The sequence below is a fragment of the Legionella genomosp. 1 genome (genome assembly GCF_900640215.1).
Taxonomy (GTDB): Bacteria; Pseudomonadota; Gammaproteobacteria; order Legionellales; family Legionellaceae; genus Legionella_C; species Legionella_C quinlivanii_A.
The window spans coordinates 57,672-239,934 of record NZ_CAAAJH010000005.1; the positions used below are offsets into that span (position 1 = coordinate 57,672).

Genomic DNA, 182,263 nt, shown 5'->3' on the forward strand with positions numbered 1-182,263 from the left:
TAAACCGTGCCTTGCCTTTAATCACAAGAAACTTTTCTGTTTTGCTATGATGATAGTGTCCGCCACGAGTTACTCCCGGATGAGCGGTAAAATAGGAAAATTGACCGCTATCCTGAGTCTTAAGCATTTCAACGAATGAGCCTCTTGCATCGCAGTGCTGCTGTAACGAGTAGTGAAATGACTCAACAGGCAGATAGCTGACATAAGTTGAATATAAGGCTCGTATTAAACCAGTACCAACGCGTTCGGTCGTCAGGGATTGCCGGCTCTCTCTGAAACGGTGAATCAGATCGACTACCTCTCCAACGGTGGTCGAATACTGGGGAGCTACGCTTGCAAAGCCATTGCTGTTAATGGCTGGTTTTGTTCCATCCATAATACTTATGAAGCAGTCAACCACATCATCGACATACACCAGCGACAATGGGGCAGAATTATCATGCACCTGAACAGGCAGCCCACGGGCAATATTGTGGCAGAAAGTTGCGATCGCCGAATTGTAGTTTGGACGACACCATTTACCGAATACATTAGGCAGCCTGAAAACATAGGCCGAGACATTTTTGTCATTTGCAGCAGTAAATACCGCATCCTCCGCGGCAAGTTTGCTGCGGCCGTAGTCATTGTCTCTCTCTGCCTGAATGGATGATGCAAATACCAGTGAGATAGATCGATTTTCAGCGGCACTTATAGAGCTGACGGCATCGCATAAGGCTTCTGTGAGATTTCGATTGCCGGTGATGAATTCTTCCGTATCCTGTGGGCGATTGACGCCTGCGAGATGGAATACCAGATCAACGGCCTTGAGTTTAGGCTTCAACTCGTTGACATCATGTGTCCTGTCAAAGCAAACTATCTCCACATCCTTACGTTCGCTAAGCTGCTGCCTCAGATTTTTTGCAATAAATCCTTGTGATCCTGTGATTAATACTTTCACTAGACTCGCTCCGGGATGGCAGTTTCACGTCGTACGATTTTCTGCATGTACTCGAGTTTCATCAGCAGTTTCTTCATTCCCTCGACATCTAATCGTCTGGTGTTGTGTGAATTGTATTCCTCTTCATGGAGAGCCTGCGTGATCCGCTGTTCCCCTTTTTCTACAAACTTGCCATAGTTAAGGTCACGGATATCAGGTGGAACGCGGAAATAATCACCAAGGTCTTCTGCATAGGCACGCTCCTCTCTGCTGAGCAGGGACTCATAAAGCTTTTCACCATGTCGTGAGCCAATGATCGATACAGGATGATCTTCCTTGTGCATTAGTTCAAGAATGGCTTTAGTAAGCGTCTCTACTGTCGCAGCAGGGGCTTTCTGCACAAATATATCCCCATTCCTGCCGTGTTCAAAGGCGAATAGCACAAGATCAACTGAATCGGCCAGCGTCATCATGAACCGCGTCATTTGAGGATCGGTAATAGTAATTTTATTGCCATTGAGAACCTGGTCTGTAAACAGGGGTATTACCGACCCGCGTGAGCCCATTACATTACCATAGCGTGTGCCGCAGATTATCGTTTGTGCAGCATCAAGGTTGCGGCTTGCGGCAACCATCACTTTTTCCATCATGGCTTTGCTAATACCCATCGCATTGATTGGATAGACCGCTTTGTCCGTACTCAGGCAAACAACTCGACGTACCTTCGCTTCGATGGCTGCAGTTAGAACGTTTTCTGTGCCCAGAACGTTAGTTCGGAATGCTTCCATCGGGTGAAATTCACAGGAGGGTACCTGTTTCAGGGCTGCCGCATGGAAAATGAAGTCACTTCCCCGTATGGCCGCGGCAACGCTTTGCTTATTACGGACATCACCGAGGTAGAATTTAAGCCGGGGATCATTGTAGGCTTTACGCATGTCGTCCTGCTTTTTTTCATCACGGCTGAAAATACGTATTTCCCGCAGATTGGTATTAAGCATCCGCTTAAGGACCGCATTACCAAACGAGCCAGTCCCTCCAGTGATCATCAATACTTTTTGACTAAACATATATCCGTTCTCAATTTAAATAGATGAATGACTCGATTTCCTCATAAAGGCCTGCTTAAATCAATAACTACTTTGAGGAAAAAAAATCCGTCTTCTCCGGAGTTTATCACCACTGGATACTCCATTGTAGATATAACCTAAAAAAAAATGAAAATCCTAAGACGGAGAGCGGGTTGAGTTGTTCCCTGTAAATATAAAATGTACGAACAGAAACCAAAAAAGCTTTGATGTTTAAACAATATTATTAAGTTGCCAACTATATTACAATCACGATCATAACAATAAGACGGTTAATTATATGAGGAAATGTCTGGCTTGCAGCACACTTTTTCTTGCTGAAGAGCATAATTGTCATGCCTGTGAGGGAACATACTCGATAGTGGATGGTTTCCCTTCATTTGCACCTTCATTGGCCCATGAGGGGATCGGTTTCGATCCGGAAAGTTTTGCTGCATTGGCCAGATTCGAGGCAGCCAATTTCTGGTTTCGGGCGCGTAACCATCTTATTACATGGTCACTTTCCCATTATCGCCCTGAATTCCAGTCCTTTCTTGAAATAGGCTGTGGAACCGGTTTTGTATTATGGGGCATCTCCAAACTATTTCCGGAAGCAAGACTGCATGGCAGTGAGCTATTCACCGCGGGTTTACAATTTGCGGCCCAGAGACTGCCGTCTGCAAGTCTTATGCAAATGGACGCAAGAAACATTCCCTTTGATAACGAGTTTGATGCGATAGGTGCCTTCGATGTGATTGAGCACATAGAAGAAGATTCATTGGTTTTAGAGCAAATTTTCCAGGCATTAAAACCAGGTGGGGTTTGCTTAATTTCCGTGCCTCAGCACCCCTGGCTCTGGAGTCCGATGGATGAATATGCCTGCCACGTGAGACGTTATAAAGCAGACGAACTACACGACAAAGTTCGAGGCGCGGGTTTTAAGATTTTACGCAGCACTTCATTTGTGACCAGTTTATTGCCCGCGATGATGTTATCAAGGTTTGTGCAACAATTTAAAGGACCTCAAGCCCACAGGGATTACTCGGAACTTAAGATGTCTCCGGTGCTTAATTTCATTTTTGAAAAAATGCTGCGTGCAGAAATTGGGCTTATTAAAAAAGGAATTAATTTTCCTGTTGGCGGCTCGCGATTTGTAGTTGCGGAAAAACCATAATCATTTTCTGATTTTTTGCAATGGACATGAAGGGTGCACTATGTTTACCCTGATCATGGTCTTTAAACCAAAGTTGGCAAAACTGGGACAAGCAGTTTAACAATTCGCTCTGAGCGATCCTTGTTTGCATCACAGTTTAAATGGTAGTCTGTATCGAAAAAGTTCTCCGGTTTAAAATTAAATTCATTGGGCGTACCCAGGACGCTGATTCCATTATTCCTAAGTTCTGTCCAAACATTATTTACAAAAGCCTGATACCAGTCTGATTGACTCGTCGTATCATCTACCTGAACCGGGGCGATAACAAACACATGAATCCCTCTGGCTTCTAAACTTTTAATTCGTTTAACAAGAAATTTAAAGGACGTTCTATTAATGGATGAAGTGCTTTTAGGAACCAGATAGTTAGCCGCGCTGGCAGAAATCCGAACTCCGCAGGCATGCAGCATATCGCCATGATCATTCATATTCAGATAAGAATACGAAAAATCGTTCTGAGCATTGGAATTCTTTTTGTAATTAGCCAGGGCTTCAGAAGGGGACGATAATTCGCGTAGTGGATTCTCTTTTAATACAGCTTCCTTATTAAATTTGGTTGACAGATTATTCATCAGGTCAGTAAGGGAAATAGATTTATAAAATTCTATTTTTCTTTTCAAACCGAGTCCGGCAAAATAGGAACTGTGCCAGGCCACTACCTGATCTATCAGCCACTTGGTAGGAACCTTGTAATCCCTGATATAATAATCCCATACGATAGGAAGTATAACGGTGTCTCCCGGTCTTGCATTTCGTGATGCAACATCCAGTATCGAATCTAATGGGAGAGCTCCATGAAGCCCTAAGTTGACAACGGGTCTTCCAATTTTTTGCTCAATATAGGGACTGTCCATTCCAAAAAGCACGTTTGAGTCGCCGAGCAGCAGTATTCGTGGGCCTGATGCCTGTTTGGCAATGTCTTCTTTCAAAAAAAACCAGTTGGCAAGCTCATAGCCAGCAGGAATAGGCGCGCCAAATTGGTAGTTGAAAGCCGCAAGGTAGGCCCCGATAAGGACCAGGGCGGTTACCGCAGAGGATATTATGGTTAGTCTATATGGCTTCATGGCTAGAATTGGAAATAAAGAAATGGGCTGTTAATGTTGGTACCAAATGTCGTTAATATACTTATAATACCCAGCGTTGTACAGACAACAGCTATTAGGATACAAAACGCCTGGCTGACCCTTGCTCCGCTATATTCGTCGATTTTTATGCTGTTTTGCAGTACATTTTCCAGTACAGCAAGCCATTCATAGATATTTGGAAATGCCCAGATAACAATCATGGACAATAATGCATAGCCTATAAATGTCATCAAGTTCAGGTTAGGGAAGAGTGTTCCCCAGCTGGCCCCCTCCATTCGTCCTGTCATGCTATTAATCAGCATATGGGCTGAATGCACCGAATCGGCTCTGAAGAATACCCAGGCCACAACTACCAGAATAAAAGTTAGCAGAATGCTTGAGGGCGCGGCTAATATTCTCGGGATAATGCCCGATAGTCCGAAGTTGCGCGTAAGTTTATGCCAGAGGTGATTCACGCATAAATAGGCGCCATGCAGAGCCCCCCAGATGATAAATGTCCAGTTTGCGCCATGCCATAAACCGCCTAATAACATGGTTGCCATTAGATTATTTAATTTCCGTACTTCACCTTTCCTGCTTCCACCCAGGGGAATGTAAAGATAGTCGCGCAGAAACTGGGAGAGAGTCATGTGCCAGCGGCGCCAGAACTCAATAATGTTTTGCGCCTTGTAAGGTGAATTAAAATTGATTGGCAGTTTAATCCCGAACAGTATTGAGAGGCCGACGGCCATGTCAGAGTATCCGGAAAAATCAAAGTAAATCTGAAAGGTGTAGGCCAAAGCTCCTACCCAGGCGACCCATATATCAACAGCCTGCCCAAGTGCTACTGCGTTGAAGACGGGATCTGCATATGCGCTGATAGGGTCTGCGAGTAACAGTTTTTTACTTAAGCCAACAAAAAAGAGAATAATTCCTATCGCTACATTCCTTGATCTAATCCGATAAATCTCGGGATTTTTAAATTGCGGCATCATTTGCTTATGATGAAGAATTGGGCCTGCAATCAGGTGTGGAAACCAGGTAACAAATAACAGGTAGTGCCAGAAGTTATACTCTTCGGTAGTTTTTCTCCAGGTATCTACAAGAAACGCAATTTGAGTAAAGCTGAAAAAGGAAATTCCCAGAGGCAATACCAGATATAGTGTGGGCAGATTCATGCCAGTTGCTCTGGCAATTTCGCCAAGAAAGAAATTTGAGTATTTGTAATAACAGAGCAGCAACAGGTTTCCGGTAACTCCTGCAAATAATGCGAGCCGTGCTCTGGCACTGCGCTCCTGGTTCATTGAGATAAAGCAACCGATACTGTAATTGAAAACGATAGAGGTCAGTAGTAATGCGATATATTTAGTGCTCCACCAGCCATAGAAAAACAGGGAGGCTGCTGCCAAAAAGATGGCTCCCGCTTTTTTTCCAAACAGGTTTGCTATCAGAAAAAAGCCAATCAGGACGATTGGGAGAAACGCAAAAATAAATTCAAGGGATGTAAAAAGCATGATTCTCTATTCAATTCCTTTTTTAATGCCGCAGTCTACACTCGATTTCTAATTTGTTAAAGTTGCAAAGACTGATATTTTAAAAAGTGTAACTCATTGTATCCCCGGCTATGATGTACAACATTGGGAATTGGAAGTATATTGATGAACTTTGGAATCATCAATATCGCCTTTTCTCTATTTTTAACTTAATCAATGAACTCATATAGACTATTTATCATCTCTTCAGCTATTACGGCGTTTATCATTGGCGCTACCTATTTTACGGCTTTCAATTATCAGTTTGGCGCACCAATTCCGGCTTCATACGATCTTGCAAACTGGGTTATCCTGAAAGAAGATATTGCCAGAAGAGCAACAGGAAAACGAATACTGTTTGTCGCTGACTCCAATGTTTTATTCGGAATGGACAGTGCCTATATAGAGAAAAAATTAGGAAGACCCGTTGTCAACATGGGGCTTCACGGAGGTCTCCCATTGGACTGGATACTTAATGTTGCTGTACGGAATGCACGCCGTGGAGACACGGTAATACTGCCGCTGGTATGGGGATATTATCTGACTGATTACAGAGATCTGAATAACTGGATAGTAGAGCAGGTAGTCGCATGGAACCGCTCCTATTATGACGGACTTAGCCTGGGGAGGAAAATACGTTTTATGAAGTCAGTTTCCCTTGCTGATCTTAAGCAAAATATATCAGTAAAATTCAATAAGGAAGCGATATTAGCGGCAAATCCATTTCTTCATACCCAAACACCCAGCGAGGCGCTTGCCTACTATGACAAGGTTGCCAGTACTCAGGATACATTTTCATATTCCTATGTGAATATGAATGATCACGGTGATATGCTGCACACCTGTGGGGTCAATATCTCTGCTACCGGAGCTAGCTACTTGTTTCCCAAGAAAAATTCCTCCATTAATAAATACTCGGCTAAGTTGCTGATAGACAGTATAAAGGCGATGGAGGCTCGAGGCGTTAAAGTTTTTGTCATGGCCCCGGTACAGGTAGATAGTGAAATTACACGATCCGATTGGTATCAGGAGGCCATAAACAATGTATGGTCAGAGCTTAAGAAAAAAGAAGTGAACCTCTTGGGCACGCCCAATGACTTTTTCTTTAAACCGGAAAGCTTTTTTAATACTGAATATCATTTAAACTGTGCGTCCAACAAGGAGAGATCAGACCATATTTTAAAGTTACTCACTCCGGTTTTAGACACCGAGGCACGAAGGCATTCCCGTTAGCATCTTGTACAAAAGTTGCGTTATTAGCGCAAGCATTTATTATTTTTTTTTTGACATTGTCAAACTGCCACTTCCTGACCATTGATAGCTCGATAACTAATGAATGAAAACGTTTTCTTATTTTTTGAATACAGCCAATTTCAAAGAAGCAAATATGAAACAGGCCACAATGACAACCGCTATAGCCTGGACATATTGATGTGAGAATCCGTACCAATCAACCAGGCAAACAAGCAAAGCTAGATTGAGCAAGTAACCAAGTATTTGAACAACACTATATCTTATATAGATTGCCCGAAGATTGCCCGTGTGATTAAAGGTTAAGCGTCTGTTACCTAAAAAACCTATCAGCGAGCCAGTCGAATATAATAAAGTAACCGCTAGTTTTGATGATACTCCCCAGTGTGTTAGTAACAAATAAATCATGTAGGCGCTTCCATTAGTCAAAAGACCGATCAGCGCATAAATTATGAGTTGCTTAACAACACATTGCATTGTAGTGTGTGTTAAAAGATTATTCACTATTTACCGTCAATGAAAAGTTCAGTCTATTTTACAGCAATGGCCTCGTAGGTAAACTTATAAACAGATATACCTAGCAAAGAAAACACAGATTAATAGTGCATAAATCTGCCCAAACGCATTGTTCATCCTGGTTAGGCTTGCTGTTGTGATCCGTACATATTCAATCATGGTATAACACCTCAAGCCCTATCTGGTAAGCCCAGTCTAAATTTTCTACGAGTTCAGTGGGTTCAAAAAGCGTAAATAAAGCAATTAAATATAATGAAAGTAAAAATCCAAGCGCCTGATAAACATTACTGATTATACTTGCTAGTTAGACAACACTGATGCGTGCGCAATTGTCTTATCCTCAATTGTGTTAATATTTAATTTATTATTGTCGTAAAATTTTTCAACAAATTGATAAAATATGTATGCCACCAGGAGGGTTGAGATGAAACCAAATGGTAAAATGCACACGGACTCCAACAGGGTGATTTGAGGAGGAAATAGTTTTCTTATTGAAAAAATAATAGGCCAGTGCCAGACATAAAAACAGTAAGTAATGGCGCCGGCAAACGCAGAAATTTTCCAGAAAGGGTTATGACTTCGTTGTTTTAATTCGGCAGTTTCAAAGAAAAATATACAAACTCCAGTACCTAATGCTATAACCGCTGGCGCTAAACTCATGAAGCTATTGAACCACTTTAGAACAACAATTGCAGGATAAGACCATCCTGTGAGTAGTACTTGTAACGCTATCACACTGATAAAGCCATATCGCATACCGTTTTTTAAATAAAACTCGCTTTTTCTATAATTATTGACAATTATGGATGTAGTAACACCTACTAGGAAACAATCAATATTGGTTAAGAACGGCATATACACCTTGGGATGCCAGGAATAACCTTCACTCAATAGCCAATACCTCATACTAACGAAGCCGACACACAATGAAATGACAAAAAACAACAACTTTTTGGTGCTGGTGAAGAAGAAAGCGATCATTAAGTATAGAAACGGAACCAGCAGGTAAAACTGGCATTCCGTACTGAGTGACCATAAAACTCCATTTGTCCCACGTAAACCATTGAGATCAAATAAACAATATTCGAGAAACTCATTCACCATTAAAGGATTTCTAAAATCTAAAGTTTGTGGACTCATTAGGATTGCCACAATGAAAATTACAGAAAAATAAATGGGTAGTATACGCCTCATCCGGTGAGTATAAAATTTCTTGATTCCATTTCTTGTCAAATTATGCCGGCGTGTTACAAAGCCTTTGCCCATTAAATATCCTGATAATGTAAAAAAAATCCAAACGCCGCCCCAGGGCGAGCAACTAAAGAGGGTTAATACAATGTAATTATAAGGATATGCCAAGGAAATAATTCCAGGCATGAACGCATTAATAAACCAGTGCCCAAAAAAAACATTCAAGCAGGCAAGGGCTCTGATTCCCAATAGTGGATCTTGTTTACTTCTAATATTCTGAAAGCGATCAACTGATTTGATTGTAGAAGGATTCAAATCATTATCTGTTGCAAACTTAAATAATGAAATTATAAAGGTGACTAACAAGAATATCCGTACGGTCCAATAAATAGACCAGGAATGAGGAAACCCCGTGAGCGATGATTTGAAATAGGATTGGAGAATAATCAAAGTTGCCGGTAAATAAAGCAATGTGAAGAGTAGTAAGGGTTTTTCCTTAAAAGACGACATATTCATTTTACTCTAAATTATGTACTTACTCTGCAAGCAGTTTAACATTACATTTAAGATTTATACAGGCAGCATTATAAAATTTCAGTTAAAACATCAGGCTTGAATCTTCAGTTTGACTCAGTATATCCTTTTCTAATGTCTGGGATCCTCGCTGATTTAAATGCGGCTTATGGTGGAAAGACGGGGGAGAGCCGGCTTCATAAGTATGGCGAATAATGGTGTAGGGGCGGTTTTTTATCTCAATAAAAATCTTTGAAAGATAAATTCCAATGATGCCAATTAATGAAATAATCAGCCCTCCCAGTAACCAAATGGAGGCCATTACTGAAGTCCAGCCTTGCAATACTTTGTGTAAAAAAAACTTATTAAAAATCAACAGGGAGGTATAGCCGCAGGCTATTCCCATAATGATTAAACCGATATAAAAAACCATAACCAGAGGTAAATTACTAAATGAGGTAATTGAGTTAGTGAACAAAGCAATTTTTTTGCCCAATGTGTAGGTTGTTTTGCTCGAGGAGTGTTTTTTAACGGTCTTCGGGCATTGTTTGAACCCGGTAATATGCCATAAACCAGCAATATAGATCTCTTGTTCCCGATGTTGTAACAAGGCGTTGACATAACGACGTGTCATTAGGCGAGCTACTGTAATATTGGCCGGTAGACGCTCTTTAATTAAAAGCTTTAGGATGCCGTAAAACAGTTTGCCGCTGTAGCGCTCAAATAATGACCCTTTTCTTTTCTGCTGTACACCATACACTACATCACAGAACTCAGCTTCCAATTGCTCATTAAATGAAAAAAGCCATTCAGGCTCTTCTTCCAAATCGCTATCCAGCAAAAAAATTTTTTCCCCCCTGGCTTGAGCCAGTCCAGTCATCATTGCTTTGTGATGTCCAAAATTACGAGATAAGTCGACAATTTTAAGAGCAGGGAATTCTGTCATCAGACTAATAGCTATATCGAGGCTGTTATCAGGCGAACCGTCATTAACGAGGATAATCTCATAATCCTTACCCACAAGCTTTTCGGCGACAATAGACACGCGTTGACAAAACTCTTTAATATATTGCTCAGATTGATAAAGGGTAGATACAATTGACAGTTCCATTCATTTCCTTTAATAAAGCATAAGCACTGATCTGTAGTCTCAGGATATATCTTGCATGACGGGATTTATCTTTTTTGTAATAATAACACCTAAAGCCAAGGAGTTGTAGATGGGATACCTTAGCCAAAACCAATTAGAAGCTATGAATTTTAAGAAGTTAGGGAAAAATGTAAAAATTAGCGATAAGGCTTGCATTTATAATCCAGAGCAAACAGAGATTGGTGATTATACACGCGTGGATGACTTCTGTGTTATTTCTGGAAAAATAGCGATGGGAACTTATGTGCATGTTGCTGCTTTTTGTTTATTAGGAGGGGGTACTGAAGGGATTTTTATTGGTGATTATTCGGGTGTCTCCTATGGCTCACAGGTATTTAGTCAATCAGATGATTATAGCGGCGAGTATCTGTATAGCCCCTTAGTTCCTAAAGAATATAAAAATGAGTACAAAGCGAAGGTTATAATTAACCGCTTTGTTATGATTGGAGCAAGTGCGGTGATTTTCCCCGGAGTTTCAATAGGCGAGGGTTGCTCCATCGGTGCTATGTCTCTGGTCACCAAAAACACCGACCCCTGGGGGGTTTATATTGGCATTCCAGTGAAAAGAGTCAAAGAAAAAAGCAGAAATGTGCTTTTACTTGAGAAAAAGTTTAGGGAAGAAAATCCTGTGTAACTATTCAGCCCAGGGAATTTATAGAAACGTCATCCTGAACGCAGTGAAGGATCTCCTGAATCTGGCTCAGTTCCAAGCAATTTGAGGTCCTTCTCTATGCTCAGGATGACGTACCTGGTGAGTTACGAAAATAATTCCCTATCTGTTTGATAATCCACTCTGTTTCATCCAGGGATAAATTATACCATAACGGTAATCGAACCAGGCGCTCGCTTTCTTTGCTGGTAAAACTATCCTCTCCCGCAAAGCTGCCAAATTGTATGCCGGCCGGGCTTGAATGCAAGGGAATATAGTGAAAAACGGTTTGAATTCCGCTTTTTTTCATCGCTTCAATAAATTCTGCCCGCTCATTGTTTGAGGGTAATTTAAGATAATACATGTGTGCATTATGCTGGCAATTTTCAGGCACAAAAGGACGGGTAATTAATGATTCGGACTCAAGGGAAGCCAGACCCTCATGATAGGTATTCCATATAGCAAGACGTTGCTCATTAATTGCTTCCGCTTCCAATAGCTGAGCATACAGATAAGCCATCTGAAGTTCGCCCGGTAAATAGCTTGAACCTACATCTCTCCAGGTATACTTATCGACCTGTCCCTTCAAAAACTGGGCGCGATTCGTACCCTTCTGGCGAATAATTTCTGCACGCTCTAAAAAGTGCTCATCATTAATTAGCAGAGCACCTCCTTCGCCACCCGAGGTATAGTTCTTTGTTTCATGAAAACTGTAGCAGCCGAAATGTCCAATAGTTCCCAGGGGGCGTTTTTCGTAGAAGGCCATGACTGCCTGTGCAGCGTCCTCTACAACAAAGAGATTGTATTTTTCTGCTAACGCCATAATCGCATTCATTTCACAGGCAACGCCAGCATAATGTACTGGAACAATGGCTTTGGTTTTATTAGTGATTGCTGCTTCGATTTTTGTTTCATCAATATTCATTGTATCCGGGCGAATATCTACAAAAACAATTGTTGCCCCACGCAGAACAAAGGCATTGGCGGTGCTGACGAACGTATAGCTTGGCATAATCACTTCATCGCCTGGCTGGATATCCAGGAGAATCGCCGCCATTTCAAGAGCGGCTGTGCAGGAAGGGGTCATCAGCGCTCTCTTGCAATTAAACTGGTTCTCAAACCACTGCTGGCAGAGCTTTGTATAATGACCATCGCCGCAGAGTTTAGAGCTCTGCATAGCTGCCAGGACGTATTGATCTTCAGCGGTGGTGTAAGCTGGTTTATTAAATTGAATCATTTTAATCTCTACTTATATCGGACTTAGCTCAAAATTCTCGGAAGCCTTTTTTTCTTCAAATAGTATTGATTGCAAATAGGCGCCATAGCTATTTTTATTCATATGATGAACCAGCTCAGAAAGTTCCTCGGTGCTTAGCCAGCCATTATGATAGGCAATTTCTTCGAGACAGGCGATTTTAAGACCTTGCCGATTTTCAATTGCCTGTACAAACATCCCTGCCTCAAGAAGGCTTTCATGCGTGCCGGCATCTAGCCATGCAAAGCCGCGGCCCAATAATTCAACATGGAGATTATTTCGCTCAAGATAGGCTTGGTTGACCCTTGTAATCTCGAGTTCACCTCGTTTGGAGGGTTTAATCTGTCTGGCTATTTCGACTACATCATTATCATAAAAATAAAGCCCGGTTACTGCATAATTGGATTTGGGGTTTATCGGTTTTTCTTCAATGGACAGCGCGCGCAGGTGCTCATCAAATTCAATCACACCAAAACGGTGGGGATCTTTGACACGATAAGCAAAAATGGTTGCACCTGATGCACGTGACAATGCCTCTTGTAGTTTCGGAGTAAGACCCTGGCCGTAATAAATGTTATCGCCAAGAATTAAACAGACTTTTTCTTTGCCGATAAATTCTTCGCCTATAATAAAGGCCTGCGCTAATCCTTCAGGTTTTGGCTGGACCTCGTAGCTTAGTTTAATTCCAAACTGCTCGCCATTACCCAGCAAATATTGAAAAGAAGCCTGCTCTTCGGGGGTGGTGATGATGAGAATGTCGCGAATACCTGCCAGCATGAGAACCGACAAGGGATAGTAAATCATCGGCTTATCGTATATGGGGAGTAATTGCTTTGAAACGCCTTTGGTTATGGGGTGGAGCCTGGTGCCAGCCCCACCTGAAAGAATGATGCCTTTTGTATTGGTGGGCTGGGGTTTGAAGATAAACGGGTTAACTTGACGGCTCATACTAATGCATCCCCATGTTCGCGCTGATTGAACACTTGTTGTTTTGATAAAAGCTTACTGCTCCAGGAGCGGTTTTCAACATACCATTGAATGGTCTTGCGAAGTCCCGTCTCAAAGTTTTCTTGCGGAGTCCAGCCTAGTTCCTTTTGCATCTTGCCCGCGTCAATAGCATAACGTTGATCATGCCCCGGTCTATCTGTCACATAGGTAATGAGATCGGAATAATTGTTGACTCCTCTGGGCTTCACTGGCGCAATTTCTTCAAGTTGTGAGCAAAGAGTTAACACCACCTCAATATTTCTTTTTTCATTATGCCCGCCTATGTTATAGGTCTCTCCGGCTCTGCCCACTGTCAGAACGCGATAGAGTGCGCGCACATGATCATCAACATAAAGCCAGTCGCGGACCTGTTTGCCATCCCCATAAATTGGTAAAGGCTTGCCAGCCAAAGCATTTGAAATCATTAAGGGAATCAGTTTTTCAGGAAATTGAAAGGGTCCGTAATTATTAGAGCAATTACTGATTAGTACGGGCAAACCATAGGTACGATGCCAGGCACGAACCAGATGATCGGAGCTTGCTTTACTGGCAGAATAAGGTGAATTGGGCGCATATTTGGTGGTTTCTGTGAAAAGCTCGTCATTATGCTCAAGCTCCCCATATACTTCGTCTGTTGAAACATGATGAAAACGAAAGCTTTTTTGCCGGGATACGGGTAATTGCTGCCAATACTCAAGCGCTGCCTGAAGTAAATTAAAAGTACCTACAATATTGGTATAAATAAAGCTGGCAGGCCCCTCAATTGAGCGATCGACATGCGTTTCAGCGGCCAGGTGCATAACGGCTTCAGGACAATGGATTTTAAAAAGTTCTCTGATTTTTTGCGCAGAACAAATATCGACCTGCTCGAAAAGATAGTTGGGGCTTTTGCTGATTGTGCTGAGAGATTCGAGATTTCCTGCATAAGTCAGGCAGTCGACATTAATCACCTGGTGATCAGTATGGGTTATCAAATAGCGAACCAGTGCTGAGCCGATAAATCCTGCACCTCCAGTTACGAGAATTTTCATACTTAATCCTGTTAAATCGAAAAATTCGGGGATTAACCCAACCTGTGTATTTTCCCTTCTTCTCAGGGAGAATACAACTCTTAACCCATAATTTCTGCCAGATTAAGGTCTGTATATATTTCATCTCATTTCCTTACAAATTGTGCCATTCCTGCGCAGGCAGGAATCCATCTCATCACCGGCACTTAGCCAAACCATGGATGGATTTCCGCCTGCGCGGAAATGACACAGCTGCCTAATTTTTATGAGGATGTCTCAGGCAATTGCCAACGAGCCTAGAGGAGCTTACTTTTGAGCCGGTTTTCGCTTATTAGGCAAGCCAATCACCAGCTTGTTCAGATAATAGGTTAGAGGAACCATCGCTGCGATCACCAGCAAGGGGGCAAGCTGCTGAGAAATGTTAAACTGCTCAACTAAAGTTCCCAGCAAGGCCGCGGAGAGCAGATATTGTACGACATAAATTAAAGGATAGGTAAATAAACCTTTCCAGTGCAACTCCGCTTTAAAAACAATTACCGTATTAAACCAGTAGGCCAGCAATACGCCTAAAAAATAGCCGATAAAATAAGCCCACTGATAGTCAATAAGATGATTCAGGCTAAGATATATAAGATAAGTAAAGCTGGTTGTAAGTCCGCCGCCCAGCCCGAAAAGCAGCCACCGTTTAATCATTATTCACTCTGAATTTGCAATGATGCAGGGAAGATTAATATTTAAAAATTGTTTATCAAGTGTATCATAATGCGTCAGAAAATGGGGATTTATCCGCAGTTAGCGCTTCATTCGCTTTGCCAGTCGTTTGCCAAAGCGGTTAGTTGGCAATTCAACCCAGCGATGCAGGAGCAACGCCAGTGAAATAGCGATAATTCCAGCGAGCAAAATGGCGAGTATCGCCGGAAATTTTTTTACATAAGTCAGCCAGTAAATCAACACATAACTAGGCAATAAATGAACCACGTAAAGAGGATAGCTTATATTGCCAAGCCAGATAAACAGGGGTGGTGCTGAAATCTGTTCTCTGAAGCGATACGCGACTGCGAAAATAATCAATGCCAGGCCATAATTAAAAGTGCCAGGATACCATTGTGACTGATAATCGCTTCGCGACCAAAGCAACATGAACAGCAGGAAAAAGGCAATGATGAGTGTGGTCATTTGCCGGGTCGACAGGAAATTGCGGCAATGCCAGTTAAAACAGGTGCCTATTAGCATATACACAATGTAGACCGCCGAGTTTCCGCAAGCATGAGCTAATCCATACCAGGAAATAGTAAGTGTCCACTGATTAACCCGATTATCCATGCCTAACTGCGTTTCAGAAAGAATTAAGCCGATAAGGCTTGTGCAGGCTACCAGAGCGATAATATCCATTTTTTTTCCCGAGGTCAGCAGCCCGGAGAAAAGCGCGCAAAGGAGATAGAATTTAATTTCAATTTGTAATGTCCAGCTGATTGCATCGAGACTTGGAACCCAGAACAAATCCCGGGTAAGGCTGAGCTGGGCCAGAATATCAAAGGTTCCTATCCATAGTTTTCCACGGTGAAATAATAAAAGAGCTACTAATGCGAAAAAGAAGGCGGCCCAATAAGTGGGATAAATTCTAAAGAAACGCGTTATCAAAAACTGTGTCTTTGAATATTTGGCCAGTGAAAAGGGTATGACAAAACCGCTGATTAGAAAAAACAAAGAGACGCCAAAATGGCTGTACCTGAACCAGCCAGTATCATTGATAATAGACACCAGTTCTGGCGGGTAGGGTGCCGCTTCACAGACGCGAAGACCCAACAACTGACAGACTGCCAGGTGATTTAACCAGAAATGACCCAGCAGATGCGCTCCTAAAAAAACGATGGCAGAGGCCAATCCTCTGAGGAGATGGGCAAACAGATAATGGTGTTCTGGTAAGGGATGCTGCGGTTTGTCAGTGCTGGAGGTCATATCTCAACCTGAAAACCAATGAAGATCGGCTTTAATATTGATTAATATGCCATTTTTAGGGATCTGTGGGGGGCTGTCAAGTGAGGGTAATGAGGTATTGTCATAAATTCCTCATTCAAATTATGCGCAAGCCGTGTCATTCCCGCGCAGGCGGAATCTATTTCATCATAGGCACTGTGCCAAATCATCGCTGGATTTCCGCCTGCGCGGAAATGACAGACTGAGGTTTAATCTGGCGGAAATGACAGAGATCGAAGCTGTCTTTCAGACTTGGCAGGCTTAACCAATTGCCTCGTTCAAAGAATCCCGTGTTTGCTCACCGTAAAGTATCTTAACCAGTTTACCCTGAGGATTAAGAACGAAGGTGGCAGGCACCGCGCGTGGCTGCTCAAAATTCAATGAATGACCCGGATCAACTGCCAGGCAGGGGTAAGTGATTCCGTGTTGTTTAATCAGCCGTCTTTGCTCGCGCAATGGCAACTCATCATAATTGACGGCAAAAAGAGCTATTTTCTCTTTATTATTCTTATAAAAACTGTTGAGTTCATGGATCTCATTCAGACAGGGCTGGCACCAGCTTGCCCAGTAATTAATTAACACCCATTTGCCTCTCAGGCTGCTCAGATCAATTTGTTTGCCTTCCGTATCAGTGAGAACAGTCGCCTGAGCCAGGGAAAAAACAGAAGTGAATAGCAATGCTATAATCAATTTTGCAACAGTCACAATGTCCTCCTCGAGGTTGAAACAGCCGCTAGTTTATCATAGGCTGGCAAAAACAGAACAATGTTCAGGTATAATTAACCAACGGGGCAGTCACGCAGCAGGAGCTTCTTATGAGTCAACGTAAAGTGGCAAAGTTATTGACCGGGCATTTAGTCCGCGAAGGCGGCGGCGTCAAGCTTCAGCGTTATATTGGAATGGAACGCGATAATCCCTATGAGCCAATGCTCTTGTTCGATTTTTTTGATAGCAGCAATCCGCTGGATTACATCGCCGGATTTCCCTCCCATCCGCATCGCGGTTTTGAAACCATTACTTACCTGCTGGAGGGACAGATAGAACATCAGGACAACCATGGTCACAAAGGCGTAATCGGTCCTGGTGATGTGCAATGGATGACCGCAGGTCGAGGGATTATTCACTCAGAAATGCCCAAGGAGTCTGCCCGATTGACAGGACTTCAATTATGGCTAAATTTACCAGCGGACAAAAAAATGATTCAACCCGCTTATCAGGAGTTTACTGCAGAGCAATTAGCTTATGAAACGTTGCCCAACGGGGTTGAGCTTAAATTAATTGCCGGTGAACGAGAAGCTTCCTCATCTCCAGTGAAGGGTATCGCGACTGATCCCTTATTTTTTGATATAAAATTACCCCCGGAAAGCGAGTTTCTGCAGAAGGTTGCGGAAAGCCATCAATGTTTAGTATTTGTCTTGAAAGGAGAGTTGCTTATTGATTCGCAGCGAATCGCCAGTAAGGAAATGGCCATCCTTTCCTCCGGGGATGAAGTACATTTAAAAACGAGCACAGAGGCCTGTCATTGCATTTTGATTGCAGCGCGCAAACTCAATGAACCCATCGCTCGTCTCGGGCCTTTTGTCATGAATACACAAGAGGAAATATTTCAGGCAGTTGAAGATTTCAGAAATCACCAGTTTTAATCAGTACTGTGGGGCCATAAATTAAAGGAGAAGGAAATGGCAAAGGTTTTAGTGTTGTATTATTCAAGTTATGGGCATGTGGAAACGATGGCCGAGGAGGTTAGTAAGGGAGCAAAGGAAGTAGACGGCGTTGAAGTCGCTCTGAAACGGGTTCCCGAAACCATGCCGGAAGATATTGCCAAAAAAGCAGGCGTCAAACTTAACCAGGAAGCGCCGGTTGCCAGCCCGCAGGAATTAGCCAATTATGATGCCATTATCTTTGGTACGCCTACGCGTTTCGGCAACATGGCGGCCCAAATGCGTAATTTTCTTGATCAGACAGGCGGCTTGTGGGTAAACGGCGGCCTGGTCGGTAAAATCGCTTCAGTGTTTGTATCAACAGGAACTGGAGGCGGGAATGAGTCCACCATCATTTCATTCTGGAATACCCTTATTCATCACGGCATGATTATCGTCGGAGTGCCTTATTCCGAGAAAGGTTTAACCGATCTTAGCGAAATGCGCGGCAGCTCCCCTTACGGCGCAGGAACTATTGCCGGTGCTGACGGAAAACGAACTCCTTCAGAAATTGAGCGGCAGATTGCCCGTTTCCAGGGTAAGCATGTGGCTTCGATAGCCAAACGTTTGTGCGGTTAACTGAAGTCAAGACAAGGACCCGCTGACAACGGGTCCTTAATTACAAAGGATTAATTGTGAATAGACGAATCATGGCTGTCTCTTTTCTCTGCAGCCAATTCATCTTTTGTTCCTTTGTTGACACTGCGTCTTTTGCTCTTTTCTCTCTTTATACCAAAAAACATAGCCGCTTTGCGTAGAATGCCTTTCTTCTCGTGGGGGAGAGAGTCTTCCACGGCAAAATCTTTCTCAACTGATGGAGGCGGCTCTGGTTTTTGAGGAGGAAGCTGCAGATCCCTGGCTTTTTTAAAATTATTAATGGCTTCATCAACAGAGATTCTGCTTTTGGGCTCGATAAGGGTCAGCGTTTTCAGGGTATTCACAATAAGCTCTTTTACCTCAGGCTTCACATCAAGCGCATAAAACATATGGCTATAATCGTTAGCTCTTGCCACGGGCAACACTCTACCCGCTGCTGCTTCATTATATAAAAAAGCAGAGTTCCTCCACACCAGGGCGACCAGGCGGCCTAGAGAGTAAAGATCGGCGCGATAATCGATTGTTTTATTTTGCGCTGCTTCGGGACTGACATACATTGGCGAGCCCACATCATCCTTGATTTTTTCCTCAAATAATCTTGCTAAACCGAAATCGATGGTTTTAACATTGAGTTCATCATCGATAATCACATTTTCAGGTTTCAAATCACGGTGGATAATCTGATGATTAAATACCTGCTCTTTCCAGGCTTCAAGGAGGTTAATACTGATAGTAAAGCGTTCATGCATGGTCAGTGGTTTAACCGCTTTACTCCAGTCAATGGCACGATCATCATCAATAATATCGCCCAGACAGCGCCCCTCCATCAGACGCTCAACCATATAGGCCTCTCCGTCATACATTACTGGCTGTTTAGGATGGGTATGGGGTGTTTTACTTGCAATATCATATTCTCGTTTCAAGCCAGGATACCCCTCGTAATTTGATCTGGGGGTATAGGGATCGTGCGCAACTTGCTTGGCAAGGCGGCGTTCACCTTGTTTTTTTTCCTTGAAGCTTAAATCTGTATTGCTGTCAGTGAGGCGATAAGTGACTTTTACAGGAATTGCCAGACCAAAGGCGCCTTTACCCAGAGGTTTTTCGGCTAATACCCCATAACGATTATCCTCAAGCCGGTCGTGTTTGATATTGGCGGGTGTTTTTTTACTCTTGAAACGTATAATTTTCTCCCCCAGTACAACTGTTTCAATCTGGTCTTTATAATACACATTGCCGTAATAGATATTGCGAAGTCTGACATCATAGGATTTTGCGGCCCGCCATCCATAGCGCGGCATCCATCCTTCGGCATTACTGGTTTGTGCGAAAAGTGCAGCCAGGATCTTTCGTTCTTCGTCGGTGGGAGAAGAGGGGGTTTTGATGGTAATGGTCATCGAACATCCTTGTGTCTTTTTTATTTTCTGTACCGTTATTATAGCAGCATGTCTAAAAATAAATCATAAAGATTCCTGATTGCCCCAATTGTTATTTGCTGTGCAGGTTAATTGCTGTATAATTTCCTTTTTGCTTGTCGCGTGTGCAGATTCTTTTCGGTGAGTGTTATGGCGATTACCCTGATTATATATGTCATCCTGATGTTGAGTACGGTCTGTGTGATCGCAATGTTCTATCAAATGAACCATCAGCAAAAAACGCGCCTGGCGATTGGGGATTATCTAAAATTGGGCATCAGCGGAATTATTGCCTTTATTGCTGACACCCTGGGGGTTGGGAGTTTTGCCGTTAACGTCGCGCTGGCCAAGCTTCTGGGTACTTTTCCAGATGATGAATTGCCGGCGGTGAATAACGGCGCCCAGGTGATTCCGGGAACTATCGAGTCGCTTTTTTTCATGCAGCTGGTTGATGTTGATTTAACCACCATGCTGACGCTGGTAATTGGAACCTGTGTCGGTGGTTTGATTGGCGGGGCTATAGTGAGCAGGCTGAGCAAGCAGGCAATCCGTTTAACGATGATGTGTTGTTTTGCAGGAATTATTCTTCTGCTGCTGGCTCATCAATTCCGATTAATGCCGGTGGGCGGTGATGTGGTTGAACTGCAGGGCGCCAAACTGGTGATTGGTTTTCTGGCCATGGTCATCTGCGGCGCTCTGACCTCAGCAGGGATTGGGCTGTTTGTAATGATACAGGGTGTTCTGTTTCTGATGAATGTTTCACCGATTGTCGCTTTCCCAATCATGACCACTGCTGGAGCCATGCAACAGCCGCTCACCACCCTGGTCTTTTTACAACAGGATAAAATACCCTTAAAGAAAACGATGATCTTAAGCCTTTCCGGTTGTCTGGGTGTTTTAATCACTCTGCCCTTATTTGCGCATCTGACCGTAACCTGGCTGCATACACTGCTGCTGTTAATAATTATTTACAATTTGTACGCAATAAGCAGAACCTATCTTAAAGTCCGCCGTTCACCCCGTCTGACCAGTGGGTTTTCCGGGCTGGCTGTTAGTGATTAAGTTTTTTATACTCTTGGATCTCTGATTTTCACAAGGATGGCTTTATGAATTTAATCAAGAAGTTGCAAATAGTATTTTGCGGGCTGCTGATCTCGGCGGCCTCGTATGGATTTAATCCTGAGTTTGACACGATGGTGATTTTTGGCGACAGTTTATCAGATAATGGTAATTTATATCGTTACTTTCTCCATTTTCTACCGGTTTCACCTCCCTATCATGAAGGGCATTTTTCTAACGGGCCTTTATGGGCTGAGTATGTTTATCAGAATTATTTTCCTGCTGATTATACCATCGGTTTTCAGAATTACGCGGTAGGGGGAGCAGGGGCGGTATTATCGTATAAAGAAAACCTGCCCTTTACACTAACGGTGGAGCTGGATGATTATTTTTACTGGAATACTTACGGGCACAAAGAAACCAGCCTGTATTCCATATGGATTGGTGCAAATAATTATATCAATGGTCCTACTAATGTAGAGCCGCTTACTGACGGGGTTGTCGATGCGATAGGGAATGTGACTGAGCGCCTGATTGGCAAGGGCGGTAATAAATTTCTGATTATTAATTTACCGGATCTAGCAAAACTGCCGCAATCGAAAAAGATGAGTGATCCTTCTTTATTGACGCGCCTGACTCTGGCCCATAATCAAAAGTTAAAGCAGCGGGTTGAAACTTTGCGCAATCAGTATCCCGACGTCCTGTTTTTGTATTTTGATGCCTATACTTTTTTTAATGAATCAAGCGCTCACCCCGCGGATTATAATATAACGAACATTGAAGATCCCTGCTATATGGGCAGTTACAGTGGCTGGCTTACAGCACTTCTCCCTTCGCGGGCTGCCTTGCATGATTTTTTAAAACAGCAGAATCCCTCAATGAATGATACGCAATGGTCAATTATTGAATCCAACCCGGTACTGCATGAGGCTGCCGAAACAGCCTATGTGTATTCGCGATTGCCAGAGGCCGCCAAAGAAGAGCCGCTTTCCTGCGATAGTTATTTATTCTGGGATCACGTGCATCCCACAACTGTTGTGCACCGCTTGATTGCGGAGCAAGTTAGTAAACTGATTGAGGAAGCCGGTCTTAAGCCAGGCTGGCCAGAATCAATCTCTGAAAAGGTTAGTAATGGAAGAGATAAGCAAATCACAAAAAAAGCGTGATGCAGACGCTTTAAAGAAATTAGGGGTTAAATTGGTTGAGCTGCCCGCTGGTACTCTGGATCAGCTGCCCTTAACTGAAGTTTTGCGCCAGGCGATTGATGCCGCAAAAACGATTAAAAGCCATGGTGCAACCCGGCGTCAGGCGCAATTGATTGGAAAATTAATGCGAGGCGCTGATCATGAGGCCATTCTGGAGGCCTATGAATTGTTGCAGGCTGAAAAAAGCGCGCAGACAGCCAGTTTCCATGAGGTGGAAGACTGGCGCGAGCGCTTGATGAGTGAAGGAAATGAGGCGCTTACTGAATTTATCAATGATTATCAGCCTCAGGATGTGCAGCAATTACGGCAATTAATCAAAAAAGCAATTGATGAGCGTAAGGCCAATCGATCCCTTGGGGCTTACAAAGCGCTTTTCCGAATGATCCGCGACGCGGTTGAAGAGACGTTGTTGCGTAAATAGAACCAAGCAACTAACCTGTCGTCTTTGCGAATGAAGTGAAGCAATTCAGATCGAAACTTGAACAAAGCAAGAACTGGATTGCTTCGCTAATGCTCGCAAAGACAGTTTTTTGTGCACCTATCTTCATTTGCGCAACAAAGCCGGTTGAAGTAAAGTAGTTTTGGACAAACAATATTTGCTCGCCTAGAATACGGGCTAACTATTTATATTGAAGAGAAGGCATGAATTATTCCCTGTTTGTCAGTTGTGCCAAGGGATTGGAGTATTTGCTTGAGGCTGAGCTAAAAGTTTTGGGATTGCATATAACACGCGTAAGCCCGCAAGGCGTTTATGGCGAGGCTGGACTACAGGTTATTTACCAGATATGCATCTGGTCGCGTCTGGCCAACCGGGTCCAATTGATATTGTACAGCGGCCAGGCTCATAATGAGCACAGTCTGTATCAGCTTTGTAATCAGTTCCCCTGGCAAACGGTATTCAAGGCCGATAAGACACTGGCGATTGAGTTTCATGGCTCTTCAAGTCATATTCGTAACTCTATGTATGGTGCTCAGGTAGTTAAGGATGGCATCGTCGATCACTTCAGGAAACTGCATGGGCAGAGGCCATCGATTGATCGCGAAAAACCGCAGATAAGATTGCATGCGCACTTAAAACTGGATACGGTGACCGTAAGTCTGGATTTGATCGGTTATAGCCTGCATCAGCGAGGCTATCGCCAGCAGGCAGGTGATGCGCCCCTGAAAGAAACCCTGGCCGCAGCCATGCTCCTTCGAGCCAAATGGCCGCAACTGGCGGAAAAGGGATATAGCCTTCAGGATCCTTTCTGTGGTTCGGGCACGCTGGTAATTGAGGCGGCGATGATGGCTGCCAATATTGCCCCGGGGTTATTGCGAAATGATCAATCAGTCATTCATTGGGTTCAGCACCATGAGTCGCTCTGGGAGAAATTGCGAACCCTGGCACTGCAACAGGTCAGACCGTCGCATTGCCGGATTAAAGGCAGTGATAGTAATGGCAAACTGATTCGAATGGCACAAGCCAATGCAGAAAAGGCCGGTGTGGCTCGCCTGGTGGAATTTGAGCAGCAAGCCCTGCAAGATGCACGTCCGGTGGCACCAAAAGGTTTGCTGCTGTGTAATCCGCCCTTTGGTGAGAGGATGGGAGAGACTACCCAACTGATTCCCCTGTATCAGCAGCTGGGAGCGACCTGTCATAAATACTTTCAAGGCTGGGAGGCCGCTTTTCTAACTACCAATCCTTTGCTGGCCAAGGCGGTAGGCCTTCGCTCCAGTAAGCAATATACCCTGTTCAATGGCCCGCTGGAATGCAAACTCTACTGCCTGACTATAAGCGCTTGCAATCAGTTGAAGAATAATGATAAAGAGTCGCTGTCTTCCGGGGCACAAATGCTGGCAAACCGCCTGCAAAAGAATGCGCAGCATTTACAGAAATGGGCGAAGAAAAACAATATCAGCTGCTATCGGGTTTATGATGCCGATTTACCAGAATATGCCTATGCAATTGATGTATATAAAGATTACGCAGTACTCCAGGAATATGCCGCTCCCGCGTCAATCGCTGCTCATAAAGCAGAAAAGCGAAGCCTGGAGGTTATGCAGGTTGTGCCCATAGCTTTGAATATTGATCCGGATAAGCTGGTTGTTAAAACGAGAAAGCCGCAAAAAGGAAGCGATCAGTACCAGAAGGTGAAGCAAACACAGCATACGATGATTGTCGAAGAAGGTCGGGCTAAACTTAAAGTAAATTTATATGATTATCTGGATACCGGTTTATTTCTTGATCATCGTCCCCTGCGTCTGCGTTTTGCCGCACTGCCTTCAGGAACCCGTTTTTTAAATTGTTTCTGTTATACCGCCAGTGCCAGCGTTCATGCCGCTTTGGCAGGCGCCTTCACTACCAATGTCGATTTGTCGAACACCTACCTTAATTGGGCTGAAGAAAACTTTCGCTTAAATCACATTGACTTATCCCGGCATCAGTTTGTTCATTTTGATTGCCTGGAATGGTTGAAAATTGCTAAAGATAAACATGATGTGATTTTTCTCGATCCCCCCAGCTTTTCCAATTCCAAGCGGATGAAAACAACCCTGGATATACAAAGAGATCAGAGCGTTTTAGTGGAAGAAGCCATGCGTCTTTTAAATAGGCAAGGCGTGCTTTACTTCTCAACTAATCTGCGCCAGTTTAAACTGGCTCCAGAGATTAGCGAGCGCTATCTGGTGAAAGATATCAGTGCGGAAACCATTGATCTGGATTTCAAGCGTAACAAGCGGATTCATCAGTGCTTTATGATTAGTCATCGTAGTGAGTAAACCAAAACGCTCAGGGGTGGGCAAAGAATAGGCATAATTTGCAGATTTTGACTACACTATAGTTATTACCAAGCTGTTTGAGTAATGATAATGGCTGCAAATCCGAAGGACAGCCCGCCCTCTGCCGTTAAAGCTGCTTTTGAAGCAGCGAAAGTGACTGATGTTGTTGACGCGCTCAAGAGTCTTTGTAACCAGACCGAAGACTATTTACCTGTTGCGGGACCTCTGCCAAAAAATACTTATACCTATCAACTGGAGTTAATCACTCAGAAATTGCTGGCATTGGAAGGCTTTTATATAAAAAACAGCGATGGAGAGTTTCAGATCATTTTTGATGATGGAACGCAGCTTGAACTGACTAAAATCCTGACGCATGCCAATTTTGAACATTTGGAATTCAAGCCGCCTGATTTTAAACAATATGAAGAATATATTTATAATCATTCGCAATATAAACCGGATATCGAGGGTGTTTTTCCAAGTGAAGAACTATTTCGAGACAATGATAAAACCGGCGCGGTTCGCGAACTGAATTATGCCGAAATGATGGCTATTAATCTGTACACCTCTCCGGATTACTATAAAAATATCAATGCGCTGACCCGCGGTACCTATGAGTTTGAAGACAGGCCCGAATGGATACGAGATGTCATCCTGCATTCGGTGATGAGCGCCAGTGGCCTCTCCAAAGCGCAGGAAGTGACTATTCCCGGAACCTTCCGTTATGAAAGTGTGTATAGCGAGGATGCCCTGAAGCAGCGTATTGAACTAGCCGAGACTGGTGGAGTTAGTGTTGAGCGAAATTTTATCAGTTCAGCTGAAATACCTGCGGAACGATTCGTCGATAAGATTGCAATTACCTATACTGACGTCAAGGGAAAATGCATCGCGCCTTTATCTGCGTATCCCAATGAGCGTGAATTTCTGATTCCTCCAACCCAAATGCAATGGAAAGGTTATACACAAGAAGGGGGTACGCATTATTTTCATGCCAGCCCGGTAATTGATTTGCAGAAAGTCCATGAAGAAGCTTTAGAGATGACTTCGCCTGAGATGCAAGCCACATATCAGCTGATGTTCCTGAATAACCATGTGCAAATGATGCAAAAGCAATTTGAAAGCTTTGATGCTGATGTGCAGGAAGCTTTTGCCCCGAGGCTTGCTGAACTGCAAAATTACATTAATGAGAACGGGCTTGCATTACAAGAGGGTTCTATTACCAGCGAGGAGATATCCGACTCACTGAATGGATTATGGGAGCAGCTCAGTAATTTGAGTGAAGAAGTGCAGGTCTTGCAGAATAAAGAATTAATAGTTCAGGAGAATGTTGCCGAAACTGGCTATAGTTCTGGCCACTACAAGTTAAGGTTATCGGAGATGAAAGACGATCAGCAACCTGAACCTGAGCAGGATTATGGTTATAAATACTAGGGCGTGTTTTAAAAGTTATAGTCAGGCAGTTTTTTGCTTATGAGGAATGGGATTTCTGGATCCCCCGCATGAAGCGGAGGACGCAGAGGGTCGGATGTTTAAATCTCCGGCGGATTTTTTATATCCTTTACAATGACCTCTTCTTCCTGAGTATGAACAGAGGTTGGGGGTACGACTGATGCCGGCTCTGCGACTACTACAGGTTCGGGACCATGCAGTTCATCGCGCAATTTAGGCAGATAACCTGCCATAAAACAAAGCTCTGCTACCAGGAACAGAGGGGCCACCAGAGCCTGTTGTACATTGGTCATGAAAGCAGGTTTACTGCCTTCCATGAAATGACCGGCCAATTGCAGGATCCAGCCGATAACAAAGCAGATTAAAAAAATCCATAAATTAAGTCCATTAGGCCCGGGAGCACTTAAAACCGCGCTGATCCACAATAAAATCGCCAGTACAGGTAATAAAAGCAGGGTCAGTCGCCAGTTTAATCTGAAATAATAAATTAATAGGGCAACCGTTAGAATTTCTGCCAGCGTGATATCAAATATCCCAGGAACAATCACGTGAAAGTAGCCAAAAAAGATCATCAGGCTGAATATAATCAGCGGAACCCCCGCCAGGTGCGTGTAAAGCGTGGTTTTTTCCTGATGGTATTGACGGTATAAATAGGCCTGCTCGAGAAACGTTTTCATCCTGAAGTCCTTAGTGTTTTCTCCTAAACTTAGCATAATTTGAACAAAATCACCAATCACGCAGGCTTCCTGGGCAGTTTCAGGGCCTTTAAAGTTTAAAGGATGCCAATGAGCATTTGTCATTTAAAAATTTCTAGTCGCTCCTTGATTGTGGTTAAAATATATACTATCAGTATAATGATACAACAATCTGTTTTCACGTAAGTTTGAGATTCGATGCAAGAAAATATACAAAAACTATTGAGGGATTCGAAGGAAAGTATAAAAAAGGCAATTATAACGTACAACAACAATACTGTTGGGGGAGAGCATTTTTTAAAGCTAATTGAAGAATACACTTCCCTCTTTGTTCAAAATATCTCATCAGTATACAAGCCAAGAGTTGTCCTGATAGGGGATTATTCAATCGAATGGATTGCTATTTATTTTTCTTTAATCAATACGGGCGCGATAATAATTCCAATTGATGAAAATATCAGCTCGATAGATTTTAATCAAAAAATATCCTTTATCTGCCCCCATATTATTCTCAGTTTGTCAAAAAGGCTAAGTACTTTACCAGAAACCTATTCTGAATTGGATATAAACGGTATTAATGGCTACAAATACCAAGCAAAAAATGATTTAGAATCGAGTCCGGAAAATGTGATGACAATGATATTTTCATCCGGAACTGGAGGTAAAGAAAAACTGATTATGTTATCAGGGTACACTGTTGCTGCAGTGGTGCAAATCTACATGGATGAAATCAAACAGTATCAATGCAAAAATGTTCTTAATATTCTTCCATTAACCGCCATATATCCATTGTCTATTGTTCTGGCAACCATTATGACTGGTGGACATATTGTGTTATCAAATCCTCAAGCTAATTTTGCTGCATTGATGAATAAAAACAAAATTGAATGCTTACCTGCCGTACCCATGTTGTTAGAAAAATTATATGAATCAATATTTACTTCTATAAAAAAACAAAATGCCATTAAACGTCTGGTTTTCAAAGGGGCTTATTCAATCAATCAATTATCTGTTCGTTGGTTCAATAAAAACCATGGCCGCAAGCTGTTTAACGCAATTCATCAGAAGGTGAATCCTGATTTAAAAATCATACTTTCAGGAGGTGCTGCATTAGATATAAACAAATTAATATTTTTAAATGCAATTGGATTTAACATATTAGAAGGATATGGACTTACCGAAATAGGCGGTATCGCTACTGTTCGCAAAGAGAAACCTGCTCAGTTTGGTTCCGTTGGTCTAAGAATGAATGATGTTGAGATTAAAATATCTGAGGCGAATAACGAGATTTTGATTAAAAGTAAACGTCTTTTTAAAGGGTATTACAAAGATGATTCAGCAACACAATCTGCGATCAATGAGGAGTGGTTTCATAGCGGTGATGTAGGTTATTTTGATAAATCTGGATGTTTGCATATCACCGGACGATTAAAAGATGTCATTGTAAGAGCAGATGAAACCAAACAGTTACCTTCCTTATTGGAAAATCATTATATGAATGTCGTAGGTATGAATGATTTTGCCATATGTGGGGTACCCATTCCTGAGCACTCAGGCGATAAAGTAGTACTTTTTGTAGCTAATATTAATCCCACTCAGCAACAAGAATTGATAGATAGAGTCTTTAGAGCCAGTAAGGTGTCTGAGGCAAAGTACCGACTCGATCAATGTCTATTTGTAAATGAGTTACCTAGAAACAAGCTGGGAAAAATTTGCCGTCAACAATTGATTAAAACTCACTATTCATCGGTACTTAAAGATAGTGCTAACGAATAAATAAACTTGTATGGAGTCATTTGATGAACACCTCGCATGTAAAATTTATAAAAAAGAATTTTAAAAAAATTGTTACTCAGTCTTTATTCTGGTTTATCTATTCTCTTAAAAAGCCGTACATGAAAAAAAATGATGAACGGGCTACTATCAGCCAAAAGAAATTTTATAAACACAGTTTGGTGGATGGTTTTTCCGCATCCTCTCGAATTACAACCTACAATTTATTTCAAGGCGAGATTGATTCCAGGCTTTTTGAGGAAGCAGTTAATCATGTCTGTAATCAACATGATATCTTTCGAACAACTTTTTTCATGAAAAATAGTCAGCTCTATTTTACAGTGCATGACAAACAGTTTTTTACGGTTGAGCAATATGATTTATCCAGTTCCCATAATTCTCAAAATATAGAAAAACTCTGCAATCAATTGGCTTTGGAGTCATTTAATCCTGAACAGCTGCCATTATTTAAGATATCAATAATTTTATTACCTAATCACTATTTCAAGATAGTAGCCTGTTTTCATCATATGATAGCGGATGGATGGACCTTATATCATTTGCAAACGCAAATCGCAAAAACATATGCTTCATTAATCGATAAAAAACCCTTGGCAGCATGCGACAAAAATATTCAGTTTGGTGATTACATCTTTATCGAAAATATGACGAATTCCTGGTTTGAAAAGTCTAGACTCAGCTTCTGGAAAAAATATTTGCAAAGAGCTACTCCATTAGCACTTCCTTTTTAAATATGGACACTGCTCCGACCCAAAAAGCCGATAACACGAATATAATGATTTCTAAAAATGCTTTCAAAGCAATCAAAGATTTAAAAAAGAAAATGGGTGTGTCTAATAACACCATACTTTTAGGAGTGTTTATCACCCTTTTATATCGCTATTCCAGACAAGAAACAATAACTGTTATTATACCAAGATTTGCCAGATTTCATCCGAAACAACAATCCATCATGGGGCCAATGCTGGATGGCCTTCCATTGATTCTGGATATGAATGATAACTTATCCTTTTTTGATGTAATCACCCAATTGAAAAATGTGATGAATGAAATCATGAGTCACGATGATATTCCTTTTGATTATATTCTTGAAAAATTGCAATACGAGCATCAAATGAATTTGAATTTTTTTCAAAATGCAGTTGTGTTTAACTATATTTCGGCTGAGTGGCGTAAACATTTTAATTTAAAAAATGCTGAATTTATAAAAGAAGCATTTATTTCAACCACTATTTCAAATTTAATGAATTTCTATATTATTGGTGAGTTTGTAAATGGACAGTCTCTTCTAAGCGGTCAACTCACGTTTCAAACCGAATGTATAGATAACCTCACAGCGCGTTTTTTTCTAGAGCAATATCAGGATTTACTAGAAAAAATTGCTGAAAATGCAGCTATGGCAATTAATCAATATCAGCTGTTGACTTACTATAGGGACATAACATTACCAAATGTTAAGCAAAATTTAATACAGGAGCAAATACCGTTAATTACTGCTCTTCTTCTGAAATCATTTGAAAAAAATAACAATCACACTGCAATTTCCTGTTTTAATCAGCAATATACTTATCAGGATCTATCTAATACTGTACTTTTAGTGTTTTCTGCCCTTAGAGATATGCCTAAGCCTCCAGCATATATCATAACAGGCAAGCGAAATTTGCTGTGGCATGCTGCCTTAGTGAGTGCTTTATTTTTGAATGTCCCGTTTTGTTTGATAGATGAGTCTGCTGAGGAGCAGGTTTTAAATGACAGACTCCCACATTTAAATAATGCCCTTGTTTTGAAAAGTTCTCCTTTGCATGAACGAACTCGCGACATTATAAATAACAATAATTTGACATTAATTGATTTGGATAAAATTAGTATTGAAAAAGTTCCGGCAACAATTCATGAATTAAGAAATTACTCTTCAAAAATCAGGCCCCATGATCTTTCATATATTATGTTCACCTCCGGCTCTACAAATAAACCTAAAGTTATTTATGGAAACCATCTTGGGCTTTCACAGTTTATTAATTGGCAAGTAAATGAATTTCATTTAAACAATACTGACATTTGTGGACAAATTACCAATGTCCATTTCGACGTATGTTTAAGGGAAATTTTTTCTCCTTTGGTAAGCGGTGCAAAATTAGTAGTTCCTGACAATTCATTAGCTGAAAACGCACTTATATTTTTTGACTGGATTGATAAGGAAGACATAACCTTTTTCCATGTGGTGCCAAGCCTGTTTCACATGATTATGCTAAACAGTACTCATTTTGGAGCGCACAATTTGCGTTCCTTGCGGTATATCTTCTTTGCAGGTGAGGCTTTAACACTTAATCTGATAAGAACGCTCCAACGAAATTTTTATAATTATGGTGTACTGATCAATTTATATGGACCTTCTGAGACAACGCTTGCCAAAGTTTTTTATATGGTTCCTGAACATCCTCAGCATCAAATCATGCCTATTGGAAAACCAATACCTGGATGCCAGGTATTTATTATGAATAATAAAAAGATTTGCGGTATTTGTGAGTCTGGTGAAATTGTTATACGAACACCTTATATGACCAATTTAGCACCAGATGACGATCGCTTATTGCTAAATGCAGAGTCTGATCAGCCCGACGATAGACTATATCGCACCGGTGATCTCGGATTAATTAAACCTAACGGTGAGATTTATATTCTTGGACGGACTGATTCCGTTTCTAAAATCAATGGCATAAGAGTTGATTTAAGTAAAATACAACAGCAACTCATGGAGCTTTCTTATATTAAGGAATGTTGTGTCACGATTAACACCAACCAGTCTCAAGACACTCAGTTCCTGGTGGCGCATGTTGTGATTCCTCAAGACCATCAACTTGAATTAACCGAACTCATAATAAACAATCAATTAAAGAAGAATGGTGGCTCAGGTCCTGCTCCACATGTTTATAATGTGATGGACAAATTACCACGATTATCCAGCCATAAATTCAATAAAATTAAATTGTCCAGCTTAAAAATTGAAGAGTTGAACCGATTAAACCAAGCAGCTTCTCAAAAGTTAATTGAGGCAAAGAACAGTACAGAACTAAAAATACAGTCTATTTTATCAGGTATTACCAAAAATCAGGAAATCTCATGTGATAAAATGTTTGATCAATTAGGGATCACTTCGCTGCAGATAGTCCAGTTTTTAATGAAATTGCAACATGATTTCGAACAACCCATCAGTCTGCAAGATATTTTCAAACACAATACCATTCAAAAACTATCCCGATTTTTAGATAAAAATCAAAATGAAGAAATAAAGTATTCACCTCTCACTGGTTTAACAGCCAATTATTTACGTCAGTATGCAGAGCTGCCCAAGCTCAAGCATGATGGTGCATTTCTTAAACTAATAACTTCAGTAAAACAAAAGCCAGCAGCCAAACCAGCGATTAGAAAAATATTTTTAACAGGTGCATCCGGATTTTTAGGTAAGTATTTATTGGTAGAGTTATTAGCACAATTTCCAGAGGCCACTGTTTATTGTTTAGTACGAGGTAAAGATAATGAGCATGCATTAGCACGGCTCAAAGAACAATTACTCTTACTTCCTATGGATGTATCGCTCTACGAGCACAGACTAAAATCAATTGTCGGAGATTTGGATAAGGAACGATTTTCTTTGCAATCAGACGAATTTAAATCTTTACAAAATGATATTGATTTAATTGTACATTGTGGTGCTTATGTCAATTTTATTAGTGATTTTCATACACTGTTCCCCTCCAATGTTAACGGAACAAAAACAATTATCGAACTAGCCGCCAGCAGAAAAATTCCTGTTCATTATGTATCTACTGCCGGAATTTTCCCCGGGCGTAAAGAGTGGGAACACAAAAAAATAGAAGAAAATACGGATATATATTTTGAAGATGGATTCCCTTTAATTGGTGGTTATTCGCAAACAAAATGGGTCGCTGAGTCTTTAATGCAAAAAGCAAGAACTTTAGGAATACCTGTAAGCATCTACCGCTTTGGTCGAATCAGCGGCGATACAGTTACAGGGAACTGGCCAGTTCATGACTTTGTCATGGCCTATTTGATTTCAATGGTCCAATTAGGAATTGCCCCGAATTTATCAACCAAAATTGAAATGATTCCAGTGGATACAGGTGCCAGGTTAATGATTGGTTCTTGTTCTATGAATACTCATGGTAACCAGACCTATCATATTATTAATCCAAATCAGATTTCTTTTTCGGACCTTAAAGTTTTGTTTGCTCAAATTGGATTCAGTTTAAAACTTGTTACCTATGAAGTATGGAAAGCACAATTAACTCAGGCGGTTTTAGATGGTAAAGATAACGCTTTGACTCGATTCTTACCCTTATTCCCTGAAAAGCTGGATGACTTGCCTCGGTTAAAATTCAATAGACAATTTTCAAACCGGACTTTAGAGCCTGTAATAGACCGTGAGGGGATTGAATTTCCACAGCTGACATCTGAGCTATTAAAATTTTATCTGGAAAAAAATACTAACTTTCTGAACCATTAGTTTTAGCCTCAGGCTTACCTAAAAATTAAAAAAGCGACTCGCTTCAGTCGTTGGTATAACTGTATTTAATGATAGGGTCGCTATGGAAACCAACAGCTAATCTCATGGTAATCATATCTATGAGTTTATTGCTGCTAGTCATTGAAACCATTAAAGCCATTGAGTGAAGGCATACAGGAAGTGAACATTTCGTATACCGTCTCCGCCAGAGTCTGTGGTCTGCTGGAAGCCTGCGGGAAAAACCTGTGCTTGCCGGTATGGTTGATGAGGCTGCCATTAGCCGCAGGGGATAGCACTTGATTGAAGAGACTGCGTATTTCGGTAATATCTTTCTTTTCAATAAGGGCTTTCCACTGATCTTTTGAGCGATTTATATTAGCCTGAATAGCAGGTTGCTGAGCAAGTAAATAGACCATGTCGTCAGTTGAGTCCAGTGCTTCCCTAATGATCAGATGAAGAGAAGGAGTAATGCTTTGGCTCATTTGGGGGAGGCTGAGAAGGCTGATGACCGCCTCATAGGCCTGCTCACGGATAGCCAGGCGAAGCGCAAAATGCTGACCTTCTGGTAGATTCGCTCGATAGTCGCTATTGGATAATAATGTATCCAGGGCTATGGCATTCGGGTATTCCTGGGGATTTTTTGTCTTCAGAATAGCAAGTTCCAGTGTACTTAAATCAAAACTAAGCATGGGTGTTTCGCTCAAGGGTTAAAAAAGACGCCTGATGAACACAGCACATCAGGCAGAGTTATTTTCAAATCAGACTATAAAGAATGGCGGAGATAGCGATTAGCCCCATCGCTATCACAAAGGTATTGATAAAAGGTCGCTTATACTTTTGCAAGACAGGAATTTTGGCAATAGCATACATGGGCATTAAGAATAATATGATTGCAATGACTGGGCCGCCTAAAGTTTCTATCATGCCCAGAATACTGGGATTGACGGTCGCCACCAGCCAGCAAGTGATAATCATAAACACTTCGATGGCCAATTGTATTTTACTATGGGCAATATCCCTGTTTCGTTTTTGCAATCCTTTGACAATCAATCCCTGCAAGCCTTCGCTGGCGCCCAGGTAATGCCCGAGAAAGGATTTTGAAATCGCAATAAAGGCAATAAAAGGAGCGATGTAGGCTATCAGCGGGGTTTTAAAATGATTGGCTAAATAGGACAGAATGGAAATATTCTGCTGTTTGGCGAGAATCAGGTCCTGGGGTGAAAGGCTAAGCACACAGCTGAATACAAAAAACATGACGGTCGCCACCATCATTAGATGGCTGTATTTTAAAATGCTCGAGCTTTTTTGGTCAGCTCCAGTAGAATAGCGCTGTTTCTGAGCAACCGCGAATGAAGAGATAATCGGCGTGTGATTAAAAGAAAATACCATCACAGGAATCACCAGCCACAGTGTTTTCCAGAAGCTGCTGCTGGCGGCAACCTCACTTAAGCTGCTGCTCTCTGCAAAAATAGCACTATTCCAGTGCGGAATAAGATAAAGAGACAAAAGAATGAGAACGGTGACGAAAGGATAAACCAATAAACTCATCGAGCGTACGATCATTTGCTGACCAAAGCGAACGATGGCCATCAACGCCAGGACGAGCACCAGCGCTATTAGTGAGCGTGGCGGTGGAGTAACTCCCATCTGGTTCAATAAAAAGCTTTGCGTTGTATTGGTAATGGCCACACTATACATCAGCAGGATAGGGTAGATAGTAAAAAAATACAGTAGTGTCAGAATGCGCCCTGCCTGTGAGCCAAAATGCTCATCGACCACTTCGGTAATATCACTGCTTTTGCCCGAGCCTGACAAAACAAAACGACAGAGTGCCTGATGGGAAAAATAAGTCATCGGGAAAGCCAGCAACGCCATGATAATCAGCGGCCAGATGCCATGTAAACCGGCATTAATAGGAAGAAATAAGGTCCCTGCCCCAATGGCGGTGCCATAAAGACCCAACACCCATATGGTATCTTGCTTATTCCATTCAGAAACATGGCTTTTTGGTGAGGCTAAGGATCCAACTATTCCTTCTACAGACATAACATATCCTCGTTGAGTGATAAATTAGCATGATTCAGCTCATTTCCTGACTTTAACGCATTCTATTCCTTCAGAAAATCATACGGGCAGTTTGTACTATTTTTAGGCAAGGCATTTATCTTAGCGAATCTAATCTGACAAATCAAGTATCAGCTTGTTCAATAAGTTCATTATAACGATAACAAGAGCATATATGGTCATTAACCATGCCAACGGACTGCATAAACGCATAGCAGCTGGTAGGACCTAGAAAGGCAAACCCATCTTTACGCATTTGTCTGGCCATAGCACGAGACTCGCTGGATTCAGTGGGAATCTCGGATAAATCATGCCTTTTATTGACAATAACCTGTCCGTTGGTAAATTGCCAGAGGTAATCAACAATAGATTGTGTTTCTTCGATACGCAGAAATGCCTGTGCATTTTTCCTGATCGAAAAAATTTTGAGCCGATTACGAATTAATTCCTCATTACTCAGAAATGTAATGAGCTCATCATCACTTAAAGCCGCCAGGCGTTCAGGAGAAAAGTTATAAAACGCCTTACGCATCACTTCGCGTCTTTTCAGAATAATATGCCAGCTCAAACCTGCCTGCATACTTTCCAGGACAATCATTTCAAAAAGCTTGTCACGATTTCTAAGGGGAACACCCCATTCTTCATCATGGTAGCGTTGGTATAGCTCATCTTTCTGACACCAGGTGCAGCGAATCCGCTTAGAGTTTTTCAAAGGTCCATTTCCCAAATATAAACAAAACATTGCCCGCGCCCTGCGCGCCAGGGATGTAAGTAGCTCCAATGCTGGCATGGCGATAATTGATGGATAGCCAGGGGAGGGCCCCCGGAAATGGGATGCCCTTGAAAATATCAGGCCGGGCAGTGACCAGTACGCTGTAACCCCCGCCAAGCCGCAGGTTCTCGCTCAAATGCGCCACTTTTAAAAAAGCATAGCCCAGCGCGGGTTCAATGTTTTTATGCGAATCAAGAAATGCTATCGCGTACAGACCATGCCAATCATTGTCTTCATCATAGAACCCTTTCCCCAGACCACCGCCCCAGGCCTGTTCATTATAAGTTTTCAGGCGCTCCTTGTCGTAAGTGTAGCGGTTATGCCAGGCATAGCCTGTTCCATATAGCTCATTGCTGCCTTCAGTCCATATCTGATGCAAACGCTGGCATGTTTTATGTATCAAATAAGGAAGACCTTCACAGGATGAAGACGTTTCGCCGGCAAGAGCTGCCGTGGATAGGCCTGAAATTAGTAAAAATAGTAAACGATTCATTTGATATTGAAATGAAGGGGTTCAGCCAGCACTTGTTTAATGCTACAGTGAATTGAATGGAATTCGGGTGCGTAGCTTAATCACCATTAGTAAAATTGTTATTTATTAAGAGCATACTAACATGGACTTGTTTCGTAAAAAAGCGGTTAATTCCGAATTGGAAGATGAATCCTCTCGTCTGGCCAGATGCCTGTCAGCACTGGATTTAGTGTTTCTAGGTGTGGGCGCGATTATTGGCGCCGGAATTTTTGTTCTGACTGGTATTGTTGCCGCAACGCACGCGGGACCGGGTATCGTTTTCTCTTATATTCTTGCTGGCTTGGCCTGTGCTTTTTCAGCGTATTCCTATGCAGAGCTGGCAGCGGCAGTCGGAGGCTGCGGCAGTGCTTATGGTTATGCCTATACCGGCTTTGGTGAATTAATGGCCTGGATTGTCGGCTGGGATCTCATTCTGGAGTATGCGATTTCTGTTCCTGCTGTTTCCGTGGGCTGGAGCGGGTATTTTAATGATTTGCTGAAGGCGATGCACATTATGGTTCCTGCGGATCTGCTGCATGCTCCGCAGAGCGGCGGTGTATTTAACGTTCTGTCCATGTCGATTATTTTATTTTTAATGCTGCTGCTGAGTATAGGGATCAAATCAAGCACCCGGGTCAATAATCTGATGGTTTTTGTGAAATTGATCGTTCTTTGTCTCTTTATCATTATCGCCAGTTCCAATGTCAATCCTGCCAACTGGACTCCCTTTCTACCTTTCGGCTGGGAAGGAGTGGTTCAGGGCGGCGCTCTGATATTTTTCGCCTACATTGGATTTGACGCGGTTTCTACCGCGGCTGAGGAAGCAATGAATCCTCAACGCGACTTGCCGGTTGGTATTCTGGGTTCATTAATACTTTGTACCTTATTTTACATTATTGTTTCAGGACTGCTGACGGGTATTGTTCCCTATCCTGACCTGAATGTTTCTTCCCCCGTAACGCATGCGATGCTGCTGCTTGGCTATCGGGCTGCTGCCGGGTTTATCGGTATAGGTGCTGTTGCCGGGCTAACCACTGTAATGCTGGTTCTATTCTATGGTTTAACAAGAATTATTCTGGCGATGTCCAGAGACGGTTTATTACCGCGATTTTTTGCCAGGACTTCGCCAAAAACCAAAGCCCCGCTTAGAATCATTATTATCTGCGGTGTTTTAATGTCGCTCATTGCCGCTCTTCTGCCAATTAATGAGCTGGCGGAACTGGTGAATATTGGAACTTTGTTTGCATTCATTACCGTTTGTATCGGGGTCATTGTGATGCGCTATACTCATCCGGATTTGCCAAGACCATTCAGAACGCCCTTTATGCCAGTCGTTCCTATTTTAGGGGTGATATCCTGTTTATATTTAATAATTAATCTTCCCACCCTGTCATTACTGCGTTTTGTAATCTGGATGGCTATTGGACTGGTGATCTATTTTAGTTACAGTTACAGGCACAGCGCGCTTAATGGAGTCAGGTTTGGTAAAGGGTCAGAAAAAACCGGCAATTAAAAAAGCCAGAAAAAAAGAATCGGTTTCTCAATTATTGAGAAAAATTGTTTCAGCTCATAAAAAAGAGAAATCGATTAGTTATGGGGAATTGATTCAGTCAATGGGAGAACGCGCATTTGGCTTAATCACTATTCTGTTTGCTTTGCCCAGTGGCCTGCCTATCTCAATTATTCCAGGCTTTTCTTTTGTGTTTGGTTTGCCAATTGTCTTTATCGCTCTGCATTTAATTATTGGCAGAAAAAGCCTATGGTTGCCTGCGCGCCTGGCTCGCCAGACTGTTGATATTGATACCCTGGAAAAGGTGCTTAGCAGGACGAGGCCTTATTTATTGTATATCGAACGGCTGCTAAAACCGCGGTTATTATTTTGCTTCTCAGGCATTGCAGAGCACATCCACGGACTTTGCCTTCTTCTTCTAAGTTTATTATTACTGCTGCCGATTCCTCTTAGCAATTTTGTTTTCGCGGCCCTGATCATTTGTTTTGGCCTGGGTCTGATAGAAAAAGACGGATTGCTTATCTTGCTCGCCTATCTGGGGTTTACCGCCTATATTCTCTTTCTTAATCAGGTGATCCGACAGCTTTTAGGACTGTTTGCTTAAGCCCGCAGGGCGTAGGGGCCACTGCCATCCAGTTAAGTAATTATTGTAGGTTGGCCCTTGGCCCAACAAAGGGATTGAAGCACTCCGAAACTCAATGTTGTGCCAAGGGCCAACCTACACGCTATAGCCTATGTTGTCATTTCCGCGAAGGCGGAAATCTATTGATGGTTTGGCACAGTGTCATGTTTGAAAAATGGGTTTCCGCCTTCGCGGAAATGACAAAGTCAGGTGTAGCCTGCGCATATTCAGTAAGATCCCTGAATTCTTGCGGATATATTTCATAGCCAGGAAATCAGCCTCCATAGACCGCCGCAAGTGGATAATGCTTGCCAAAACTTGCAAAACTGTGTATAAAGGAGAAAGTCTGTAACATTATTAAACATTTTTTTCTGGCTTTTGTATGATAAAACGGTATTTTGACAAGAAGTTTTCTTTCCTGATGACAAGTTCTGATGTTCTGTTTTCACAATTCGACTTTCGAGTCCTCCATGTGGCCTCTGTGGCCTGTTAACGGATAACCACAGCTGAACTTATCTCGCTCAAACCCGCATGAAGGAGAACTCAATGCAGAATTACAAATCAATTTTTATCTACGGATTTGCCATCTTTGTAATGTTTTTTGGCTCGGGAAATCTGGTTTTCCCCCTGCAAATCGGATATGCGGGCGAAAGTAACTGGTTAATGGGATTTGCCGGTCTTTTGCTGACCGGCATTTTTTTGCCGCTGATGGGCTTGTTTGTGATTAAGCTTTATCAGGGCAGCTATCAGCGGTTTTTCTCTGAGGCTGGGAAGACAGCAGGCATATTGCTTCCTTTAATTATGCTGGCTTTATTAGGATCTTTTGGTGTAGTTCCTCGCTGCATTACAGTGGCTTATGGCAGTGTTAATTACCTGTTCCCCAAAATCTCTCTGATGCCCTTTAGTCTGGTATTTTGCCTGATAACTTTCTTTTTCTGTTTAAATGATCGCATTATGGTCAAACTGCTTGGCAAATGGATGAGTCCGCTTTTATTATTGACGCTTGTGGTTCTGATTGGTGTGGCAATGTGGAAATCTCCTCAGGCGGGAGGTAATACGGCTGCGCTTGCTGCTTTTAATAACGGTTTTGTAACCGGCTATCAGACGATGGATTTGTTCGCTTCTTTCTTCTTTTCTGCTTTAATTTTTCAGCAGATTCAACAGCAATTTCCTAATGCCTCATCCAGAGAAATCATCGGTTTCGCCATTAAACCCAGTATCATTGGGGCCGGTCTTCTGGCAATCATTTACTTAGGGTTAGTCTATTTGGGTGCTCATTACTCCAGTCTGATTGGCGATGTTTCCCCGGAGTTGATGCTGCCGGCAATAGCCTCCTATGCAATGGGTGATAAAGCCACTTTATTTATGGCAATCACCATGTTTTTTTCATGCCTGACTACTGCAGTGGCTCTGAACAATTTGTTTGCGCGCTACCTTTGCTCACTGTTTAAGCAAGAGGATAAATTTCCGTTTTTTCTATGTTTGACCAGCTTAACGGCATTTGCCATTTCACTACTGGATTTTAAGGGGATTGCCGCTTTTCTTTCCCCTATTCTTCAGTTAACTTATCCGGCAGTGATTGTGCTTACTGCCTTATGCATTTTACTTCGCGGCCGTCAGCGTCTGAAAACGCTGGTATTCTATCTGATTACCGCGCTGGTTGGCGGACTGGTATCCTTTCACCTGGTTAATATTGGCTAATTCTTTTCCAAGAGCGAGCGGCCCGGTTTTTTTATTAAAGGCTGGGCGAGCCGAGTCAAAGATGCTACTATTTAAGCAGGCTTTAATGGCTTGTTCCTCATCAATGGCAGGCCCCTTATTCACAGCAAGGAAATTAATGAGATCGTGGTTTTTGAGTGTTTTGATGTTTACCTTAATGTCGGGTTCCCTCATGGCAGCTGAAAAAAAAATCGTGTATGGCTATGTTGAAAAAGCGCTGCTGGTTGATAAAAATCTGACGGTTTCCGCCAAGCTGGATACGGGAGCAAAATCAGCCTCTCTAAGCGCCATTAATATTCAGCCGATCGTCAAGGATGGTAAGCAATATCTGCAATTCACTGTACCCAGTAAGCAAGGCAATGTTGATTTTATCGCTGAATATCTGGGTAAAGTTAGAATCAAGGTCAGAGCCGGAGAGCATCTTGCAGGCAAACTCGAGCCCATCAGGAGACCGGTGGTCTTAATGCGTATTCGGATGGGAAATGTTGAGCAGCAGATCCCGGTCAATCTGACTAATCGCAAACGGTTTATTTATCCGCTTCTACTAGGTAGAGATGCCATCAATGCGTTTTCAGGTCTGGTAGACCCTTCCTCCGCATTTAGAATAAAAATGGGTAAGTAGGACAAGAATGAAGTCTAATCAACGTCATGTTTATGGTTTAATTCTCTGTTTGTTTTTATTGGGTACGGGTCTTTTTCTGTACCGGCATTTTATTCTGGATGTTCCGCTGACGGATACCGAAACGGTCAATAGCTGGATGGTCGAGTCAAATTTACGTTTCACCGCCGACAAAAATACACCAGTAAAAGCCAGCTTCATAATTCCCTATCTGCCGCCTTATTATGCCATTCTGGATGAGTACTTCGTTTCTCATAACTATGGGGTAACGACCAATCTGAAGGGCTATAACCGTCAGACTGTCTGGTCGCTTCGCCGCGGGCATGGTGCGCAGTCCTTGTATTATCGTGCCATTTTTCGTGAGACGGATAACAATGAATCTGTTTTGCCCAAGCCGCCAATGGTCAAAGCGCAGGCGCTGGATGAAAATCAAAAATCTGCTGTTGATACGATTTCAAATATTGTTCGCCCAACATCTGCCGATATCCAGACTTTTGCTCAGGAAACAATAAAAGAACTGAATAAAAAAGATGGAAATGCAAAATTATTGGTGGGCCCTGAGTTTAACGAAGAGAATGTGATCAAAGCGGCTATTTTAATCCTCAATCAGGCAAAAATATATGCAATGCCGGTTAAGGGGATTTACCTCAATCAGCAAAGCCATGCCGAGTTTAAATTGTTCATGGCCGTATACAACGACAAGGAATGGTTTTACATTAACCCCCGCACTGGCGGTACAGGTTTGCCGAAGACTTTTCTGGTCTGGCAGTATGGATCTGAACCTCTGTTTGAAGTCAACGGCGGCAAAAAAGCCAGTTTTAATCTGACCGTGTCGCCGACGCCTATCAATGCCTTATCGATTGCTAAAACCCGCGGTTTACAAACCGACTCGCAATTGCTGCGCTTTTCCCTGCTGCAGTTGCCGGTTAATGTCCAGGAGACTTATAAGATTTTACTCACTGTACCAATTGGTGCATTTATTATTTTACTTCTGCGCAATTTTATCGGGTTGAAAACTTTCGGTACGTTTATGCCTGTTCTAATTGCTCTGGCATTTCGTGAAACCCATGTCATATGGGGAATTGTACTCTTCGTGTTCATTGTCTCCTTTGGGTTATTGGCTCGCTTTTATCTTGATCAACTCAAACTGTTATTGGTGCCGCGTCTCGCGGCGATTCTAACGGTTGTGATTCTCCTGATGATCTTTGTCAGCGTTATGAGCCAGAATCTTGGTTTGGAGTCTGGCTTGTCGGTTGCCTTATTCCCAATGGTTATTCTCACAATGACTATTGAGCGGATGTGTATCACCTGGGATGAGCGCGGCGCCTCCGAAGCAATAAGAGCCGGCGTTGGCAGTCTTGTGGCGGCAGTAATTGCTTTCGGCGCTATGAATTATCCTCCACTCCAGTATCTTGTATTTGCTTTTCCAGAATTATTGCTGGTGCTGCTGGCTTTGATTTTACTTTTTGGTCAATATCGTGGTTACCGGCTGTTTGAGTTGTTCCGCTTCAAGGCTTTGGCTGGGGAACATTAATGTTTGGTATTTACCGGCGGCTCAAACAGGGACATGTTTTAAGTATTAATCAACGAAACAGCGATTTTGTTCTCAAATACAATGAAAGAAAACGCTATCCTCTGGTTGATGACAAACTAAAAACCAAGCGTCTCGCGGTAGCCGCAGGAATTGCGGTGCCGCAGCTTTATGAAATTATAGAAACAGAACATCAGATAAGGCAGCTGGATTCCATTCTCGAACCCTATAAAGACTTTGTAATTAAACCGGCTCATGGCGCCGGCGGCGATGGCATTCTTGTGATCACTGATCGTGTTTTTGGACGCTATCGTCAGATTAATGGCAAGTTATTGACTAATCAGGAAATGGATTACCATTTGTCCTGCCTGCTTTCCGGAGCTTATAGCCTGGGAGGGCACGCGGATTATGCCATTGTTGAGCATCGCGTAGTGGTTGATCCCATCTTTAAAGAAGTCAGTTATGAGGGGATTCCCGATATCCGGATTATTACGCTATTGGGATATCCTGCAATGGCTATGGTACGTTTGCCAACGCGTCAATCGGGTGGAAAGGCCAATCTGCATCAGGGGGCAATAGGTGCCGGGATCAATCTCGGTACTGGAAAAACTCTGGGAGGAGTGTTTCATAATGATGCTATCGATTTTCACCCAGATACCATGATGCCAATTGTCGGTATTGAAGTGCCTTACTGGCAAAAAATTCTGGAGATCGCGGCCAGTTGCTATGAACTTACCGGTTTGGGTTACCTGGGAGTTGATATTGTCCTCGACAAGGATCACGGTCCGTTAATGCTCGAGCTGAACGCCAGGCCGGGATTAAATATTCAAATCGCCAATCGCGAGGGCGGATTGCAACGCTATCGGGCCATTGAGGCCAGAGCTGCTGCCTGTAAAGAGCCAGTAGAAGAACGAGTGAAGTTCAGCCGCGAGCAGTTTCTTCGCTAGGCAGGATAATTCTTTTCCTTCATCAGGGTGGGTTGACTCGATTAATCAATCAACGCGAGGCTGTGCAAGCTGAGACTCTGAATGATATAAATCTTCAAATTTTCGTTTTCGATCTGCTTTCTGGCGCGTAAAAAAAGACATTTGCCGAGATTCCTGAGAATCTCTCCACCAAAGAGAGGAACTTTGGGTTATCAAGTGTCGATCCAAGTTCATTGTTGCTGCCAGAGATTTTGATTTCATTTCCCGAGCGGTTAAAGAAACAGGCACTCTCGAATTCCCATACAGGCTCCATTGTCTTCCATCCTTATCCGGAACAGTCAGTGTTCCGCCATATGAAACAATAGGGCATTCAAATAATTGTAAATTCTCGTTCAACTCTGAGGCGATAACCGAATTTTTGCTGCTTTCTCCACAGCAATAGACATGAATTGAACAAATTCGATGATGAATCAGTAAAAAATCATAATTAAAGCGCTGAGCAACTTTCTCCGCACTAATACGCAAAGCCTGACTGTAATTTTTATGGTTTCCCAGCTCCAGACTGGAATTCGAATAGCCATGAGCGCAGATATACACCTGAAGTGGTTCAGAAAGAAGCGCCAGTTTAAGCGGCTCCTTATAGAAAAGAACTCCGATTGATTCTGCACTAATGGGTAGATGATTCCTTAACCATTCATCCGTACCTGCGACAAGATCACCAGCCTTTTCGCGTGTAAAGGGAACATACAGTACAATCATTTCAAAAATCCAGCATCTATGAACGTTCAAAAGGATTGATTTTAACAAAAACAGCTTAAGGGTTTCTTAATTCGTTATCTTTGATTATTTTAAAAGTAAAGATCCTGCGCTTACTGGGTTTATTCAGACTACTCGAGTTTTGGCCTATATGTTTAAATGCTGCTTGCCTGAACAGCAAGATATCTTGGTAAGAACGGTTGATTTAAAGCGGTTGGCTACCAGTTATGCAGATTATAAGGCGATTAATGCAAATTTGAGTATGAAGCGGCCTTGGATTATGATGTTAAAAAATTAAGACCCCTGATTGCCAAGCACAAAGTTACCAAAAACCAGCTACAAAATAATTCCCTTGCTTTTGAAACGCTAAATTTGATAACCGAAATAAGTGAGGAGGAGCGCAAGGCGAAGCAGCAAGGAGTAGATATTTATCATGGTAATGGGCTATTTAAACTTCCAAAATCTGAGCCAGAGAGCAAAGTATGTATTTTGCCTGGTTTAAGCATCTCACCTTCTGAAGCGGAACTTTTACAACAACAATTCTGATTTATAGCTGTCTTTAAGATCTCTGGATTGGTTTAGCACTCCAGAACTCGGCGCCCTGAAGCAAAATCTAAAATGTCATATTAATGTGGCTCCCAAATTGCTCATGCCTCATTAAACGGTCGTTTTTTGAGATATGAATCTCTAATAATGTCGAGCTTTATAAATAAGCTTCTCAATGTATTGAAAACCCATTTAATTAACATAGAATCAGAAACCTATTAAAATAGAACATTTATGATATGACAGAAAATATTGGCCGACTAATTGGTTAGGCACGCGTAAGTACTTTGGAGCAAAATCTGAATTTACTGATTGGTGCTACATCAGTAAAAACTGTAACGGGCAGTTGGGCAGAGTATTGTTGAAGAATTAGCGCATTTAAGGCCTCGAAGAATCCTTCAGTTAAGGTTTTCAGCCGGAGAATGAAGAAATTTTATGAAAAACCTTCGCCATACCCAAAACTGTCAACACTGTTGACATAAATTGTAGTAGTTCATTTTAAATCAATTCACTTTCCGCCAGCTGTCTTATTATTGCTCAGCTCATGTGAAGGGAGCGATTAATCGGACTTAATCCAGATTTCCGCCCTATTCCATAGAAAGAGAGCTTTATTTCTCCCTACTTTCCAATGGCTTTCATAACTTTGTTCACATCTTCTTCAATAATTGTATTAATTTCTGAAATTTGATCAGAATAACCAACCGATTCAACAACCAAGTCAGCGATTTCCTCGTAAAATGCATCTCGTTCGTGATGTTGTTTTTCTAAAAAGCTTTTCATATCATCGACTGGAAGCGATGGAGTCCGGCCATTTTTCATACGGCCAAGTTGAGTTGGTATGGATACTTTCAAATAAACAACAAATTCTGTGGACAATAATTTTCGGCATTGCTCGCTTGAAACAATACACTCCTCCAATAAAACGACTACATTTTCTTTTCCGGCACAATGGGAAATGATGTCTGCTTGACACCGATTAAATGCTGCTTCCCCTTGCTCTCCCAAAATATCTTTTGTAAGTCGTCCTATATAACGTTCAATACTTGGATTTGCATCAACGAGTTGCCATCCTAATTTATTAGCCAAAGCTTCAGTAAATATAAACTTACCAGCCCCCATATGCCCTACTATGAAGATACGCTTTATCATTTGTTAATAATCCCCTTAGCCGTAAAAGTCAAAAACTCTTAAAGCAAACCACCAATACCATGTCTTTCTACAATATTGAGTAATTTAAGTATTGCGCCATGGGCAGGCCGCTTCCCTTGCTCTAAGCTACGAATCATTGCAGGGCTAACATTAAGATATTTAGCAAATACAGATTGGCTTAATTTTTGTTTTTTCCGTAACTGTTGTATTTCTTCACCGGTAAATTCATGTAAAACAGGTAAATCTTGATCGGTAAGATTTCTTAATGTTTTTTTATCAATAATTTCAGCTTTGTAAAGACCTTGTGCAAGATCATTAATTGTATCTTGTATATTAGACATTTTTATTTACCTCAAACAGTTCCCCTAAAGTAATTAACTTATTTATTTGTTCATTATCAAGTCCAAGCATGATATCAGCCAATTGCTTCAATTTTTTAAGCTCGGAAGTTGTCACATTTCCTTTATCATTCTTAGAGAATAAATGTAACCAGTAAATGCCATTATCCTTCTTAAAAGCTAATATACTTCTTGAGCCTCCGCTTTTACCTCGCCCTTCATTGGTTGCAATTCTTAATTTATAGAGCCCAGCTCCTAATGAATATTTTAATTGCTCATCTCTGCTTAACTTAAAAAAACCATCTAAAGTTTTGATAAGAACTTCATCCTTTAATCCAACTTTATTTGCTTCATTACTAAATTTTTATATTTTTAAGTGCTTCATGAATGCATGCCAAATTATAATACCATGTATTATAGTACATAGTACTATATATTTCCAAAGGTTAAATTAACGGGGGGGGTATTTAACTCGGTTTAATATAATTTGGATAAAGGTAAAAGACATTTTTCTGATGGTCATTAAACACACCCTGGCGACATAGCAAACGGAGATGGTAGTGTTATTTGTTTCTGCCCGCCCTTGTTGATGACATCGCTCTGGTTAGAAACAGAGCAATCCGAGCGGGGTTACTTAGAATAAGCATCAATCTTAATAATTCAACGTGCCCTGGAAAATATAATCAGTTTTTTAAATTATTTGATTTTTTTGCGCCGCCTTTTTCAAGGCGCTTGAAAATTAGTGCCGACTTGTCGATATATATCTGTAAGAAAGAACGTGATAACCCAGCCCTAGAGGTAACTATTTCGTTATTAGGTAAACCGTTTACCCTAACAATCGATTAAGAGCGAGGCAATCATATATGGTAACCTTTATTCAATTAATCGCTTTTGTTTAAGCAAAGTTTTCGAGCTGTTTGACTCTCAGAGTGATTTATTGGCTTACCTGACGTCTGTGGATGAAAATGAAATAACTAAAATTTTTGTTTTGACCGGCCAAGCCCTGACTTTATTCTCGGAATATAATTTCAATCACTCTTTAAAACTGAGTCCTTTTTTAATTGAAGAAATTTATCATGCTGAAAGTAATGGTTTGTGGACACTGGATAATCAATGTGCAGAGAGGTATGCGTCTCAATTAAATTCTGTATTACAAGAATGTATTGGAAATCAGGTGTGTCCATTAACTCAGCCATTAATAGAACTACACAATTCAAGAGAACTTGCTGTATATGGATACAAATATCACTGAGGTTTAAAATTATCAGATTATGATTACAGTCATTGGCCAGCCGAATGTTTTACGAAGCAGGAGTACCTAGAACTCGCTATGATCCGAATTTTAAAGAAGAGACATTGCTCACAATAATACCACTATTTATTTGTATCTATTTAATCGCACCCATTAAATTGTCATGAAAAATATAAATTAGCTTATTATCAGGAATAGTAGTACTATCACCACAGCTAGAAAATGTCTTTTTACACTCTCCAAATCGTCGTTTTATTCATTTAATCCCTCGTACTGTAGTTTTTAATTTCTGACCGGTTTCCGGCTATTTCACCTATTAAAGGTATTTATATAAAAATTTAAAGGATATACACATGTCTAAAGCAGTAAATGGGATTGTCAAATGGTTTAACGAAGCAAAAGGATTTGGCTTTATTGAGCAAGAGTCTGGACCGGATGTGTTTGCTCATTTTAAAGAGATTGTAAGCTCTGGTTTTAAAACCCTTACAGAAGGTCAACGAGTACAATTTGTCGTAACACAAGGCGCTAAAGGTCCTCAAGCTCAGAGTATAACTGCTCTTTAAATTGAAAATCTGTTACTACTATATCTCTTTGGGATATAGTAGTAACAAATCCAATAGAACGTATATCAAACAAGCACCACATAAAAATACCGCAAAGAAATGGCAGATACTTCCTGATAAGACAAATAAATGTAAATGCCAAAGCACATGAGTAAATACCAATCGTTCCCAAATATGGGTTAAATTACAGAAACAGGGCAAATACGAACTGAAATGTCTATGAATTCTAACTCGACGCCTTATCCAACACTCACTATAGAACAACTCCAGTGATGCTACAATAATAGGAGCCAATTTAAACAATTACTCAAAATGAATGAATCCGAGTAATAGAATCACTTACAAAAACTGCTTATACAACAGGATCCGGAGCTATTTCTCACTTTTAAAGAATGCCGATGCCCAAAAATTAACTTGCAATAAAACCAAGATCTTCAGGTTGAGCGAGTATAGGCTGCTTATCAAGTTGGGATTTAAAAAAATTTAAGACTTTATCAAGCTCGCTGTTAGGTCGAAAACGCGCCAATTGATAGCAGGTGTAATATCGGACATATAAAGTGTCTCAAATTACCTGGCATGATCCGACTTAGTTTTCAGCTAATCGCAAAATATAGATGATGCCTTTATTCAACCTTACTCAGGTCACGCTAAAAGAGACTCTCTTGAAATATATTCAAAATTAAGCTTGGCTGATGCACAAGATAAGTACAATGATGTTATTGGGGATTTTCCGATATGATTTTTTAGATTTTTGCGTCAGGGCGCAAGTTCCAGAGCGCTAAGCCTAATCTATCGAAAAACAAGAAATCATCTGCTCAACATCCATTTTTTTTATCTCTTCGATAGCATCAGATACAGTGAGTTTCTCGAGTTCTATCAAATCTTGAAGAGCATTAACTATCTGTTCATAAAAATCAGCTTCTGGATATAATGTGCGAAAATGATTTTTCAATTCCCGTATATTTTCGCCTCTTAAGCCACTTGAATACAAGAGCCGCAGCCCCCATGCTTCATAGGTATTCAAGGAATTTATTTCAACAATAGATTGTTGAGTGGATACTCCCTGCTCACGTAAAAAAATCAAAACGTCAACATGCCTTTCAAGCATACGTCTAGGCGAATTATATGGAGGATGCCATTGGTTTAATATTGACCGAGTAAATCCGAAAGCTATTAATTTATCAAATAACCATTGTTCTATTTGTACCTGAGGCATAGAAAATAACTTGTGTTTACCTAAAATTTGACTGGTACAGTGGTCCGGCATTGGTTCTCTCCAAAGCAAATCATCTATGGCGCTGATTGATAAATTTTATTGAAACTTGAAATTGTGATCATTAAGGCGAGGCTACGGCTCTGTCGATGTTATTAGGGCTATCACTATAGGACCTATTATCAAGAACAATATTGCATTTTCCAAATAGGATGATATACAGATGATTTTTTCTCTTTTTCCAAGCGTATTCTTAAATAGGCACCTCTTGATCCAGTAATCACACCTAATTGGCCGTTAGCAATAACTTTTTGGCCTCTTTTTGCAGGTACTTTATAATATCTGCGAATATACTGCATGCTCATTAGCACAACTCCAGATTATGATGCAAATGCGTGTTACCATCCCGCTGATTTGGATAGCGATTATGACTGTTTATGACATAAGGGGCAATTTCCAATGAACTATCCTATTGAATTAACTGTACTAAATACAAGAGAGGAGTGGCATCGTTTTCTTAGATTCTCAGAAGAAATCATGACATTACGAAGGCGTAGGTATTTATAAAAAGTTGCCCGGGTTATTGCTAGTTGTTCACAAATTTCCGAGACACTGAGTCTTCCCTCTTTATATAAAAGCTCAGCTGAATGCGCTGTAGCTAACGCTTTTTTGGATAATCCCTTTGGTCGTCCACCTTTTTTGCCTCTGGCTCTAGCTGCTTCAAGACCTGCTATCGTTCTTTCTTTGATAAGCTCTCTTTCAAATTCAGCTAAAGAGCCAAATATATTGAATATCAAACGACCTTGAGGCGTGGTAGTGTCTATTGGATCATTCAGGCTTTTTATTCCGACACCTCTTTCAAGAAGGGTGTTCACTAAATCAATTAAATCCTTAAATGATCGGCCTAATCTGTCGAGCTTCCAAATAATCAGGACGTCTCCTTTACGAATTTCTTTTAAAAGAAGTTCGAGAGCAGGGCGGTTTATTAGAGAGCCACTAATCTGGTCTTGAAATATTTTTTCACAGCCCGCTTTTTGCAGGGCATCAATTTGCAGATCTAAATTTTGACTGCTGGTTGAAATTCGAGCATAGCCAATTTGCATTTGAGATCAGTTCAATAAAAGGTTAAAGCAGTATAAATTAAACAATAATTAATTGAAACAGTTATTTAAACTCATCGAAGCTAGCAAAATCAACTTGAGACTTAAAAATTGAAGAGTTTAAAAAAACGGTGGATTTATTGAACAGTACCCTGAAAATGGAACTGATAAATTGAGGGGTCCAGTGATGCAATTGAGTTCTTAAATACTATTAAAAACTTTAAGATATATTCTTGTAATCTTAGTAGTGTCATTACCGAGAAACTGTCGGATATTTACCAAGCGACTTGGTCTGTAGTAGTCCAAACATGATTTGACAGTTTGCCGGTTTTGCGAAGGGCCTTTATGATCGAGTTGAACTACCCCTGTTGGCATTAGGGGTCGATAATGTGAGATCGAATGCATTTGCTATCGTGGCTGCAGAGCACTATTCTGAACCTTTATATCTATGGAGTACAAATCAGATTTTTTAGCAAGTCTTTCTCATCTATTGGAAAGTCAATGCTCCAGGGCTTCTGTGGAAGAGGAAGCACAGTGGCCTTGCAATAGCTTTCAAGAGTTCTTGCTGATACATTCTTAATTCCGAACTCGCTTTTCAAAAGTTGAGACGCCTCTTCAAAACTGACAATCTTTTCTTCCGTTTCATTTGTATATTTAAGATGGGTAAATCGGGTGTTCCAAAATAAAGTTTTGCGGCCCGTTGGAGTAAGAATACCCACTACTGTCTTATCATCACGGATAGAAAGCTGAAGAGGGTACGTTCCAAGCTTACTCAGGTTAAATTCAACTTCTTTTTGACTGAGGGGTGTTAAATTAGTTTGTAACAAAGTAAACCATTTTCCTCTGCTTTCAGTTTCGAGTACATAAACCCCTCCTTCTAAACGAAAGCGGAAGCGCTCTTTCTGTTGTTGTATGACTTCATCAGAACCAGTAATCAGTATTGGAAAGCGGGGAGCGGAGGAGCCTAGACCCGGATCTAAAAGAAATTCTTTGCTACCTACAGTCACTTTTAGAGTTACATGCGTTGGGGGTTGCGCCATTACATTTTTATCATTGACTTGAGCACCTATAAGAATGTGGGCTGCGCAATAGGCAACCTCAAAGCCAAGCTGTTTTAAGGCGTCAGCAAGCAAGGCGGCATTTTGATAACAATAGCCTCCCTGATTGCCAGACAGTAATCCTTCATAGCTAAAAAAAGAAAGAGGGGGCCTTTGCACGGGATGCAGAACGGCAATTTCCCTTAGTTTAAAGTTTGAATAAGGAAAGGTCAGCACATGAGCTACATATAGCTTTTGCAGGTATTCTGATTTTTCTTCCTCACTTAGATTGATCAGTATTTTCTGCTCAGCTTTTATTTTTTGCAGATAGCTTTTTAAATTAATCATATTGATCTCTAATATAGTCAATCAGTTAAAATAACGAACTTTTAAACATTAGTCGAATAGTTTGTACCTCTCATTACATTTCAAACCCAGAATACACATTTTCCGCACAAGACGGGTGAAATGTGAGCAGATTGGTCAAGGTAAGATAAAAAGCTACTCCACTCAGTAAGTGATAATCAATAATTGATATATATCAAATTATGATATATATTATATTCATGAACTGGAAAATAAAAATAACAAACAAAGCAGCTAAGCAAGTAGAAAAGCTACCAAAATCGGTTAAAACTACTCTATTACTTTTGCTTCGTGATATTGAACGAAATGGACCAGGCACAAGTGGTGGCTGGAAAAATTATGGAAAATTAAAAGGCATGATTGGAGATAAACGTCATTGTCATTTAATGAAAGGAAAGCCAACCTATGTTTGTTGTTGGGAAGTTATTGATAAACAAATAAAACTTATTGAGGTGTATTATGTCGGAACACATGAAAAAGCCCCATACTGAAAATATTGCTATGGTTACTTGGCATGGAGCACATTATGCATTGCCAGTAGGGGTTATTGAAAAATATAGGATTAAAGAGGACAAAGCCTCCTTATCTATTGAGGATGTTTTTGGTGATCTTATTAACGAGCATGGTGAACCGGGCCTTCTATTAAAGGGTTTGCGTCATAGAGAGGATTTAAGCCAAATTGAAATGGCTAAAATTTTAAATATTTCTCAAACAAATTTATCCGCCATGGAAAATGGTAGGCGTGCTATAGGGAAAGAGCTGGCAAAACGGATAGCTGAAAAATTTAAAGTCGATTACAGAACTTTTTTATAAAATCTGAAGCGCTTAGGGCGTGCATTTAAAAAATGCTGTCAGCTTCTTACATTTGAACATGATTGTATTGAAATACTATGGCTTGGATAATATTCATTTTCAGGTAAGTTTAATTTTTTTGTATTTTCATAATTGAAGCCCAGCAAGATGTGTGATTGGTTCATATGTGTACTTTTAAGATCAAATTAAGACTTTAAAGCAGAGGTTATAATGGTATTAAGCTAATTTCTTAGAGAAGAGGATATGTTTGCCCCCCGACCGACTCACTAAGTCTGATTAATTGTATAATCAGACTAGGATTTTTAATTAGTCAAACTGATTGATTGTTTATATATGTGACGTGGTCAAGTAAAACGTTACAACCCAGTTAAGCTATTTTTTGTAACAACAATTTAGCTTGTTTTTCATACTGATTGGGAGAAACATATCCTAAAAATGAATGAAGACGCTTGCTGTTATAATGCATAGCAATATAACTCAATTTAAGGATTAAATGTTGATTGTGACTGGTGAGCAAATAAATGGCTAAATTTACCACTTATTTCATCCATTGTAGAAAGTAGTTTATCAGTGGAGAGCTCTAATGATTTATCACTTTCTATTAATTTAGCGTAATCTTTGACAACTTGTTTTTTAATGTCAGTAACAGAGCTGATTCATTGTTTTTTATGGCGTTATAAACACTATAATGCAACGTAATCGCTACCTGGGTCGTTTTATCACTTTCATTCCTAATATCAATTAATTTAATATCATTTATAAGGCCCTGAGTGTTTGTAATCATTATGATTAAATGAGAAACTAATTTTCCAGCCTTTACTTGTGCAGCACAGCTATCTCGATAAGAACGGACCGTATTAGCAATACGAGGATGATAGGAATCAACGTGGCTTTCATTGAAGATATTGCCATTATCTGAAGCAGGTCCTGCATAATGTTTTAATTCAGTCACACTCATTTGCTCACTACCAGCGGGTTTAAAAAAACCATTTGCTTTCGGTGTAGTTGGAGCAGCAGGAGTTGACCTTAAAGGGGCTTCAAAAAAATCCAAAACTTCCTTTTCACTTAAGGCCTCTTTATTGCCAACATTAGCCTCTATAGCTGTTACACAATCATGTAAACGTGTCATATAAAGTTTAAACATAGCTGGTTTTTGTATGTTTTTGTAACCCTCCCCTAAAATAGTTGTATTCCTGATTAGAGTTCTCCCAGTTAAACTACTTGTAAGGAGAACGAAGATGAAAAAATCACGTTATACAGAAGCTCAGATTGTCAAAATTCTAAAAGAGGTTGAAGCAGGGAGACTAGTTAAAGAAGTTTGTCGTGAATATGGCATTTCTGACGCCACCTATTACAACTGGAAAGCAAAATACGGAGGCATGGAATCATCAGACATAAAGCGTCTGAAAGATCTTGAAGAGGAGAACCGTCGTCTAAAGCAGATGTACGCAGAGCTGAGTCTTGATCACAAAATCCTGAAGGATATTGTCGAAAAAAAGCTGTGAAGCCAACTATGCGTCGGGAGTTGGTTGATTATGCAGTCAATGCTCATGCTGTGAGTTTACGCCGCGCTTGCAAGGTTGTTGGTATCAGTGACTCGGTTTATCGCTATAAGCCGAATAGTCGGTCTGATGAACGGGTGATTGTGGCCTTGCAGGAGTCATCCGAACGTTACCCAGCGTATGGCTTCAGTAAATTGCTTAAGATCTTACGGCGTCAAGGGCACGGATGGAATCATAAACGAGTTTACCGTGTGTATTGTGAGCTTAAACTCAATATGCGTCGCAAGGGAAAAAAGCGCTTACCCCATCGCTCTCCTGAACCGCTGAGTGTGCCATCGTCCATGAACCAGTGTTGGTCAATGGACTTTATGTGCGATGCATTGATGTGTGGTCGACGCTTCAGAACATTTAACATAGTGGATGATTTCAACCGTGAGGTGTTAGCGATCGAGATAGATTTGAGTCTACCCGCACAGCGAGTAATTCGCGTATTGGAACGTGTTGTTGCTTGGCGTGGTCTTCCTGCCAAACTACGCATGGATAATGGTCCTGAATTTATTTCAAATACTCTAGCTGATTGGGCAGAAAAAAATAAAGTTCAGTTGGAATTTATTAAGCCAGGCAAGCCAACACAAAATTCATTTATTGAGCGATTCAATAGAACTTATCGCACAGAAATACTCGATATGGATGCGTTCAAAAATTTACACGAAGTAAGAGATTTAACAGAAAACTGGATAAAGGAGTACAACGACGAAAGACCCCATGATTCACTAAATGATTTAACGCCATGGGAGTACCTGGCAAAAAATAAGGCAATGAACTCTAATTTAGGCTGCCACTAAATATGGGGGGTTTACATTTTCATAACCTACCATGAGAGTGGCTAATAATTCATGAACCTTGGGATTATCAGCTCGATTACCAGCAAGACTCTGTATATAGCTTTTTACAACGTGCTCATTAAAAACCATAGAAATTTGTCTTTGGGTGGTAAAAATTTCAGCCAATAAAGGCACTTTTTCAGCTGCGTTTGCTTGATGTCCGTGTTGAGAAACTAAGCTTAATAATTTAATAAAATTAGTTTTAAATAGGATAACATTAGGATTAACCTCTGCCACTGCAAGTGAATTAATAAACTTATGAAACTGATTTAACATTATTGACTCTATTTAAATAATATGGGCGTATATTTTGCACCATTCTATTTAATGAGCACAAGCGATAGAGTTAGTTCTTTGTACATTATAAACGCCTGGTTAACCTACTTATCAGACTTATAGAGGAGTGACCATTGGATAATTGATCCTCAATTAAATGAACCAGGTGTTTATCATAATGACTGATTATCTCGGTGATGCTCAGGGCAAAGCGATTGTAGCGGGATCTCAATACGTCTGGCTTTCAGAAGTTCGACTACATCCTGTAAAATCTGTTTTGGTGGGTAACGACGGGCAACGCGATCATGGATGCTCACTTTAAACATGGTAAGTATCTGTCGCTAAAAGCGTATATTAATAAATCGAAGCGAGGGTTTAAATGTTTCACAATATATCAGCTGCAATCGTAGAACGAATGAACGATTTGGAAAATAGAAATCGTGAAGAAATGTCTGGTCAAATCGATATCAAGCATTTTGATAAATTACGCCAAATCCCTCCTGAAACTGGGCGATTCATTAGTTTACTTGCAGCAACGAGTTCGTCTAAGGGGCAATGGATAGAGATAGGTACAAGCGCTGGATATTCAACCTTATGGTTAGCGTTAGCATGCAAACATTTAGAAACTAAAATAACAACGTTTGAATTAGATCAACAAAAAATCACATTGGCAAAGGAAACATTCGCTTCAGCCCAGGTGGAGCAATATGTCGAACTAGTGCAAGGTAATGTATTTGATTATTTGCCAAATTATAAGGATCTATCTTTGTGCTTTCTTGATACAGAAAAAGAACTTTACGCCGACTGTTATGATATCGTTATTCCCAATATGGTGTCTGGTGGCATCTTAATGGCAGATAATGTGATTTCTCATCAATCGGATCTTCAACCAATGATTGATCGTGCACTGGAAGATAAAAGAGTTGATTCTTTAGTGGTACCAATTGGGCAAGGCATACTTTTATGTAGAAAGTTGTAACAAATAGCTCGTAGCTACTACTCGGTCACGCCACGTGCATAGTCATTGCCAGCTTGGGCTGGATATGCGGGAAAACCCAATAATCTGCATCATAATGATAAACAAATGCATCAAGACCTTTCCTTAAGTCGGTTGGCCGTTCCATTACTCCCCAAGCCCTTATATTGCGTCAACTGTGATTCAATTTAGGGCGGACTACTAAAGTTTTTTCCAGAGATTCCGATAATAACTTACCTCCTGGAAATCCATTCCTGTTTGAATCCCCGGGATAATGAATTAACTGATGACGTTCTTAAATGTTTAAATTGAACATGGTGATTAAATTTGATTCACATGATAGAATCGGTTCGCCGTTCATTTTATGAATACACTGGAGAATAAATATGAAATATGCGTCAGTCGCTGCCGCTTCATTATTATTGAGTAGTCAATTAGCTGCTCAAAATGTTTCAATAGTAGGAAGTATTACGAAAGAAATTCCAGCCAGCAGCAATGCCCGCAGTGTAAATGTCGCGCCGCCACAAGAAATCAGTCTGATGAAAATTGAATTATCAGAGCAGGGGCGGGACTATTTAAGCCAGCAAGTTCAAAATTTACAAACGCACAGCAAGCAATTCGCTCTTACAGCATCTACCGCGCAATCAGCTGTAGATCTCGGAATGAATAATACACCGGTATTAAATCAGGGAAGTCATGGAAGTTGTGTAACCTTTGCGACGACAGCAGCTCTTGATGCAGCCCTTGGCAAAGGGGATTACATTAGCCAGCTCTGCCAGCTTGAGTTAGGTGCTTATTTAGCCGATAACGGCTATGCCACGAGCGGCTGGGAAGGTACCTGGGGACGCTTTCTTTTAGGACAGATAGATAGTTTTGGTTTTATTAATAAAGACAAGCAAAAACGCTATGGCTGTGGGGGTTTAACTGATTATCCTACCAACAATCCCAATATTGGTACGGCAATGTCTCTTGAGAGTTTCCATCCCTTGAGTGAACCATTAGACAGCAGCAAGATAACCTGGTCTCCCGTTCTCGATGTATATGATGCTTTTACAGGTAATATGGATGCAAACCGTACCCTGACAGAGGTGAAGCAGGCATTAAACGCAGGTGATCGAGTGACCTTTGGTGTTTTATTACTTGATTTCGACAAGGGAGTGATGGGTGCTGTTGGTACCTATAAGCAGAAATTTGATACCTGGGTTATTTCGCAGGATATTGCCGACGATCTAAAAAACAATCCCGAGTTTGGCGGCCATGAGATGGTAATCATTGGTTATGATGATAATGCGGTGTCTGTTGATGATAAAAAAGTAAGTCATCGTGGTTTATTAAAATTACGAAATTCATGGAGTGACAGGATCGGCGACAAAGGCAACTTTTATATGTCTTATGACTATTTCAAATTGCTGGTTATCGAAGCACAGCGTATTAAAAAAATGAAATAACTTAACCTGGCCTTGATAGTTTGCCTGTCAAGGCTAGCGTTGCTTAGCATCCTTGCTCTTCTTTTTTTCATTAAGCGGCTCATTTTGCGCAATGAGTTGCTCAGCTGAGAAGGAGGTCATTTTGCCCGTAGATTTGATTTTGGTTTTTCGTTTCTTCCGTGCTTCTATTTCTGCTTCCAGGGTATAGATTACCTCGTACAAGTAATTGACCAAATGTTTTTTTTGCGTAATTTCTGAAATATTCCACGCTTCCTTATCTGCTCGCTGATGGGCAATTTTAAATTTAATTCCCACCATTTCTGTCGAATAGTCATTAGCATTTAATTTTTCAACGATTTGATCAGCGAGAATGTACCAGTGGTATTTAGTTCCTACCGGAACCCCTGATCCTTCTGGCGCCTTCCCTTTTCGCCTTTTGGTTACCGCGTAATGTATTTCCCATTTATCAGGTGTTAGTTTGCGCTCTTTCCATTGCCCCTGATCATAATTCCAGCTATGACTGCGTCCAATTTTCATGCCAGTATAAGCCTGGCCTTTAAATTCTTTGAACTGATTATAGGAGGCTGAATAATCGTCTGCATTTTTGTTACCGCTCTTGACTTCCTTTTTCATGATGAACCTCCAGATTTACTGAGCCTATTATTAATTTTAGCATCCTAATAAATCATCTTTTCAACTAGAGGACATTCTGTGCTTAATGAAGGCAGGCCATGTTTAGAGCTGATGTTTTGCCATCTGATAAAAGAAGCCTTGCTGACGCATGAGCTCCTCATAATTTCCTGATTCAATGCAGCGGCCATTTCGGATGACGTGAATGATATCGGCATTGACGATGGTACTGAAACGGTGCGCAATGACGATGCGGGTCAGATTCATTGCTTCCAGGGTCTCATTGATTTGTTTCTGGACCTTATTATCCAGAGCGCTGGTTGCTTCATCGAGAAGCAGGATTTTAGGATTGGCACTAATGGCGCGAGCCAGGTTAATACGCTGCACCTCGCCGCCGGAAAAGGTTTGGATGCCATCATTGATTAAGGTATCCATGCCCATTGGCAAATCCTGAATCAGTTCTTCAAGCCCTGTTGCCCGAGCAATGTCCCAGGCTTCACGACGAGTCAGCGAATCGTTATTACCGGCAAAGTTTTCAAAAATAGTACCCGGAATAAGACGGGTAACCTGCATGACCACACCCATCTGTGAGCGTAAGTTTCGCAGATGTATATTTTTCAGATCGATTCCGCTGAATTTGATCTCACCGGATTCAATTTTTTCCAGGCCAAGCAGCAAGCGAAACAGAGTCGATTTTCCTGAGCCGGAAGGGCCGACAATCGCTGTAAAAGAGCCTGGCTGTACTTCCAGATTAAAATCGACAAATATTGGCTCCTCATGGTCGGGATAACGGAACACAACATCTTTCAAAACAATGTGCCCGTCCAGATCAACTGGCGATTTGTTTTCCTCCTTTTCAGTTTCAGTCGCAAAAATAGGTTTAGCCATCTTGAACAAAGGGATTATTTCAAGACTTTCACTGACCACATTGCTTAAAGAAACAAAGGCTGAGAAAAATTGTACGAATGCGGCGTTAAATACAATAAACTGCCCGAAACTGATGCCGGCATTTTGCCATATAACCAGACTATAGATGGTTAATGTACTCATTCCGGTGAGAAAAATATTAAAAACATCAAGCCGGTTCTGGTATATATGGGTTTTATTTTCCTCTCGCATTTTATCGCTGTAACACTTGTTCCAGCTGGCGAAGGCTGCATCCTCCTTGTGAGCAATACGAAGCTTGATAATCGCATTAATCACGCTCAGCAAAATACCGCTGAGCGTGGATTCCGCTTCAATCACTTTTCGTTCCTGGCGCAAAATAATCCGGTTGAAGATTAAGCTGCTAATGGTTATAACCAGCACGATGGAAACAGCCGCCAGTGACAGCATGGAGTTGATATAAAACATTAAAAAGAAATTGACCAGTGACATCAGACCATCCAGCATGCTGCGCAAAATGTTTGCGCTTAAAATTTCCTGGACTTCATTAATAATTCCCGACCTAAAGCTTAGCTCGCCTGCTGTGTATTGATTAAAGAAGGTAAGCGGCAACCGTAAAAGCCTGTCCATAATGGCCACTTGCAGCCGGTGCTTGGATTTAATCTGCAGGCGAATAATCGATTCAACCTGTAAGAGATATAATAATTGGGTGATAACATTGGTCAGAAGCAGCAAAATAAGGGCTTGGCCTAAAAGCGAAAGATTGGCGAAAGGAATAATGTCATCGAAAATAACCCCCGTCATTACGGGAACTACCAGAAGCGATAAGCTGATTAAAATCTGATAAATAATGACCTTGGCCTGATCTTTCTTTAACACCTTGAAGGTGAACTTCAGAATATCTTTCAGCGGTACGCTTTCCTGGGGCAGGGTTGGATAAAATATATAGGCGTCGGCCTTAACGTCCTGCTGATTAGACGGAGTTATCCTGAATTGTTTTCCTGTCTGGCAATCGATCAGCTGATACCCGGTTCCCTGCGGGATTAATGCGCAGAGTTTCTTTTTGTAAAACACAGCCATTGGCCCAAGATCATTATGCCACCAGTTCCGCTTTAAGCGGATTTTTCTTATACGCAGGCTATTGGCTGTTGCCACTGAGTTCAGATAATCCACCGGATCGGGATGTTCAATCGACTGGAGAACCGGCTTGTGGATTTCCATGCCCAAATGTCTGGTGATCATGGAGCAAACCGCGAAATAGCTTTCCAATGTATTATCACTATGGAACGGAGTTTCTTTTTCGTTATAAATATCTTCCAGTAAATGCAAACTGGAAAGAGGCAGATCCTCGTCCTGATTCATTACATCTCCTGGTTGATTAGTTCCTGATACAAGCCAGCCTGGCCGATTAACTCCTCATGGGTTCCTGTTTGAGTCAATTGTCCCTGGTCCAGCACATAAATTCGATCGCAATCGCGAATGGCACTCAAACGGTGAGCAATAATGAGTAAACTGGTATTCATTCCCCACAAATTGTCATAAATCTGTCGTTCAAGAACCGTATCCATCGCCGAAGTCGCTTCATCGAGAATCAACAATGGAGCCTGCCTGAGAATTGCTCGGGCGATTTCCAGACGCTGGCGCTGGCCGCCGCTAAAGTTATTTCCCGACTCATTGATAAGAATGTCCAGCCCGCCTCGCGCTCGGACAATTTCATCCATTTCAACCGCTTTCAATGCGTCATATAGTTGTTCATCTTTAAGCGACTTATCCCAAAAACTTAAATTGTCACGCAAAGTGCCGGGGAGGAATAATATGTTCTGATCAACCTGGGCCAGCAGTTTGCTGATTGACAATCGGCTTAATTCAGCAATAGGGCAGCCGTTTAGGTTAATGCTGCCTTCAGTAGGCTGGTACACTCCTGTAATCAATTTAGCCAGCGTCGATTTACCACTCCCGCTTTGACCGACCACCGCAACGCGCTCTCCTTGTCTAAGCTCCAGGGACACGTCGTATAGAACAGGGGGATCAAGCGGAGAAAAGCTGAAACCCAGATTGGTTACCTGCAGAATTCGTTTGTCCTCAGGAATGGGAGGGGCTACCTGACGAGTTTGCCCGCTGTCAAAATGCGCGTCAGAGGGGGTATTCACGACATCATCCAGTCTGACAATGTCTCCTTTAATCTGGTTGAGCTGATGGTAAAAGCCTATCAAACTATTCAGCGGTTGCAGAAAACTGCTGAGCAGCGCCTGAATCGCTACTACCGAGCCAATGGTAATAACACCTGACATCACCAGATAAGCGCCATAGCAAATAATCACCATATTCGCCCAGAAACCAAGCAGGCTGGGAATAAGGCCAAGCAATGCGCCTATCCAGTGCAGACGCTGCTCGGTGGTCAGGTATTCGGTATAGTGCGCAAGCCAGCGGTTAAAAAAATGGGATTCCAGCGCCGCGACCTTCAGGGTTTCAATAATTTGAAAGCCATTAGCCTCTATACCATCCAGTTTTCCTTTATTTTGCGCATAACGTCGGCCATAATCGAGTAAAAAACGTCTGCCCAACAACATTGAAAACAGGTTTAAAGAAGTCAGAAGAAGTAGTGCGATACCGATTTGCCAGCTTAATAAGAATATAACCAGACCAAAGGCTAACATCTCAAAAATCCCTACCACTTGTGCCGGCAAATTTTTTGACAGCAATAAGGCCAGCTCCTCATTAAGAGAGTTCCGGTTTGCGATATCACCCGATGCCCGCTGCTGAAAATAACGAATGGGTAAATGCAGAAGATGCCAAAGAAACTGGATGGAATTGACAATATTAAGTTTGAATTGCAAGCGTCTTAATGCTTTGAATTGCAGTATGCTAAAGAGAACCTCAGCAATCGTGGTAAAAGCCAGCCCCAGTAAAACCACAGGAATTAATGAGCGTTGATTATCGATAAGAAGATGATCAATAAAGGCTTTTGTAAAGATTGGGGTGGCAATCTGGGGGATTATTAATGCCACAGTGGTTAATAGAATAAACAGCATGGGCCAGTAATTATTGCCGATTCTGTCAAACAACAAAGACAGGGTCGAGCGCTCTGGAGTGCCTCCCTTTTCAAACCCCTCTCCCGGAGTAATTTCCAGCACTACGCCCGTATAACTTTTACCAAACTCTTCCCAGCTTATTTTACGCGGACCTGTTGCCGGATCGTTTAGAAAAACTGCTTTTGCATTAAAGCCTTCTACTACCAGAAAGTGATTAAATTCCCAATAGGCAATAAAGGGGACTTTCACATTTTCAAACTCATCGATGTCGACATTGGCGCCAAAAGCATCCATTCCATAATGTCTGGCTGCTTTCACAATATTGATTGCCTTGGTACCATCACGGGAAATATTACAGGCTACCCTTGCCTCTTCTGCAGAAATATATTTCCCGTAGTAAGCCAGAATAATAGACAAGGAGGTGGCTCCACATTCAGTGGATTCCATTTGCAGAATGGTTGGCGTGTTGACGCGCTTTTGTTGTACTTTTTCTTTTGCCATAGAGTATGCTTTTTAGTCCACAAAATGCACAAATAATTCAATTGGCTTCTTCGCTTCAACGTTAATCATGCCTTCAACCACAGTTCCCTGGGTCAGATTAATGTCAGGGCCTTTCGAGCTGGTCCATTGGTAACCGCTATGAGTAGCATTATTTTTATCGAGCAAAATTTTTACAGCAATCAGCGGCGTGGAGTTATTAAAAAAGCGAACCAGATCCTGGCTTCTCAGAATAGTCATCATATTTTCAGCAGTGACCGGCAGCAGTGAAATGGTTTCGACCCGTCCCTGGATGGTTCCATATTCCAGCTTATTCACCGTGCTTGGAGCAATTTGTGCAGTCATGCCAATTTTAAGAAGCTTGCCTTTGGTAGCTGGTATGAAGATCAAGGCGTATAAATTGCTTTCAGCTGGCGCAATAGTCAGCAAGGGTTCGCCGGGCCTGGTCAGATCGCCTTCCTTAACCTTGATTTCAGCAACCACGCCATCGGTGGGGCTAATAATATTCTGCGTGAGTTCCCAGCGTTTCTCAGCCAGATTATAATCATACTCAGCTTTCTGAACGGTCATGTCCATTTCGAGTTGTCGTTCTCTCCACTTGTCCTTGAGATCAATCAGGTTAGCTTTCATGGAAATCAAATCCGCCTCGTGAGAGCGCACTTCCTGTAGCAGACGATAATACTCAATACGGGTTTCGGTGACATTGGGTAAATCAAGAATTCCTTTCTTATAGGCCGTTTCTTTCAGGCCCATCATGGTTTCCAGCTGCTTGATTTTCTGCTGCGCTGCAGCGAGACTGGAGTTTATTTTTTCAATTTGCTGTTTTTGACTGGTTTCGAGATTAACCAGAATCGTCTTGGCGCGCTCAGTCAGATCAGCTTGCTGCTTCTTAAGCTGGATTAAATAGTTTTTCTGCAATTGCAGTTGCATGCCTAGCTCGCTATCCATTCTTACCAGCAGCATATTTTTATGTACTCGCTGACCGGGCTGTACATAGATTTGCTGAACAACACCCCCTTGTTCTGAGGATTGTACCGATACAATTGGATTGTTAAGGCTCAAAAGCATTCCATTGCCTTGCACGCGCAGATAAATATTTCCATAAAATAACCAGTAAACGAAACCCAGCAATAACAGGGTCAGAATTAACAGGATGAGCCAATTGCGTGTAGAGACCACCTGCAGCGCGTCATCAAGCAGCACTGGCCGGTTGACATGCTCCAAGGCACTTTGTCGGAAGACAATAGGCTTTTTTTCCATATTAAGTATTCATAGTGGTTAATTGATTTTGGACATCACGCAAGCGCCTGGCAATAACAGGTAATAACTGCAAGGCAATTTCAGGATAAGCCTGAATCTGGGCTTTAAAATCCCAGGCAGAGATTGCTAAAGTTTTAGTAAGTTCCAGAGCAATGGCGCTGGCGGAACGAGGTAAGCCATCAATTATTGCCAGTTCACCGAGGATTTCTCCTGCGCCCAGGTTGGCAATAAACAGTTTATCGGGCAGATTCATTTCCCGAAACACCTCTACCTGACCGGATACAATGATGAAACAATATTGGGCTGTTTCCCCTTCGCGAACCAGATAATCCCCTTTCAGATAGGTTTTTTCCTGGGCCAAGTCAGCAATTCGCCATAAAATGCGCTTGTTCAGGGCTGAAAACAGCGATGAGGACTCTAATAGTTTCACTAAATCCATCGTCTTATCCTGTAAGATAACTTATTGATGTCATTAATTTTAGTTTAGGCCACTAGTGACGGAAAATACTAGTCTGATTGAAAAAAACACCTGGCAAAGCTTTCTTGCCCTCCTTATATATCTTTCTGTGTGGGGGATACGGCATAAAAATTGCTAGAATAATTAAAAAAATTGTTACTTCAACGTCATCCTGAACGTAGTGAAGGATCTCCTGAATCTGGCTCAGTTCTAAGCAGTTGAGATTCTTCGCTACGCTCAGGATGACGTACCTGGAGAGTTACAAAAACAGGAATTAAACTAATGAAAAAATGGATGGTGATTTCTGTGCTATGGCTAGTCTGCCATCCGCTGATGGCGAAAACCAGCCCAGTGCCCCTTGCGACCCCTCTGGAAGCCAGCCAGTTTCAATCATTACCGGATAGCCGGCACATTGAGGCATTCCTTCAGCAGTTAAGTGAGCATTCTCCTCACATGAAGCTGCTTCATCTTGGCCTTTCAGCAGGAGGGCGGCCTATTTCTGCCTTGCTGGTTTCCAATTCAAAAGCCTTTTTAGAAAACGGGCAGCATGAGACTAATAAGCTGACTGTGTTACTACTGGGGTCGCAGCATGGAACTGAGCCCTCAGGCTGCGAAGCCCTGCAGAAGCTGGCTCTGGAGTTAGCCGTCAATAAGCAGCAGCAAAGTATGCTGGATGATATTAATTTTATGATTATTGTCAACGCGAATCCGGATGGCCGTGATAATAACTCCCGTTTTAATGCCATAAACGGCAACCTGAATGTCGATTTTACCCGACTGGCCTATGCTGAAACTCAAATTTTTATCAATGTTCTTAAAGATTATCAGATTGATGCTTTACTTGATTTGCATGAATCGTCCACCAAAAAGAAAATCCTTACTCTGAAAGAAGGTTATTATGTCAATGCAGAAGCACAATACGAAATAGGAAATAACCCCAATATTAACGAGAAGTTACGACAGTTCAGCCATGAAGTACTATTGCCGCAATTACTGAAAACCAGTGAAGAATACGGTTTGCGTAGTGAACATTATCGCGGCGAAATTTTACAGCTTAACCAGCCGGTTAGTCATGGTGGGCTGAGAGTGAGTAACATGCGAAATTACAGCGCACTGCAGGGAGTTTTTTCGGTGCTGGTTGAAAACCGTCTGGACTCCAAGGATGGGCATTATGCAACCCCAGGCAATATTGAGGTCAGGCGAAACAAACAGTACATCAGTGTGCTGAGCTTCTTAAATGTAGTTAAAAAAAATAAACAGGCTTTGCAGGCGATTATTCAGCAAGCGCGCAATGAATGGAAACAATATCCCTTGCATTATAAAAGCTATCTGGCTTACCACTATAATCTGAACATGCAGCAGCCCAGAACAGCCGTTTCCTTACGCCGCGCCGATAATCTCCAGGCTGTTGACCGTGAATTTGCCAATTTTGATTTTATAGAAATTGATGAAACCATTTTAATGCCTGACGCGTATTTAATAAAAAGCGGCGAAACTCGCGTACTGGATTTATTGAATAAACACCATATTCAGGTGGAAAAAATCAATGCCGCACAAGAAGTGATTGCCATTAATCCGGCAGTTCATTCTGTCTCAATCCACTATTCACCCATTCAGGATTTTTTTACAACAGTTAAAATTGACGTCGATTACGATCCACAGCCGCTAAGTCTTATTCCTGGTGATTATCTGGTGCATATTCGCCAGCCTAAAGGGAAGCTTATCCCCCTATTACTAGATCTGCGCTCGATAGACAGTGTGTATCAAAATCTGAAATTCAATCCCGACCTTGCCCGCATAAAAAAAGGGGGGATTATTCCGGTAAAATTAAAGCAGTCCATCCCCTGATTGTCCGGAAACTGCAAAGCGCTTTTTATCCTGCAGGCGCAATGCGGTTAATTGACCGCCCCATAAACAGCCCGTGTCAATCGCATGCAAACGCGGTACCGGGCAATAGCCTCCGAGTGCCGCCCAATGGCCAAAGACCAGATCCGCATCAATGGAAATACGCTTGGGAACGCCGAACCAGGGAAGTAGATTGGCCGGTGCCTCAGCAATCGTTCCCTTACAATTTAATATCAGACGCCCATCCTTATCACAGAAGCGCATTCGCGTAAAATAATTGGTAATCGCACGCAACCTCTCCACGCCTTTCAAATCATCGCGCCATAAACTGGGTTCATTTTCATACATGGCCGCAAAATAATACGCATAGTCAACTGAATGAAGAACCAGTTCCAGTTCTGATGCAAGCTGGATAGCGGTTTCAAGATCCCACATCGGTGCAATTCCTGCGTGGCAAATGACCACATCTAACTCGCGATCATGAACGAGAATCGATTGATTGCGCAGCCAATGCCCTAATTCTTCGCAATCAGGGGCCTCGAGGATTTCATAAAGAGTATCATCGGCATTTACTTTTGCATTCTGGCCAAATATTTTAACAAGAAGATGAAGATCATGATTACCCAGGGTAATCACCGGCTCCAGAGGAAGCTGTCTGATAAATCGAAGTACCTTAAGTGATTCCGGTCCACGATTGACTAAATCGCCGACAAACCATAGCCGGTCACTGCGATCATTAAAATCAAGGCTGTCCAGCAATCTCATTAATGGCTCATAGCAGCCTTGAATATCCCCAATCGCATAATCGGGCATGTGAAGAGTCCTTACAATAATTTATCCAGGCAGTAAGCTGTGCTGATTTCCTATGGATGGCAGCCGGGGATTCTTCCACTCTCCAGCCGCATCAACATGCGCTAGCGGAGGTGGAGAGGCCTGCTGCGTTTGTTGGGTGAAAATATTGTTATAAGGGGCGTTATGAATCAACTCAAGCGAGCTGACTCTGCTTTCTTTACCAGTGATTAGATGACTCACAGTAACTTCATCAGACATGCAGACGGAGCCGTGTTTCTCAACCACCACGCCACTATACATTTGCTGAGTTTTGCTATTCTCAAACCGAAAGGTACTCCCGTCAGGCCCATTTCGGTGCAGACCTAATGAAAGAAAAGCATTTTGAATCGCTTGCCAGTTCTTATACTCAGGATGTTCACGAATAAACCATTTGAAAATATCCGGACACATAAGCAGACCGCCGGGTACCATTAAAAGCGGCGGCTTATTAATCATAATCAGGCCGCTATCCAGGCCCTTCTGCAACCATTGTAAAAACTCAATGCCGATTTGCTGCTCGATATCACTGACTGAATCAGGGGCTCCGCCGCCAAAGGTGCTCACCCGGCCATAGCGGCCTCTGTTGCCATAGTGACGCGCTGCCTGCTGATTAAAATAACGTTGCAAGGCAATAGCATTGGCGCGGATTAATATTGCGCCGAGCGTACCAGCCGAATATTCGTCTTCATTCAGCAGGGCCAGCCAAACCTCGAGCACTTCCTGTTTTGAGGCGATCCAGGCAAACCCGCTGGCAGGCATGAGCAAGCGCGCCATCAGCAGATTAAGGCGTTTGCGAAACTCGATATTGCTTTCTTTTTGAAAAGTATAGGAATAATGGCTGCCGACTAAAATCAGGTTTTCCAGCAAGGGATTCCACTGTTTAAGGTATTGCCCGCTATTGTCAAAGAGCTCTACGGTCAAATCAATTTGTAATTTGCCAATCCCCTGCAGTAAGGCCGCGGAGAGCAGAGCGTATTGCCATAATTTCTGCTCCTCTGAATAACTGCTGTTTTCTTCAAGGATCATATATTGCTTGAACAAATTCAGCGCGGCTTCAGTACGATTCAAGGCATGATCGATTAAGCCGCCTGGCTGGGAATAATAACTATTGGAGGTTTCAGGCAGAAGCTGTGTGTGATTTACCAGATTATGGATGATTGTCAGGCCGATACTATCGAAGCGCGCCGGTTCCAGAGCACAGTTTTCGCTAATATGCTGGACTAACTGATTACGTTTATCATCGGCAAGGATTTGTTCAACTGTTACTATTTTAGTTAAATCCTTTAAAGGCCGGGCTTGGGACATACGTCCTCTTCCATAACGATGAAACAAGACAACCTCCATAATCTACGAGTCTTTGAGCAGTTGATCCGTGGTGTCAGCCAATTGCTCCTAATTAATTTTATATCATTTCCAGATGCTTACTGATGTCAATATATTCTCTGATTGAAATTTGCTCTGGTCTTCTCGAGGGGTCTATCCCCAGGTTAATTATCTCATTGGCTGACAGCAGAGGTTTTAAATTATTGGCCAGTGTTTTACGGCGCATGGAAAAAGCCTGTGCGACGAGATTTTGAAAGCGAATGATGTCAACTTTGGGATAGGGGGAGCTTATATACGGTTTAAGGCGTACGATGGCCGAATCTACCTTGGGTTTTGGGAAAAAAGCTTCTGGCGGCACTTCAAATAAGAAATCAGCCTGGCAGTAAAACTGAGTAATAATGCTCAAACGCCCGTAATCCTTTGAACCTGGCGAAGCAACAAGCCGTTCAACGACTTCTTTTTGCAGCATGAAATGCATGTCCTGAATAGAAGACACGAAGTCAAATAAGTGAATGAGCAGTGGGGTCGAAATATTATAAGGCAAATTCCCCACAATTCGCAGGCCAGTACCCAATTGATCATAGCTGACAGTCAGGGCATCGGCATTAATAAGTTGCAGTTGTTCCGGACTATAGGTTTCAGTAAGTAATGCGCAAAGATCGCGATCGATTTCAACTGCGGTCAGTTTGGGCAGGATTTTCAATAAAGCCTGTGTCATTGCGCCCATACCTGGGCCAATTTCCACTACAGTATCAGTGGAGCTTAAATGAATGGCAGAAATAATTTGTGCAATAATAGATTTATTTTGCAAAAAATTCTGACCAAAACGTTTACGAGGACGATGACTCACTTTCTTTCACCTGAAAATCCAGTCTGCTAGTAGTTGCACTCGTATTCAGAATTAGGAATATCAAAGAGATAAAATTGGATGCGAGAATTGTTATCTGCTACAAACTCTGGGTTAAGTGCGTATTAGTGATGAGCTTGCTCACCTAAAAATTATCGCTCCCAATTATATAGTACTTTGAGTAAACTACCAAATGTTTCCTTGCGGCTAGTTTGCAGAAAACCACAGTACCCAGGGATTGATAGCCGAGCGCCCCATGGCAATGCCCACCAGAATCGCCAGAACTGCATATCGGTCAGCAAAGTAAAGCCAGTGTTGTTTCACAGCAATATAGGGCGAGCGGCCTGCCACCCATCGGGATACGGCAATACTGACCGGAAAATAAAGTAGTATTAGCAATTCATTAAAGATTCTCGCTTCCATGAAATGCCCGACCAATAAAAGTCCGATAAAGTAAATCAGGGCCACATAGCGGATTGGCCGGTATTGCGGGGGAATGTAATCATGAAAACCAAACCAGAACACGGGTAGTCCGCAAAGACAGTAAATGAAAAACAAGAGATTATTATCTTCCAGAAGCCAGAGCAGATTGGCTTCAAAATGGGTATGACTGGTATCACGAAAATAAAATTCACTATAAGTACCTGGCAGCTTATAAGTCAGCAATACAATCAGCAGTCGAGCGCAAAGATAAGTGATTAAAGCCAGTCCGAATACAGTCTGAACTTTTTTTAACTGTTGCCAATGCAGTGCCGGTATTAAGAGAACCAGAAGGATGCTGCTTTCACGATTAAAAGTAGCGATGAAAATCAAGGGAATCAGCCAGCGCCACTGCTCTTTTATACAGAATACAAAACCCAACGTCATAAAAAATAAGGAAGCGCTGTCGGCAGGATAAAAAAAGGAGGCTTCGCCGTCGATGGTAAAGCGGTAATTTATAATGGACATTAACGGAAGCAGCAGCAGAAAAAGCCAGCTTAACAGCCGGGCTTCATCAATCGAAAATTCGGTTCTCAGCAAATGAAAAAGCGCAATAAAAAAAGAGCTGACAAATATAAGCTCCAGCAGAAAAAAGAGTTGATCGGTACCGATGGGTAAAATATAACTGAGTCCACGGGCGAGCGCGGGTACCAGCATTCTCTGACCAAAAGGGAGTCTGGCCGTAAAATTGATCATTTCATCAAGGGTCGCCCCGTCATAGACACCGGTTAATTTGACATGCATAAAGGCGTAACCGAAGATAAGGACAATGCTGATGAAACGTAATTTATAGCGGAAAAGATCCCTGTTCATAATTCCAATAATTCAAACCACCGGATTGACCAGACTAACCGAGATCGATATAAATGAATAGTCTTTCAACGCATCTCGGTGAGCAGCCATTTGGAATAAATTATGTTAGAGCACCTTATTGAACTTAGAAAACGGATGATCAGGGTGCTGATTTTTTTTGCTATCCTGTTTGCCAGTTATTTTTATTTTGCAAAGGATTTATTTCACTGGGTGGTTTCTCCTCTGTTGAATGCCTTGCCAGCCGCCCAAGGCAGCCTGATTGCCACACAGGTTACCGCCCCAGTGTTGACGCCAATCGCTCTGGCCAGCAATCTCGCCTTTCTCTCGGCAACGCCGTTTTTCTTATTCCAGCTATGGGGCTTCGTGGCGCCGGGACTTTATCGCGATGAACGAAAAAAAATAAAGGGCGCGGTACTTGGCAGCTTAGGCCTTTTTTTTCTGGGCATTGCTTTTTGTTTTTATGGGGTTTTGCCGTTTATGTTTCAATTTTTTATTCATGCTGTTCCTGATGGTGTCAAAATGATGCCTGATATCAGCAATGCTCTGGATTTCATTACCCGCATGCTGATCATTTTCGGCATCTGCTTTCAGGTACCCTTAATCTGCTTTGTACTCGTTCAGCTGGGATGGCTTGAAATTCAGCATTTAACCCTGGTACGCCCCTACATTATCGTGCTGGCCTTTACTGTCGGCATGCTGCTGACGCCGCCTGATGTCTTATCACAAATATTATTAGCAGTGCCGTTATGCCTCTTATACGAACTGGGTATTTTACTATGCAGGTGGAAGAAACCATCTTTGAGCCAAACTCATAACATTTAAGTTGAAGGTGAGGGGAATTTTCCATTGACCCAAAAATAGTCCTGAGTGAACATTACAGGTTGATTATCTCGTTTAGAGATAAAGCCCACTTCGTTAACGCTGGTCTGACATAACCAACCTGTTAAATTGGAGGGGCTGTTCGCATGAAAAGTGCCAGGCGAAAACAGAGCAATATTTTTCCCTTTCTCTTTATCTCTGGCCGAAATATATCGGAAAGCTTCTACTCCGTCTTGCCTCATATCAGAACCCAATTGCTGTGTATCAGAATAGGAAGTGGGAGAGGTTAGAATGGATTCAAATTCAGTAAAGGGCGGCTGATCTAAAAACACTCCCCATTTGCTTTTAATAGAGACGGAAAAGGAAGAGAATTCGCTTGTAATAGAGGTGTGAAAGGGGACTTCCGGGCCTAGCATATAAACAAAACGGTAATAAGCAACTTCCGCTAGTGCTGTATAAAGATTTAATGATCCGTAAAAGAGGCTTTGCTCAAAAGTAGATCCGAATCGTGAACCATATTTAAGCGGAGGATAACGGAATGCTGTTTTTAGCAGATAGTCCAGAGAATCAGTATTATCAGGAAATAGCGGTTTAGTATGCTCAAGTAACTCTTCTAAAACACATTGCTCATGTAAATTGTTTACCAGATTCAAGGTGGCTGCTTTTTCCTGTGATTCTACAAAGCGAAATATGGACGCCAAGATGGGTTTAATCTCATTTTTACCTTTAGCTTGCAGCCAAATATCGACCATTTATATTTTTCCTCTGATGGCATCCAGATAATTCACTACCCTGGATAGTCCTGTTACAGTCTTCATCGCTTCCAAAGGAATATCCTGAATATGAAAGTTATTGGTCCTTAACCAGTGGTTAATGGCCTCTTTGTTGCCACCATTTAAAGCAAACAAAGAGCGGTAAACTCGAATCAATAATAATGAAAGTTCACCTTCTTTACTTTTAGGGTCAATTTCGCTTTTCTTCAGGATTCGATTGACTGTATTACGAGAACGGCCAATGATTTTGCCCAACTCCTCGTCAGTCAATCCCAGCTGTGCTTTTAAATTTGTGAGGGCTACTGCCAGGACATAATTTTCATCAGGTTTGGATTGAATGTTCATGAGCCCCTCGTTTTTGCACCATATGTGATATTATAACATTATTTGCACCATTTGGTGCACTATCTATAATATTTGTCATACCAGTCTTCATTCGTCGCCCTGTGGTTCTTGCTTCCAGACAAGTTGGCGATTTTGACTACCAAAGGCTCAAGCAGCGGATGAGCCAGTGTAGTGGCTAATAAAATGAGCGAAACGGCATATCGATTGAGGAAAAAGAGGCCTGCAGAGTTATAAGGTGTTTCATAAACGGGCTCATTTTGAATCCAGCGATTAACCGCCGTGCAGACCGGTAAATAAAGAAGAATGACAATTTCATGAAAGATGCGAACTTCAGAGAAATTTCCAATGAGCTGTAAGCCAAGGAAGTAGAAGAGTGCTATGAAGCGAATGGGTCTTAACTGCGGGGGAATGTAATCAATGAAAGCAAACCACAGTACAGGCAATCCCATAAAACAAAAATTAACCAGAAAAATAGCCAGTTGCCTGAATAGCCAGTTGAAATTGGTTTCAAAATAGGTGTGGCCAAAAAACTGATCATACCATTCGGTGAGCGGGCCAGGCGAATTCTTAGTTAAATGAAGAATGATCAGCCGCGCCAGAATATAGAGCAGCACTGCAGCAATCATCGGCTTGGCTATTTGTTTTCTGTCACTCCAATGCAGCGCCGGGATTAACAGCACCAGTAAAATACTGCTTTCCCGATTAAATGTGGCAAGAAATATCCAGAACAGGAGCAGCATCCAGCGTTTTTGTAAACACAGCAAAAAACCCATACTTATAAAAAAAAGGGAGGCTGAGTCTGAGGGATAATAAAAAGTCGCCGGGCCGCCAAACATTATGCGGTAATTAACCACGGATAACAGCGGCAATAACAACAGAAACAGCCAGGAGCCAACGAAACTTGCCCGCAAAGAAAGCTGGCGCTGAAGCAATGCCTGCAAACTAAAAAAAAAGGCGGCTGTAAACAGAAATTCCAGTAGAAAGAAAAGAGAGCCTGGAGAAAAAGGCAGACAAGAGGATAAAAGTTTCGCCATTGCAGGAACCAGCAGGCGTTGGGCAAACGGCATACGAGTGCAAAAATCAAGCATTTGTTCCAGTGTAACCTGTATGTAGATTACTGTGAGCCGGGTATGAAGAAAGGTATAGGCAAGCAGCAATACAAAACTGATAAACCGGGTTTTATAAAGAAACAGATCCGAATTAATGCTCTGAGGGCTAATCCTGGCCGACATTCTGATATGCAAAAATATGACTATTGACCGCCATTTTGAGCCTGAATCTGGCGAATAGCAAGCTTAAGCTTTATGGAAATTAACCGATACTAATAATGTAATGCCAAAAAAAGCAGGAGGGCCTATGACTAAAGAAGCCAAATTTAATATCGGCGATTGCGTCAGGCATCAGCAGCACGGCTACCGAGCCGTCATTGTTGATATCGATCCTTTATTCCAGGCATCCGGGCGCTATAACCCGCAGGCCAGTAAACGTGAATTTGCCGCAAGAAGCCCCTGGTATCGACTGCTGGTTGATGAAAGCAGCCAGATTACTTATGTTGAGGAATGTCATTTAATACTGGACAGAAATACAGAGCAAATTGATAACCCCAAATTACCGGAGTATTTAATTGCGGATAAAGAAGGGTACAGGAGCTGTACTAAAAAACATTAACCTGTCTCTACAGGTCTTTTGAGATGGGTGATGCTCTGCCTACGATCTTAAATTACAGAGCAATTCCTTCCGCTTCCTACGTGCCTGGGCTTGTGCCCGGCATAAAGGGAATGCTTAAGCCTGACGGGTCACTATACAATTACCCTGCTGCGATTTGAGAGCTATAATAAAAAAAGAATGTTATATAGGCTATAAGGATAGATACTCTGTGAAAGAAAAACCGGTTTCGTCTTTCTTACATAATCTGCAATTAAGCAGAGGCATACTTAATTTTGTCTTTATTACTGCGTTGATCTGCCTCTTGATAATTAATGTCTACTCTTATTATCAGCTTAAGGCCCTAGTCAAGGCCAATAACTGGGTTATCCATACCTATCAGGTGATTCAAAGTATCGATTCCTCTTTGTATAGCGTGGTCGATATCGAATCCCGGCAGCGAGCTTATTTGCTTCGAGGTAATGAGCAGTTTCTGGCAGATATCGAACCAATCAAAAAGCAATTAACGATAGATATAGAGCAACTTACAACTTTAACCCATGATAATCCAGGACAAAAAGTACGTACTCAGCGGTTTTTGGAGCTGGTTGATCAGCGAATGGAGTTACTAAACCGCATTTTGCAATTTAAATTAAGTAACAAACTGGATACGCCAGAAGGTCTTGAGCAATTGAACTTAAGTCAGAATCTGTCGAATCGGGTAAAGGATTTGGGCCAGGAGATTAAATCAGTTGAAATGGTTTTGCTGACTGAGCGAAATAATTCCGCAATCAGTCAATCAAAAATATTTAGCTCTATTCTGATAGTCGGCGGTACCATCAGTATTTTATTTCTGATTATTGCCTTTGCACTGGCGAATGTGGAGCTGCTAACTCGTAGAAGCGCAGAAAAGCATAACTTCAACACGCAGACCCGCCTGCGAAAAATCATTGAAAGTGCAAGCGATATGATTGCTGCCCTGGATAAAAATCTGCAGTTCATCATTTTTAATGAAGCCTATCAGCAGGAATTCAAGCAGCTTTTTGGAAAAACTCTGACCCTGGGGATGTCCATCGATGAGGCTTTTGAGGGTATTGCCGATGAAAAACGTGCAATAGCTGCTCAATGGAAGGATTCTTTGCAAACCCATGAGAAGCTGCTTCGTGCGGAGCTTAAGGTGAATGACGATAAATATACTTATGAGATGTCATCAAGTCTGATTCAAAACGATAATAATGAAGTCAACGGAGTTGTTCACAGTGTCCGAAACATCACCCAACGCATTAAAGAACATACCGAACTGCAACAATCCTATGAGAAATTAACTGCTGGAATGCTCGAGTTGCAAAATAAGAATATAGAAATCACCTTGCTGGTTGAAATGAGCGACATCATGCTGGCTTGCAGTACACTGGAGGAGCTTAGCGCGGTCATGTCAAAATACTCGCAGCGCCTGTTATCGTTTGTCAATGGCGGTTATCTGTTTATTATGCACCCTTCTAAAAACTACCTTGAGAATGCAGCCAGATGGGGAGAACCTCACGATCAGGATCAAACCTTTGTCCCCGACCAATGCTGGGCCATTCGTCTTGGTCGTATTCACCAGGTGAATGATCCAGAGAAAGAACTGGTCTGTTCTCATATTAAGCTGGAAGAGCATGGTGACAGAGGATTACTCTGTGTACCCCTGATGGCTCAAAACGACATCTATGGTTTACTTTATATGGAAGCAAAGACAGATACCCCTTTGTTAATTGATGAAAACAAACGTTTGCTGATTACTGCCTTTGCGGAGCTAACCGCATTAGCCTTGGCAAATGTTCGCCTGCGCGAAAATCTTCGCCATCAGTCCATTCGCGATCCTTTAACGGGTTTATACAATCGACGTTATTTGGAAGATTTCATGTTCAAGCAGCTGCACCAGGCGCAGCGCTCCAATTCGCCTTTTGCAATTCTGATGATTGATTTGGATCATTTTAAGAAAATCAACGACACTTACGGGCATGAAGCGGGAGATGTCGTTTTAAAGGAATTTGGCCATATATTACAGGAGAATATTCGTTTGGGAGATATCGCGGCCCGATATGGCGGTGAAGAGTTTATTGTGATGTTTTATGATATTAATTTAGAAGATGCAAAAATGCGTGCTGAAGCGATAAGAGCGGCGATACATAAAACGCCGCTTAAATATGGAGCTCAGCAAATAGGGCAAGTGACGGCGTCAATTGGGCTTTCAATGTATCCCAAAGACGCGAAAACCACAGCGGATTTAATTGAGGCAGCCGACAAAGCTCTTTACAACGCCAAAAACAATGGCAGGAACCAGGTGGTTATCTACGGAAAAAGCGAGAACGGCAAATTACCGCGTTCTGTATCGGAACCGAAGCAAATAGCTTCAAAACATTAATTTAAAAATCCTCTCTCCCTAAGGAGAGAGTGTTAAAATCAACCTTCACCCTAGCTCTCACTTGTATATAAAATGTCCTCCCCGCGAAGGCGGGGAACCATCTCTGAGCTCGCTATAATGCCAATTGAGGAATGGATTCCCACCTTCGTGGGAATGACAAAATTTCCTTAACTTAATGGCAGTGAGTGACTCAGCCTACACAGCAATCGGCGCTTTGATAAGTGGGTGGAACTGATAGTTTACAATTTCAAAATCCTCAAAATGGTATTCAAATAAAGAGTCCGGTTTTCGCTTGATCTCCAATTGTGGTAAAGGATAAGGAGTTCTTTGTAATTGGGTTTGTGCCTGCTCCAAATGATTGAGATAAAGATGGCAGTCACCTCCGGTCCAGATAAATTCGCCTGGCAGAAGCCCGGTCTGCTGCGCCACCATGTGAGTTAAGAGAGCGTAGGAGGCAATATTGAAAGGAACGCCTAAAAACACGTCAGCTGAGCGTTGATAAAGCTGACAGGACAGATGTCCATTAGCCACATAAAACTGAAAGAGTGCATGACAGGGCATCAATGCCATTTTATCGAGTTCGCCCACATTCCAGGCACTGACCAGTAATCGCCTGGAGTCAGGGTTGCTTTGAATCTGCTGAAGGACTTCACTGAGCTGATCAATCGTTTCACCATTCTGAGAAGGCCAGCTTCGCCATTGGCGGCCATAAACTGGACCCAAATCGCCATTGCTGTCTGCCCACTCATCCCAGATGCTAACGCCATTTTCATTAAGATAGGCGATATTGGTGTCACCTTTGAGAAACCATAATAACTCGTGAATAATACTGCGGGTATGCAGTTTCTTAGTGGTGACTAAAGGAAAGCCCTGGCGCAGGTCAAATCGCATCTGATACCCAAATACCGATAAGGTGCCGGTACCGGTACGATCGGTTTTTTCGGTGCCGTTTTTTAAAATATGATCTAAAAGATTCAAATAGGTTTGCATTGTTTTACCCACCATAACCATAATCCGGCTAACAACATGGGGATAGACAACAGCTGTCCCATGGTTAGCGAATCAAATGCCAAATAACCAAGTTGTATGTCTGGTTCGCGGAAAAATTCCGCAAAAATACGACAAAGTGAATATCCGATTAAAAATATCGCGGATACACAGCCTGTCGGGCGTTTTTTAGCTGCATATAACCAGACTACAATGAAAAGTACAATACCCTCTAGCCCAAGCTCATAAAGCTGGGATGGATGGCGCGGCTGACCATCGCTTCCCGGGAAAATCATTGCCCAGGGCACATCCGTTACCCGTCCCCATAATTCGCCATTGATAAAATTCCCGGCGCGGCCCGCAGCAAGACCTAATGGTACAAGTGGCGCAATGAAGTCGGCAACCTCGAGAAATGGTTTTTTACTGCGGCGTGCAAATAACCATAAAGCCAGAGCCACTCCAATCAATCCGCCATGAAACGACATTCCCCCTTCCCAAAGCTTAAACAAAGCCCAGGGAGTACTGATTAGCTGATGCGTGTTATAAAAAAGCATATAGCCCACACGACCGCCAATAATAACGCCAAGCGCTGCGTAAAAAATCAAATCGCTAACCTGCTCATTACTCCAGTCCAGGCGATATAGCCTAACGCGCAAGCGGGCCAGAGCCCAGGCCATAAAGAATCCAAGCAAATACATTAAACCATACCAATGAACCTTCACTGGACCCAGCGTAAACGCAACGGGATTAATAACGGGATAAGTTAGCATGTTTTCCTCAATTATCGGTTTAAACAAAGTCCCAAAGTAAATTAACAGCGGTCACCACCAGCATGATAATAAAAATAATATTCAGACGTCTTACCGGCAAGCGATAATTTAAACTTACGCCTACTGGCGCAAATAAAATGCTGCTTATCGCGATAGGAATTACCGCTGGCCAATACACATAGCCATAGGCGCCATAAGGCAGCTCTCTATCAGTTAAACCTGATATAGTGAAAGCGAGACAGCCAATTGCACCCACAGCCAGGGTGCAAAGGGCGGATATTCCGGCGATTTTTTTTATATTAACACCACAATAAGCCAGATAAGGAACAATCATCAGACCGCCGCCAATCCCCAACAAACCTGAAATAAGCCCGGTAAAGAAGCTGAAACTGTGATTGATCCAGGCGGCCGGAAAGCTGCCCTCTGGTCTGGAGGGTAATCCCGAGCGCATGCGTATTGCTGCGCCAAGGAGAAAAACTCCGAGAAAGGCTTTCAGCCAGTCCGCCGGCAATATTCTTGCAATAACCGCAGCCAGAATAACACCACTGACCAGGCCTGGCCAGATATGGTTAAAAACAGACCACGATACATTGGCACGTTGATGATGAGCCCAAATTGCCGCTAAAGAACTAAAAATCATCACTGCCAATGAACTGCCAACTGCCAGATGAGGCGCCAGATCATTGCTGATTGACGGATTTTGTTCAAAAAGGAAAAACAATGCCGGTACGACAATAATACCGCCGCCAATGCCTAATAACCCCGCCATTAAACCGGCAAAGAGACCCGTCAGGCAATAAGACAGAGCATTCAGTAATAAACCACCAGTCACGTCTTGCCTGCTCGGATTAACCCGCCCAGGCCTTCATTTTCCAGTGCCGTTTGCAAATAGAGCTTAATTTCTGCCGGATGCTCCATTTCCAGCACGTCTGCCAGCATTTTACGGCAGCTGGCTAAAGACACATTACGGATAATCCATTTTACTCGCGGCAGGCTGGTGGAGTTCATGCTTAAGGTGTCAAATCCCATTGCCAGCAATAACATGACCGCCAGAGGGTCGCTGGCCATTTCGCCGCAGATACTGACCTCAACACCGGCGGCATGACCGCCTTCGACGACGCGCATTAATGTCCTTAGCATGGCTGGATGAAAGGATTCGTAAAGTCCCGCTACCCGGGCATTATTGCGATCAACTGCCAGCAGATACTGAGTCAGATCATTGCTGCCAACCGATAGAAAATCCACGCGTTTCGCCAGTTCTCTGGCAAGATATACGGCCGCAGGTACTTCTATCATAACTCCGAGTCTGGGTTTTTCAATACGGCAGCCCTCTTCCAGTAACTCGTGATAAGCCTGTTCAATGAGCAGGGAAGTTTCTTCGACTTCACTTAATGTAGTAACCATCGGCAGCATTATCCGCAGATTATTCAGATCTTCGCTGGCGCGAATCATCGCTCTAATCTGCATCAGAAACACGTCAGGGTGATCAAGCGTGACGCGGATTCCTCGCCATCCAAGATAGGGGTTATCCTCTTCTACCGGGAAATAGGGTAGTATTTTATCCCCGCCAATATCCAAAGTGCGCATGGTGACAAAGCGCGGGGCGAATGCTTTGAGAATTTGTCGATAAATAATGTATTGTTCATCTTCAGAGGGAAAGCGATCGCGGCTCATGAATGGAACTTCGGAGCGATACAAGCCAACCCCTTCCGCACCAACGCTCATTGACAAACCGGCATCCATCGCAAGCCCGGTATTGACCTGCAGGGATACCTTATAGCTATCCAGAGTTTCTGCCGGCTTGTCACGAAGGCTGATTAAGGTCTGATTCAGCTCGTGTTCTTCCTGGGCCAGTTTCTTAAATTCAGCGAGCACAGTGCGATTGGGTGAAATGTAAACATGGCCTAAAAAACCATCCACAATGACTGCACGTTCCATCAGGTATTCAGTTTTTAAACCGCGTACCCCCATGACAGTAGGCACGCCCAGTGCGCGCGCCAGAATGGCCACATGCGAGTTGTTGGCTCCTTTTGCCGAAACCACTCCCGCTAAATGCCCCTCTGGAACCTCTGCCAGAGCCGAGGCGGTGATTTCCTCACCTACCAGAATGGTTCGCTTTGGATAAACTATTTCCTCCCGCTGGGTGCGCTGCAATTCTGCCAAAACCCGACGGCCAAGATCGCGAAAATCGCTGGCCCGCTCTCGTAAATAATCATCTTCCATACTTTCAAACTGCTGAACATGCTTTTTGATAACACTGGAAAGTGCAGCTTGCGCGCTTAATTTTTCGGAACGAATAACATCTTCTACTTCAGTACCTAAACTGTCTTTGTCCAGAATACGGATATAAACATCGAATAATGCATGCTCTTCTTCAGCAACCGTATGTTTCATTCGTTTGCTTAGTCTTTGCATATCCTGGCGGGCAATTTGCAGGGCATCAAAAAAGGTGGTTACCTCTTGTTCAATGTCATCCACATTATGCCTGGGCACCGCATCAATATCCGCCGGCGGATAAACCACAACCGCGGTGCCAATACCCACTCCCGGAACACTGCCTACACCGGTGAGAGCTGTCTGAACAGTTTCCGGTTTTTTTGCGCCGGTGAGCTTGGGCTGAGTGATTTGCACCAGCTCGCCAGTGGCCTCAGCCTGGGCGATAATGCCGCCAAGCTGCGCTGCCAGGGTGATAAGAAAGGCTTCTTCGGCATCATCAAAACAACGCTTTTCCGCTTGTTGAACGGTCAGTACGCCGTACAATTTGCGATGCTGGATAATCGGCACACCCAGAAACGCTTTTAAATGTTCTTCGCCAATCAGGGGATTCTGATGAAAATCGGGATGGCTAGGGGCATCCTCAAGATTGATAGGTTCTTCCCGTCGTCCCACCAGACCGATAATGCCGCGATCAAGCGCCACGCGAACCCGATACTCTGCCATTTTATTGAGGCCGTCTGTAGCTACAAGTACATATTCGGCATGTTTGTTATCAATCAGAAATACGGATACCGCATCCGCGCTGACCGCTTTGCGTACGCGCTGGACGAGAATGGACAATGCATCGTTTAAATGGCTGGCAGTCGTTACATCCTGAACTATTCGCTTGAGTATTTTTAACATTTATCGACTTTGGTTACCTCGCTTTCGTCGAATGCCATAGGGCGTGCGTCGTTTTCTTAACAAATGCTCAAGCTCTTTCATTGCCTGGGCATATACCTGCCGTTTAAAAAAAATTACCTGTTCCTGCGGTTCGTGATAATCAATCCAGCGCCAGCTGTCAAATTCAGGGGAGTCACTAAGATCCAGCCTAAGCTTTTGCTCACTCGTTACCAGGCGCAAAAGATACCATTTTTGTTTTTGCCCAATCACCAGCGGATCGCTGCCATGCCGCAGATATTGCTTCGGCAAGCGATACTTCAACCAGCGTTTGGTAACACCCAATACCTCAATATCATCCCGATCCAGACCTATTTCTTCTTTCAGTTCGCGATACATCGCTTCCAGAGAGGTTTCGCCTGCAGCCAATCCGCCCTGCGGAAATTGCCAGGCATCATGCCCGTGGCGCCTTCCCCAAAAAACCCGGCCGGAGTCGTTCACCAGAATGATACCGACATTCAGCCGGTACCCGGCACGATCAATTACCATGACTAACTACTTACACTAAACTCTTAATGCCCTGATTTTTTCACAAAGTTTCGAGCCGAGCAAATAAAACTGTATTTAACTTGGTTCCAACACTAAAATAATAGCTGTTTTGCAGATTTTTGAACTTTACGAACAAGGCTGGTAATGAAAAAGCGAGTTCTTATCCTCAATACGGGTGGTACCATCAGCAGTGTCAAAACCAATCATGGTTATGAACCGGCCGAGGGGTATGTGGAGCAGGCTTTGCAACAAATGACTGCGCTCTCGCATCCGAGTATGCCTGAATACCAGATCAAAGAATATTCTCCCTTGCTTGATTCTTCCAACATGACTCTTAACGACTGGAATCAGATTGCCTGCGATATTGCTTCCCATTATGAACAATTTGATGGCTTTGTTATTTTTCATGGAACCGATACGATGGCCTATACGGCTTCAGCCCTGTCATTCATGCTTGAGAATCTGGGCAAACCCGTGATTCTCACCGGCTCGCAAATTCCTTTGTCGGAAGTGAGGAATGACGCTTATGATAATATCCTGACCTCCTTATGGCTATGTGCACATCAGCCTGTCACAGAAGTTTGTATTTATTTCAACCAGCGCTTGCTCAGAGGCAATCGCAGTCAGAAGATTTCGGCTCAGCATTTTGAGGCCTTTGCTTCTCCAAACTTTCCACCGCTTGCCAGTGTTGGAATTGACATAAAAATTAATCAGGATTTAATTCTCCCTCCGGTTAAGAAAAAGTTTCATCTGCAAACCATCAGCCCGCATTTTATCGCCAACTTCAGACTGTTCCCAGGCTTCTCAACCGATGTCCTGCAGGCTCTTCTGCAACAGCCTCTGCGTGGTCTGGTTCTGGAAACTTATGGGGCTGGTAATGCGCAAAATAACGATGCCCGATTTTTGCAGATGCTGGAAGAAGCCTGCAGGCGCGATGTCATTATTATTAACTGCACCCAGTGCCAGCAGGGCTATGTGGAAATGAATCAGTACGCCACCGGTCATACTCTGAAAGATGCCGGTTTAATCAGCGGTCATGATATGACGCCGGAGGCCGCACATTGTAAATTGCTTTATCTGCTCAGTAAAAACCTGCCAGTGGCCGACATCAAACTGGCAGTAGAGAAAAATCTATGTGGTGAACTAAGCAATTGCTACTAGTGGGTTCCGGCCAGATTCTGGCCGGGAATACGCAATACGTTTTGTAAGCAATCAGGATGGTTGGTATGTTGAGCTTTCCGTCGGTGCTGGGTTTGGGATGGCTATACCCATTGCTTCTCTGGCTTTGTTAATACATTCTTTCAGATAGGCTTCTGAGACCCCTATGTTTTTATCGGTACCGACCGTTCCCAAAGGAGCAACATAATGAATAGGGAGATCAAGGCCCAAGCCATTTTCTTTAATTACCTGCACATTGCCACTCTCCAGAGCGGTTAATTGCAGACTCACTGCGATTTTTCTGCCTGCAGGGTTATCTTTCATCTTATCCACACCTGGTCTTCCTAGCATGATAAAAAGATTATTTACTGCGATACCCACCAGTTTTTCTTTTGCCGCAGCAATTTGCAGATTATTAACTTTATCGGAGAAGAAGAAGGATGCACAGGTTTGTAAAAAGCTTGGATTTTTGCTTTCTTCCTGGGTGTTTTTGAACAAATAATCGGCCATAAAATAATTAAATATCTGTTGTGGGTCTTTGGGCTGATCGGTAGGGATGTTGTTTAATCCCAGCTTTTTCAATTTTCTCAGATAAGCGCTTGCCAATTCTTTTATATTGACAACTAACTTATTAAAGTCGCCAGGACCAATATTCTTCAGGCGAGCCTCTTCATTCGCCTCGATTTGTTTATCCTCAAGTATTTTTAAAATTTTGGCTAGAAAGATTTCATCATTGTTGATATCTGAATTAACAGGTTCTTTTTCTTGAAAAGATGGAGCGTCTTCTTGTTCTTCAGGTATTGTTTCTTTGCTTTGTAATTTAACTTCATCGTTGCCAATAGCACAAATCAAATTGCTTAAGGTATCCGCTATTGTTCTTTTATCTTCTGCCAATTTTGCACGCTCAGCAGTGGGAGCCCATTTATTCCTGGAGTCCGCATCATACAAATGCATTTGTTCTTTGATATAATCCTGCATGATCTTTAAAAATATTGTCATTGCACTACTCCTTTTAGTTGCAATTTTTTATCATATCAGTAATTTTAGGATTAGCAATACGGATGCAGAGTGTTTAATTCAAAACCGCCCTAAACACTAAAAGCGCTTGTTTTAACAGGAGAATTGATAGATGTCCTTACACGTTATTATTTTGGCGGCCGGCCTGGGTAAGCGGATGTATTCCACTACGCCCAAAGTGCTCCATAAGCTGGCTGGCAAACCCATGTTGTCGTGGGTGGTTGAGGCTGCACAAAGCCTTAAGCCTGAAGCGGTACATATTATTTATGGCAATGGAGGAACTCATGTTCGAGAGGCTTTGTCGTCACTGGAGGTGAACTGGGTTCTGCAGGAAAAGCAGTTAGGTACCGGTCATGCGGTGATGCAGGCCCTGCCGTTTATTCCCGAAGAAGCCCGGGTTTTAATTCTTTCTGCGGATGTTCCTTTAATAAGCTCTGAAACGCTGGGGCATTTAATCCGGCAATCAGGCAGCTTTAACCAACTCAGTCTTTTGCTGGCCAATCTCGATAATCCTTTTGGATTAGGGCGTATTTTGCGCGATGAGAATACCGCTATCTACGGCATCGTAGAGGAAAAAGACGCCAGTGAGCAGCAGCGGCAGATCAGGGAAATATACAGCGGCATTTGCTGTGCCAACGCCGGGGATCTGAAGCGCTGGTTGCCTATGCTGAATAGTAATAATGCGCAGGGAGAGTATTATTTAACCGATATTATTGCTTTGGCAGTACAGGAAGAACAAATGGTTCAATCCATTACTGCCCGAGATCCGGTCGAGATTCAGGGCGTTAACACGCCATTGCAGTTACAGCAGCTGGAAAGAATATGGCAGCAGCGACAGGCTGAGAAACTCCTCCTGGCGGGGGTATCGATTGCTGATGCAAGCCGTATCGACATTAGGGGCGAATTAACTTGTGGCAAGGATGTGTCTATTGATGTCAACTGTGTGTTTATTGGTAAAGTGAGTTTGGGTGACGGCTGTCGCATTGGCCCTAACTGTGTGATTCGGGATAGCCATATTGGTGCAGGTTCGGAGATTTTGCCTAATAGTGTGATTGAGAAGAGCGAACTGGGTGCCGAATGCCATATCGGTCCTTTTGCCCGTCTGAGACCAGGAACAGAGCTTGCCAGCTTTTGCAAAATTGGTAATTTTGTAGAAACCAAGAATGTTGTATTTGATGAGCATTCCAAAGCCAGCCATTTAAGCTATCTGGGTGATGCGCGGATTGGCAGGGATGTGAATATTGGAGCAGGTACTATCACTTGCAATTATGACGGTGCTAATAAACATCAGACAGTCATTGAAGACGGCGCTTTTATTGGTTCGGATACGCAATTAGTCGCCCCGGTGACCGTCGGACGCAATGCGACAGTGGGCGCCGGCAGTACGATTCGTAAAAGTGTGCCTGCGGATGAACTAACCTTAAGTGAAAATCGGCAAAAAACGGTTTATGGTTGGAAGAGGCCTAAGAAAAGATGAATGGAATAAAATCACCCCTTCTTAAATTCTATTTAAGAGAAATCCCCTCTCCCAAGTTTGGGAGAGGGCTGGGGTGAGGGTTGATTTTAACCCTCTCTCTAACTCTCTCCCTGAGGGAGAGAGGACTTTAAGGGCAGATTATAAGATATTAATAAGCAGTAGGCAGGCTCGAATCCCTGCGTCTCACAATCTGCGAATTGAGCAGTTCATAAATCCATAGCACGAAAGGAACGCCAATTAAGGTGAGAATAAATTTTAACACCCAGGCATTGGTGGCCAGATTAAATACTTGCTCAAAGGGATACATTCCGCCGAATAACAAACTGTAGTTTATCAGGCATAACAAGGAATTAACAATGAGATTGGCTACCAGCAGACGTAAGCCCCGATTGCTGCCGTAACCGGTCTGCTTCAGCTTTTCAAGAAGAAAACTGTTTCCTGCCAGGCTTATTAACAAGGTCAGTATGGTCGCTGGGATGCGTCTTGGCATGGTGAAGGAATAAAAGGGAGTCAAATCAAAAAAATCAGGTGAAGGGAGCACGGTCACCAGCATTAACAAGCCGTCAAATACCAACTCAGCCAGGATAATAAATAAGGCCAGCAGCAGATTGGCTTTATAGCCATAAAGCTCGCCGATCAAATTACTGGCCATTATAACCAAAGGAAACACAATGCCGCTGGCAGTCAGAGTCCAGTCATTTCCAAATGAAACAATGCGGTATTCACAGGATAGAGAAATTAATGTAACGGTGACAGCGAAGCTGACCAGATAGTGATACCAGGGCGAAATAAAATAAAATGATTCCTTAGGAACATCGGTAGAAGCAGGTTTGGCAGTCAGGTGCATTATTAAATAAAAAATCGCTGCAATAAGCAGAATAGTCGCTGAAATGAGCAGCGAGTCGAAAAACATACGGCCAAAGCTTTCAACATGCGGGTCAGCGAATAAAAGAAGAAAATCAAATGAGAAAAAGGAAATACCGCCGAATAAAACAAGCAATAAGCGTTTTTTGGGGGAAATGAGTATTGCCGGACGCCGCGCACAACAGTATAGATGAGGTAAATAAAAGCTGACCGCAAATGCAATGGTGGAGGCAAAAAATTTCCTGGGAATGTCCTCAAATACGATCTGATAGGCCGTGCTGTCGCGCATATACTCAGCGGCAGGCAGATTAACGAGGATATAAATGCCTATAGAAAAGAGATACAGTGTCAGCAAGGATTGATTGAGCGCATGACGTTGCTGCACAAAGCTGCATTTACTTAAAATGGCCAGATAAAAACAGGCGACCAGCGGGCATAGCACGCTGCTGGAGGTGATTAACATGCTCTCAAAATTAATAATCTTGAATGACACATTAATAAGCAGCATCAGACAAGTGAGCATGGAAACTGTCAGCATTAAGCAATTGCGTGACTGTTGCTGTATTGGAAAAGACATGAGCCAACCGCCCTAATTCAAATCGTTTAGAGCACTCATTGTCCACATCCGTGCCAATAAGTGCCCGGCAATATAACACTATACTAATTATTTTTGCAAGTTATTGAGATTGGGAAAGTCGGACACTGGGGATCAGGGAATGGGAAGAAGTGATGTGGCTGCCTTTGATAAGCGGTTAAATTGCCAATAAACCCTTTCATCATTTAAACTCGTACAATATTCTGCACAGGGAATTACGAATGGTTCATTTCAGAAAGCAATCCTCCGCAAAACGAGGCATGATGCCGGGCTCAGCGGTGTATGTGGGTGAAAATCCGCCCAAACCTACACGCGCGTTCATACACATTTATGATGAATTCAATTATCAATGCCACGAGGGCTTTGACCAGGAGCTTGTAGAGGCAGCGCTTGCCGAGAAGAAAACCGTCTGGATTGATATTTTCGGCTTGCAGAATGTTGAACAAATTAATCACTGCTGTAATGTATTCGGTGTTCATCCTCTGATTGTTGAAGATATCATGAATACTCATCAACGGCCGAAAGTGGATGTCATCAATGAGGGTTTATTCATTGTCTTTCGTATGATGGATAAGCCTAAAGAGCAGGAATGCGAAGAAAGCGAGCAATTCAGTATTATCATCAAGGAAAATCTGCTGATCACTTTTAGAGAGAGTGACGATGAAGAGCTGGTTTCCCTGTACAAACGCCTGGCAATGGAAAACTCCTTAATCCGCGATCAGGTTGTTGATTATCTGGCTTATCTTTTGATGGACCAGGTGGTGGATAATTTCTTTGATTATGTGGAGGGAATTGAACAATCACTTACTGCGATTGAAGACAGGCTGATTGATAATCCACAAACTATTTCCTTGCAGAATCTTTATGTCATCAAGCGCCGTATTATGCTGCTTCGTAAAATCATCGCTCCTCTTCGAGATATTGTCCATTTATTAATTTCCAGTAAGGGGAAATTAATTAATGCTGAGTATCATATGTATTTTCGCGATCTGCATGATCACTGTTTGCGGCTTTTGGAAGCAATTGATTTGCAGCGTGAAATGACGAATAACATGCTGGAGATTTATTTGTCAACGCTCAATAATCGTATGAATGAAACCATGAAAATACTGACTTTGTTTGCCAGTATTTTCATTCCACTGACCTTTATTGTAGGCGTATATGGAATGAATTTTGACTATATGCCTGAACTGAAATGGCGTTATGCCTATCCCACGGTCTTATGCGGCATGGCCTTTTTAGCTGTGGCCATGCTTTATTTCTTCAAGAAAAAGAAACTGCTTTAAGATTATCGCGCTCGGCTGCATTTCTGGGGTCGGAGGATGAGAGAGGTCTTAGATCTTCGGTTCGGGCCGTAGCAGAGAACTTGCCTCGTGATCGCAAGGCTTTCGCTGAAACTTCTATCGAAGAATCTTTTAGCTGGGTAGCCTTTACGTCAACAGGCTCTTGTGACTTAAGATCTGCGGTCGGTGGTGCAGGCAGCGCTGCGACTTCTTTTAAAGTGGTTTCGTCTTTTTTATCTTGTTTGGTAGAGGATTCAATCTCCCTTAATTTACTCCCATTGAGATGAATCTCTGGTCTTTCTTCTCCCGGAGGTATAGCTGAGAAGCTAAAGTGGGCACGATAGACAAGCTCCATAATAGATGGATTATACAATGAAGCCATCGCTATTTTGGTCACAAAAGGAGGCATTCCCTTAATTTTCTGCAAGGCTTTTGCTGAGATATCTGGCTCACTTGAAGCAGCCCAAACTGCCAGGTTTTTTGAGGTCTTGATGATAGCCTTCGTCACTGCTGGGCTGCCTTTCCTAAACGCTATCCAGTCCGCCTTAATCAGAGGGTCATTGGTAAAACTGGTCTTACTGACGAACATAGAGGGTGCTACCCAGGGGATTACCTTTTGCAGATAGGGATGGCTCCAGCAGCTTTGCACGATCTCTCCTGCCCTCTCCCAATTAAAGGTGGATTTCTGCTGTTTTAACATTTCGGGGATTTTTTTCTTGGCTCCTTCCATGATTAATCCATCAACAAAAGAAACGCCTCGGCCGAAAAGTAATAGCGGGTCAACCACATAGCGTGAGGTTTCATCGACAGGAGGAGGAAGATTCATATGCGTCGCAGTGGCAATCTGCATCAACACCGCAAATTTCAGCATCACATCCTGATAGTGTTCGCGGGGTATCCCGGTTAAATAAAAAATCCCTTCAACAAAGGCAAAGGCCACTCCGCGCGACCCTATTCCCAGTGAGGCCGCCAGCTCCCAATTCTCCTCAAGATAGGCAGTAATATGCCGGTTGCAATGCTCAGGCATTGCCATCGCCAGAATAAACTGGCCATCATAAAGAATTAATAAGACGGTAGAAACCATCTCTCCTACATAGGGAATAAAACTAATCCCCCAGATCAGACCGCGGGTTGCCCAGTAGGTGATACTGTTTTCAATAGAGCCCTTGAATTTTTCCATGAAACCACATTTCTGCTGTTGGCAAATGGTCATTGGAATTGGCGCCGCCCCTGGAGCTGGGGGAGCCATAACTCTAAATGAAGCGCCATTTAATACATTTCCTGCCTCCGAAAACTTTTTTGAGGCATCCGAAATGTGCATTAACATATGGGTTGTCGTTTCGACATTTTTTTTTGCACGATACAAAAAACCCAGCACATAGAGACCACCAATAAGGAGGGTCAGGCCGGTATTGACACTAACCAGCTGCTCTTCGTCCTCAGTGTATAAGGCTCGCAATTGCTCGACTGCTAATTTAGTGATAAAACTTGCCGCAACCAGGGGAGCAACATCACGGCCCAGGATATAGGCCATATTTTTGTATACGGAACGTACTGAGGAATTTGTGAGGTTGTATGCGAGATCAGGAGCGACCGCCATTTGTTTGAACCCATAGGAAACGACTTTATGTGCTGAATTACCCAATCCCTTTGCAACGGTTGTCAATGTGCTATTATTACTCAACGACGTTAGCGCATTGTTCAGACTTTTTCCCCAATTCTGAACCGTAGTTCCCAAATTTTGAACGCTGGCCATCCATCCCATAATGCTCTCCTGCAATAGTCCGAAATTTCGAGAGTGTTCATCAAGCTGTGTCCTTACCCACAGACACGCCGTCATCTCGAACGCAGTGAGAGATCTCCCAAATCTTGGTTTGTGCCAGCATTCAGAGATCTCTCACTGCGTTCGAGATGACATGGTATGAGAGTTTGATGAAGCCTCACGAAATTTCATTCTATGGGGAAAATCTGCAAATAACCAGAGCAAGACGTTCATTTTTGTTTAATATCCCCTGAATGCGGTCAACTGCTTATTATGTGGTTGATTTTAGTTAAAATCGGATTCAGTCGTTTTATCGGAATATTCGCAGTATTGTCGAATAGGGCATAGTGGGCAACGCGGTTTTCTCGCCTGGCAGATATAGCGTCCATGCAGAATAAGCCAGTGATGCGCGTCATGAATAAATTCCTTGTCGACACGCTTTAATAAAGCATTTTCAACTGCTAATGGAGTTTTGCCCGGTGCAATTCCGGTGCGATTAGCCACACGAAAAATGTGTGTATCAACTGCCATTGTGGGCTGACCAAAGGCGGTATTGAGGATTACATTGGCTGTTTTTCGCCCTACACCGGGCAGTTTCTCCAGGGCGGCACGCTCAGCAGGTACTTCCCCTCGATATTGAGTAACCAGAGTCTCACAGGTCGCGATGACATGTTTCGCCTTGGTATTAAAAAGTCCTATTGTTTTGATGTAGTCTTTAAGCCGCTCTTCTCCAAGCTCTAAAATGGACTCAGGTGTATTGGCGACGGCGAATAGCCTGGCAGTCGCCTTGTTGACGCTGACATCAGTAGCTTGCGCTGAAAGCAAAACAGCGATTAACAACTCAAAGGGCGAATGGTAAATCAATTCCGTGGTCGGATGTGGATTTAAGGATTGAAAGATTTTAAATATCCTGTGGCGTGTTTCCTGATTCATTAAGCAAATTCCAGTCGATTTCTATTCACCCGAAGGGAGGCGAATTTTCTGGCGCAAGTTTAGCGGGTTGCCAGTTATGGAGCAACCGCATTTTTTAATGTTCCTGTGAACTCAGACGGTCCGCTACGTAGCGGCCTACCAACTGCCCAATCACTATCGCCAGATAGGCCTGCCCGGTAAAGGACTCAAACCATGAGAGTGTCTGAGCGAAAGGGCTAAGCGGTAAAATATCGCCATAGCCTATAGTGGTTAAGGTAACGAAAGAATAATAAATCGCCAGGTTTTCTTCATTCATGCCCAGGTTTGAAAAAGCCCCGGGATTTAGGCTGCAAAGCATCAGATAAATATAGGCATAACTTAAACCGATAAAAAGGTAGGCACATAAAGAACCGAATAAAGTAGTTATATTGATGGATTTATCATGAAAAGTATATCGCAGGCAACCTGCGAACATCAGCATAAAATAGATTGCAGCAAAGGAAGAGCGGATGGTATTTAGCCGGGGATAATCAATTAGAACCAGCAGAATTTCTATGGCGGCGGTTGTCGTCAATACCGCCAGCAGTTTGAGGGAGCGATTTCCAATGACAAACAGACTGGAGACGATCAGTAAAAAGAAGAACAGGTTGGCCAGGCCTTCAGCAGAATCGGCGTAAATCGCATGGATTGTTTTTGCCAGGCAGAATGCAATCAGCACAAAAAACAAAAAGAGAAATCGTAAACGTTCAATCAGTGAAATAAACTGTTTCATAGAAAATCCTTTTCTATTCGCTTTGCTCAGGAGTGTTGTGTCAGTAATTCACGAGCATGCGAGCGTGTTTGCTCCGTAATAGTGATTCCGCCTAACATACGAGCTATTTCATTCACTTTTTCTAACTCATTGAGCGGGAGAATGCTCGAGTAGGTATGATGTGCATCACTGTGTTTCTGCACCATGAAGTGATGATGCGCTGAAGCGGCGACCTGTGGCTGATGGGTCACACAAAATACCTGCAGGCGCTCTCCTAATTGGCGAAGCAGTTGTCCTACCAATGCGGCTGTTGAACCGCCAATGCCGACATCCACCTCATCAAATAATAAAGTAGGGGTGGCGCCGCGTTGAGCTGTAATCATCTGAATCGCAAGGCTGATTCGCGATAATTCTCCACCAGAAGCAATCTTGTTCAGGGCATCAGGGGTCATCCCCGGATTGGTGCAAACCTTATATTCCACTTTATCGAGGCCATGAGACTGCATTTTTTCAAGAGCGCTGAGCTCCATGCTGATGAATCCCTTGGGCATCCCTAATTTCTGAATAATATTGGTAATTTCTTTGGCGAGCTGTGCAGCATGCTTTTTGCGCGATTCGCTTAGTAAAGCAGCCGCTTTCTGATAGGCCTGCAAGTGAATCTGATATTGTGTTTCAAGTTCGGCCGTTCTTTGCTCGGCATCATTTAACTTTCTAATGTCTTCTTTCAGCTTTTCTGCGTGAGCGACAAGCTGCTCTGGCTCGACATGGTATTTACGGGCAGCCTGATGAATTGCGCCCAAGCGTGATTCAACCTCTTGCAGGCGTTCCGGATCCAGTTGCACCGATTCGACAAACTGTTTAATTTCAGACAGTGCCTCTTCGCATTGAATCGTGGCGGTTTGCAACAGCTCGAGCGCATTCTGGATAGCGGGATGCTGAGATGGCAAATCAGCTAGAAGCTGTAAGCCTTGATGCAAAGCCTGACTTATATTAAGACTTTCATCGCCATCGAGCATCTGCAGAAGCTGATTGCCGCTCAGTAAATAATCCCTGGCATGATGCAAATGCTGATGTTCAGCATGCAGACTGTCGGTTTCGCCTGCTTTAAGCTCCAGATTATCCAGCTCTTCAATTTGAAACTGTAGTAAATCAATCCGGTCCTGCTGATTGTCGAGTTTTTGTAATTGCTCGAGTTCCTGCTTTATTTTTTGACACTGCTTGTAATGGAGCTGCACATTCTGCAGAAGCTCGGGGTGGTTGGCATAATGATCCAGATGCTGGCGGTGGGTGGCGTGCTGCATGAGGGTCTGATGCTGATGCTGACCGTGAATATGGACCAGCATTTCACTGAGCTCTTTTATTTTCTGTAATGGGAATTGATTGCCATTAATATAGGACTTTGAACGGCCTTCGGCATAAAGCAGGCGTCGCAAAACCAGCTCGCCATCCGAATCAATCTCATGGTTTTTAAGCCAAAGCGCGGTATCTTTTGATCCGCTGCAGTCAAAAACGGCAGTAATGTCGCAGCGTTCAGCGCCCGGCCTCACTACGGAGGAGTCGGCACGCTCACCGAGAGCTAACATCAGGGCATCAATCATAATGGATTTACCCGCGCCGGTTTCTCCGGTAAAGGCAGTCATTCCCCTGGCGAAATCAAGCTCCAATGATTGTACAATTGCAAAGTTTTCGATGCGTAAGGTGGTCAGCATGATTTATCCCTGATGCTTGGATTCCCAACCCAATTTAATGCGTAGTGTATCATAATAGTGATAGTCAAGCGGATGCAAGAGGCGCAGGCATTGCGCATTTTTTTCAATATTCACTTGCTGCCCTGGTTTAACCAGCCTTGACTCATGACCGTCACAGCTTATTCGCAGATCTGACTCATTGGAGTTGCTGATAACCAGATCGATTGAAACCTGTGAATCAACGACCAGCGGACGCGAACTTAAGCTGTGAGAGAACATCGGCACTAAGACAATGGCATTGAGTTGCGGATGCATAATGGGGCCGCCTGCGGATAATGAGTAGGCCGTTGAGCCGGTAGGGGTTGAAAGAATCATTCCGTCTGAGCGATAGTGGCTGACAAACTGTTGATTAATGTAAACGTCAAATTCAATCAGATGGGTTTCATTGCCACGGCTTAAGACCACATCATTCAAGGCATTGCCTTGAAAGTAGGTGTTATCCTGGTCATGAATTCGCGTCCTCAGCAAAAAACGCCGTTCTTCATAATATTCGCCATCAAGAACCGGCTTAATCTGTTTCTCAAGTTCGGAAGGAAGAATATCGGTTAAGAATCCAAGGCGGCCTCTATTAATCCCAATAACTGGTACATCAACCCCGATGGCCATTCTTGCGGCGGACAGCAGGCTGCCATCCCCGCCAACGACCACGATTAAATCCTGTTTTTTACCCATATGAATTCGGGATAGTACCGGCAGACCGGTATCGAAATGGTCTGCGGTATCGGTATCAACAAAGGTTTCAACTTGCCTGGCCAGGAAATCAATCAAACGCTGTATGGTTTCATTGACCCCCTGATTGGCGCGGTGTTGACGTGCATATAAAATCACGCGTTGAAATTTCTGTTTCATCATCTCAATGACAAAGTTAAATGTTATTCTTCAACATTAGCACGAGAACTGCGTTTACGATCGGTTTCTTTCAATTCCTTTTTACGGATACGGATGGTTTGCGGCGTTACCTCAACCAATTCATCGTCATCAATAAATTCCAGAGCCTGTTCGAGACTGAGTTTTATTGGCGGCGTCAGCAAAATATTCTCATCGCTGCCTGAGGCGCGAATATTGGTCAGTTGTTTTTCCTTGGTGACATTCACAACCAAATCATTATCGCGGGAATGGATTCCAACCACCATGCCTTCATAACACATTACTTGCGGTTCGATGAATAAACGGCCGCGATCCTGCAGGTTAAACAGAGCAAACGCTCTCGCAGCCCCCTGACAATTCGCAATCATGACGCCGTTGTTCCGTTTGCCGAGACGGCCTTTAAAGGCCGGACCATAGTGATCATACACATGATAATTAAGACCGGTACCGGAGGTGCTGGATAAAAACTCGGTGTGAAAGCCAATCAGGCCGCGAGTCGGAATCAGATAATCGAGGCGAACACGGCCTTTCCCATCGGGAAGCATATTCTGCAGTTCCCCGCGGCGTTCGCCGAGTTTTTCCATGATGCTGCCCTGATGCGTTTCTTCAACGTCAACCGTTAAACGCTCGTAAGGTTCAAGCATCACGCCATCTTCCTCGCGCATGATCACTTCTGGTTTGGAAATGGCCAGCTCATAGCCTTCGCGGCGCATATTTTCAATGAGAATGGATAAATGGAGTTCGCCGCGGCCTGACACTTTGAACTTGTCAGGGTCAGCCGTATCTTCCACCCGCAGGGCGACATTGTGCAGCAATTCAGTTTGCAGACGTTCGCGAATCTTGCGGCTGGTTACAAACTTGCCTTCCTGACCGGCAAAGGGAGAATCATTAACCTGAAAGGTCATGCTGATAGTCGGCTCATCCACTGTCAGCGGCGTTAAGGCTTCCACGTTATTAGGATCACAGAGGGTATCGGAAATATTTAACTGCTCAATACCGGTTACCGCGATTATATCGCCGGCGCTGGCTTCTTCGACCTCAACCCGCTCCAGACCTTTAAAGCCAAGGAGCTGCAACAGACGACCGCTGCGGATAGCGCCGTCTTTATCAATGATCTTGACCGGTGATTTTGCCTTGATGTTGCCGCGAGTAATTCGGCCAATGCCGATGGTTCCGACATAGGAAGAGTAATCAAGCGAACTGATCTGCATCTGGAAGGGGCCATTCTCATCTACGTCTGGCGGAGCCACGCGATCGACGATAGTTTCCAGCAGGGCGTTCATGTCACTGGCTTCTTCATCCAGTTCCAGCATGGCATAGCCATTCAGTGCGGAAGCATAAACAACCGGAAAATCAAGCTGTTCATCAGTTGCTCCCAGATTGTCAAACAAATCAAATACCTGATCCATAACCCAATGTGGACGCGCACCGGGACGATCAATTTTATTAATTACGACAATGGGCTTTAATCCACGGGCAAAGGCTTTCTGAGTGACGAAGCGCGTTTGCGGCATAGGGCCGTCTACGGCGTCGACTAAGAGCAGCACGCTATCTACCATAGAAAGGATTCGCTCCACTTCACCGCCAAAGTCGGCGTGCCCAGGGGTATCCACAATATTAATCTGATAATCACGCCAGTACACACAGGTGTTTTTGGCCAGAATGGTAATACCCCGTTCTTTTTCCAGGGCATTCGAGTCCATGACGCGTTCCACTTTAGGCCCGCGCTCATTCAGCGTACCAGTTTGTTGTAATAATTTGTCAACCAATGTCGTTTTACCATGATCCACGTGCGCGATAATGGCTATATTTCTTATCTTCTCAATCATAAAAAACCTTGTTCAGGACGAATAACGATGCACAGCTGCAGGCTTATAAGCCCATTTTGCCAAAAAATACTCTTTTTGGATTCTTGCGGCGGTGTAGTAATTAATTGTGCTTACATTATACACTAGATGCGGTCACAATCCTAATGGCGATTTGTCAGGCGTTGTTGCATAAATGAGGATAGGCGAACTAAAACCGTCTTTGCGAGCGTCAGCGAAGCAACCCAGTTCCTACTTTCTTCAAGGTTCGATCTGGATTGCTTCGCTTCGTTCGCAAAGACTACACGTTAATGCATGGTTCTATTATGGAACAATGCTGATTTGTGAGGGGATGAATGACCTATTGCCTAAATCAACGAGGCCCAACACGTTGCTGATTTTGCTGATCTGCCTCGGCCGTTGCCTGCATGGACGCATCAGGTGCCGTGCCGCAGGAGCGGAATTGCTGGGTTAATTGTCTGATACTCGCCGGATCAATGGGCTGACCTTGGGGAATCTGCTTAAGCAGGGCATCGGTTTGCGGATTTTTTCCAAAAGTATTCACCACCTGGTTTTGCAAGGCCTTTATGCCTCCATCACTGTAGTTATCCGCGACCCGGTTAAGCATTTTGTTAAATACCGTTGTGGCCTGGTCGACCTCGGCTTTGGATAGCTTTCTTGAATTGCCGGGTGCAGGAGAGGGATTTCTAAGATTATTTCGTTCCTGTTGGGTCTGGGTTTTTTCTTCCTGTGCTTTTTGTATCTGCATGCGCATTTCTGACAGCTGGCTAAGCTGGGTCTGCTGGGTTTGTCTTGCGGCACCTAATTGCTGGTTATTTAAGCCATGCTCACCGCTTCTGTTATTTTTAATGACATCCTCTACGCTGGTCATCTGGCCTTTGGCGCGATTAAAATCGCTGCTCGCCTGCTGCTTTTGCGAAGCACTTAAACTGTTCAAGTCGGTGACATCTTTATCGACCAGATAAAGACTGCCATCATCGCCTTTTAATATACTTTTTCCTTTGGGTGCCACATAGGCGGTGTCATTGAAGTCAGAAGTCGGGGTCCCGTCTGCCTTATAGGCAGATTTTTCGCCCTTGTAAACAGCAAGCATATCTTCCGTGGCTGCTACCTCCACCTGTTTAGCGTTCACCTTGGCAATATCAGCTTTGGTTTGTTCCGGGGATACAGTTCCTGCCTCTTCGGCGATCTTATCCATATCCTTTGCGATCTCTTTTTTCAAATCCGCGAGACCTTTCTCGATTTTTGCCCGTTCAGCGGGATCTTTTGGATCATATTTTTTCACTTTGTCGGCGCTAGCCTGATAGGCATCATGCTTTGCATCAATCGTTTCTGTATTCTTTTCTAAACGCTCAATCTCTTTATTGGTCGCTTCGATATCTTTATTGAGATTATCAATTGATTTCTGTAATTCGCCTATCTGAGCGTCATAGGCATCAATCCTTGCGTCCAGTTCGGCTTCTTTTTCTGCTTTGACAGAGGCGGAGTCAGTATCGGCCAGTTGATGTTGCCTGTCCTGCTGTATTTTCTGGTCAATCGCTTCCTGCATCTGGATGTTTCTTTCTGCAATCTTGTCTTCATCCTGTTGTGCTATATGCACGAGAAAAGCGGCCAGGCGCTGTTGCTGCAGCAATTCTTCTCGTTGCATTTCTTCCCGGGCTTTTTCCTGTTCTACGGCCTGCATCAGTTCAGTAGCAACTTTTTCCTTGGTGGTATCGCCTGCCGGGGTATTTAGAAAGTTGATGACATCCTTTGCTTGCTGCAACCCCCGTTGTCCAAGCTTGATAGAAGGGTTTTCACCTTCAGGGGCTGGGGTGATGTCCACTTTATTTAACCAGGTCTGCAATTTTTCGGCAGTGAGTTCGACGGTGATTTGCTGTTCCGGATCGTGGAGCATTACCGAGCTCATATCCGCTTTAGGTGCCTGGGTGTCTCCGAGATCAGGACTGTCGCCAGTGTCTGAAAAATCAGCACTGGAATTGTATAAATAAGAAGAACCAATAATATCCTCCGGCTCTTCCATCTCTTCCATTGTTATAGAGTGCCTCGGGCCCAGCGAGAGCCCCGCATCAGGCGTGGGCTTGGCTTCATGGCCAGGAGGAAGTTCAGCCGGTTTGGGAGGAGGATTGACGAAATTCCTGATTGCATCGACACCGCTCAAGAGTTTGGGCTTCAAAGCGTCCAGGGCCTGCCCTCCGAGCGCTTTAGCGCCCTGGGCAGCTCCCTTTAGCTTCGTCTCTGCAAAATCAGTCGTCATTTGGTTCATTTCAAGAACCATATTCAACAGTTCCTGTACCACTTGCTGCATAGGTTCGGCATTCTTGTCGACTGTTACACTAAAGAAATGCCCTTCTTCTGCCGCGGGAGCTTCTTTATCGTCTTTCTCTGGGGCAGCTCCTTTTGCAGGCGCAACTGGGGCGACCGCCATTTTTGCTTTGGAAGCTTCGGCGGCAAGCGCAGCGTTTGCTTCATTTTCCCGAGCTTTTTTATTGTTCTCTTCAGTCTGCGCTGTATTACTGGTAGATCCGGACATTCTTTAAAATCTCGTCAGAAACATCATATTCATTAATCATAGCATAGCCATTTTTTATGCTGTAGCCGGCGCAAACAAACTATTTATTTTTATTGATCTAAGCTGTGGGGGCAGGCAGATCTGGTACTTCTTCCGCTACTGAATTCTTCACCGCGTCATCGTCTATGGAAGTCATTAGCGAGGAACTATTGTCATCAGCTTCTACGCTGACAGCATCCCCAATCTGAAAATCGGCTTCATTCGTAAAGGAACTGGCGAGAATATCCTTTGGGGACTCCGGGAGTTCGCTCATTTCAAAAAGTTCATCATCCTCTTCGAATAAGGAAGCACTTTCCTGTGGTGATGGTGTTGGCAAAGGCATATCCGCTTTTGGGATTTGAGTTTCACCGAAATCGGGTTCGTCACCGGTATTCCCGGTTTCAGGACCGGGATTATATAAGTAGGAGGTCGCCAGGATATCCTCTGGGGACTCCATCTCCGGCTTCACCACTCCCATTGAAATATTATGATCTGCATCCAGGGCCAGGCCCTCATCAGGTTTAGGCTTAGCTTCCTGGCCTGGTGGAAGTTCGGCAGGTTGTTTATTATTAGACTTATTGAAGAAGCTGGTTATCTGGGCGGCTATCGAATCAACTGCCTGGCCTCCCAGTACTTTACCGGTGGCGGCAGCGCCTTTGATTTTATCTGCTGCAAAGTCGGTAAACTGGGCATTGAGGTCATTGATAAGGTTCATCCATTCCTGAATCATCTGCATCCAGGGATCTGCATTTTTATCCACTTCCTGATGAAAAAAAGATTCTTCCGCGGCAGGCGCTGCTTTATCTTCTTTTTTTACGCCCGCGGTATTGGCGGGCTGTGCTGGGGCCATTGTGGTTTTGGCCTTGGCGGCTTCTGCGGCAAGCGCTGCATTAACTTCTTTATCCTGAGCGGCTTTTTTATTCGTTTCCTCGGTTTTGGAAGCGGTATCACTGCTGACAGTTGGCGCAGGAGCGGCAACTGTACTCTCTGGCTCGGGGCTTGTTGTAGTGGGAGCCGGGGTTGAAACGGTTTCAACGGTTTCAGCGCTGCTAGACTGGGTAGTACCTGACATTGTGGTAATTCTCATGAAATACGGTATACATTAATCATAGCATAGCCAGTTTTTCCAAAAAGAGGACGACAGATTCTTGATGCAATCTTTACGTTATTGAGTTCTTTGTTTGTAGATAGTATAGATTAATTGCTCTAAATGGATTTTTCTAATACAAAAGCAGAGTGAGGGTAATGGATAATATTGTGAAAATAAACGGTCTCATCGCTTAAATTGCGATATCCATGTGCATGGTCAGCAGCGAAACGGATTGCTTCCCCTTTAGTAAGCTGCTTCCATTGTTGATCAATTAACACATCTAAAGCGCCGTCAATCACAATAACATGTTCGACTACGCCAGGCTCATGGCCTCCCGAATGCTGCTCACAGCCAGGGAGTAGTTCGATCTTGAATATTTCCACATGCAAATGTCTGTCGAAGGGAAACAGGGGGGTAACTTTAATAAGCTCGTCACTGTGTTCCCAGGCACTGGTACTTCCTTCGAGAAACAGTTTGGCTGATTCCTCAGCAGGCTCTTCTAAAAAAGAGGAAAAGGAAACTCGAAAGCCACTGGCAATTTTCCAGAGGGTGGCAACGGTAGGTGATGATTCAAAACGCTCAATTTGTCCCAGCATGGCTTTGCTGACAGTGGTTTCCTGGGCTGCTTTATCAAGGCTCCATCCATAGTGCTGCCTCAACTCACGCAGGCGTATTCCAATACGCTGGTTTAACTCGTCCACAGGGTTCCCCTATTAAAGCACTCTCGTATCCGGGTGGAGAACCTGATACGAGAGTCTGATAATAAAAACTTGAGCGTTATAACGCACAATGCTATGCTTTGGGTCCTGCGCGTTATAGCGCATCCATCATAACATACCTAAAGTGTTTTTAATAGGAATCCAAGCATGCGATCGTATTTTTCTCTTTCTCATCTCTCTGCCGGATTCATCGCGGTTCTGGTTGGCTTCACCAGCTCGGCTGCTATCCTTTTCCAGGCCGCTTCCGCTGTGCATGCTTCCACTGCGGAATTAGCTTCCTGGATTTTTGCTTTGGGAGTGGGCGTATCGTTAAGTTGTATTGGATTTTCGCTGTATTACCGCATGCCTATTCTGACAGCCTGGTCTACGCCGGGAGCAGCCCTTTTGGCAAGCAGCCTGACAGGGCTGCACTTGTCTGAAGCCGTGGGCGCCTTTATTTGCTCTGCATTATTGATATTTCTGGCTGGTATAAGCGGCTGGTTTGAGCGCTTCATGGCCCGTATACCGGGGGAACTGGCTTCTGCCATGCTTGCCGGCATTCTCCTGCATTTCGGTTTGAATGTATTCCTTGCATTACAGGATGCCCAGCTGATGGTTTTAGTGATGCTTGTGGCCTATATTCTCGGAAAGCGTTTTTATCCTCGCTATGTATTGCTTGTCGTCTTGTTGCTGGGCATTGCAGTGGCTGCTTTACAGGGTGAGCTTCGTTTCCAGTCTGTTCATTGGAGCTTTTCAGGGCCTGTGTTTACCTGGCCTGAATTTTCCTGGTCAGTATTCTTCAGCGTAGGCTTGCCCCTGTTTATCATCACTATGACATCCCAGAATATCCCTGGCCTGACGGTATTAAGAGCGGAGGGGTTTAATCCTCCTGTTTCAAGACTGGTTAGCATTATGGGGGCAGGCAATTTGCTGATGGCTCCTTTTGGCGGCTTCAGTTTGAATCTCGCCGCGATCACTGCAGCCATTTGTGCGAATGAAGAGGCTGACCCTGATGCATCAAGACGCTATCGTGCCACAATGAGTGCAGGCCTGTTTTATCTGATGATGGGGTTATTCAGCGCCACTATTGTCGCTTTATTTTCAGCATTCCCTTCAACTTTGGTTTTGGCGGTTGCCGGTATGGCTATATTTGGTACGCTGGCGTCCAATCTCAAAGAGGCTCTGGATAATGACAGACAGCGCGAAGCGGCCTTACTGACCTTTCTGGTTTCTGCTTCAGGCCTTAACTTTTTTGGGATCAGTGCGGCATTCTGGGGCTTGCTCGCAGGTATATTATCTTCTTTAATTATTAAACAGAGTTCTGCAGCCAAATCCCTGTTAAACGAAAAGGATCCGGAATTGTGTAATGAATAGATTAAAATCGGGACGTTTTCTGTTTAAAGAAACGATAAGTCCCACTTTTTTTAATTTGAATTATTACCTGCTTGAAGCGGGCTGGATGCCTGCCAGATTCAAATGGATGGCTCATTTCAGTGACGCCAATCTGCAGTTTGATGAAAATGCGGCGCAGTGTCTCGAATTCAAACACTGCCTGAGCGATTTGGTTGCTGAATATTGTCCGCAGGTCATGATGCCGACTTTTATCATTAATGATCAGAATTGGCCTGTTATTTTGCAATTTCTTAATCAAGACAGCTTTAGAAAGCAAGATTCTGTATGGATTTTAAAGCCTTCCTTGTTAAACAATGGGCAATTTATTAAAATTTTTAATAGTCTCGCTGATCTGGAAACCCATTTCTCCAGTAACCAGCGCCTTGGTGGAGAGCATGTACTGCAGCAATACATTAACCAGCCTCACTTATTAAGGGATCAACGTAAATACAGTATTCGCATGTTTCTGGTACTCAGTAATTATGCCGGCGCCTATCTCTTTCCTCGTGGCTACCTCAATGTATCCCGCCACCCCTACACTCCTGAACAATTCAGCGATTTGCGCCCCCACCTGACTAATGAACACTTGCATGAAGAGGAAAGCAATGTCATTCAGATTCCCTCTGAGCGTTTTGAATTTTTCCCAACTCTTTATCCACAAATCCAGCAGATTGTTTCACAGTTGGTCCGGGCCCTGAAACAACGCTACCCACAGGCATTTACCCGTTTCACATTAAAAACTTTTGCTTTATTTGGTGTGGATTTTATGGTGGATAGCAATGGGCGGGTCTGGTTGCTGGAAGTTAATCACGGCCCCTGTTTTCCCATAGAAGCAGAGCATCCCCTGCAGAATTATTTATATTCTGATTTCTGGCATGCCCTTTTGAAGAGTTTTGTTTTACCCATTGGTTTAAATCTCCCCGATGCCCAGATTGATTATTCCTTTTTTGATAAACTTGTCTGATAAATCACAGCAGCTTGGAGGTACTTACTATAGTTTGCTGGTTTATCCATTCCGACCAGCTGCCTGAGTAACCTCCAAGACGTGCCTGGGAATAATGATAAAAATAATCAAGAAATTGATAGCGCTCAACAAAATAATGAGTCAGCTCGCTATCGGAACGGCTTGTATTGGCTAGATCATAGTAAGGGGGAACGGCGGCATGGCGGGCAATGATTTCATCAAAACTCACCTCAGCTGCATTGTTTAACATATCATACATCACTATGAACGTTGTGGAGCGTCCTTTCCCTCCACGACAATGAATATGCAGCCAGGTTTGCGGCGGCAAATGATCAATAAAGCTGACAAATTCATCGACAATCTCATCATTGGGCCTCTGATGGTCACTTACCGCTAAACGGTAATAAACGAAGCCTAAACTGCTCACCAGTTGCTTTTCGTTACTCAATGATTCGACCTGAACTGTCAAACCCGCGTCAAAACTCTGTTCCAGGAATTGATCAGGAGTCAATATTCCTGAAATAACTTCGGATTTACCCAGATCTTTAAGCCAATCCAGTTCTGCCTGTTCCGCTTGTTCAGTGGATTTACCAAGGTTGATCCAGTTATGAGTGTCAGAAAGAGTGATGGAGTTACCATTCAGATAGGCATGATTTTCCTGTCTTAAATCCAGAACGATGCGTTGCGATGCTTCGTCATTGCTTTTTGCCGTGATATAGCTTGCCAGTTGAAGCCAGCCTTGCAAATTGGGATTAGCACTTGCGGAAACCCACAAGGCAGAGGGCTCTTCTTTCTTAAATTGAATAATTTGCGATAAATCCCGCATCGAGGCCAATGCGATAGTCTCCGGCATGGTATCCTGAATCAGACAGGGGTTTGCTGTAGTCCCATCACAATCTGGCTGGTTACTGGCATATAAATTGAGAATCAGGAAGCTTAACAGGAATGCGAATATGCGTTTATACATTGCAACACCCAAGCGATGCAAAATTTCAGTTTAGGAAAAAACAGAGAAGGGTTCAAGTAAAAACGATTAATTAACTTATTGAAAAATAATATAAAAATGCATGTTTTTTTTATATTCTGCGCTTTAAAGCGCTGCTATTCAAATACTTTATTCAGCATGATTTTTCTTTCGGCTCATGCCTAAATTTTAATCTTTTGGTATGCACTTTGCTAAACTTTCAATGACAAGTACAAAAAAAGGAAGCCATTCATGAAGAAGTTGATATTGCATCCCACAGAACTTAGTCAATGGCATGCATTGGTGAATGAAGCGCAAGCCTCAACGCAGATGGTCTTAAATGAAACAACTGAAAGTTATCTGGTCTTTCTGTTAATGCGTTTTTCACAAGGCCCCAAACTGATTGAATCGGTAATTGCGATGGATTTTCTCGAGTCCATGAATTCCACCCGGCATAAGCAAGTTGAATTGCTAAGGGATGTAGGGGATAAAAGCTTATTATTCTGCGGTTTGTTCCCCGGAATGGCTCAGAAAAGGCATGTCAGCCTCCGTTATTTTTCAGATATGGGAAAGGCCGCCTATCTTACAGTGGGAGAACTGCAGGAAAATCAAAGCGCGGAATTGTATTTTCAGCTCAGTTATGAGTTTTTAACCTTGCAGCAAATATTGCAGGCGATGCGCAGCGAATACTTAAATATGCAACATGCGGACAGCATCGTTTTGTCAGGAAAAGAGATCCCCTTGCAATAATCTTACAGGCTAGCTGGGAAGCAAGCTTTCCCAAGCCGGTCAGGGCAGGAGACACTGCCGTTAAGTTAAGGAAATTATGTCCTTCCCGCGAAGGCGGGAATCCATTCCTCAATTGGCATTATAGCTAGCTCAGAGAGGATTCCCCGTCTTAGCGGGGAAGACATTCTAATATAGAAGTAAGCTTAATTAATAACAGTGAGGGCAGGAGAAAGCCGGATTATTACATTCCATAAAACTGATAAATTGTTTTACTTAAACGCTTCACCAGTTCATCCATTTCTTCTTCGGTGATAGTTAGCGGCGGTAGAAGCCGAATGACATTCTCAGCCGTCACATTAAATAGAACTCCATTCTCCAGGCCAATCAGGCGGGCATCGCTGGCCGGTTTGTCAATTTCAATACCAAGCATCAGACCGCGACCACGAATGGCACGAATTCCCGGATGCTCATGCAGACTACGCATCAGTTTGTCCTGCAGCTGCATTCCATCATGAGCCGCTTTTTCACAGAGCTTATCTCTTTCGATTACATCCAGAACAGTAAGTGCTGTTGCACAGGCTAATGGATTGCCTCCAAAAGTGGAGCCATGATTTCCTGGCTTAAACAAGTCGCAGGCTTTGCCGCTCATCAGGCAGGCTCCAATGGGTATGCCGTTGCCAAGCCCTTTGGCCGTAGTCAGAATATCCGGCTGAATTCCTGCGTGCATAAAAGCAAACAATTTGCCGGTTCTTGCATTCCCTGACTGGATTTCATCGAGAATCAGTAGCCAGTCATGTTGATGGCATAAATCGGATACTGCGCGCAGATAAGAATTTTCTGCTGGAAAAATGCCGCCTTCACCCTGAATAGGCTCAAGCATGACGGCAACGATATCGTCGCGGTTTTCAGCAATGGTTTTCAGCGCCTGAATATCGTTAAAGGGGGCGCGGATAAAACCTGGAACCAGCGGTTCAAATCCTGCCTGCACTTTTCTGCTGCCGGAAGCGGTTAATGTTGCCATGGTTCTTCCGTGAAAGGCACGATCCATGACAATGATTGAAGGGGTTTCAATGCCCTTTTTATGCCCGTACAAACGAGTCAGTTTGATAGCCGCTTCATTGACTTCTGCACCCGAGTTGGCAAAAAATGCCTGCTGCATGCCGGTCATTTTGGTCAGCCGTTCAGCCAGAAGTTCCTGCTCTTTTATATGAAACACATTGGAAGTATGTAAAAGTTTTGCCGCCTGATTCTGAATAGTTCGAGTGACATCAGGATGCGCATGCCCCAGTCCACAAACGGCAATGCCGCTTAGACCATCCAGATAGGCTTTTCCATTCTCATCAAACAGCCATACTCCCTCTCCATGAGTGAATGAAATTGGCATTGGGCTGTAACTGGTAATTATTGCCATGATATTCCTTTTCCAGGTTATTCGAGCTGCTGCATGGATTAATGCAGGAATTGAGAGATATCGGGGCGAACGAGAACGATATCGATCGCCCCTAAAATAGCAGTATTTAAATTAAAAATGAACTCCTGAATTAACGCATGTTCTTGCTTACGAAATCCCAGTTCACCAATGACCAGAATGCGTTCACATAATCCGGTCGTGCATTGCGGTAATCGATATAATAGGCGTGTTCCCAGACATCGCAGGTGAGCAGGGCGGTTAAATTATCAGTCATCGGCGTGCCTGCATTGCTGGTACTGATGATTTTGAGATCACCGGCATTGTCCTGAACAAGCCAGGCCCAGCCAGAACCAAAGGTAGTAATCGCTGTCTGGGTAAATTGTTCTTTGAAAGCCGCAAAAGACCCGAAGGTTTTGTTAATCGCCTCGCCTAATTGTCCAGTAGGCTCTCCGCCACCCTGTGGGCTCAGGCAGTGCCAGTAAAACGTGTGGTTCCACACCTGGGCTGAATTGTTAAATATGCCGCCTGTTGAGTTTTTGATAATTTCTTCCAGAGACATGGACTCAAACTGGGTGCCGGGAATTAATTTATTCAAATTGGTGACGTAGGCATTATGGTGTTTACCATAGTGATATTCGAGAGTTTCTTTGGAAATATGGGGTTGCAGAGCATCCATTGCATAAGGAAGTGGAGGGAGTGAAAAAGCCATGATTTCTCCAATAAGTAAGTTGAATGGGTAAGTGTAGCAGGATGTTGAGCATATTCAATTAAATCAAAGCGCTTTATAGGTTAAACGACGGGAATGACTGGGGAGCTGTACTAAAAAAATGATTGAAATGACAGGCCTGGATTGCTGTTCAGTTGCTAATTGAACTTATTTTCGCCATAATTATGTTTTATCGAAACTTTTTTAGGTGCCTTTGTGGAAATTTCAGTGGATGTTATAAGCAAAATAAAACAGCAGATTAAAGATAATGCTATATTACTTTACATGAAAGGCAGTCCCAAAATGCCCCAATGCGGCTTTTCGGCCCGCGCTGTCCAATGCATTGATGCCTGCGGCGTTAATTTCGCCTATGTGGATGTGCTTGCCAATCCCGATATCAGACAGGCTCTGCCGCAAATTGCTGACTGGCCTACATTTCCCCAGCTCTATGTAAAGGGTGAATTAATCGGAGGATCTGATATTATAGCCGAGTTATATCAGCAAGGTGAGTTGGAAGCGATCTTGCGTGAAGCAGTAACCTCTTAAAATAATAAGAATTAAGCACATTGCAATGTGCCGAAAAAGGAGAGCAGGAATGAGTGTTTTAGTTGGAAGAAAAGCCCCTGATTTTACTGTGCCTGCAGTGTTGGGCAATGGTGAAATCACTGATAAATTCAATTTGCACAGTGCTTTAAAAGATCGTTACGGGTTGATATTCTTTTACCCTCTCGACTTCACTTTTGTATGCCCGTCTGAATTGATTGCTCTTAATCACCGTATGAGTGAGTTCAAAGCAAGAAACGTCGAAGTTATCGCCGTGTCCATTGACTCTCAGTACACCCATAATGCTTATCGCAATACGCCCACCAAGCAAGGTGGTATTGGCGCTGTTGAGTTTACTCTGGCTGCCGATATGACCCACACCATCTGCCAATCCTATGGTGTCGAGCATCCTGTGGCTGGTGTCGCGTTCCGTGGTGCCTTTATCATCGATAAAAATGGTCTGGTCCGTTCACAAATCGTTAATGATTTACCAATTGGCCGCAACATCGATGAAATTATCCGCATAATCGATGCTGTACAATTTTTTGAAGAGCATGGCGAAGTGTGTCCTGCTGGCTGGGAAAAAGGTAAGGCAGGTATGAAGGCTTCTCCAAAAGGAGTTGCAGAGTATTTGTCTGAGCATTCTGACAATCTCTAGCAATAGCTGCGGAGGATTACTCTCCTCCGCTATTTCAATTGGTTTTTTCTTACCAACACCTAAATGGGCCGATTAACTGTAGTCTGTCGTTTCTTTTTTTTATTTTTCGAGGGAGATGAGTTTGGGTTACCTTCAAACACATAGCCCTTCATCTCGGCTTTTGGTGTACGTATAGTACCACCAGACAGGTTTTCCAGATTATCATCGGTTATCTTTTTATCTTTTGCGGTGGGTTTCTGTACTTTGCTCATGGTAATTATCTCCAGTACCAGCTTGATTCATTGTTTGAGCTCATATCAAAAGCCGTAGCCATTCAAGAAATCAACTCTGTTCAATTCTGTATTCAATTAACGGTTTTTCTTTTTCCCTTTATTTTTTGATGTATTTTTTGCTTCCTTAAATCCTATAAACTGTATATTCAAACCGCCTGACAATTTTTCAAGATTCTCATCTGCTATTTTTTTGTCTTCTTTTGCACCGGGTTTACGTACTTTAGCCATGGCACACTACTCCACAATAAACTAATAATGTTGTTAAATTATAATATAGGGATTGTTCAAAAAATAATCAATTGTCTTGATTGAATTCGAAGAATTTAAAGATATAAAACAGTATATCAGCGGATTTCCCGCTTTCACGGGAGCCCGAGAGAGACGATGATATTGCTTCGAGATTTATTTACCGATTAGAGACAGAAACTCAGCCCGGCTGCTCACATTTTGACGCATATCGCCCAGCATAACCGAAGTCAGCATGCTTGAGTTTTGTTTTTCCACACCACGCATCATCATGCACAGGTGTTTGGCTTCAATGACTACTGCGACGCCCTTCGCTCCTGTAATGGATTCGATACAACTGGCAATTTCCATTGTTAAACGTTCCTGGATTTGCAGGCGGCGTGCGAAATACTCCACAATACGTGCTACTTTGGACAATCCCAATACCTTGCCGTTTGGTAAATAACCGACATGGCATTTGCCCAGAAAGGGTAAAAGATGATGTTCGCACATGGAATATAATTCAATATCCTTAACAATCACCATCTCGCTCATGTCTGACTCAAAAAGAGCATTATTAATGATATCCTGGAGATCCTCATTATAGCCTTTAGTCAGATATTGAAAAGCAGTGGCTGCTCGTTTTGGAGTATCTTTCAGACCCTCACGATTAGGATCTTCACCAATTTCTTCAAGTATTTTTGTATATAGTTCATGCATTGACAATGTCCTAACCTGGAGGCCAAGTCATTTGACGGCCGCCAAGAAGATGTAAGTGAATGTGGTAAACTTCCTGCCCTCCACCTGAATTCACATTAAAAACAAGCCGATATCCCTGTTCACTTAAATGTTCTTTTTTAGCCAGATTTTTGGCGGTCAGGATCATTCGTCCGAGGAGTTGCTCATCCTTGCTGTCTGTGTCATTAATTGTAGCAATATGCTGCTTGGGAATGACCAGAATATGAGTCGGTGCCTGAGGGCGAATGTCCCGAAAGGCCATGATCTCAGGCCCGTCAAAAACGATCGTTGACGGGAGTTCACCTTTTGCAATCTTGCAGAACAAGCAATCCATAGTTTTCCTGAATTTGGCTTAATTAATCATTATACTCCGAGATGGCAGGCACTTCAAAGTTTACTGCTTGGGGGATGATTTAAAGTGCGGTTAAATCAGTTTTTACCTCGTCCGCTTACAGGAGTTGGTTAATGTAATTTGTATAAAAAGTAAATTCTTTTACCCATACAAGATTCTTGATGGACGTCTATAGAACGGTGCAGGCATGCTTACTCCAAATAGTGGTACTGCCTAAAATATTATATTTCAAGCATTAAAGAACAACTATAATTCAGGTGAGCAAATGTTATCAATCTGTGCTTAATAGATGCAATAATTGGTCAATTTATGGTAATATAGAGCTTTTAATTTACGAGACATCTATGTATTACCGTGATTTTCTTAAAGAATTTAATCCTGCTATTGCCTATTCATTTGATCCAGAATCATCTCCCAACCACGATTCACAGACCTTGCAAGATACATATTTCCATGAGGCAGGCCAATATCAGGATATGATGGCAGCCTATTTATATGCACAGGAAAATCTGCTTCCCTTAATAAAAACAAAGTCTTTGACCAGCACCGACCTGCTTGAACACATAAAAAGGATACATGGTTTTATAGCGAAAACCTTATTAGCGCCATTTGAAATGCATTCAGGAGAATTTACTGATCAATTTGTTTTCCGCTGGCATCATGGTGCATCCATAGTGCAGGAATTTATTCTTTATTTGGCAAACACGCATTCTCCTGGAAATACACCAAAAAAATTCGCAAATTTTCTACTCAAAAACTATAAAGTACCTGAACCAGATAGCTTAAAGTTTTTAAAATTAATCGATCGAATCAAAAAAGACCCATCAATAACTATTCCAGATTGCGCTCAAAAAATTGTTGATAAAGATGAAAATCCGGAAAGTGTTCGTACGCTGTCAAAATTATATGTAGCTTTTAATAGGAATTTGCTTTCTGATGAAGATAAGGCCATCGTTGGAAAGCTATGCAAGATATGTATTTTGCCAGAACAAATCATGGAAAAAATGAATGAGTTTTCCGATAGACTCGTAAAGCAACTAGTGCAATGCAATGCTGAAGATATTGATGAGGTGGCAACTTTTGCAGCAAATGTATTCTATGAACTTACAGAGATACACCCATTTGCTAATGGCAATGGAAGAACTGCCACCTGTTTAATGAATTGTGTTTTAAAAGGATTGGGATATCCTGATATTTTATTGCGATATCCAGGAGATGCAAGAAACCCTGATAGCCAGTATTCGAAAGCAATTAGCCAAATTGCTGTAACAAGAAAGCCATTAGCCGATTTGATTAAAGCTCGCATCCTTGAAGCTCAAAAGGCACCCTATAAAAATGAGAAAAGAGAAGAGCATATGCAGCTTACAATTGCAATGGCTACTCTTTGTAAGCGCATTCAGCGTAAATATCCCTCCATCAACATCAATAACCTTGCAATAGAATCCATTGACAAGTGGAAAAAACAGTTTAAGCCCAAATTAAAAAACGAGATAGAATGCCAAATCGGGTTCTGCCGAGATATGGTGACAGCCGGCAAAAATCTTGAAAAAGTTTATGATGCTAAAAAAACAGCCATTCCTGTAGCGCCTGAACTGTTACAAGGACAAGTTTCCCAGGCCGCTGCGTTTATTGAGAAATACTCAGGGGTAACGGGTTGGAAATCAAGTACAACAAAAGGATTAACCTTTTGGATAACTCTGGATAACATGGACGATGTAAAAATAATCGCTCAAAAATTGCAATGCATGAGCAATGCAATGGAAGTCAATTCCGGAATGTCTCAAGGCAGAGCCACCGTCATATGTCATATTGGCAATAACTTGAATTATTTATTAGAGGCTGATCAGGGTCTAACTGATATTATTGGTAAAATCAATAAGGAAAGCGCTCAGAGCAACCTTAATATTTCAATTTAAATATAACAATTTGACTTGGCCCCCGGGTGAAGACCGCGGGAGCCCATATCTGAACTGGTACAATTTATTGTTCAAGAACAGGTATTTATTTGCATACAGGTTGATACCGAGATTGCTTTTATACTGGAGTTAGTTATTTTGCCTTTTAAAGCACTTTTTAGCATAATACCTGCGAAAAAATTTTTTGGATGAAGAAAATGGGCTTAATGCGGATTAATAGTGGTCGAGACATACCCAATGAAATTAATGTGGTAATTGAAATTCCTATGCATGCAGAACCGGTAAAATATGAAGTAGATAAAGAGTCCGGTGCTTTATTCGTCGATCGATTCATGGCAACCGCCATGTATTATCCGGCAAATTACGGTTATATTCCCAATACGCTTTCGGAAGATGGTGATCCGGTTGATGTTCTGGTAGTTACTCCTGTGCCTCTGATCAGTGGTTCTGTAATTGCCTGCCGTATACTGGGCATGCTGAAAATGACTGATGAAAAAGGGGTAGACGCCAAGCTTTTAGCTGTGCCGACTCACAAGTTAACCAAAATGTATGAAGGCGTTGAAACCTATCAGGATTTGCCTAAGCCACTGTTGCTTTCAATTGAACATTTCTTTGAGCATTATAAAGATCTTGAAGAAGGTAAATGGGTGAAAGTCGATGGTTGGGCTGGCATCGAACCGGCCCGAGAGGAAGTGTTGTCCAGCGTGAAACGCTATGATGAACAGCAATAAGAACGCTTAGTCTTAATAACTGCCTTTGAATGCAGGCCATTTAAAGGCAGTTTTGTTGAAACCACAGACAATTTCTGATTTTTCCACCTATTTTGCAAAAATTGCGTAGTTGCTTTAACGAGGCCTTAAATTCCTGTCGATATCATTGTAATCAAGTGAACGCTAATAGTGCTTACTGACAACCTGTTTATTAGGAGACAATGATGAACACTAAAAAACTAATGATGGTAATGGCTGCAAGCTTACTCTATGCCGTTAACATTCCCGCTATCGCTGCAAACAACAGCAATCAGGCGGAATTGTTTTTAATTTCTGATCCGCATATGGATGTTACGCTTCGCAAAACAACCAATATTAATCCGCCTGCTGATCTCAGAAATGAGTTAGACCAGCGAAGCTATCAGACACTAATCAGTAAACTGGGAGAACAGGTTGATCTGAAGAGGTCTGCCAATCCTTCTGTCGTGTTACTTGGTGATTTGCCCGCTCATAATGGCTATAGCCGTAAAACCTCCAGGGATGATATTAATGGCGTTTTCGAAGCGCTTCAGGAAAAGATAAATCCTGCTCCATTCTTTTCCGTGTTTGGAAATAACGATTCATCACAAAGAAACTACGGTCCATTTAGTTATCGTGATGATTCAGCCTATACGCTTTTGCAAGCAATAACCGGAAATGGCAATGGTTTTCTTTCAACCGGGACTAAATGCCCCTATAAAGGTCAGGCCTGTATTAGCAGTGAAAATAAAAAATATGGTTATTACTCTGCTTATTTAGGTGATCATCTCAAAATGCTGTCATTAAACAGCGTATTATTTGTGAACAGACCCAGTTTTTCTCCCTCACGAGAGGGTGCCAGGGAAGAAATGCAATGGCTGGAGAGTCAGTTGAAATCCAGTCGTGCAAAAAATAACAGTGTGGTGCTGGCAATGCATGTTCCTCCTCAATCCTGGGAAACAGACTATCAAAACTCATTCAAAAAAATAATCAAGGCTTACCCAGAAGTAGTCATTGGCATGATGGCCGCTCACTCGCATTATGATGAAATTCACGCAATGGTCGTCGGTAACAAAAGCTATGTAATTCCCATCGTTTACTCAGCAGGTCTTGGCGTGGATCACGGAAATGCCTCATCCTTCAAAACACTGAGCTTTTCAAGATCGAATTCAGGCAGCGCATGGCGATTAAAAGATTATGTAACCTATCATTTCATCGGGAAAAATGCGGACAGCAGCAAACTTTTACCCTACTATGATTTTACTCAGGCTTTCTGCGGAAAAACATCAGGAGAAACAGTGAGTGAGTGCCTGAAAAAACATATCAGCAATAACAAATTTGATGGCAATACCAGCACCTTAATGAGCAAGCACTACACAGCAGGTAATCCCAATAACAACAGACGAACTGACCCTTCTTCCAAATGGATTATGGTAGTTAAATAAGTATAAATCCAAGAAATTCTGCAATAGCATCTAGGTTGGGCCAAGGCCCATAGCCGTCAGGCTAAGAAGTAATGTTATCCCCTCTCCACCGAGCGCAGCGTGGGGGAGAGGGTAGGGTGAGGGGGTTAAAAAATTTATCACGTTAGTGATTCCATTTTGTTGTGGTAATAAAACATCGCCACAGAAATATGATTAATGAATCGCAACGCGACCTTGTTTTATAGCCCCTCACCCTAACCCTCACTGCCATTAAGTTAAAGGACTTCTGTCATTCCCGTGAAAGGCGGGAATCTATTTCCTCAATCGGCATTGTGGCTAGCTCAGAGATGGATCCCCGCCTTTCGCGGGGATGACAGTTTAATATACAATTGAGCTTAACTTAATGGCAGTGATCCTAACCCTCTCCCCCGCTGCGCGCGGTGGAGAGGGGATCTGATATTCTTAACCTGACGGCTATGGGCCAAGGCCCAACCAGTAATTCTCAAACTTAAATGCTCTTTAAGCTTCAACCTCGTTTCTTGTAACGGCGTGTTGAGCCTCCAAATCAGTTTGCAAGACTTTCTCAAGTTCCCAGTTTACTTGTCTCGAAAAGCTGATCAAAGTCGACTCCTCATCAAAAAATGCAAAGGATTTTCTAAGTGAAGCATCATCGAGTTCGGCAAACATTTGCATTTTTTTTGCCATGTGTTTGGGGTTGTGTCCAAGCTCAATCATAATATCTTTTGCCATATTGAGTGCCGAATCAAAGGTATCCCGTTTGAAGTAGTCCACACCGAGTTTATGCAATTCATAGGCATGCCGGCGGTTTCTGGCGCGCGCAAAGATTTTTAAGTGGGGAAAGGTTTCTTTAGCCATCGCGGCGACCTCAAGACTTACTTCCGGATCAGCCACTGCAATAATTAGCAGTTTCGCATGGGCAGCCCCCGCATTCTGCAGTAAATCAAGACGCGTGGCATCCCCGAAATAGCCTTTGAAGCCAAATTTACGAAGCAGTTCAATTTGCTCAGGGTCCCTTTCCAGAATAGTCAAAGGAATTTTTTGTGCAGTGAGAAAACGTCCAATAATCTGGCCGCAACGTCCATAGCCAGCGAGAATAATAGGATGATTTTCCTTGATGGTATCGAACTCAGGTTTTGGAATCCGGCTCATAAACCGGGGTACCAGAATGTGATAGTACAATAACATCAGGAAGGGTGTTATGGACATTGAAAGCGCCACGATTAGAATACTCAACTCACTGATTTGCACAGAAATAACTCCAAGTGAGGCAGAAAACTTTAAAAGAACAAACGCAAATTCCCCTACCTGAGAAAGCGAAAGGGCAAAACCAAGGTTTTGTAATCGGGTTAATCCAAAAGAATAGCCAAGCCCGATCAGAATGACTGCCTTAATAATCACAATCAGAAAAACTCCTGCGAGAACCGATGCTGAATGGGAGGCCAGCAAGTAGAAATTCATGCTCATGCCTACCGAGATAAAGAAAAGGCCCAGCAGCAATCCTTTAAACGGTTCAATATCGGTTTCCAGTGTTCTCTTGTATTCGGAGTTAGCTAGAACCACGCCAGCGACAAAGGCCCCCAGAGCGGGGGAAGCACCGATGGTTTGCATTAATAAAGTGATACCGACCACCAGAGCCAGCGAGGTTGCGGTAAACAATTCGCGCAGATTAGTCCGGGCAATCATTGAAAATAGATGACGTGAAAAATAGTGACCAGAAATAACCAGCAAGCTGATGACGGTGGCGACGGTAATGGCATGCGCCCATTCCGGCAAGTTCAGAAAACGGCTTGCATGAGCTTCGCTGGCAGCAGCCAGACCGGGTTCGGCTGCCAGTAGGGGCAGAATAATCAATATTGCGATTACGGCAATGTCCTGAAATAATAAAACTGCAAAAGAGGTTTCGCCTTCAACAGTCCGCAGCAGGTTTTTTTCTTCCAGCATTTGCAAAACCAGAGCGGTTGAAGACAAGGAAAAAGCCATGCTAAGAGCAAGGCTGGTTTGCCATTTAAAGCCCGATAAAAGACCAAGCATTGTCAGGGCCAGTGTGGTGATGCCTACTTGCAAACTGCCCAGGCCGATTATGGCTTTTCGTAAGCGCCAAAGCATGGGGGGTTCAAGCTCGAGGCCAATCAGAAAAAGCATCATAATGACCCCGAATTCGGCAAAATGCATAATTTGCTCGGCATTACCCATAAGCCGCAGACCATAAGGACCAATAACGATACCGATTAAAAGATAGCCCAGAACCGAACCCAGTTTAAAGCGGCTGGCAAGCGGAACGATCAGAGAGGCTGCTGCCAGAAAGATGAAAACCTGAGTCAAAAGCGTATTTTCCATATTAAAATCAGGCGAATAGAAAGCAGATATTATAACTCAGATATGGATAAACAATCAGTGTTAAATGCCTGCAATTTACCAGAGCCAAAAATGATTAAATTTTATTCAGCGTATCCATTATTTACAAATGCGAAAGAGTGGCGTAGAGTGATGCATTTTGATAATTTATTTTAATGCGGTTAAAATAAATAGCTCATTTTGACCATTAATTATTCAATAATTAAGATTTTCTTAAGCTAAAGCCAATATAATAGCTTCAGCAAGTGTGGACCAGCAGTGAAGGAATGTAATGAGTAATAAGCATGCGCTTAGCATTTTTAGTCTGACAATGATTACTGTAGGCTCGGTAGATAGTATCCGAAACTTACCCGCAACGGCCTTGTTTGGCAGCCAGCTAATTTCCTTTTTCTTTCTCGGGGCTTTGTTTTTTTTAATTCCTACCGCGCTGGTTTCTGCCGAATTGGCTTCTGGCTGGGCCAGACAGGGCGGCATTTATATCTGGGTTAAAGAGGCTTTTGGTAAAAGAGCCGGTTTTCTTGCCATCTGGCTGCAATGGATTGAAAATGTCATCTGGTATCCTACTATCCTTTCCTTTGTCGCAGGAACAATCGGTTATCTGATTAATCCGGCAATGGCGGACAATCCTTATTTTTTATGGCTGGTGATTGTGTGTTCCTTCTGGGGGGCAACTCTGGTCAATTTGCGCGGTATGAAATCGTCTGCTCTGTTTAGCAATATCTGTGCTATTTCCGGTCTTTTGTTGCCGATGGGCTTAATCATTGGCCTGGGAGCGGTCTGGCTGGCAGGCGGCAATCCCCTGCAAGTTCAGTTTGACTTGCAAAGTATCAGCCCGCATTGGCAGGATCGCTCCATGTGGGTTTCATTAACGGCGATTATGATGTCATTCTGCGGGATAGAAATCGCCACGGTACATGCGAACGATGTCAATAATCCGCAGCATGCCTTTCCTCGTGCGCTTATTTACTCGGTCCTGATTATTCTAAGCACCCTCATATTAGGTTCACTGGCTATTGCGGTAGTATTACCTAACAGCGAAATCAATCTGGTGGCTGGAATTATGCAGGCCTTCAATGCGTTTTTTAAGCAATATCACCTGGTGTGGATGATGCCGATAGTGGCTTTGATGCTGGTCATGGGTGGTCTTGGCGGCGTCAGTAACTGGATTATTGCGCCTACCAAAGGACTTCTTGTGGCAGCCCAGGATGGTAATCTGCCGGAGTTGTTTCAACGTACCAATCGGCAAAATGCTCCCGTGGTGATGCTGATTACCCAGGCAGTTATTGTCACTTTATTATCGACCCTCTTTTTGTTTATGCCCAGTGTAAATGGATCATACTGGTTACTGACGGCCTTGGCCGCCCAGCTTTACATGCTGATGTATTTAATGATGTTTCTTGCAGCAATCAAATTAAGATTCAGTGCTCCGGATCATTATCGCGCGTTTCGCATTCCAGGGGGCAAAGCAGGCTTGCTGTTCGTTTGTTCAGTTGGCATCATTGGAACGCTGGCTACCCTGGTTGTCAGTTTCATGCCGCCGGAAAATATTAATGTCGGAAGCACAGGACGTTATGAATTGACTTTAATCCTTGGATTATTATTGATGTGTTCCCCACCATTAATCAGCAGTTTATGGCAAAGGAGAGGCCAATTTAAATCAGCCCAGACTAAAGCCTTGTCTTAAGCTCCATGCGCCTGGCAATCCAGAACCTACCTGGTCCAGACTTCGATCTGGATTGCTTCACTTCGTTCGCAAAGACAAAAATGGTTTCAGTTAAAAGGAAATTTATCCCGTATAACGCTTAAGTAACTCATTATTAATATCTGTTTCCTGGACTTGATTGCAGTGTTCAATAGTACTGACTACCCGTCCAACATTTAATTGGAAAAACGAATACAGACCCGCGTCCTTTCCTTGTCGTAATGGAATTACAAAATCAGTTATTTCCTCCTTCTTTTTTTCCTGCTGCGGATGTCGCCAGAATCTCAGCTGATGGGAGGTGTGAATGAATGTTTTTTGAAGATGAGGATCCAGTTCTTCAACAGTGACCTGAATGTCTTCGATGTCCAGGTTGTTTCTCTCTAAAAATTCAGCGCAGCTTAATCTCTGCAGTTTTCCATTTTCCCGCTCACCGCCAATTTCGTAACCTTTGAGTTCCATCGCCTGTTTTTTATAATTCCAGGCAATGCTTTCTGAAACAGCGTGTACGATTAGCACGATTGGCAAAACCAGAGTGGTAGCCGCTCCACTGACTATTGCGCGCAGAATATAGAATGCAAAAGCCCATCTCCAGGGCAACACATTTTCAAGAAGCCGAGGTATGAATAAACTGGCATAATCATAGATGCCTACATGGTTCTCATTGCCGGCAAAAATGAAGTAGGTATCTTTTATTTTTTGCGAAAGGGAAGTTCTCAAAGTCCTGGCGTGAGGGGTACGTTTTGCTTCCTGGATCCCTGAGAAAGGGTTAAAAAAATCAACGGCCATAGGTGTTGAAATTTTGAATAAAAATTCAGTGTATTAATGCCATTCATTTTTGTCAATGAAATGACAAAAATTCTGCTCTTCTTTCGGCATAACTCCACGTCATCCCGAGCGCAGCGAGGGATCTCATCGTGCTCTGGATTACCTGGGGAGTTAGCTTCGGCGTAATTGACAATTTTCAATCCTCTTCCTAAATTTAAAAAAAATGCCAAGGGATCATATGGATATCTATCGAGCCTTGAAGCCAGGGATGACGCTGTGTTTCATTTTACTGATTTTCTGTAAGTCTGGTTTCTGCTCCTCCCTGATTGTTGGGGTCACAGTGCCGGGGCTTCCTATTGTCCAGAAGGTAGATAGCGCTCGAGGCTCCTATTACTTTGGTTTTTGCATCGATATAATGAATACCATTTGTAAGCAAATCGAAAGACGCTGTGAATATAAGAGTGTGACACTTCATAATCAATTCGAGCTACTGGATAATCGAAAAATTGATTTACTTATTATGCCTAACCCCTATACACCTTTTGAACTCAATCAGTATGCAGCCAGTATCCCCTATGCAGTCAGTAAAATGCAATTTGTCGCTTTGCAAAATAGTGGGATTGACAAGTTAGCTGATATCAGGAATAAAAAGATAGGAGCAATAAAGGACACATTTTATACTTTACTAGTGGAAAGTCCTTATGGAAATACCAACCAGATCATTGCCTATAACAGCATGAATGATCTGATCTCTGATTTGGCCAATCATAAAATAGATGTCATTGGATTGAACGATGTAGTAGCTTATATGTTCATAAGTAACAGCATTTACAATATAAAAAATGTGGGAAAAAGCATTCAATTAGGTGAAGGTTATGGCATTATCGGCCTGCCTGATAAAGCGCCGCTAATCGAGAAAATTAACAGGGCCATCTTTAAGATAGAAAATGACGGCACCTATACTTCAATTTATCATAAATATTACATGGGAGAGGATTAAACCAGTAAAGGCTCAAATTTATCCCCGGGGTGCTGCATTGCTGTTTTTTTCAGGTAATGAGTTAAACGCGGCTTCAAATAGTTCGTTAATAACACCTAATCTCCCCTGTCGGCTGGTAAAGCCTGAGAAGAAGCCCAGCTGCGCGTTTCTATCCTGCTGCAACTGCATGGCGACCTGACATTTCGCCTTATCAGAAAAAGGGGTAAAGGAAAAAATTGAAGGGGATTCACTCTGCCGGGTATCCAGATAATACTGCAGACAGCCCTTGTGTAATTGCTGGATTACGGTTTTTGGCTGGTCCAGTTCAATCGTGTTTATCATGCCCAGTGTGTAGTTGACAAAATTCATTGCCTTCTCAAATGCCTGCTGATTCTCTGCTTTAGACACCCCTTTTGCCTCGCCTTCCGAAGGGTTTACTTTTAGCAAATCATTATTGAACGCCGTTGCTAATGACAATGCGGCCGGCTTTTGTTTAACTTCAGAAAACACATTCAAGAGTGCCGGGCGGGAAGGAGGAAGAACGTGCTGAAGCTGTATGGTCGCTTCATGCGAACGAACAGTTGAATAATCGAGGTACTCTTTTAAAGAGGCAATCTGAATACTGCATAAAGCGCTGGAACCATATATGCTGATAAACAGAGCAGTTTCAGAATGTCGCTCTTCATCCGTGGTTTCAGGCCGGCAGCGAATAAGCACTGGCAGTAAGGCTATTTGCTCTTTGCCCAAATGAAAATGCAGAAGATAAAATAAGCAGGCGAATAAGGTGGCGGCATCCACTAGAATAGGATGCTGCGTGTTAAGCCCTTTTTTTATTTGGGCTTGCAGATCGTGAAATCTGACGAAGGGATGGTTTTCAATCTGCTCTACCTTTATATAGCCTAAAACTCTGGCTGTCGCCTTGAATAGGGCTAAAACCTGCTCAAGAGAAAATGACTGTTCTGCGTTGTAAAAGCGTTCTGAGTGGCGGGCAAAGAAAAACGGGTAATGTCTTTGGTAAACGCCTTTAAAACCATTACTTTCCAGATTATTCTGTAATGAAAGCCAGCTGCCAACCTGAGGGTTTTCTCCCCATGATGCCCCCGTAATGTTAGCAACTGCCCACTGCCAGAACTGATCAATGTATCTAATCACTTTGGCTTTTAGCTCAGCATCAACGATTTGCTCCGGATTCCTGATATTGCGGGTCAATGAAGCGAGAGAAGCCGCCAGCTGCTCTGACTTGCTGTTTGGTTCATGATGCTGATTTGTCATTGCAAACTCGTCAAGAATTAACTTCAGTTGACCCATACTGATTGTCATATGCTTAGTTCCATTAGAGCATCACTCAGGCTTTCAATTGATCTTTAAGGGCCAGGAGTTCATCACGAACTTTGGCAGCCATTTCAAACTCCATATTCTGGGCGTGAGTATGCATTTGTTTTTCAAGTAGTTTAATTCGTTTGGCAAGCTGATCCGGCGGCAGAAGCTCATATTGTGGCTGGCGTTCGGCGATTTGACTCTTTCGCTTATTACTGTATGCGCCTTCCATAATATCTTCAATGGATTTTTTAATGCCCCTGGGAGTAATTCCATGCTGCTCGTTGTAGGCTAATTGTTTGTTACGCCGACGCTCTGTTTCATCCAGGGCACGCTGCATTGAACCGGTCATGCGATCCGCATATAAAATAGCACGGCCGTTTAAATTTCTGGCGGCCCTGCCAATAGTTTGAATTAATGAGCGGTCGGAGCGTAAAAAGCCTTCCTTATCGGCATCCAGAATAGCAACTAACGCCACTTCAGGCATATCCAGCCCTTCTCGCAACAAATTAATACCGACCAGCACATCAAACTCACCCAGTCTTAAATCACGAATAATTTCAACTCGCTCAACAGTATCAATATCTGCATGCAAATAGCGCACGCGGATCCCTTGATCCTGCAGATAATCAGTTAAATCTTCTGCCATCCGTTTGGTTAAGGTGGTAACCAGAATGCGTTCACCCTGAGCCTGAACCAGGCGTATTTCAGAAAGCAAATCATCCACCTGATTTCTGACCGGCCTGACAATGACCTGTGGGTCAATCAGTCCAGTAGGGCGAACGACTTGTTCTGCAATATTGTCGGCCTGTTCTTTTTCAAAGGGACCAGGAGTTGCAGATACATAAATGGTTTGTGGTGAGCGGCCGTCAAATTCTTCAAAACGTAAGGGGCGATTATCCAGTGCAGAGGGGAGCCTGAAACCATAATTAACCAGGGTTTCTTTACGGGCGCGATCGCCGCGATACATCCCGCCGATCTGTGGAACAGTCACATGCGACTCATCAATGATCAGCAAGGCCTCTGGTGGTAAGTAGTCAAATAAAGTAGGCGGAGGCTCGCCTTCATTACGGCCTGACAAATAACGTGAATAATTTTCAATACCCGAGCAATAACCGAGTTCCAGCATCATCTCGATATCAAAGCAGGTGCGTTGCTGCAAACGCTGTGCTTCAAGCAACTTATTCTGCCGGGTAAACTCATCCACTCTGATTCGCAGTTCTTCCTTAACCTGCTCAATTGTTTCCAGAAGTCTTTCCCGCGGTGTCACATAGTGTGTTTTGGGGAAAATAGTCACGCGGGGAAGCTGCTGAATGATATCGCCTGTCAGAGGATCAAAGCGCATAATACGCTCCACCTCGTCATCAAATAATTCGATACGAATAGCCTCTTTCTCCGAGTCAGCAGGGAATACATCAATCACATCGCCAGTAACCCGAAATTGCCCTCTGTCCAAAGACTGATTGTTACGCGTATATTGCATTTCTGCCAGACGGCGTAAAATTTTACGCTGGTCGCATTGTTCTTTGCGCGACAGATGTAATACCATACGCAGATAGGAATCCGGATCGCCCAATCCATAAATGGCCGAAACCGTAGCAACAATTATGGCGTCTTTGCGCTCAATAAGCGCTTTGGTTGCTGAAAGGCGCATTTGTTCAATATGCTCATTAATTGATGCGTCTTTTTCAATAAAGGTATCTGAAGCAGGAACATAAGCTTCGGGCTGATAATAATCGTAATAGGATACAAAATATTCTACGGCATTATCTGGAAAAAAAGTTTTAAATTCTCCATAAAGCTGAGCCGCCAATGTTTTATTGGGTGCCATAATTAATGTAGGACGTTTCATTGCTTCAATGACATGAGCAATAGTGAAGGTTTTACCTGAGCCGGTAACCCCAAGAAGAATTTGTTTTGCCAGCCCGGATTCAACGCCTTCAATCAGTGAGGAAATGGCAGTAGGCTGATCGCCTGCGGGCTGAAAATTTGAATAAATTTTAAATACATTTTTCATAATAAGAACTATATACATTTTGTAGGAAAAGATGCAAGTTTTTTACAGCTTGATTTTTAGCAAACCTGCATTATAGTTTGACCTGTCGTACAACGGTAAATAATTGCCTGATGTACAAATGACAAAACCGCAGGAGTTCACGTCAGTTTAGAGGCAATATTTAGAAAGAGGAGTGATTGATGCAAATTACACTGGCTAATCGGGTAAAGCAGGTAAAGCCTTCGCCCACCCTTGCCGTGGCTGCCAAAGCCTCACAAATGCAGGCACAGGGAATGGATATTATTAATCTCGGTACTGGAGAGCCCGACTTTGATACGCCTCAGCATATCAAGGATGCTGCTATTGCAGCGATTAATGCTGGATTTACCAAATACACGCCAGTGGATGGTATCAGCGAATTAAAACAGGCGATTTTAGAAAAATTTAATCGCGATAACGGACTTGCTTACCAGTTAAATCAGATTCTGGTTTCAGTCGGTGGGAAACAGAGCTGTTATAATCTTTGCCAGGCTCTTCTGAATGAGGGCGATGAGGTTATAATACCAGCACCTTATTGGGTTTCTTATCCGGATATGGTTTTATTAGCGGATGCAACACCAATCATTATCCCGACAACGCCTGCCATGCGCTATAAAATTACCCCCGCCCAGCTGGAGCAGGCAATTACTCCCCGGACACGGTTATTTTTTATAAATAGTCCATCCAATCCTTCAGGAGTTGCCTATAGTTTAGATGAGCTGAAAGCCCTGGGGGAAGTACTGAAGAAGCATCCGCAGGTTTTGATTGCAACAGACGATATGTATGAGCACATTATCTGGACGCAAGCTTTTTGCAATATACTCAATGCCTGCCCTGAATTATATGATAGAACTGTTGTACTTAACGGTGTTTCCAAAGCCTACTCAATGACTGGCTGGCGTATTGGCTATGCGGCGGGCCCAGCACCTTTAATCAATGCAATGAAAACAGTGCAGTCGCAATCCACATCAAACGCCTGCTCCATCGCGCAGAGAGCCGCTTTAGCGGCACTTACCGGCGGTGATGAAACCGTTCATCATATGGTCAAGGCCTTTCATCATCGACACGATTATCTGGTGGATCGCATGCAAACCATGCCAGGTATAGAGGTGATCCCCGCGGATGGGACCTTCTACAGCTTTCCCAACGTGCAAGCGATTATTGAGAAGCGAGGCTATGCCAACGATGTCGAGTTTGCTGAAAAATTATTGCAGGACGAAGGTCTGGCTTTAGTGCCGGGTTCTGCCTTCGGAAATGAGGGTTGTATAAGACTATCTTTTGCCACCAGCATGGATAACTTAAGCAGTGCGCTTGACCGCCTAAGTCGTTTCTGCAAAAGATAAAAAAATTTAAGAAAACCCTTGACTCATCAGCGGGATCTCTTTATGATTCCGCCTTATTCCCTGGTAGCTCAGTCGGTAGAGCGGATGACTGTTAATCATTAGGTCACAGGTTCGAGTCCTGTCCGGGGAGCCATATCTACTATGGTTTCTGGTAAAAATAAATTTCCTCTCATATTCTACGTGTGCGCCTCAAGGTACCTTAAAATTATTGATGTTAAAAAACACTTAGAAGTTTGCAATTCGTAACTTATTTAATTAATAGGGCTAGGGGCTTTGATTAAGAGATGGATAACTCAGATACTTTTTCCGCTCATGGTTTTAGCTTAAGAAATAAGCTCTTAGATGGCTTAAGAGGTTACGCGGCCTTAGCTGTGCTAGTATTTCACAGTATTCTAATGTTAAGTAGTTATATAGTTACAGATGTTTTATATACGCCCGTTTATCATATCAAAGAAAACTATTTTAAAATTATCAAACTCTTTCTCTTGTTTTTTAATGGTCATACAGCGGTTAATATTTTTTTTGTTTTAAGTGGAATGGTATTATTTAATGCTTTATTAAGGACTAAAACAGAACGGCTGCCAGTTATCACTTTTAGTTTAAGAAGAATAAGTAGAATTTATCTACCGTTAATTCCATGCCTGGCTGTTTTTTACCTTGTTTTTAATTGCCTGCATTATTTTTTACCAGCAATTTACCCTCATATTAAATTTCATCCCTTTGTCCAAAATTGTTTGCTTCATAAAATAACACTACACGGCGCCAGCTGGACATTACAAGCTGAGATTTGGGCAATCCCATTGATTCTTTTGACTTTTTACGGGTATAAGAAATGGGGCCCCAAGATAGTATTAATTCTAACTTCACTCTCGATATTAATAATAGACAATGATTTTAAAATTAATTTTTATGCGGCCAATACGTGGATATATTATTTTTATTTAGGTTTTTGCTGTGCAATTTTTCCAGAAGAACTAAAATATTGCATCAAAAAAATAGGATGGTTTCTACCACTGTTTACAATGATATTTCTTAGAGGTTTTTTCACACACTCCAGCATTACAGCCAACTTACTGCAGGGATTTAGCATTGCGATATTAATACTCTATTTAAGTAGTGATCCAGAGGATAAATTTTCTTCTTTCTTAAAATTACCATTTTCTCAATACTTGGGTAAAATAAGTTTTAGTTTATACTTATGGAATGTAATGGTATTAAATTTATTTTTACCATCAGCTCGATTTACCTTTGTGCAACTTCATCCCCTGGAGTTTGGTTTATTAATTTCCGCCTGTGTATTTATAATCACTTGGCCCGTAGCACATTTCTCTGAAAAATTTATCGAACAACCGGCGATTAAACTGGGTAAAAATTTATCAAATGTTATCGTTCGTGAATTAATGCCCAAGCTTTCTCGCGCTGCATTATTTCTTAGGAATGGCCACAGCACCAGCTCAAGCAATATGTAAGCTTGCGATACAAGTTTTTTTGTATGTTAATTGGTTCTTTTCGTCCAAACTGCTCTGAATTGATCTTTCGGAAACGGTATATATTCATTCTTGCATCGCGTACTAAACAGCCATCTAAGCAGTTTGATATGCCACTAGTCTTTAGACAAAAGTTGTCGGAATTGAGTTCACACATATGCTATAATGGTTTTAATTGGAGCATCTGGTTATAAATTTGAACGGAAATGAAAGACAAGTCTGAAATAATTAATGCTCTGCAAAACCCTCAGAAAGCCCCCTTTAGAGTGGCTTTTGAGATTTTTGCAAGTACAGACCGAGAAAAAATAGCAAAATGGCCTAAAGAACTGGCTGAATATTTAAAGATACCCGATATTCAATTCCACAGGCAGGATGAAAGTGGCACTATTACTGCAGAGGCTGCAAAAGCCGCAAAAGCTGCAGCGATCGCGTATTATCAAAGTCGTAGTTTAGATGAACCAGCAACCCGATTATTAAGCGGCCTGGAGAAACATACGGTACGTTATAATAGGGTCAAAGAGTATTTTAATCAGAAAATTAGAGAACTTAATCTCAGTGATCCACTAGTCTTTTTTGATGACAAGGCACTGCGTATTGACATTGGTTATGGCCCCAAAGAGATTCAGGTTTTATTTCCTGATTTTTTTAATCATGGAGAAGTTTTTGATAAAACGATTCTGGGAGGTGTGGGTTATTTTGGAAAATCCCCATTAAATTATTTTTTAGACGATTATATAGAAGAAGATTACCAGATTTTTCTGAATGCTGAAAAAGAACGTCTTCTTTCGACTGCTGCCACCGAGTTCGCCCAGCAACTCCCGGCTTCAAAAAGTAAAGTAAGTATTGAAGATACAAAAGATTTCAATGAAGCAGATTTTATTACTAAATGCTTCGACAACAATGAAGGTCTTATTGTTGGCGAGGTACATGAACATAAAAGCCCCAAACAGTTTTTAGTAGATAATATGGCTTTGTTTAAATCTCAAGGCGTCACCACTATTTATATGGAGCATTTACTTCAGGAGCGCCACCAGGCATTACTCGATGCCTATTTACATTCAGAGTCTGATGACGCGATGCCGCGTGAATTGGAGTTCTATTTAAATTATCTGGATAAAGAGCGCAATCTATCAGGATCTGCTACATTTACAGCGGTAGTTCAAGAAGCTAAAAAGCATCAAATCAGAATAGTGGCGATCGATTCTGAAGCCTCTTATCGTTTGGCGGTTACATACTCATTGGGTGATCTGGGACATACCAACGCTATTAAAGAGCGGTTTTCTGCAATGAATATGGCAATGCTTGAGCGATACAGGGAATTTAATGACGGTGGAAAATATATAGCACTCATAGGTAGTGGTCATGTTGCCACCTGCCTGGATGTACCCGGAGTCTCGAATTTATTAAATTGTCCAAATATCCTTGTCAATGATTTGAGTGATGACCTGGAAGAATATATTGAGCAGGATATTCTACATGGAGAAGCGCCAGGAACTGCAACTTTTGATGTTTTGTATCACCGCCATCAAAATTCAAAACAGCTGACTGTTTCTGTTATAACCCAGCCTCCTGAAGAAGAACTTCAAAAAAATATTATTAACTTCGAAGCGAATAAAAGAGAAATTCAAAAGAAATTTTTAGAAAATTTGACGGCGCTGCAGTTGGAGCTTGATAAATCCAGCCGAAATAATACGGCAACCAAATTGGAAGGAGAAAGGTTGTATACGGCTTTATTTACGAATCAGGAGCAATTTTTCAACTCATTATCTTTGCAGTTAACTGAACAGGAATTAAACAAAACAATTATTGAATTTCGAAATTCTTGTAAAGAACAGATTAAAGCCGCGGACAAGATTATGGGACATGGCTGGTTATATCGTATTGCTGAGGTAGTAATTAAATCTGTCGTTGGTTTATTTGTAGGTATTGGTATGATTCTGGGTTCCGCAGTTAATCAAGGCTTGGCTAACTCAGAGCATCGACAAAAGTTTGCCCAGACTTTCTTTGCTCTTAATCAAACGGGTGAATCGAAGGCCCTGAACAAATTTAAAGAGGAAATTCTAGGTGATGACAAGGAAGAGCCTGGTTTACTCTCGGAGTCAAAATTTAAATAAATGAGTGCTCAGGAAAATTTTTTCACCACATCAGCTATCGTGTGGATCCTAATTATTAATTTTCTTATTATTGTCTCTAAGATCTAACAATCACATTATTTAAAATGAACTATAGTTTGCGATATATAAAAATCGGTATGCTGGCGTCGGTTGCTTTGTTTTTAAGCCTGGTGGCTTTTAATAATGTGGTGGATTTTAATAGTAACTGGCTTTTTGTGCACCATGTATTAAGTATGGATACCACCTTCCATGAAACAGCTCTTATGTGGCGAGCTATCACAGATTCCAACCTCCAGAAATTAGCGTATTATTTCATTATTATATGGGAAGTGATAGCGGCGACTATCTGTTGGATTGGCTGTTTTATACTTGGTTCCAAAATAAAAAAGAGCGACTTTGATTCATATAAACAGACCGCATTCATTGGCTTATTTTTAGGTTTTTTACTGTATATGGTGGGCTTTCTCGTTATTGGTGGGGAGTGGTTTGCAATGTGGCAATCTCCAAATTGGAATGGGCAAATGAAAGCGGGATTATTCCTGAATTTTATCATGTTCGTAATGATCTTTCTTAACACAGCCGATGATCATCTGTAGCAGCGTAGCCTGGTTGGCGCTTTGCGGCAACCGGGTTTTCCCAAAGGCAAGTTTTCCTGGAGATGGGGGATAAGGCAACCCGGTTGTCGCAAAGCGCCAACCAGGCTACATACTAAACACTGCCAATGACAGCTTATATTGAATGCTAAGGGATATTAAAAAGGGTTGTATTGACCCCTCCGCAAACAATTACCAGAATGGATTGGGCTTTGTGAAGAACAGGATGATCATTATAAATCAGGGATAATGAGGCGCCGCTGGATAACTCCACCAGGATCCGTTGTTCATGGGCAAAACTGAAACAGGCTTGTTCGGCTTCTTCATCACTGACAACGACGTTTTCTATTTGATGAATTTTGGTCCAATCCATTAGTTTTTGAGCCACCCGTTTTGCGCCTAGACTGGTTGCCTTACTGGTGATGGTGTCTAAAGTGACTAATTTATTGGCCTTTACCGATTGGAAAAACGCATCAGCCCCTTTGGTTTCAACAGCAATTAAAGGCACTTTTTCCCATTTATGCTGGTGCATTCCTTCCAAAACCCCACAGGCAAGACCCCCTCCACCCACAGAGAGGACCACCGCGTCAGGAATAGAAAGCCCTTGTTGAATAGCCTCGGTAATCATAGACGCATGCCCTTTCCATAAAGTCGGATGATCAAAAGGCGGGATATAAGCTGCTTGATGTTGTCTGGCAAAATCTAATGCGGCTTGATGCGCTTCATCCCATACTTTTCCCGCTACAATGACTTTTGCACCATAGGATTTAATCGCTTCAATATAGATGGGATTGCTGGTTTCAGGAATAAACACCGTGGCAGGAACATTCAATTTCATTGCACAATACGCTACCGCAATCCCGGCATTACCTCCTGACGAAGCAACGAACGTTTTGGCACCTCGCTGAAGCTCTTCCTGGCATAATGCGCCTATTCCCCGCAGTTTGAATGAGCCTGGAGGATGCAGGCATTCGAGTTTAAAATAAACCTGTTTATTGAGTTTATTTTTTAAGTATTGGGACTCAATAAGCGGTGTTTGCGTATGAAGACACTGCATGGATTATCCTTATTAATTAAGCTTGAACGCAGAACCTAAATTCATTTTTAAGGCATTTTGATATACGACCTCTGCCACCGCCAAATCCTGAATCGCCAGACCCACTGATTTAAAGACAGTAAGCTTTTCCTGAGCCAGCGGCGCTTTTTCCATCAACCAGGTTCCAAACTCAACAATGGATTCTCTTTTAATTTGTTGCTGCTCTATAGCATTAATTATTTCACCAGCCTCTTTCATTGCCGCGTCTATCTGATCCACTACTATCACTGCATTCTGGAGCACATCCCCGCTGATCTCCTGCATGGAAGGATGATGTGAGCCAATGGCGTTAATGTGTACATGGGGTTTAAGATCCCTGAGATGTACTAAAGCTTCTGTACTTGCTGTTGCAGTGCAAATGATATCTGAGTTTTTCAAGGCAGTAGATAACTGCTCACAAGCCTGAATATTGTAGAAAGCGCCCATTTCTCTGGCAAACTTTTCTGCACTTTCCAAATGCCGTGACCACACAAATACCTGTTCAATCTGGCGCACGGCAGCCACTGCTTCAAGCTGTGTCATCGCCTGTACTCCGGCTCCCAGAATGCAGACCGTTGAAGGTATTTCGCGGGAAAAATATTTGCTTGCCAGGCCTGAAACAGCACCTGTACGAAGTGCTGTTAAATAAGCCGCGTCCATAAGCACGAGCGGCTCACCGGTGCTTGCATCAATTAACAAAATAGTCCCATTAATCGAGGGTTTATTGTATTGAATATTGTCTGGAAAGACAGAAACTACTTTTAATCCCAGGATTTTTTCATCAGATAAATAAGCAGGCATGGTTAGTGTTAATCCGTTATGGCCTACAGGAATAGCCGTTCGTAAAGGCAAGACCGCTTTTTGTTGGGCCAATTGAATAAATGCCCTTTCCATTGCGTCGATGGCCTCTGGCATGCTGATGCATTGTTTCACCTCGGAGAGTGATAATAACTTAAGCGTCATGAGCGGCCTCCTGAAAAATCGGTTTGGTTATTCATTGCGAATCTCGGTTTTAAAGAAACTGGATCAATCTAACATAGTTTGTTAATATATAGCAAGCTATGTAAATTGAGAAAAAAATGTATCCCTCCACTCTAATCAAAAAAGCGAGCCGCTTATTAGTTAAAAAGGCCAATGAGCTATTAAAGCCATACGGTCTTACTGACGCGTATACCTATTTTCTGATGGCTCTTTACCAGCAAGACGGCTTGACTCAATCGGAAATGCATAAGCAAATCGGTATTGAGCAACCCACAGCGGTCAGAACGCTGGATCGCATGGAGCGTGATGGCTTAATTAAAAGAACTCGAAGTGCCACAGACAGACGAGCGATTGAAATCCAATTAACTGAAAAGGGACGAAATTGTCAGCGCATTATCGAACAATGTGCATGCGAACTGAACCAGTTTGCTTTAAGCGACTTTAAAGAAGAAGAAAAACATCAAATCAAATCCCTATTAGAACGATTGAATAATAATTTTTAAGATTAAATTCTGTTTTATAATTCAGATTAACTGAAAAGCGTTTGGGAGGGATAAAAGCATGAATATTACACATCAGTCACTAACGCAATTTATTTTTAACATCGTAAAGCCTTATAAAGCCTATCTGATTATTATTGCGTTTACAGCGCTTTTCTGGGCATTCACTAATACTCTCCAGCCTTATGTTCTTAAGCTCATTATCGACAAAATAGCGGGTTTTGAAGGCGACAGGGTTTCTGCTTTTATTGCTATTCAGCCTTATATTTTTCTATACATCGGATTATGGATAATTTTATGTGTGGATATGCGGCTATTGGATTGGGCAAAGCTCAGATTATTTCCGAGCTTAAGGCAGGATGCGATGTTAAAGATGTTTGCCTACTTAAATCAGCATTCTCATCATTACTTTCAAAACAATTTTGCAGGAAGCCTGATTAATAAAATTGTCGACATGCAGGGCGGCATCGTAGATATTTTCAACATCATCGACGATATTTATGCACAGGTGTTGGGCTTAACTATTGCAATAGTGGCCTTATTATTAATTCATCCTGTTTTTGCCTTTATTTTAGTCGCCTGGGTCGCCGTATTTCTTACTATCAGTTTTTTATTTTTAAAGCCGGTTCAACACCTTTCCCATCTGTTTGCTGAAGCACGAAGCTCTCTGGTAGGCAAGATGGTTGATAGTATCAGCAATATCGTCAATATTCGCTTATTTGCCAAACACCGCTACGAGAACAGTTACGTTGGTGATTCAGTTGCCTATACAGTGCAGCAAGACAGGAACATGCTAGGCAAAATTATTCATATGCGTATATGGTGGGATGTGAGCATTATAGCTCTGCTAGGCATTAACCTTTGGATGCTTGGAAGAATGTATAGCCAGAACCTGGTTACGGTGGGCGATTTTAGTTTTATTATTACTCTTTCAATCAGCATCCTTTGGAACCTGTGGTTTATTGCCAGTCAGTTCGTTTCATTTTCTGAGCAAGTCGGAAAATGCCGGCAAGCGCTTTCCATTATTAACGCGGCTCACGACATTGTTGATAAGCCGGATGCAAAGCCCTTAGTAGTCACTCGAGGAGAAATTCAGTTTAAAGACGTCAGCTTTCATTATAGTGATGGAGCGAAATTATTTCAAAATAAAAATGTAGTTATTCATGCGGGTGAAAAAGTAGGGCTTGTCGGTTTTTCAGGCAGCGGCAAAAGTACCTTCGTCAATCTCATTTTAAGACTGTTTGAAGTGGAGTCTGGCTCAATAACCATTGACCATCAAAATATTAATGAAGTGATGCAGGAATCCTTGCGTGAAAACATTGCTTTAATTCCGCAGGATATCTCCTTATTTCATCGCACATTAATAGAGAATATTCGCTATAGTTGCGCCAATGCGAGTGATGAGGAGGTTATCGAAGCCTCTAAAAAAGCCCATTGCCATGAGTTTATCAGTCAACTCAACGAGGGATATCAGTCAATGGTGGGGGAGCGGGGTATAAAATTATCCGGCGGCCAGCGGCAGCGAATTGCTATTGCAAGGGCCATACTAAAAAACGCTCCTATCCTTATTCTGGATGAAGCTACCTCAGCATTAGACTCTGTAACTGAGAAATACATTCAGGAAGCATTACATCATTTAATGCATGGAAAGACGACTATCGTCATCGCCCATCGTCTATCCACTCTTTCAGAAATGGACCGGATTCTGGTATTTGATAATGGACAGATTATTGAAGATGGAACCCATGAGGAATTAATCAGACTCAAAGGACATTATGCCAGGATGTGGCATATGCAGGCAGGTGGGTTTCTTCCTGAATATATAGAAGATATGGATACGACGCAGGAAGTTTAATTATTCAGATTGCTTATCCAGCCAACTGTTACAACAGCGGCTCACCGTTGATTTAATGGTATCTATAATACTCCGGCTCACCGGATTTTTATGTTTCTCCGGGCGATAGATCAAGCAGATTTCATCTTTAAAAACTGGCGCATCCGTTAATTTTCTTAGATGAGGATATTGTGAAGCAAGTCTTGCTGGCAAAAGCCCATAACCAAGACCCAGAGAGGTGAGTTTGGCGACTACTTCAAGGTTCGCTGAATTAAGTGTTCCGTCAAAACAATCACTTTTGCCAATTTTTTTCAGGATATATTGAGACTGTGCAAGATTCTGATCATAAATGAGTTTATTGGCGGCATTCTCTGCAAAAAAGATAGTAACTTCATCATTGCATAAATGGTTTATTACCAAATCTGGATGTTTTATAGGATTGACGACCACTCCTAAATCAGCTTCCCAGCTAATCACCTTCTCGGTCATCTCTCTCGACAGGCCATGAATAAAATTAAAATTAAGCTTTGGAAATTCGCTCTGAATTGCGGGCATAAAAAAACCAATGGTATAAAGCGCGACAGAAGGGTGCATGGCAATAGTATAGCGTCCCTGAATAAGGCCAGATTCAGATTTAGCCAGGTTTTGCGCCTGCTCCCACTCATGGAGAAGACGGCGCGAACGTAATACGAATTCCTCGCCCAGTTTGCTGAGCTGAATGCCATTTTTAAGGCGAATAATCAGCTCTCCACCCAGTTCATTTTCCAGGCGCTTAATTGCATAACTTAAGGCCGGTTGAGATATGCCAATGATTTCCGATGCTCTGGTAATGTTGAGTGTTTCACAAACCGTTATGAAATACTTGATATCATCCAAACCTAATGACATAAGAAATCCTTATCACAATCATACTAAATAGTTATTTTATTTATTCTTTGAAAGCCTGTATTTTTTTAACTCAGGAGAAAAAAGGAAAAATACAGCAATGCTTCCCATATTAACTCAGAAACCTGCCATTAGAAATTTTGCGTCCAGCCATTCGGAAGCGAAAGAAACCGCGATAAAGATTCTGGCAGATATCATGACGTTTCGGCGTGTATCTAAATCAGGTCAATCATGCAGGGGCGTGGGCTGTTCGTGCTGTGTTTCAATCCATTTACCTAAAATTCTGTCTGCCGTTAAACGAAGCGAACCCGTATTTTTTGTATTACCGGCTTTTCCTGGAAAATCACCCAATCTCGAAAAAGTATTAAGCCCTCTGCCAGATCATGCGGAACGGCTTTCCCTGGCTTTTCTGGGGACTCTTTGTCAGCAAGTAAAAAAATATTATTACCCGGGCATTCGCATTCTGCTCTGTTCTGATGGAAGAGTATTCAGTGATGTGGTGGGCATGAAAGAAACCCATGTTAGCGCTTACCAGCATGAACTGGATAAGTTAATAGCTGATATGTCGCTTTGCGATCTGTCAACGTTTAATCTCGACCATTGTTATGAGTCGCTGAGTTTTCAGGAAATGCGTGATCGATTAATGAGTCGTTATGGAAATTCCCTGAGCAATATAAAACAAAAAATACGCAATGGCTCAAAGCCATTCGCCAACGCCAATGACCAGGAGGCTAACCGAATGTATTGCGGCATTACTCGTTTTTTATTTGAAGACTCTCTCTATACTGGACAAATGAAAAGCCGTTCGGCGATACAAAAAGAAGCACGCGATAAAGCTTACGAGGTTATCAGAAGAAGCAATGCCTGGAGTGAGTTGATTGCAGAGCGTTTTCCAGAGTCAATAAGGCTATCCATCCATCCGCAAGTCTGCGGGTCAGAAAAACTCGGGATCCGTTTAATTGCAAACGAACGCTGGATGACTCCCTGGCATGGTGTAGCGGTTGGAACCGCCAAGGGATATATTTTGCTTAAGCGCTCGCAAGCCGAGAGTTTGGGGGCCACATTAATTCATTCCGATGATGGACGTCCCAGTCATTATCTACTGAACGAGAGTATGGAGATAATCCATGAATTTTAAGATCACCAGGCTTAAGCCTTTTGGGCTTTGTCTCACACCAGATTACCCAAATGCCAGCGTAAACCATCTCGACATTGGGACGCTGCGTCAATTGTGCGGCGAGGAGCAGCTGGTTTTGTTAAGAGGCTTTGATACGTTTAAGAATTCAGCAGACTTTTCAGACTATTGTGAAAGCTGGGGGGAGATCAGCGTCTGGCCTTTTGGAAAAGTGCTCGAATTAATCGAGCAGGAGAAGCCTGAAGATCATATATTTGACCACAGTTATGTGCCCCTGCACTGGGATGGAATGTATCGACCGCAAGTGCCCGAATTTCAAATTTTTCATTGCGTTAAAGCGCCTCTGGCTGGTCAGGGAGGCCGAACCACTTTTTCAAACACCGTGTTAGCTTTAAAAAACGCATCAGCTGAATCCATAAACTTATGGAATAAAGTGACCGGAGTTTATAAAAGAACAATGGAGTTTTATAACAGTAAAACCGTATCTCCGATTATCAATAAACATCCTTATAAGGATTATTCTGTTATTCGCTACAACGAGCCATGCTCAGAAGACCAAGGGCGCTTTGTGAACCCTCCTGATCTTGATTTTATCGGGCTTGATTCTGACGAGTCAGAGCTATTTCATCGCAGCTTAAAAGCCGCCCTGTATGCGCCGGACACTTTTTATGCTCATGATTGGCAGAGCAATGATATAGTGATTGCCGATAATTTTTCACTTTTACACGGGCGCGAGGGATTTGTTTCCAGGTCGCCAAGGCATTTGCAGCGGGTACATGTTTTAAGTGATCCGCCTTTTGATAATCCTCATTTGGAATCCCATCAATGAGTAAAACCGCCACGGATGTTTTAATTGTGGGGGCAGGCCCTGTAGGGCTTCTGTGTGCTTATCTTGGCCAGATTTCCGGTCTTAAAACGATAATTGCGGATAAGTCCAGCGGCCCTCTGGATCGCGGCCGGGCGGACGCGCTCAATGCACGCAGCCTTCAGCTCCTTGAAGTGGCGGGTTTATTCAAGGAATTGTATCCGCTTGGAAAAACCTGCAATACCAGTTCAGTCTGGGCGAATGGCGAATTCATTTCTCGCCAGTCCTCATGGTGGGAGTCTCTGGAGGGCTGCTTTCATAAACATTTTCTGATGCTTGGACAGTCGTATCTGGAAAATCTTTTAGATCATAAATTAAAAGCCTTAGGCGCTCCGGTTAAACGAAACTTGAAAATTGAGCATATTGAGCTCAATAATGAAACCTGTCTGACTACACTCTCAAATGGTGAACAGGTCCAGTCACGTTATGTAATCGGTGCCGATGGTTCGCGCTCCTTTGTCCGTAATCATTTTGACATAGCCTTTGATATTATTCGTCCGCAACTGATTTGGGCGGTAATCGATGGGATTATTGAAACCGACTTCCCCAAAGTTCCGGAGATTATTGTGTTTCAAGCAGAAACTTCCGATGTCGCCTGGATCCCCAGGGAAGAACCTATCGACCGATTTTACATCAGAATGGATACCAAAGAGTTTAGCCTTGAGGATGCAATCGACAAAATTAATCGGGCCATTAAACCCCATAGCCTGAAATTTAAAGAAATTGTCTGGTTCTCGCAATTTTCAGTTAAAGAATCGGTTGCCGAAAAATTCTTTGTACAGGAGCGTATTTTTCTTGCCGGCGATTCATGCCATATCCATTCGGTGAATGGTGGGCAAGGTCTTAACACCGGCCTTGGGGATGCCTTCAATCTGATGTGGAAGTTAAACCGGGTAATCAAGGGAAGCGCACCTGCCAGTCTATTGCAAACCTATGAGGAAGAGCGCAAACCCGTGGCGCACTCAGTGCTTGAAACCTCCGCCGAGCTGGTCCGTTCTACCAAATATGCGAAAGAAGGGAGCCATGCTCAGGATTACGTAAAAATAATAGAAAAGCGGGCAGGGAACATAACCGGCATGGGAATCCGTTATGGAGAAGCTGTACTTTGCGGTACGAGGCTTTTTGATTTCGAGGTCTTTAAGGGAGAAACCAGAACTAGAATCTATTCGCTTCTGGATTATCGAAAATTCAACCTGCTTGTTTTTGGTAATCAGGTCATCAGCCAGGATTTACAGGAAGAGGTTAATTGCATTCAGATTTATTCAACTAATCAAGATGACAGTTACTGGACAGATAATTCACCTTACAAAAATCAGGTTATTCTGGTAAGACCCGATTCCTACATCGAATCCTGTGTCAGTATTTGCCTCTAAACGGGTTTAAGCTAAACTCCTGAAAGGCTGAATAGAAGGTACGAACAATGTCTATCGATAAAATTGTGTGTGTGGGAAAGAATTATCTCGAGCATGCTCTGGAGCTTGGCGATGCGGTACCGGAAAAGCCGGTGTTATTTTTGAAGCCTGCCAGCGTGCTCAGGCAGCTCAATGATTGGGATAAGGAAGCTGATTTGTATTTTCCTGAAGATTCAGCTGTTCAGCCTGAATGTGAAATTGCCTTGCGCATTGCCCGCGATGGGTATCAGATGAGTGTTGAAGAGGCTTCAAATGCGATTTCAGATGTGACGCTTGGGCTGGATATGACCTTAAGAGCACGTCAGACCCTACTCAAAAAACAGGGGCATCCCTGGACTACTGCCAAAGTGTTTAAAGATGCGGCAGTTCTTGGCCCGTGGATTCCCCGTCACCAATTCCCTGATTATCTGGAGGCGGAATTTCAACTGCTTATCGACGGAGTTGTCAGACAATCGGCCAGAGGATCCCAAATGATGATGAAGCCAGCCGATGTGATCGCTTACATCAGTCAATTTTTCCCGCTCAAAGCGGGGGACATAATTTATACCGGTACGCCGGCAGGGGTGACTTCAATATCAGCGGGAAGCGAGGCGGAATTACGCTGGCTCAATCATAGCTTTCGGGTAAGATGGCAAAAAGCCTGATGCATTATGAGAGTATTTCTTTCAGGCAATTATAGTCTACTCCCGGAAGAAAAATATCCTTTACCGGGATTGCGTTTTTATTCACTGCGTATTGGAGTGGATCAATACCGGCCTCGATAAGAATACTCTCATAATTACCACGGTTCTATTATCTGACATAAGAATAGCCTGTTTGGATTCTAGGGACTTTATTCAATAGCAAGTTGACCGGCATGTAAATCCCCTTTAACTAAGAACAGAAAGATAATTTTAAGAATAACTGCCGCACATAAAAAAACTATCGGAAAATTCTAGAAATTCTCTATACTTAGCAGATATACCTCTAAAACTGTTCTGGAGAAAAGAATGAGTAAAAAACTGTTGTTCGGAATACTTCTGGCAACAACCCCTCTGCTGACAGGATGCTGGACGGTTCAATCAGGCCAGAAATCGGGCATTATCGTAAAGGTGGCGAAAGAAGGCCGTTATTGGGGAACCTGGGAGGGTGAACTGATTCGCGGAGGGCTGGATAATGCCAGTGGGGCGACAGGCAGAGAGTTTCACTTCACTTTGGGGCAATTTAAATCTGACCTGGTTAATCAGGCCATTTCCGCTATGGAAAATAATCGGCATGTGGTATTGAAATATCACTGTGATCAATTTGTACTGCCCTGGAGCGGTGAGACCAAGTGTTTTGTCGATAATATCAAGGTACTTGAAACGGTTAAAACGCCAGTAAAAGCGCAATAGGCTGACTTATGCCTTCTGTAGAGACGACCATTGCCGCGGCGATCATGAAAAAATGCCATCTGCTTTTTTCCTATGATGGACATGCTCGCCGGGTTGAACCTCATCATTACGGGATTTTAAATGGCAGTAAGCAACTGCATGCCTATCAGGTAAGTAATGGCAGTAAATCAGGCCATTTGCCGGAATGGCGAAATTTTAAATTGGCCCTGATGAAGGACATAAGAATTGATAGGGATAGTCTTTTTGAAGAGCGTGAAAGTTATAATCCAGTAAATGCCAAATACAGTAAAATTATAAAATCGATTTGTTAATCGCTATAATTAAATTAAGCCGATGTTCCTGATGCCTGAATATGAAAACAAAAATGGGTATTATCTGCCTGCTTTTGCTGGGGCTTTTGCAAATTGCTGCCGTAAATCAGAATAATTCAACCCTGGGCCCTTTACCCCAGCAACAAGATGGGGCGGTGCTGGCTAACTTGCTGGTGATCAATGAAAATCAGTCGGCGCTGGCACGCTATGTTTATAAAAGATCAAACAATGCTGTGATACAGCAATTTGCCTTAAAACTTGAGCAGCAAGCCCGGCATCATTTAAAGGAAATCTATCATTTAAGCAAAACGACAGGCATTTCAACTATTGATGCAGCCACGGCATTGAAATTGCGCAGTGTAAAAAATCAGGAGTTGAAAGAACTTTCCGAAGCGGAAAACAGCCAATTGGATAACTTATATCTCGAATTTGAGATTCGTAATTCCAGCAAGGCCTTAACGCTTTTTGAGCAGGATTTTAAACCCATTGCTACTCATCCCGCCATCAAAAATTATCTTGAATCCTCCAAGCAGGATTTTATCGAAAATGTAAAACAGGCGCAATTAATTCAAAAGACGTTGGGTCCGCATTAAACAATCAATTCCGCTGGGGAATCTGAATACTCTTGATCTCGTCTTCGGTAGTCGGGTCGGTTTTATTTTGTGATACAAACTTTTCTCTAAAACTACTCAGATTTTTTTCAAGTGTCGTGGCAAATATACTGTCGGAACGTTTGGAAAACAAGGGCCGAATAAGCCAGTCAATCAATCGCAGAAAGGCATTTTGTTTGACAGCAGACAGCTTTTCGAGCTCCCGATCGTTTAGCTGCTGGAACACCTGACTGGGTATTGAGGCACCGAGCTGATTAGTTTCCTGAACATAATTAAATAGTTCTTCTTTTGTATTTTCCATAGTAGCTGCGATCAGTTGAGTACTCGATAGCTGAATTCGCTCCTTTAGGTCTTTAAGTTTATCCTGAAAGGGAGCAAAAACCTGCTGACTAATATTTCGAAGCACGATGATTCTTGGGTCGGCTGGGTCTTTTTCGCTGATGCGTTGTGCCTCTTTTGTAAGTTTGTAAATAATCTCTTCGACCTGTTGAGTGAGTAGCAGATTTTTGTTTAACTGAACTTTCAATTGTGCGCTCAGGATATCCACCGTGTCATTAATAGCTGCCTCCGTTTGCAATTTCTGCAATTGCTTCTCCTCCTCGGCTTTCTCAGCGGCGGCGACTTCCTCAAGGGCCTTTTGTTCACGCTGCTTAATGATACGTTCATGATCGGCGGCTTGCCCTCCCAGCTCGAGTATACTGTCCAACACAGGCCTGTTCTCATTCAGTTGCATTAAGGCTTGAGAATAATTGGTCTGCTCATTCGCTCCCTCGGCAAATGCCGTTGATAGCTTTGTATAGGCAATCAGATAATCATGCAGCTGTTTTTCGAGATAATGTAATAGCTCTGTTTCATTTCCTTTATTAATAAGGCTCTTCAAATCGTCATTGGCAGTTTTGAATGAAGGCAGGTTATTCAGGAAACTGCGGTTTGCTATCAGAAGTGAAATGATAGTGGCCGGCTCATAGTTTTTGCCATTGAATTGGAATGAATTAGGTCCAATATTTAAATCAGGGCAATTGCTGTTAAATGTTTGTTTTGCTGCTGCAGTTTCCGAGTTAATCTGATTAATGAGTTTTTCTACTTTAAATTCCGGATCTTCCCAACGAAAGAGGCTTAACAGGTTATGCATCGTATTGCCAAAGTTATCCGCCGGCAGAGTCCTGATATCGCTGTTTAATAACAGATTAAAACTGCGGAATAAATTTTTACGCTCTTGGGTGAGCCCTAGCTGAACAAGAAGAGCCTGCTTCCTGGAGGCTAAAATCAACTGCTCCTGAAGGGGCTGCAGTCGTTGTTTCTCAGCTTCCAATGTTTGACTGAGGTTGTTTAATAGTTCATCGAGACGCTGGTTTTGTTCATTCAGACCCTTAAGGCGCGTGTCGCGCTGTCCAAGTAAAACAGGCGCCAGTTCGCTTCGATTGTCCCATTGCAGTTCAGCCTTGCTCAGAGGAGCAGTAGTGGCTGTTTTTTCATTTTCTTCTAAAGCCATGCGTATTTGGCGTTCCAGTTCTTTAAATTGTGGAAGTGAAATCTGGTTGGTCTGGATAGCAGCCAGGATTTGCCTTAATCGATCTATTTTTCCAGGAATTTGCTGCTGCTTCTCATTAATTTCAGTATCTTTTTTATTGATCTCCAGTTCGTCAGCCATTAATTTAATGCCCTGACGAATTTCAAAATGCTTAAGCTGCAGCTGCCACTTGAGATTGAACAGCTTGATTAGGTTGGTCTGGGGGTTTTCTGCAGCGGGCATTGCATCGCGTACGGCTAAAAATTCCTGCATTAGTTTTTCTATCTCAGCCGACCAGGAGTCGATTTTACGAGAATTCTGATTGGCAGGTCCGGCCTGTGGTGCGCCGAGATCTCTTCGCTGATTATTCAGTTCCGCTTTGGCATTCGCATACAGTTCACTGGCTGCAGTAATTATCGATGTCAGAGGAGTCTTTTCCAGAGACTGTAAATGGGCAAAAGATGGCTGAATATTTTCTAAAGTTTTCTGTAATTGATTAATTCGCTCCGGAAGTATCAGAAGTGAGATTTGCGTTCGCTGCAGTGCGGTGGTGTGGTTTTTTTTAACAGAAACAATAACGGTTTGCAGAAATCTGATTTTTTCTGCCATATCGTTGATTGTAGTCCTGATTGAGCCCTTTAGAGCATCATCCGATATCTCCCGTAATTGCTGCTCCATACCGGATTTTTCATCCAGCAATTTTTTTTGCTCTGCTTCAAGTAAGCGAATCAGACTTTCCTGATCTTCAGTGGTCAACTGATTCGATTCAATCCTTGCCATGCCTCGCTCAAATCTGGGAATTATCTCCAGAAATTTCTCCAGCTCGTTTAAGAGCTCGACTCCTTCCATAAGCTGAGGCGCGATTTCAAATTTTTTACTGCTGAATTGAGATAATTGTCCCACCAATGCTTGCTGATGATCATTCAATTGGCGAAATCTGGTTAATTCAGCTTCAGATAACTGAGCTGGTGGCGCAATAACGACCTCTCGCGGAGACTTTCCTTTGGGAGCTTTTTTTCCTGGCATAGTAAACAGTGGTTGGTTTGTGCTCTATAAGTATAATATATTATCATGTGATTAAGTTCTGCTCATTCTGGTGTATGAGTAATATCTACTGTTTTTTTATATCGCTGAGCAGAAAAAGGCGTGAGACAGGGTAAACTCAATGAGTTTGTGTTTATTTGTGTCTATTGATATAATTTGACGGCAATTTTGTCATTTCTTGACTAGGAGTTAAGTGTGAGATTCAAACTGTCCATTCTCGCTTTGTCGGTCGCATTGTTCAATGCTCCTGTTTTTGCCAGGGAAATTTCCCTGCGCGAAAAAATAGGGCAAATGCTGATTGTCGGCTTTGAGGGTAAAAATGTAGATTCCAATGCCGCGATTATAAAAGACATAGAGCAATACAATCTGGGCGGTGTAATACTGTTTGATTATAACTACAAAACCCTGTCATTTGATAAAAATATCGAAAGTCCCGCTCAGGTTAAGAAACTCAATGAAGATCTGCAGGAGTTGACCCGTTTAGCCAATGAGAAAGCCCAGCGCCCTCAATTACCCCTGATTATTTCTGTGGATTACGAGGGGGGAGCTGTGGATCGCCTGAAGCAGGATTATGGTTTTCCTAAAACCTGGTCTGCAGTGGATGTCGGAAAAATGAGTCAGGCTGAGGCAGGGCAAGCGGCCCAGACAATGGCAACTACCCTTAAAGAAGCTGGCTTTAATCTTGATTTTGCGCCTATTCTCGATGTCAATGTGAATCCCCAAAATCCGATTATCGGCTTACTGAATCGAAGTTTCTCCGCCGATCCGGAACAGGTGAGTTATTATGCGGATATTATGGCCAGTCGTTTTTTAAAAGAAAACGTTCAATGTGCCTACAAGCATTTTCCCGGGCATGGCAGTTCAACAGCGGATTCGCATCTGGGATTTGTTGATGTGACCCAATCCTGGCATTCCTATGAGCTGAACCCCTATCGCGATTTAATCAACAGCAATTCCGCCTGCGGTATGATTATGACCGCCCATATTGTCAATAGACAACTGGATGAGTCAGGTCTACCGGCCACTTTGTCGTATAAAATATTAACCGGTCTTCTAAGACAAAATCTGCATTTTAATGGGGTAATCATTACTGATGACATGCAAATGAAAGCGGTCAGTGAGCATTACCGATTGGAAGATTCATTGCCGCTGGCTATTAATGCGGGTGTTGATATGTTCATTTTTGGTAATCAAATTACCGACAAGGCACAGGATCCCAGGCAGGTTATCGATATTATTGAAGCCAAAGTCAAATCGGGAGAAATTAAGGAATCACGCATTGACGAAGCCTATGAACATATAGTCAAATTTAAACAAAGCATGCTGCCCAAGGAATAAATTGACTGCCTTCATTTCCGCTAATCAGACTCCTCCCCGACTGTTGTCCCTTGATGTATTTCGCGGAATAACTGTGGCGTTAATGATTCTTGTCAATAGCCCAGGAAATCCGCAAAGTTATGGATTTCTGGCTCATTCTCATTGGAATGGTTGCAGTCTGGCAGATCTTGTCTTTCCTTTTTTCATTTTTATGGTGGGTGTTTCAGCTGTCTTCTCAGTTCAATCCAGTCGAGCACGATTGCAGACCGGGCAGCTGATTTCAAAGATTTTAAAACGCAGTATCATGCTGTTTCTATGTGGACTATTGCTCAACGCAATCCCTCATTTTTCCTTGGAAACGCTAAGAATTCCAGGCGTATTACAGCGCATCGCCATCTGTTATTTCTTTGCAGCGGTATTAGAACTTTCAACCAGTATACGGTTTCAAGTGGCGCTTGCCGTGATGATTTTAATAGCTTATTGGCTTTTCATGGCCTATTTTCCCGTGCCGGGAGCAGTAGTTGGCAGTTTGACTCAGGAATCCAATCTGGCGGCTTATGTGGACAGGCTGCTTATTCCGACGGCGCATTTATATCAACCGCTTTATGATCCTGAAGGAATTTTATCGACATTTCCTGCCATCAGCACGGCCTTGCTTGGTAATTTAAGCGCTCATATTCTTCTCGGAGCTCGAGAAAAAAATCGACTTGGCATACTGCTTATATTGGGATTGTCGCTTTGTGTTTCTGGCTGGTGCTGGGGGCATTGGTTTCCTGTAAACAAAAGCCTGTGGTCAAGCTCTTTTGTCTTGTGGTCTGGCGGCCTGGCTATTTTAGCGTTTAGCTTTTGCTATTGGCTGATTGATCTGAAGAAAAAACAGAACGCATGCGGCCTCTTTAAATTTTGGGGAGCGAATGCTTTAAGTTTGTACGTATTTCATATCATCTTCCTCAAACTGCAATTTATGATTCATATTGAAAGAGAAGGCCAGATGCTTAATTTCAAGAATTATCTGACGCAACTGGTTTTTGGATGGGCCTCTCCAGCTATGGCCTCATTGCTCTATGCAGTCAGCTATCTTGCCTTTTGTAGTTTATCCATCGCTCTCTACAGTGACTGGAAAAGCAAGAGAGCTTCCCAAGTATCCATTCCTGCCTGAAGATTTGCAGGCACTGCCAAGTTTAGCTCAGTTGTATATTAAACTGTCTTCCCCGCGAAGGCGTGGATCCATCTCTGAGCTGGCTATAATGCCAATTGAGGAATGGATTCCCGCCTTCGCGGGAAGGACATCATTTCCTTAACTTAACGGCAGTGAGATTGCAGGGAGGGTGGGGGCTGTTCTGATTCTCTGCAATAGGTTATAATTCTGGACAATTTTGTTTCAGTGAGTAATTCATGATTGCCATTCTTGAAGCGTATCGTGCCGGATTATTAAACCGTAAATTCTGGTTATCCAATATTGTTTCAGGCTCTATTGTTGGGGTTGTGGCCTTGCCTTTAGCCATGGCATTTGCTATCGCGTCCGGGGCGAAGCCAGAGCAGGGTATTTACACGGCGATTGTTGCCGGGTTTCTCGTTTCTGTATTTGGCGGCAGCCGTTTACAAATCGCCGGACCAACTGGTGCTTTTATCGTTATTCTTTCTGGTATCACCGCTAAATACGGCATTGATGGTCTTCAGATTGCTACCATCATGGCGGGCTTTATGCTGTTCTTTTTAGGACTTGCCCGTTTGGGAGTCATCATCAAATTTATCCCTGATCCTGTAATCGTCGGGTTTACAGCGGGGATAGCTGTTATTATCTGGGTTGGACAATGGAAGGACTTTTTTGGTTTACCGGCGATTTCGGGTGAACATTTTCATCAGAAGCTTTGGCAATTAATTCAAGCCTTGCCGCAATTTCATCTGACAACTACCTTGCTTGCCCTTTTTTCTCTGGCAGTGCTTATCATCGCACCGCGTATATCCTTTTTAAAGCGCATCCCTGCTCCATTAATCGCATTGATTATTGCCACTGCTTTGCAAGCCATCTTTCAATTTGAAGGCGTTAACACGATTGGTAAGGCGTTTGGCGGGATTCCGCAAGGCTTGCCTTCACTTAATTTTCCTCCGATCACAACAGCAAGAATTATTGAACTGATTGGTCCGGCGTTTACCATTGCCATGCTAGGTGCGATTGAGTCACTTTTGTCTGCTGTGGTAGCAGACGGAATGGCAGGTACAAAACATAATTCCAATCAGGAGCTGATAGGGCAAGGGGTGGCCAATATTGTCGCGCCGTTTCTGGGCGGTTTTGCTGCCACCGGAGCTATCGCCAGAACAGCGACCAACATTCGTAATGGTGGAAATAGTCCTTTATCCGGAATAGTTCACGCGCTGATGCTGGTGCTGATTATTCTGGTGCTGGCGCCGCTGGCGGTTAATGTGCCTCTGGCAGTTCTGGCGGCCATTCTATTTGTCGTTTCCTGGAACATGAGTGAAGCGCGCCATTTCATCAAAATGCTTAAGCAGGCTCCGCGCGCGGATATTGTCATCCTCCTGGTGACGTTTGCACTGACCATTTTCGCTGATTTAGTGATTGCGGTGAATATAGGGGTGATTCTGGCGGTGTTGCATTTTGTTCGCCGTATGGCCTCCAGTGTCGAAGTACGTGAGGCGGATGAAAAAGATATCCAGCAGGAATTAAAAGAAAATGGCATTGAAAAACTGCCAGCGGGTACTCAGGTTTATACCGTCGAAGGCCCCTTCTTTTTTGCCGCAGTTGAAAATTTCGAACATGCGCTGGCTGCCACACATACCGACCCCAAAGTGCTGATCATTCATTTGCGCTGGGTGCCATTTATTGATATCACTGGTTTGCAAACCTTAAAAGAAGCGATTGGCAATCTCAAGCGCCGCGGCGTGAAAGTCATTCTCTCCGGAGCGAATACCCGGGTAACATACAAACTGGAAAAAGCGGGAGTGAATGATTTGATAGGCTCTGAGAATATAATGCCAGATATCAGCAAGGCAATTGCCGCCTCAATCTAGGCCAAAAGAGAGAAAACAGCGTAGGTCGGGCGCTTCGCCCGACATTCTATTGTTTAGAAAAATCATCCTCGCCATCATCAGTTGACTGCGGAGAAACTGAAGCGCCGGGGATTCTGCGGGTTTCAAACGCCCATTCGCCCAAGTCAATTAATTTGCAGCGCTCCGAGCAAAAGGGGCGAAAGCTGTTTTCCGGCTTCCAGGTATTCGTTTTGCCGCAGATAGGGCAGTTAATTTTTTTTGATTTTTGCATAATGAACAGTTCCAAAACGTACAGTCAATTATCCCAGGCCTTGTCCTGAGTTAAAACCGAGAGACTCGCAGCAAGTAGCGGATGAGCCAGGCTTGCTTGCCGTATTATGTATCAAGGGAGGATAATGATCAGTATCTTTTGTACTGATCTCTGATTTGAATTGTTCTGCAGAAAAAACCGGCTCATTTTGCAGTGTCTCCAAATGCTGTCTGGATGCTTTAAGACTTTTATAGAGCCATTTCTTTTTGGAGTGCTGATCGCTCAGCTCAACGGCCTGACTGGCAGCAAACAGCGCAAGACCAATGGCTAAAACCAATATCCCAAGGCATAGAACAGGGAAACTGCCAAGTCCGGCAAATAAACCCATACTGCTCAATAAACTTGAAAATCCTGAACTAAATCCTGCTACCGAACCAAAGGCCCCCGCAAACACGATAAATGCGATTTCCCTTTTTTGATCAGCAGTTGCCCCTTTTGCATGTTCGGAATGAAAGCTAAGCAGTAAAAACTCATATAATGGCTTCCTTAAAGCCGATTTACGCGCATCACCCTGCAAGGTCAGGACATGCAGCCATTGCTGTTTATTTTGTTTCAGGCAAGCAAGGAATTGCAAATTCAGGGAGAAGTCCTGAGAGGAATTTAATTCCATCTCATTAAGCCAGTTTCTGAGGAACTGATAGAAGTTCTGATTGAAGCCACTATTCGCCTCGCATTGCTTCTGATAGGCCAGTTGAGCCTGATTGATCAGCAGATAAAATTGATTGAGATACTCTTCTGAGTAGCGCTTGAATTTGTCGGATAATTTGTTCTCTTTTTTCTGAAAATGTTGATAGGTCCAGTAAAGGACCGGTATCGATACCAGAGCAAAAAGGCCGCCGCTTAAAACTCCGAGGCTAACAGCGGCACCGCTGCCTGCAGCCAGTCCAAAGATGGCTACGGAAAGCCCTAAAAAAGGCCAGGCCACTCCGGATGCGGTTCCTAAACCAGCAAATGCAGATCTCAGTAGAGACATATTCTCTCCTGCTTAATTAAAACGAATGGCCAGGCATTAAAATCCTTGAATAGGCTGTGACCATAAATAACCAGTTTAACCGACCGTAAAGTCTTCTCCAATGCCTGGAACTACTTTCCAGGCGCAATTTGCGCCATGATACGCCAGTGCATTAATGTCTGGTTGTGCTGGTCCATTGGCAGTGACTACAAAAACGCAGGCCTGGGATTCAAATCCCGGTGCTTCCCTGATGGCGGTAATCGTGTAGGCAATATCGAAACTGGCATTATTAGAAAAACCGAATCCATATCGCAATCCCTGCGTGGGTGAAATCTTAAATTCATTTACTGGCTGACAGGATTCGTCAACCAGTAAACCTGTCTGGCTGATCATTCTCATCGTTATTTTCCAACTGCCGTCGGTACTACGGATGTCATGCCAGGTGTGAACATCACAGCGCGGTGAAAAAGCAAATGCAAAGCCGCCCAGGGCCATGAGACAAAAACCGGCTAATTTCATCTTAAATCCATTTAAGCTAGAAGCCAGATATCATACACGAATGATAATCATTTTCAATTGAATATTTATAAATTCAGCAGGTGCTTTTTTCTCGAGAAAAGTATAAAATTTGCCCATTGGAAAATTAATGGACCCAACATGATTTATTTCAGCTATCTCTATTTTCTGTTTACAGGAATTTTTCATACTGAAATTCACCCTTTCAATTTAGGCGATGCTAAAATCCAGATCATTCGCCAGGCCGGCCAGGGAAAAACTCTGGTGCATTTGCATGAAAATGAGAATACCGCTCTACAGGCTGCCAAGCTTTATGTGGATTCTAACGGCGGCACATTAATTACCTTACATCATTCTGGAAAACGGAACATTGTCTTCTACCTCAAAAAGCAGCGCTATGAATTTGACCCCAATCGGATATTTACTGATGCGGGCATCAAAAAAACCTTAACGCAGTATGGTAACTATTCACCGTCTGCGCATCGCGAAGTCAGACGATTTGCCAAAGCCATTCTTGAGTTGATTCCTCCCGGAAAAGTCATTGCGGTGCACAACAACCAGGGCTATTCCATCCAGGAGTATTTTCCGAAGCATCCTCTGGCACCGGATGCCAAGGCGCTGAATTATTTACGCAATTCCAATTTCCGTAATTTTTTCTTTGTGACCCGGCAAGAAGAATTTTATAGGTTGAAACGTCTGGCATTCAACGTCGCATTACAATCAGACACGGCCCAGGATGATGGTTCTCTGTCTTACTTTCTGGGAAAGGAAAATTATATTAATATTGAAGCAGGATACGGACAGTTAACGGCTCAATTGCAAATGTTATTTAATGCCTGAATAAAAAAGACACCCGAAGGTGTCTTTTTTACCATTGCAAGGATTAAACTGGAGGTGGCGTTCCGCCGCCAAACAAGTTCAAAATAAGTAAAACAACGAACACAACCAGGAACAGGAAAAACAGAATTTTAGCGATACTGGTTGCTGTGGATGCAATTCCCCCAAAGCCAAAGGCGCCTGCGATAATTGCAATCACCAGAAAAATAAGTGCCCATCCTAACATAGAGATCTCCCTATCTTAAGTTAACGGCATCTTTCAATGCCCTTCACTTTAATAATAGTCAAATTAGATTCACTAGTAAAATCGACTAGCTTTCATTTGGATCAAAGCTTTCAAACTCATCCTCATTAAAAGGATCATATTTTTCGCGTTGCTTCTCTTTTTTAGCAAGCTCCTTATCCTGCAGGTCATTGGTTTGCCTGAATAGCGCATCAATGTCCTCATCGGAGTAATTACCCTTTCTATCATTCAGCTTCTTAAACGAATCGTTCTTCATCGCTCTATTCTGTTTAAAATGGTTTTATATAGTTTAGTGCAGAATAATCCCCCTCGCTTTTGCTCATCCTGGCCCACTGATTTCCTGGACTCGTATTCAAACGATAAACAGGCTAACATAATAATAATTGAACTGTTTAACTGGATGAGATAATGCGAGAATTTAACTTGCTTGATCAATGCCTTGCTCAAATTGATACGGCAATTCGCAGCCTTTTGCCACCGGAAAAACGGGAAACGGCGAGGGTATCCCCGGCACAGGGGCTTAAGGAGCCGCATTTAAGCATGCAGGAAAGGAAGCATGTTGCCGGCCTGATGCGCGTGAATCATGCTGGGGAAGTATGTGCGCAGGCCTTATATCAGGGGCAGGCGCTCACCGCTAACCTGGATCACGTCCGGGAAAAAATGACCCAGGCTGCCAGTGAAGAGGTGGATCACCTTGCCTGGTGTGAGCAGCGTTTGAGAGAACTGGGCAGTGAACCCAGTATTTTAAACCCTGTCTGGTATGCCGGCTCACTCGTTCTGGGAGCGGTGGCTGGTCTGGCTGGCGATAAGGTGAGTCTGGGATTTCTGGCCGAAACAGAAAACCAGGTCTCCACACATCTTAAAAATCATTTAAAAAATCTTCCTGCTGAGGATCACAAATCACGTGCAATTATCGAGGAAATGGAACAGGACGAAAGTAATCATGCCCATGAAGCGATTGAAGCGGGAGCAATGGATCTGCCCTTGCCTATAAAAAAGATGATGTCTGTAGTCTCTAAAATAATGACTAAAACCGCCTATTATATCTAACCATGACTATTTTATTAATTGTCGCAGCTTTTCTCCTGGTTCTGCTCAATGCGTTTTTTGTGGCGGCAGAATTTGGCATGGTCCGTTTGCGCACGACTCGTGCGGCAATTATCGCGGAGGAATATCCCTGGCGCGGCCGGATCCTCGCCAGAGTGCATAGTCAGCTTGACGCCTACCTCTCCGCCTGTCAGCTAGGTATTACCCTGGCCTCTCTTGGTCTTGGATGGATTGGAGAACCAGCCTTTTCCGAGCTGATTTCGCCGCTGCTGCATCAAATGGGTATTCAAAGTCAGGCCCTCGTTGAATTTATCAGCTTTGTCTTTGCCTTTTCGCTGCTCTCCTTTTTACACATTGTTGTCGGAGAGCTGATGCCCAAGTCCTTAGCGATTCGGCAAAGCGAGCAAATCTCACTATGGACTGCTGCTCCTCTCTATTATTTTTACTGGCTGATGTTTCCTATTATCTGGATGCTCAATTACTCATCCAATTTTTTTCTGAAATTGCTAGGGCTTGATGTGATACATCCCGGCGAACAATCCCATTCCAGTGAGGAAATCAAGTTAATCCTGCAATCCAGTCAGCAGCATGGCGAGCTGAGTCCGCAGGAAAGCAATATTCTGGCGCAAACTTTAGAGCTTGCGGATCTTCGTGCGGATGACGTCATGCAGTCCTCCAATGACATGATTAAATTGCCCAATCCTGTTGAAAAGGATAGCCTGATAGACATTTTGAACCGTTATCGCTACAGCCGCTATCCCGTCTTTGATCAGAAAACAAAGAAAATCATTGGTCTTCTGCATGTCAAAGACATACAACCCTTGCTGCATAGAACAGAAAAGGGTGGTCTTTTGAATCTTCAGGAATTGGTAAGGCCGATTCCTAAAGTGTCTTATCGCATGCCTGCACTGGTTTTACTGAGGCGCTTTCAGGAAGGAATGCCGCATTTTGCTCTGATTGTCAGTCGTCAGGGAGGAATAATTGGCTTTATCACCCTGGATAATCTACTGCATTTGGTTCTGGGGGTAATTAAAGACGAGTTTCATAAAACGCAGGATGCCTGGGTTGAACATAAAGACGGATCACTTACAGTAAAAGGCGATTGCCCGCTTTATACCATTGAGCGTGCCTTGCATCGGGAGCTTAGTTTGTCTGAAGAGCAGGAGGAAGAAGCGGCAACCATTGCCGGTTTAATTTTGCATCAGTTGGGATCAGTGCCGACCGAAGGTGAAAGCATTGAATTTAATGATTTTATTGCCAGGATTGAACAGATGCAGGGTGCGAGGATTGCCAAAGTGCGCATTAAACCTCTTCTCAAAGAAAATGATTAACCCAGAGTTTCGGATTTTCAAACAGATCTTGAAATATTGTGTATTAGTTTAGCTGTATAAAGCCTGGCCAAAAGGTCAGATTAACGCATAACTGGAAATGACAATTATGGATTCTGCCTGGTTCATCATTCTGGTTATCATGATTGCCTTTGTTTTTGATTTTATTAATGGTTTTCATGATGCCGCCAATTCAATCGCCACCATTGTGACCACTGGTGTATTAACCCCTCGCCAAGCCGTATTATGGGCCGCTTTTTTCAATTTTATCGCTTTTCTGGTTTTTAATTTAATGGTTGCCAAAACCATTGGCAGCGGCTTAATTGACACATCAATTGTGAGCGCGCCATTAATCTTCGCTGCCTTGATCGGTGCTATCTCATGGAATTTGCTGACCTGGTATTATGGTTTACCTTCCAGTTCCTCTCATGCTCTGGTCGGAGGATTAGCGGGAGCCGCGGTCGTCAAAGCCGGATTTACAGCACTTATCCCAATGGGCTTTCTTAAAGTGATCGCCGGTATTTTCATTTCTCCCGTTCTTGGAATGTTGCTTGGCTTCCTATTTACAGGTGTTTATAAAATTGCCGCTGGTAACTCTCATCCAAGACAGATACGGCGGACTTTTAAACTGTTGCAGCTTGCATCTTCGGCATTTCTCAGTCTGACCCATGGCGGCAATGACGCGCAAAAAACCATGGGCATAATTGCAGTCCTGCTTTTCTCAGCGTCCTGGTTGGGTGATCAGTTCTATATACCATTCTGGGTAGTTATCTCCTGCCATTTGGTGATAAGCCTGGGAACTCTCGCCGGTGGATGGCGAATTGTGCACACTATGGGGAATAAAATAACCAAATTGAATACTCTCAAAGGCAGCGCCGCTGAAACAGGAGCAGCCATAACCATTTTCGTAGCTACAGAATATGGAATTCCGGTGTCAACCACGCATACAGTCACAGGGGCAATTGCGGGAGTTGGGCTGGTTGAAGCCCAGGGAGCGTCAGGAACACGCTGGTCAATCATACGGCGAATCTTTCTTGCCTGGCTGCTGACCATTCCGGCAGCAGGCCTCGTTGCGGGAGCAGTGATGTATATAATATACTGTTTTTATTGACTTTTTAATAATTAACCGAATATAGTCCGGCCATGGAGTTTTAACCGGTTTTTTTTATCAAATAATCAAAAAACGAACAAATTGATTAGTTTAATAGGTTGTAAAAAAAAAATAATGTGATAAAATTGTCGACTGTCCTGCCTTTTTGTATCTTTTGAAATCAATGTGAAAATTTTCTTGCCATCTATCCTGTAATTCGGTAGAATGCGCAGCATCTTAGCCGTTGCCTGACGAGCATGAAGTCGAAGTCTGAAAGCTTTAAAAAAGTTGAAGAAGAGTTAAAACCCGATGCAGAAGAAATGTATAAAAAAGGGTTGTCGCAAGCACTCGCCTTCATGCTGGCAATACCTGGCAGGTTAGACGCGCAAGCAAGGCTGCTTGCCAAAAAGCTCCATGATGACGGCGATATTTACATTGCCTATTCCGTTACCGATGCCTTCAATCTCTCCATTAGTAATCTGAAACTGTTTTGGGATTTACTTCTTACAAACTCTTCTCGAAACTCTGCCGATGCCCTGCACGACTGGCTGCTAACACCAGTTGGAATCTCCATTGCAATTACCGAATCCATCAGTCTTATTGCCCTGTCGGTCATGGGTAATTATTTCGATGAGAAAGATAAAAACTGGTTTAAGAGTGCTGTAGCCACCTGTTGGCCCTACCTGCGCGATGTGATGAAAGCATTAAAAAATGCGTATAAGGGAATACGAAGTCTTCTGCAAATTGCAAATGTTCTTGACAATAGCAAGGCATTTAACTTTCTGATTTTGCCAATGGGACTTAGTTTTGGAATATTGGCAGCGCTCAACCGCATCTGGTATCGGCACATGCTCAGCATACGCAAAGAGTCAATGCGTCTGAATGCCAAATATCTGGATATGATTCAGGATAGAAAAGACCTGGCTGCTAATGAGATTGAAGAGTTTCGTGCGGCGGTCAGAAGACAGACTACTCGTGTGCGAGTGATGGCCCTCATGGCAGCTACCTATGGCGGAATCATCGATAGCCTTTACCTTTATCTGGGGGTAATGAGTTTATGCCCGCTGTCTATACCTGCTTTTGCCATCATGACGGCGTTCAGCCTTATTTACTGTGTGACCTGCGTCGCCACTCGCCTGTATGAAGAGTATGATTATCAGCGTAAGCTGGTGATTACACAGGCTAAAATTGAACTGGCGCTATACACCCAGGAATATCGCGATATTCTGACCCAGAAGTTTGCTGAGTTAGAGCCCTTGACGCTGGAAATCTCTAAAAGAAGTTCAGCTTATCTGGGTTCTCTTGCCAAACGGGCTCTTGGAGATAGCGAGTTTGAGCCTTTATCGGTTGATGAAAAGCAACACCTCGATGAATACACGCAGCCCCGGGAAAAGCATAATTACAAAGAGTTTAAAGAGCAGCACGATGCTTTAACCTCTGAAATCTATGAAATATTGAAAGGATTTGCCGAGCGGCGTCAGCGCCTGCAGGATTTGGTTTTACTTTCAGATTCCTCAGCGTTTCTGGCGGGTTTAAAAAATGGTTTAGCAGCTTACGGTGCGGTGGCGAGTATGGTATTCTCTGCTGCCACGTTTCTGACCTTAGCCTCTGTTCCATTTCCACCGCTGTTAGTAATTGCCTTTGTATCTTCTGGTCTGGCTCTGTTGATCGGGTTTGTAGGTTATACAATGTATGCCAATTACAAGCACCGTATTCAACAAACGCCGGAAAAAAGAGATCCGTACTCCCGCCTCTCCGATTTTCTGAAAAACTGTACGGATTTACAGGATCCTGAAAAAATGAGTGCCCAGGAGGAAGTGGCAGCGGTTCTGGCAGAGGGACTTTTACTTGATCCTTCGCCGCAACAGCCCTTTCAGGAGTGGTTTGAAGTAGTGCGCGCGGCCAACCCCAATAAAGGACTCAAAGCGACCGATTTTATCCTTAATCCATTACAGGATGTCGATAAAAATGGGCATTATCATGACACGCCGCTGATGGTTGGGCTGGGGGTAGTGAGTTCTGTCGTGCATTCGCTGATTTTGGGCGGAAGGGCTTTGGCGCGTGGATTTGGACGTGATGCCATTGATGCTGTGTCCAAAAAGGACGGCCAGGATATTGAAATGCAGAATATGGCTGGTAAAGGCCAGGATTATCCGCCTTTCGATGACTACGAAGAAGACAAAACTTATGATGAAGCTGAGGTGAAAAATCAGAAGGAGCAGCCCAGTCCCACATCGAAACAGGGATCAGGACGGCCTGTTGAACGACATCCTGACTCCCGTAATAATTTTCACCGTCGTTCAACGTCCATGTTTTCCCTCTCAAGTCACCCAGAATCTGATATATCCCTAAGCAGACCTTCACAAGATGATGCTGTTTCTATAAAAGCGCTGAATTCACCCAGATCTCGTGGAATATTTAGCCGATCTGATAACTCCAAACCGACTGATAGCTCAAGACTCACTTATGCTGCGGGTACATCGATCATTTCTTCTGATACAAGCATGGGTTTAATGTAGGATCATTATACATTTTGAACTGATGATACACTCGGAATGTCCGGCTTCCTGCTCTGATTTCCTCAATGAATTCTCGTAAACATTGCTGCAACTGTTGCTGTTGAAGGTGAAGAGTATCCAGTTTTCGCTGGCATAATTGACGATGAGCTTCACTGGCATCCTCGCGCTTTGTTTGTAAATCCATGTGATAGGTTTTAAGAGCCAGAATGGATAAACGATCAATGATCATACCGGGTGTTTCAGAATGAACAGGGCAGCTGGCTGAGGTGCTGGGCGATAACTTGTTATACAACCACTCATCCATAGCTTCCATACGGTTATTTCTCTGCTGATTAAAACCGTCGATTTCTCGTTTTGCCTCATAAACATACTGATAACCCTGGTCGTCACGTCGAGCCCTGTCTTCAGCATTCCATAACTGGAAGTTAAAGGCATGGTTTTCTTCAACCAGAGCAAAAAAGTCCTGTTGAGTGAAGCGAAGCGCTTCCTCTTTCCAGCGGATGATGGATTGCTCATGCAAATCAAAAAGGGCATCAAGATCAATAAGCATATGTTAAACCCTGGGTGTAAAAAGGCACTAGTGTAGCATGTATCTCTGTCAGCTGTGAAACTTACTGGGTCTGGTCAAAATACTGGGAATAAATTTTGACATAAGTGCCATCATTTTCCATGCTCAGCAGGGCTTTATTGATACGGTCAACAAGAGCCTGTTCGCTTTTATTAGCCATAATACCGTAACCGATACCAATTTTCATTTCAGGACCAATTAATTTGAAGTCGCCATTAGCACTCCAGTATTTGGAGGAGCCTTCATCGAGAATAAGCGCGTCAATCTCGTTATTGCTCAATGCCTGAAAAATTTCGGGCTGCGTCGAGTATTCAATAATCTGAATGTTGCTGTTAAATTTTTCGAGCAGCATTTCTTTGAAAATTGTGCCTTTTTCCGAGCCCACTTTTTTTCCGGCCAGATCATTGAAGGCGTTTATCGGCGATTTGGTGCTGGTCAGAAGCTGACCGCTGCTGGGAAGATAAGGCAGACTAAACAGATAGCTTTCCTTGCGATCATCAGTTATTGTAATGGCTGCGATAGACAGATTAATTTCTCCGCTATAGGTTTTTACCATTAATTGTTCAAAAGTCATGGGAATAAACTGACAATCAGCCTGAATGCGGCGACAAACCTCATCCATGATATCAATATCAAATCCAAAGAAATGATTGGATTTGTCAGCGGCCATTTCAAAAGGAGGAGCGTAGGGAAGTGTACCGACAGTGAGGGTTTCTGCGTGCAAAACGCTGCTAAACAGGAGTAAAACCCCCAATGCCAATTTTTTCATTGTATAACCTTATTGAATCGAGCTCGAGAATGGATAAAAAATAGTGATTACAGTCACTATAGCCTAGCTAAAGCAAGAGGTACAGTCTATAAAATTGTGATACTATCAGTAGACAATTGCCAGCCTTTCGCAGAAACGCGAGGTTTATCAAAATCAGGAGGTTATTAATGAGATTAATTATAGCTGCTTTGCTTCTATTGCCCTCTTTAATAAGTCGAGCAGACAATTTTCCTACTACCTGCCAGCCTGTAACAGTTCAGGGTGAAACCGTGATGTTAAAGACAAAACAGCCGGTCGTTATTTTGATCCATAATTTATCCGAATCTGATTTATGGATTACTCACCCGGTTTCCGAGCCCGATGCGAGTGCCGGGTGGAGCAGTCGTTTGACCGCTGGTAATTGGTCTGCGCTGAGTCTCGATAAAAAGAAATTTGAGCTAAGTTGTATCGAATCCAGACCGGGCCATGAGCAACAGATTCCCTGTGAGGGAACGATCGCTGTGTGTGCCTGGACCGGTGTAAAAATTCCGGAAAAGAATGCCGGCACCTTCTGGGCTGCAGAAAATATGCCCCTTGCTTCCCTGTCAGCAAACCTGGGGGGACGAGGATTTAAATTACCTGATCAGTCTCAATAAATGGTAGACTGAACAATATAATTATTAGATTGAGAATTGTGAGCAAAAAATCAAAGGATCCCTACTATAAAAGGGAGAAAGAAAAATACGAGGTTCCTATCCCCAGCCGTGAGTTTATCATGCAGGTTCTGGAGGAATACGGACGCCCTATGACGCGTCAGCAGCTATTAACCCGGCTGGCTGTAGAGGATGAAAATGAACAGGAAGTTCTTGGCTATCGCTTAAAGGCGATGCTGCGTGATGGTCAGATAATGCAGGACCGCCGCAATCGTTTTTGCCTTCTGAAACGCATTAATCTCCAGCGGGGAACTGTCCAGGGACATCCGGATGGTTTTGGGTTTTTTATCCCCGATGATGGCAGCGATGATTTTGTGTTATCCGCCACGGAAATGCGTGCAGTGATGCATGGCGACATAGTGTTAGCCTTCCAATCCGGTTTTGATCGGCGTGGTCGTCCGGAGGGGCAAATCCATGAAGTGATTGAACATGGGAATCTAAGCGTGGTTGGTAAATTTTTTACCGAACATGGCGTGGGTTTTGTCATACCCGATAGCAAGCGTCTTACTCAGGATATCGCTATTCCGCTGGGCTTTTCCGCTGAGGCCAAAAATGGTCAGATGGTTCTGGCTGAAATCATCGCTTTTCCTTCCAAACGAAATCAGGCAATTGGTAAAATAGTTCATATTCTTGGGGATCATATGGCCCCGGGAATGGAAATAGAAGTGGCTATCCATGCGCACGCTATCCCTGCCGAATGGCCCTCGGAAGTACAGTCAGAGATGACTCGTGTTCCGCAAAGCGTCACCGAGGATCAGATAAAAGGACGAACCGATTTAAGGGACCTGCCTTTTGTCACTATTGACGGTGAAGATGCCCGGGATTTTGATGATGCGGTGTATTGCTATAAGAAGCCCAAAGGCGGATTCCAGCTCTATGTGGCTATTGCCGACGTGAGCCATTATGTAAAAGTAGGTTCGGCACTGGATCAGGAGGCATCCAGACGGGGTAATTCAGTCTATTTTCCCGGTAAAGTGGTGCCGATGCTCCCGGAAGCCTTATCGAATGGAATCTGTTCATTAAATCCCCATCAGGATCGCCTGTGCATGGTGGCGGAGATGGCCATCAGTTCTGAAGGAAAAATTACTCGCTCCCGCTTTTATCGGGCAGTTTTTCATTCTCACGCAAGACTCACCTATAATCAGGTGGGTGACTGGCTTGAGCAGGGAAATGCGGATGAGACTCACCAGCCGCTGTGGCCAATGCTGGAAAATCTGTATGACCTGTATAGAGTTCTGCTTAAAGCAAGAAAATTACGTGGTGCGATGGATTTTGAAACCACCGAAACCAAAATTGAGTTTGATGAGAAGCGTAAAATAAAGAAAATAGTACCGGTTGTCCGCAATGATGCCCATCGATTAATTGAGGAGTGCATGCTGGCAGCCAACGTGGCAACTGCCCGTTTTCTCGAAAAAGCAGAAATACCTGCTCTCTATCGCGTGCATGAGGTGCCTGAAGAAGACAAAATAACTGCTTTGAGGCAATTTCTGGGAGAGCTTGGTCTGCGTTTGGAAGGTGGAAAAAAGCCAAGCCCCAAAGATTTTCAGAAAACCTTGTCAATGATCCATGACAAGCATGAACGGCACCTTATTGAAACAGTAATGCTGCGCTCCTTAAAACAGGCCCAGTATCGTGAGGATAATGAAGGGCATTTTGGATTGGCTTATCCTGCCTATACGCATTTCACCTCTCCCATCCGCCGGTATCCGGATTTGTTGATCCACCGCGCAATAGGGCATTTACTGGATAAAAAGGATTCTGATTCATTCGGCTATTCCCATGATGAGATGAATAAATTAGGCAAGCATTGCTCGATGACGGAAAGAAGAGCTGATGAAGCCACCCGAGAAGTGGTTTCCTGGTTAAAATGTGAGTATATGCAGGACAAACTGGGTCAGACTTTCCATGGAACCATTTCTGCGGTTACCGGTTTTGGAATTTTTGTGGAACTGGATGAAATCTACGTCGAAGGCCTGGTGCATGTAACGTCTCTTCGTAATGATTATTATTCTTTTGACGCAGTAAAACATCGGCTGGTAGGCGAGCGGACGAGTCAGACCTATCGCCTGGGTGATAAAATGACGGTTCTGGTTGCCCGTGTTGATCTGGATGAACGAAAGATTGACTTTGAACCTGTCGATGAGGAAAAGAAGAATGGCTGATCAAATGGTTTATGGTCTCCATGCGGTGACCGCTTTACTAAAAAAACCTCATCGCCCTGTACATAAACTGCTGCTAAGCCAGGAACGTCAGGATCAGCGCATGCAGCAGCTGGTCAAATTGGCCGAAGAGGCAGGAATTCCAATGGAATTCCTTTCTGTGCAAAAGATGAAGCAACAATATCCTGACCTGGCGCACCAGGGTGTGCTGGCGATTACAGGCAGGTTGCCTGAATATGTTGAGAGTGATTTGGCGAATATGGTAGCGGCTTGCAAAAAGCCGCCATTAATCCTCATTCTCGACAGCGTTACTGATCCTCATAATCTGGGGGCCTGTTTGCGTACGGCTGATGCGGCTGGTGTGGATTTTGTTATTATTCCTAAAGACAAGAGCGCGGGGATTACTCCTGTGGTCAGTAAGGTAGCCTGCGGCGCCGCTGAATCCATTCCTGTAGTCAAAGTGACCAATCTGGTGCGTGCTATGGAAATCATCAAACAGGAAGGCGTATGGCTCTATGGAGCCGCCGGCGAGGCTCAGGAGAGCATCTATCAACTTGAGTTAACCTCTTCTGTTGCGCTGGTGATGGGTGCTGAAGGCAGTGGTTTACGCCGATTGACCCGCGAGCATTGCGATGGTCTTTTTTCGCTGCCAATGCTTGGTAGTGTTGAAAGTCTGAATGTTTCTGTGGCTGCGGCGGTTTCATTATATGAAGCGGTACGCCAAAGGCTCGGTTAATATCTTTCCTTAATATCCTCTCTCCCCTCAGGGGAGAGAGTTAGAGAGAGGGGTTTAAAATCAACCCTCACCCTGGCTCTCTCCCAACTTGGGAGTGGGGATTTTCTCTTCTTCTTTGCTCAAGCGCGCAATAAGCATGCTGCTGACCGTATTTCCTGTAACATTTAATAATGTCGCTGGCGGATCAATGATGATACTTATCGCCGCAATCGCAATGAGCACCGAAGGAGGAAAGCCATAAACATTCAGGATAAGCAGCTCCCCCAGCATGCCGCCGCTGGGGATGGCCCCCATCACTGTTCCTACCAGTAAAGAGACGCCTAGCGCGGTTAGCAGGACGCTGCCCGTGTCAAAGTTCAATTGAAAAATAGTCAGCAGAAAGGCAATTTTAAACATGCCGCCAATGACGGAGCCGTCCTTATGAACGAGAGAACCCAGAGGGATCGTAGTTTCTGAAATATCAGTAGGGATCCCCATTTGACGAGTGGCCGCCAGATTGGCAGGAATACTGGCAGCGCTGCTGCAGGTAGCGAGGCTGGTGATTGCGGGTAGAAAAATATGTCTCCAATAGGTTGAAACGCCTGTCTTTCCCCCCGCCAGAAAGGCATAAAAGCTATAAAAGAGAGTGAAATAGATCAAGGCGGCAAGGTAGTAAGTGACGGCAATATGAAAATAAGTTTCGATAATCTCATGACCAAGCTCACTTACCAGGGTGGCAGAATAGGCAAAGAAACCCAGCGGTGCCAAATACATGATGAATGAAAAAATCCGCATGAACAGCGCCTCGCCAATCTGTAGTAGCGTGATAAAGGGCTCATATTTTTCTTTAGCCTCAACGCAGGCAATGCCCACTAACAAGGAAAAGAGGATAAGAGAAAGCAGGTGTTGATGGGAAAGCAATTGAAAAAACTCAGGAACAGTAAAAATGCTCACCACCTGCTGCCCCAATTTAATTGACTCCATTTGGGCTGGGTTATTCATCAGTAAGTTTGATAAGCCTTCCAGAGGAAACAGCTTCACAACCGCTAAGGCATACAGGGCTGCTATAAAGCTGGTACATAAAAAAACTAAAGCCATATAACTCATTATTTTTTTCAGGCGTGTCAGGGATCCCAGGCGAGATATTGCCGATGTGATGCTGAAAAAAACCAGCGGAACAATGGCGGTAAATAATAAATTAAGAAAAATATCCCCTACAGGTTTAAGATACTTCACTTCTTGCTTAAAAAAATAAGCAAAAATGCCCCCCAGAATAAATGCCAGAATTAATATTAAAGAAAACAGATAAGAGTTCAGAAATCGCTTCACTATAAACCTCTTTTTAGCAGTGCTGGCAACATCTTACACCGACAAGCGAATTGCATGAAACAAAGAAGTATTTACCACGGTAAGCTCTCTGCCAAAATCGTATTGATTTTAAACAGGTTATCTGGGCTGGTCTATACTTGCTCATAAGGCCCCCTATTTCACGATCATGAATAAAAATAATTTTGAAACATTAACCAGGATGGTGTTTTTCGAGCAGCTTACTCGAGAAGAACTGGTGTTTCTTGCTGATTACATCAAGGAGCAAGTGTTTTCTCAGGGTAAAACCATCCTGCGTCAGGGACGCATGGGGGGGGATTTGTATCTGATTGGAGATGGACTGGTATCTGTATGGATTGCTTTACCAGGGGATTACACTAAAGAAGCCACCACTTTGCAGCCAGGTCAATGTTTTGGTGAGGTGTCCTTTCTGGCTCACGCCCCATTTACGGCCAATATTATTGCCGAGGTAGATACCTTCTGCTTTATTTTATCCCAGGATGTACTTTTAATGCTGAGAGTAGCGGCTCCGCAAATTGCGTATAAAATTGAAAAAGCGATTGCTTACCAGACCGCTGAGAAGATTGTCGCCAATTTTTATCATATGCGTGAATTGTTCCGTCAGCTGCCAGAAGAATACTGGGCCAGTGCCCATGCCAGACGATTAGCAGATCCAAAGGCCAGTAGTGAAGAGCTGACTTTAAAGGATTTGGATTTAGAGCATGTTCGGCACATGAATTTTTTTCAGGATATGAACAAAGAGCAGTTTGGATTTCTGATAAAACAGATGGCCATTCGCAGTTATGATCGAGGTTATCGCTTTATCACTGACGATTCAGACAATCGCCGTCTGGCCTTGATTTATTCGGGAGCTGTGATGCTTTTCTTCAAAGAAGAGGACAAATTGCAGAAATCACTTGCGGTATTTGGAGTTGGCGAGATATTCATGGAAAATTTCTTTCTTGCTGAATTCAGAAAGCACGCCAATTACGTTATCTGTGAAAAAAGTATTGTTCTGGAACTCGATGATGCCGACTATCTTAACTTGCAAAAAACGCATCCCGAAATTTTTTATAAAATAAGCCAGTATATTCATCGGGGTATCGCCCGTTCGGTTTATATAGTCAATAGACAATTTATCCGAATCGATACCGAATATCATCATTTGTTGAAGTGAGGGCATTATGTGCAGGGTACTCATTTACCTGGGACAACAGGAAACCCCGATTTATGATTTGCTTTATGGGCCGGATAATTCACTGGCGCATCAAAGCTATGCCCCTCAGTTAATGCATCATATTCAGAATTTGGCAGGCTTGGGCTTTTGTGCCTGGTCTTCAAACTCGTATAATGATAGTGAGCCTTTTTATTATAAAACCACGCAATTGCCTTTTTTTGATAAAAACCTGCATCGATTATCAAAAAAGATATCGGCCACTTGCTTTCTCGGGCATGTAAGAGGCGTTGCATACAGCACTGATGAGACCGTATCCGAGCAGAATGTTCACCCGTTCAAGTTGGACAATACTCAACTTGCTCTGGCTCATAATGGTACTTTGGAACATATATCAATAATGAAGCAGGTTCTCACCCAACGAATCAGACCGGATGTATTTTCGCAGATCAGAGGAACTACTGATAGTGAATGGATCTATGCCTTATTTCTCTCTCAACTTAAAGATTACACGGCGGATGTTTCGCTCGATGAGGCTTGGGAATCCCTGATTGAGACATTAAGAATTCTTCGTGAAGTGCGACAGCTTTGCAAAATTGAGCTGGCGTCACCAGTTAATCTGTTTGTGACTAATGGAAAATATCTGATTGTAACCCGTTTTGTTTATGATTTTGGCCGTAACACCAGGCAGGTACAAAAAGCCTTTCTTGAGTATCACAGTTTATGGGTCACCTTTGGTGAGCAGTACGGTGTGTATGATGGGGTATATAAAATGCATGGTTTCAATAGGCGAAATAATATTTTATTCGCTTCAGAGCCCTTAACCAATGATAGAACAACCTGGATAGAACTTCCGGAATACTCAATTACCAAGGCATGGATTGAAAATGGAGAAGTCATTTTCAGAACGCATGATTTACTGGTTTAGAGTTCTTGCAGGTTTTAAAGGAGGAACAGAATGTTGGTTTTCTTACTGAGAACAGTATCGCTGGTGTTGCTTTTAGTTCGAGTGGCATTATTCGCCGCTATTCTGTTATTTCTGATTCCCTATCTGAAACAATGGAAGCCGGAGTGGGCGAACAATCAATATGTTGCCGCGCTTGAAAAAATTGAGCAGCCGATTTCAAAACCAATTGATTCAGTGATTACCAAGGTAGTTCCTCCTAACAAGGAACATGACTTGACCGGTTTAATTAAAATCATCGTATTTCTGATTTTATTATCCAACATAAAATACCTGCACAAACGCATTAAACGCTACTCTTATTATCTCAAGCAGAAAAAAGATTTGCTTGCCTGGCGAAGCCAGAACAAAATTGCTCGAAATAGTAGTTTATATCTTGCATTGGAAGAAAAACTCGAGCAGATTAATAGTACTAAAAACAAGAGAGTCTCCAGGAAACTGTATCAGGAATTCATGGCTCTTAAAAAGAAACTGGAGGCAATGTCGAGATATTTCGCATTTTTGTCCATCGATGTGGTCAATTCTACCGGCATGAAAACGAAAGAAGATCGCTCTCTTATTCAACTCGATTTTTTACGATTTAAGAAAATGGTGCAGAAAAATCTCGATGAAAATGGCTGTGTGAAATCTGCCTGGACTCCGGATGGCGTTATGGCTTGTTTTAACACGGTGGATAATGCAGTGAATGCTGCGCAAGCTTCTATAATTCAATTAGAGCACTTTAATGAAAAGGTTAAGCAGATTTCCAGAGATTTCGCGGTTCGTTGCGGGATTCACGCCGGGGTGATTTATTATGATGAGCGTTTGCCCCTGGAGGAGATAACTGATCAGGTTATTGACATTGCAGGGCATATGCAAAAACATGCTGAGCCAGGCACCATTGCTATCTCAAAGACCTCAATAAAACCTTCCGAGGACACCAGCGGTTTTGTGAGCAACGGGAAAACGGTTGATGATTATGAAGTGTATCAATGGAGTGCGAAAAAGGGGCAATCGACAAGCGCCTTCGCTGCAAATGGAGCTGACTTCCCTCCATAAAGTAACAGTTGGACTAACAGGTAGGGGCAAATATGTCACTAAAGATGACTTTTCTGGGAACAGGCTCTGCATTTACTGTGGGAAGTGATAATTTTCAATCCAACGTATTGCTTCAATTAAATGGGGAAAGTCTTCTAATTGACGCGGGTTCTGATGTCAGATTTGCCCTGTATGATTTAAAGATCGATTACCATGATATCCGCAGCGTTTATATCAGTCATTTGCATAGTGATCATATTGGTGGACTGGAGTGGTTTGCTTTAAGTACTTTTTTCGATGCTCGATATCAGGGCAAGCCCAACCTGTTTGTTTCTGACAGTGTTGTGGGCGATCTGTGGTCAAAGTCTCTGGCAGGGGGCTTAAGCACCTTACCCAATCAGCGAGCCAGTTTACAAACTTATTTCAATGTTCACTCGATTAACAAATATGGAACGTTTGTCTGGGAAGGAATCACATTCAAATTAATACAAATGATCCACGTATTTAATGATTATTCTCTAATGCCTTGTTTTGGTTTGATGTTTGAATACAATTCGACAAAAATTTTCTTTACTGCTGATACCCAGTATGTGCCGGATCAAATGATGCTTTTCTATAAAGAAGCGGATGTTATTTTTCATGATTGTGAAACACAGAATTTTCCCAGTGGGGTGCATGCTCATTATAAGGAGCTGGTTACTATTCCTCTGGAACTTAAAAAGAAAATCTGGTTGTATCATTACAATCCCGGTCAATTACCGGATGCTAAAAAAGATGGGTTTTTGGGATTCGTGGCCAGAGGCCAATCCTTTATTTTTTGACGTTAAATAATTGTAACTCCCCAGGTTGTGGATCGTCTCAACGTCATCCTGAACGCAGTGAAGGATCTCCTGAATCTGGCTCAGTTCCAAGCAGTTTGAGATCCTTCGCTACGCTCAGGATGACGAACCTGGAGAGTTACAATTAATTTATTATCAGTTGCTAATAATTTCTTAAGTTTTTTTTTCTATAATTAGGATAATGTTTCAAAGCTTTGTCCTTATTATGCCCCCAATATTGCCTGTTTTTGATGGTTATGACAAAGAGCCTTCGAGCTCTTCATACCTATTGCAAAACTGGCGTTTTCTAAGTGGAAAAAGCGGCGGTGCAAATGACGGCGGCAAGCATGGCGGCTTGTACCAGGTTAACTCAGAAGAGCAGCAAGACGTTTTAGTGTATCTAAAAAAAGACCCGCAGGAAGACAAGAATATCTGTGAAGTGTTTGCCAGTCAGCTAATGCGCTTTATTGCAGAGGAAACCGGCGAAAATCCAGACATTATTGCCAATGTGGATTATGTACCGACCCAGAATGAAGGCGTGTACATCGCTTCCAACGTGTTCACCGGGTACCGTGATTTATTTTTAGATGCTCATCTTGCCTATAATTTGCCCACAGATAAGCCGCTAAGGGCTCAGGTGCCCAATTGGGAGACCTTACCCAATCAGCGTCCTTCCTATTTTCAGCACGATGAAGCCATCGATGTCATGATCCAATCGGGTCGTTATCGTGATTTAACAGTAGGCCTGGCTCTAAGAGCTATTCCAGACGATCCTGATTTGCACTATGAAAATATTGGCGCTGTTCCCATAAAACGTTCAGGTCCCGAAAATTATCTTCCTATTATTACGAATGGCCGCTATGAAGGTTTTGTACTTTGGACTAAGGTTCCCGATAACTCTAAAGACTATGAACCAGTAAAAATTGGCTCTCAGATTTATTATAAGCAACAGGTCCATCAATATAATGCTGAAGCCCAGGAGCTACAGCCGGTTGAAGGTATGCCTAATCTCGAAACGCTTTCAGATAAAGTTATTGAATACTGTGTCGAGGCGCAGGGCAAGCTATTCATTATTCCTGCAAAAAATAATACGCGTGCCGCGCATATTGACTTTGGCGGGGCTTTGGGTGATTTTCGTTTGCTTAACCGCCATTTGGATGGAAAAATTCATGTCAACAAGCTCCTGGATTTAATCCGTTACCGTCCTTCGCGTCATGGGCCGCCGGCTTATCATAAAAAACTGCCAGTCGCCTTGACGGAAGGCAATGAATTTTTCCATGTTTTAGCTCGATTCTCCACGATCGATACAAACAAGTTGAATGATAAAATCACAGCCGAAATCGACAGAGCAATCGATGTCTATAAAGATAAACCCGACATCCTGATTTCATTTGCCAAACGGGTTGGGGCTCCTGTACCAGGAGATGCCAGGAATAATCTTGCCGCATTAGGTGATTCACTAAAGACATTTATTCTGGAGAATATGATTTCAAAACAGGAGCATGCAAAAACTCTGTTTTTAAATCATTTTTGCCGGCTACAGCGCTCCGATCAGGTTAATCTGCTTAATATTCTGCAAGCAGATGTCAGTCGCCTGCCATTAAAGCGTGATCAGATCTTATATGCTTTCTACCAGAATATATGGCAGGAAAATGAAGAGCTGTTTGTCGCTCTGCAACAGATTGATGAACTGATGCTACCCAGTGAAATCTGGACGCAGAAGAATGCCCAGACCCAGGAACAATTACTAGTCATTGGCACCCGATTGGATGAATTTAAATCTGTTCTTCATAGTCGTTTATGCAATGCTTATTTTAAAGACAATCTTAAAAGTGAATCAAAACGAATTGGTGAAATCGTTGCAGAGACCGCAAAGTTAATGTCGGCTTTCAGAGTACAGTATGACAAAGTTAACGATCCTCGCCTGGCCCCCGAAGTACGCCTCGCAGCTATTGATGAATTCATTGACTCAGTGAAGAAGTTTGAGAAAGAAACTATCAAACCCAGTGGAAAACAGCAATTTGCCATCGCTGCCAGTGTATTGGTGGGAGCTTTATTGGGTGCTCTTATCGGTGCGGCCGTCGGTTTAGTGACCGGGGCGCTGGTGGGTACTCTGGTAGGGCATGTGGCTGGAGGGCTCGCTGGAGCCAGTGTTGGCAGTGTGGTCGGTGCTGTCAAAGGCGCAGGCTTGGGAACAGCAATTGCGATGGGAGTCGCTGCATTGTTTTTTGGCAGTGCCGCCGCCTTTGGCGGAGGGGCTGCAGGACGAACTCTTTTCTTTAGTAAAACGCAGCAAGCTGCTGTCGATTTATCACAAACTACCCAAGCTCTCTTATTTCAGCAAAAGAAAGCAATTCTTGAAAATCTCAAAGAGAAAGAATTTCCGGAAGATCCGATAGTAACGCCTGGTGCCTGAAGGCACTTAATTCGCAATAGAACATAGCTCTTCTGCACCTGACTTGACTAGGTATTATGATTGCGTACTCTATATTACTAGTTATCGAGCATAATCAAAAAGGGCAGAAATGAATAATACTCCAATTAAAAAAGCGGTTTTGTATCGAATGGTGATGGAACATCATGTCTGTCCTTACGGCCTTAAAGCGAAAGATTTGTTAAAACGTCAAGGCTATGAGGTTGAAGACAATTATTTAACAACGCGTGAGCAAGTCGATGCCTTTAAGCGCGAACATAATGTAAGCACCACGCCTCAAACGTTCATTAATGGTAAGCGAATAGGTGGTTATGACGATTTGCGAGCATATTTTGGAAAGAAATTAAAAGATCCAAAAGAAAAAAGCTATCGCCCTGTTATTGCACTGTTTACAGTAACGGCACTCATGGCAATGGCAATGAGTTACGCTAGCTTCACTAATCCGTTTACGCCGCATGCCTTAGGCTGGTTTATCGCTTTTAGCATGTCAATCCTTGCTTTGTTGAAACTACAGAATATCGAAAGCTTCTCCACCATGTTTTTAAACTATGATCTATTGGCTAAACGCTGGATTCCCTACAGTTATATCTATCCATTTGCAGAGGGCCTTGCAGGGATATTAATGATTGCAGGCGCGTTAAACTGGCTTTCTGTTCCAATTGCTTTATTTATTGGAACTGTAGGGGCTGTTTCAGTATTTAAAGCGGTATATATCGACAAACGTGAACTTAAATGCGCCTGTGTAGGGGGTGACAGTAAGGTTCCTTTGGGGTTTATTTCGCTCACTGAAAACTTAATGATGATTGGAATGGCTTTATTTATGCTAATGATGTAATTCACTGCCGTTGAAGTTAAAGAATTATGTCCTTCCCGCGAAGGCGGGAATCCATTCCTCAATTGGCATTATAGCTGGCTCAGAGATGGATCCCCGCCTTTGCGGGGAAGACAGTTTAATATACAGCTGAGCTTAATTTAATGGCAGTTTGATTTTAAACCCCTCTCTCTGATTTATAGGAAAATTCGCTTAGTGAGTAATCTCTTTCCGAGTCTCATTTTGCAAAGACTCCCCCAGACAAAGCGCCATAAAGGCGATAAAAAAGTATCCTGACCCTGAGTAAAAAAGCAGGGAGTCAGAGATATTGCCTACCGCAAAAACAAGCAATAACGCAAAAGCGGTGAAGCGATATTCTCTCAGACGATTGGCGGCACTGAGCAGTCCCAGATAAAAGGCAGCAAACAGCAGAATACCTGCCAAACCAAATTCAACAGCAATCAGCCAGTATTGGCTATGGGGTTCCAGTAACCGCCGATCCCAGGAAGGCACTGGCTTATGAATTTTAAATTCATAAGTAAAGCTTGCGGTTCCATTACCAAATAATGGATGTTGTTTGAATAATTGTTTGGCGAAGTTATGAAACTGTAAGCGATAGCCTACCGACGTATCTTTATAGGCGTGGTAATAATCAAGCTCTGCTTTCACCTGGTGTATGCCGAAATTCATTGCCGGGCTTAATTTATAACATACAGCAAATAATGCCAGAATCAGAGTAATCGCTATCAGGGCCTGTTTTCTGCTAAAAAGCTGGCAGGCAAGAGTCGTCATCAAAAGAAAATAAATCACATAGCCGGTGCGGCCTGTGCTTATAAAAAGGACCTGGTAAGTGCAGAGCAGGTAAATCAGAGCATAGGCATAGCGGGCGGTTGTCTTGCCTTGAAAAAAATAATAAGCGGATAAATAGGCCGCAAAGGACATCATGATCCCAGTCATGATATGGTTACGGAAAATCGCATCCGCATTCACCTGACCGCCCGGAATGATATTTCTGGATTGTAAAATGGATAAAATGCAGGTTAAAAGCATTCCTGCAAGAAAGGCATGTACCGCTTTTCGGCGGGTGTCCGCTTCCACAAATCCCAGAGTTAATAAAGGCAAGTAGGCGAATTTACTGTATTTTTCGATAACCAGCCATTTCTCTCCCGAGCTGGCAGGACTCCAGGAACTGGCCGCCAGTGCCAGAAAAAACAGGGATAGGGCAAGCAGGCTCCAGGGTTTACGAAATATGGCAGCCAGATTATCGCGATAATGGGGAGTAAAAATAATTGACAGAACAGCCAGGCCCAGGAAGATGCTCTTTGCTGTTGAACTTAAGGGTTCAACAAAGAATAAGCCAATCAAAAAAAACGGCGCCAGATTATAGGTCGACAGTCTCTGCCAGGTAGCTTGCAAGGTTTGCATGGATAATCATTTCCATTGGAAAAGGCTGTATTGTACTCATTTTGAACCGGGAAATCGATAGAGATTTAATTTACAAGCCCTCTCTCTCGCTTTATTGACACTTGCTTGAGAGAGGGCAAAAACTTACTGCAGTGATTGCTGAATCGTCTGAGCTTGTTGTAAGTGCTGGCTGACGTGAGCGCGTGTTCTTTCCAAATGAGCGCGCAGCATCGGATTAACAGCCTGTTGCATTAATTTATTATCAATCAGCTTTAAAGCGTCTGCATGGCCTTTCACCATTGCAGCTATATAGGCTTTGTCAAAAGCTGGACCATTCAGGCGTTTTAGTTTGGCAAGTTCGACTCGTCCCTTGTATTTTAAAGTCTGAGCGACAGGGCCATTGATTGGAGTAATTCCTGTGCGTTGTGCAACTGTCTCAGTGGTTGACAGGTTAGCACCATGTTCTCTTACCATCATTTGTCCGAAATTCCTGACTGAGGGATTAACCGCTTTTGCTTCTGCGAGCTGTCCTGCTGCAATTTCATTTTGATTTAATGCAATAAGTCCGGCGATTATTTTTCCATCGGTTGTTTTCTGTGCGGCTGTCATTGGAACAGGTGTGCTGTTTTCCAGATAATCTGTTGAATTCATACTACAGGCTGAACTAAAAATAATTGCACTACTGAGTAACGAGAATTTAATAAAGTTTTGCATGATTTGTCCTTGATGATTAATGCAAATATTAAAGCTACCTGATTCTCTGACAAAAGAATACTAGGGCAATGCACTATTGCCCCAAAGAATCCGGTTAAGGGGTTTCCAAAAGATTTAAATGCTGATCGCTTGCTCCTGGTCCAGCAGCTGATTGTGGTTTGCTCAAGCCAGGATGAATGAACTGATTCAGCTTTCCTGCCAAAAGCCACATAATCGCCCCAATAAAGAGGGTGACCACGCCAATTCCCGCAAACACATTGGTGTAGATATCCAGGGAGGCTATTCCCGGTTTAACATGTTCAGGCAAGGCGGTCAGCGAGGCGACTGATGCGCCGATAAAGCCTGCTACCGAAGAAGTAAGAAACCACATACCCATCACGAAGCCGGCGATTCCGGCAGGCACAAGCTCGGCAACCATTGCCACGCCCAAAGCAGAAACCAGTAGCTCTCCCGTACTCTGGAAGAAGTAACTGGCAATCAGCCACCAGGATGACACAATGCCATTACCATCATGCGCGAAGCGGGCAAAATACAAGAGACCGAAACTTACCCCACAGCAGAGCATACCCAGGGCGAATTTATAGGGTATGGAAAACGATATGCCCTTGTGATGCAATTTGCCATAACCTATTGCCAGCACCGGGCTCATTATAATAATCCAGATAGGATTCAATGCCTGGAAGCTCTGAGGGTCGATACTTAGGCCCAGGAGGCTGGGAACGACATTATTCACGGCAAACAAGTTTAAAGAGGTGGGCATTTGCTGATAAAGGGTAAAAAAGACTATAGCTTCCAGCATAAGAATAAATGCCACCAGCATGCGCATAAAACCGGCTTTTTGTTCGCGGCGCATATAAATAAAATAGATTGCCACGACAAGGGCAGTAACGAGCCACACCAAATCTTTGGCAATATTGACATGCTGCAAGAGATAGGCGGAGGCTAAGGTGGCAGCTGCAATGCTGGCCCCTATAGTGAGCCACTGCCAGAGCGGAATACGTTTAAGCTCCGCTGGCGTGTTGATGTGCGCCACATGTTTTCTCTGGAAGAAATAATTAGCCAATCCCAATATCAGGCCGATGAAGCTTGCGAAGTAAGCATAGGAATATCCGTAGCGATTGGCAAATACAGGTCCGATAAATAAGGCAACCGTTGAGCCTAAATTAATTGCCATGTAATAAAGTGTGAAGGCTCCATGAAGGCGCGGATCATTTTCCGTGTAGCATTTCGCAAGCAGGCTGGAAGGATTGGCTTTGAAAAGACCATTTCCAACACAAACCAGACCCAATGCCAGAAAAACAGTCTCGCTATCGGCAAGCGCTAATGACAAATAACCCAGGGAAAGAATAATCAGGCCGAGAATAATAGTGCGCTTCGTGCCAAGCACCTTATCCCCAAGGAAGCCGCCAAAAGCGACCATTCCATAAACCAGTGCAGAAAATGCACCAAAAGTATAATAAGAATCAGTCTCGTTAAAACCTAAAAAGCGGATAAAATAAAGTGTTAAAATTCCCTGTACAGTGTAATAACCAAAACGCTCCCAAATCTCCAGCATGAAAATCATATGAAAAGCCCGGGGTTGCTTCCGAAACAGTTTCAGCATGTTGATCAGTCCTTTGCCTAGATTAATTATGTGAGTGGGTTCGGTATTTCATAACGCTATTTGAACGCACATCTATCTAAGCTATACGAGTTTATCTGAGTTTGCAATACGCCACGCAAAGTCAGAAACAAAGGCGGTTCCTGCCGTTTAATGATAGCCGTTTTTCGCTTCTTCCTTGATTCCTTCCTGCTCGGTATCCTGATCTCCCTCGCTGCCTCCTGAGCTTTGCCGCTCAAGCGCCTCGGAAAGTGGCTGGAAGTCGAAGTTGCGATCTTCAAGAGCGGTTTTTAAAGGAGCAAATCCCATGAAATCCTTGATTTCATGGGAAGTTATATCCAGCTTGTTTTCGATTACGGACTGCTTTGCCTGCTTGAGCAAATTAAGGGCAGAATCCATACACTCAAAATCCTCAAGTAAGTCGTTAACCTGGTCTTTATTCATTTTTTCAGGGCTTTCATTGAGGTGAACTGCGATCTGATTAAAGATTTTTAATATATCCCTTTGATTGGAGTGCTCGATTGCATTGTCCAACTCCTGCTCTATCTCTCCAACCCAATGAAGGTGCTCCAGTTTGCGCTTTAACACAGCAGGCGAGTTGGGGGCTTCAAGACTCAACTCGGTTTGTAAGGTGGAGCTTAAGATGAGTGGCGATTCTTTATCAGGCAAATCAGGTGTCTGTGTTAATTGTGATGCAGACTCAAGCTGATCCTGTTTACTATCCTGCAGGAGTTCTTGTTTTTCATTTTCTGTATCGTCATCATCTGGTGTTTCTGCCTTGGCTTCGGCTGCCTTATCTTTACCGGTTAACTTTTGCCACCCCTGTTTAAGCAGTGGAATGCCTACTCGCCCTAACACATAAAGGCCGCCCGCCAGCGCGCTTCCGGCAACAATGCCAAGACCTGCCGGTGGAAAAAACAGACTTAGTACCATTCCTGCGATAACCAGAGAGGATAAGCCTATTCCGACGACCTTATCGACAATCCCCATTCCTCCGAGCCGTTTGAGTTTCTCTTCTCGTGAAAATCGGCGATCGTGCAGGGCCTGCAGCGATTTTTTAACTGCTTCATAATCCTGGTCCAGCTTATCAATATGCCGGGATAACTGCTTAGCGGTCTCCTCATCTCCAGAATCGATAGCTGCAGTGAGTTTGCGCTCAAATAGTTCAGCCTGCTCCTGAAGATTCTTAAGATTTTGTTCTTCGAGTTCAATGGCTGTATTAATTGATGCTATCTCTTTTTTTGCTGCATAGATTGAATGAAGATGCTTTCCCAAGGTTACCAAACTAAGACCTAGCGCCATCACTGCTGCTGTCATTGCGATGATTGGAGCAATAGGTGGTATCGCCAGTGCGGTGATAGCCAAGCCAAGCAGAGCGGCCGAATAAAGGAGGCGGGCATTTTTGGAGAGGCTTATCGGAGGTTTTTCACCTAGCATATAGGCTGCCAGATAAATCAGCGGGATTCTTATAAAATCGATTCCGGATAAAACCGCATTACCAATCTGAAATCCTCGGCTGGCACTCTGCACAGGGCCTGAAATATTACCTGAAACCATCGCCAGTTTGCTAAACGCATTTCCAGCGCCGTCCACACTATGAAGAAATCCGGAAAATAAAGGAATTCGCTTAAGGGCTTCCAATACCAGAGCCTTTTTCTTGGGCGGTACCGGGGTTATGCTAAGCGGTTCTCTAATCTGCTGCAGTTTGTTCAGTTTCTGCTGCCAGGGATTGGTCGATGCCTGAATTTCGGTTTCTTTCTCTTTCATAATTAATTACCCGTTATTGTCTTTAATATAGCAAGTAATCATTAACAAAAAATGATGCTAATTAATTTGAGGATAGAAATTTCAAGTTCTTACTTGCCATGATTGCATGCTCTCCTCTATATTCCTAGCAGGATACCAATAAATAATAAGAACATGGCAAAAGTAGCCCTTTATCTGGCCGGTGGTGGAGCGCGTGGCGCTTATCAGGCCGGAGTGATTAAAGCGATTGCAGAAATCCTTAATGTAAGAGAATTGCCTTTCGCGATAGTGAGCGGCGTTAGCGTTGGCAGCATCAATGCAGCAGTGCTGGCAGAGAATGCGCAAAACTTTCTCGAAGCAGCCGAGAAGCTGGAAGAACTGTGGAGTAACATTTATTGTCAGCAGATTTTTAATGCCAGTAATTATGCGCTGAGCAAATCCGTTTTTCGCAATGTCAGTAACCTGGTAATCAAACAAAGACAATCTGGTCATCTGTTGGATACCAGCCCTTTGCGGGAGTTTATCAGCAGTAATATTAATTTTACGACTCTCAAAGAAAACATCCTTAATAATCATTTGGGTACGATGGAGGTAATTACTTATTGTTACGATGCCCAGCAAACGATTTCCTTTTACCAGACTCATGCGGATGGATTTGAAGACTGGCATTATCCGCGCCATATCAGTGAACCCGCAACGCTTGAGATGGAGCATATTTTGGCCTCGAGCGCGTTGCCTCTGTTTTTTCCAACCACTCGTATCGATAATTACCATTATGGCGATGGCAGTATGGGGCTGGTTTCGCCCTTACGCGGTGCGATTCGTTTCAAGGCAGAGAAAATATTGATATTGGGAACTCGCCAATTGCCTGTTTTCCATCATGAAAAATTACACAATGGCGAAATTGGTTTCGCCAGGATTCTGGGTAGTATGCTGAATGGGCTGTTTTTGGATAACCTGGACCGTGATATAGAGATGGTTAATCGAATGAATGAGATTTCCAAACTGCTGTCTCTGTGGAAAAAAAGGAATGCACCTTGGCGGGGGGTGCAAACCCTCCATTTGCGACCGAGCACTGATATTGGTGCCATTGCACAGGCTCAATATAATACAATGCCTTCTTTACTGCGCTTAATGTTAAATATGTTAGGGGCTAAAAGCCATTCAGGAGACTTGCTAAGCTTTTTGTTATTTGAAAGCCCCTTTACTCGCGAACTGTGGAAAATGGGCTATGAGGATACCTTTGCTTCAAGAGAAATTGTGCTGGAGTTTTTTGAGGATTGAGCACTCCGGTCATTGAATTTTCTTAGACGCCGCGCAGTATCTGCAGTACCGGTTGCGTATCAGGCCTGACTCCATGCCAAATGGAAAAGGCTTCCGCGGCTTGCTCAACGAGCATACCTAAACCATCGATTGCCCGACAGTCTTTGGACTTAGCCAGGGAAACAAAGGAAGTATCCGCTTGTTTTTGGTATGACAAATCATAGCAAAAGGGCTTTGCTGACCATAAAGTATCGGGAAGGGGTATTGCTTTTTGCAATGTACTGCTTGAAGTGGCGTTGATAACGAGATCAAACGAAGTCTGCAAAGCCCCCCATTGAACAGGATTAATATCCGGAAAGTCACTGGCTATTGTTTTAAGCCGCTCGGAACTGCGGTTATAGACTGCCAGCTGCTTTACTCCTTGCTCAAGCAAGGGATAAATAATGCCGCGTGCTGCCCCGCCAGCTCCCAGAATCAGAACGTTCAGTTTGTCTAAAACAAGATGACGTTTTAAATCATTGATTAAACCGACGCCATCGGTATTATCGGCATGCAGCTTGTTTTCTTTTTCCCATAATGTATTGGCCGATCGTGCTTTTTTGCAGCGCTCGGTGCTTATTTCAGCCAGTTGAAAAGCAAGCTCTTTAAATGGCAGGGTGATATTCAGGCCAGTCCCATTTTGCATGAAAAAATCAGAGATCTGCTGTGCGAAATGTTGCTCATCGCCCAGTAGCCGATGATATTCCAGATTTATTCCGAATTGTGCTGCGAATGATTGGTGAATATTCGGTGAGAGGCTATGGGTGATGGGGTTGCCAATGACGGCGAACTGCAAGGGAGTCACTGCTTTTCCTTTTAAACAGCAGCCTGGGATTAATACTCAGGCTGCTACACATTGAACTCAGGCTGTTTTTCCAGCCTTGGTTTGGGCAACCAGATAATCCAGGATTTTGAACAAACGTTCTTCGCTTTTTGCCATTTGCAGATCGATTTTATATTGGCCATTCACGATCAATGCCGGTACCGCGTTAACCCGGTATTTAGCCATTAAGCCATTGCTTTCGCCTACTTTCATATCGATTGTGGTTGAATGCGTGAATGCGCTTTCGGCAATATCCTTATCGACGCCTTGAGAAATAAAGAAGTTTATCATTGCTTCGTTAGAATTTAAGGGGGTTTTATCAATTTGAATTGTCTTGAATAAAACCGGATTGAGCTTGTCGCCTAAACCCAGCAGATGGCTTGCGTAGTAGGCTTTGGCATAAAATCCCCAATCGGGTTTGAAGACTACGGGAACCCGGTTAAATTTGATCGTGTTACCTTGCTGTGCCACCCATTTTTCAAGATTAGGTTCGAGGCGATAGCACCAGGGGCAGCCGTAGCTAAAAAATTCAGTAACTTTGACCTGGTTGCTGCTTTTCGGGGAGGCGGATTCAAGTACTTCAAAGTCTTTTCCAGCGGTAAAATCTTCTGCAAAGCCCATGATCGGGAATAACAGAATTGATAATAAAAGCGCTTTTAACATAATAAGTTCTCGCATTTAATCAAATTAAGAAGCAATGGCTGCTATTGTACTCTGAAATAGGCCAATGCACCAATTGCAAATAAATCAGGTTCTTAGTGCAGCCCTTGAATGTAATAAGCCACCGCCTCCATATCCTCATCGCTCATACGCTTACTGATATCCTGCATGATGTGGTTAATATCATTGCTGCGTTTTTTATTTTTAAAGGCTTGCAGTTGCGCAATGGTATAGGCAGCATGCTGTCCTGATAAAAGAGGAAAGCCGGCTTGCCCATTACCTGTTCCGCGTGGACCATGGCAAGCGATGCAGGCGGTGATGTGCTTATCGAAATCTCCGCCTCGATAAAGTTCTTCTCCGCGTTTTACAAAGCGTTTAGGCACTTTGCCATGCGCTACCGGTTGTTTCGCATAATAAGCGGATAGAAGCTCCATGTCCTGTGGGGTCAAAGTAGCGGCGATGCCGGTCATGCTGGCATCGGCGCGGGTTTTGCCAGCCTTGTAATCCTGCAGCTGCTTCAATAAATAATCGACATGTTGTCCGCCAAGATTCGGCCATAGCGGATTGTTGCTGCTGCCATTTTCCCCATGACAGGCAGAGCATAAACTGATTTTTTCTGGCCGATTCTGCACAGCTTCGGATTCCGGAGCTGCAAAACCAGTGGAGAAAGCCAACAGCATCGCAGCAAGGATTATTTTTTTCATATCGCACCAAAGACTAGTATTCTGATTTTTAAAAGTTCACTGTATCAATTTATCGAGCAATGAACTTAAATTCCCTATCGCATAGGATAATGTTACACTGCCTCGGCAAAAATCCCAAAATGAAATTCACAAGATGATAAAGAATCCCTATCAGCAGGCCGTTTTTTTGAAAAGCGCCGCAAAAGTCAATCAGTTGCCCGACGATGAAGGTTACGAGGTAGCGTTCGCTGGCCGCTCCAATGCAGGCAAATCCAGTGCCCTCAATTGTTTAACCGGCATCAGACAACTGGCGAGAACCAGTAAAACCCCGGGACGAACCCAGCTGATTAATTTGTTCAGTCTGGATGAAGAGCGTCGCTTAGTCGATTTGCCGGGCTATGGTTTTGCCAAAGTGGACTTAAAGACTAAACAGGACTGGCAGAAAAATCTGGCGCATTATCTCGAGGTTCGTCAATGCCTGAAAGGCTTGATATTGTTAATGGATTGCCGGCATCCCCTGAAAGAACTCGATCAGATGATGATTAACTGGTCGCTGGATCGGGAACTCCCGGTGCATATCTTGCTGACCAAATCGGATAAAATCAGTAAAAGCGAAGCCAGAAACACCTTGCTGAGAGTAAAAAAACAATATGATTTAATGCCTGACCTGATCACGGCCCAGACTTTTTCCAGCCTTAAGAAAGAAGGGGTAGAGGAGTTGATTAAACAATTAAATCAATGGTATGGTCTTGACCGATCCTAAGAACGAGTCTTTTTAACCCCCTCTCTCTAACTCTCACTGCCATTAAGCGAAGGAATTTTGTCATTCCCGCGAAAGGCGGGAATCTATTTCTCAGTTGGCATTATAGCTAGCTCAGAGATGGATCCCCGCCTTTCGCGGGGATGACAGTTCAATATACAATTGAGCTTAACTTGATGGCAGGATAAGTATTCTTTTAACTGCATCTAAAACCAATATCCTCTTCACTGTCTTCCAGGCAAGGAGGAATGTCCAGATCACTGGCGGCAAACGAATGATTATAAAACAAAAAGGATGCAGGATCCTTTAAGAAGAAACAACTATTCCCCTGCTTGCATTTGCTAATCAAGGCACTCAAGGAAGAACCGCTTTTGGGAAGGTTATCTTTATCAAGGGAATGCGCTTCCAATACGCATCGCAAATTTTGGAGGAAACCTGGAAGTTTGTCAGCATCAGCGTGATGACTGGCCGGGAGGCTGGTCAGGAACTGAAGGCAGTTTATTGCCCAGGTGACTGATTTCTTCTTGTCAGAATAAAGTCCTTGCAGAGCATAATGAGCCACCTGGCATAGAGCCAATGGGTATCCCTCTTGTGCCGCCTTTTGAACCTGCAAGCCAGCCTTATCGCCCAAATATTTATATTGTGCCTGCAAATGGGCAAGTCTGAAATGTTCTTCTGCGCTTTGTGCTTTAGTGGCCAGTTGATCAAACATACTGATGAGTTCTGACTGCGCTTCAGCTGATGCACCATCCAGTTTAAACTGCTGCTCAACACGCTTAGCAAGCTCTGCGAATGCTTCAGAGGTTTTAGAAGATAGATTAATAATATCCAGGCTGAGTTGCTTTCTCACTTCCTGGGGAGCAGGGGTTCGAGTAGATGCTGGCCGCACCCGAGTTGAGACTTTGGGTATAATTACAGGGCGAGGAGGCTCTGCTATTTTTTTCGAGGGAGAGTAGACCGGATTGTATAGGGTAATGAGCTCTCCGTTAACCTCCTTCGGCCAGAGTGATTCCGGTTTTGTTCTGTCATGAGTATTACGCGGTGTTCGTGTACCGTATCTGACCATTGGTGTCAGGGATATGATGTTAATTTTTGAAAATGGGGTATCTTTGGCAATGAAATGGAAGCCCTCTTTGCCAAAACAGACTGATTCTTTTTCCTTAGACAAAAAGCGTTCATCCAAGGTGGCCTCGATTATCATGTAGTACATCGTGATAGCATTCTGATTGACAATCTTATCTGCTTCACTCGGGTCCAGACCCACCTGACGCCTGGCCAATGAGAAATATCGTGATAATACACCGGCAAGGTCTTCCAGGCTTAATACGGCTGCCAGTTCTTCTTTTGAATAACTTACATAGTCTGTTTTAAGTCCAATGGACTCATTCGATTGGCTTTCAGAGAGATTGTGTAGTGGCACAGGGATATAAACTTTACGCGATCTTGTTGTTTGAGGAGGAAAAAAAGAAGATAACATATTCTGCTTCTATCAATTCAACTTGGCTGCATTTTATACTTTCTGACCATCCTTTGCAAATACAAATAATTGTGCCTGTATCATTACTAATTGAATAAATTTTCACCGTAATCGATTGTGCTTGTCTACTATTAAACATATGGGCCTGGCATTGTGAAAGCGCATGAATAATTTTCTCAGAAACAAAATGCATACTATTCGTATCCCCAGTGGCAATGCCTGTCTGGATGGCCTTTTATTCATACCGGAATCGGCAAAAAGTATTGTGCTCTTTGCCCACGGGAGCGGAAGCAGTCGCTTAAGCAGTCGCAACCATTTTGTTGCGCGCGCTCTGAACAATATGGGGCATGCGACGTTGCTTTTTGATCTCCTGACGCCAAAAGAAGAAGCAATCGATAGTTTTACCCGTGAAATCCGCTTCAATATTTCCCTGCTTGCTTCGCGTTTGATTGATGCCAAACACTGGTGTCAGCAGACTTTGGATCCCATGCCTTCTGGTATCGGTTATTTCGGTGCCAGCACTGGTGCGGGTGCTGCGATCGAGGCGGCTGTTCGCGATCCCGATCAGGTCAAAGCCATTGTTTCCAGAGGAGGACGGCCTGATTTGGCTTTAGCTTATTTAGAGGATTTAAAAGCGCCCACTCTTTTAATCGTGGGCGGTTATGATAGTACGGTGATTAAGTTTAACCAGGATGCCAAAATGAAAATGAATTCCCATGCTGAGCTGCAAATTATTGCCGGTGCGAATCATTTATTCGAGGAATCAGGCAAGCTTGAAGAAGTATCGCATTTGGCTAATAGCTGGTTCAATGATTATCTTCTGTAAATTGATCTGATAGTATTGAAAAAATATGATCACCAAGGATAAAATGTATGCAATTTTTTAAATCCTGAGTGAAGAATGATTTCAAGTTTATTTAGGCCTGTCCCTGTAAAGCCTCTCCCTGCTGAAGAGGAGGGGCTGATGGAGAAGGCAATCGACGAGCTTCCTGAGAATAATGTCCTATTTTTTTCTAATCTGGTCAGGCGCCTCGATGCACTCTGCAAGCAGGAGCCAGCGGATGAAATGCGTAACAAACTGGCGACACTCCTTACCAGACTTGGTGAAAAAGCCAGAACCGCGGATACATACTATATGCTTGCCGATCTGCAAAAAGGCTACCCTTTTTTGGGTAAAGGCGATGGACAGTATTTACAGACAGCCGCTGAACTTGGGCATCCCCTGGCTTTGCGTCAGGTGGCGGGTTATGCATTGCTGGGATATTATGCTAATCCATCTCAAGCGGTATCCTGGGCAATCCACTGTTTAAAATTTCTGCTGACGCTTCCAGCCCAGGAACTCAAGACTCCGCTGATTGCAAGCTTTCTTATTGAAGATGTACTACGTACCCTCGAACGTCATAGTTTGGATCCAAATCGTATGCAAGCACTCAGCAAGGCAGAGTTGAATGAGCTAATTGTGCAATTTTCTGAGCATTTGATCGGGAAGCCTGCAAATGAGAAAAGTCAGTTCACGTTGACCCAGTCTGCATCTGCCCTATTTTATAGCGGTGCCTATGTTAAGCCCGAGGAAATGCCCCCGCCGCTGGAAGAGTTTGATGATGCTGAAGAGCATGAGTCTGATCTGCACAAAACCAAGCTAGGCATGTAAAGATCAGATAATGACCAAGGGCCGCTTGTATATTAGGCTGCCATCCCCGGGAAGGGGTTGGCGCGCTTGAATGATCAAAATAAGAGAGTGTTCATCAAACTGTGTCACGTCATCTCGAACGCAGTGAGAGATCTCCGAATGCGGGCACAAACCAGGATTTGGGAGATCTCTCACTGCGTTCGAGATGACGGCGTGCCTGTGAGTAATGACATAATTTCAGGGTCGCTGCCATTAGTTAAGCTCCATTTTATATTGAGGCTGCCATCCCCGCGAAGGCGTTGGCGCGCGTGAATGACCAAAATAAGAGAGTGTTCATCTAACTGTATCACGTCATCTCGAACGCAGTGAGAGATCTGCGGATGCGGGCACAAACCAGGATTTGGGAGATCTCTCACTGCGTTCGAGATGACGGCGTGCCTGTGAGTAATGACATAATTTCAGGGTCGCTGCCATTAGTTAAGCTCCATTTTATATTGAGGCTGCCATCCCCGCGAAGGCGTTGGCGCGCGTGAATGACCAAAATAAGAGAGTGTTCATCTAACTGTATCACGTCATCTCGAACGCAGTGAGAGATCTGCGGATGTGGGCACAAACCAGGATTTGGAAGATCTCTCACTGCGTTCGAGATGACGGCGTGCCTGTGAGTAATGACATAATTTCTGGGTCGCTGCCATTAGTTAAGCTCCATTGTATATTGAGGCTGCCATCCCCGCGA

General features: G+C 43.1%; 166 protein-coding genes, 1 tRNA gene and 2 pseudogenes (1 of these 169 running past the window's edge). 79 read left to right on the forward strand and 90 right to left on the reverse strand.

The genetic code is table 11. The features are described 5' to 3' along the window. Window positions 1-937, reverse strand: the 5' portion of a protein-coding gene (gene wbjC / locus E1O89_RS06600; RefSeq protein WP_133139474.1) for a UDP-2-acetamido-2,6-beta-L-arabino-hexul-4-ose reductase. It extends 191 nt beyond the left edge of the window; only the first 937 of its 1,128 coding nucleotides appear in the window; its start codon is at window positions 935-937; its stop codon lies off the left edge, out of view. Then, window positions 937-1,983 (reverse strand): polysaccharide biosynthesis protein, encoded by a 1,047-nt coding sequence (locus E1O89_RS06605; protein WP_133139475.1) that lies wholly within the window; start codon window positions 1,981-1,983, stop codon window positions 937-939. Before E1O89_RS06605 ends, wbjC begins: the two co-directional genes overlap by 1 nt. A gap of 298 nt (window positions 1,984-2,281) precedes the next feature. Between E1O89_RS06605 and E1O89_RS06610 the strand changes: the two genes are divergently transcribed. Beyond that, window positions 2,282-3,154, forward strand: a complete 873-nt coding sequence (locus E1O89_RS06610; RefSeq protein WP_133139476.1) for a class I SAM-dependent methyltransferase — start codon at window positions 2,282-2,284, stop codon at window positions 3,152-3,154. 62 nt (window positions 3,155-3,216) lie between these two features. Here E1O89_RS06610 and E1O89_RS06615 read toward each other — a convergent pair whose 3' ends face one another. Both E1O89_RS06615 and E1O89_RS06620 read right to left on the reverse strand, forming a co-directional pair. Further along, window positions 3,217-4,257 (reverse strand): hypothetical protein, encoded by a 1,041-nt coding sequence (locus tag E1O89_RS06615; RefSeq protein ID WP_133139477.1) that lies wholly within the window; start codon window positions 4,255-4,257, stop codon window positions 3,217-3,219. A 2-nt stretch (window positions 4,258-4,259) separates the two neighbouring features. Continuing rightward, on the reverse strand, window positions 4,260-5,771 hold the full coding sequence (locus E1O89_RS06620) for an MBOAT family O-acyltransferase (protein WP_133139478.1): 1,512 nt from the start codon (window positions 5,769-5,771) through the stop codon (window positions 4,260-4,262). Window positions 5,772-5,966: 195 nt separating this feature from the next. On the opposite strand from E1O89_RS06620, the gene E1O89_RS06625 reads away from it, so the two are divergent. Continuing rightward, the gene (locus E1O89_RS06625; protein ID WP_133139479.1) at window positions 5,967-7,022 is read left to right on the forward strand and encodes a hypothetical protein; all 1,056 of its coding nucleotides are present in this window, start codon (window positions 5,967-5,969) and stop codon (window positions 7,020-7,022) included. 117 nt (window positions 7,023-7,139) lie between these two features. On the opposite strand, the gene E1O89_RS15775 is transcribed toward E1O89_RS06625, so the two are convergent. The 3 genes from E1O89_RS15775 to E1O89_RS06640 form a co-directional block, all read right to left on the reverse strand. Further along, entirely contained in the window at window positions 7,140-7,517 is a 378-nt protein-coding gene (locus E1O89_RS15775) for a GtrA family protein (RefSeq protein ID WP_410054762.1), read from the reverse strand. Between the two features lie 339 nt (window positions 7,518-7,856). Beyond that, entirely contained in the window at window positions 7,857-9,113 is a 1,257-nt protein-coding gene (locus E1O89_RS06635; RefSeq protein ID WP_165483088.1) for an acyltransferase family protein, read from the reverse strand. A gap of 232 nt (window positions 9,114-9,345) precedes the next feature. Next, the gene (locus tag E1O89_RS06640) at window positions 9,346-10,371 is read right to left on the reverse strand and encodes a glycosyltransferase family 2 protein (protein WP_133139482.1); all 1,026 of its coding nucleotides are present in this window, start codon (window positions 10,369-10,371) and stop codon (window positions 9,346-9,348) included. 109 nt (window positions 10,372-10,480) lie between these two features. On the opposite strand from E1O89_RS06640, the gene E1O89_RS06645 reads away from it, so the two are divergent. Further along, window positions 10,481-11,044: an acyltransferase gene (locus E1O89_RS06645; RefSeq protein WP_133139483.1), complete on the forward strand. Its 564-nt coding sequence runs from the start codon at window positions 10,481-10,483 to the stop codon at window positions 11,042-11,044. A 100-nt stretch (window positions 11,045-11,144) separates the two neighbouring features. Here the strand turns inward: E1O89_RS06645 and rffA are convergent, their stop codons facing one another. From rffA to E1O89_RS06675, 6 genes are all read right to left on the reverse strand, one after another. Beyond that, on the reverse strand, window positions 11,145-12,296 hold the full coding sequence (rffA, locus tag E1O89_RS06650; RefSeq protein WP_133139484.1) for a dTDP-4-amino-4,6-dideoxygalactose transaminase: 1,152 nt from the start codon (window positions 12,294-12,296) through the stop codon (window positions 11,145-11,147). Between the two features lie 12 nt (window positions 12,297-12,308). Then, window positions 12,309-13,262 (reverse strand): glucose-1-phosphate thymidylyltransferase RfbA, encoded by a 954-nt coding sequence (gene rfbA / locus E1O89_RS06655; protein WP_133139485.1) that lies wholly within the window; start codon window positions 13,260-13,262, stop codon window positions 12,309-12,311. Then, window positions 13,259-14,332 (reverse strand): dTDP-glucose 4,6-dehydratase, encoded by a 1,074-nt coding sequence (rfbB, locus tag E1O89_RS06660; RefSeq protein ID WP_133139486.1) that lies wholly within the window; start codon window positions 14,330-14,332, stop codon window positions 13,259-13,261. Before rfbB ends, rfbA begins: the two co-directional genes overlap by 4 nt. A gap of 285 nt (window positions 14,333-14,617) precedes the next feature. Then, a complete protein-coding gene (locus tag E1O89_RS06665) occupies window positions 14,618-15,004 on the reverse strand; it encodes a GtrA family protein (RefSeq protein ID WP_133139487.1) in 387 nt (128 codons plus the stop codon). A gap of 99 nt (window positions 15,005-15,103) precedes the next feature. Further along, window positions 15,104-16,270: an acyltransferase family protein gene (locus tag E1O89_RS06670; protein ID WP_133139488.1), complete on the reverse strand. Its 1,167-nt coding sequence runs from the start codon at window positions 16,268-16,270 to the stop codon at window positions 15,104-15,106. Between the two features lie 279 nt (window positions 16,271-16,549). Then, window positions 16,550-16,993, reverse strand: coding sequence for a TlpA disulfide reductase family protein (locus E1O89_RS06675; protein ID WP_233013825.1), 444 nt, complete (start codon window positions 16,991-16,993; stop codon window positions 16,550-16,552). Window positions 16,994-17,103: 110 nt separating this feature from the next. On the opposite strand from E1O89_RS06675, the gene E1O89_RS06680 reads away from it, so the two are divergent. Both E1O89_RS06680 and wrbA read left to right on the forward strand, forming a co-directional pair. Then, a complete protein-coding gene (locus tag E1O89_RS06680; protein ID WP_133139489.1) occupies window positions 17,104-17,931 on the forward strand; it encodes a pirin family protein in 828 nt (275 codons plus the stop codon). A 36-nt stretch (window positions 17,932-17,967) separates the two neighbouring features. Next, entirely contained in the window at window positions 17,968-18,567 is a 600-nt protein-coding gene (wrbA, locus tag E1O89_RS06685) for an NAD(P)H:quinone oxidoreductase (RefSeq protein WP_133139490.1), read from the forward strand. 50 nt (window positions 18,568-18,617) lie between these two features. Here wrbA and E1O89_RS06690 read toward each other — a convergent pair whose 3' ends face one another. Continuing rightward, entirely contained in the window at window positions 18,618-19,979 is a 1,362-nt protein-coding gene (locus E1O89_RS06690; RefSeq protein WP_133139491.1) for a protein kinase domain-containing protein, read from the reverse strand. Between the two features lie 168 nt (window positions 19,980-20,147). Between E1O89_RS06690 and E1O89_RS06695 the strand changes: the two genes are divergently transcribed. From E1O89_RS06695 to E1O89_RS06715, 5 genes are all read left to right on the forward strand, one after another. Continuing rightward, window positions 20,148-21,059 carry a TSUP family transporter gene (locus tag E1O89_RS06695; protein WP_112218838.1) on the forward strand — a complete coding sequence of 304 codons (912 nt, stop codon included), beginning with the start codon at window positions 20,148-20,150 and terminating at the stop codon, window positions 21,057-21,059. Between the two features lie 44 nt (window positions 21,060-21,103). Further along, window positions 21,104-22,222 carry an SGNH/GDSL hydrolase family protein gene (locus E1O89_RS06700; protein WP_133139492.1) on the forward strand — a complete coding sequence of 373 codons (1,119 nt, stop codon included), beginning with the start codon at window positions 21,104-21,106 and terminating at the stop codon, window positions 22,220-22,222. Further along, on the forward strand, window positions 22,188-22,682 hold the full coding sequence (gene yjgA / locus E1O89_RS06705; RefSeq protein ID WP_112218840.1) for a ribosome biogenesis factor YjgA: 495 nt from the start codon (window positions 22,188-22,190) through the stop codon (window positions 22,680-22,682). Before E1O89_RS06700 ends, yjgA begins: the two co-directional genes overlap by 35 nt. Before the next feature lie 221 nt (window positions 22,683-22,903). Further along, window positions 22,904-25,018 (forward strand): bifunctional 23S rRNA (guanine(2069)-N(7))-methyltransferase RlmK/23S rRNA (guanine(2445)-N(2))-methyltransferase RlmL, encoded by a 2,115-nt coding sequence (gene rlmKL, locus E1O89_RS06710; RefSeq protein WP_133139493.1) that lies wholly within the window; start codon window positions 22,904-22,906, stop codon window positions 25,016-25,018. Window positions 25,019-25,108: 90 nt separating this feature from the next. Then, window positions 25,109-26,449, forward strand: coding sequence for a hypothetical protein (locus tag E1O89_RS06715; RefSeq protein ID WP_133139494.1), 1,341 nt, complete (start codon window positions 25,109-25,111; stop codon window positions 26,447-26,449). 98 nt (window positions 26,450-26,547) lie between these two features. Here E1O89_RS06715 and E1O89_RS06720 read toward each other — a convergent pair whose 3' ends face one another. Then, complete coding sequence (locus E1O89_RS06720) at window positions 26,548-27,267, reverse strand: DUF962 domain-containing protein (RefSeq protein WP_316043238.1); 720 nt, start codon at window positions 27,265-27,267, stop codon at window positions 26,548-26,550. 93 nt (window positions 27,268-27,360) lie between these two features. Between E1O89_RS06720 and E1O89_RS06725 the strand changes: the two genes are divergently transcribed. From E1O89_RS06725 to E1O89_RS06735, 3 genes are read left to right on the forward strand one after another with little or no spacing between them, the layout of a single operon-like run. Beyond that, window positions 27,361-28,938 (forward strand): AMP-binding protein, encoded by a 1,578-nt coding sequence (locus tag E1O89_RS06725; protein ID WP_133139495.1) that lies wholly within the window; start codon window positions 27,361-27,363, stop codon window positions 28,936-28,938. A 23-nt stretch (window positions 28,939-28,961) separates the two neighbouring features. Beyond that, window positions 28,962-29,687, forward strand: coding sequence for a condensation domain-containing protein (locus E1O89_RS06730; protein WP_133139496.1), 726 nt, complete (start codon window positions 28,962-28,964; stop codon window positions 29,685-29,687). A gap of 2 nt (window positions 29,688-29,689) precedes the next feature. Then, window positions 29,690-33,481, forward strand: a complete 3,792-nt coding sequence (locus E1O89_RS06735; RefSeq protein ID WP_133139497.1) for a thioester reductase domain-containing protein — start codon at window positions 29,690-29,692, stop codon at window positions 33,479-33,481. 134 nt (window positions 33,482-33,615) lie between these two features. Here the strand turns inward: E1O89_RS06735 and E1O89_RS06740 are convergent, their stop codons facing one another. The 4 genes from E1O89_RS06740 to pagP form a co-directional block, all read right to left on the reverse strand. After that, window positions 33,616-34,170 carry a hypothetical protein gene (locus E1O89_RS06740; RefSeq protein ID WP_133139498.1) on the reverse strand — a complete coding sequence of 185 codons (555 nt, stop codon included), beginning with the start codon at window positions 34,168-34,170 and terminating at the stop codon, window positions 33,616-33,618. Between the two features lie 64 nt (window positions 34,171-34,234). Beyond that, entirely contained in the window at window positions 34,235-35,527 is a 1,293-nt protein-coding gene (locus E1O89_RS06745; RefSeq protein WP_133139499.1) for a serine/threonine transporter, read from the reverse strand. Between the two features lie 142 nt (window positions 35,528-35,669). Then, the gene (locus tag E1O89_RS06750; RefSeq protein WP_133139500.1) at window positions 35,670-36,257 is read right to left on the reverse strand and encodes a DNA-3-methyladenine glycosylase I; all 588 of its coding nucleotides are present in this window, start codon (window positions 36,255-36,257) and stop codon (window positions 35,670-35,672) included. Beyond that, the gene (pagP, locus tag E1O89_RS06755; RefSeq protein WP_133139501.1) at window positions 36,244-36,810 is read right to left on the reverse strand and encodes a lipid IV(A) palmitoyltransferase PagP; all 567 of its coding nucleotides are present in this window, start codon (window positions 36,808-36,810) and stop codon (window positions 36,244-36,246) included. Before pagP ends, E1O89_RS06750 begins: the two co-directional genes overlap by 14 nt. 121 nt (window positions 36,811-36,931) lie before the next feature. Here pagP and E1O89_RS06760 point away from each other — a divergent pair, with 121 nt between their 5' ends. The 6 genes from E1O89_RS06760 to E1O89_RS06785 all read left to right on the forward strand — a co-directional run bounded on the left by E1O89_RS06760 (window position 36,932) and on the right by E1O89_RS06785 (window position 43,776). Then, on the forward strand, window positions 36,932-38,341 hold the full coding sequence (locus E1O89_RS06760) for an amino acid permease (RefSeq protein ID WP_133139502.1): 1,410 nt from the start codon (window positions 36,932-36,934) through the stop codon (window positions 38,339-38,341). Continuing rightward, window positions 38,310-38,942 carry an exopolysaccharide biosynthesis protein gene (locus E1O89_RS06765; protein WP_262337445.1) on the forward strand — a complete coding sequence of 211 codons (633 nt, stop codon included), beginning with the start codon at window positions 38,310-38,312 and terminating at the stop codon, window positions 38,940-38,942. Before E1O89_RS06760 ends, E1O89_RS06765 begins: the two co-directional genes overlap by 32 nt. Window positions 38,943-39,506: 564 nt before the next feature. Next, complete coding sequence (locus E1O89_RS06770; protein ID WP_165483090.1) at window positions 39,507-40,661, forward strand: branched-chain amino acid transport system II carrier protein; 1,155 nt, start codon at window positions 39,507-39,509, stop codon at window positions 40,659-40,661. Window positions 40,662-40,797: 136 nt separating this feature from the next. Next, on the forward strand, window positions 40,798-41,301 hold the full coding sequence (locus E1O89_RS06775; protein ID WP_133139504.1) for an ATP-dependent zinc protease: 504 nt from the start codon (window positions 40,798-40,800) through the stop codon (window positions 41,299-41,301). 7 nt (window positions 41,302-41,308) lie between these two features. Next, window positions 41,309-42,832, forward strand: coding sequence for an inactive transglutaminase family protein (locus E1O89_RS06780; protein ID WP_133139505.1), 1,524 nt, complete (start codon window positions 41,309-41,311; stop codon window positions 42,830-42,832). Further along, complete coding sequence (locus E1O89_RS06785) at window positions 42,832-43,776, forward strand: alpha-L-glutamate ligase-like protein (protein ID WP_112218853.1); 945 nt, start codon at window positions 42,832-42,834, stop codon at window positions 43,774-43,776. Before E1O89_RS06780 ends, E1O89_RS06785 begins: the two co-directional genes overlap by 1 nt. 45 nt (window positions 43,777-43,821) lie before the next feature. Here E1O89_RS06785 and E1O89_RS06790 read toward each other — a convergent pair whose 3' ends face one another. After that, complete coding sequence (locus E1O89_RS06790; RefSeq protein ID WP_133139506.1) at window positions 43,822-44,514, reverse strand: hypothetical protein; 693 nt, start codon at window positions 44,512-44,514, stop codon at window positions 43,822-43,824. Between the two features lie 270 nt (window positions 44,515-44,784). On the opposite strand from E1O89_RS06790, the gene E1O89_RS06795 reads away from it, so the two are divergent. Continuing rightward, on the forward strand, window positions 44,785-45,057 hold the full coding sequence (locus tag E1O89_RS06795; protein WP_133139507.1) for a hypothetical protein: 273 nt from the start codon (window positions 44,785-44,787) through the stop codon (window positions 45,055-45,057). Between the two features lie 618 nt (window positions 45,058-45,675). Here the strand turns inward: E1O89_RS06795 and E1O89_RS06800 are convergent. From E1O89_RS06800 to E1O89_RS15780, 3 genes and pseudogenes are all read right to left on the reverse strand, one after another. Then, window positions 45,676-46,206: a shikimate kinase gene (locus E1O89_RS06800; protein ID WP_133139508.1), complete on the reverse strand. Its 531-nt coding sequence runs from the start codon at window positions 46,204-46,206 to the stop codon at window positions 45,676-45,678. Window positions 46,207-46,244: 38 nt separating this feature from the next. Then, complete coding sequence (locus E1O89_RS06805) at window positions 46,245-46,547, reverse strand: helix-turn-helix domain-containing protein (protein ID WP_133139509.1); 303 nt, start codon at window positions 46,545-46,547, stop codon at window positions 46,245-46,247. Further along, a pseudogene (locus tag E1O89_RS15780) lies at window positions 46,540-46,893 on the reverse strand (type II toxin-antitoxin system RelE/ParE family toxin); the annotation flags it as partial. The gene E1O89_RS06805 and the pseudogene E1O89_RS15780, both read right to left, overlap by 8 nt. A 606-nt stretch (window positions 46,894-47,499) precedes the next feature. Here E1O89_RS15780 and E1O89_RS06815 point away from each other — a divergent pair. Beyond that, a complete protein-coding gene (locus E1O89_RS06815) occupies window positions 47,500-47,796 on the forward strand; it encodes a hypothetical protein (protein ID WP_133139510.1) in 297 nt (98 codons plus the stop codon). Window positions 47,797-48,149: 353 nt separating this feature from the next. Beyond that, window positions 48,150-48,359, forward strand: a complete 210-nt coding sequence (locus E1O89_RS06820) for a cold-shock protein (RefSeq protein ID WP_133136135.1) — start codon at window positions 48,150-48,152, stop codon at window positions 48,357-48,359. A gap of 784 nt (window positions 48,360-49,143) precedes the next feature. On the opposite strand, the gene E1O89_RS06835 is transcribed toward E1O89_RS06820, so the two are convergent. The 4 genes from E1O89_RS06835 to E1O89_RS06850 all read right to left on the reverse strand — a co-directional run bounded on the left by E1O89_RS06835 (window position 49,144) and on the right by E1O89_RS06850 (window position 52,057). Continuing rightward, window positions 49,144-49,626 (reverse strand): hypothetical protein, encoded by a 483-nt coding sequence (locus tag E1O89_RS06835; RefSeq protein ID WP_133139512.1) that lies wholly within the window; start codon window positions 49,624-49,626, stop codon window positions 49,144-49,146. Between the two features lie 128 nt (window positions 49,627-49,754). Then, on the reverse strand, window positions 49,755-49,937 hold the full coding sequence (locus E1O89_RS06840; protein ID WP_133139513.1) for a hypothetical protein: 183 nt from the start codon (window positions 49,935-49,937) through the stop codon (window positions 49,755-49,757). Between the two features lie 99 nt (window positions 49,938-50,036). Next, complete coding sequence (locus tag E1O89_RS06845; protein WP_133139514.1) at window positions 50,037-50,675, reverse strand: recombinase family protein; 639 nt, start codon at window positions 50,673-50,675, stop codon at window positions 50,037-50,039. 443 nt (window positions 50,676-51,118) lie between these two features. Then, window positions 51,119-52,057, reverse strand: coding sequence for an arylamine N-acetyltransferase family protein (locus E1O89_RS06850; protein WP_262337448.1), 939 nt, complete (start codon window positions 52,055-52,057; stop codon window positions 51,119-51,121). Window positions 52,058-52,275: 218 nt separating this feature from the next. Here E1O89_RS06850 and E1O89_RS06855 point away from each other — a divergent pair, with 218 nt between their 5' ends. Continuing rightward, entirely contained in the window at window positions 52,276-52,566 is a 291-nt protein-coding gene (locus tag E1O89_RS06855) for a type II toxin-antitoxin system RelE family toxin (protein ID WP_133139515.1), read from the forward strand. Continuing rightward, a complete protein-coding gene (locus E1O89_RS06860; protein WP_133139516.1) occupies window positions 52,535-52,888 on the forward strand; it encodes a helix-turn-helix domain-containing protein in 354 nt (117 codons plus the stop codon). The genes E1O89_RS06855 and E1O89_RS06860 overlap by 32 nt, the downstream gene beginning before the upstream one ends. A gap of 367 nt (window positions 52,889-53,255) precedes the next feature. Here the strand turns inward: E1O89_RS06860 and E1O89_RS06865 are convergent. Both E1O89_RS06865 and E1O89_RS06870 read right to left on the reverse strand, forming a co-directional pair. Next, a pseudogene (locus tag E1O89_RS06865) lies at window positions 53,256-53,369 on the reverse strand (IS3 family transposase); the annotation flags it as partial. Window positions 53,370-53,489: 120 nt separating this feature from the next. Then, a complete protein-coding gene (locus tag E1O89_RS06870; protein WP_133139518.1) occupies window positions 53,490-54,032 on the reverse strand; it encodes a hypothetical protein in 543 nt (180 codons plus the stop codon). A gap of 94 nt (window positions 54,033-54,126) precedes the next feature. On the opposite strand from E1O89_RS06870, the gene E1O89_RS06875 reads away from it, so the two are divergent. Then, a protein-coding gene (locus tag E1O89_RS06875; protein WP_410054761.1) for an IS3 family transposase occupies window positions 54,127-55,235 on the forward strand; the annotation gives its coding sequence in 2 pieces (ribosomal slippage) (window positions 54,127-54,379 and window positions 54,379-55,235; 1,110 coding nt in all). On the opposite strand, the gene E1O89_RS06880 is transcribed toward E1O89_RS06875, so the two are convergent. Then, complete coding sequence (locus E1O89_RS06880) at window positions 55,221-55,550, reverse strand: hypothetical protein (RefSeq protein WP_133139519.1); 330 nt, start codon at window positions 55,548-55,550, stop codon at window positions 55,221-55,223. The two genes, E1O89_RS06875 and E1O89_RS06880, sit on opposite strands and share 15 nt — an antisense overlap. Before the next feature lie 173 nt (window positions 55,551-55,723). Continuing rightward, the gene (locus E1O89_RS15425) at window positions 55,724-55,876 is read right to left on the reverse strand and encodes a hypothetical protein (RefSeq protein ID WP_165483091.1); all 153 of its coding nucleotides are present in this window, start codon (window positions 55,874-55,876) and stop codon (window positions 55,724-55,726) included. A 53-nt stretch (window positions 55,877-55,929) separates the two neighbouring features. On the opposite strand from E1O89_RS15425, the gene E1O89_RS06885 reads away from it, so the two are divergent. Both E1O89_RS06885 and E1O89_RS06890 read left to right on the forward strand, forming a co-directional pair. After that, a complete protein-coding gene (locus E1O89_RS06885) occupies window positions 55,930-56,529 on the forward strand; it encodes an O-methyltransferase (protein ID WP_133139520.1) in 600 nt (199 codons plus the stop codon). Between the two features lie 383 nt (window positions 56,530-56,912). Beyond that, window positions 56,913-57,974, forward strand: coding sequence for a C1 family peptidase (locus tag E1O89_RS06890; RefSeq protein ID WP_133139521.1), 1,062 nt, complete (start codon window positions 56,913-56,915; stop codon window positions 57,972-57,974). Window positions 57,975-58,007: 33 nt separating this feature from the next. On the opposite strand, the gene E1O89_RS06895 is transcribed toward E1O89_RS06890, so the two are convergent. The 5 genes from E1O89_RS06895 to E1O89_RS06915 all read right to left on the reverse strand — a co-directional run bounded on the left by E1O89_RS06895 (window position 58,008) and on the right by E1O89_RS06915 (window position 64,697). Next, on the reverse strand, window positions 58,008-58,586 hold the full coding sequence (locus tag E1O89_RS06895) for a hypothetical protein (RefSeq protein WP_133139522.1): 579 nt from the start codon (window positions 58,584-58,586) through the stop codon (window positions 58,008-58,010). A gap of 102 nt (window positions 58,587-58,688) precedes the next feature. Then, window positions 58,689-60,830: an ATP-binding cassette domain-containing protein gene (locus E1O89_RS06900; RefSeq protein ID WP_133139523.1), complete on the reverse strand. Its 2,142-nt coding sequence runs from the start codon at window positions 60,828-60,830 to the stop codon at window positions 58,689-58,691. After that, window positions 60,830-63,001 carry a cysteine peptidase family C39 domain-containing protein gene (locus tag E1O89_RS06905; protein ID WP_133139524.1) on the reverse strand — a complete coding sequence of 724 codons (2,172 nt, stop codon included), beginning with the start codon at window positions 62,999-63,001 and terminating at the stop codon, window positions 60,830-60,832. The genes E1O89_RS06900 and E1O89_RS06905 overlap by 1 nt, the downstream gene beginning before the upstream one ends. Window positions 63,002-63,013: 12 nt before the next feature. Beyond that, on the reverse strand, window positions 63,014-64,258 hold the full coding sequence (locus tag E1O89_RS06910) for an NHLP bacteriocin system secretion protein (RefSeq protein WP_133139525.1): 1,245 nt from the start codon (window positions 64,256-64,258) through the stop codon (window positions 63,014-63,016). 1 nt (window position 64,259) lies between these two features. After that, a complete protein-coding gene (locus E1O89_RS06915; RefSeq protein ID WP_133139526.1) occupies window positions 64,260-64,697 on the reverse strand; it encodes a cyclic nucleotide-binding domain-containing protein in 438 nt (145 codons plus the stop codon). Window positions 64,698-64,997: 300 nt separating this feature from the next. Here E1O89_RS06915 and E1O89_RS06920 point away from each other — a divergent pair, with 300 nt between their 5' ends. Beyond that, complete coding sequence (locus tag E1O89_RS06920) at window positions 64,998-66,563, forward strand: M14 family zinc carboxypeptidase (RefSeq protein WP_133139527.1); 1,566 nt, start codon at window positions 64,998-65,000, stop codon at window positions 66,561-66,563. On the opposite strand, the gene E1O89_RS06925 is transcribed toward E1O89_RS06920, so the two are convergent. The 4 genes from E1O89_RS06925 to E1O89_RS06940 form a co-directional block, all read right to left on the reverse strand. Beyond that, window positions 66,543-67,373, reverse strand: a complete 831-nt coding sequence (locus E1O89_RS06925; RefSeq protein WP_133139528.1) for a symmetrical bis(5'-nucleosyl)-tetraphosphatase — start codon at window positions 67,371-67,373, stop codon at window positions 66,543-66,545. The genes E1O89_RS06920 and E1O89_RS06925 overlap by 21 nt on opposite strands. Window positions 67,374-67,394: 21 nt before the next feature. Then, a complete protein-coding gene (locus tag E1O89_RS06930) occupies window positions 67,395-68,723 on the reverse strand; it encodes a TraI domain-containing protein (protein WP_165483092.1) in 1,329 nt (442 codons plus the stop codon). A gap of 70 nt (window positions 68,724-68,793) precedes the next feature. After that, a complete protein-coding gene (rsmA, locus tag E1O89_RS06935) occupies window positions 68,794-69,564 on the reverse strand; it encodes a 16S rRNA (adenine(1518)-N(6)/adenine(1519)-N(6))-dimethyltransferase RsmA (RefSeq protein ID WP_133139530.1) in 771 nt (256 codons plus the stop codon). Window positions 69,565-69,768: 204 nt separating this feature from the next. Next, on the reverse strand, window positions 69,769-70,854 hold the full coding sequence (locus E1O89_RS06940; protein WP_133139531.1) for a hypothetical protein: 1,086 nt from the start codon (window positions 70,852-70,854) through the stop codon (window positions 69,769-69,771). Between the two features lie 102 nt (window positions 70,855-70,956). Between E1O89_RS06940 and tatC the strand changes: the two genes are divergently transcribed. Continuing rightward, on the forward strand, window positions 70,957-71,676 hold the full coding sequence (gene tatC / locus E1O89_RS06945; protein WP_133139532.1) for a twin-arginine translocase subunit TatC: 720 nt from the start codon (window positions 70,957-70,959) through the stop codon (window positions 71,674-71,676). Here the strand turns inward: tatC and E1O89_RS06950 are convergent. Genes E1O89_RS06950 through E1O89_RS06960 form a run of 3 tightly spaced genes read right to left on the reverse strand, consistent with a single transcriptional unit; the run spans window position 71,673 to window position 74,023 of the window. Further along, window positions 71,673-72,425 carry an RES family NAD+ phosphorylase gene (locus tag E1O89_RS06950; RefSeq protein ID WP_133139533.1) on the reverse strand — a complete coding sequence of 251 codons (753 nt, stop codon included), beginning with the start codon at window positions 72,423-72,425 and terminating at the stop codon, window positions 71,673-71,675. The genes tatC and E1O89_RS06950 overlap by 4 nt on opposite strands. Continuing rightward, window positions 72,426-72,791, reverse strand: a complete 366-nt coding sequence (locus tag E1O89_RS06955) for an MbcA/ParS/Xre antitoxin family protein (RefSeq protein ID WP_133139534.1) — start codon at window positions 72,789-72,791, stop codon at window positions 72,426-72,428. It lies immediately after the preceding gene. A 59-nt stretch (window positions 72,792-72,850) separates the two neighbouring features. Then, window positions 72,851-74,023: a hypothetical protein gene (locus E1O89_RS06960; protein ID WP_187347033.1), complete on the reverse strand. Its 1,173-nt coding sequence runs from the start codon at window positions 74,021-74,023 to the stop codon at window positions 72,851-72,853. Window positions 74,024-74,147: 124 nt separating this feature from the next. Between E1O89_RS06960 and hspQ the strand changes: the two genes are divergently transcribed. After that, a complete protein-coding gene (gene hspQ, locus E1O89_RS06965) occupies window positions 74,148-74,459 on the forward strand; it encodes a heat shock protein HspQ (protein ID WP_112218873.1) in 312 nt (103 codons plus the stop codon). A 208-nt stretch (window positions 74,460-74,667) separates the two neighbouring features. After that, window positions 74,668-76,842 (forward strand): diguanylate cyclase, encoded by a 2,175-nt coding sequence (locus E1O89_RS06970; RefSeq protein WP_133139535.1) that lies wholly within the window; start codon window positions 74,668-74,670, stop codon window positions 76,840-76,842. Between the two features lie 195 nt (window positions 76,843-77,037). Here the strand turns inward: E1O89_RS06970 and thyA are convergent, their stop codons facing one another. Genes thyA through E1O89_RS06995 form a run of 5 tightly spaced genes read right to left on the reverse strand, consistent with a single transcriptional unit; the run spans window position 77,038 to window position 82,244 of the window. After that, entirely contained in the window at window positions 77,038-77,832 is a 795-nt protein-coding gene (gene thyA / locus E1O89_RS06975) for a thymidylate synthase (protein WP_133139536.1), read from the reverse strand. Continuing rightward, window positions 77,817-78,599, reverse strand: a complete 783-nt coding sequence (gene lgt, locus E1O89_RS06980) for a prolipoprotein diacylglyceryl transferase (RefSeq protein ID WP_133139537.1) — start codon at window positions 78,597-78,599, stop codon at window positions 77,817-77,819. The genes thyA and lgt overlap by 16 nt, the downstream gene beginning before the upstream one ends. A gap of 19 nt (window positions 78,600-78,618) precedes the next feature. After that, window positions 78,619-79,431, reverse strand: a complete 813-nt coding sequence (locus E1O89_RS06985) for a sulfite exporter TauE/SafE family protein (RefSeq protein WP_262337450.1) — start codon at window positions 79,429-79,431, stop codon at window positions 78,619-78,621. Then, complete coding sequence (gene ptsP / locus E1O89_RS06990) at window positions 79,428-81,719, reverse strand: phosphoenolpyruvate--protein phosphotransferase (RefSeq protein ID WP_133139538.1); 2,292 nt, start codon at window positions 81,717-81,719, stop codon at window positions 79,428-79,430. Before ptsP ends, E1O89_RS06985 begins: the two co-directional genes overlap by 4 nt. Continuing rightward, window positions 81,720-82,244: an RNA pyrophosphohydrolase gene (locus E1O89_RS06995; RefSeq protein ID WP_058506848.1), complete on the reverse strand. Its 525-nt coding sequence runs from the start codon at window positions 82,242-82,244 to the stop codon at window positions 81,720-81,722. It lies immediately after the preceding gene. Between the two features lie 144 nt (window positions 82,245-82,388). On the opposite strand from E1O89_RS06995, the gene ansA reads away from it, so the two are divergent. Further along, window positions 82,389-83,405 carry an asparaginase gene (gene ansA, locus E1O89_RS07000; RefSeq protein ID WP_133139539.1) on the forward strand — a complete coding sequence of 339 codons (1,017 nt, stop codon included), beginning with the start codon at window positions 82,389-82,391 and terminating at the stop codon, window positions 83,403-83,405. A 51-nt stretch (window positions 83,406-83,456) separates the two neighbouring features. On the opposite strand, the gene E1O89_RS07005 is transcribed toward ansA, so the two are convergent. Beyond that, a complete protein-coding gene (locus E1O89_RS07005; RefSeq protein WP_133139540.1) occupies window positions 83,457-84,401 on the reverse strand; it encodes a hypothetical protein in 945 nt (314 codons plus the stop codon). 130 nt (window positions 84,402-84,531) lie between these two features. Between E1O89_RS07005 and glmU the strand changes: the two genes are divergently transcribed. Next, window positions 84,532-85,896: a bifunctional UDP-N-acetylglucosamine diphosphorylase/glucosamine-1-phosphate N-acetyltransferase GlmU gene (glmU, locus tag E1O89_RS07010; protein WP_112218879.1), complete on the forward strand. Its 1,365-nt coding sequence runs from the start codon at window positions 84,532-84,534 to the stop codon at window positions 85,894-85,896. Window positions 85,897-86,044: 148 nt separating this feature from the next. Here the strand turns inward: glmU and E1O89_RS07015 are convergent, their stop codons facing one another. Continuing rightward, a complete protein-coding gene (locus E1O89_RS07015; RefSeq protein ID WP_133139541.1) occupies window positions 86,045-87,337 on the reverse strand; it encodes a VUT family protein in 1,293 nt (430 codons plus the stop codon). 239 nt (window positions 87,338-87,576) lie between these two features. On the opposite strand from E1O89_RS07015, the gene corA reads away from it, so the two are divergent. Further along, entirely contained in the window at window positions 87,577-88,641 is a 1,065-nt protein-coding gene (corA, locus tag E1O89_RS07020; protein ID WP_133139542.1) for a magnesium/cobalt transporter CorA, read from the forward strand. Here corA and E1O89_RS07025 read toward each other — a convergent pair. The 9 genes from E1O89_RS07025 to E1O89_RS07065 all read right to left on the reverse strand — a co-directional run bounded on the left by E1O89_RS07025 (window position 88,619) and on the right by E1O89_RS07065 (window position 100,825). Next, window positions 88,619-90,403, reverse strand: a complete 1,785-nt coding sequence (locus E1O89_RS07025; protein ID WP_133139543.1) for a hypothetical protein — start codon at window positions 90,401-90,403, stop codon at window positions 88,619-88,621. The genes corA and E1O89_RS07025 overlap by 23 nt on opposite strands. Window positions 90,404-90,685: 282 nt before the next feature. Continuing rightward, the gene (gene nth / locus E1O89_RS07030) at window positions 90,686-91,333 is read right to left on the reverse strand and encodes an endonuclease III (protein WP_133139544.1); all 648 of its coding nucleotides are present in this window, start codon (window positions 91,331-91,333) and stop codon (window positions 90,686-90,688) included. A gap of 94 nt (window positions 91,334-91,427) precedes the next feature. Next, window positions 91,428-92,084, reverse strand: coding sequence for a potassium channel family protein (locus E1O89_RS07035; RefSeq protein ID WP_133139545.1), 657 nt, complete (start codon window positions 92,082-92,084; stop codon window positions 91,428-91,430). Window positions 92,085-92,110: 26 nt separating this feature from the next. Next, complete coding sequence (recN, locus tag E1O89_RS07040; RefSeq protein WP_133139546.1) at window positions 92,111-93,772, reverse strand: DNA repair protein RecN; 1,662 nt, start codon at window positions 93,770-93,772, stop codon at window positions 92,111-92,113. A 3-nt stretch (window positions 93,773-93,775) separates the two neighbouring features. Then, a complete protein-coding gene (locus E1O89_RS07045) occupies window positions 93,776-94,660 on the reverse strand; it encodes an NAD(+) kinase (protein ID WP_112218886.1) in 885 nt (294 codons plus the stop codon). 23 nt (window positions 94,661-94,683) lie between these two features. Then, window positions 94,684-96,507, reverse strand: coding sequence for a translational GTPase TypA (gene typA / locus E1O89_RS07050; protein WP_133139547.1), 1,824 nt, complete (start codon window positions 96,505-96,507; stop codon window positions 94,684-94,686). A 349-nt stretch (window positions 96,508-96,856) separates the two neighbouring features. Further along, window positions 96,857-99,037: a hypothetical protein gene (locus E1O89_RS07055; RefSeq protein WP_133139548.1), complete on the reverse strand. Its 2,181-nt coding sequence runs from the start codon at window positions 99,035-99,037 to the stop codon at window positions 96,857-96,859. A 97-nt stretch (window positions 99,038-99,134) separates the two neighbouring features. Continuing rightward, the gene (locus E1O89_RS07060; RefSeq protein WP_133139549.1) at window positions 99,135-100,127 is read right to left on the reverse strand and encodes a hypothetical protein; all 993 of its coding nucleotides are present in this window, start codon (window positions 100,125-100,127) and stop codon (window positions 99,135-99,137) included. Between the two features lie 134 nt (window positions 100,128-100,261). Next, window positions 100,262-100,825, reverse strand: a complete 564-nt coding sequence (locus tag E1O89_RS07065; RefSeq protein ID WP_410054763.1) for a helix-turn-helix domain-containing protein — start codon at window positions 100,823-100,825, stop codon at window positions 100,262-100,264. A gap of 186 nt (window positions 100,826-101,011) precedes the next feature. Here E1O89_RS07065 and E1O89_RS07070 point away from each other — a divergent pair, with 186 nt between their 5' ends. After that, the gene (locus E1O89_RS07070) at window positions 101,012-102,217 is read left to right on the forward strand and encodes a benzoate/H(+) symporter BenE family transporter (RefSeq protein ID WP_133139551.1); all 1,206 of its coding nucleotides are present in this window, start codon (window positions 101,012-101,014) and stop codon (window positions 102,215-102,217) included. Further along, the gene (locus E1O89_RS07075; RefSeq protein WP_133139552.1) at window positions 102,210-103,199 is read left to right on the forward strand and encodes a YheC/YheD family protein; all 990 of its coding nucleotides are present in this window, start codon (window positions 102,210-102,212) and stop codon (window positions 103,197-103,199) included. The genes E1O89_RS07070 and E1O89_RS07075 overlap by 8 nt, the downstream gene beginning before the upstream one ends. A gap of 4 nt (window positions 103,200-103,203) precedes the next feature. Here E1O89_RS07075 and E1O89_RS07080 read toward each other — a convergent pair whose 3' ends face one another. Next, complete coding sequence (locus tag E1O89_RS07080) at window positions 103,204-104,166, reverse strand: tyrosine protein phosphatase (RefSeq protein WP_133139553.1); 963 nt, start codon at window positions 104,164-104,166, stop codon at window positions 103,204-103,206. Window positions 104,167-104,415: 249 nt separating this feature from the next. On the opposite strand from E1O89_RS07080, the gene E1O89_RS07085 reads away from it, so the two are divergent. Beyond that, window positions 104,416-104,913, forward strand: coding sequence for a hypothetical protein (locus tag E1O89_RS07085; RefSeq protein ID WP_112218894.1), 498 nt, complete (start codon window positions 104,416-104,418; stop codon window positions 104,911-104,913). A 220-nt stretch (window positions 104,914-105,133) separates the two neighbouring features. Here the strand turns inward: E1O89_RS07085 and E1O89_RS07090 are convergent, their stop codons facing one another. Together E1O89_RS07090 and sodB are read right to left on the reverse strand one after the other, a co-directional pair. Further along, window positions 105,134-106,303, reverse strand: a complete 1,170-nt coding sequence (locus E1O89_RS07090; protein WP_133139554.1) for an aspartate aminotransferase family protein — start codon at window positions 106,301-106,303, stop codon at window positions 105,134-105,136. A 130-nt stretch (window positions 106,304-106,433) separates the two neighbouring features. Next, entirely contained in the window at window positions 106,434-107,012 is a 579-nt protein-coding gene (gene sodB / locus E1O89_RS07095; RefSeq protein ID WP_133139555.1) for a superoxide dismutase [Fe], read from the reverse strand. Between the two features lie 225 nt (window positions 107,013-107,237). Between sodB and grxD the strand changes: the two genes are divergently transcribed. Next, a complete protein-coding gene (gene grxD, locus E1O89_RS07100; protein WP_133139620.1) occupies window positions 107,238-107,555 on the forward strand; it encodes a Grx4 family monothiol glutaredoxin in 318 nt (105 codons plus the stop codon). Window positions 107,556-107,604: 49 nt separating this feature from the next. Next, complete coding sequence (locus E1O89_RS07105) at window positions 107,605-108,210, forward strand: peroxiredoxin (protein WP_112218897.1); 606 nt, start codon at window positions 107,605-107,607, stop codon at window positions 108,208-108,210. 59 nt (window positions 108,211-108,269) lie between these two features. On the opposite strand, the gene E1O89_RS07110 is transcribed toward E1O89_RS07105, so the two are convergent. The 4 genes from E1O89_RS07110 to E1O89_RS07120 all read right to left on the reverse strand — a co-directional run bounded on the left by E1O89_RS07110 (window position 108,270) and on the right by E1O89_RS07120 (window position 109,779). Beyond that, window positions 108,270-108,461, reverse strand: coding sequence for a hypothetical protein (locus E1O89_RS07110; RefSeq protein ID WP_133139556.1), 192 nt, complete (start codon window positions 108,459-108,461; stop codon window positions 108,270-108,272). Between the two features lie 96 nt (window positions 108,462-108,557). Continuing rightward, window positions 108,558-108,710, reverse strand: a complete 153-nt coding sequence (locus E1O89_RS15430; protein ID WP_165483093.1) for a hypothetical protein — start codon at window positions 108,708-108,710, stop codon at window positions 108,558-108,560. 174 nt (window positions 108,711-108,884) lie between these two features. Continuing rightward, a complete protein-coding gene (folE, locus tag E1O89_RS07115; RefSeq protein ID WP_133139557.1) occupies window positions 108,885-109,427 on the reverse strand; it encodes a GTP cyclohydrolase I FolE in 543 nt (180 codons plus the stop codon). 10 nt (window positions 109,428-109,437) lie between these two features. Beyond that, on the reverse strand, window positions 109,438-109,779 hold the full coding sequence (locus E1O89_RS07120) for a histidine triad nucleotide-binding protein (RefSeq protein ID WP_058506824.1): 342 nt from the start codon (window positions 109,777-109,779) through the stop codon (window positions 109,438-109,440). A gap of 362 nt (window positions 109,780-110,141) precedes the next feature. On the opposite strand from E1O89_RS07120, the gene E1O89_RS07125 reads away from it, so the two are divergent. The 3 genes from E1O89_RS07125 to E1O89_RS07135 all read left to right on the forward strand — a co-directional run bounded on the left by E1O89_RS07125 (window position 110,142) and on the right by E1O89_RS07135 (window position 113,886). Then, on the forward strand, window positions 110,142-111,713 hold the full coding sequence (locus tag E1O89_RS07125; RefSeq protein WP_133139558.1) for a Fic family protein: 1,572 nt from the start codon (window positions 110,142-110,144) through the stop codon (window positions 111,711-111,713). A 197-nt stretch (window positions 111,714-111,910) separates the two neighbouring features. After that, on the forward strand, window positions 111,911-112,444 hold the full coding sequence (gene ppa, locus E1O89_RS07130) for an inorganic diphosphatase (RefSeq protein ID WP_133139559.1): 534 nt from the start codon (window positions 111,911-111,913) through the stop codon (window positions 112,442-112,444). 200 nt (window positions 112,445-112,644) lie between these two features. After that, complete coding sequence (locus tag E1O89_RS07135; RefSeq protein WP_133139560.1) at window positions 112,645-113,886, forward strand: metallophosphoesterase; 1,242 nt, start codon at window positions 112,645-112,647, stop codon at window positions 113,884-113,886. Between the two features lie 498 nt (window positions 113,887-114,384). On the opposite strand, the gene E1O89_RS07140 is transcribed toward E1O89_RS07135, so the two are convergent. Beyond that, a complete protein-coding gene (locus tag E1O89_RS07140; protein ID WP_133139561.1) occupies window positions 114,385-116,223 on the reverse strand; it encodes a monovalent cation:proton antiporter-2 (CPA2) family protein in 1,839 nt (612 codons plus the stop codon). A gap of 289 nt (window positions 116,224-116,512) precedes the next feature. On the opposite strand from E1O89_RS07140, the gene E1O89_RS07145 reads away from it, so the two are divergent. Next, window positions 116,513-117,925: an APC family permease gene (locus E1O89_RS07145; RefSeq protein ID WP_133139562.1), complete on the forward strand. Its 1,413-nt coding sequence runs from the start codon at window positions 116,513-116,515 to the stop codon at window positions 117,923-117,925. A 102-nt stretch (window positions 117,926-118,027) separates the two neighbouring features. Here the strand turns inward: E1O89_RS07145 and E1O89_RS07150 are convergent, their stop codons facing one another. Continuing rightward, window positions 118,028-118,729, reverse strand: coding sequence for a hypothetical protein (locus E1O89_RS07150; protein WP_133139563.1), 702 nt, complete (start codon window positions 118,727-118,729; stop codon window positions 118,028-118,030). 217 nt (window positions 118,730-118,946) lie between these two features. Here E1O89_RS07150 and E1O89_RS07155 point away from each other — a divergent pair, with 217 nt between their 5' ends. Further along, a complete protein-coding gene (locus E1O89_RS07155) occupies window positions 118,947-119,708 on the forward strand; it encodes a transporter substrate-binding domain-containing protein (protein ID WP_165483094.1) in 762 nt (253 codons plus the stop codon). Window positions 119,709-119,726: 18 nt separating this feature from the next. Here E1O89_RS07155 and E1O89_RS07160 read toward each other — a convergent pair whose 3' ends face one another. Continuing rightward, window positions 119,727-121,007 (reverse strand): hypothetical protein, encoded by a 1,281-nt coding sequence (locus E1O89_RS07160; RefSeq protein WP_133139565.1) that lies wholly within the window; start codon window positions 121,005-121,007, stop codon window positions 119,727-119,729. Between the two features lie 25 nt (window positions 121,008-121,032). Then, on the reverse strand, window positions 121,033-123,021 hold the full coding sequence (gene uvrB / locus E1O89_RS07165; RefSeq protein ID WP_133139566.1) for an excinuclease ABC subunit UvrB: 1,989 nt from the start codon (window positions 123,019-123,021) through the stop codon (window positions 121,033-121,035). 179 nt (window positions 123,022-123,200) lie between these two features. Between uvrB and E1O89_RS07170 the strand changes: the two genes are divergently transcribed. The 5 genes from E1O89_RS07170 to E1O89_RS07190 all read left to right on the forward strand — a co-directional run bounded on the left by E1O89_RS07170 (window position 123,201) and on the right by E1O89_RS07190 (window position 128,579). Further along, window positions 123,201-124,382 carry a pyridoxal phosphate-dependent aminotransferase gene (locus E1O89_RS07170; protein ID WP_133139567.1) on the forward strand — a complete coding sequence of 394 codons (1,182 nt, stop codon included), beginning with the start codon at window positions 123,201-123,203 and terminating at the stop codon, window positions 124,380-124,382. 57 nt (window positions 124,383-124,439) lie between these two features. After that, window positions 124,440-124,515, forward strand: a tRNA-Asn gene (locus E1O89_RS07175). 151 nt (window positions 124,516-124,666) lie between these two features. Then, window positions 124,667-125,851, forward strand: coding sequence for an acyltransferase family protein (locus tag E1O89_RS07180; protein WP_133139568.1), 1,185 nt, complete (start codon window positions 124,667-124,669; stop codon window positions 125,849-125,851). A gap of 224 nt (window positions 125,852-126,075) precedes the next feature. Further along, window positions 126,076-127,983 (forward strand): membrane-targeted effector domain-containing toxin, encoded by a 1,908-nt coding sequence (locus E1O89_RS07185; RefSeq protein WP_133139569.1) that lies wholly within the window; start codon window positions 126,076-126,078, stop codon window positions 127,981-127,983. 104 nt (window positions 127,984-128,087) lie between these two features. Then, window positions 128,088-128,579, forward strand: coding sequence for a DUF2165 family protein (locus E1O89_RS07190; protein WP_133139570.1), 492 nt, complete (start codon window positions 128,088-128,090; stop codon window positions 128,577-128,579). A 145-nt stretch (window positions 128,580-128,724) separates the two neighbouring features. Here E1O89_RS07190 and E1O89_RS07195 read toward each other — a convergent pair whose 3' ends face one another. Continuing rightward, window positions 128,725-129,633 (reverse strand): pyridoxal-phosphate dependent enzyme, encoded by a 909-nt coding sequence (locus E1O89_RS07195; protein ID WP_133139571.1) that lies wholly within the window; start codon window positions 129,631-129,633, stop codon window positions 128,725-128,727. A 12-nt stretch (window positions 129,634-129,645) separates the two neighbouring features. Further along, the gene (locus E1O89_RS07200) at window positions 129,646-130,614 is read right to left on the reverse strand and encodes an ornithine cyclodeaminase family protein (RefSeq protein WP_133139572.1); all 969 of its coding nucleotides are present in this window, start codon (window positions 130,612-130,614) and stop codon (window positions 129,646-129,648) included. 116 nt (window positions 130,615-130,730) lie between these two features. Between E1O89_RS07200 and E1O89_RS07205 the strand changes: the two genes are divergently transcribed. Both E1O89_RS07205 and E1O89_RS07210 read left to right on the forward strand, forming a co-directional pair. Further along, a complete protein-coding gene (locus E1O89_RS07205; protein ID WP_133139573.1) occupies window positions 130,731-131,135 on the forward strand; it encodes a MarR family winged helix-turn-helix transcriptional regulator in 405 nt (134 codons plus the stop codon). Between the two features lie 58 nt (window positions 131,136-131,193). Further along, window positions 131,194-132,987 (forward strand): ABC transporter ATP-binding protein, encoded by a 1,794-nt coding sequence (locus E1O89_RS07210; protein ID WP_133139574.1) that lies wholly within the window; start codon window positions 131,194-131,196, stop codon window positions 132,985-132,987. Here E1O89_RS07210 and E1O89_RS07215 read toward each other — a convergent pair whose 3' ends face one another. Then, entirely contained in the window at window positions 132,988-133,854 is an 867-nt protein-coding gene (locus E1O89_RS07215; protein ID WP_133139575.1) for a LysR family transcriptional regulator, read from the reverse strand. A gap of 97 nt (window positions 133,855-133,951) precedes the next feature. Here E1O89_RS07215 and E1O89_RS07220 point away from each other — a divergent pair, with 97 nt between their 5' ends. The 7 genes from E1O89_RS07220 (at window position 133,952) to E1O89_RS07250 (ending at window position 139,540) form a co-directional block, all read left to right on the forward strand. After that, window positions 133,952-134,989: an L-tyrosine/L-tryptophan isonitrile synthase family protein gene (locus tag E1O89_RS07220; RefSeq protein WP_133139576.1), complete on the forward strand. Its 1,038-nt coding sequence runs from the start codon at window positions 133,952-133,954 to the stop codon at window positions 134,987-134,989. Then, window positions 134,979-135,815 (forward strand): TauD/TfdA dioxygenase family protein, encoded by an 837-nt coding sequence (locus tag E1O89_RS07225; RefSeq protein ID WP_133139577.1) that lies wholly within the window; start codon window positions 134,979-134,981, stop codon window positions 135,813-135,815. The genes E1O89_RS07220 and E1O89_RS07225 overlap by 11 nt, the downstream gene beginning before the upstream one ends. Next, the gene (locus E1O89_RS07230) at window positions 135,812-137,224 is read left to right on the forward strand and encodes an FAD-binding protein (protein WP_133139578.1); all 1,413 of its coding nucleotides are present in this window, start codon (window positions 135,812-135,814) and stop codon (window positions 137,222-137,224) included. The genes E1O89_RS07225 and E1O89_RS07230 overlap by 4 nt, the downstream gene beginning before the upstream one ends. A gap of 47 nt (window positions 137,225-137,271) precedes the next feature. After that, complete coding sequence (locus E1O89_RS07235; protein WP_133139579.1) at window positions 137,272-137,907, forward strand: fumarylacetoacetate hydrolase family protein; 636 nt, start codon at window positions 137,272-137,274, stop codon at window positions 137,905-137,907. 345 nt (window positions 137,908-138,252) lie between these two features. Next, window positions 138,253-138,636 (forward strand): hypothetical protein, encoded by a 384-nt coding sequence (locus E1O89_RS07240; RefSeq protein ID WP_133139580.1) that lies wholly within the window; start codon window positions 138,253-138,255, stop codon window positions 138,634-138,636. 8 nt (window positions 138,637-138,644) lie between these two features. Beyond that, complete coding sequence (locus E1O89_RS07245; RefSeq protein WP_133139581.1) at window positions 138,645-138,947, forward strand: hypothetical protein; 303 nt, start codon at window positions 138,645-138,647, stop codon at window positions 138,945-138,947. Between the two features lie 41 nt (window positions 138,948-138,988). Continuing rightward, entirely contained in the window at window positions 138,989-139,540 is a 552-nt protein-coding gene (locus tag E1O89_RS07250) for a DUF4142 domain-containing protein (protein WP_133139582.1), read from the forward strand. A 4-nt stretch (window positions 139,541-139,544) separates the two neighbouring features. On the opposite strand, the gene E1O89_RS07255 is transcribed toward E1O89_RS07250, so the two are convergent. After that, window positions 139,545-142,094: a hypothetical protein gene (locus E1O89_RS07255; protein ID WP_133139583.1), complete on the reverse strand. Its 2,550-nt coding sequence runs from the start codon at window positions 142,092-142,094 to the stop codon at window positions 139,545-139,547. 213 nt (window positions 142,095-142,307) lie between these two features. On the opposite strand from E1O89_RS07255, the gene E1O89_RS07260 reads away from it, so the two are divergent. From E1O89_RS07260 to E1O89_RS07270, 3 genes are all read left to right on the forward strand, one after another. Then, a complete protein-coding gene (locus tag E1O89_RS07260; protein WP_133139584.1) occupies window positions 142,308-143,450 on the forward strand; it encodes a glycoside hydrolase family 3 protein in 1,143 nt (380 codons plus the stop codon). A 1-nt stretch (window position 143,451) separates the two neighbouring features. Further along, window positions 143,452-144,588 (forward strand): acyltransferase family protein, encoded by a 1,137-nt coding sequence (locus E1O89_RS07265; protein ID WP_133139585.1) that lies wholly within the window; start codon window positions 143,452-143,454, stop codon window positions 144,586-144,588. Window positions 144,589-144,824: 236 nt separating this feature from the next. Then, window positions 144,825-146,459: a SulP family inorganic anion transporter gene (locus E1O89_RS07270; RefSeq protein WP_133139586.1), complete on the forward strand. Its 1,635-nt coding sequence runs from the start codon at window positions 144,825-144,827 to the stop codon at window positions 146,457-146,459. Between the two features lie 46 nt (window positions 146,460-146,505). On the opposite strand, the gene yacG is transcribed toward E1O89_RS07270, so the two are convergent. The 3 genes from yacG to E1O89_RS07285 all read right to left on the reverse strand — a co-directional run bounded on the left by yacG (window position 146,506) and on the right by E1O89_RS07285 (window position 148,219). Then, window positions 146,506-146,709, reverse strand: coding sequence for a DNA gyrase inhibitor YacG (yacG, locus tag E1O89_RS07275; protein WP_133139587.1), 204 nt, complete (start codon window positions 146,707-146,709; stop codon window positions 146,506-146,508). A 28-nt stretch (window positions 146,710-146,737) separates the two neighbouring features. Further along, window positions 146,738-147,721, reverse strand: a complete 984-nt coding sequence (locus E1O89_RS07280; RefSeq protein WP_133139588.1) for a hypothetical protein — start codon at window positions 147,719-147,721, stop codon at window positions 146,738-146,740. 75 nt (window positions 147,722-147,796) lie between these two features. Then, complete coding sequence (locus E1O89_RS07285; RefSeq protein ID WP_262337452.1) at window positions 147,797-148,219, reverse strand: hypothetical protein; 423 nt, start codon at window positions 148,217-148,219, stop codon at window positions 147,797-147,799. Between the two features lie 138 nt (window positions 148,220-148,357). On the opposite strand from E1O89_RS07285, the gene E1O89_RS07290 reads away from it, so the two are divergent. Further along, a complete protein-coding gene (locus E1O89_RS07290; RefSeq protein ID WP_165483095.1) occupies window positions 148,358-149,056 on the forward strand; it encodes a protein tyrosine phosphatase in 699 nt (232 codons plus the stop codon). Window positions 149,057-149,099: 43 nt separating this feature from the next. On the opposite strand, the gene E1O89_RS07295 is transcribed toward E1O89_RS07290, so the two are convergent. Next, the gene (locus tag E1O89_RS07295) at window positions 149,100-149,279 is read right to left on the reverse strand and encodes a DUF1328 domain-containing protein (RefSeq protein WP_058506793.1); all 180 of its coding nucleotides are present in this window, start codon (window positions 149,277-149,279) and stop codon (window positions 149,100-149,102) included. Window positions 149,280-149,364: 85 nt separating this feature from the next. Further along, the gene (locus E1O89_RS07300) at window positions 149,365-149,553 is read right to left on the reverse strand and encodes a hypothetical protein (RefSeq protein WP_133139589.1); all 189 of its coding nucleotides are present in this window, start codon (window positions 149,551-149,553) and stop codon (window positions 149,365-149,367) included. Window positions 149,554-149,705: 152 nt separating this feature from the next. On the opposite strand from E1O89_RS07300, the gene coq7 reads away from it, so the two are divergent. The 4 genes from coq7 to E1O89_RS07320 all read left to right on the forward strand — a co-directional run bounded on the left by coq7 (window position 149,706) and on the right by E1O89_RS07320 (window position 155,281). Continuing rightward, window positions 149,706-150,347 (forward strand): 2-polyprenyl-3-methyl-6-methoxy-1,4-benzoquinone monooxygenase, encoded by a 642-nt coding sequence (gene coq7 / locus E1O89_RS07305; protein WP_133139590.1) that lies wholly within the window; start codon window positions 149,706-149,708, stop codon window positions 150,345-150,347. A gap of 2 nt (window positions 150,348-150,349) precedes the next feature. Further along, window positions 150,350-151,675, forward strand: a complete 1,326-nt coding sequence (locus E1O89_RS07310; RefSeq protein ID WP_133139591.1) for a hemolysin family protein — start codon at window positions 150,350-150,352, stop codon at window positions 151,673-151,675. Window positions 151,676-151,781: 106 nt separating this feature from the next. Further along, the gene (locus tag E1O89_RS07315) at window positions 151,782-152,783 is read left to right on the forward strand and encodes an inorganic phosphate transporter (RefSeq protein WP_133139592.1); all 1,002 of its coding nucleotides are present in this window, start codon (window positions 151,782-151,784) and stop codon (window positions 152,781-152,783) included. Window positions 152,784-153,019: 236 nt separating this feature from the next. Then, window positions 153,020-155,281, forward strand: a complete 2,262-nt coding sequence (locus E1O89_RS07320) for a hypothetical protein (protein WP_133139593.1) — start codon at window positions 153,020-153,022, stop codon at window positions 155,279-155,281. On the opposite strand, the gene E1O89_RS07325 is transcribed toward E1O89_RS07320, so the two are convergent. Both E1O89_RS07325 and E1O89_RS07330 read right to left on the reverse strand, forming a co-directional pair. Then, window positions 155,247-155,831, reverse strand: coding sequence for a DUF4254 domain-containing protein (locus tag E1O89_RS07325; RefSeq protein ID WP_133139594.1), 585 nt, complete (start codon window positions 155,829-155,831; stop codon window positions 155,247-155,249). The two genes, E1O89_RS07320 and E1O89_RS07325, sit on opposite strands and share 35 nt — an antisense overlap. Before the next feature lie 61 nt (window positions 155,832-155,892). Then, the gene (locus E1O89_RS07330) at window positions 155,893-156,618 is read right to left on the reverse strand and encodes a transporter substrate-binding domain-containing protein (protein ID WP_133139595.1); all 726 of its coding nucleotides are present in this window, start codon (window positions 156,616-156,618) and stop codon (window positions 155,893-155,895) included. 167 nt (window positions 156,619-156,785) lie between these two features. Between E1O89_RS07330 and E1O89_RS07335 the strand changes: the two genes are divergently transcribed. Genes E1O89_RS07335 through rlmB form a run of 3 tightly spaced genes read left to right on the forward strand, consistent with a single transcriptional unit; the run spans window position 156,786 to window position 160,205 of the window. After that, window positions 156,786-157,253: a hypothetical protein gene (locus E1O89_RS07335; protein WP_112218947.1), complete on the forward strand. Its 468-nt coding sequence runs from the start codon at window positions 156,786-156,788 to the stop codon at window positions 157,251-157,253. Between the two features lie 38 nt (window positions 157,254-157,291). Next, the gene (gene rnr, locus E1O89_RS07340; RefSeq protein ID WP_133139596.1) at window positions 157,292-159,472 is read left to right on the forward strand and encodes a ribonuclease R; all 2,181 of its coding nucleotides are present in this window, start codon (window positions 157,292-157,294) and stop codon (window positions 159,470-159,472) included. Next, window positions 159,465-160,205, forward strand: coding sequence for a 23S rRNA (guanosine(2251)-2'-O)-methyltransferase RlmB (gene rlmB, locus E1O89_RS07345; protein ID WP_133139597.1), 741 nt, complete (start codon window positions 159,465-159,467; stop codon window positions 160,203-160,205). The genes rnr and rlmB overlap by 8 nt, the downstream gene beginning before the upstream one ends. A gap of 60 nt (window positions 160,206-160,265) precedes the next feature. On the opposite strand, the gene E1O89_RS07350 is transcribed toward rlmB, so the two are convergent. Next, entirely contained in the window at window positions 160,266-161,516 is a 1,251-nt protein-coding gene (locus E1O89_RS07350; protein WP_133139598.1) for a dicarboxylate/amino acid:cation symporter, read from the reverse strand. Between the two features lie 163 nt (window positions 161,517-161,679). Between E1O89_RS07350 and E1O89_RS07355 the strand changes: the two genes are divergently transcribed. The 6 genes from E1O89_RS07355 to E1O89_RS07380 all read left to right on the forward strand — a co-directional run bounded on the left by E1O89_RS07355 (window position 161,680) and on the right by E1O89_RS07380 (window position 168,752). Next, window positions 161,680-162,687: a cyclic nucleotide-binding domain-containing protein gene (locus E1O89_RS07355; RefSeq protein ID WP_133139599.1), complete on the forward strand. Its 1,008-nt coding sequence runs from the start codon at window positions 161,680-161,682 to the stop codon at window positions 162,685-162,687. A 7-nt stretch (window positions 162,688-162,694) separates the two neighbouring features. Next, complete coding sequence (locus E1O89_RS07360; protein ID WP_133139600.1) at window positions 162,695-163,612, forward strand: class II glutamine amidotransferase; 918 nt, start codon at window positions 162,695-162,697, stop codon at window positions 163,610-163,612. 30 nt (window positions 163,613-163,642) lie between these two features. Then, window positions 163,643-164,686, forward strand: coding sequence for an adenylate/guanylate cyclase domain-containing protein (locus E1O89_RS07365; protein WP_133139601.1), 1,044 nt, complete (start codon window positions 163,643-163,645; stop codon window positions 164,684-164,686). 32 nt (window positions 164,687-164,718) lie between these two features. Further along, window positions 164,719-165,486 carry an MBL fold metallo-hydrolase gene (locus tag E1O89_RS07370; RefSeq protein ID WP_133139602.1) on the forward strand — a complete coding sequence of 256 codons (768 nt, stop codon included), beginning with the start codon at window positions 164,719-164,721 and terminating at the stop codon, window positions 165,484-165,486. A 199-nt stretch (window positions 165,487-165,685) separates the two neighbouring features. Further along, entirely contained in the window at window positions 165,686-167,899 is a 2,214-nt protein-coding gene (locus tag E1O89_RS07375; protein WP_165483096.1) for a hypothetical protein, read from the forward strand. A 109-nt stretch (window positions 167,900-168,008) separates the two neighbouring features. Continuing rightward, a complete protein-coding gene (locus E1O89_RS07380) occupies window positions 168,009-168,752 on the forward strand; it encodes a MauE/DoxX family redox-associated membrane protein (protein WP_133139604.1) in 744 nt (247 codons plus the stop codon). Window positions 168,753-168,941: 189 nt separating this feature from the next. Here E1O89_RS07380 and E1O89_RS07385 read toward each other — a convergent pair whose 3' ends face one another. From E1O89_RS07385 to E1O89_RS07400, 4 genes are all read right to left on the reverse strand, one after another. Continuing rightward, complete coding sequence (locus tag E1O89_RS07385) at window positions 168,942-170,153, reverse strand: O-antigen ligase family protein (RefSeq protein WP_133139605.1); 1,212 nt, start codon at window positions 170,151-170,153, stop codon at window positions 168,942-168,944. Between the two features lie 123 nt (window positions 170,154-170,276). Then, window positions 170,277-170,846 (reverse strand): DUF4142 domain-containing protein, encoded by a 570-nt coding sequence (locus E1O89_RS07390; RefSeq protein WP_133139606.1) that lies wholly within the window; start codon window positions 170,844-170,846, stop codon window positions 170,277-170,279. A gap of 94 nt (window positions 170,847-170,940) precedes the next feature. Beyond that, window positions 170,941-172,449 carry an oligopeptide:H+ symporter gene (locus tag E1O89_RS07395; protein WP_133139607.1) on the reverse strand — a complete coding sequence of 503 codons (1,509 nt, stop codon included), beginning with the start codon at window positions 172,447-172,449 and terminating at the stop codon, window positions 170,941-170,943. Window positions 172,450-172,596: 147 nt separating this feature from the next. Then, window positions 172,597-174,213: a hypothetical protein gene (locus E1O89_RS07400; protein ID WP_133139608.1), complete on the reverse strand. Its 1,617-nt coding sequence runs from the start codon at window positions 174,211-174,213 to the stop codon at window positions 172,597-172,599. 153 nt (window positions 174,214-174,366) lie between these two features. On the opposite strand from E1O89_RS07400, the gene E1O89_RS07405 reads away from it, so the two are divergent. Next, window positions 174,367-175,476, forward strand: coding sequence for a patatin-like phospholipase family protein (locus tag E1O89_RS07405; protein ID WP_133139609.1), 1,110 nt, complete (start codon window positions 174,367-174,369; stop codon window positions 175,474-175,476). A gap of 22 nt (window positions 175,477-175,498) precedes the next feature. Here the strand turns inward: E1O89_RS07405 and aroE are convergent, their stop codons facing one another. The 3 genes from aroE to E1O89_RS07420 all read right to left on the reverse strand — a co-directional run bounded on the left by aroE (window position 175,499) and on the right by E1O89_RS07420 (window position 177,681). Beyond that, on the reverse strand, window positions 175,499-176,299 hold the full coding sequence (gene aroE, locus E1O89_RS07410) for a shikimate dehydrogenase (RefSeq protein ID WP_262337453.1): 801 nt from the start codon (window positions 176,297-176,299) through the stop codon (window positions 175,499-175,501). A 57-nt stretch (window positions 176,300-176,356) separates the two neighbouring features. Further along, a complete protein-coding gene (locus E1O89_RS07415; protein WP_133139610.1) occupies window positions 176,357-176,980 on the reverse strand; it encodes a thiol:disulfide interchange protein DsbA/DsbL in 624 nt (207 codons plus the stop codon). A 92-nt stretch (window positions 176,981-177,072) separates the two neighbouring features. Continuing rightward, a complete protein-coding gene (locus tag E1O89_RS07420; protein WP_133139611.1) occupies window positions 177,073-177,681 on the reverse strand; it encodes a c-type cytochrome in 609 nt (202 codons plus the stop codon). 133 nt (window positions 177,682-177,814) lie between these two features. Here E1O89_RS07420 and yihA point away from each other — a divergent pair, with 133 nt between their 5' ends. Then, a complete protein-coding gene (gene yihA / locus E1O89_RS07425) occupies window positions 177,815-178,423 on the forward strand; it encodes a ribosome biogenesis GTP-binding protein YihA/YsxC (RefSeq protein ID WP_133139612.1) in 609 nt (202 codons plus the stop codon). Between the two features lie 193 nt (window positions 178,424-178,616). Here yihA and E1O89_RS07430 read toward each other — a convergent pair whose 3' ends face one another. Beyond that, window positions 178,617-179,840, reverse strand: a complete 1,224-nt coding sequence (locus E1O89_RS07430; RefSeq protein WP_133139613.1) for a hypothetical protein — start codon at window positions 179,838-179,840, stop codon at window positions 178,617-178,619. 220 nt (window positions 179,841-180,060) lie between these two features. On the opposite strand from E1O89_RS07430, the gene E1O89_RS07435 reads away from it, so the two are divergent. Then, window positions 180,061-180,723: a dienelactone hydrolase family protein gene (locus tag E1O89_RS07435; protein ID WP_133139614.1), complete on the forward strand. Its 663-nt coding sequence runs from the start codon at window positions 180,061-180,063 to the stop codon at window positions 180,721-180,723. Between the two features lie 138 nt (window positions 180,724-180,861). Beyond that, a complete protein-coding gene (locus E1O89_RS07440; protein ID WP_133139615.1) occupies window positions 180,862-181,548 on the forward strand; it encodes a hypothetical protein in 687 nt (228 codons plus the stop codon). The last annotated feature ends 715 nt before the right edge of the window (window positions 181,549-182,263 follow it).

Coding starts and splice junctions, on each gene's coding strand:
- E1O89_RS06790 (WP_133139506.1), bottom strand. CDS start 44,514: ATGATTGTACTGTATGTTCCCTTTACACGCGAAAAGGCTGGTGATCTT.
- E1O89_RS06605 (WP_133139475.1), bottom strand. CDS start 1,983: ATGTTTAGTCAAAAAGTATTGATGATCACTGGAGGGACTGGCTCGTTT.
- E1O89_RS07160 (WP_133139565.1), bottom strand. CDS start 121,007: ATGACAATCAGTATGGGTCAACTGAAGTTAATTCTTGACGAGTTTGCA.
- E1O89_RS06760 (WP_133139502.1), top strand. CDS start 36,932: ATGGACTTGTTTCGTAAAAAAGCGGTTAATTCCGAATTGGAAGATGAA.
- E1O89_RS07150 (WP_133139563.1), bottom strand. CDS start 118,729: ATGGCCGTTGATTTTTTTAACCCTTTCTCAGGGATCCAGGAAGCAAAA.
- rffA (WP_133139484.1), bottom strand. CDS start 12,296: ATGATTCAATTTAATAAACCAGCTTACACCACCGCTGAAGATCAATAC.
- E1O89_RS07090 (WP_133139554.1), bottom strand. CDS start 106,303: ATGGCAATAATTACCAGTTACAGCCCAATGCCAATTTCATTCACTCAT.
- ansA (WP_133139539.1), top strand. CDS start 82,389: ATGAAAAAGCGAGTTCTTATCCTCAATACGGGTGGTACCATCAGCAGT.
- E1O89_RS06740 (WP_133139498.1), bottom strand. CDS start 34,170: ATGCTTAGTTTTGATTTAAGTACACTGGAACTTGCTATTCTGAAGACA.
- E1O89_RS07285 (WP_262337452.1), bottom strand. CDS start 148,219: ATGAAATTAGCCGGTTTTTGTCTCATGGCCCTGGGCGGCTTTGCATTT.
- E1O89_RS07240 (WP_133139580.1), top strand. CDS start 138,253: ATGAGTAAAAAACTGTTGTTCGGAATACTTCTGGCAACAACCCCTCTG.
- E1O89_RS07400 (WP_133139608.1), bottom strand. CDS start 174,213: ATGAAAGAGAAAGAAACCGAAATTCAGGCATCGACCAATCCCTGGCAG.
- E1O89_RS06725 (WP_133139495.1), top strand. CDS start 27,361: ATGCAAGAAAATATACAAAAACTATTGAGGGATTCGAAGGAAAGTATA.
- E1O89_RS07280 (WP_133139588.1), bottom strand. CDS start 147,721: ATGTCTCTACTGAGATCTGCATTTGCTGGTTTAGGAACCGCATCCGGA.
- E1O89_RS06610 (WP_133139476.1), top strand. CDS start 2,282: ATGAGGAAATGTCTGGCTTGCAGCACACTTTTTCTTGCTGAAGAGCAT.
- E1O89_RS07220 (WP_133139576.1), top strand. CDS start 133,952: ATGCTTCCCATATTAACTCAGAAACCTGCCATTAGAAATTTTGCGTCC.
- E1O89_RS06925 (WP_133139528.1), bottom strand. CDS start 67,373: ATGCCCGATTATGCGATTGGGGATATTCAAGGCTGCTATGAGCCATTA.
- nth (WP_133139544.1), bottom strand. CDS start 91,333: ATGAATCAGGAAACACGCCACAGGATATTTAAAATCTTTCAATCCTTA.
- E1O89_RS07375 (WP_165483096.1), top strand. CDS start 165,686: ATGTTTCAAAGCTTTGTCCTTATTATGCCCCCAATATTGCCTGTTTTT.
- glmU (WP_112218879.1), top strand. CDS start 84,532: ATGTCCTTACACGTTATTATTTTGGCGGCCGGCCTGGGTAAGCGGATG.
- E1O89_RS06785 (WP_112218853.1), top strand. CDS start 42,832: ATGTTTGGTATTTACCGGCGGCTCAAACAGGGACATGTTTTAAGTATT.
- E1O89_RS07210 (WP_133139574.1), top strand. CDS start 131,194: ATGAATATTACACATCAGTCACTAACGCAATTTATTTTTAACATCGTA.
- E1O89_RS06940 (WP_133139531.1), bottom strand. CDS start 70,854: ATGAACAGGGATCTTTTCCGCTATAAATTACGTTTCATCAGCATTGTC.
- E1O89_RS07025 (WP_133139543.1), bottom strand. CDS start 90,403: ATGGGATGGATGGCCAGCGTTCAAAATTTGGGAACTACGGTTCAGAAT.
- E1O89_RS07380 (WP_133139604.1), top strand. CDS start 168,009: ATGAATAATACTCCAATTAAAAAAGCGGTTTTGTATCGAATGGTGATG.
- E1O89_RS07195 (WP_133139571.1), bottom strand. CDS start 129,633: ATGCAGTGTCTTCATACGCAAACACCGCTTATTGAGTCCCAATACTTA.
- rlmKL (WP_133139493.1), top strand. CDS start 22,904: ATGAATTATTCCCTGTTTGTCAGTTGTGCCAAGGGATTGGAGTATTTG.
- E1O89_RS06620 (WP_133139478.1), bottom strand. CDS start 5,771: ATGCTTTTTACATCCCTTGAATTTATTTTTGCGTTTCTCCCAATCGTC.
- E1O89_RS07310 (WP_133139591.1), top strand. CDS start 150,350: ATGACTATTTTATTAATTGTCGCAGCTTTTCTCCTGGTTCTGCTCAAT.
- E1O89_RS06845 (WP_133139514.1), bottom strand. CDS start 50,675: ATGCAAATTGGCTATGCTCGAATTTCAACCAGCAGTCAAAATTTAGAT.
- E1O89_RS07080 (WP_133139553.1), bottom strand. CDS start 104,166: ATGTATAAACGCATATTCGCATTCCTGTTAAGCTTCCTGATTCTCAAT.
- rlmB (WP_133139597.1), top strand. CDS start 159,465: ATGGCTGATCAAATGGTTTATGGTCTCCATGCGGTGACCGCTTTACTA.
- E1O89_RS06805 (WP_133139509.1), bottom strand. CDS start 46,547: ATGTCTAATATACAAGATACAATTAATGATCTTGCACAAGGTCTTTAC.
- E1O89_RS07255 (WP_133139583.1), bottom strand. CDS start 142,094: ATGCCAGGAAAAAAAGCTCCCAAAGGAAAGTCTCCGCGAGAGGTCGTT.
- E1O89_RS07330 (WP_133139595.1), bottom strand. CDS start 156,618: ATGAAAAAATTGGCATTGGGGGTTTTACTCCTGTTTAGCAGCGTTTTG.
- E1O89_RS07420 (WP_133139611.1), bottom strand. CDS start 177,681: ATGAAAAAAATAATCCTTGCTGCGATGCTGTTGGCTTTCTCCACTGGT.
- E1O89_RS07300 (WP_133139589.1), bottom strand. CDS start 149,553: ATGAAGAACGATTCGTTTAAGAAGCTGAATGATAGAAAGGGTAATTAC.
- E1O89_RS07370 (WP_133139602.1), top strand. CDS start 164,719: ATGTCACTAAAGATGACTTTTCTGGGAACAGGCTCTGCATTTACTGTG.
- E1O89_RS07435 (WP_133139614.1), top strand. CDS start 180,061: ATGAATAATTTTCTCAGAAACAAAATGCATACTATTCGTATCCCCAGT.
- E1O89_RS07140 (WP_133139561.1), bottom strand. CDS start 116,223: ATGGAAAATACGCTTTTGACTCAGGTTTTCATCTTTCTGGCAGCAGCC.
- E1O89_RS06735 (WP_133139497.1), top strand. CDS start 29,690: ATGGACACTGCTCCGACCCAAAAAGCCGATAACACGAATATAATGATT.
- E1O89_RS06645 (WP_133139483.1), top strand. CDS start 10,481: ATGGGATACCTTAGCCAAAACCAATTAGAAGCTATGAATTTTAAGAAG.
- typA (WP_133139547.1), bottom strand. CDS start 96,507: ATGATTGAGAAGATAAGAAATATAGCCATTATCGCGCACGTGGATCAT.
- rfbA (WP_133139485.1), bottom strand. CDS start 13,262: ATGAGCCGTCAAGTTAACCCGTTTATCTTCAAACCCCAGCCCACCAAT.
- E1O89_RS07005 (WP_133139540.1), bottom strand. CDS start 84,401: ATGACAATATTTTTAAAGATCATGCAGGATTATATCAAAGAACAAATG.
- E1O89_RS06695 (WP_112218838.1), top strand. CDS start 20,148: ATGGCGATTACCCTGATTATATATGTCATCCTGATGTTGAGTACGGTC.
- tatC (WP_133139532.1), top strand. CDS start 70,957: ATGTTAGAGCACCTTATTGAACTTAGAAAACGGATGATCAGGGTGCTG.
- E1O89_RS07360 (WP_133139600.1), top strand. CDS start 162,695: ATGTGCAGGGTACTCATTTACCTGGGACAACAGGAAACCCCGATTTAT.
- E1O89_RS06880 (WP_133139519.1), bottom strand. CDS start 55,550: ATGTTAAATCAGTTTCATAAGTTTATTAATTCACTTGCAGTGGCAGAG.
- E1O89_RS07235 (WP_133139579.1), top strand. CDS start 137,272: ATGTCTATCGATAAAATTGTGTGTGTGGGAAAGAATTATCTCGAGCAT.
- E1O89_RS06890 (WP_133139521.1), top strand. CDS start 56,913: ATGAAATATGCGTCAGTCGCTGCCGCTTCATTATTATTGAGTAGTCAA.
- E1O89_RS07405 (WP_133139609.1), top strand. CDS start 174,367: ATGGCAAAAGTAGCCCTTTATCTGGCCGGTGGTGGAGCGCGTGGCGCT.
- E1O89_RS07180 (WP_133139568.1), top strand. CDS start 124,667: ATGGATAACTCAGATACTTTTTCCGCTCATGGTTTTAGCTTAAGAAAT.
- E1O89_RS06665 (WP_133139487.1), bottom strand. CDS start 15,004: ATGATTAAACGGTGGCTGCTTTTCGGGCTGGGCGGCGGACTTACAACC.
- E1O89_RS06850 (WP_262337448.1), bottom strand. CDS start 52,057: ATGATTAATTTAAAAAGCTATCTGCAAAAAATAAAAGCTGAGCAGAAA.
- E1O89_RS07270 (WP_133139586.1), top strand. CDS start 144,825: ATGATTGCCATTCTTGAAGCGTATCGTGCCGGATTATTAAACCGTAAA.
- E1O89_RS07135 (WP_133139560.1), top strand. CDS start 112,645: ATGATGAACACTAAAAAACTAATGATGGTAATGGCTGCAAGCTTACTC.
- E1O89_RS07055 (WP_133139548.1), bottom strand. CDS start 99,037: ATGTCCGGATCTACCAGTAATACAGCGCAGACTGAAGAGAACAATAAA.
- E1O89_RS06915 (WP_133139526.1), bottom strand. CDS start 64,697: ATGGATTTAGTGAAACTATTAGAGTCCTCATCGCTGTTTTCAGCCCTG.
- E1O89_RS06855 (WP_133139515.1), top strand. CDS start 52,276: ATGAACTGGAAAATAAAAATAACAAACAAAGCAGCTAAGCAAGTAGAA.
- E1O89_RS15775 (WP_410054762.1), bottom strand. CDS start 7,517: ATGCAATGTGTTGTTAAGCAACTCATAATTTATGCGCTGATCGGTCTT.
- E1O89_RS07085 (WP_112218894.1), top strand. CDS start 104,416: ATGAAGAAGTTGATATTGCATCCCACAGAACTTAGTCAATGGCATGCA.
- E1O89_RS06770 (WP_165483090.1), top strand. CDS start 39,507: ATGCAGAATTACAAATCAATTTTTATCTACGGATTTGCCATCTTTGTA.
- E1O89_RS06895 (WP_133139522.1), bottom strand. CDS start 58,586: ATGAAAAAGGAAGTCAAGAGCGGTAACAAAAATGCAGACGATTATTCA.
- E1O89_RS07415 (WP_133139610.1), bottom strand. CDS start 176,980: ATGTTAAAAGCGCTTTTATTATCAATTCTGTTATTCCCGATCATGGGC.
- E1O89_RS07205 (WP_133139573.1), top strand. CDS start 130,731: ATGTATCCCTCCACTCTAATCAAAAAAGCGAGCCGCTTATTAGTTAAA.
- E1O89_RS06860 (WP_133139516.1), top strand. CDS start 52,535: ATGTCGGAACACATGAAAAAGCCCCATACTGAAAATATTGCTATGGTT.
- E1O89_RS06820 (WP_133136135.1), top strand. CDS start 48,150: ATGTCTAAAGCAGTAAATGGGATTGTCAAATGGTTTAACGAAGCAAAA.
- E1O89_RS07395 (WP_133139607.1), bottom strand. CDS start 172,449: ATGCTGAAACTGTTTCGGAAGCAACCCCGGGCTTTTCATATGATTTTC.
- E1O89_RS07075 (WP_133139552.1), top strand. CDS start 102,210: ATGAATAGATTAAAATCGGGACGTTTTCTGTTTAAAGAAACGATAAGT.
- E1O89_RS07440 (WP_133139615.1), top strand. CDS start 180,862: ATGGAGAAGGCAATCGACGAGCTTCCTGAGAATAATGTCCTATTTTTT.
- E1O89_RS07355 (WP_133139599.1), top strand. CDS start 161,680: ATGAATAAAAATAATTTTGAAACATTAACCAGGATGGTGTTTTTCGAG.
- E1O89_RS07250 (WP_133139582.1), top strand. CDS start 138,989: ATGAAAACAAAAATGGGTATTATCTGCCTGCTTTTGCTGGGGCTTTTG.
- recN (WP_133139546.1), bottom strand. CDS start 93,772: ATGCTGACCACCTTACGCATCGAAAACTTTGCAATTGTACAATCATTG.
- hspQ (WP_112218873.1), top strand. CDS start 74,148: ATGACTAAAGAAGCCAAATTTAATATCGGCGATTGCGTCAGGCATCAG.
- E1O89_RS06920 (WP_133139527.1), top strand. CDS start 64,998: ATGAAAAAATGGATGGTGATTTCTGTGCTATGGCTAGTCTGCCATCCG.
- sodB (WP_133139555.1), bottom strand. CDS start 107,012: ATGGCTTTTTCACTCCCTCCACTTCCTTATGCAATGGATGCTCTGCAA.
- E1O89_RS06960 (WP_187347033.1), bottom strand. CDS start 74,023: ATGTCGGCCAGGATTAGCCCTCAGAGCATTAATTCGGATCTGTTTCTT.
- E1O89_RS06670 (WP_133139488.1), bottom strand. CDS start 16,270: ATGACCTCCAGCACTGACAAACCGCAGCATCCCTTACCAGAACACCAT.
- E1O89_RS07365 (WP_133139601.1), top strand. CDS start 163,643: ATGTTGGTTTTCTTACTGAGAACAGTATCGCTGGTGTTGCTTTTAGTT.
- E1O89_RS06835 (WP_133139512.1), bottom strand. CDS start 49,626: ATGCCGGACCACTGTACCAGTCAAATTTTAGGTAAACACAAGTTATTT.
- E1O89_RS07325 (WP_133139594.1), bottom strand. CDS start 155,831: ATGCTTATTGATCTTGATGCCCTTTTTGATTTGCATGAGCAATCCATC.
- E1O89_RS06995 (WP_058506848.1), bottom strand. CDS start 82,244: ATGGTAATTGATCGTGCCGGGTACCGGCTGAATGTCGGTATCATTCTG.
- E1O89_RS07045 (WP_112218886.1), bottom strand. CDS start 94,660: ATGAAACAGAAATTTCAACGCGTGATTTTATATGCACGTCAACACCGC.
- E1O89_RS07225 (WP_133139577.1), top strand. CDS start 134,979: ATGAATTTTAAGATCACCAGGCTTAAGCCTTTTGGGCTTTGTCTCACA.
- E1O89_RS06640 (WP_133139482.1), bottom strand. CDS start 10,371: ATGGAACTGTCAATTGTATCTACCCTTTATCAATCTGAGCAATATATT.
- E1O89_RS07230 (WP_133139578.1), top strand. CDS start 135,812: ATGAGTAAAACCGCCACGGATGTTTTAATTGTGGGGGCAGGCCCTGTA.
- E1O89_RS07125 (WP_133139558.1), top strand. CDS start 110,142: ATGTATTACCGTGATTTTCTTAAAGAATTTAATCCTGCTATTGCCTAT.
- E1O89_RS07320 (WP_133139593.1), top strand. CDS start 153,020: ATGAAGTCGAAGTCTGAAAGCTTTAAAAAAGTTGAAGAAGAGTTAAAA.
- E1O89_RS07155 (WP_165483094.1), top strand. CDS start 118,947: ATGGATATCTATCGAGCCTTGAAGCCAGGGATGACGCTGTGTTTCATT.
- yjgA (WP_112218840.1), top strand. CDS start 22,188: ATGGAAGAGATAAGCAAATCACAAAAAAAGCGTGATGCAGACGCTTTA.
- E1O89_RS06900 (WP_133139523.1), bottom strand. CDS start 60,830: ATGAATCAGGACGAGGATCTGCCTCTTTCCAGTTTGCATTTACTGGAA.
- yihA (WP_133139612.1), top strand. CDS start 177,815: ATGATAAAGAATCCCTATCAGCAGGCCGTTTTTTTGAAAAGCGCCGCA.
- E1O89_RS07335 (WP_112218947.1), top strand. CDS start 156,786: ATGAGATTAATTATAGCTGCTTTGCTTCTATTGCCCTCTTTAATAAGT.
- E1O89_RS07110 (WP_133139556.1), bottom strand. CDS start 108,461: ATGAGCAAAGTACAGAAACCCACCGCAAAAGATAAAAAGATAACCGAT.
- E1O89_RS06625 (WP_133139479.1), top strand. CDS start 5,967: ATGAACTCATATAGACTATTTATCATCTCTTCAGCTATTACGGCGTTT.
- uvrB (WP_133139566.1), bottom strand. CDS start 123,021: ATGAAAAATGTATTTAAAATTTATTCAAATTTTCAGCCCGCAGGCGAT.
- E1O89_RS07035 (WP_133139545.1), bottom strand. CDS start 92,084: ATGAAACAGTTTATTTCACTGATTGAACGTTTACGATTTCTCTTTTTG.
- E1O89_RS06800 (WP_133139508.1), bottom strand. CDS start 46,206: ATGATAAAGCGTATCTTCATAGTAGGGCATATGGGGGCTGGTAAGTTT.
- E1O89_RS07315 (WP_133139592.1), top strand. CDS start 151,782: ATGGATTCTGCCTGGTTCATCATTCTGGTTATCATGATTGCCTTTGTT.
- E1O89_RS15430 (WP_165483093.1), bottom strand. CDS start 108,710: ATGGCTAAAGTACGTAAACCCGGTGCAAAAGAAGACAAAAAAATAGCA.
- coq7 (WP_133139590.1), top strand. CDS start 149,706: ATGCGAGAATTTAACTTGCTTGATCAATGCCTTGCTCAAATTGATACG.
- E1O89_RS07120 (WP_058506824.1), bottom strand. CDS start 109,779: ATGGATTGCTTGTTCTGCAAGATTGCAAAAGGTGAACTCCCGTCAACG.
- E1O89_RS06840 (WP_133139513.1), bottom strand. CDS start 49,937: ATGAGCATGCAGTATATTCGCAGATATTATAAAGTACCTGCAAAAAGA.
- E1O89_RS07295 (WP_058506793.1), bottom strand. CDS start 149,279: ATGTTAGGATGGGCACTTATTTTTCTGGTGATTGCAATTATCGCAGGC.
- E1O89_RS06780 (WP_133139505.1), top strand. CDS start 41,309: ATGAAGTCTAATCAACGTCATGTTTATGGTTTAATTCTCTGTTTGTTT.
- E1O89_RS07145 (WP_133139562.1), top strand. CDS start 116,513: ATGAGTAATAAGCATGCGCTTAGCATTTTTAGTCTGACAATGATTACT.
- E1O89_RS07390 (WP_133139606.1), bottom strand. CDS start 170,846: ATGCAAAACTTTATTAAATTCTCGTTACTCAGTAGTGCAATTATTTTT.
- E1O89_RS06690 (WP_133139491.1), bottom strand. CDS start 19,979: ATGACCATTACCATCAAAACCCCCTCTTCTCCCACCGACGAAGAACGA.
- ptsP (WP_133139538.1), bottom strand. CDS start 81,719: ATGTTAAAAATACTCAAGCGAATAGTTCAGGATGTAACGACTGCCAGC.
- E1O89_RS07245 (WP_133139581.1), top strand. CDS start 138,645: ATGCCTTCTGTAGAGACGACCATTGCCGCGGCGATCATGAAAAAATGC.
- thyA (WP_133139536.1), bottom strand. CDS start 77,832: ATGCAAACCTATTTGAATCTTTTAGATCATATTTTAAAAAACGGCACC.
- E1O89_RS06950 (WP_133139533.1), bottom strand. CDS start 72,425: ATGGTCGATATTTGGCTGCAAGCTAAAGGTAAAAATGAGATTAAACCC.
- E1O89_RS06955 (WP_133139534.1), bottom strand. CDS start 72,791: ATGAACATTCAATCCAAACCTGATGAAAATTATGTCCTGGCAGTAGCC.
- E1O89_RS07290 (WP_165483095.1), top strand. CDS start 148,358: ATGATTTATTTCAGCTATCTCTATTTTCTGTTTACAGGAATTTTTCAT.
- E1O89_RS07070 (WP_133139551.1), top strand. CDS start 101,012: ATGCGATCGTATTTTTCTCTTTCTCATCTCTCTGCCGGATTCATCGCG.
- E1O89_RS07105 (WP_112218897.1), top strand. CDS start 107,605: ATGAGTGTTTTAGTTGGAAGAAAAGCCCCTGATTTTACTGTGCCTGCA.
- E1O89_RS06680 (WP_133139489.1), top strand. CDS start 17,104: ATGAGTCAACGTAAAGTGGCAAAGTTATTGACCGGGCATTTAGTCCGC.
- E1O89_RS15425 (WP_165483091.1), bottom strand. CDS start 55,876: ATGTTTAAAGTGAGCATCCATGATCGCGTTGCCCGTCGTTACCCACCA.
- rfbB (WP_133139486.1), bottom strand. CDS start 14,332: ATGAAAATTCTCGTAACTGGAGGTGCAGGATTTATCGGCTCAGCACTG.
- E1O89_RS07215 (WP_133139575.1), bottom strand. CDS start 133,854: ATGTCATTAGGTTTGGATGATATCAAGTATTTCATAACGGTTTGTGAA.
- E1O89_RS07185 (WP_133139569.1), top strand. CDS start 126,076: ATGAAAGACAAGTCTGAAATAATTAATGCTCTGCAAAACCCTCAGAAA.
- wrbA (WP_133139490.1), top strand. CDS start 17,968: ATGGCAAAGGTTTTAGTGTTGTATTATTCAAGTTATGGGCATGTGGAA.
- E1O89_RS06870 (WP_133139518.1), bottom strand. CDS start 54,032: ATGTTTAAACTTTATATGACACGTTTACATGATTGTGTAACAGCTATA.
- folE (WP_133139557.1), bottom strand. CDS start 109,427: ATGCATGAACTATATACAAAAATACTTGAAGAAATTGGTGAAGATCCT.
- pagP (WP_133139501.1), bottom strand. CDS start 36,810: ATGAATCGTTTACTATTTTTACTAATTTCAGGCCTATCCACGGCAGCT.
- E1O89_RS07015 (WP_133139541.1), bottom strand. CDS start 87,337: ATGTCTTTTCCAATACAGCAACAGTCACGCAATTGCTTAATGCTGACA.
- E1O89_RS07060 (WP_133139549.1), bottom strand. CDS start 100,127: ATGTCAGGTACTACCCAGTCTAGCAGCGCTGAAACCGTTGAAACCGTT.
- yacG (WP_133139587.1), bottom strand. CDS start 146,709: ATGCAAAAATCAAAAAAAATTAACTGCCCTATCTGCGGCAAAACGAAT.
- E1O89_RS06730 (WP_133139496.1), top strand. CDS start 28,962: ATGAACACCTCGCATGTAAAATTTATAAAAAAGAATTTTAAAAAAATT.
- E1O89_RS06700 (WP_133139492.1), top strand. CDS start 21,104: ATGAATTTAATCAAGAAGTTGCAAATAGTATTTTGCGGGCTGCTGATC.
- E1O89_RS06745 (WP_133139499.1), bottom strand. CDS start 35,527: ATGTCTGTAGAAGGAATAGTTGGATCCTTAGCCTCACCAAAAAGCCAT.
- E1O89_RS06910 (WP_133139525.1), bottom strand. CDS start 64,258: ATGGAAAAAAAGCCTATTGTCTTCCGACAAAGTGCCTTGGAGCATGTC.
- E1O89_RS07385 (WP_133139605.1), bottom strand. CDS start 170,153: ATGCAAACCTTGCAAGCTACCTGGCAGAGACTGTCGACCTATAATCTG.
- E1O89_RS06715 (WP_133139494.1), top strand. CDS start 25,109: ATGGCTGCAAATCCGAAGGACAGCCCGCCCTCTGCCGTTAAAGCTGCT.
- E1O89_RS07200 (WP_133139572.1), bottom strand. CDS start 130,614: ATGACGCTTAAGTTATTATCACTCTCCGAGGTGAAACAATGCATCAGC.
- ppa (WP_133139559.1), top strand. CDS start 111,911: ATGGGCTTAATGCGGATTAATAGTGGTCGAGACATACCCAATGAAATT.
- E1O89_RS06905 (WP_133139524.1), bottom strand. CDS start 63,001: ATGGCAAAAGAAAAAGTACAACAAAAGCGCGTCAACACGCCAACCATT.
- E1O89_RS06885 (WP_133139520.1), top strand. CDS start 55,930: ATGTTTCACAATATATCAGCTGCAATCGTAGAACGAATGAACGATTTG.
- corA (WP_133139542.1), top strand. CDS start 87,577: ATGGTTCATTTCAGAAAGCAATCCTCCGCAAAACGAGGCATGATGCCG.
- E1O89_RS06615 (WP_133139477.1), bottom strand. CDS start 4,257: ATGAAGCCATATAGACTAACCATAATATCCTCTGCGGTAACCGCCCTG.
- E1O89_RS07170 (WP_133139567.1), top strand. CDS start 123,201: ATGCAAATTACACTGGCTAATCGGGTAAAGCAGGTAAAGCCTTCGCCC.
- lgt (WP_133139537.1), bottom strand. CDS start 78,599: ATGCTAACTTATCCCGTTATTAATCCCGTTGCGTTTACGCTGGGTCCA.
- E1O89_RS06720 (WP_316043238.1), bottom strand. CDS start 27,267: ATGACAAATGCTCATTGGCATCCTTTAAACTTTAAAGGCCCTGAAACT.
- E1O89_RS06775 (WP_133139504.1), top strand. CDS start 40,798: ATGAGATCGTGGTTTTTGAGTGTTTTGATGTTTACCTTAATGTCGGGT.
- E1O89_RS07190 (WP_133139570.1), top strand. CDS start 128,088: ATGAACTATAGTTTGCGATATATAAAAATCGGTATGCTGGCGTCGGTT.